General features: G+C 44.9%; 276 protein-coding genes, 5 tRNA genes, 2 pseudogenes and 1 other annotated feature (2 of these 284 cut by a window edge). Of the genes and pseudogenes, 264 read left to right on the forward strand and 19 right to left on the reverse strand.

The window, feature by feature from the left end; genetic code table 11:
* Positions 1 to 599 carry the 5' portion of a hypothetical protein gene (locus tag FN001_RS07070; protein ID WP_142411323.1) on the reverse strand. 487 nt of this gene lie to the left of the window's left edge, so only the first 599 of its 1,086 coding nucleotides appear in the window; it begins with the start codon at positions 597 to 599; the stop codon falls past the left edge of the window.
* Between the two features lie 2,243 nt (positions 600 to 2,842).
* On the opposite strand from FN001_RS07070, the gene FN001_RS07075 reads away from it, so the two are divergent.
* The 62 genes from FN001_RS07075 (at position 2,843) to FN001_RS07365 (ending at position 24,790) form a co-directional block, all read left to right on the forward strand.
* Positions 2,843 to 3,433, forward strand: coding sequence for a hypothetical protein (locus tag FN001_RS07075; protein ID WP_142411324.1), 591 nt, complete (start codon positions 2,843 to 2,845; stop codon positions 3,431 to 3,433).
* A 59-nt stretch (positions 3,434 to 3,492) separates the two neighbouring features.
* A complete protein-coding gene (locus FN001_RS07080) occupies positions 3,493 to 3,684 on the forward strand; it encodes a hypothetical protein (protein ID WP_243121966.1) in 192 nt (63 codons plus the stop codon).
* 132 nt (positions 3,685 to 3,816) lie between these two features.
* On the forward strand, positions 3,817 to 4,116 hold the full coding sequence (locus FN001_RS07085; RefSeq protein ID WP_142411325.1) for a helix-turn-helix domain-containing protein: 300 nt from the start codon (positions 3,817 to 3,819) through the stop codon (positions 4,114 to 4,116).
* A gap of 147 nt (positions 4,117 to 4,263) precedes the next feature.
* A complete protein-coding gene (locus tag FN001_RS07090; RefSeq protein ID WP_142411326.1) occupies positions 4,264 to 4,752 on the forward strand; it encodes a hypothetical protein in 489 nt (162 codons plus the stop codon).
* Between the two features lie 2 nt (positions 4,753 to 4,754).
* Positions 4,755 to 4,955, forward strand: a complete 201-nt coding sequence (locus tag FN001_RS07095) for a hypothetical protein (RefSeq protein WP_142411327.1) — start codon at positions 4,755 to 4,757, stop codon at positions 4,953 to 4,955.
* Positions 4,952 to 5,107: a hypothetical protein gene (locus FN001_RS18030; RefSeq protein ID WP_185911862.1), complete on the forward strand. Its 156-nt coding sequence runs from the start codon at positions 4,952 to 4,954 to the stop codon at positions 5,105 to 5,107. The genes FN001_RS07095 and FN001_RS18030 overlap by 4 nt, the downstream gene beginning before the upstream one ends.
* A 14-nt stretch (positions 5,108 to 5,121) precedes the next feature.
* Complete coding sequence (locus FN001_RS07100) at positions 5,122 to 5,355, forward strand: hypothetical protein (protein ID WP_142411328.1); 234 nt, start codon at positions 5,122 to 5,124, stop codon at positions 5,353 to 5,355.
* A gap of 14 nt (positions 5,356 to 5,369) precedes the next feature.
* On the forward strand, positions 5,370 to 5,603 hold the full coding sequence (locus FN001_RS07105) for a hypothetical protein (RefSeq protein WP_142411329.1): 234 nt from the start codon (positions 5,370 to 5,372) through the stop codon (positions 5,601 to 5,603).
* Positions 5,604 to 5,619: 16 nt separating this feature from the next.
* Positions 5,620 to 6,054 carry a hypothetical protein gene (locus FN001_RS18415; RefSeq protein ID WP_243121967.1) on the forward strand — a complete coding sequence of 145 codons (435 nt, stop codon included), beginning with the start codon at positions 5,620 to 5,622 and terminating at the stop codon, positions 6,052 to 6,054.
* Complete coding sequence (locus tag FN001_RS07115; protein WP_142411330.1) at positions 6,051 to 6,233, forward strand: hypothetical protein; 183 nt, start codon at positions 6,051 to 6,053, stop codon at positions 6,231 to 6,233. Before FN001_RS18415 ends, FN001_RS07115 begins: the two co-directional genes overlap by 4 nt.
* A 113-nt stretch (positions 6,234 to 6,346) precedes the next feature.
* The gene (locus tag FN001_RS07120; RefSeq protein WP_142411331.1) at positions 6,347 to 7,297 is read left to right on the forward strand and encodes a hypothetical protein; all 951 of its coding nucleotides are present in this window, start codon (positions 6,347 to 6,349) and stop codon (positions 7,295 to 7,297) included.
* Between the two features lie 126 nt (positions 7,298 to 7,423).
* Complete coding sequence (locus FN001_RS18715) at positions 7,424 to 7,591, forward strand: type II toxin-antitoxin system HicA family toxin (RefSeq protein ID WP_486463509.1); 168 nt, start codon at positions 7,424 to 7,426, stop codon at positions 7,589 to 7,591.
* A 12-nt stretch (positions 7,592 to 7,603) separates the two neighbouring features.
* Positions 7,604 to 7,990 (forward strand): hypothetical protein, encoded by a 387-nt coding sequence (locus FN001_RS07130; RefSeq protein ID WP_142411333.1) that lies wholly within the window; start codon positions 7,604 to 7,606, stop codon positions 7,988 to 7,990.
* Entirely contained in the window at positions 7,974 to 8,396 is a 423-nt protein-coding gene (locus FN001_RS07135; protein ID WP_142411334.1) for a hypothetical protein, read from the forward strand. The genes FN001_RS07130 and FN001_RS07135 overlap by 17 nt, the downstream gene beginning before the upstream one ends.
* A 33-nt stretch (positions 8,397 to 8,429) precedes the next feature.
* Entirely contained in the window at positions 8,430 to 8,597 is a 168-nt protein-coding gene (locus FN001_RS07140) for a glycogen/starch/alpha-glucan phosphorylase (RefSeq protein WP_142411335.1), read from the forward strand.
* 3 nt (positions 8,598 to 8,600) lie between these two features.
* Positions 8,601 to 8,822 carry a hypothetical protein gene (locus FN001_RS07145; RefSeq protein ID WP_142411336.1) on the forward strand — a complete coding sequence of 74 codons (222 nt, stop codon included), beginning with the start codon at positions 8,601 to 8,603 and terminating at the stop codon, positions 8,820 to 8,822.
* 33 nt (positions 8,823 to 8,855) lie between these two features.
* Complete coding sequence (locus tag FN001_RS07150) at positions 8,856 to 9,215, forward strand: hypothetical protein (RefSeq protein WP_142411337.1); 360 nt, start codon at positions 8,856 to 8,858, stop codon at positions 9,213 to 9,215.
* A complete protein-coding gene (locus FN001_RS07155; RefSeq protein ID WP_142411338.1) occupies positions 9,187 to 9,525 on the forward strand; it encodes a hypothetical protein in 339 nt (112 codons plus the stop codon). The genes FN001_RS07150 and FN001_RS07155 overlap by 29 nt, the downstream gene beginning before the upstream one ends.
* 14 nt (positions 9,526 to 9,539) lie before the next feature.
* Complete coding sequence (locus FN001_RS07160) at positions 9,540 to 9,752, forward strand: hypothetical protein (protein ID WP_142411339.1); 213 nt, start codon at positions 9,540 to 9,542, stop codon at positions 9,750 to 9,752.
* A gap of 77 nt (positions 9,753 to 9,829) precedes the next feature.
* Positions 9,830 to 10,240, forward strand: coding sequence for a hypothetical protein (locus tag FN001_RS07165; RefSeq protein WP_142411340.1), 411 nt, complete (start codon positions 9,830 to 9,832; stop codon positions 10,238 to 10,240).
* Between the two features lie 18 nt (positions 10,241 to 10,258).
* A complete protein-coding gene (locus FN001_RS18420) occupies positions 10,259 to 10,702 on the forward strand; it encodes an LPD11 domain-containing protein (RefSeq protein WP_243121968.1) in 444 nt (147 codons plus the stop codon).
* Between the two features lie 2 nt (positions 10,703 to 10,704).
* Positions 10,705 to 11,226 carry a hypothetical protein gene (locus FN001_RS07175; protein ID WP_142411341.1) on the forward strand — a complete coding sequence of 174 codons (522 nt, stop codon included), beginning with the start codon at positions 10,705 to 10,707 and terminating at the stop codon, positions 11,224 to 11,226.
* Complete coding sequence (locus FN001_RS07180) at positions 11,213 to 11,533, forward strand: hypothetical protein (protein WP_142411342.1); 321 nt, start codon at positions 11,213 to 11,215, stop codon at positions 11,531 to 11,533. The genes FN001_RS07175 and FN001_RS07180 overlap by 14 nt, the downstream gene beginning before the upstream one ends.
* A gap of 13 nt (positions 11,534 to 11,546) precedes the next feature.
* The gene (locus FN001_RS07185; protein WP_142411343.1) at positions 11,547 to 11,738 is read left to right on the forward strand and encodes a hypothetical protein; all 192 of its coding nucleotides are present in this window, start codon (positions 11,547 to 11,549) and stop codon (positions 11,736 to 11,738) included.
* The gene (locus FN001_RS07190; protein WP_142411344.1) at positions 11,686 to 11,991 is read left to right on the forward strand and encodes a hypothetical protein; all 306 of its coding nucleotides are present in this window, start codon (positions 11,686 to 11,688) and stop codon (positions 11,989 to 11,991) included. Before FN001_RS07185 ends, FN001_RS07190 begins: the two co-directional genes overlap by 53 nt.
* Positions 11,992 to 12,010: 19 nt before the next feature.
* A complete protein-coding gene (locus FN001_RS07195; protein ID WP_142411345.1) occupies positions 12,011 to 12,334 on the forward strand; it encodes a hypothetical protein in 324 nt (107 codons plus the stop codon).
* Positions 12,335 to 12,420: 86 nt separating this feature from the next.
* Positions 12,421 to 12,687 (forward strand): hypothetical protein, encoded by a 267-nt coding sequence (locus FN001_RS07200; RefSeq protein ID WP_142411346.1) that lies wholly within the window; start codon positions 12,421 to 12,423, stop codon positions 12,685 to 12,687.
* A gap of 1 nt (position 12,688) precedes the next feature.
* The gene (locus FN001_RS07205) at positions 12,689 to 12,973 is read left to right on the forward strand and encodes a hypothetical protein (RefSeq protein WP_142411347.1); all 285 of its coding nucleotides are present in this window, start codon (positions 12,689 to 12,691) and stop codon (positions 12,971 to 12,973) included.
* Positions 12,974 to 12,996: 23 nt separating this feature from the next.
* The gene (locus FN001_RS07210; protein WP_142411348.1) at positions 12,997 to 13,632 is read left to right on the forward strand and encodes a hypothetical protein; all 636 of its coding nucleotides are present in this window, start codon (positions 12,997 to 12,999) and stop codon (positions 13,630 to 13,632) included.
* Between the two features lie 5 nt (positions 13,633 to 13,637).
* Entirely contained in the window at positions 13,638 to 14,522 is an 885-nt protein-coding gene (locus FN001_RS07215; protein ID WP_142411349.1) for a hypothetical protein, read from the forward strand.
* A gap of 33 nt (positions 14,523 to 14,555) precedes the next feature.
* Positions 14,556 to 14,744 (forward strand): hypothetical protein, encoded by a 189-nt coding sequence (locus tag FN001_RS07220; protein WP_142411350.1) that lies wholly within the window; start codon positions 14,556 to 14,558, stop codon positions 14,742 to 14,744.
* 38 nt (positions 14,745 to 14,782) lie between these two features.
* Positions 14,783 to 15,088, forward strand: coding sequence for a hypothetical protein (locus FN001_RS07225; RefSeq protein ID WP_142411351.1), 306 nt, complete (start codon positions 14,783 to 14,785; stop codon positions 15,086 to 15,088).
* A 12-nt stretch (positions 15,089 to 15,100) separates the two neighbouring features.
* Positions 15,101 to 15,406: a hypothetical protein gene (locus tag FN001_RS07230; RefSeq protein ID WP_142411352.1), complete on the forward strand. Its 306-nt coding sequence runs from the start codon at positions 15,101 to 15,103 to the stop codon at positions 15,404 to 15,406.
* A gap of 12 nt (positions 15,407 to 15,418) precedes the next feature.
* Positions 15,419 to 15,658, forward strand: coding sequence for a hypothetical protein (locus FN001_RS07235; protein WP_142411353.1), 240 nt, complete (start codon positions 15,419 to 15,421; stop codon positions 15,656 to 15,658).
* 31 nt (positions 15,659 to 15,689) lie between these two features.
* A complete protein-coding gene (locus FN001_RS07240; RefSeq protein ID WP_142411354.1) occupies positions 15,690 to 15,920 on the forward strand; it encodes a hypothetical protein in 231 nt (76 codons plus the stop codon).
* A gap of 19 nt (positions 15,921 to 15,939) precedes the next feature.
* A complete protein-coding gene (locus FN001_RS07245) occupies positions 15,940 to 16,275 on the forward strand; it encodes a hypothetical protein (RefSeq protein WP_142411355.1) in 336 nt (111 codons plus the stop codon).
* Positions 16,276 to 16,298: 23 nt separating this feature from the next.
* Positions 16,299 to 16,574, forward strand: coding sequence for a hypothetical protein (locus tag FN001_RS07250; protein WP_142411356.1), 276 nt, complete (start codon positions 16,299 to 16,301; stop codon positions 16,572 to 16,574).
* Between the two features lie 30 nt (positions 16,575 to 16,604).
* Positions 16,605 to 16,832 carry a LexA family protein gene (locus FN001_RS07255; protein WP_142411357.1) on the forward strand — a complete coding sequence of 76 codons (228 nt, stop codon included), beginning with the start codon at positions 16,605 to 16,607 and terminating at the stop codon, positions 16,830 to 16,832.
* 1 nt (position 16,833) lies between these two features.
* Positions 16,834 to 17,034 carry a hypothetical protein gene (locus FN001_RS07260; protein ID WP_142411358.1) on the forward strand — a complete coding sequence of 67 codons (201 nt, stop codon included), beginning with the start codon at positions 16,834 to 16,836 and terminating at the stop codon, positions 17,032 to 17,034.
* A gap of 33 nt (positions 17,035 to 17,067) precedes the next feature.
* On the forward strand, positions 17,068 to 17,295 hold the full coding sequence (locus FN001_RS07265) for a hypothetical protein (protein WP_142411359.1): 228 nt from the start codon (positions 17,068 to 17,070) through the stop codon (positions 17,293 to 17,295).
* A gap of 1 nt (position 17,296) precedes the next feature.
* Positions 17,297 to 17,518 (forward strand): hypothetical protein, encoded by a 222-nt coding sequence (locus FN001_RS07270; RefSeq protein WP_142411360.1) that lies wholly within the window; start codon positions 17,297 to 17,299, stop codon positions 17,516 to 17,518.
* Positions 17,519 to 17,520: 2 nt separating this feature from the next.
* Positions 17,521 to 17,694 (forward strand): hypothetical protein, encoded by a 174-nt coding sequence (locus tag FN001_RS18035; protein WP_185911864.1) that lies wholly within the window; start codon positions 17,521 to 17,523, stop codon positions 17,692 to 17,694.
* Positions 17,695 to 17,719: 25 nt separating this feature from the next.
* Positions 17,720 to 17,938, forward strand: a complete 219-nt coding sequence (locus FN001_RS07275; RefSeq protein WP_142411361.1) for a hypothetical protein — start codon at positions 17,720 to 17,722, stop codon at positions 17,936 to 17,938.
* 85 nt (positions 17,939 to 18,023) lie between these two features.
* Entirely contained in the window at positions 18,024 to 18,380 is a 357-nt protein-coding gene (locus tag FN001_RS07280; protein WP_142411362.1) for a hypothetical protein, read from the forward strand.
* A 19-nt stretch (positions 18,381 to 18,399) separates the two neighbouring features.
* Positions 18,400 to 18,588 (forward strand): hypothetical protein, encoded by a 189-nt coding sequence (locus FN001_RS07285; protein WP_142411363.1) that lies wholly within the window; start codon positions 18,400 to 18,402, stop codon positions 18,586 to 18,588.
* Between the two features lie 10 nt (positions 18,589 to 18,598).
* Positions 18,599 to 18,724, forward strand: coding sequence for a hypothetical protein (locus tag FN001_RS18600; RefSeq protein ID WP_275950562.1), 126 nt, complete (start codon positions 18,599 to 18,601; stop codon positions 18,722 to 18,724).
* A gap of 322 nt (positions 18,725 to 19,046) precedes the next feature.
* Positions 19,047 to 19,295 carry a hypothetical protein gene (locus FN001_RS07290; RefSeq protein ID WP_142411364.1) on the forward strand — a complete coding sequence of 83 codons (249 nt, stop codon included), beginning with the start codon at positions 19,047 to 19,049 and terminating at the stop codon, positions 19,293 to 19,295.
* A gap of 2 nt (positions 19,296 to 19,297) precedes the next feature.
* The gene (locus tag FN001_RS07295) at positions 19,298 to 19,531 is read left to right on the forward strand and encodes a hypothetical protein (RefSeq protein WP_142411365.1); all 234 of its coding nucleotides are present in this window, start codon (positions 19,298 to 19,300) and stop codon (positions 19,529 to 19,531) included.
* A gap of 13 nt (positions 19,532 to 19,544) precedes the next feature.
* A complete protein-coding gene (locus tag FN001_RS07300) occupies positions 19,545 to 19,736 on the forward strand; it encodes a hypothetical protein (protein WP_142411366.1) in 192 nt (63 codons plus the stop codon).
* A 28-nt stretch (positions 19,737 to 19,764) separates the two neighbouring features.
* Positions 19,765 to 20,187, forward strand: coding sequence for a hypothetical protein (locus tag FN001_RS07305; RefSeq protein ID WP_142411367.1), 423 nt, complete (start codon positions 19,765 to 19,767; stop codon positions 20,185 to 20,187).
* Entirely contained in the window at positions 20,180 to 20,392 is a 213-nt protein-coding gene (locus FN001_RS07310) for a hypothetical protein (RefSeq protein WP_142411368.1), read from the forward strand. The genes FN001_RS07305 and FN001_RS07310 overlap by 8 nt, the downstream gene beginning before the upstream one ends.
* 17 nt (positions 20,393 to 20,409) lie before the next feature.
* Positions 20,410 to 20,637 (forward strand): hypothetical protein, encoded by a 228-nt coding sequence (locus FN001_RS07315; RefSeq protein WP_142411369.1) that lies wholly within the window; start codon positions 20,410 to 20,412, stop codon positions 20,635 to 20,637.
* Positions 20,638 to 20,851: 214 nt separating this feature from the next.
* Positions 20,852 to 21,460 (forward strand): hypothetical protein, encoded by a 609-nt coding sequence (locus FN001_RS07320; protein ID WP_142411370.1) that lies wholly within the window; start codon positions 20,852 to 20,854, stop codon positions 21,458 to 21,460.
* Positions 21,461 to 21,511: 51 nt separating this feature from the next.
* Entirely contained in the window at positions 21,512 to 21,724 is a 213-nt protein-coding gene (locus FN001_RS07325) for a hypothetical protein (protein ID WP_142411371.1), read from the forward strand.
* Positions 21,725 to 21,741: 17 nt separating this feature from the next.
* On the forward strand, positions 21,742 to 22,032 hold the full coding sequence (locus FN001_RS07330; RefSeq protein ID WP_142411372.1) for a hypothetical protein: 291 nt from the start codon (positions 21,742 to 21,744) through the stop codon (positions 22,030 to 22,032).
* A 16-nt stretch (positions 22,033 to 22,048) separates the two neighbouring features.
* The gene (locus FN001_RS07335) at positions 22,049 to 22,459 is read left to right on the forward strand and encodes a hypothetical protein (RefSeq protein WP_142411373.1); all 411 of its coding nucleotides are present in this window, start codon (positions 22,049 to 22,051) and stop codon (positions 22,457 to 22,459) included.
* Positions 22,460 to 22,511: 52 nt separating this feature from the next.
* A complete protein-coding gene (locus tag FN001_RS07340; RefSeq protein WP_142411374.1) occupies positions 22,512 to 22,745 on the forward strand; it encodes a hypothetical protein in 234 nt (77 codons plus the stop codon).
* A 31-nt stretch (positions 22,746 to 22,776) separates the two neighbouring features.
* On the forward strand, positions 22,777 to 23,007 hold the full coding sequence (locus tag FN001_RS07345) for a hypothetical protein (RefSeq protein ID WP_142411375.1): 231 nt from the start codon (positions 22,777 to 22,779) through the stop codon (positions 23,005 to 23,007).
* A gap of 34 nt (positions 23,008 to 23,041) precedes the next feature.
* The gene (locus FN001_RS07350; RefSeq protein WP_142411376.1) at positions 23,042 to 23,221 is read left to right on the forward strand and encodes a hypothetical protein; all 180 of its coding nucleotides are present in this window, start codon (positions 23,042 to 23,044) and stop codon (positions 23,219 to 23,221) included.
* A 216-nt stretch (positions 23,222 to 23,437) separates the two neighbouring features.
* On the forward strand, positions 23,438 to 23,620 hold the full coding sequence (locus FN001_RS07355) for a hypothetical protein (protein ID WP_142411377.1): 183 nt from the start codon (positions 23,438 to 23,440) through the stop codon (positions 23,618 to 23,620).
* 130 nt (positions 23,621 to 23,750) lie between these two features.
* On the forward strand, positions 23,751 to 23,939 hold the full coding sequence (locus FN001_RS07360) for a hypothetical protein (protein WP_142411378.1): 189 nt from the start codon (positions 23,751 to 23,753) through the stop codon (positions 23,937 to 23,939).
* Between the two features lie 95 nt (positions 23,940 to 24,034).
* On the forward strand, positions 24,035 to 24,790 hold the full coding sequence (locus FN001_RS07365) for a tyrosine-type recombinase/integrase (protein WP_185911865.1): 756 nt from the start codon (positions 24,035 to 24,037) through the stop codon (positions 24,788 to 24,790).
* A gap of 7 nt (positions 24,791 to 24,797) precedes the next feature.
* Here FN001_RS07365 and FN001_RS07370 read toward each other — a convergent pair whose 3' ends face one another.
* Entirely contained in the window at positions 24,798 to 25,010 is a 213-nt protein-coding gene (locus FN001_RS07370) for a helix-turn-helix domain-containing protein (RefSeq protein WP_142411380.1), read from the reverse strand.
* Positions 25,011 to 25,189: 179 nt separating this feature from the next.
* Between FN001_RS07370 and FN001_RS07375 the strand changes: the two genes are divergently transcribed.
* The 105 genes from FN001_RS07375 to FN001_RS07865 all read left to right on the forward strand — a co-directional run bounded on the left by FN001_RS07375 (position 25,190) and on the right by FN001_RS07865 (position 88,545).
* Entirely contained in the window at positions 25,190 to 25,549 is a 360-nt protein-coding gene (locus FN001_RS07375; protein WP_243121969.1) for a type II toxin-antitoxin system PemK/MazF family toxin, read from the forward strand.
* A 2-nt stretch (positions 25,550 to 25,551) separates the two neighbouring features.
* The gene (locus FN001_RS07380; RefSeq protein WP_142411381.1) at positions 25,552 to 25,821 is read left to right on the forward strand and encodes a hypothetical protein; all 270 of its coding nucleotides are present in this window, start codon (positions 25,552 to 25,554) and stop codon (positions 25,819 to 25,821) included.
* A gap of 272 nt (positions 25,822 to 26,093) precedes the next feature.
* Positions 26,094 to 26,165: transfer RNA gene (locus FN001_RS07385), tRNA-Gln, on the forward strand.
* A gap of 169 nt (positions 26,166 to 26,334) precedes the next feature.
* Positions 26,335 to 26,421 (forward strand) — tRNA-Leu (locus tag FN001_RS07390).
* A 41-nt stretch (positions 26,422 to 26,462) separates the two neighbouring features.
* Entirely contained in the window at positions 26,463 to 27,131 is a 669-nt protein-coding gene (locus tag FN001_RS07395; RefSeq protein ID WP_142411382.1) for a hypothetical protein, read from the forward strand.
* A gap of 1 nt (position 27,132) precedes the next feature.
* The gene (locus FN001_RS07400) at positions 27,133 to 27,801 is read left to right on the forward strand and encodes a hypothetical protein (RefSeq protein WP_142411383.1); all 669 of its coding nucleotides are present in this window, start codon (positions 27,133 to 27,135) and stop codon (positions 27,799 to 27,801) included.
* 2 nt (positions 27,802 to 27,803) lie between these two features.
* Positions 27,804 to 29,291, forward strand: coding sequence for a DUF262 domain-containing protein (locus tag FN001_RS07405; RefSeq protein ID WP_142411384.1), 1,488 nt, complete (start codon positions 27,804 to 27,806; stop codon positions 29,289 to 29,291).
* A complete protein-coding gene (locus FN001_RS07410; RefSeq protein ID WP_142411385.1) occupies positions 29,288 to 30,076 on the forward strand; it encodes a hypothetical protein in 789 nt (262 codons plus the stop codon). The genes FN001_RS07405 and FN001_RS07410 overlap by 4 nt, the downstream gene beginning before the upstream one ends.
* 43 nt (positions 30,077 to 30,119) lie before the next feature.
* On the forward strand, positions 30,120 to 30,527 hold the full coding sequence (locus FN001_RS07415) for a hypothetical protein (RefSeq protein ID WP_142411386.1): 408 nt from the start codon (positions 30,120 to 30,122) through the stop codon (positions 30,525 to 30,527).
* 131 nt (positions 30,528 to 30,658) lie between these two features.
* Complete coding sequence (locus FN001_RS07420; protein WP_142411387.1) at positions 30,659 to 31,150, forward strand: hypothetical protein; 492 nt, start codon at positions 30,659 to 30,661, stop codon at positions 31,148 to 31,150.
* 13 nt (positions 31,151 to 31,163) lie between these two features.
* Complete coding sequence (locus FN001_RS07425) at positions 31,164 to 31,439, forward strand: hypothetical protein (protein ID WP_142411388.1); 276 nt, start codon at positions 31,164 to 31,166, stop codon at positions 31,437 to 31,439.
* Positions 31,440 to 31,465: 26 nt separating this feature from the next.
* The gene (locus FN001_RS07430) at positions 31,466 to 31,837 is read left to right on the forward strand and encodes a hypothetical protein (RefSeq protein ID WP_142411389.1); all 372 of its coding nucleotides are present in this window, start codon (positions 31,466 to 31,468) and stop codon (positions 31,835 to 31,837) included.
* 18 nt (positions 31,838 to 31,855) lie between these two features.
* Entirely contained in the window at positions 31,856 to 32,749 is an 894-nt protein-coding gene (locus FN001_RS07435) for a radical SAM family protein (RefSeq protein WP_142411390.1), read from the forward strand.
* A gap of 195 nt (positions 32,750 to 32,944) precedes the next feature.
* On the forward strand, positions 32,945 to 33,100 hold the full coding sequence (locus FN001_RS18040; RefSeq protein ID WP_185911866.1) for a hypothetical protein: 156 nt from the start codon (positions 32,945 to 32,947) through the stop codon (positions 33,098 to 33,100).
* 25 nt (positions 33,101 to 33,125) lie between these two features.
* On the forward strand, positions 33,126 to 33,770 hold the full coding sequence (locus tag FN001_RS07440) for a hypothetical protein (protein WP_142411391.1): 645 nt from the start codon (positions 33,126 to 33,128) through the stop codon (positions 33,768 to 33,770).
* Complete coding sequence (locus tag FN001_RS07445) at positions 33,767 to 34,306, forward strand: cysteine hydrolase family protein (protein WP_142411392.1); 540 nt, start codon at positions 33,767 to 33,769, stop codon at positions 34,304 to 34,306. Before FN001_RS07440 ends, FN001_RS07445 begins: the two co-directional genes overlap by 4 nt.
* A gap of 2 nt (positions 34,307 to 34,308) precedes the next feature.
* Positions 34,309 to 35,121, forward strand: coding sequence for a phosphoribosyltransferase family protein (locus tag FN001_RS07450; protein ID WP_142411393.1), 813 nt, complete (start codon positions 34,309 to 34,311; stop codon positions 35,119 to 35,121).
* A gap of 1 nt (position 35,122) precedes the next feature.
* A complete protein-coding gene (locus FN001_RS07455) occupies positions 35,123 to 36,586 on the forward strand; it encodes a nicotinate phosphoribosyltransferase (RefSeq protein ID WP_142411394.1) in 1,464 nt (487 codons plus the stop codon).
* Entirely contained in the window at positions 36,586 to 36,993 is a 408-nt protein-coding gene (locus tag FN001_RS07460; protein WP_142411395.1) for a hypothetical protein, read from the forward strand. The genes FN001_RS07455 and FN001_RS07460 overlap by 1 nt, the downstream gene beginning before the upstream one ends.
* Complete coding sequence (gene nadE / locus FN001_RS07465) at positions 36,986 to 37,729, forward strand: NAD(+) synthase (RefSeq protein WP_142411396.1); 744 nt, start codon at positions 36,986 to 36,988, stop codon at positions 37,727 to 37,729. Before FN001_RS07460 ends, nadE begins: the two co-directional genes overlap by 8 nt.
* Positions 37,730 to 37,757: 28 nt before the next feature.
* On the forward strand, positions 37,758 to 38,024 hold the full coding sequence (locus tag FN001_RS07470; protein ID WP_142411397.1) for a hypothetical protein: 267 nt from the start codon (positions 37,758 to 37,760) through the stop codon (positions 38,022 to 38,024).
* Between the two features lie 14 nt (positions 38,025 to 38,038).
* A complete protein-coding gene (locus tag FN001_RS07475) occupies positions 38,039 to 38,629 on the forward strand; it encodes a sigma-70 family RNA polymerase sigma factor (RefSeq protein ID WP_142411398.1) in 591 nt (196 codons plus the stop codon).
* A complete protein-coding gene (locus tag FN001_RS07480) occupies positions 38,626 to 39,057 on the forward strand; it encodes a hypothetical protein (RefSeq protein WP_142411399.1) in 432 nt (143 codons plus the stop codon). Before FN001_RS07475 ends, FN001_RS07480 begins: the two co-directional genes overlap by 4 nt.
* A gap of 10 nt (positions 39,058 to 39,067) precedes the next feature.
* Positions 39,068 to 39,817 carry an ABC transporter permease gene (locus FN001_RS07485; protein WP_142411400.1) on the forward strand — a complete coding sequence of 250 codons (750 nt, stop codon included), beginning with the start codon at positions 39,068 to 39,070 and terminating at the stop codon, positions 39,815 to 39,817.
* Positions 39,810 to 40,421 (forward strand): ABC transporter ATP-binding protein, encoded by a 612-nt coding sequence (locus tag FN001_RS07490; RefSeq protein WP_142411401.1) that lies wholly within the window; start codon positions 39,810 to 39,812, stop codon positions 40,419 to 40,421. Before FN001_RS07485 ends, FN001_RS07490 begins: the two co-directional genes overlap by 8 nt.
* 12 nt (positions 40,422 to 40,433) lie before the next feature.
* Complete coding sequence (locus FN001_RS07495; RefSeq protein ID WP_142411402.1) at positions 40,434 to 40,964, forward strand: hypothetical protein; 531 nt, start codon at positions 40,434 to 40,436, stop codon at positions 40,962 to 40,964.
* Entirely contained in the window at positions 40,964 to 41,701 is a 738-nt protein-coding gene (locus FN001_RS07500) for a hypothetical protein (RefSeq protein WP_142411403.1), read from the forward strand. The genes FN001_RS07495 and FN001_RS07500 overlap by 1 nt, the downstream gene beginning before the upstream one ends.
* A 10-nt stretch (positions 41,702 to 41,711) precedes the next feature.
* Positions 41,712 to 43,322, forward strand: a complete 1,611-nt coding sequence (locus FN001_RS07505; RefSeq protein WP_142411404.1) for a phosphate ABC transporter substrate-binding/OmpA family protein — start codon at positions 41,712 to 41,714, stop codon at positions 43,320 to 43,322.
* A 111-nt stretch (positions 43,323 to 43,433) separates the two neighbouring features.
* Positions 43,434 to 43,598, forward strand: coding sequence for a hypothetical protein (locus FN001_RS18045; RefSeq protein ID WP_185911867.1), 165 nt, complete (start codon positions 43,434 to 43,436; stop codon positions 43,596 to 43,598).
* Positions 43,591 to 44,523, forward strand: a complete 933-nt coding sequence (locus FN001_RS07510; RefSeq protein ID WP_185911868.1) for a prohibitin family protein — start codon at positions 43,591 to 43,593, stop codon at positions 44,521 to 44,523. The genes FN001_RS18045 and FN001_RS07510 overlap by 8 nt, the downstream gene beginning before the upstream one ends.
* A 65-nt stretch (positions 44,524 to 44,588) precedes the next feature.
* Positions 44,589 to 44,777 carry a hypothetical protein gene (locus FN001_RS07515; protein ID WP_142411406.1) on the forward strand — a complete coding sequence of 63 codons (189 nt, stop codon included), beginning with the start codon at positions 44,589 to 44,591 and terminating at the stop codon, positions 44,775 to 44,777.
* Positions 44,770 to 44,991 (forward strand): hypothetical protein, encoded by a 222-nt coding sequence (locus tag FN001_RS07520; protein WP_142411407.1) that lies wholly within the window; start codon positions 44,770 to 44,772, stop codon positions 44,989 to 44,991. The genes FN001_RS07515 and FN001_RS07520 overlap by 8 nt, the downstream gene beginning before the upstream one ends.
* Positions 44,992 to 45,184: 193 nt before the next feature.
* A complete protein-coding gene (locus tag FN001_RS07525; RefSeq protein ID WP_243121970.1) occupies positions 45,185 to 45,571 on the forward strand; it encodes a DUF3307 domain-containing protein in 387 nt (128 codons plus the stop codon).
* A 9-nt stretch (positions 45,572 to 45,580) separates the two neighbouring features.
* Positions 45,581 to 45,868, forward strand: coding sequence for a hypothetical protein (locus FN001_RS07530; RefSeq protein ID WP_142411408.1), 288 nt, complete (start codon positions 45,581 to 45,583; stop codon positions 45,866 to 45,868).
* Positions 45,869 to 45,897: 29 nt separating this feature from the next.
* Positions 45,898 to 46,299, forward strand: a complete 402-nt coding sequence (locus tag FN001_RS07535) for a hypothetical protein (RefSeq protein ID WP_142411409.1) — start codon at positions 45,898 to 45,900, stop codon at positions 46,297 to 46,299.
* Between the two features lie 3 nt (positions 46,300 to 46,302).
* Positions 46,303 to 46,596 carry a hypothetical protein gene (locus tag FN001_RS07540; protein WP_142411410.1) on the forward strand — a complete coding sequence of 98 codons (294 nt, stop codon included), beginning with the start codon at positions 46,303 to 46,305 and terminating at the stop codon, positions 46,594 to 46,596.
* A gap of 11 nt (positions 46,597 to 46,607) precedes the next feature.
* Complete coding sequence (locus FN001_RS07545; RefSeq protein ID WP_142411411.1) at positions 46,608 to 46,979, forward strand: hypothetical protein; 372 nt, start codon at positions 46,608 to 46,610, stop codon at positions 46,977 to 46,979.
* 2 nt (positions 46,980 to 46,981) lie between these two features.
* Positions 46,982 to 47,401 (forward strand): hypothetical protein, encoded by a 420-nt coding sequence (locus tag FN001_RS07550; protein ID WP_142411412.1) that lies wholly within the window; start codon positions 46,982 to 46,984, stop codon positions 47,399 to 47,401.
* 29 nt (positions 47,402 to 47,430) lie between these two features.
* Positions 47,431 to 47,766 carry a hypothetical protein gene (locus FN001_RS07555; RefSeq protein WP_142411413.1) on the forward strand — a complete coding sequence of 112 codons (336 nt, stop codon included), beginning with the start codon at positions 47,431 to 47,433 and terminating at the stop codon, positions 47,764 to 47,766.
* A gap of 14 nt (positions 47,767 to 47,780) precedes the next feature.
* Complete coding sequence (locus FN001_RS07560) at positions 47,781 to 48,140, forward strand: hypothetical protein (RefSeq protein WP_142411414.1); 360 nt, start codon at positions 47,781 to 47,783, stop codon at positions 48,138 to 48,140.
* A 29-nt stretch (positions 48,141 to 48,169) separates the two neighbouring features.
* Positions 48,170 to 48,691 (forward strand): hypothetical protein, encoded by a 522-nt coding sequence (locus FN001_RS07565; RefSeq protein WP_142411415.1) that lies wholly within the window; start codon positions 48,170 to 48,172, stop codon positions 48,689 to 48,691.
* Complete coding sequence (locus FN001_RS07570) at positions 48,691 to 49,020, forward strand: hypothetical protein (protein ID WP_142411416.1); 330 nt, start codon at positions 48,691 to 48,693, stop codon at positions 49,018 to 49,020. The genes FN001_RS07565 and FN001_RS07570 overlap by 1 nt, the downstream gene beginning before the upstream one ends.
* Before the next feature lie 2 nt (positions 49,021 to 49,022).
* The gene (locus FN001_RS07575; RefSeq protein WP_142411417.1) at positions 49,023 to 50,051 is read left to right on the forward strand and encodes a DNA polymerase beta superfamily protein; all 1,029 of its coding nucleotides are present in this window, start codon (positions 49,023 to 49,025) and stop codon (positions 50,049 to 50,051) included.
* Positions 50,048 to 50,962: an AAA family ATPase gene (locus FN001_RS07580; protein ID WP_142411418.1), complete on the forward strand. Its 915-nt coding sequence runs from the start codon at positions 50,048 to 50,050 to the stop codon at positions 50,960 to 50,962. The genes FN001_RS07575 and FN001_RS07580 overlap by 4 nt, the downstream gene beginning before the upstream one ends.
* 12 nt (positions 50,963 to 50,974) lie before the next feature.
* Positions 50,975 to 51,364, forward strand: a complete 390-nt coding sequence (locus tag FN001_RS07585) for a hypothetical protein (protein ID WP_142411419.1) — start codon at positions 50,975 to 50,977, stop codon at positions 51,362 to 51,364.
* 12 nt (positions 51,365 to 51,376) lie between these two features.
* Positions 51,377 to 51,826 (forward strand): hypothetical protein, encoded by a 450-nt coding sequence (locus FN001_RS07590; RefSeq protein ID WP_142411420.1) that lies wholly within the window; start codon positions 51,377 to 51,379, stop codon positions 51,824 to 51,826.
* A gap of 39 nt (positions 51,827 to 51,865) precedes the next feature.
* Complete coding sequence (locus tag FN001_RS18605; RefSeq protein WP_279230957.1) at positions 51,866 to 52,000, forward strand: hypothetical protein; 135 nt, start codon at positions 51,866 to 51,868, stop codon at positions 51,998 to 52,000.
* A gap of 235 nt (positions 52,001 to 52,235) precedes the next feature.
* Entirely contained in the window at positions 52,236 to 52,529 is a 294-nt protein-coding gene (locus FN001_RS07595; protein WP_142411421.1) for a hypothetical protein, read from the forward strand.
* Positions 52,530 to 52,565: 36 nt separating this feature from the next.
* Positions 52,566 to 52,787: a hypothetical protein gene (locus tag FN001_RS07600; protein ID WP_142411422.1), complete on the forward strand. Its 222-nt coding sequence runs from the start codon at positions 52,566 to 52,568 to the stop codon at positions 52,785 to 52,787.
* A 10-nt stretch (positions 52,788 to 52,797) separates the two neighbouring features.
* Positions 52,798 to 53,022 carry a hypothetical protein gene (locus tag FN001_RS07605; protein ID WP_142411423.1) on the forward strand — a complete coding sequence of 75 codons (225 nt, stop codon included), beginning with the start codon at positions 52,798 to 52,800 and terminating at the stop codon, positions 53,020 to 53,022.
* 217 nt (positions 53,023 to 53,239) lie between these two features.
* Positions 53,240 to 54,184, forward strand: coding sequence for a DNA cytosine methyltransferase (locus tag FN001_RS07610; protein ID WP_279230958.1), 945 nt, complete (start codon positions 53,240 to 53,242; stop codon positions 54,182 to 54,184).
* Between the two features lie 21 nt (positions 54,185 to 54,205).
* Entirely contained in the window at positions 54,206 to 54,460 is a 255-nt protein-coding gene (locus FN001_RS07615; protein ID WP_142411425.1) for a hypothetical protein, read from the forward strand.
* A 13-nt stretch (positions 54,461 to 54,473) separates the two neighbouring features.
* On the forward strand, positions 54,474 to 54,857 hold the full coding sequence (locus tag FN001_RS07620) for a hypothetical protein (RefSeq protein WP_142411426.1): 384 nt from the start codon (positions 54,474 to 54,476) through the stop codon (positions 54,855 to 54,857).
* A gap of 4 nt (positions 54,858 to 54,861) precedes the next feature.
* Positions 54,862 to 55,683 (forward strand): bifunctional methylenetetrahydrofolate dehydrogenase/methenyltetrahydrofolate cyclohydrolase FolD, encoded by an 822-nt coding sequence (gene folD, locus FN001_RS07625; protein WP_142411427.1) that lies wholly within the window; start codon positions 54,862 to 54,864, stop codon positions 55,681 to 55,683.
* A 59-nt stretch (positions 55,684 to 55,742) separates the two neighbouring features.
* Positions 55,743 to 55,886, forward strand: a complete 144-nt coding sequence (locus FN001_RS18050; RefSeq protein ID WP_185911869.1) for a hypothetical protein — start codon at positions 55,743 to 55,745, stop codon at positions 55,884 to 55,886.
* 13 nt (positions 55,887 to 55,899) lie between these two features.
* Positions 55,900 to 55,971, forward strand: a tRNA-Gln gene (locus FN001_RS07630).
* Positions 55,972 to 55,975: 4 nt separating this feature from the next.
* Positions 55,976 to 56,067, forward strand: a tRNA-Ile gene (locus FN001_RS07635).
* A gap of 42 nt (positions 56,068 to 56,109) precedes the next feature.
* Positions 56,110 to 56,241 (forward strand): hypothetical protein, encoded by a 132-nt coding sequence (locus FN001_RS18610; protein ID WP_279230959.1) that lies wholly within the window; start codon positions 56,110 to 56,112, stop codon positions 56,239 to 56,241.
* Complete coding sequence (locus tag FN001_RS07640; RefSeq protein WP_142411428.1) at positions 56,228 to 56,488, forward strand: hypothetical protein; 261 nt, start codon at positions 56,228 to 56,230, stop codon at positions 56,486 to 56,488. The genes FN001_RS18610 and FN001_RS07640 overlap by 14 nt, the downstream gene beginning before the upstream one ends.
* Positions 56,489 to 56,500: 12 nt before the next feature.
* Positions 56,501 to 56,761, forward strand: a complete 261-nt coding sequence (locus FN001_RS07645) for a hypothetical protein (protein WP_142411429.1) — start codon at positions 56,501 to 56,503, stop codon at positions 56,759 to 56,761.
* Complete coding sequence (locus tag FN001_RS07650) at positions 56,758 to 57,096, forward strand: hypothetical protein (RefSeq protein ID WP_142411430.1); 339 nt, start codon at positions 56,758 to 56,760, stop codon at positions 57,094 to 57,096. The genes FN001_RS07645 and FN001_RS07650 overlap by 4 nt, the downstream gene beginning before the upstream one ends.
* Positions 57,097 to 57,343: 247 nt before the next feature.
* Complete coding sequence (locus FN001_RS07655) at positions 57,344 to 58,381, forward strand: hypothetical protein (RefSeq protein WP_142411431.1); 1,038 nt, start codon at positions 57,344 to 57,346, stop codon at positions 58,379 to 58,381.
* 61 nt (positions 58,382 to 58,442) lie between these two features.
* Complete coding sequence (locus FN001_RS07660; protein WP_142411432.1) at positions 58,443 to 59,612, forward strand: hypothetical protein; 1,170 nt, start codon at positions 58,443 to 58,445, stop codon at positions 59,610 to 59,612.
* A 208-nt stretch (positions 59,613 to 59,820) separates the two neighbouring features.
* Entirely contained in the window at positions 59,821 to 60,330 is a 510-nt protein-coding gene (locus tag FN001_RS07665) for a hypothetical protein (protein ID WP_142411433.1), read from the forward strand.
* Positions 60,331 to 60,345: 15 nt separating this feature from the next.
* Entirely contained in the window at positions 60,346 to 61,866 is a 1,521-nt protein-coding gene (locus FN001_RS07670) for a replicative DNA helicase (RefSeq protein WP_142411434.1), read from the forward strand.
* A gap of 20 nt (positions 61,867 to 61,886) precedes the next feature.
* A complete protein-coding gene (locus FN001_RS07675; protein ID WP_142411435.1) occupies positions 61,887 to 62,912 on the forward strand; it encodes a DNA primase in 1,026 nt (341 codons plus the stop codon).
* Positions 62,913 to 62,922: 10 nt separating this feature from the next.
* Complete coding sequence (locus tag FN001_RS07680) at positions 62,923 to 64,662, forward strand: DHH family phosphoesterase (RefSeq protein ID WP_142411436.1); 1,740 nt, start codon at positions 62,923 to 62,925, stop codon at positions 64,660 to 64,662.
* Positions 64,663 to 64,676: 14 nt separating this feature from the next.
* Positions 64,677 to 66,872: a DNA polymerase III subunit alpha gene (gene dnaE / locus FN001_RS07685; RefSeq protein WP_142411437.1), complete on the forward strand. Its 2,196-nt coding sequence runs from the start codon at positions 64,677 to 64,679 to the stop codon at positions 66,870 to 66,872.
* Positions 66,873 to 66,914: 42 nt separating this feature from the next.
* Positions 66,915 to 67,742 (forward strand): hypothetical protein, encoded by an 828-nt coding sequence (locus FN001_RS07690; protein ID WP_142411438.1) that lies wholly within the window; start codon positions 66,915 to 66,917, stop codon positions 67,740 to 67,742.
* Positions 67,743 to 68,182: 440 nt separating this feature from the next.
* Positions 68,183 to 69,034, forward strand: a complete 852-nt coding sequence (locus tag FN001_RS07695) for a DUF655 domain-containing protein (RefSeq protein ID WP_279230961.1) — start codon at positions 68,183 to 68,185, stop codon at positions 69,032 to 69,034.
* Between the two features lie 44 nt (positions 69,035 to 69,078).
* Positions 69,079 to 71,334 (forward strand): AAA family ATPase, encoded by a 2,256-nt coding sequence (locus tag FN001_RS07700; protein ID WP_142411440.1) that lies wholly within the window; start codon positions 69,079 to 69,081, stop codon positions 71,332 to 71,334.
* Positions 71,335 to 71,338: 4 nt separating this feature from the next.
* Positions 71,339 to 71,755 carry a hypothetical protein gene (locus FN001_RS07705; RefSeq protein WP_142411441.1) on the forward strand — a complete coding sequence of 139 codons (417 nt, stop codon included), beginning with the start codon at positions 71,339 to 71,341 and terminating at the stop codon, positions 71,753 to 71,755.
* 12 nt (positions 71,756 to 71,767) lie between these two features.
* On the forward strand, positions 71,768 to 71,917 hold the full coding sequence (locus FN001_RS18055) for a hypothetical protein (protein ID WP_185911870.1): 150 nt from the start codon (positions 71,768 to 71,770) through the stop codon (positions 71,915 to 71,917).
* Positions 71,918 to 71,927: 10 nt separating this feature from the next.
* On the forward strand, positions 71,928 to 72,371 hold the full coding sequence (locus FN001_RS07710) for a hypothetical protein (RefSeq protein WP_142411442.1): 444 nt from the start codon (positions 71,928 to 71,930) through the stop codon (positions 72,369 to 72,371).
* Positions 72,349 to 72,753 carry a hypothetical protein gene (locus FN001_RS07715; RefSeq protein ID WP_142411443.1) on the forward strand — a complete coding sequence of 135 codons (405 nt, stop codon included), beginning with the start codon at positions 72,349 to 72,351 and terminating at the stop codon, positions 72,751 to 72,753. The genes FN001_RS07710 and FN001_RS07715 overlap by 23 nt, the downstream gene beginning before the upstream one ends.
* A gap of 126 nt (positions 72,754 to 72,879) precedes the next feature.
* Entirely contained in the window at positions 72,880 to 73,236 is a 357-nt protein-coding gene (locus FN001_RS07720; protein ID WP_142411444.1) for a hypothetical protein, read from the forward strand.
* Between the two features lie 4 nt (positions 73,237 to 73,240).
* Positions 73,241 to 73,483, forward strand: a complete 243-nt coding sequence (locus tag FN001_RS07725) for a hypothetical protein (RefSeq protein WP_142411445.1) — start codon at positions 73,241 to 73,243, stop codon at positions 73,481 to 73,483.
* 8 nt (positions 73,484 to 73,491) lie between these two features.
* On the forward strand, positions 73,492 to 73,665 hold the full coding sequence (locus FN001_RS18060; RefSeq protein WP_185911871.1) for a hypothetical protein: 174 nt from the start codon (positions 73,492 to 73,494) through the stop codon (positions 73,663 to 73,665).
* Positions 73,666 to 73,689: 24 nt separating this feature from the next.
* A complete protein-coding gene (locus tag FN001_RS07730; RefSeq protein ID WP_142411446.1) occupies positions 73,690 to 73,971 on the forward strand; it encodes a hypothetical protein in 282 nt (93 codons plus the stop codon).
* Between the two features lie 3 nt (positions 73,972 to 73,974).
* Entirely contained in the window at positions 73,975 to 74,334 is a 360-nt protein-coding gene (locus FN001_RS07735; protein ID WP_142411447.1) for a hypothetical protein, read from the forward strand.
* A 62-nt stretch (positions 74,335 to 74,396) separates the two neighbouring features.
* Complete coding sequence (locus FN001_RS07740; protein WP_142411448.1) at positions 74,397 to 74,876, forward strand: hypothetical protein; 480 nt, start codon at positions 74,397 to 74,399, stop codon at positions 74,874 to 74,876.
* A 26-nt stretch (positions 74,877 to 74,902) separates the two neighbouring features.
* A complete protein-coding gene (locus FN001_RS07745) occupies positions 74,903 to 75,229 on the forward strand; it encodes a hypothetical protein (protein WP_142411449.1) in 327 nt (108 codons plus the stop codon).
* Between the two features lie 52 nt (positions 75,230 to 75,281).
* On the forward strand, positions 75,282 to 75,524 hold the full coding sequence (locus tag FN001_RS07750) for a hypothetical protein (RefSeq protein WP_142411450.1): 243 nt from the start codon (positions 75,282 to 75,284) through the stop codon (positions 75,522 to 75,524).
* An 11-nt stretch (positions 75,525 to 75,535) separates the two neighbouring features.
* Entirely contained in the window at positions 75,536 to 75,787 is a 252-nt protein-coding gene (locus FN001_RS07755; protein WP_142411451.1) for a hypothetical protein, read from the forward strand.
* A gap of 28 nt (positions 75,788 to 75,815) precedes the next feature.
* Positions 75,816 to 76,142, forward strand: a complete 327-nt coding sequence (locus FN001_RS07760; protein WP_142411452.1) for a hypothetical protein — start codon at positions 75,816 to 75,818, stop codon at positions 76,140 to 76,142.
* A 377-nt stretch (positions 76,143 to 76,519) separates the two neighbouring features.
* Positions 76,520 to 76,804 (forward strand): hypothetical protein, encoded by a 285-nt coding sequence (locus FN001_RS07770; protein WP_142411454.1) that lies wholly within the window; start codon positions 76,520 to 76,522, stop codon positions 76,802 to 76,804.
* A 14-nt stretch (positions 76,805 to 76,818) separates the two neighbouring features.
* On the forward strand, positions 76,819 to 77,148 hold the full coding sequence (locus FN001_RS07775; RefSeq protein ID WP_142411455.1) for a hypothetical protein: 330 nt from the start codon (positions 76,819 to 76,821) through the stop codon (positions 77,146 to 77,148).
* A 25-nt stretch (positions 77,149 to 77,173) separates the two neighbouring features.
* Entirely contained in the window at positions 77,174 to 77,476 is a 303-nt protein-coding gene (locus FN001_RS07780; RefSeq protein ID WP_142411456.1) for a hypothetical protein, read from the forward strand.
* Positions 77,476 to 77,865: a hypothetical protein gene (locus FN001_RS07785; RefSeq protein WP_142411457.1), complete on the forward strand. Its 390-nt coding sequence runs from the start codon at positions 77,476 to 77,478 to the stop codon at positions 77,863 to 77,865. The genes FN001_RS07780 and FN001_RS07785 overlap by 1 nt, the downstream gene beginning before the upstream one ends.
* 3 nt (positions 77,866 to 77,868) lie before the next feature.
* On the forward strand, positions 77,869 to 78,156 hold the full coding sequence (locus tag FN001_RS07790) for a crAss001_48 related protein (RefSeq protein WP_142411458.1): 288 nt from the start codon (positions 77,869 to 77,871) through the stop codon (positions 78,154 to 78,156).
* Complete coding sequence (locus FN001_RS07795) at positions 78,140 to 78,511, forward strand: hypothetical protein (protein ID WP_142411459.1); 372 nt, start codon at positions 78,140 to 78,142, stop codon at positions 78,509 to 78,511. The genes FN001_RS07790 and FN001_RS07795 overlap by 17 nt, the downstream gene beginning before the upstream one ends.
* An 11-nt stretch (positions 78,512 to 78,522) precedes the next feature.
* Positions 78,523 to 79,227 (forward strand): hypothetical protein, encoded by a 705-nt coding sequence (locus FN001_RS07800; protein WP_142411460.1) that lies wholly within the window; start codon positions 78,523 to 78,525, stop codon positions 79,225 to 79,227.
* The gene (locus FN001_RS07805) at positions 79,202 to 79,420 is read left to right on the forward strand and encodes a hypothetical protein (protein WP_142411461.1); all 219 of its coding nucleotides are present in this window, start codon (positions 79,202 to 79,204) and stop codon (positions 79,418 to 79,420) included. Before FN001_RS07800 ends, FN001_RS07805 begins: the two co-directional genes overlap by 26 nt.
* Complete coding sequence (locus FN001_RS07810) at positions 79,417 to 79,782, forward strand: hypothetical protein (protein ID WP_142411462.1); 366 nt, start codon at positions 79,417 to 79,419, stop codon at positions 79,780 to 79,782. Before FN001_RS07805 ends, FN001_RS07810 begins: the two co-directional genes overlap by 4 nt.
* On the forward strand, positions 79,779 to 81,728 hold the full coding sequence (ligA, locus tag FN001_RS07815; RefSeq protein WP_142411463.1) for an NAD-dependent DNA ligase LigA: 1,950 nt from the start codon (positions 79,779 to 79,781) through the stop codon (positions 81,726 to 81,728). Before FN001_RS07810 ends, ligA begins: the two co-directional genes overlap by 4 nt.
* A 2-nt stretch (positions 81,729 to 81,730) precedes the next feature.
* Positions 81,731 to 82,282: a guanylate kinase gene (locus FN001_RS07820; RefSeq protein ID WP_142411464.1), complete on the forward strand. Its 552-nt coding sequence runs from the start codon at positions 81,731 to 81,733 to the stop codon at positions 82,280 to 82,282.
* Entirely contained in the window at positions 82,279 to 82,533 is a 255-nt protein-coding gene (locus tag FN001_RS07825; RefSeq protein WP_142411465.1) for a hypothetical protein, read from the forward strand. Before FN001_RS07820 ends, FN001_RS07825 begins: the two co-directional genes overlap by 4 nt.
* A 178-nt stretch (positions 82,534 to 82,711) precedes the next feature.
* The gene (gene nrdD, locus FN001_RS07830) at positions 82,712 to 84,901 is read left to right on the forward strand and encodes an anaerobic ribonucleoside-triphosphate reductase (RefSeq protein ID WP_142411466.1); all 2,190 of its coding nucleotides are present in this window, start codon (positions 82,712 to 82,714) and stop codon (positions 84,899 to 84,901) included.
* Positions 84,901 to 85,452 (forward strand): anaerobic ribonucleoside-triphosphate reductase activating protein, encoded by a 552-nt coding sequence (nrdG, locus tag FN001_RS07835; RefSeq protein WP_142411467.1) that lies wholly within the window; start codon positions 84,901 to 84,903, stop codon positions 85,450 to 85,452. Before nrdD ends, nrdG begins: the two co-directional genes overlap by 1 nt.
* A gap of 14 nt (positions 85,453 to 85,466) precedes the next feature.
* Entirely contained in the window at positions 85,467 to 85,751 is a 285-nt protein-coding gene (locus tag FN001_RS07840) for a DUF6275 family protein (protein ID WP_142411468.1), read from the forward strand.
* Positions 85,752 to 86,077: 326 nt separating this feature from the next.
* Complete coding sequence (locus FN001_RS07845; protein ID WP_142411469.1) at positions 86,078 to 86,593, forward strand: dCTP deaminase/dUTPase family protein; 516 nt, start codon at positions 86,078 to 86,080, stop codon at positions 86,591 to 86,593.
* 12 nt (positions 86,594 to 86,605) lie between these two features.
* A complete protein-coding gene (locus FN001_RS07850; RefSeq protein ID WP_142411470.1) occupies positions 86,606 to 86,836 on the forward strand; it encodes a hypothetical protein in 231 nt (76 codons plus the stop codon).
* Between the two features lie 14 nt (positions 86,837 to 86,850).
* Entirely contained in the window at positions 86,851 to 87,093 is a 243-nt protein-coding gene (locus FN001_RS07855) for a polya polymerase (RefSeq protein WP_486463492.1), read from the forward strand.
* A gap of 517 nt (positions 87,094 to 87,610) precedes the next feature.
* Positions 87,611 to 87,799, forward strand: coding sequence for a hypothetical protein (locus FN001_RS07860; RefSeq protein ID WP_142411471.1), 189 nt, complete (start codon positions 87,611 to 87,613; stop codon positions 87,797 to 87,799).
* A 74-nt stretch (positions 87,800 to 87,873) separates the two neighbouring features.
* A complete protein-coding gene (locus FN001_RS07865) occupies positions 87,874 to 88,545 on the forward strand; it encodes a cell wall hydrolase (protein WP_243121972.1) in 672 nt (223 codons plus the stop codon).
* A gap of 402 nt (positions 88,546 to 88,947) precedes the next feature.
* Here the strand turns inward: FN001_RS07865 and FN001_RS07870 are convergent, their stop codons facing one another.
* Complete coding sequence (locus tag FN001_RS07870) at positions 88,948 to 89,859, reverse strand: hypothetical protein (protein WP_243121973.1); 912 nt, start codon at positions 89,857 to 89,859, stop codon at positions 88,948 to 88,950.
* 437 nt (positions 89,860 to 90,296) lie between these two features.
* Here FN001_RS07870 and FN001_RS07875 point away from each other — a divergent pair, with 437 nt between their 5' ends.
* From FN001_RS07875 to rlmB, 5 genes are all read left to right on the forward strand, one after another.
* The gene (locus FN001_RS07875; protein WP_118299215.1) at positions 90,297 to 91,223 is read left to right on the forward strand and encodes a diacylglycerol/lipid kinase family protein; all 927 of its coding nucleotides are present in this window, start codon (positions 90,297 to 90,299) and stop codon (positions 91,221 to 91,223) included.
* A 71-nt stretch (positions 91,224 to 91,294) separates the two neighbouring features.
* Positions 91,295 to 91,846, forward strand: coding sequence for a 2-C-methyl-D-erythritol 2,4-cyclodiphosphate synthase (ispF, locus tag FN001_RS07880; RefSeq protein WP_118604879.1), 552 nt, complete (start codon positions 91,295 to 91,297; stop codon positions 91,844 to 91,846).
* 42 nt (positions 91,847 to 91,888) lie between these two features.
* Positions 91,889 to 93,298, forward strand: a complete 1,410-nt coding sequence (gene cysS / locus FN001_RS07885) for a cysteine--tRNA ligase (RefSeq protein WP_142411472.1) — start codon at positions 91,889 to 91,891, stop codon at positions 93,296 to 93,298.
* Entirely contained in the window at positions 93,283 to 93,759 is a 477-nt protein-coding gene (locus tag FN001_RS07890) for a Mini-ribonuclease 3 (protein ID WP_142411473.1), read from the forward strand. The genes cysS and FN001_RS07890 overlap by 16 nt, the downstream gene beginning before the upstream one ends.
* Complete coding sequence (gene rlmB, locus FN001_RS07895) at positions 93,749 to 94,495, forward strand: 23S rRNA (guanosine(2251)-2'-O)-methyltransferase RlmB (protein WP_015554667.1); 747 nt, start codon at positions 93,749 to 93,751, stop codon at positions 94,493 to 94,495. The genes FN001_RS07890 and rlmB overlap by 11 nt, the downstream gene beginning before the upstream one ends.
* A gap of 253 nt (positions 94,496 to 94,748) precedes the next feature.
* Here the strand turns inward: rlmB and FN001_RS07900 are convergent.
* Positions 94,749 to 94,821 (reverse strand) — tRNA-Thr (locus FN001_RS07900).
* A 205-nt stretch (positions 94,822 to 95,026) separates the two neighbouring features.
* On the opposite strand from FN001_RS07900, the gene FN001_RS07905 reads away from it, so the two are divergent.
* The 10 genes and pseudogenes from FN001_RS07905 (at position 95,027) to FN001_RS07950 (ending at position 106,760) form a co-directional block, all read left to right on the forward strand.
* Positions 95,027 to 96,019: a DUF4397 domain-containing protein gene (locus FN001_RS07905; RefSeq protein ID WP_142411474.1), complete on the forward strand. Its 993-nt coding sequence runs from the start codon at positions 95,027 to 95,029 to the stop codon at positions 96,017 to 96,019.
* A gap of 201 nt (positions 96,020 to 96,220) precedes the next feature.
* Entirely contained in the window at positions 96,221 to 97,570 is a 1,350-nt protein-coding gene (locus tag FN001_RS07910) for an MATE family efflux transporter (protein WP_142411475.1), read from the forward strand.
* A gap of 58 nt (positions 97,571 to 97,628) precedes the next feature.
* Positions 97,629 to 99,389, forward strand: a complete 1,761-nt coding sequence (locus FN001_RS07915; protein ID WP_142411476.1) for an ABC transporter ATP-binding protein — start codon at positions 97,629 to 97,631, stop codon at positions 99,387 to 99,389.
* Positions 99,386 to 101,260 (forward strand): annotated as a pseudogene (locus FN001_RS07920) (ABC transporter ATP-binding protein). Before FN001_RS07915 ends, FN001_RS07920 begins: the two are co-directional and overlap by 4 nt.
* Before the next feature lie 364 nt (positions 101,261 to 101,624).
* Entirely contained in the window at positions 101,625 to 102,953 is a 1,329-nt protein-coding gene (rsxC, locus tag FN001_RS07925) for an electron transport complex subunit RsxC (RefSeq protein ID WP_142411477.1), read from the forward strand.
* A 12-nt stretch (positions 102,954 to 102,965) separates the two neighbouring features.
* Positions 102,966 to 103,910 (forward strand): RnfABCDGE type electron transport complex subunit D, encoded by a 945-nt coding sequence (locus FN001_RS07930; protein WP_117513405.1) that lies wholly within the window; start codon positions 102,966 to 102,968, stop codon positions 103,908 to 103,910.
* On the forward strand, positions 103,897 to 104,514 hold the full coding sequence (locus FN001_RS07935) for an RnfABCDGE type electron transport complex subunit G (RefSeq protein WP_142411478.1): 618 nt from the start codon (positions 103,897 to 103,899) through the stop codon (positions 104,512 to 104,514). Before FN001_RS07930 ends, FN001_RS07935 begins: the two co-directional genes overlap by 14 nt.
* Before the next feature lie 13 nt (positions 104,515 to 104,527).
* Positions 104,528 to 105,361, forward strand: coding sequence for an electron transport complex subunit RsxE (gene rsxE / locus FN001_RS07940; RefSeq protein ID WP_117484144.1), 834 nt, complete (start codon positions 104,528 to 104,530; stop codon positions 105,359 to 105,361).
* 15 nt (positions 105,362 to 105,376) lie between these two features.
* On the forward strand, positions 105,377 to 105,952 hold the full coding sequence (rsxA, locus tag FN001_RS07945) for an electron transport complex subunit RsxA (RefSeq protein ID WP_021904899.1): 576 nt from the start codon (positions 105,377 to 105,379) through the stop codon (positions 105,950 to 105,952).
* Positions 105,953 to 105,965: 13 nt separating this feature from the next.
* A complete protein-coding gene (locus FN001_RS07950) occupies positions 105,966 to 106,760 on the forward strand; it encodes an RnfABCDGE type electron transport complex subunit B (RefSeq protein ID WP_117469706.1) in 795 nt (264 codons plus the stop codon).
* 362 nt (positions 106,761 to 107,122) lie between these two features.
* Here FN001_RS07950 and arcC read toward each other — a convergent pair whose 3' ends face one another.
* On the reverse strand, positions 107,123 to 108,052 hold the full coding sequence (arcC, locus tag FN001_RS07955) for a carbamate kinase (protein ID WP_117513410.1): 930 nt from the start codon (positions 108,050 to 108,052) through the stop codon (positions 107,123 to 107,125).
* Between the two features lie 407 nt (positions 108,053 to 108,459).
* On the opposite strand from arcC, the gene FN001_RS07960 reads away from it, so the two are divergent.
* Positions 108,460 to 109,479: a glycosyltransferase family 2 protein gene (locus FN001_RS07960; RefSeq protein WP_142411479.1), complete on the forward strand. Its 1,020-nt coding sequence runs from the start codon at positions 108,460 to 108,462 to the stop codon at positions 109,477 to 109,479.
* An 8-nt stretch (positions 109,480 to 109,487) separates the two neighbouring features.
* Positions 109,488 to 109,628: pseudogene (locus tag FN001_RS18720) on the forward strand (hypothetical protein); the annotation flags it as partial.
* A 234-nt stretch (positions 109,629 to 109,862) separates the two neighbouring features.
* Here FN001_RS18720 and FN001_RS07970 read toward each other — a convergent pair.
* Positions 109,863 to 111,488 carry an IS1182 family transposase gene (locus FN001_RS07970; RefSeq protein WP_142411480.1) on the reverse strand — a complete coding sequence of 542 codons (1,626 nt, stop codon included), beginning with the start codon at positions 111,486 to 111,488 and terminating at the stop codon, positions 109,863 to 109,865.
* A 196-nt stretch (positions 111,489 to 111,684) separates the two neighbouring features.
* Complete coding sequence (locus FN001_RS07975) at positions 111,685 to 112,443, reverse strand: sulfite exporter TauE/SafE family protein (protein WP_142411481.1); 759 nt, start codon at positions 112,441 to 112,443, stop codon at positions 111,685 to 111,687.
* Between the two features lie 225 nt (positions 112,444 to 112,668).
* Positions 112,669 to 112,942 (forward strand) — a binding site (T-box leader).
* A gap of 175 nt (positions 112,943 to 113,117) precedes the next feature.
* On the opposite strand from FN001_RS07975, the gene leuS reads away from it, so the two are divergent.
* The 11 genes from leuS to FN001_RS08030 all read left to right on the forward strand — a co-directional run bounded on the left by leuS (position 113,118) and on the right by FN001_RS08030 (position 130,030).
* Entirely contained in the window at positions 113,118 to 115,529 is a 2,412-nt protein-coding gene (gene leuS, locus FN001_RS07980; RefSeq protein ID WP_142411482.1) for a leucine--tRNA ligase, read from the forward strand.
* A gap of 399 nt (positions 115,530 to 115,928) precedes the next feature.
* Entirely contained in the window at positions 115,929 to 117,524 is a 1,596-nt protein-coding gene (locus tag FN001_RS07985; RefSeq protein ID WP_185911872.1) for an ABC transporter substrate-binding protein, read from the forward strand.
* 428 nt (positions 117,525 to 117,952) lie between these two features.
* On the forward strand, positions 117,953 to 119,548 hold the full coding sequence (locus FN001_RS07990; RefSeq protein WP_118320981.1) for an ABC transporter substrate-binding protein: 1,596 nt from the start codon (positions 117,953 to 117,955) through the stop codon (positions 119,546 to 119,548).
* A 285-nt stretch (positions 119,549 to 119,833) separates the two neighbouring features.
* Positions 119,834 to 120,721 carry a MurR/RpiR family transcriptional regulator gene (locus tag FN001_RS07995; protein WP_182429395.1) on the forward strand — a complete coding sequence of 296 codons (888 nt, stop codon included), beginning with the start codon at positions 119,834 to 119,836 and terminating at the stop codon, positions 120,719 to 120,721.
* A 267-nt stretch (positions 120,722 to 120,988) separates the two neighbouring features.
* Positions 120,989 to 122,581 carry an ABC transporter substrate-binding protein gene (locus FN001_RS08000; protein ID WP_118298066.1) on the forward strand — a complete coding sequence of 531 codons (1,593 nt, stop codon included), beginning with the start codon at positions 120,989 to 120,991 and terminating at the stop codon, positions 122,579 to 122,581.
* Between the two features lie 203 nt (positions 122,582 to 122,784).
* Positions 122,785 to 123,717, forward strand: coding sequence for an ABC transporter permease (locus tag FN001_RS08005; RefSeq protein ID WP_117469697.1), 933 nt, complete (start codon positions 122,785 to 122,787; stop codon positions 123,715 to 123,717).
* A 12-nt stretch (positions 123,718 to 123,729) separates the two neighbouring features.
* Entirely contained in the window at positions 123,730 to 124,626 is an 897-nt protein-coding gene (locus FN001_RS08010; RefSeq protein WP_118320983.1) for an ABC transporter permease, read from the forward strand.
* Positions 124,627 to 124,639: 13 nt separating this feature from the next.
* Positions 124,640 to 125,644: an ABC transporter ATP-binding protein gene (locus FN001_RS08015; protein ID WP_117469695.1), complete on the forward strand. Its 1,005-nt coding sequence runs from the start codon at positions 124,640 to 124,642 to the stop codon at positions 125,642 to 125,644.
* Positions 125,644 to 126,600: an ABC transporter ATP-binding protein gene (locus FN001_RS08020; RefSeq protein WP_117469694.1), complete on the forward strand. Its 957-nt coding sequence runs from the start codon at positions 125,644 to 125,646 to the stop codon at positions 126,598 to 126,600. The genes FN001_RS08015 and FN001_RS08020 overlap by 1 nt, the downstream gene beginning before the upstream one ends.
* Before the next feature lie 213 nt (positions 126,601 to 126,813).
* Complete coding sequence (locus FN001_RS08025; RefSeq protein WP_142411484.1) at positions 126,814 to 128,796, forward strand: alpha/beta hydrolase family protein; 1,983 nt, start codon at positions 126,814 to 126,816, stop codon at positions 128,794 to 128,796.
* Between the two features lie 394 nt (positions 128,797 to 129,190).
* Positions 129,191 to 130,030 carry a hypothetical protein gene (locus FN001_RS08030; RefSeq protein ID WP_142411485.1) on the forward strand — a complete coding sequence of 280 codons (840 nt, stop codon included), beginning with the start codon at positions 129,191 to 129,193 and terminating at the stop codon, positions 130,028 to 130,030.
* A gap of 98 nt (positions 130,031 to 130,128) precedes the next feature.
* Here FN001_RS08030 and FN001_RS08035 read toward each other — a convergent pair whose 3' ends face one another.
* Positions 130,129 to 131,172, reverse strand: a complete 1,044-nt coding sequence (locus tag FN001_RS08035; RefSeq protein WP_279230962.1) for an RNA-guided endonuclease TnpB family protein — start codon at positions 131,170 to 131,172, stop codon at positions 130,129 to 130,131.
* Between FN001_RS08035 and FN001_RS18065 the strand changes: the two genes are divergently transcribed.
* Genes FN001_RS18065 through FN001_RS08050 form a run of 4 tightly spaced genes read left to right on the forward strand, consistent with a single transcriptional unit; the run spans position 131,152 to position 133,275 of the window.
* A complete protein-coding gene (locus FN001_RS18065; RefSeq protein WP_182431987.1) occupies positions 131,152 to 131,298 on the forward strand; it encodes a hypothetical protein in 147 nt (48 codons plus the stop codon). The two genes, FN001_RS08035 and FN001_RS18065, sit on opposite strands and share 21 nt — an antisense overlap.
* Positions 131,295 to 131,777, forward strand: a complete 483-nt coding sequence (locus tag FN001_RS08040) for a M26 family metallopeptidase (protein ID WP_118604827.1) — start codon at positions 131,295 to 131,297, stop codon at positions 131,775 to 131,777. Before FN001_RS18065 ends, FN001_RS08040 begins: the two co-directional genes overlap by 4 nt.
* Before the next feature lie 2 nt (positions 131,778 to 131,779).
* Positions 131,780 to 132,739, forward strand: coding sequence for a hypothetical protein (locus FN001_RS08045; protein WP_118320988.1), 960 nt, complete (start codon positions 131,780 to 131,782; stop codon positions 132,737 to 132,739).
* 32 nt (positions 132,740 to 132,771) lie between these two features.
* A complete protein-coding gene (locus tag FN001_RS08050; RefSeq protein ID WP_118320989.1) occupies positions 132,772 to 133,275 on the forward strand; it encodes a hypothetical protein in 504 nt (167 codons plus the stop codon).
* A gap of 203 nt (positions 133,276 to 133,478) precedes the next feature.
* On the opposite strand, the gene FN001_RS08055 is transcribed toward FN001_RS08050, so the two are convergent.
* From FN001_RS08055 to FN001_RS08065, 3 genes are all read right to left on the reverse strand, one after another.
* Entirely contained in the window at positions 133,479 to 133,793 is a 315-nt protein-coding gene (locus FN001_RS08055; RefSeq protein WP_118320990.1) for a hypothetical protein, read from the reverse strand.
* Positions 133,790 to 134,224, reverse strand: a complete 435-nt coding sequence (locus tag FN001_RS08060) for a hypothetical protein (RefSeq protein ID WP_118298076.1) — start codon at positions 134,222 to 134,224, stop codon at positions 133,790 to 133,792. The genes FN001_RS08055 and FN001_RS08060 overlap by 4 nt, the downstream gene beginning before the upstream one ends.
* 283 nt (positions 134,225 to 134,507) lie before the next feature.
* On the reverse strand, positions 134,508 to 134,765 hold the full coding sequence (locus FN001_RS08065; protein ID WP_118298077.1) for a chorion class high-cysteine HCB protein 13: 258 nt from the start codon (positions 134,763 to 134,765) through the stop codon (positions 134,508 to 134,510).
* An 87-nt stretch (positions 134,766 to 134,852) separates the two neighbouring features.
* On the opposite strand from FN001_RS08065, the gene FN001_RS08070 reads away from it, so the two are divergent.
* A complete protein-coding gene (locus tag FN001_RS08070; protein ID WP_207705621.1) occupies positions 134,853 to 135,494 on the forward strand; it encodes a hypothetical protein in 642 nt (213 codons plus the stop codon).
* A gap of 125 nt (positions 135,495 to 135,619) precedes the next feature.
* On the forward strand, positions 135,620 to 136,786 hold the full coding sequence (locus tag FN001_RS08075; protein ID WP_142411488.1) for an alanyl-tRNA editing protein: 1,167 nt from the start codon (positions 135,620 to 135,622) through the stop codon (positions 136,784 to 136,786).
* Between the two features lie 104 nt (positions 136,787 to 136,890).
* Here the strand turns inward: FN001_RS08075 and FN001_RS08080 are convergent, their stop codons facing one another.
* Positions 136,891 to 137,133 (reverse strand): polya polymerase, encoded by a 243-nt coding sequence (locus FN001_RS08080; RefSeq protein WP_118298080.1) that lies wholly within the window; start codon positions 137,131 to 137,133, stop codon positions 136,891 to 136,893.
* 347 nt (positions 137,134 to 137,480) lie between these two features.
* Between FN001_RS08080 and FN001_RS08085 the strand changes: the two genes are divergently transcribed.
* On the forward strand, positions 137,481 to 138,056 hold the full coding sequence (locus tag FN001_RS08085) for a precorrin-2 dehydrogenase/sirohydrochlorin ferrochelatase family protein (RefSeq protein WP_185911874.1): 576 nt from the start codon (positions 137,481 to 137,483) through the stop codon (positions 138,054 to 138,056).
* A 95-nt stretch (positions 138,057 to 138,151) separates the two neighbouring features.
* Here FN001_RS08085 and FN001_RS08090 read toward each other — a convergent pair whose 3' ends face one another.
* On the reverse strand, positions 138,152 to 139,015 hold the full coding sequence (locus FN001_RS08090; RefSeq protein ID WP_142411490.1) for a PHP domain-containing protein: 864 nt from the start codon (positions 139,013 to 139,015) through the stop codon (positions 138,152 to 138,154).
* 315 nt (positions 139,016 to 139,330) lie between these two features.
* Between FN001_RS08090 and FN001_RS08095 the strand changes: the two genes are divergently transcribed.
* The 6 genes from FN001_RS08095 (at position 139,331) to FN001_RS08120 (ending at position 150,151) form a co-directional block, all read left to right on the forward strand.
* Complete coding sequence (locus FN001_RS08095; protein WP_118320996.1) at positions 139,331 to 141,094, forward strand: VanW family protein; 1,764 nt, start codon at positions 139,331 to 139,333, stop codon at positions 141,092 to 141,094.
* A gap of 416 nt (positions 141,095 to 141,510) precedes the next feature.
* Entirely contained in the window at positions 141,511 to 145,053 is a 3,543-nt protein-coding gene (nifJ, locus tag FN001_RS08100; RefSeq protein WP_142411491.1) for a pyruvate:ferredoxin (flavodoxin) oxidoreductase, read from the forward strand.
* A 286-nt stretch (positions 145,054 to 145,339) separates the two neighbouring features.
* The gene (locus tag FN001_RS08105; protein ID WP_118320997.1) at positions 145,340 to 145,729 is read left to right on the forward strand and encodes a GntR family transcriptional regulator; all 390 of its coding nucleotides are present in this window, start codon (positions 145,340 to 145,342) and stop codon (positions 145,727 to 145,729) included.
* Positions 145,726 to 146,625 (forward strand): ABC transporter ATP-binding protein, encoded by a 900-nt coding sequence (locus FN001_RS08110; protein ID WP_118650316.1) that lies wholly within the window; start codon positions 145,726 to 145,728, stop codon positions 146,623 to 146,625. The genes FN001_RS08105 and FN001_RS08110 overlap by 4 nt, the downstream gene beginning before the upstream one ends.
* A complete protein-coding gene (locus FN001_RS08115) occupies positions 146,600 to 149,074 on the forward strand; it encodes a DUF6449 domain-containing protein (RefSeq protein WP_142411492.1) in 2,475 nt (824 codons plus the stop codon). The genes FN001_RS08110 and FN001_RS08115 overlap by 26 nt, the downstream gene beginning before the upstream one ends.
* 198 nt (positions 149,075 to 149,272) lie before the next feature.
* Positions 149,273 to 150,151, forward strand: a complete 879-nt coding sequence (locus FN001_RS08120) for a DUF368 domain-containing protein (RefSeq protein ID WP_142411493.1) — start codon at positions 149,273 to 149,275, stop codon at positions 150,149 to 150,151.
* Positions 150,152 to 150,232: 81 nt separating this feature from the next.
* Here FN001_RS08120 and FN001_RS08125 read toward each other — a convergent pair whose 3' ends face one another.
* On the reverse strand, positions 150,233 to 150,754 hold the full coding sequence (locus FN001_RS08125; RefSeq protein ID WP_142411494.1) for a zinc ribbon domain-containing protein: 522 nt from the start codon (positions 150,752 to 150,754) through the stop codon (positions 150,233 to 150,235).
* Between the two features lie 256 nt (positions 150,755 to 151,010).
* Here FN001_RS08125 and FN001_RS08130 point away from each other — a divergent pair, with 256 nt between their 5' ends.
* The 3 genes from FN001_RS08130 (at position 151,011) to cls (ending at position 155,612) form a co-directional block, all read left to right on the forward strand.
* A complete protein-coding gene (locus FN001_RS08130) occupies positions 151,011 to 152,324 on the forward strand; it encodes an IS30 family transposase (protein WP_142411495.1) in 1,314 nt (437 codons plus the stop codon).
* Between the two features lie 353 nt (positions 152,325 to 152,677).
* Positions 152,678 to 153,958, forward strand: a complete 1,281-nt coding sequence (locus FN001_RS08135; protein WP_118298090.1) for an O-acetylhomoserine aminocarboxypropyltransferase/cysteine synthase family protein — start codon at positions 152,678 to 152,680, stop codon at positions 153,956 to 153,958.
* A 67-nt stretch (positions 153,959 to 154,025) separates the two neighbouring features.
* A complete protein-coding gene (cls, locus tag FN001_RS08140; RefSeq protein WP_142411496.1) occupies positions 154,026 to 155,612 on the forward strand; it encodes a cardiolipin synthase in 1,587 nt (528 codons plus the stop codon).
* An 85-nt stretch (positions 155,613 to 155,697) separates the two neighbouring features.
* Here cls and FN001_RS08145 read toward each other — a convergent pair whose 3' ends face one another.
* A complete protein-coding gene (locus FN001_RS08145) occupies positions 155,698 to 156,264 on the reverse strand; it encodes a hypothetical protein (protein ID WP_142411497.1) in 567 nt (188 codons plus the stop codon).
* Positions 156,265 to 156,740: 476 nt separating this feature from the next.
* Between FN001_RS08145 and FN001_RS08150 the strand changes: the two genes are divergently transcribed.
* The 46 genes from FN001_RS08150 to FN001_RS08375 all read left to right on the forward strand — a co-directional run bounded on the left by FN001_RS08150 (position 156,741) and on the right by FN001_RS08375 (position 212,171).
* On the forward strand, positions 156,741 to 158,384 hold the full coding sequence (locus tag FN001_RS08150; protein WP_142411498.1) for a C40 family peptidase: 1,644 nt from the start codon (positions 156,741 to 156,743) through the stop codon (positions 158,382 to 158,384).
* A 110-nt stretch (positions 158,385 to 158,494) separates the two neighbouring features.
* Complete coding sequence (locus tag FN001_RS08155) at positions 158,495 to 159,184, forward strand: ClpP family protease (RefSeq protein ID WP_142411499.1); 690 nt, start codon at positions 158,495 to 158,497, stop codon at positions 159,182 to 159,184.
* A 118-nt stretch (positions 159,185 to 159,302) separates the two neighbouring features.
* The gene (locus FN001_RS08160) at positions 159,303 to 162,836 is read left to right on the forward strand and encodes a DNA translocase FtsK (protein ID WP_142411500.1); all 3,534 of its coding nucleotides are present in this window, start codon (positions 159,303 to 159,305) and stop codon (positions 162,834 to 162,836) included.
* A gap of 96 nt (positions 162,837 to 162,932) precedes the next feature.
* Positions 162,933 to 164,603 carry a formate--tetrahydrofolate ligase gene (locus FN001_RS08165; RefSeq protein WP_142411501.1) on the forward strand — a complete coding sequence of 557 codons (1,671 nt, stop codon included), beginning with the start codon at positions 162,933 to 162,935 and terminating at the stop codon, positions 164,601 to 164,603.
* A gap of 69 nt (positions 164,604 to 164,672) precedes the next feature.
* A complete protein-coding gene (locus tag FN001_RS08170; protein WP_486463493.1) occupies positions 164,673 to 166,172 on the forward strand; it encodes a UDP-N-acetylmuramoyl-L-alanyl-D-glutamate--2,6-diaminopimelate ligase in 1,500 nt (499 codons plus the stop codon).
* Positions 166,172 to 167,560, forward strand: coding sequence for a UDP-N-acetylmuramoyl-tripeptide--D-alanyl-D-alanine ligase (locus FN001_RS08175; RefSeq protein ID WP_142411503.1), 1,389 nt, complete (start codon positions 166,172 to 166,174; stop codon positions 167,558 to 167,560). Before FN001_RS08170 ends, FN001_RS08175 begins: the two co-directional genes overlap by 1 nt.
* 45 nt (positions 167,561 to 167,605) lie before the next feature.
* Positions 167,606 to 169,825, forward strand: coding sequence for a replication restart helicase PriA (gene priA / locus FN001_RS08180; protein ID WP_142411504.1), 2,220 nt, complete (start codon positions 167,606 to 167,608; stop codon positions 169,823 to 169,825).
* A gap of 75 nt (positions 169,826 to 169,900) precedes the next feature.
* Positions 169,901 to 170,377, forward strand: a complete 477-nt coding sequence (gene def, locus FN001_RS08185) for a peptide deformylase (RefSeq protein ID WP_118298097.1) — start codon at positions 169,901 to 169,903, stop codon at positions 170,375 to 170,377.
* A 1-nt stretch (position 170,378) separates the two neighbouring features.
* Positions 170,379 to 171,305 carry a methionyl-tRNA formyltransferase gene (gene fmt / locus FN001_RS08190; RefSeq protein WP_118298098.1) on the forward strand — a complete coding sequence of 309 codons (927 nt, stop codon included), beginning with the start codon at positions 170,379 to 170,381 and terminating at the stop codon, positions 171,303 to 171,305.
* A 96-nt stretch (positions 171,306 to 171,401) separates the two neighbouring features.
* A complete protein-coding gene (locus FN001_RS08195) occupies positions 171,402 to 172,127 on the forward strand; it encodes a zinc metallopeptidase (RefSeq protein ID WP_118298099.1) in 726 nt (241 codons plus the stop codon).
* Complete coding sequence (gene rsmB, locus FN001_RS08200) at positions 172,117 to 173,445, forward strand: 16S rRNA (cytosine(967)-C(5))-methyltransferase RsmB (RefSeq protein WP_243121974.1); 1,329 nt, start codon at positions 172,117 to 172,119, stop codon at positions 173,443 to 173,445. Before FN001_RS08195 ends, rsmB begins: the two co-directional genes overlap by 11 nt.
* Positions 173,446 to 173,508: 63 nt before the next feature.
* The gene (gene rlmN / locus FN001_RS08205; protein ID WP_142411506.1) at positions 173,509 to 174,555 is read left to right on the forward strand and encodes a dual-specificity RNA methyltransferase RlmN; all 1,047 of its coding nucleotides are present in this window, start codon (positions 173,509 to 173,511) and stop codon (positions 174,553 to 174,555) included.
* Positions 174,552 to 175,292, forward strand: coding sequence for a Stp1/IreP family PP2C-type Ser/Thr phosphatase (locus tag FN001_RS08210; RefSeq protein ID WP_118727534.1), 741 nt, complete (start codon positions 174,552 to 174,554; stop codon positions 175,290 to 175,292). Before rlmN ends, FN001_RS08210 begins: the two co-directional genes overlap by 4 nt.
* On the forward strand, positions 175,289 to 177,463 hold the full coding sequence (gene pknB, locus FN001_RS08215; RefSeq protein ID WP_142411507.1) for a Stk1 family PASTA domain-containing Ser/Thr kinase: 2,175 nt from the start codon (positions 175,289 to 175,291) through the stop codon (positions 177,461 to 177,463). Before FN001_RS08210 ends, pknB begins: the two co-directional genes overlap by 4 nt.
* A gap of 76 nt (positions 177,464 to 177,539) precedes the next feature.
* Positions 177,540 to 178,418: a ribosome small subunit-dependent GTPase A gene (gene rsgA, locus FN001_RS08220; protein WP_142411508.1), complete on the forward strand. Its 879-nt coding sequence runs from the start codon at positions 177,540 to 177,542 to the stop codon at positions 178,416 to 178,418.
* 4 nt (positions 178,419 to 178,422) lie between these two features.
* Complete coding sequence (gene rpe / locus FN001_RS08225; protein WP_118298105.1) at positions 178,423 to 179,088, forward strand: ribulose-phosphate 3-epimerase; 666 nt, start codon at positions 178,423 to 178,425, stop codon at positions 179,086 to 179,088.
* 200 nt (positions 179,089 to 179,288) lie between these two features.
* Positions 179,289 to 179,987 (forward strand): thiamine diphosphokinase, encoded by a 699-nt coding sequence (locus FN001_RS08230; protein ID WP_243035570.1) that lies wholly within the window; start codon positions 179,289 to 179,291, stop codon positions 179,985 to 179,987.
* A 217-nt stretch (positions 179,988 to 180,204) separates the two neighbouring features.
* The gene (locus FN001_RS08235; RefSeq protein ID WP_142411509.1) at positions 180,205 to 180,795 is read left to right on the forward strand and encodes an ECF transporter S component; all 591 of its coding nucleotides are present in this window, start codon (positions 180,205 to 180,207) and stop codon (positions 180,793 to 180,795) included.
* Between the two features lie 163 nt (positions 180,796 to 180,958).
* The gene (locus FN001_RS08240; RefSeq protein WP_118321011.1) at positions 180,959 to 181,786 is read left to right on the forward strand and encodes a pyridoxamine kinase; all 828 of its coding nucleotides are present in this window, start codon (positions 180,959 to 180,961) and stop codon (positions 181,784 to 181,786) included.
* Between the two features lie 239 nt (positions 181,787 to 182,025).
* Positions 182,026 to 183,306 (forward strand): serine--tRNA ligase, encoded by a 1,281-nt coding sequence (gene serS / locus FN001_RS08245; protein WP_118298108.1) that lies wholly within the window; start codon positions 182,026 to 182,028, stop codon positions 183,304 to 183,306.
* Between the two features lie 222 nt (positions 183,307 to 183,528).
* Complete coding sequence (locus FN001_RS08250) at positions 183,529 to 184,341, forward strand: zinc dependent phospholipase C family protein (protein ID WP_182428155.1); 813 nt, start codon at positions 183,529 to 183,531, stop codon at positions 184,339 to 184,341.
* 57 nt (positions 184,342 to 184,398) lie between these two features.
* On the forward strand, positions 184,399 to 185,091 hold the full coding sequence (gene cobI / locus FN001_RS08255; RefSeq protein WP_118298110.1) for a precorrin-2 C(20)-methyltransferase: 693 nt from the start codon (positions 184,399 to 184,401) through the stop codon (positions 185,089 to 185,091).
* Positions 185,092 to 185,094: 3 nt separating this feature from the next.
* The gene (gene hemC, locus FN001_RS08260) at positions 185,095 to 187,578 is read left to right on the forward strand and encodes a hydroxymethylbilane synthase (protein WP_142411510.1); all 2,484 of its coding nucleotides are present in this window, start codon (positions 185,095 to 185,097) and stop codon (positions 187,576 to 187,578) included.
* A gap of 2 nt (positions 187,579 to 187,580) precedes the next feature.
* Positions 187,581 to 188,993: a cobalt-precorrin-5B (C(1))-methyltransferase CbiD gene (gene cbiD, locus FN001_RS08265; protein ID WP_117469663.1), complete on the forward strand. Its 1,413-nt coding sequence runs from the start codon at positions 187,581 to 187,583 to the stop codon at positions 188,991 to 188,993.
* 97 nt (positions 188,994 to 189,090) lie between these two features.
* On the forward strand, positions 189,091 to 190,395 hold the full coding sequence (locus FN001_RS08270; RefSeq protein ID WP_118298113.1) for a hypothetical protein: 1,305 nt from the start codon (positions 189,091 to 189,093) through the stop codon (positions 190,393 to 190,395).
* A complete protein-coding gene (cobM, locus tag FN001_RS08275) occupies positions 190,392 to 191,162 on the forward strand; it encodes a precorrin-4 C(11)-methyltransferase (RefSeq protein WP_142411511.1) in 771 nt (256 codons plus the stop codon). The genes FN001_RS08270 and cobM overlap by 4 nt, the downstream gene beginning before the upstream one ends.
* The gene (gene cobJ, locus FN001_RS08280; protein WP_118298115.1) at positions 191,159 to 191,899 is read left to right on the forward strand and encodes a precorrin-3B C(17)-methyltransferase; all 741 of its coding nucleotides are present in this window, start codon (positions 191,159 to 191,161) and stop codon (positions 191,897 to 191,899) included. Before cobM ends, cobJ begins: the two co-directional genes overlap by 4 nt.
* Entirely contained in the window at positions 191,896 to 194,142 is a 2,247-nt protein-coding gene (gene cobK / locus FN001_RS08285; protein WP_142411512.1) for a precorrin-6A reductase, read from the forward strand. The genes cobJ and cobK overlap by 4 nt, the downstream gene beginning before the upstream one ends.
* The gene (locus FN001_RS08290; RefSeq protein ID WP_142411513.1) at positions 194,129 to 194,926 is read left to right on the forward strand and encodes an HAD-IIA family hydrolase; all 798 of its coding nucleotides are present in this window, start codon (positions 194,129 to 194,131) and stop codon (positions 194,924 to 194,926) included. The genes cobK and FN001_RS08290 overlap by 14 nt, the downstream gene beginning before the upstream one ends.
* Positions 194,927 to 195,442: 516 nt before the next feature.
* On the forward strand, positions 195,443 to 195,589 hold the full coding sequence (locus FN001_RS18070; protein ID WP_185911875.1) for a hypothetical protein: 147 nt from the start codon (positions 195,443 to 195,445) through the stop codon (positions 195,587 to 195,589).
* Between the two features lie 138 nt (positions 195,590 to 195,727).
* Positions 195,728 to 196,234: a hypothetical protein gene (locus tag FN001_RS18075; RefSeq protein WP_182426522.1), complete on the forward strand. Its 507-nt coding sequence runs from the start codon at positions 195,728 to 195,730 to the stop codon at positions 196,232 to 196,234.
* 103 nt (positions 196,235 to 196,337) lie between these two features.
* Positions 196,338 to 197,003: a 3'-5' exonuclease gene (locus FN001_RS08305; RefSeq protein WP_142411514.1), complete on the forward strand. Its 666-nt coding sequence runs from the start codon at positions 196,338 to 196,340 to the stop codon at positions 197,001 to 197,003.
* Between the two features lie 220 nt (positions 197,004 to 197,223).
* Complete coding sequence (locus FN001_RS08310) at positions 197,224 to 197,550, forward strand: AAA family ATPase (protein ID WP_486463510.1); 327 nt, start codon at positions 197,224 to 197,226, stop codon at positions 197,548 to 197,550.
* A gap of 157 nt (positions 197,551 to 197,707) precedes the next feature.
* Positions 197,708 to 200,179 (forward strand): DEAD/DEAH box helicase family protein, encoded by a 2,472-nt coding sequence (locus FN001_RS08315; RefSeq protein ID WP_243121975.1) that lies wholly within the window; start codon positions 197,708 to 197,710, stop codon positions 200,177 to 200,179.
* 1 nt (position 200,180) lies between these two features.
* The gene (locus tag FN001_RS08320; RefSeq protein ID WP_486463494.1) at positions 200,181 to 200,816 is read left to right on the forward strand and encodes a class I SAM-dependent methyltransferase; all 636 of its coding nucleotides are present in this window, start codon (positions 200,181 to 200,183) and stop codon (positions 200,814 to 200,816) included.
* Between the two features lie 81 nt (positions 200,817 to 200,897).
* Positions 200,898 to 202,118, forward strand: coding sequence for an AAA family ATPase (locus tag FN001_RS08325; RefSeq protein WP_243121988.1), 1,221 nt, complete (start codon positions 200,898 to 200,900; stop codon positions 202,116 to 202,118).
* Positions 202,118 to 202,543: a hypothetical protein gene (locus tag FN001_RS08330; protein WP_142411516.1), complete on the forward strand. Its 426-nt coding sequence runs from the start codon at positions 202,118 to 202,120 to the stop codon at positions 202,541 to 202,543. The genes FN001_RS08325 and FN001_RS08330 overlap by 1 nt, the downstream gene beginning before the upstream one ends.
* Before the next feature lie 175 nt (positions 202,544 to 202,718).
* Positions 202,719 to 204,287 carry an ATP-binding protein gene (locus FN001_RS08335; RefSeq protein WP_142411517.1) on the forward strand — a complete coding sequence of 523 codons (1,569 nt, stop codon included), beginning with the start codon at positions 202,719 to 202,721 and terminating at the stop codon, positions 204,285 to 204,287.
* 30 nt (positions 204,288 to 204,317) lie between these two features.
* Positions 204,318 to 205,886 carry a cobyrinic acid a,c-diamide synthase CobB gene (locus FN001_RS08340; protein ID WP_185911876.1) on the forward strand — a complete coding sequence of 523 codons (1,569 nt, stop codon included), beginning with the start codon at positions 204,318 to 204,320 and terminating at the stop codon, positions 205,884 to 205,886.
* 14 nt (positions 205,887 to 205,900) lie between these two features.
* Positions 205,901 to 207,076, forward strand: coding sequence for a nicotinate-nucleotide--dimethylbenzimidazole phosphoribosyltransferase (locus FN001_RS08345; protein WP_243121976.1), 1,176 nt, complete (start codon positions 205,901 to 205,903; stop codon positions 207,074 to 207,076).
* Positions 207,073 to 207,825 (forward strand): adenosylcobinamide-GDP ribazoletransferase, encoded by a 753-nt coding sequence (locus FN001_RS08350; protein ID WP_142411519.1) that lies wholly within the window; start codon positions 207,073 to 207,075, stop codon positions 207,823 to 207,825. Before FN001_RS08345 ends, FN001_RS08350 begins: the two co-directional genes overlap by 4 nt.
* Positions 207,826 to 208,458, forward strand: a complete 633-nt coding sequence (locus FN001_RS08355) for a histidine phosphatase family protein (RefSeq protein ID WP_118514077.1) — start codon at positions 207,826 to 207,828, stop codon at positions 208,456 to 208,458.
* Between the two features lie 12 nt (positions 208,459 to 208,470).
* Positions 208,471 to 208,761, forward strand: coding sequence for a hypothetical protein (locus tag FN001_RS08360; protein ID WP_118298130.1), 291 nt, complete (start codon positions 208,471 to 208,473; stop codon positions 208,759 to 208,761).
* Positions 208,762 to 208,853: 92 nt separating this feature from the next.
* Positions 208,854 to 209,840: an adenosylcobinamide-phosphate synthase CbiB gene (gene cbiB, locus FN001_RS08365; protein WP_142411520.1), complete on the forward strand. Its 987-nt coding sequence runs from the start codon at positions 208,854 to 208,856 to the stop codon at positions 209,838 to 209,840.
* 28 nt (positions 209,841 to 209,868) lie between these two features.
* Positions 209,869 to 211,488 (forward strand): cobyric acid synthase, encoded by a 1,620-nt coding sequence (locus tag FN001_RS08370; RefSeq protein ID WP_142411521.1) that lies wholly within the window; start codon positions 209,869 to 209,871, stop codon positions 211,486 to 211,488.
* Positions 211,488 to 212,171, forward strand: a complete 684-nt coding sequence (locus tag FN001_RS08375) for a precorrin-8X methylmutase (RefSeq protein WP_243031222.1) — start codon at positions 211,488 to 211,490, stop codon at positions 212,169 to 212,171. Before FN001_RS08370 ends, FN001_RS08375 begins: the two co-directional genes overlap by 1 nt.
* A gap of 7 nt (positions 212,172 to 212,178) precedes the next feature.
* Here the strand turns inward: FN001_RS08375 and FN001_RS08380 are convergent, their stop codons facing one another.
* From FN001_RS08380 to FN001_RS08390, 3 genes are all read right to left on the reverse strand, one after another.
* The gene (locus FN001_RS08380; RefSeq protein ID WP_142411522.1) at positions 212,179 to 213,921 is read right to left on the reverse strand and encodes an Rqc2 family fibronectin-binding protein; all 1,743 of its coding nucleotides are present in this window, start codon (positions 213,919 to 213,921) and stop codon (positions 212,179 to 212,181) included.
* 119 nt (positions 213,922 to 214,040) lie between these two features.
* On the reverse strand, positions 214,041 to 214,637 hold the full coding sequence (gene citX, locus FN001_RS08385; RefSeq protein ID WP_243021350.1) for a citrate lyase holo-[acyl-carrier protein] synthase: 597 nt from the start codon (positions 214,635 to 214,637) through the stop codon (positions 214,041 to 214,043).
* 7 nt (positions 214,638 to 214,644) lie between these two features.
* A complete protein-coding gene (locus FN001_RS08390) occupies positions 214,645 to 215,538 on the reverse strand; it encodes a LysR family transcriptional regulator (protein ID WP_118298134.1) in 894 nt (297 codons plus the stop codon).
* Between the two features lie 284 nt (positions 215,539 to 215,822).
* Between FN001_RS08390 and citD the strand changes: the two genes are divergently transcribed.
* The 4 genes from citD (at position 215,823) to FN001_RS08410 (ending at position 219,308) form a co-directional block, all read left to right on the forward strand.
* Entirely contained in the window at positions 215,823 to 216,122 is a 300-nt protein-coding gene (gene citD / locus FN001_RS08395) for a citrate lyase acyl carrier protein (RefSeq protein ID WP_118321028.1), read from the forward strand.
* Positions 216,122 to 217,021: an aldolase/citrate lyase family protein gene (locus FN001_RS08400; protein ID WP_486463495.1), complete on the forward strand. Its 900-nt coding sequence runs from the start codon at positions 216,122 to 216,124 to the stop codon at positions 217,019 to 217,021. The genes citD and FN001_RS08400 overlap by 1 nt, the downstream gene beginning before the upstream one ends.
* A 1-nt stretch (position 217,022) precedes the next feature.
* Entirely contained in the window at positions 217,023 to 218,591 is a 1,569-nt protein-coding gene (citF, locus tag FN001_RS08405) for a citrate lyase subunit alpha (protein ID WP_142411523.1), read from the forward strand.
* Positions 218,592 to 218,690: 99 nt separating this feature from the next.
* Entirely contained in the window at positions 218,691 to 219,308 is a 618-nt protein-coding gene (locus tag FN001_RS08410; RefSeq protein WP_243121977.1) for a citrate transporter, read from the forward strand.
* A 397-nt stretch (positions 219,309 to 219,705) separates the two neighbouring features.
* Here FN001_RS08410 and FN001_RS08415 read toward each other — a convergent pair whose 3' ends face one another.
* A complete protein-coding gene (locus FN001_RS08415; protein WP_118532777.1) occupies positions 219,706 to 220,722 on the reverse strand; it encodes a LacI family DNA-binding transcriptional regulator in 1,017 nt (338 codons plus the stop codon).
* A 328-nt stretch (positions 220,723 to 221,050) separates the two neighbouring features.
* On the opposite strand from FN001_RS08415, the gene FN001_RS08420 reads away from it, so the two are divergent.
* The 3 genes in view from FN001_RS08420 to FN001_RS08430 are tightly spaced (at most 40 nt apart) and all read left to right on the forward strand, a layout consistent with a single transcriptional unit that may run on beyond the window.
* Complete coding sequence (locus FN001_RS08420) at positions 221,051 to 222,955, forward strand: peptide ABC transporter substrate-binding protein (RefSeq protein WP_207705622.1); 1,905 nt, start codon at positions 221,051 to 221,053, stop codon at positions 222,953 to 222,955.
* A 40-nt stretch (positions 222,956 to 222,995) separates the two neighbouring features.
* Positions 222,996 to 224,897 carry a peptide ABC transporter substrate-binding protein gene (locus FN001_RS08425; protein WP_185911877.1) on the forward strand — a complete coding sequence of 634 codons (1,902 nt, stop codon included), beginning with the start codon at positions 222,996 to 222,998 and terminating at the stop codon, positions 224,895 to 224,897.
* Positions 224,898 to 225,110 carry the beginning of an ABC transporter permease gene (locus FN001_RS08430; protein WP_142411525.1) on the forward strand. Its footprint extends 732 nt past the window's final position, so 213 of the gene's 945 nt are visible here — the first part of the coding sequence; its start codon is at positions 224,898 to 224,900; its stop codon lies beyond the right edge, outside the window.

The following is a 225,110-nucleotide window of genomic DNA, read 5'->3' on the forward strand; positions in this document are numbered from 1 at the left end:
AGCACATAGCGCTCCATTTGAAGAATTTTTTTCTTTTTCTCATCATCGGCCTCAATACTATTACCATTTGAATCTATAATAATTGTTTGTACTTCATAGGTGATTAACTTTCTATTCCTCAGATTGTTTAAGGCAGAAAATAAAATTTTTTCTAATTTTTTATTACATCTTTGATAAAAGTGTTTTACTTCCCAAGAAGTTACATCTGAACTTAAATTTTTTAAATCAGATTCTGGAGTGTTACCATATTTATAATTAACAATTCCAAGCATTTTCCACCAATCTTTTTTTGAGAGTGTACATTTATATCCCTCTTGCTGCGAAAGAAATTGCAATAGAATCACCTCGATACATTGAACATAAATGGAATTATTTCCCAACTTACGCTTATCTTCTTTAGTTAATGGCGTGTCATAGATGTCCGAAATAATAAATTTCTGGCCGGATTTTTCCCAATCGAAATAACATTTAAAATCCTCAAGCTGGTATTTTTTTGAATTACCGGTTTTTGCTTCTTGATTTAATAGATTACATAATTCTTTATAATTTTTTACAATCATTCCAATATTAAGTTTATTTGTCCTGATGGGCATGTTCATAAAAATTTCTCCTTTTTTTGAACTTATATTATTATTTGGTTTTATTGTTGCAATAATATATTCTCTTTTTTATTATAGATTTAATGATCTAAATTCTCCAGTTGATTTCAAAAATTTTTTCCTATTCCTGATCACCATGTCTGTTATGCGATCATCTTATCCTGGCAGCGTTTAATCATACCCCCACCTATACGGTTTCTTTAGCAGCTAATCTGCTTGTAGGAGATTGTGCTTGTATGATGAATGTGTTTTTCCGGAATCGTTAAAACGGATTGTGTGATAAATGAAATAGAATACATATAACAGAAATACTATTATGAGCTTCTGTGAGCGTCTGTACGGGATTTTCTACTTGTTTATAATAAAGTGTTCAATGAAACTATTAAAACGTCATAGAACGGCTTTTACGAGTTCATGCTATATTGTTTTATGAATCATGGTTCTATAATGAGTATAACACAGATGCAGGAATACTGTTTTAAGCTCCTGTGAGACGCTGTGCAAGAGTTTTACATATTTACTGATAAAGTGTTGGTTGATGAAAAGAAAATGCCGTAGAATCGATTGTAGAGCGTCGTGTTATTTTTGATTATGTGGTATGCGTTCTATGAATGATAGAATAATAAATGCTATGATATTGTTTTGAAAGCCTACAAGACGTTGCAGAGCGTTTTCTGCAATGGTGTGGTAACTTGTTCAATAAAGATATGTAAATCGATTAGAATGGCGTATAGAAGGTCAATGATTTTTTGACAAAGAAAAAGACACCTGTTTTGGCAGATGTCTTAAGTGATCTATAAAAAATATGATTAAAATTCAATATCGAAAATTTGCCGGAATTTGTGAGGTTTACGGCTGGTTAGGGCGGTAAAATTGAAATTTTGGGTGTTAAAAAGTGGGAGAGTGATGTCGATTTTTAGTAAGAAAATATGGGTATTTCTCGATATTTAACTCGATAATGGGTTGAAAGTGGGAAAGGTTGGTTTAAATACGGAAATTGTGGGGTTTGAAGGTGATTGGTGAGGGTGTGGTGAATAGAGCGAAGGGTGGAAAGGGTGGTTGTTGGGTTGATTGTTGAATTATTAGGTATACTTATATATATATTAGAATTGATGATAAATGAGAGGGCGATTTTTGGAGCAAGTGTGTGGTGAGATCAGCTTATGGTCTTCCGGCAAACTCGAACACACGTTCTAGTTTTTAGTACCCCCATCGCTTTAACGCGGTGACGCGGTGCTGTGAAACCACCGTAAACGTACATTTAACAGTCACTTGCATGGCAATTAAAACTATATGATATAGTATTGAAAACTATATAAATAGTTTCAAAAACTATGTGTAATAGTATTTAATATTAGGTTGGTTTTTGAGCTGGAATGGCAGGAATGAAATAATAGGAATAGTTATTGATATTTGATATGGTTTAATTATTAGTAGAACTTATTATTATTTATAAGAAAATAACTTTTAAAAATATCGAAAAAAATGATTGACTTATGTCAAGAACTATGATATTCTATCAGTGTCAAGAAAATAAATCTTGAGTTTGAGCATAACAGCTATAAAAACACTCAAAAAAGTTTTAAAAAGTTCTTGACAAAAGTCAAGTAGCATGATATACTTGAAACAAGTCAAGGACATACAACTTGACAAAAGGGTTCAGGTACTGCAATACCCAAACCCTTACATAGTGGATAGCAAAGATATGCTAGCACCTAGCAATCTTTATTCTAGCATATTTCTTGCAAAAAATCCACAAAAATTTTACCAGTGTAACACCTTTCACTAGGAAGTAGTGTATTGCACACTATGCACACACTGTCTAGCAGATTGATAATTGAAAAACCCCGTCGTGATTGAACGATTGAAAAGTTATTTTTCTATAATGCCCATGTGGGGCGGATGAATAACAATTCTTTTTAGTAGTCACGCTGTAGCGTGGGAGAAAACGCTATACGGTAACTGTGCCGTACCCATAATAAATGAGAGAAGGGTATATATTTTAGTAGAGATGCAAGGTATATACTGGGTTTTAAGCAGTTGGTTTAGAGATGAACAGTTTACAGAATAACTATCTTTGCCTTACCTAGAAAATAGGCATTATAAATACATAAATTATACATAGTTAGAAGGGTAGACAATCAGTTATACGCTACCAGTCTACCCTTTTATAGTGTGTATAACACTAACTTATTACTATAAATATTCGCACCTATGCAACAAATAGGAGAAAGAGGTATACTATGGCAAGAAATCAGATTAACTTTACAAAAATGAGCAAAGAAGCAACTTTACAGCTTAACACTTTTAAAGATTCCGCGCTTAAAATTGCAAAAGAAGATTTACGGTTTAAATCTGTTATCAAACCGCTTAATGCTAAACTTGAAAACATCCTGAAAAACCGTCAGATTGAACTCGATAATGGTATGTCTGTAGAAGATGCATCAGCAAAATTCCCACGAATTGAAGTAGATAACGAAATTAGAAAGGAAGAGCTTAAACACGCTGATATTCTTGAACCGCACAAAAAAAATATGAAGGATAGCTATAAGTTTGTACCTGAAAATATTTTCAATGCGTATACTTTAAAAATCAATGATGGCAAGCGCGGCGAATTTTTAACATGTGTTTCTGAGTTCCTTTCTAACTTAGGTATTGAAGGATGCACACAAGGACAGATTAGCAAGTTTGCTGAGTCAATGAGTGATAAACTTGGTGCAAAGTATGCAACTTCCAAAAAGATTGTTGAAGATGGTACGCTTGTTACAGCTATGAAAAAGAATCAGTTTAATAAACTGTTTATGGCTGTATTCTGTGACATGTATCTGAAATAAGTAACTTGAAAATCTATGATAAATCCGCTATACTATGAATATAGAAAGGCGGTGGAAGGATGGAAGAAATGAATAACTCTGAAACTATTAAAATCTGCGTGGAAGAATTTTCACGTATTCAGCAGTGGATGTTAATGACTGGGAAAGATACTGATGTATACAAAGCCATGAAAACCAGATACCGTGATTTAAAAGTTATTCTTGCGGCTATGGGTGTCAATATCACTACCTTGGATGTAATAAACGAATAGTATGCAGTTAGAAGAGCAGACAATGCAAAAGCTCTGCTCTTTTATAGTGCATATTATAACTTGCACTTGAAACACTTGAAAAAGGTCAAATAATATGCTATCCTTGAAGAAATTAAAGAGAGGTGAAACCGCATGATAGTATATTATAAGCTTGACGCGCTTTTAAAAGAGCGAAAAATAACAAAAACGCAATTAAAAGATAATACTGGACTTAGCACAAATGTTATTTCTAAAGTGTCCAGAAATGAAGGATTTAAAACAGAAACTATCAATCGTATTTGTGAATATCTTCGGGTCCAGCCTGGAGAAATTATGGAATGGATACCGGATGCAGAGTATTCAAAACAAAACGAAAAAAGGATAGAGGCAGAGCGTGCCGGCATCAAAGCACAAATTGCCGCACTTCAAAAAAAATTAGATGAAACTAAATAGCCAACCACACCACAAGCACCCAGCCCACAAGCCAGGGTGCTATTTTTATACCCAAAATTCAAGATCTCCGCACAAAACGGAGAATATTATTAAAGGGAACCGTGCAAATTCTCCCATAAGGCAAAGGCACGGAGAAATGGAGATTTTATGAGAAAGAACAGTTTGAAAACAACATTTGCAAATCAGGAAAAATTTGGGCTTATGGAAACATGCAGTCTGACACGGTTTAAACTCCTTGCGTCTATCTATCGGCGCAAGGTAACCGAACTTGGTAATAAGTTCGATGACAGTTTCCCACAGTGGCAGCTCTTACGGAGTGGCTATGGAAGCAAAACTGTTTACGCTCTGGTGGACTACGACGGAAACGTCGTGGATCCATCTGAGGTTGCTTCCGTCCTCTCTAAAATCTATGCGGAGATCAGAGAAGGTAAATTCCACTACAACGAGTGGGACAGCACCGAACCCTATGATAGAGACAGGTGCGGCTCCATCCATTGCGAAACGGAAAACTACTCTGTCTATGTGTACGAAAGTACCGATAGGCAGAGCTATGAGCACGACCGCGCAGAACTCAAGCGTTCGACATGCGAGAAGCTGTCGAAGATGCTTGAGGTCATGAGAGGGGAGGTGGCCTAATCATGGCAAAGAAAATTACAGGTTATATCATTCTAACTGCAGTCATTTCTATGGCTGCTTTTTTATTGGGCAGAAATTGCCCAAGCGAGGACAAATTCCTCAACATGGAGACCGTCACGGACTATGCCGCAACAGAAACCGGGCTGATGCTCTATACGCAGGACGGTTCCGGTTATTACTGGGAAAGGGGTGAAGAGAAATGAGTAAGAGCGAATACATTTGGCGCAGACAGGTATACTGTGCCGCAAAGGAACTCGGCTACAGTGAGCATGTGATTGATATGCTCAAGGCAGCCAAAAATGAGGCGGAGCTGACACGGATTATGACGTCGGCTCGCAAGGGAATCATTTGCTAAAGGAGGAAAACACTATGTTTGACTGCATGGAAATTCATAATGACTACGATCATAGAACCTGGCAAAACGGAACCGAGAACGCAATTCGTCGTTCGCGGATTTCCCGAAGCAAGAGAAAAGAAGCTCTTAAAGCGAAAGCTATAGGGCTTCTGCTCCTGATCGGAGGACTGTGCGTCCCGTCATTAGACGGTGACATCAGTGTAACTATTATGATGTCAGCTCTGGGATTAGGGCTGATGTTTTTATAAAGGAGAAAACAGAAATGGCAAACGTATTCACATATATTAAGGAGGCAAGTCGCAGACACAAGATCGTGAAACTTCACGAGCTTTGTTGCAAGGGAACCGCACAGAAGCCCGTTCGGGGTTTTAAAAATGTGGCTTGGGAAACATGGGTGGAACTGATGGGATATTACAGGGCATGTACAGACCATCAGGAAAACAGAGCCGCGTTATCCAGACAGGCAAGAAACGTCCTGTCTCGGATCGGACTGTAGGGAGGTGAAAAGAGAAATGAAAAAAGTATTAACATTGCGTGATCTGCTTCCGTTTATCAGTTATGGAGCTACACTCCAGATTATGGAGATCTCCAGGTCAGAACGGAACCAATACGGAAACTTCGGAGGATATGCTTACGAATACATTTTTCCGAAAAGTGATCTCATCGTGCGTGAAGTCATTGAGCAGTGTTATCCGGAACTGCTTGACAGGGAAATCGCTGATGGTATTCACGGCGAGGGCGAGCGTGAGGGGATTTATATCCACATGTATAAAGATCCTGAACGCAAGTTTGTGACATACGAAGAGCCGTTTGTGGGTCGTGTGTTCACAGCAAGCCAGATGCACGAGGTCTATCGTGATCTTGTAGATAAGGCAGAGTATCCGGATTTCTCTGTGTGGTTTATGGATATGCTGAAGACACACATTTTCAAGGAGGTGAAAGAATGACTGAGAGAGAAGCGAAAGCCTACGAAGCAACCATGCAGATGTTACGGTCAAAATACCCGTGCCGTGGGTGTGCCTACTATACGGCTTGCGGAGATCCGGAACGGACGAGGGAATGTGACGGTCGGAAACTGGTTGTCCGGAAGAGAAGTGGAGTAGTAAGGCATCTTACAGAAATGTGAGGTGCTATTTTTTTACCCTAAAATGCATAAATATACGAAAATATGTATATTTGTGCAATACAAAACTGAATATAGAAAACAAAAATAAAGCGAATAAAAAGGAGAAATGAATTATGTGTATGACATTTAAAGAGGTTACAGGAAGAGAGAACAAAGGAAATAAAAGCGAGCTTAAGGGACTTTTAAAAGCAGCCGTTGATGCAAAGATGAACGCTGTCATTGTACGGATCCCGGTGGAACTTCTGGAAATTGATGAGACCTATCAGATTCCGGAAAGAACTGCAAGAAGCTTGGACTATCTCGTAAGACACTGGGACGACAACAAACTGTTACCGTTGGCAGGTGTCCCGCACTGGGAGGAAGGCAAGGTATACCTGTTCGATGGTTTTGGCAGGTGGATCGCATCTCAGCTCATCAGCGAGCCGAAGACAGATTTACAGGTAATGGTAATTCTCAACGCTCCGACAAATCCGACAGAGCGCAGGGTTTACGAAGCGAAAATGTACGCGTTCCAGAACGTTGGAGTTGCAAGAATGACGGCGGTTCAGAAACATGGTGCGATGCTCCTGATGCACGATAAGGCAACCATGATTCTTGAGGAAATGAAAAAGAAATATGATTTCGAGTATGTTGCCAATAAGGGAAATCGGTCTGCGAGTGTTCTTGGAAGTTATACAGAGGCACTTTTTATGTGTAGACAGGGCGCAGATCTCGCAGATTTCATCTTCCGCATTTGCAAGAAAGCAGGATTCGACCGTAAGGCAAATGGATATAGCACTTATATCATGAGAGCTTTAAGAGACTTATGGAAACTGTATCCAGAGAACAGAACAGAAGTTGAAAAGGCGATGGTTAAGTACCTGCGTAAAATCGAACCAGTGTTCTTAAAATCAGAGGCAGTTGTCCAGTATCCGTTGGTTGATTATAAGATTGCTTGCAGTCTCTTCCTTGAAGATATCGTTGTACGTGAGTTAAATGTTGAGCATAGGCGAAAAGCAGAAAACGGAAGAGTGAAATTTATCATCCAGCCGGAAGATTTAAAAGAAAAAACGGAAAAACACTGAATATTTATACATAGTCAGACCTTGCCGGTGAGTTCATCACCGGTGAGAATGTGGTCATGTATGTGAACGCAAATACAAAAAGAAAGGAGAATGCAAATGAGTAGGAAGGTTCGTCTCACGAAAGAGATGCGAGAGTTTGAGCCTGTCTTGCGACGGAACGGTTATGTCCGTGTACGTTCAAGCGGTTCACATTTCATTTATATCAACCGCACGACTCACAGACATATTTCGGTCAACAAAGATCTAAACCGAGAAGTGAGAGCACGGTTGATTAAGGAAAATAATTTGGAATAGGAGGAAGAGAGAATGAAATATAAAGAAATTTTACGGAAAAACAATATTGCCCTGCTTGAGAACGAGGCAGGGACAGAGTATGTGGTTGCGGTTGGATACGATCCAAACGGACCAGAAAATCAACAATGGGGATATGGGAATTATTATCCATACTGGATGAATGCAGATAAAAAAGCTGCAGCCCTCGCTTCTGCATTGGAATACTTTCGTTACAGAACGGAAGATGATTATATCTCACGTTCACGGATGGAAGAGATTGCAACGTCGGCACTTCACGAACTGAAGGAAACCGATGAGGATTCTTTCACAGACTTTTGTGAGGGAGATCTGGATCTCACAGAAGAGGAAAGAAAATGGTTTGGTTTAGACAAGGAGGATGAAGATGTGGAAGATTCATGATGATGGGACTCATCCATGCTACAACATGAAAAATGTAAAAAGCAATTATGAGATGCTTTTTCTCTTACGGGACATGTGGAAAAGATTTCCGACAAAAGGGAAGTACAACGATTACGACGGCGTAAGAGATCTCAAACAGAGTATCCGTATCTATTTCAAGAATCAGGCACAGAAATCGGAACGTAGAGTATTTGATGCCGATTATAACGGTGCTACATTTCTAATCGAACTTCCGGCAGAGATTAAAACAGAAGAGATGGCAGAAGGCTGGTTCGAGGCAAATGAGTACAGGGAGTGTGTGCCGTCACAGTACGACTGCACAGGCCAGGAATTTACAGCGTGGCATAAACTCGTAAAGAGAAGAGGCAGATGGTGGTGTTATCACCGGATCTGTCTGGACGTGTAAATAGATATTTTAAGCGAGAAGGAGGAGCTTTACATGGCAAATATAACAGTAAAATTTGAAATCAAAATGGAAGTGGACGAAAAAGATTTTGATCAGCTTAAAAAGTTGGAACACCATGCCGACTATCTTCTTGATCTTGACAGTTGGAATGAAATCAAGAGGATATTTGATACAAAAGTGACACGCATTGAGGAGGAATAAATCATGACAAAAGAATTTGTGTACAACAAAACAAAAGAGATCGGTAAACTTGGTGATCAGTCCGTAGAAATTGGGCATTACATTGTAGATGGAAAGCAGATGGCAGATAAGGTATACCTGGTATCTCATTTTACACGAAAGAACGGAAATGAGGAAAGTAAAGCAACTGCGATCTGTACAGTTGACCAGGCAAAAGAGCTTGGAAAGATTTTACAGAGCGAGTAAAGAAAGCAACATTTCATAGGGAAGGGAAAATTCATGTATAGAGTTGAGTGGTTAAATGATGATACATGTATTAAAGGTGGGTTTAAAACGTGTGAAGAAGCTCACGAATGGATTAGAAAACACCATTTTAAGAAATTTGCTTTCCCAATGGTGTTTTATGACGGAGAGCAGAAATGCGTGTTTCATTTGGAAGATTGGAGGAAGACTATTATGGTAGAAATGACAAGAGAAATGCAGAAATGCTTTGATGAGATGAATGATAAGCAGAAAATTAGAATGTTCTATGAGCTCACAAAATATATGTGTGAGAATATGGAATACGGAGACGATAAAGGGATGAATAATCTCATCGAAGATATTGCTAATGTTAAAAATGACATTGAAAACTTATGAAACTAAGATTTCAGGAGGCAAGAAAGGAAAGATAACAATGAAAAATGTGAGAGAAAGCGAAATTAAAAAATGTATCTTTAAAGACTATAACGACTTTAAGGATATTATTGATGAGATCACAGATGGACTTTTAGTCTGTGATTATAATTTAGATGGTCTTTATATCACAGAATCTCACAAGGCAGAAGAAAACGACGATCACTGGGACGGTGAAATTTTAGATGCATTATCTAAATATTTTGATGTGAAAGTAACATCGTTTCATGCAGACGATAGCAAACACCTGGGTGTATGGATTTGCTTTGAATAAAGGTGGTGAGGTAAATGGATATTGAGAAACAGAAATTAGAGGCACGAGACATGAATGCTTTGGTTGATCATTTGATCAAACTCATCGAGTCAAATGACTCACGGTATTCATTCGAATGGTCATGTGGCAATTCAATGGAAGTATACGACAGAGAAAAAGAAGTCGGATACGTGTTGCACATTGATAAAATTCAGTATGATGCAAATGGAAATGCAACAAATTTATAGCGACCAGACAAAGGCAACCAGAGAATATATAACTGGTTGTCTTTTATTATGCAAAAATAGAAAGTGAGGAAGCGTTTATGTACGATTTTACAAAAAATGAAATGGAAATTATCAAAGATAACTTAATGTCATTTATTGCTAATTTCGGAAAGCCACGGATTGAGCGTGGAGATGATGGTAGAGGCTTCTATGTATTCACTGATAATTCAGATTCATGGAGACAGTATTGCTACAACATTGACTATCTGAATGGATGGTTATATGGCTGCGTTCAGGCAGCTTGTGGAAATCCAAAGCGAGACGAAAAAATAAGAGAAATGTGTTACAGCGCAGGATTTAGGGAAAGATATGCAGTCTTGCATGGTAAAAGAAAAACGAAAAATATCAATGGTCATAGATGCTATGTATTCACATATTCAGAAGATGACGAATACCAGGATGCTAATGGTGCGACTTACGACACAGTGACAAGAAATTGGATCGGATAGAAAGGTGAGGCGATTGTCATGTTAAAAGTAAAATATGTAGGTTTTGGTGGGTGTATGGAGCGGCCTTATTATGAGGATGAAAACGGAAGATTGTATTTTGACGAGAACGATGGCAGGAATGGATTACGGTTGTGTACAGGAGCATATAGACATGAAGACGGAGACATTTGGGGTGAACCAGAAACATCTGTTACTGAAGAAGTTGTATGTGATAAACCATTCGTAAGACATCCAAGAGAATTCGACTACATGATGTTATGCAGATTAAAAATGGACTGTGATTATTTTTTGGGCAATGGAAATGGATACGAAGGACATCTGTATTATAAGTCAGTTGAAGAACATTGTGACGGAATGGAAAAAATATGGAACTCATTCGCAGACGATGAAAAACCAGAGTGGTTGACAATGGAACAGATTAAGGAATACAGAGAACAGATGTTAAAAGCGAGGAGGATATAGTTATGTTGCCACAGATCCAGTATGATAAAAAATTCCTTGGAAAATTAAAGAGTAATTATTTTAATGCAAAGGTGTTATATGAAATGATTAAAGAAAACGCAGAAGAGATTCAGAGAAAAGTTCTTGCAGAGAATGAATTTTATGAGACAGAAGATGTTGCGGAAATGATGGAAAAGAGGGGCGGAGACGGAAATCCTAAGCGTATTCTTGATCCAGATTTAACATACATGATGGATTTGGACAAGGAACTTCCACGGTTTATTGACCTGTGTTATCCGGAATATGTAAAAGCAGGAATTGCAGATCCAAGAGGTAAAGAATATATTCCAGAGGCAAACGCAAAAGATTTGATGTATGAAGCAGAAAAGCAGCTTGTAGAATATGGAATTGATATTATCCCTGATGAGTTTGGAGAAAAAGAAACTCTTAGAAAAGCAGTGCGGATGATTAAATATAGAGACAAGGTGCTTGATTTAGTATTGAGATTAGAAAGTGCGGAGGTGGAGAACTATGCAAATTCTTGACAAAGCAATCACACCAAACGGAATAGAAATTGAATTACATGATTTAAGTGGCGAACACAAATTGCCAGACTACAACGGAATAATAATTACCTTTTGTACAGTTGCCGAAAATGCTTTTCCTGAAGGAAAAGGATGGTATGCACAAAAAGGCAAAGAATTTCGGTCATGCATTTATAGCCAGGGAAATTATACAAAAGACATGGTGAAGGCAGATTATGAAGCATTAAAAAGTGGTACAAAAACTCTTGCGGATTTAAAAGCACATTTTTGGAATCGTCAGAGAGATTGTTTTGTGCTTGGATTATAGGAGGTGAAAAATTATGCTGAAAATTGAAATTAAAACAGGAAACGCAGCATTTTGTGATCCATATACTGGAGAAGAAGATAAACATTTTGAAGGTTTTGAATTAAATAGAATCCTTGATGAAATCAAGATGAAAATCGCAGAAGGTTATACATATGGAACTTGTCTTGATATCAACGGAAATAAAGTTGGAAAATGGAGTCGCTAAAATTGGAAATCATAAAGGAGAAACTATGCTGAAAACACTAAAGGAGATGTTAATTGAAGCCGGTTATTCTGAAGGCGAAATGGATCACCATGAGTCAGATTTATATGTATATATAACACCACTTACGACAAAGGTAATTGAAGAATGGTGTAAGGCACATGATTATAGAATGGCTTGGCATTGTCCTATATTCAAAGACCAGATAACAGGTAGAATGATGTATGATTGTGCATTTCAGTGGTATGAAAATTAGCAGGTAGGAGCGTGATTATATGGCGAAGCAAATATATTACTTGCATAGCTGCAATGAATGGAAAGAATATTCCAGCATGAGACTTTTATTCATTGGCACATCTCAACAGAAGTTAAAGATGAAAATCTCGAAAGAGATTGAAGAAGGCAATATGGAATATAAACCTGTTACTACAAGATACGATTATGTTGATGGAGAATTTAAGTTGGTTGACAAAGAAAATACCCCAAAAGAGCAGGCAAAACTGTTTAGACAGGATTGGAAAACAGAAACAGGAGATATTATTAAGTCTGAATTAAAATATGGAGATTTTGATTATACATATAATAATGAAGAAATGTAATCAAAGGAAATTGTAATTTCAAATAGAGAATAATAAGGCAGATGCAGAAATGTATTTGTCTTATTTATTAGAAAGGATGGTGTGCTATGAAATACTCCTTAATAAATTATTTCGATGTGTGGGGTAATGATAAGGATGGATATGAAGTAAATAACCTTTGTGTTGAGAAAACAGGGATTACCATTGCATATGATGCGACAGAAAAAGAAATATTGGACTATCTTGTACAAATTGGATTTCTTAATACATCAGACATGAGGAAAGTGAGAATAAATACATTAGACGAAGAGATGATGGAAATTTATGCGGTTAAGGGTATGCAGCCATTGGGAAGATTAGAAAAGGAGGTATAAAATGCAAAAAGTTCGGTTTGTAACGGAAGAAAAGGATAAGGTGGTGGTTTGGTGTGAAACAAATTCAATAATCGTCTTTAAAAACTTCATGCAATACATACTTGATAATATGAACGAACCTGAAAAATTTATGATTATTGATACGACAAATGACTTAGTTTATGGAGCGTATTACATCGCAACAAAACAATATGAAATGAGGAAAAGAACATTCGAAGAAAGAATGGATAATATTCAAACAGGTAAATGGAGTAAATTTACTGATGCAGAATTAAAGGGAATGTAGTTTGAATTTACGGAGGTAGAAACATGGGAATCATTTATGACAAAAATGCAAAAGAAAAAGAACTGTATTCTGCATACGGTCTCACCGTATATGGAAAAGAAAACAGATATGAATCAATATGGTCACCGGATGTGAAATCCGTATTTATTACGTTACGGATTTCAGACAAGGAGAAAGATCTGGTTGATGAATATCTTGGGAATAATTGCATCTTCCCAGGCACGTTCAAATCAACGATTGATAATTTCTTATGGTGGATCAGCAACGACAAACCAGATGATTATGATGTCAAAACACATATCCTTAAATGTCTGTGTAGTAGCAACTGTTTGTTTAATACTCAGATCGAGAACAGAAAACGTAAAGAAGAACAAGAAAAAGCTGAGGAAGATAGAAGCAAGAAATTAGCCGAAGAACGCAAAGAAAAGGTAGAAGCGATTAAACGGTACTGCAAAAATAAGCATCTTGTTTTTTGTCAGAACTGGAGAGGAGTTTATTTGTTCAAGGTTGATAATGAACGTGCAAAAGAAACGCTTGAAAGTGCTAATTCTGATCGACTTGACAGTTATATAAGCTATATGAAAAAACACAGTGTTGTAGATGCAAGACTGGTTGCAGATGGAGATTTAGACAAAATTTACGAATATATTCGGAGGTAAAACATATGGCAGATAAAGAATACAGATACTATAAAGAAAACGGAAAGCTTATGAGACTACATATTGAACAGGATAATGAACCGCTTGATCCACGGTATGATTGGGATGGTCAAATAGGCAAAATGATGTGTTGGCATAGAGATTATAGACTGGGAGATTACAAGGATAATGATTATTCGGATAATGAAGACTTTTTGAATAGCCTTATAAGAGAAAATGTAGAAGAGAAAACAATCATTAACTATATCAAAGCAAAGAAAGCATCTAATGGACTTGAGTTGAGATATGACAGACATGAAAAAATGTGGCAGCTATGGGGAACATATTATTGGTTTCCACTTGGCACAAGCAGAGAAGCAAAATTTGATGTAATAGAAGAATACGAATCACTTGATTGGTTAGTCGATGATATGATTGAAGCTTTACCGCAGAAAGATAAATGGTATTTGTTAGAGAAACATGCAAATATTGTATATCTTCCACTTTATCTGTATGACCATAGCGGAATTACAATGAGCACTGGAAGTTTTGGTGACAGATGGGATTCTGGACAGGTTGGATATATTTACACTAACAAGAAAACAATTTTTGATTGCGGTGGGAAAATTTGGAATAAAAAAGGGAATTACGTAAAAATCACAGATAAAAATTGGAAGAATGCTGCATACCAGTGGATGCAAAGCGAAGTTGATGAGTATGACATGTATCTAACTGGTGAAGTATATGGAGTTATTACGGAAGAATACGATGCAGAAGATGATGTCTGGGAAGAGAAAGACAGTTGTTGGGGATTCTTTAATGATAAATGGGGTGATGAACTTATTAAAGAAGTTGCATTGAGTTTTGGAGTAAGCGAAACATTATATAAGAAGATGGATGAAGTAGCATAAATCAAATGAAATAGCAATTTCGGAGGGAAAAATATGAATAACGAAGAATGCGCAAAGATGTTCTGTGACGCTATAAGGCTGATGGGAAAAAGACCATTAAATATCCATAACTTGGAAAATTATTTATCTCTACATTTCGATACCTGGATTGAAAAATACGCAAACGACCCAGAGTCGTTAGCAGAAGAAATGAAATCATTCGCAGAAATGAAACTTGACTAATGAAACAGTTATTTTAAATGAAACGGAGGAGAATCAATATGAAGAAAATTATCAATGGAAAAATGTATAACACAGAGACGGCAAAGGCACTTGCAACATCTTATCACGGAACGCCAGGAGATTTTAGCTACTACGAAGAGACTCTATACAAAAAGAAAACTGGTGAGTATTTCTTATATGGAATCGGTGGTCCTGCAAGTCCATATTCACAGAGTTGTGGACAGAACAGTTGGTCTGGCGGTGATGGATTTGAACCGCTTACGGAAAACGCAGTGCACAAATGGGCAGAGAAAAATATTTCTGCCGATGAATACTGTGAACTTTTTGGAGAACCGGAAGAGTAGGAGACAAACGAGATGAAAAAATATGGAATTGTATTAAAAGAAAAACATTTTACAGATGGTCTGACGGCAAATGAGATTATGGAGCTGTTAGATATGTTTGATGGAAATACAGAAGTTTTTCCAATCGAGCTTGAGGCAAGATATCAGGAATCTTCCGCCATAGGATTCATTACAACAGATGCGGCAGAAGAAATGGATTTCGATTATGAGTCTTCTGGATTACATGATTTTATTGCTGTAATTTTGGATGATATGAAAAACGAAAATGCTGATCACGAATACGAGTTTCGTGGCGTAAAAATCTATATGGACAGATAGGGAGGTATACATATGGTAGCAACAGGAAAACGGAACGAATTTACGGTTGGCGATTTTCTTAGCAAGATCGCTGACAATTATCTGGAAATTAGGATCAATGAATATAAAAACGATGTACATACAGGGAGACGATGGACTATCCCACGGCATGGGAAATTGACTACTGAGATCCCTGATGATGTATTAGAAGCGAAAGTATCAATGATTGTACTGTATTTCGACGGGATGAGCATTGAAATTGAGGGAAAATAAAACAAGAGTTTTAACAGATTGGAGCGTAAAAATGTCAAGTTTAAAATGGAAAATTGTACACGAATGTGATGACGAAGATGGGAATCCTACTCAATGGGCATCAGAAATCAATCATCCTCAATATGGGAAATATTGCTGGATTAGCGATGCTGATGAATATTTTATTGTAGAAGTTGATTGTGGAGGGTTCAAAGAACTTGCTAAATGTAAATCACTTGCCAGCGCAAAAAGATGGGTTTCTGCACAACTGATGAAACGATGATTTGGAAAGGATGAAAAATATGGAATGTAATTATATTGAGTATCGCAGATTGACAGAGCAGATGTTTTATGGAACTGCACAAACAGATTCACATCTGAATCAGTATACAGAAATTTTAAGGCAGTATCTTATAAATGGTGGCGCTGGTAATATTATGCAAAAACTTGGTGTTGGAATACAACTTACAACTAAGAAACTTATGTTATTACCTGAAGAAGTTGTTACGAGAAGATTTATATGGATTAAAGGAAATAGGAAGGGGAAATTATTAGAAAAACATGAAATAGAGGCGTTGGGAATGTTTCTTGCTGGTGGTGCTTTATATGGGAAAGAAGATAACTACATATGGGATTGAATCGGAAATTTCAGGAGGTATTTATGAAAAATTATATCATTGTAAATTCAAATACAGACAACGACAATGTGGTGCTTTACAGATTTTACGGAACTGAAGACGATATGCTTAGAAAAATGTTAGATCTGGCAAAAAAGACGGTAGACGAAGATGAAGATTATGAAGAAACCGAAATTCCAGAAAATATCTGTGATATTGATTTTAACGATTATAGCCATACATGGTCTATTATTCTTAGTGGATATGAATATTCGGAGTGCTATGTTGCAAAAGAATTCGATCAGATTGAATTAGTCTAACGGGGAAGTAGATTTAAGAGGTGATTGATTATGGAAGAGAAAATTTTAGAGTTTTGTAAAGAGTATTTTAAACAGCATGGATATGCTCCATCCTCACGGGAAATTGGAGACGGAGTTGGACTTTGGAGTACTTCGTCGGTAAACCTACATATGAATCGGCTGTACGATCAAGGACTGATCGCCAGCGATCACAGAGGGCTGCCACGGGCATTTAGAGTTGTTGGAATGTCAGTTGTGGATGGAAATCGGAGGAATTAATATGGACAAAGAAGGGTTTATGCGATATGTAAAAGAAGAATTTCCAGGAGTAATTGATACTCATTGGAATTGGGATTTATTGGAAAATATTCTTGACTTTGCAATATTAGAATACGATGGAAAACCTACAAAAGAATTAATAAAATTCTTGATGTATATAATCCCAGAAGTAACAGATGAAGAGTATAGAATATTTATGTAATAATATGAAAACCGCATTTCAGGAGGAAGTTATATGGATAAAAATACAGAACAGGAATGTTATTTGGTACGACATGAATATATAAATGAATTTGGATTCTATGAAAAGGAAAGTATTGCAATTTACGCTACGGAAAAATTAGCACAGAGAGTGGTAGATAAGCTGAATTCAGAGAAAAAGCCAGAGGGAGATCCAGACTATGATCCTGTAGAAGATTATTTCTACGAACCATATATAATTCATACGGAAATGGAGGAATAAGATGTATACTTTTGAATTTACATATGATGAAGATGTCGATGGATTTGGATATATTCGGTTTTGTGCTGGAAGTCAGACCGAGGCAGAAGAGTTGTTCCATGAATGGAACCGTGAAAACGGATATGATAGCAATATTGGAGAAGATTATTCTGTAGAAATTGTCTACGATGAAAGCGACGCAAGAGAGTACGGAGATAATTATTTAGTTAAATTGGAGGATTAATCATGGATAAGGAATTAAAAGCAGAGGTGTTTATAACTTTACAGGGTCGTGAAGATGAGACAGATAGGCAATTATTAAAGAGATTCGATGATGTATTAGAAGATTCGCTGTGCTATTTAGTAGATCATCGGTTTGAGTATACAGTAAAGAAAAAGGAAATTATTAAAGAATGTTGAAAGCAAGGTTTCATGAGGTGATTCTATGGAAGTTTTCGCAAAATTCAAAAATGAAATAAACAGAGTAATTATTGAAATTCCAATGGGATATGAAAAAGAAAATGATCTCATGGGGCTCAATAGGCGAATTGAAGCGTATGATAGATTGGCAAATTTAATGGGCGAGAAGTACGTAGGCGAATGTATTCTCCTTAACGAATGGGATAAGGAAGAAGATAAGGCAGACGGTATCTGGTCGAAATAAAGTTTTCAATAGAATAAAACGGAGAATCAAAGAGTGTAGGGAAACCGGCACTCTTATTTTTATGCAAAAAATTGGAGGATTACATATGAAAGCATATAAATTATTGCGGAAGTTGTCAGATGGAAAATTGTATCCATTATTCATTCACAAGACACATACAACTCCATTTGGAGAATGGATGCAGGCAGAATGTTATCCAACAAAGGGATTTGCTGTTCGAAAAGGGTGGCATTGCTGTTTTACCCCTGTGGCCCCGCATCTTTCCATGAGACTTGCAAACGGAGAACAGCGTGTCTGGGTTGAGTGTGAAGTTGAAGATTATGATACATATAATCGACCTGAAAGTCAGGGTGGAACATGGATCCTGGCACAGAGAATGAAAATCAATAGAGAACTTACAGAAGACGAAGTTGCGGCAATTATCGGTGGAGTGGCTGCATAAAACAAAAATGGAGGAAAATATGGGAGTAGCAAGGGATTTAGTGGAAGAGATAAGAGATTCATTCAAGGAAAAGGATGTGTGGAGTATGGCTGATTGCGAGAAATTATGTTGGTTTGCCGGTATGGAAGATGAATGGAAACGAGCTGACGGAGAGAACTTCGAGGCGGTTTTGTACAAGGCAGCTAATAAACTCGGTGTAGAAATTTAGGAGGTACGATATGGAAGATAATGGAGCAGTAGCAGTTTTAATTGGACTTTTTGTTTTGAGCTTGTTAATGGGAATTTGTCCACTTATTACACTTGGAATGATTATTTACGCAGTAATCGGCTGCTTTAAGGGGTGATGGAAAAATGATTCTAACGAACTTTCAAAAGGTTTGTATTGTTGGATATTTCCTGCTGTGGCTTATGTATCCAGAAGTGTTGTTTGGAATTCTTGTGGTAGCAGTTGTAATTAAATTTTTAGTGGGGTGATGATATGTATAAGAAATTAGATGTGTATGTAAACGGAAAATATGAGTTTTCAACTAACAGATTCAGAACACCAAGCGAATTACGGAATCATATCAGGGCGGTTAAGCATCTGGAAATCGCTTCGGTCCCGAATGCGAGGTATTTGACAGTGAATGATTATGACAAAATTGTGATTAGAACAGGAGAATGGAAATGAAAATCAGACGTGGAAATAGAGAATATGTATTAACAGCCAGCGAACTGTATGAGGCTCATAAGGAATTTGTGATCAATTTCATGAAAGAGGAGTTGAAGACTCAGTATAGTGTACCGGCTCCGTATGCAATCGAATATTCTGAAAAAGCATATGAACGGTATTCAGAGGGGAATGGCGAAACTGAATACGAGTGCATCGAATGGGCGGCAAAGCAATACGAAAAGAAATACGGAGAGGTGGCGTGAATATGAAAGCTCATGGATATGTGTGGGTACAGGTATATAAAGATACAACTCCGTTCGACGACGGCGGAGATGATAACCTGTTGGATGTTCAGGTAAAGGAAAGCGTATTACAGAAATACATGGAAAAGAATGGTTTGAATGATGATTGGCTGGAAACATACACGGCTGATGACACAATGGATTTCTATGAGTTCGCAAAGAACGATATTGTTGATATGCAGCCGGTAGGATGGTAAAGGAGGTATATTTATGAGATTTGAAAAACAGCCATATCTTGGAAAATATGATTGGTATTTCCAGATTGGAGACACCAGTGGACGTAAGGCATTTTGTATTTTATTAAAACATTATACAGGTGATGGATTCGGACTAAGAATTAATTTATGCCATGACTGGTTAATCAAGCTATTTGGTTTTAATGAAAAAATTATTGGTGTATGAAACACATGTTTCAGAGGAGGGAATAGCTATGATGAATATAGAAAAATATACGGAAACAGTAGTAGAAATGACATCGGTTTTCTGGCAGATGGTCGCTAAGAGGGAAATTGAGGTTCCGGAAGATAGTCGAGATATCTGGAAAACAATCGATCAGATGGCTAAAAAGTACGAAGAGAAACACGAAGGCACAGATTGGGACGATGTAAATGCAGAAGATTACTACGACTCGATTGAGGAATTCTGTTATTTAAAATTTTCAAAATACTTTGGAACAGAAGACCACGGAGCAGAGCGATTGGATACAATCGGCAGTCTGATCGATACTGTTGAAGATTTCCTTACGGAAAAAGGAATTGCGTCTGAAACTGAGGCATTTATTCAGGGACGGGACTATGATTATCTTGCCGATCAGTTCGCAATGATTCTGAAGAAAGGAAATCTGGATGAGTAAATATGAAATGAGCGTTGCCTGTCTCCTTGGTGGTTTACGGTATTTTATCGTTGAGGCAGACAGCGCCGACGAAGCGAAACAAAAATGTATGATGGAGCCGTGGATTTTACGGAATCATAATCTGTTAAATCTTAGCTCATTACGGGTTGTCAAGAAAATAAGGGAGCCAGCGGACACAGTTGCCCGACAAAAGGAAATATGGTAAACTAATGGGAGACAAAGATGAACCGAATCCGAAAAGAGAGAATCAAAAAGATTTACGACGAGCTGCGTCGTTGCCTTGGTGAGTTAAACGAAATCCATGACGAGGAAGAGGAATATCATGATAATATTCCCGAGAATCTTCAGGGATCGACAAGAGCAGAAACATCAGAAGAGGCAATAGAGAGTTTGGACAATGCGGCTGAGAGTATCTCGGAAGCTTGTGATTGTTTGGAGGCGATTTTATAAAAGATATAGTATTTTGGTGGCTATGTGTGGCGTTTGCTATAGGATGCTTTTTTCTGTCTATATTTGCTGTGTTTATAAACAAAAAGAGAAAGAATAAGACAATGATGAGAGCATGGATACTCTTAATGCCATTTTTCTTTGCAATGATGTGTTTCATCATGTGGATGGCACTTGACTGTGGCGGTTTAGGGTTTTATCTTGAGGAGGTATTAGAATGGGTTGGTTAATGAGTTTATTATTCGGTGGAGCCGCATTAGGCAGTGCAGCGAAATGCGGAATTGAAAATGCACAGTGTAGAAAAGATGTTCAACATTTGCCAAATGGGGTACCGTATTATTATGATCGTCAAGGAAGGAGATTTCTTCTTGACGGTCGGCAGATTTTTGGAACTGGTGATGATGTTAAAGATGCAAAAGGCAGAATTATTTGGTCAAGAACTGATCAATGGAATACGGAAGCTGCTAATAAAGTTCCGACTGGTCAGTATCGCTATTGTGCGCAGTTCTGCGATAGAAGTATAAATCCGGTAACAACCAATTTGGATACGGGAGAGCGTATTGCCCAGATTGAACGCAAAATTAAAAACGGAAAAGTTGAATGTAGAAAATGGCGTTGGTACGATATCTACCGTGATATTTATCCAGGAAGAGATCTTACTTATACATGCAAAGTTCTTCCAAATTCTGTCAAAGATGGAGATCCTGGTATTATAATCAGTGAGGAAGAGTTTGAAGCAATCAAGAAATGCCCTGGAGCCAGAGGCAGTATCACATATCATTCTTGTTGGGATGATGAGGATTATTACAGAACACACAGACGATGAAAGAATAGTTTCGGATGGAAAAGTTTAGTTGGTTTGAAAGGCAGTGATATTATGTTTGCCATCGCATATAAAGACAGATTAGGGAAAGGTTTTAGTGAAACGGAACCGTGGATTACAGATGACTTGGAAGATGATCCGAAGAAATATAAAATAAAGGCAAACGAACTGATTCGTGCTGGATATAAGAATGTTTTTATTTTCAAATATTCAGATCCAGTACCGGAAAGTATCACTTGGGATTACGTAAAGAAAAACGAAATATAGTTTTCGAAGGGAATTTTATGGAACTAAAAATTGGAAGATATGTATATGACGTAAATGAAAACGATTTACTTTTGGATAATGGATGTTGTTTTCAGTTGATTACCAAATTTACTGGCATAGGATTAGATTCTCAATCGCCAGCAAAATTGAGTAAAAAGCTTGTGAAGGATCTAAAAAAGTCGAATGCAATTTACACTAATGAGGATTTAAAAATGGCGGCAGAAAGCAGATATCGTTATTCTGGTATAACATTTTGGAAATTCGATATTGAGAAAATGAAGCATTTGGCAGAGCAAGAGAAAATTTAACTTTCATGAGGGAGAAATGGATAAGTTTAAAACAGTATCATTACAATTCGCAAATAGTAGGGTATATTTTGTTGGACGAAAAGATGTAATGTGGCACATTACCGAGTATTTTGACAGAAACAAAATAAACAATGGTCATCATTATGTAGAAAAGTATGTTGATATGGCTATAGAATATAATATATATATGGGAATGATGTCGAAGAAATTATGGAATAAAATATTTTGTGATTGCTTTGTAAAAAGACGATTAAATAAATATAATTTATTCATACCATTTGAAGCATATATGGAAGCAATGTGCTTTAATGAAGAGGGGCGTAAAGAAGTTAAACGTGTATTGGACTTTACAGATGATGAGCTTGATGATCTTGTAAAAAAATCTGAATGGAACAAAGCATTTGATTGGTGCAGAACTCAATTTTAAGCAGAGAATTTTAAAATGACGATTTCCTGCCAAAGCAAAACGAGGTGATTAAATGGATTTAGATAATATAACTGATATTGAATTACTAAGAAATATTGCAAAAACTTATATGGTACAAATGAAGCAAGATACTAACGCAAACGATGGAACAAATTATATATTTAAAAAAGGATATTGGTATTTTTTAGATCAAGACGAAACTGGGATAACGGTTTATACCGAAGATAGTTCTCATGCATGTTTTCTTGATTATGATGAAGCTGATAGGGTTTTAATTAAGAAATGAAAAATTGCTTTCATAGGGAAATGGAGGATAAATGGATTTAGATAATATCAACGACATTGAAATTTTACGAGATATTGCCAAAAGCTGCATGGTAAAAATAAAGCAAGATATAAGTGCAAATGACGGCACAGAATATACATTTAAAAAAGGATATTGGTATTTTGTAGACCAAGACGAAACAGGCCTAACTGTATATATCGAAAACGGGACACATGCATGTTTTCTTGATTATGATGAGGCGGATCGTTTTATATCAGTATAGATACGATGAAAGATTGTTTTCGAAAGGATAGAGCATGAAACAATTATATCTCGTACATACAGTATATGATGATTATAATCTGATTGTGAGGGCAGATAATGCCGACGAAGCAGAGGAACTGGCAAAAGACTGGTTCTGGGACAATATTAGTTCTGTGTTCGAACCGGATGAGTGGATTGTTGAGTTGTGTGATAATGATGAAGTAATCGAGTGAAAGGTTATTTTAAGGTGAAAATGAAAAATATTATATGGTGTGAAGTAACATGCGGGCGTTGTGGCAGGGCTGCTAATGGATGTGATTATTATAGCCCAGGCACAATACGAAAATTAAAAGAAGAAACTAAGGGCTGGACAGAAGACATGACGTATCGAGTTTTATGCCCCGTTTGCCAAAAAGAATTGGAACAAAAACGAGGTGATTTATAGTTAAATGAAGATGACATTAAAAGAATTAAATGCTTATGCTGGTCTTTTAAGAGGATTACAGTTAGAATATGAAGGTAAATTAAGTCAAGGCTTAGAACCAAGTAAACGAAAGAGATTAACAACCGTTTTAAACCTTATTATCGAAGAACGAAACAAAATAAATCGGTCGAAATATGAGATCGTATGAAAACGCTTTTTCGTTCATAAAATATATAAAACATTTTGTATGATACTAGAGAAATTTACTCTACAATTAGATATCTGAGAAAATACTATTAATGAAATCTGAATTTCGAGACAAGAAGGGAGATTATAAGATGAGTACAGCAACATGTATTAAGGACTATGATGGTGTTGGATTCTTAAAAGAGAATAAAGACGGATGTGAAGAAGTTCATATCAAAAAAGGTGATATAATTGAATTGGATAATCAAGGATATCTGTGGTTTGATAACGTATGTTTCGGACATATGGATGCTTATCCTGGACAATATTTTAAATTTTAATTTGATAAATATATTTATCTTTGAAAAGAGCGAAAAATTTTCGCTCTTTTTCTTTTGCTCAAAATGGAGAATAACCATTGGAAAGGATGGATTTTATGGCATTAGCAGTTGTAAAAAATGAAAAACAGGATGTGGTCCAGCTTAAGGTTGTAAATGGAACTGGCTGGTTCACAAAGAATGGACTATGGATCCCGAACCCTCAGTCAGAAGAGCGTTGGGTTGATCCGATCAGGGATAAGACTGATGTAGAGCGTTGCATTGAATACCTGAAGCTCAAAGTCCGGATGGCACATAAAAAGAATGAAAAATTCACCTCGAAGAGAAACTTGATGCTGTTCGTTGTGGGGATCAATATTGGATTACGAGTGTCTGATTTGTCTGCACTCAGGTGGTCAAACTTTTTTGAGAAGGATATGGAAACATTCGTGGACGCCAGAAATAAGAAGGAAAAGAAAACCGGTAAGAAAAAACTGGTGATTCCAAACGAGTCGATTCAGAACGTAATCACATGGTACTTGAGCGAAACCGGAATCCGGCCGGAATACGATGCACCGGTGTTTATCTCGTATAATACCGGAAAGGCAATCGGGAGCGTTCCTGTGACGAATATGATGAAGGATCTGCAGTATCATCTGAAGCTTAAAGGAAGTTATAACACACATAGCTTGCGGAAAACCAATGCGTATCAAAAATATATGATGTTAGTTGAGGCAGGTGATCCACTGGCCTTGGCCAAGATCCAACATAGTTTGAATCACCGGAATACAAGTGAAACGTTGAGGTATTTGGGATTAACAAGAGATGATGATATTAAAGACCAGTTCGCATTAGATGATTGGTGGGATATGTAAAGGACGGTTATTCACCGTCCTCATCTGGCAATATCTCAACGACGTCTTCGATACGGCAATTAAGATATTTACAAATTCTCTCGATTACTTCCATTGACACATACTCGCCTTTTGATAGCTTTGACATAACATTAGGACTAAGAGAAACAGCATTTTTTAATTGTGTTTTTGACATGTCCCGCTCAAGGAGTAATCTAAATAATGGTTTATAGCTTAACATACGAATACCTCCGCTATTCATATTTTAACATAAACTATCGGAGAGTCAATAAAAACTTGGCGAATGTGAAGTTTTACTATTGACATATAATCCTTGATGTGCTATATTAACTATACAAACAGAGATAAAAAATATTCAAACGAATAGTAAAAATATTAAAAGAGGGAGGAAGTGAGAACATGGAAATGGAGCTTAAAAAGTACGATATCGTGATTGCAGATTTTGGCGACGATGAATTTGCTGGTGAACAGGCCGGTGTTCGTCCGTGCGTTATTATTCAAAACAATACAGGAAACAAACATAGCTGCACAACAATCGTGATGGCGCTTACAACCAAAATTAAAAAGCTCAGACAGCCTACTCACTTCCTACTGATTCCCGGAAGCGACAATGGACTACGACAGGAGTCAATGGTTCTTGGAGAATGTATAAGGCAAATTTCAAAAGAGAGAATCATTGGTAAGATTGGTTCTGTCGAAAATACAGACGACAGATTAGAAATTAAACGTGTGTATAACGCAAATTTTGGGGAGGACTAACAGTGAATACGTATATTAAAATGACGGCGAAAGAAGCAATGGAAATTCTCGGAGAGGATTGTACGGTATTGGTATCAGTACAGGATCTTTCTTTGAAAAATAGCGTTGTGAAGTTTTCCAAGAAAAAAGGGAAAGATTGTCGTAACTTCATTGACGAGGCAAAACTGATTGCAAAAATCGAATGCGAACTCCGGGTATTTAGTGAAAAACAGCCAGACCCGATAGACTTTGAGCCAAGAGGATTTCTGAGAACGGTACTTTTAAGGGAATGATTGTCAAAATAATAACCAGAACAAGCGTTCGAAAAAAGTATTGACAGAACGCACGTTCGGGTATATAGTAAATATTGCCAACGGAAATAGGCAAAATAAAACCAAAAGAGCCTCTACACCGGGTTGCCGCCCATTGTGTAAAAGGCTCTTAGGTGCAAAAGCGGTCACCACAACTGCCATTGCGATATCATTATACATATTTTTCCCGAAAATCGCAAGGTATATCGCCAAACTATTTCCACTTGTTACCAATTTAATAGAGAAAAACCTAATGGGTCATCGCCAAAAGGTAAGGCACAGCACTTTGACTGCTGTATTTGTCGGTTCGAATCCGGCTGGCCCAGTGCGCTCGGATTTATGTCCGGGTGTCCTAACGGTCGGCGTTAGGTTACATAAGTAGAGTACAAGCTGCTCTAGGTGTATTTAGTGCGCGCAAAATACATTCACTTGTACAGGTTTGCCTTCTAATAGGTGTACCCATCATCGATTCCCGTCAGTCTCGGTGGTGGTCAAGCCCCAATGGCGGAACGGAAGACGCAAAGGTCTCAAAAATCTTTTCTTGTATTATCAAGAGTGTGAGTTCAAATCTCACTTGGAGCATTCCTTTTTTGGAGAATAAATAAGCGAAAGGAGATTGAGAAATGTATATTTTATCAGACGGAAAAAAATACGTGATGGAAAACGAGCTGAAGATCGGAGAGTATATGCCGACTACATATGCAGTCAAGGCAAAGAAATTCACCTATAAACAAGCGAAATCGTTTCTGAACAGACCGGGAAAACGGTACAGTTGGGTGAGATCATACCAGATGATCGATGATGGATCAGGAGAAAAACCTGACCAGCCATTCAGTTACAAGGGAAATGCTGGTGCTTATATCGGAAAGAATAATATTGAGTTCGATGAAAGTATCCTGGATAAGATCTATGAGGAGTCGCACAATATTTTAGGATTAGCCGGTTGGGATTCCGGACAGCTTAATACATATATGAATCTGTTGAGTGCGGCGTTAGGGAAATACGACAGTGCAGAATCGGACATCGTACATGCGTTGCAGACTTATAAAGATATACATAAGAAAAAGCCACAGGCTCATAAGATGGCGAAGATAGGGTACATCCTCGAAGAGGTGCGGGACAAGCATAAACGGATTAAAGAATGCATCCGGTACGTTCAGGTAATGCAGGACGGAATCAAGTATCAGTATAGTATCGGAAAATTGAAGGAAGAGTTATCGAAAGCGTCCAACTCTGAGTATAAGGGGAGAACAGAATATTATAAGACAGTATTAGATATACTCGGAGGTTGAGATGAGCTTAGAAGAATATAACGAAAAGGTACTGAAAATGCATTGGTCGTCCGAACAGTTGGCATTGGCAGAAGAATATTGTCAGAACGACATGTCAAAGTTGAAGGCAACGTGTTATCCAATCTTTAAAAGAATTGTTGGCGGAATCGACAAATGGGAATATGACGATCTTTATTCCTGGGGATTGCATGTATTGTGTGAGAGTATCAACAAATACAAAAAGGATCAGGACTGCAAGTTCCATACATATTTTGTCCACAATCTGGAACTGAGATATTATACATACTTACGGAATAAAAACCGTGATAAACGTTCAAATGTAAAAAAAGATAAAGATGGGAAGAAAACAATTTTCATTAAAAACGAATCTTACGATGCGATAAAGCAGAGTGGTCAGGCGGAAAAGGAATGCCTGGGGTCAGGCAATACGGTAGATGACATCCTTGAGGAACGCTTTAACTCTCTTTATATGAGTGAAAATATAGAAGAATATTTATCTCGTTTATCACGGAAACAACGGCAAATTATCTTGCTGTTAGCTAATAAATATGACCGTAAGATGATTATGGAAGAGCTGCATATTAGCGTCAAAGAATACAACGAACATATGGCGTGGATTCGCTCTGATTGCAACACAAGATATTTGTACAATAAAAGAAAGGAAGATTAATCATGAAGAGAAAAGTTATTGAAGAGGCCGTATCTGTGGAGTCCTATCTGAGTGACATTGCTAACGAAACGATTAGCGACAATCAGGATGTACAGAGAAATTTCTGCTCTACAGAAGAGTTCGAGGATGGAATTGTTTTAACGGTGTTATCCGGTGAATATCTTCCTTCTTTAATTATCGGAGAAATTTCTGTGGGTGGAATTACTAAAAAATATCTTATTGACGGAATGCAGAGAACATCGGCATTAAGAAGATTTAAAAACGGCGCTCATAAGATTAGAAAAAAATGTGAGGACAGCGTTGTTGAGTATCAGAAAAAGAAAGTTGATAAAAATGGTGTTGTTGTCCGAGATGAAAATGGTGAACCGGTTTGGGAGATCGCGACATTTGACGTGAAGGGGAAAGGCTACAAAGATCTTCCAGAAGAACTGAAGCGAGAATTTGACAAATTCCAGGTAAAACTCGCAACGCTGACTGGATATAAAACTATGGCAGAAATTAGTAAGAAGATTAGACAGTTCAATATGAATACTGGAATGAACACTGCTCAGAAAAGTTTCACTTACCTTGATATGTATGCTCGTAAAGTTAAGACAATTGGATCTAAGGGATTTTTCAAAGAATCAACCGCGCTTAAGAGCAAACAGAACGACAAGGGGGCTTGCGAGAGTATGATTTTAAGATCCATTATGACAGTGTTTCACCTGGATTCCTACAAGAAGAACGCAAAAGATGTTGCAGTATTCTTGAATACCAACGCGAGTGATGCAGAATTTAATTTATTCCAGACGATTGCCGACAGTTTATGTAATGTAGTAGGTGACGCATATAAAGCATTATTCACACAGAAAAATGTTCCGATTTGGTTCGCTGCATATAATCATTTCCTTGAATCTGGAATTGAGGAAGTAAAATTTAGAAAATTCCTGGATGCTTTCCAGGAAAATTTACATATGAGTCCTGTTGAGTGTGATTACGAATCCAAGGATCTTGATGGTGAGATCACTTGGGACAAGTTGGATGGAATGCGTGGTACAACTGATAACGGTCTTGTTAAGGCAAAAATCGAAGTTCTGTGCCAGCTGATTGATGAGTTTTTTGACATTAAAAAGGTAGAAAAAACTGAAACTGAACCGGATACAGAAGAGAATAGTAATGTGCCTGAAGCCGAAACAGCAGATCCCGTTTTAAAGTTTGTACAGGAAAATGTAAGAGAAGCCATCAAGTCGGAAGATATTGAATTGTACAAAGATTTTCTTGACGACTACATCAAGGATGGATCTCCGATTTACAATGCGGGCGAAGAGGTAGTTATTGCATTAATGGCATATGCAACAGACATGGAAAAAGACAGCGAATTCAGTGAATGGATCGATAAAGAGAATTCCAAAAATAATACATATAGTAGTAATCATAAGACCAATTTTACATATTTAAAACGTGATTTCGATGCATTTTTAGAAAGAGAAAATGGAGGTAAAGCAGCATGAGTAAGTATAAAGTAGGTGACCGTGTGGTTGTAATTTCCAAGGAAAAGTCAAAAGATTTAATAGGACAGGGTATGTTTTACATAGAACCGTTTTGTGGGAAGACAGTCACTATAAAAGAAGTGGATGATGATGAAACTTATAGAATTGAAGGATCTGATAGTTGGTGGTCCGAAGAATTCTTTGAAGGACTGGAAAAGGACATATATACGAAGCCAGCACGTTTTGTTTTTGGACCAGCAACTTTTGATTCAATGCATTCCGACGCTTTCGCCTCTCTTGCAAAAGCATCTTTATACGGAAAAGATTACTTAAAAAAATTAGATGATGCAATTTCATTATTAAAAGATGAAAAGGAGAATACGACCATGGATAAGAAAGACATTTTGGCAGTAAGAAACTACAAAGACCGTGCGATGGTAATGCAGTTCGACAAGAAAGATAAGAATGGTAAAAACGTCCAGACCAGAGCTGAAGTTCATGACGGCGATACATTTGATCTGGATAATGGAATTCGGATTTGTCTTCTGAAGTATCTTCTTGGTGGTCATAAGGAATATATGGCAATCATGGATGCTGCGAGAAAATCTTATAAGAAAACCGTCAAGGAAGATCAGAAAAAAGCTGCAGAGAAGTACAAAAAAGTAATTGCACCTGATAAGGAAGCAAATAAGAAAAAGGAAGAGAAAGAAAGACGTGATAAGGAAATTGAGGAACTTATTGCGAAAGCAATCAAGAAGGCATTAGCTGAAACAGGGAAAAATGAGAACAAGTCTGTAGAAGAATAAGTATTCATTTGACAAAGCAAATAATAAGAAATGAGGTAACAAAATGGCAAGTAAAGGATTGAGCGGATATTACGAGGTGGCAGAAACAAAACAGGGATACGGAACATACTATTATGCTATTTTCGAAGATGGAAATACATATGAAAAAGGCGATAAAATCCTTGTTTCAGGAGTCAACAAAGAAGCGTTAGAGATCACGGATATTTTGACACCAGATGAGGCAAAGAGAAGAAGCAGCAAGGCGATCATAGCAGAGGTAATCGGCAAGGTTGTAGTGGATACTTCGGCGTATGAAGCGCGTGTTGAGAAGAGAAGAGTGGCTGAAAAGCTCAAAAAAGAGCTGGATCAGAAAATGAAGCAGCTTGTTGAGATTCAGAAATATGAGTATTTTGCGAAGATCGACCCTGAGTTTGCAAAGCTGGTAGACGAGTATAAAAAGGTAACTGAATAACAAAAAAATTGACTGACCAGGAAAACTTGACGGGTATTCTGGTCAGCCACAGGAATAAGAGTAAGAACGTGGGATTCTTACCAAATACATAATAACACAAAACGGGCAGAATGTCTATGGAGAAGAGAATTATGAAATATAAAGTTAGAGATAAGGTTAGAGTAAGAGAAGATTTGTCCACATGGGAAGAATATGATAATGGGTGCTGTTTCAATTCTTCGATGACTGTATTTTTAGGAAAAACTGTAACAATTTGCGAAGTTCGTGAGGATATCAATCGGTATAAAATCAAAGAAGATTATGGAACATGGAATTGGACTGATAGTATGTTTGAGCCATTAGAAAGCGAAAATCCAGCAGATGAAACTAATGATTCAGAAGAATGGTTTTTATGTAGAGACGATATAAATAAGCTAAATAACGCTGTAAAAGATGTTGTACATGCAGAAGTCGTAGGAGCTGCTGAGAGCGCCGACTGCCTATTGGAATTAAAATTCAAAGAAGCAGTAAGGAAAATCACGCCAGAGGAGCTTAAGGGAATCATTCTGAAAAAGATCGAGGATTCCGTCAAAAACATGAGTGATGATGTGATTCAGGATATTTTAGCAGAGGCACTGTGTTAAGGAGAATACATATATGGATCAGAAAGAGAAAATTAAATTTATGATCAGTTCGTTACAGGTGGCACTGGATGAGTTGGAATATGCCGAAAACTATAAGGAATTGTACGATAGGCTGATAGACGAGGAAAAGAAAACCGGTAAGTGGGACTGGTACGAACTTGGAAAACATCGGACGCCAAATGGAACACTAATTAGAGAGTCATTAAAAAATGTGGCTCGACTTGCTCCTCTGGTTGCCCATGAAGTAGTGTTTGCTGATGGTCGGATTCAGGTATATAGAGACAGATAAAATCGAAATTTCGAGAGGAGAAAGCCATGAAAAGACAGATTCGAAGAGGTGTTTTTGAAACAAATTCTTCCAGTGTCCATGCATTGGCAATGTGTACAGAGAGCGAGTTCGACCGATGGAAAAATGGAGAATTATTATTCTGGGAATATAAGAACAAATTCGGGACTAAAGAAGAACTTATTGAGGAATTAAAAAAGTATACTGGTTGGAATGGAAAACTTTGGTATCGCGATACCGACTGGGATGATGAGGATCAAGTTGCGGAAATCTTTAATAACGAAAATATTACAACATGCGATCAATTTTTTGATAATGAATGGTATGAAACGTATTCAGAAAGATATACAACACCAGGCGGTGAGACCATTGTAGCTTTCGGCTATTACGGTCACGATTAAGCAAAGGAGAATGTAGAAATGAAATTATTAGGGAGATATAAAAACGGCAATTTCCATGTCGCAATTTTTGACGATGGATCAAAAATTAGAGAAACAAACGACGATGAGTTTGTGCCGGATTTTGCAGAAAATATGGATATAAAAATCTGTAACGTATGCGACGTCCTTTGTCCCTTTTGTCATGAGGGAAGCACAAAAAATGGAAAACTCGGAGATATCTTAAATGAGAAGTTTATTGATACTCTTCACCCATATCAAGAGGTTGCAATCGGTGGAGGCGACGTAACAAGTCATCCTGATTTAATTCCATTTCTGCAGAAACTCAAAGAGAAAAAAGTTATCGCAAATATCACAGTTAATCAGATTCACTTTGAGAAAAAACAGGAACTTATCAAGAAACTTGTTGATGAAAAACTTATTTATGGTCTTGGCGTTTCCCTCGTAAATCCAACAGAACACTTCCTTGATCTTATCAAACAATACTGTAATGCGGTAATTCATGTAATCAACGGAATTTTATCCGAATCCGATGTGGAAAAATTACAGAATAACGATTTGAAAATGCTTATTCTTGGATATAAACATTTGAGAAGAGGCAACGAGTATTTCGAGGCTGATCAGACAGAAATCGAGAATAAGCAGTATTGGCTGTATGAGAATTTAGAAAGCCTTGTTGAAAAATTCAAGGTGGTAAGTTTTGATAATCTTGCCATCGAGCAGTTGCAGGTTAAACGTCTGTTGAGCCAAGAAGAGTGGGACGAGTTCTATATGGGCGATGACTCTGAGTTTACATATTATATTGATATGGTAGAGAGAAGATTCGCAAAGAGTTCGACTGTTCCGATGGACCAGCGATATGATTTATTGGACTCGGTTGACGACATGTTTGAAAAAATCAGAAAGAAAAGGTGATGATGCTATGCGTTGGTTAATCAATTATCTCAGATCGTGCTTTTGTAAACACGACTGGGAAATGATTTTTGACATCACCACTGCTAATAATAGTGGCGATGCTATAAATAAGATAAAGATTTATCGATGTAAAAAATGCGGTATGGAGAAAAAGTATACAGTGCTATAAAACCGATATTTCAAAGGAGATAAAAAATGGAATTTTTCGCAAAAATTGGTGAATTTATCTTAAATCCTGGCATTGAGGCAAACGAAGTAATTAAAACCCTTAAAAAACAAGGGTTTACGCCGCTTTTGTACGACGAGTACAGTGACGGGCGGCAGATCTATTATTTAATGAAAAAAGTATGAAATACTGGTTTCATAAGGAGAGAGAATGGACAAATATATAAGTGTGATCACAAACTTTGGATGCCATTATTCGTGTCCATATTGTATCGTGAAAAACAATGATTTACATATTCCGAAGAGTACAGTCGAAGGATTAGATTCGTTAATTTCGGAAGCTGAAAAGGGCGGTTGTAACTGGATCTCGTTATCCGGTGGTGGCGATCCATTGTGGGAGTATCAGAGCCACAAAGATTGGTACAGAAAATTTTTTGATATCGCAACAGATTATAAGATCGAGCTACATACAAGTATTCCGAACGTAAAAACATTCCCATATTTCTTCTTTAATCGAGTTGTATACCACTTGCACAGTTATGATCAGTTGAAAACTATTAAGCGAGACGGCAACGAAATTGTTCGTGTAGTATTTGTCGTTACAGAGAATTTTACAGAAGGTTTAATTGATAAAATCGCAACATTTTGCCAGGAATCTTCTGAGATTGATGAGCTGAGTTTCCGGCAGATGGTTGACGATCATTATCAAGACACTTATTACTGTCAGAAGTATCTGAGAGAAGGTCATCAGAAGCGTTGGTGGTACATCGAACAGTGTGACTATAATCTGTATTATTGCGAGAATAAAGTATATACGGAATATAAAAATATTGGAATCGATCAGGAGGAAAAATGAATAGAATTTTAATTGTTATTGACATGCAGAATGATTTTATTAGCGGTTCTCTCGGTTCAAAAGAAGCCCAAGCAATCGTTCCAAAAGTCGAAAAGAAGATCGAAGAATATCAGGATAGAAACGAGATGATTATCTTTACGAGAGATACACACAAAGAAAATTATCTTGAGACTTCAGAAGGGAGAAAATTGCCGGTAGAGCATTGTATTTACAATACCAACGGCTGGAAAATTGCTATCAAATTAATTCCAGGAGAATACGAAATTATCGACAAAATGTCTTTTGGTTATGATCAGTGGAAAAAAGTTTTTGATAAATATTTTACGGGATATCTTGGAAACCATACCACGATTGAGCTTGTAGGTCTCGATACGGACATCTGCGTGATTTCTAATGCACTTATTCTTAAAGCGTTATATCCGGAAGTTAATATTGTCGTTGATGCGAGCTGTTGTGCTGGTTCTACACCAGAGAAACACAAGGCGGCGCTGGAAGTCATGAAGAGTTGTCAGATCGACGTGATCGGAGAGGAGTAGGTATGATTAAAATTGATGGGAAAGAGATTGTAATTGAGAAGTTTCCTGATGGTACACCAAGAATTAATCTTAATCCATATGAGCATTTTGCTCCTGTTACGGTGGAATGGTTTTACGAAAGTAACGAAGAGCTAATGTATTTAGCTTTTATAAAAAAGCATCTGGAAAAATACTATAGGAATGAAGGAATTATTTTAAAACTTCCGTATATTCCGAATGCAAGAATGGATCGAACAAAAAACGATTTTGAAGTGTTTACCCTAAAACATTTTTGTGACTTTATCAATTGGCTAAACTTTTATTGTGTCGAAGTTTTAGACGCTCATAGTGATGTTTCTACCGCACTTCTGGATCGTTGCTTCAACGAATCTCCTAAAGAATATATTGAAAATGCAATGAGCAAAATTGGTAAGAATATTGTGCTGTATTTTCCAGATGCCGGTGCAGCCAAACGTTACAGTAACTTGTTCCAAGAAATCCCATATTGCTATGGAGAGAAAAATAGAGACTGGAAGACTGGAAAAATTCTTGGACTGACCGTTAGAACAAATGGAATTAATTTGGATGGCAAGAATGTTCTTATGGTTGATGATATTTGCAGCTTCGGCGGGTCAATGCACTATAGCGCGACCGAATTAAAGAAGTGTGGAGCTGGCAAGATATATGCTTACGCAACTCATACAGAGAACTCCGTACTCAATAAAGAAAAGGGAACTTTGATTAAAGATTTAGAGAATAATACAGTAGAAAGGTTATTTACTACGAATAGTCTATTTACAGGAAAACATGAAAAAATCACTGTTATGGAGGTTTAAGATGGACAATACATTAGCAATGCTGCTTTCTGATACTTATAAACAGTGTCATTACAGAATGTATCCGGCGGGACTTACCAAACTCGTATCTTACTGGGTTCCAAGAAGATCAATGCTGAAGAACCAGGACAAGATGGTTTTCTTCGGATTACAGGCATTCATTAAGGAATATCTGGTTGATTATTTCAATAAAAATTTCTTTGATTTGTCCGACGATGATGTTTGTAAACAGTACACAGAAGCTATGAATATTCAAATCGGAGAAGAGAATTATGATATAGCTCCGATCCTCAAACTTCATAAACTGGGGTATTTACCACTTGAAATCAGAGCGCTTCCGGAAGGAACGCTTGTACCGATGGGAATTCCGTGTATTGAGCTTACAAATACTCATCCGGATTTTGCATTTTTAGTACAGTGGATCGAGTGTATCCTGCAGGTTGAACTCTGGAAGCCTTGCTGTCATGCGACAATCGGTCATATGTATCGCGAGATTGCGGATTATTGGTATGAAAAGACAACGGATAGAGCACCGGGAAATATGGCTTGCGCAGACTTCGGTATGAGAGGAATGTCCTGCATGGATGAAGCACAGAGATGTTCAGCCGCATGGCTGTTATCCTTCAATAAAACCTCCACAATTCCAGCAATCAATTATATTGATAGATACTATGATGCCGATTGCGAGAAGAACAGAATTGGAATCGGTGCGGTGTCTACAGAGCATTCTTGTATGGGTGCAAATTTTGCTATTGATGGCGATGAGATCACATTTGTGAAGCGACTTCTGACAGAGCTTTATCCGATTTCCTCTTTCAGTATGGTATCTGACACATATGATTACTGGAATATGGTGGAGAATATTCTTCCACAGTGCCGAGAAGAGATTATGAATCATAACGGAAAACTTCTTGTGCGCCCTGATAGTGGTGACATTGTAGAGATTTCCATAAAGACAGTTGAAAAATTATGGGAGACCTTCGGTGGGTCAGTTAACGCCAAAGGTTACAAAGTGCTCGATCCGCACATTGGAATTATTTATGGTGATGGCTGCACACTTCAGAATGTCCAGACGATTTGGGCAGAATTAGAGAAACGCGGTTTTGCCGCCAATAATATCGCATTCGGCGTCGGAGCATTCTGTTTCACTGCAATCGTGGAAGATGGAAAGATGATTGTTGTTACCAGAGACACATTCGGTATTGCTATGAAGGCAACATACGGAGTGATTAACGGCAAGAAACTTATGATCTATAAAGATCCGAAGACCGATACAAGCCATCTCAAAAAATCTCATAAAGGATGCTGCAGAGTATACGAAGAGAGTGGTGAGCTTAAATGTCAGGACCAGCTGCTCGATATGACGGATGATACTTTACTTACAACCGTCTTCAAAGATGGAGAATTAATAAAAGAGGATACTTTTACGGATATCAGAAACAGAATGTACGGAGGACAGCAGTAATGGATTATTACTTACAGGCGGGAACATCTTATAACAGATTTGAAGAAGAATTCAAGAAATATGGAAAACTGATTTTCTGCGTGGATTTTGACGATTCCATCTATGATTTCCATAAAAAAGGAAGAACCTATGATGATGTGATCCAGCTACTTCATCGTTGGGAGCCGTATTCTGAAGTAATTATTTTCACTGGAAACGGAGAAGATAAATACGAGATGATTGAGCGTTATCTCGCAGAGAAAAATATCAAACATAAGGGAATCAACTGTAATGCTTCGGTTGGTTTTCCTGGTCGAAAAATTTATGCGAATGTCTATATTGATGACAGAGCAGGACTGGCGCAGGTTTATCATGAACTACTTACTTTAATTGAGAAGATTGAAAAAGGAGAGATTAAGCATGAGTAATTTTAATGCGAAGAAAGTCAAAGATGAGATTGTTCAATGGATCAGAGATTGGTTCGAGGAAAACGGAAAAGGCTGCAAGGCCATCGTGGGAATTTCTGGTGGTAAGGATTCCAGCGTTGTTGCAGCGCTGTGTGTCGAAGCATTAGGAAAAGATCGAGTTCTTGGTGTATTAATGCCACAGGGAAGGCAGAGTGATATTGAATATAGTCATATGCTTTGTAACTTCTTAGGAATCGAGAGAATTATTGTTCCCATTGGACAAATCGTAAATACAGCAACTTATGAGATTGAAACTTCTATGGACGAAAAAATGTCTCTTCAGGCGAAAATAAATCTTCCGCCGAGAATTCGTATGGCGGCGCTTTATGCGGTGTCTCAGACAGTGAATGGCCGTGTGGCCAATACCTGTAATCTTTCAGAGGATTGGGTCGGCTACGCAACCAGATATGGCGACAGCGCAGGTGATTTTAGTCCGCTATCTAATCTAACGGTGACAGAAGTAAAAGAAATTGGTTGTGAACTCGAACTTCCGGCAGAACTGGTATATAAAGTACCGACAGATGGACTTTGCGGGATGACTGATGAAGACAATCTCGGATTCACATATGATGTCCTTGATAGATATATTAGAATCGGAAAGATTGATAGTAAAGCAGTTAAAAGAAAAATCGACACTCTGCACGAAAAGAATCTTTTCAAAGTACAGCTCATGCCGTCATTTCCATACAACGATTAAATGCACGTTTCAAAAGGAGAAATATATAGTGGATAAACAAACATTTGATTACGTATCACTAAAACCAATTGCTGACCGTTTTAAGAAAGTGGCTGAGACAATTTCAGACTACGAAATCAGAGATATTATTAAAGCTCAGATTGCTGAAAAAGTAAAAGAGCAGTTGGCGGATAGTAGTTTCCCATTGGAACAGATCATCGAAGATTGGTTCGACGATGAAACCCATGTTGATTGGGTTAACAAAACTCTAAAAGACTCGATTAAGATCAAATTATTCGATAATAAATTTAGATAGGAGAATAACAATATATGGGAGGTTTCGCACCTAAAAAGGTTGAGAAATTAACCGATGATCAAAGAAAACTTGTCGAAGAAAATCATAATTTAATTTATAGAATTATTTATGATAGCAAGTTGGATATGGAGGAGTGGTATGACATCTTAGCAATTGTATTATGTAATGCAGCAATATTATACGATCCAGATAGAGACATAAAATTTTCAACCTATGCTTGTAAGGCAATGAAGAACGAGATTTATAAGCAAATTGAATTGTCAAAAGCGCAGCATAGGATTCCGGCAGATATAATCTGTTCTTATGATCGCACCGTATATGATGACAACGAGAAAAAAGAATATGTTGAGCGACTTACTGACGACAGATCTTTTGAAAACGATATCATCGATATTGAAAGATTTAAAAAGGGTTTGTTGAAATTAAAACCCAGAGACCAACAGGTTATTCTTATGTTAATCGATGGATATACATACGCCAAGATTGGTGAAAAGTTTGGAATATCACGAGAACGAGTACGACAGATTACTATAGCATATGCAAATGCTATTGGTTACAAGAGAACCAGACGACATGTATATCATAAAAGTGTAGGTGTAGCATGACAAAATACATATTATTTTTAGTGGCTTTCTGTACGGCTCTGTGGTTCTGGTTACTGCATCACCAACAGAAATTTCCACAATACGAGTGGTATAAGCCTTTCAGAAGCCGTCTGAGCGCTTTAGTGGACGAATATTGCAAGGTAATTAAAAATCTTAACTCAGTTAAAACTCTGATTTCAAAGACCGAAAATGACCTAAATTTAATCACAAACACGTCTTCACGTCGGGAAGTCTTCCAAAATAATCTCAAAAAGTTAAAAGAAAAGCAAGAAGAACTAGAGAATAAATATATGGATCTCAATATGAAAATCATTAAGACATATTTAGAGTACGCTAATGAGATTGAATCGGCGCAAAATACGCTAAATCCTAAGATGTTGGAATTAAGGGATTTATGGCGTGTTTATAAAGAGAATCGGATGCTATAAGAAAGGATATATGATGAAAAACATATTAAAACGATTGTGCTTGATAGGAGCGATTTTTCTTGTTTGGCTAATTGCCTCGCAACATTACAATTCACTATTTGTGCCAAACCCAGTGGACGTATTTAATAATTTCAAAATTTCTATAAAAAGCGGAGAACTATTTATTGCAATTAAATATTCGTTCCTACGCGTCACAGCGGCATCAATATTATCAGCGCTAATTTCTTTACCAATCGCTTTAATTGTTTTTAATGTCCCGTTGGCACACGATTTTCTGAATCCAGTAATCTCGGTTCTTAGATATATTCCAGTAACAGCATTTTATCCTCTTTTGATTATGTGGTTTGGAATCGACGAAACGATGAAAATTGTTTTCTTATTTATTGCAACATTTGTTTACATGATGCCATCTGTGATTCTGTGTTTGGACGAAATCAATCAGGACTTAATTGATACGGGTCTTACTATTGGAATGAACAAGATACAGACAGTATATAAAATTCAGCTGCCAGCGTCACTACCGAGTATTTTAAACAGTTTTGTGATGTGTTATGGAATCGGTTTTACATATCTTGCAGTTGCAGAAACAATCAATGCAAAATATGGTCTTGGCTGGGTCATTCAGCAAAATTCTTCAAGAGGAAGAACCGATATGGTATTTATGGCAATTATCACAATTATGATCATTAGTGTGATTTTCGATTGGGTAAGTAAGAGAATTATTAAGAAGATTTTCAAGTGGAGGTATATCAATGATTGAGCTGCATAATCTGACGACTGGTTATAGTAGAGACAAACCGTTATTAAAGAATTATTCTGTAAAATTCGATAGGAAAATTTATGGAATTTTAGGTGAATCTGGTTGTGGCAAAACGACTTTATTGCGCACAATTGCAGGTCTAATGAAGCCTCTAAATGGAGAAGTAATAATTGACGGGAAAACGGTAACAAAAGCATCTCAAAACAATATCTTTATGATGCATCAAAATTATACTTCTTTTGATTGGATGACCTGCCTATATAATGTCCTTTTACCAATAAAAATCAAAAGATCGGTTACAGAAGAGGATATAAAAAATGCCAAAGACTTTTTGAATTGTGTTGGATTAAAGGGCTATGAAGATAAATATCCAAAACAGTTATCTGGCGGTCAGCGTCAGAGACTAGCGCTTGCAAGAACGCTCTTTGCAAAACCAGAAATAATTTTAATGGACGAGCCGTTATCCGCTCTTGATCCTCAAACTCGAACTTCAATGCAAAATTTAGTTATGAAGCAGCATCGAGAAGAGAATAATACAGTGATCCTAGTTACACATAGTTCGGCAGAGGCTGAAAAAATGTGTGATGTAATTATAAATTTATAAAAGGAGTAGAACATGGGATTATTTCAAAAATTAGGTCTTGTAGAGGAAGTTGACCGACCAAGTGACGCAGATTATATGGTAGGTCTCCCAGATGAGCAGGTCGAAGATGTAAATCTGGAAGCAGTAAACGCAGATACGTTGATTGCAGATGTGTACGATCAGAACGACCTTAGCGACCAGTCAAAGTCTATTTTTAAAGTAGAGGAACTTATGAATTCTCTTCCTAAAGAGATGGTGACTGAAACAAAGAAAAATAGCGTTCTTTCTGCGCTGGGAGTATTCGGATTAAATGCCGAAATCGTTACCGAAGATGGCGAAAAGCGTGTTGAGATTTTAAAGGGTGCGCTTGAAAAGATATCTTCTGAAAAGAATGCATTGGTTGCAGACTATCAGGAAAGAATCGAATCTTGCAAAGAGACAATTGCCGAGTTAGAGAAGAACATTGCGGAGGAACAGGCTGTGCTTAAAGTTTCCACCGAGACAATCAATGCGGAGTCTGACAGAATCAGCAAATTAATTTCTTTTGTAGGAGGTGAGGTTTAATGGAACTTAGAAATATTCTGCCAATTCTTATTATTGTTGTAATTGGATTGGCGCTATGGATTTCTCCTGAGCTTCGGACTCTTTTAAAGGGAATTACAAGAGTTTTTGTTAAGGATATGGCAACAACACCAGAGGGCGCAGAGGCTATTTATGGAGAAAAAATTGACCAGGCGCAGGATGCGTACAACAAAGCAGATAATGCATATAAACTTGCAGCAGGAAAATACAGCAATGCTAAAAGAGATCTGGATAATTTAAAAGCAAAGCTGAAAAAAGTTGAGATGGACTGCGAAGCGCTAGTGAAAACTGGAAAAATTGATTCCGCACAGTTAAAGGCCGAAGAGAGAGAGGAAATTATTGCGGATATTAACAGGGCAGCCGAGCTTGTAAAAGCGTATGAAAAAGCTACAGCGACCGCAAAAGAAACACAGGAACGCTGCGAAAAAAATCTTCGAGCATTAAGACGAGAAAGCAAGGAAGTTGTAGAGAATATGAAAGTAAAGAAACAGCTTCAGGAAGTTTATGATGACATGGACGATCTGAAAAATGTCACTGCGACGGACAAACTTCTTACCTCTGTCCGCGAAAAAAATAAGGATCTCGACGCTATTGTTGAGGGTTCCAGAGTTGTGCATGAAAACAGAACGTCTACGAAGTTTGCAAGAGCAGAAGCGGAAGCGCGAAAAACCAGTAGCAACGACTATCTGGATTCTTTAAAGAAAAAATACAATAAATAAGGAGAAGAGTATGAGTACAAAGAGATTTAGACTGACCAAGGCGGCCAAGATCCTGATCGCAATTATTGTAATGGCGTTAATTTGCGGTGGTATGTATGTTGGAATGAAGACAGGATTTATTAAAAACTCCAATAAAAACACAACAGAAACCGTGGCTGGAACAAAAACTGAACAAGTATCTGAGACTGTGGTGGCAGACGATGACGGAAATGTGATTAACACAGACAAAGATGATGATAGAACTATCAACCTTTCCTTGGATGAGTGGATTGGTTGGAAGTCCATTATCGACGCTAACGGTGGTTTAAGCACAAAAGAAGGTTCGATTTACGATAAGCTTGGCATTAAAGTAAACATCAGCATTATTAATGATGCTACTCAGTCCAGTAACGCTTTAGTTAGCGGGAAATTAGACGCGGCAGGTTACACAATCAATAGAACGGCGTTCCTTTCTAAGAAGTTTGACGATGCAGGTGTAGATGTGATTATGCCGTATGTTACCAATTTCTCTAATGGCGGTGACGGCATTATCGCGAAATCCTCTATTAATTCCGTTACAGATCTTGTGAATGCAAAGATTGGCGTTCCGCAGTTCTCTGAAGCACACTCTTTAGTTGTGTGGTTTGTAAATCAGTCTGACTTATCTCAGGATCAGAAAGATATGATCATTAATAATCTTATTTTCTTTGAGACTCCAGACGAAGCTGCAAAAGCATTCTTTGCAGGACAGATCGATGTGGCTGCTACATGGGAGCCGTATCTTACTCAGGCTCAGAACATGTCCGATGCACATATTTTATTCAGCACTGCAAGCTCTTCCAGTTTAATTATGGATGGTATTTTATTTAATGCTGATTTTGCAGAGAAATATCCAGATACAGTGACGGCGTTTATCGATGGATCTCTCCAGGCTGCAGAATTATACGAGACGGATTTAACTACTATCAAGAGTGTTATGCCGATGTTCTCTACAGCTTCCGATGACGATATTTTAGGAAACTGTGCATCTGCGAAACTTTGTACTTATGCCGACAATATGAGTTTATTAGATGGAACAGCAAAGACCATTTTCTCTGATATGTGTGGTGTTTGGGAATCCATTGGAGAAACGGTGAACAGAGACCTTCTGAATACAATTTTTGATAATACATATATGTCTGCTCTCTCTGATAAATATGACGCTCAGGATCTTACAAAAACAGATGCTAATGTAGTTGTTACAGAAGAGAATAAACAGGAAGTGCTCGACACTACCGCATTATTACAGAAATCCGCGACCGTAAACTTTATCATCAACACTGCAAAGTTTACAGATTCTGCCGAAGCTACTCAAAAACTCGATGAGTTTATTAGTATTGCAAAGGTTCTTGACGGAACAATCATTGAAATTGCGGGAAATACAGACCCGAATCCATACTCTGATCCGCAGGATGTTGCAAATAAGATGCTTTCTCAGCAGAGGGCAGAAACTGTTAAGCAGTATTTTGTTCTGAATGGAATTTCTGCTGACAGAATTATTACAGTTGGAAATGGTTCTAGTAAGCCGATGGTTGACAATGACACCGAAGAGCATAAGGCTATGAATCGTCGTACAGACGTGTCCTTTAAGTGTATTGAGTAGGAGAGCCGCTATGATTGCATTAAATCTTGGAACATTTATTGCTGCGTTTGCTATTGCATTCGCAGCAGGATATCTGTTTGGTAAAAAGAGAAAGTAAATGAGGAAGAAGTTATGAACCCAGTATTTGTAGTATTGGTAATTGTCATTGCGATTGCAATTTGGTTTCTATTGTCATTTGCATTCAAACCATTAGGAAGCTTGCTTTTAAAAATTGGTAAAAATGCATTTGATCAGATGGACGATAAAAACGAAAACGAGGAGAAAAAGGATGAGTAAAAGGGGACTATTAGGCGGAGCGGCAACAGCTGCAGTGATTATCGCTATTGTAGCCGGAGGATTTAAGTGTACTGAGAAGATTCCCGCAGGTTATGTTGGAGTTGTTTATAACGGTTTATCCGGCGGAGTTGATGGAGAGGTGATCACACAGGGCTGGCATTTGGTAGCACCGACAAAGAAAGTTACAACATATTCCATTGGTATCGAGCAGTCCTATCTTACGTCCGAGGAAAAGGGTGATTCGCCAGAAGATGAAAGTTTTTCCACGCCAACATCTGATGGTAAATCCTTGAAGGTCGATTTGGAGTTTTCTTACAAGTTCGACCAGGAAAAGATTGCTGATACGTTTGTAATGTTTAAGGGACAGTCGGGCAAAACGGTTAAGGACACATTTATTAAGCCGAAGATGAGAGCATGGACACAGGAAGTTACTGCAAAATACCCTGTAACCGACGTTTTTGGCGATAAGCGACAGGAACTCAATGAGGCCCTGGACGTATATTTGAAACAGAAATTTGCGCCATATGGTATTGTTATCGACACCGTGAACTTTACGAACATCTCCACAGACGCCGAGACATCTGCAGCGATCCAGAAGAAAGTAACTGCACAGCAGGAGTTGGAACTTGCCAATATTGAAGCTAAGACTGCAAAGGTTCAGGCCGATAAGGATAAGGAAGTTGCCCTGATCGCGGCAGAGCAGGAAAAGGAAAAGGCTGCTATTGTTGCTGAACAGAAGAAGATCCAGGCGGAAGGTGAAGCCGAAGCTACAAGAATTAAGGCACAGGCAGAAGCCGAAGCTAACCAGAAAATTGCGGCATCTCTTACACCGGAACTGATTCAGAAGCAGAAGTATGAAAAATGGAATGGCGCACTTCCAGAGGTTGTGGGGAGTAACACTCCAATCATCAATATGGGAGAGTGATTGATTTTTGCTATCCGTGGTGTCACAGCCACGGGTAGTGCTTTAGAAAATATAGGAGGAACGATATGCCACCACAGATTATTTATACGCTTGAGGATAATAAAGAGATCCTTGAGTTTGGACCATTTAAGATTGAAAGGGATAAATTACATAGCGTCGATTGGATCGAATTGCTGACGATGTTAGGCGTTCAGGTTACAAGCAATTATAACGTGAAAGAGGCTAAATTCAAAGAGGTGGTGCAGGATGCTTAGAATCAATTTATACCAGGCGGAAATGTTGGATGATTATGCAAATTTTATCGTAAAAGTAGTTCAAAAAGATATCAAAATAAAGCGCAGTAGAATTATTAAGGCGTTAATTGAGGTTGGCTTTTATAGATTGGCATTATGTATGCCGGAAGAAGTATTACATGATGACTATAAGGACTGGGTAGAATTAGTAAAGTTGGAAATTCAAGATGATTGAAGCATTTATTAAAGCACTGATAGTAAATCTCGCAGTCACGGCAATATGGTACGCATCAGAATGGCTGCAGTTTGGAGAATTACAGTTTAACAGAGAGTGTGACAATATCGTAAGTTTCATTTATCTGCTTATTTTGTGGTACTTATTTTATAAAAATGAACGATGAAATCGATCTTTCGTAGGAGGAGAAAATTTGAAGCTATATTTATTATTTGGAATGTTATTTTTGCATATTGTGGACGATTATTACCTGCAAGGTTGGTTGGCTTCTGCAAAACAAAAAAGCTGGTGGGAGAAAAACTCGCCAGATAAATTATACGTAAAAGATTATCTTATGGCGCTCTGTGAACATGCGTTTAGCTGGACATTTATGATTATGCTGATTCCGACAGTTTACACATATGTGACTACTGGAAAAATTTCAGTTATTTTACTTGTGTATTTTGTGCTTAACTGGGCAATCCATTGTTACGTAGACGATCAGAAAGCAAACAAGAAAAAGATTAATTTAATTCAGGATCAAGTAATTCATTTCGTTCAAATTATTGGAACATGGCTGATGTTTATTGAATTAAGTTAGGAGAAATTGATGGAGTATAAAATCACAAAAATTCAGCATTCCGGCACTTGTGGAGAACGCTGGACTGACCGTGAAGACGGCAGATACATACATAGAGTGGGACGAACAGTAGATCTTAATTTGGAGAACATTAAAGTAGGAATCCCGATGATTCTGCATTATGTAAAGGATCAGGACGGTAGCGATTATAGCAGTTTTATCTTGGCAACGAGTCGTGTGAAAAGAGTTTCTGTGCCGGATGACAATACTGTTATCATCGAGACCAGAAACAGTATTTTTAGGTTTGAGAAATGCTAACAAAATTTTAGTTTCAAAAGGAGTTTTAGATGTTAAATAAAGAAAAATTTGCAAAGGAAATTGTTGAGCTTGCAGTGAATGTAAAAGATGTTGGTGTTGTCAATGGAAAGCCATGTTCTTGTAGTGATACTTTTTGTGCTGACTGTGATTTTCATTGTGATACCTGTACTGAAGAGCTTAAAGAATGGGCCAATTCTGAATATAAAGAATTAGAAATTGATTGGGAGAGGGTTCCAGTAGATACACCGGTTTTAGTCTGGGACTTTGATGATAGAGCTAAAAGGAGAAGATATTATGCTGGAAGAAATGGAATAAAATTCATGGCCTTTGATTTTGGAGCGACGAGCTGGTCTTGTGATGAAAAAACAAGTTCATGGTTTAATTGTGAACTTGCCAGAAAAGAGGATATTAAGAAATACAGAAAGAGGTAGTTTATGCCGAATTATAAACCGTTTACTTGTCAGAATTTGGAGTGTGATTTCCGGAAATTATGCAGAGAGTTTGGTGATGTAAATGAGAAAGATTGTGCTCATTATATCCCTCTAAAGTCTGATTCAGCTCCGATTAAATGGGAGAAAGAATATTCAGATTCTACTCTTATGAGTATTACAAAGAAACAGCTTGTTGAGTATATCCATTGTCTTGTACATAATAACAATGTTTTGCAGGAGACGGTAAATGAGCAAGCTGATACAATGATAAAGATGTTAAATACACAAAGCAAATAAAGAGGAATAAAATGGAATTTGTAAAACGTTATTATCCACCTTTGAGAACACGCATCGAGGCAACAGAGTATCTCAGTATAGATGCAAATATAAAATTCGATAATGAGGAAGTATTTTGCGGAAAGCCTCGAATTATCTTAATTGCAATGTATGATAAGCCATTTTTTTCATGGTCTAAATATGAAATCGGCGTTGGAATACGAGACGATGACGATTTTGATATCGGGTATATTTATAAGCCAACAAAAGAGCAGTTTTTCGATGCTTTACATGAATTAATTAACTGGATTCATGACCTTGAAATGGGATGTTGCTGTTGGGATGAATTCATCAAAAATCCGAATTTCTTTCCAAATTTGGACTGTGAAAGAGAGAAATGGTAATTATGAAAAAATTATATAGTGTTTGTACGGCGCAATTCTTTTCATACACTACATATCCAGGCATATTTAGTAAAAATAAAGAGCCAAAAGTAGAAAAATATTGGGTATTAAGAAACAAAAAATTCATTTATGCTGAAAGCGAAAAGGTTGCAGAGGAGGAATATAGCGCATGGTTTAAAAAGACATATACGGGAGTGATTCGTGGCTGGGGAGACTGGGATACATGGTCCGATGGAGTGAACTTATACATGGACGAGAACTGTATTGAAGTTCTTTCAGAGGAATTATTTACTTTAGAGCTAATTGAAGAAAACATTGATGAACTGAAGAAAAATATGCAAGCTGAAAATTTTCGAGAATGGTGGTTCGGAGAGAATTGTGAACAAAAGAGTGAAAAAGAAATGAATTTTGTAGATCGATAAAATTACGCTTTCAACAGGAGAATATATAAATGGCAACATATGAAAGACTGTACAATGAGAAGGGTGAACTGGCGGTACTATATGGAAAAGGTTGGAGCACCTGGGATGTCGAATTTAACCACTTAAAAGGTGAAGAAGCATACCGGCTGGCTTTAGACAAAAGAGTTATAGAGTTCTGGCTGTCCAATAAAGATTGTTTTGATATGGCAGATTTTTTAGAAAGTATTGGATATGATTGGGCTGTTGCTGATACTGAAAATTTGGAAATTGCTTGGATCCCAAAGGGAACTAACTTTTTCATTCTTAGCTATGATGGCGAAGAGACAATTGAGACACCAGAGAGCTGCAACATGATTGTGGCATAGGAGATAAGAGATATATGATTTTTCAAGTAACAGAAACAAGAAAGAGAGAAGGAAAACCTCATAAAAAATGTTTTGAGATGACATTGACATATGTTGATGAACGAACGTTTAAATCCCCAGAAGAATTTGACGAAGCTGTCAAAGGTTATTTTGGTCAAAAGAAATGGTTTGAGGAAGGAAAAAATCATAGAATTTTAGAGAATGGCCATATTGCCAGAGATCTTATGGATGTAACAACTTGGGGAATTGAGCTGAATACTTTGGAAGAGCTAATAGAGTTTCAAAAGAACGTGAATAACGAGGTTATTCTTGGAACTTCATTTGAGGACGAAAAGACACCGTGCTTAGAGATTTATAATGATTATAGAGAGTGACAAAATAAGCATTTCAGGAGGACTGAAAATTGAGTACAAATTACTATTTGATGACTCAAAACAAGGAACTTGTGAAGAAACATTTTCCAAACGAGTATGAATTGGTTGATGAGCCGTATTTGGGATATGAAATACATATTGGAAAGAGAAGTATTGGATGGATGCCGCTATTCCAGAATCATGACAAAGCATACAGAAGCGTTTCTGAAATGATCAAATTTATTTCGGCTCACGAAAATGATCTTGAGATTTTTGATGAATACGGGCAAGTATTTACGTTAGATGAGCTAAAACATGAACTTGTTGATTGGGGAAAAGATCAAAAGATTATGTATATGAAATATATCCCAGAGGGCGTTAAAAACGGGTTCGGCGGGAAACAATATCTCATTGAAAGCACGGAAGATGATTATGATATTACTGCTCCATTTGATCATATTGAGTATGAGAAATTAGATCCTTATAATCATAATAATTTCTGGCGTCCCGATAAGTCGTTTTATACAAAGGATAAAGATGGATATGATTTTATAAAAGGAGACTTTTGCTAATGACGGATTTAGAAACTTGGTTCCTTGATTTCGGTAGCGACCATATCTTCAGAATACTCTATGTGAGAAAACCTGGTCAATTTACCCCTTATGAAATAGACAAGAAATTTTCAGACCAGTCTCTTTATATGAATGATTGCTATACATATATTCAAATCAAAGATCTTATAGAATTACCGGATAAAGATGTTTTATTAGAATATCGTGAAATATACGATTTGGAAAGCATTGAGGAAGAATGGGATAAATCGTTTTTACGTTATGTGAAGCTAAGTGAAATTAAACTTGGTTATTGTCCAGAAGACAATAGCTTGGAGAAGTGGGAGTAAGAATGACAATCAAAGACATTGAAACAAAACTTTCGTCAAAAGAATATGATTTCTTGAAAACCGATAAGAATCTTGGAAAGAATATTATTCTTTTAACTCTTGGCGGCAGCTATGCCTATGGAACCAACACCGAAAACTCTGATCTGGACATTCGCGGATGTGCATTAAATTCGAAACGCCAGTTGCTTACAAATGAAAAGTTTGAGCAGTTTGTAAACGAAGAGACCGACACTACAATCTATTCCTTTAATAAACTAATCACACTACTTTCTAACTGCAATCCCAACACCATCGAAGAACTTGGTAACAAGCCGGAACATTATCTTTACGTTTCTCCCATTGGTCAGGAGTTACTGGATAATACACATCTATTCTTGTCTAAGAGGGCGGTATATTCTTTTGGAGGATATGCGAACCAGCAGTTGCGAAGGATGGAGAATAAAGCTAATAGGTTAGTTGGACAGGCACAGAACGAAGAATATATTCTGAATACCATTAAACATGCAGAATATGATTTTAAGGCGCGATACTTCACTATGCCAGAAGACGCGATCAAACTCTATACTGACGTTGCAATTCAGGAAGGATATGATTCAGAAATTTTCATGGATGTTCACCTCAAACATTATCCACTAAGAGATTACAAAGATTTATGGTCTGAGATGCAGAGTATCGTAAAATCCTATGCCAAAATTGGTAAAAGAAACGAGAAAGCGATCCAGAAGGATAAATTAGGAAAGCACATGATGCATCTTATCAGACTGTATTTAATGTGTTTAGACATTCTTGAAAAAGAGAGAATTGTTACATATAGAGCAGACGAGCATGATCTTCTTATGGACATTCGAAACGGTAAATATCTTGATGCCAATCGGCAGCCAATCCCAGAATTTTATGAAATGGTAGATGAATACGAGAAGCGTCTGGATTACGCGAAGAAGAATACGAGTCTTCCGGAAAATCCGGATTACAAAGCAATCAACGATTTTGTTGAGAGTGTAAATGAGAGAGTTGTAAAAGGAGAAGTATGAACGAGCACAAAAACAACAAACCTTCACTCTATGTTATATGCGGGCTTTCCGGCAGTGGAAAGTCCACCATTGCAAAAGAGTATCAGAAAAAGATGCCTAACAGCGTGATCGTCTCCTCTGACGAGATCAGGGAAGAATTATGCAATGGAAATCGTGCGGATCAGAGCAAGAATAACGAGGCATTCCGAATTTTCCATGATAGAATCCGCAAAAATTTAGAGAAACATAAAAGTGTGATCGTAGATGCGACAAACATCACAATGAAGTCCCGTAGAGCTATTCTGGACAAGGTGAATGGTCTGGATATCAATAAGATTTGTCTGATCGTTCCAAAACCATACCAGCAATGCCTGGTTGACAACAAGTTGCGTGAGTGGCCGGTCCCTGATGAGGTAATTGAACACCAGCGCCGCCGGTTCCAAATTCCTTATCCAGAGGAGGGTTGGACGGAGATCAGGATTGTAGGTGGTTTTAAAGATCGACCTTATAAATTCGGCGAGATGATGAAAGGGTATGATCAGAAAAGTCCGTACCATGCTTTTACTTTAGATAAGCATTGTCAGCTTGCTGCAGATATGTTCTTCGACGTCAAGGAATACAGGCAGCCATGGTATGCTGGGGCATTACTGCATGATGTTGGGAAACTGTTTACACAGACTATCGACGAGAATGGTGTAGCTCGTTACTACAATCATGAGAATGTCGGTTCATATGAAGTCTTATCGCAAAAACCAAACGAGAAGAATATCGTGGATATCTGTTTCCTGATCAATTACCATATGCTACCGTTCAGTTGGAACCTCAATTGGAGCGAGCCGACGAGAACTATGAAGCGATGGCAGCGTCGATTCGGAGAAGAAAAGTATCAGATGTTATTAGATTTCCATGAGTGTGATCTGGCTATGGCATAGGAGAATAATCATATGGAATATACAAAATGGGAAGACGGCAAGGTTAAACACGTACTTGATTTTGACAAATGCATAGAATCTTTGAAGGAAAGAAATGCTGATCAAAATATTCGTATTAAAATTCTCGAAGCAGATAATAAACATCTCAAAAGCGAGCATTACAAAGATGATGAATTGCGGAATCTGCAGCATAAATATGACGAGCTGAAGAAGGATGCTCACAGAGGATTTCCTATTACCGAAAAAGAAGAAAAGCAGATCAATGAATGGAAGTATAAGCACGAAATGCAGGAACATCCGAAAGCAAGTTATACCTATATTTTTACTCCGACAGCGCTTGGATTGGTCGGCGTAATTAAGTGCTCTTGTGGTGCAGAATTCGATTTCAGAAAGTTTAAATAGGAGAATACATATATGAAGGATCGTAGCAGAAAGAAATGGCTGAAGAAGCATGGAAAATACATTAATCCAAAGGACGCCTGGAACCTCTACTACAAAATTGCCGAGTACGTTCTCCCGCGTTTACAGCTATTTAAGAAGAAAAATAACGGCTATCCAGGCTTTGGCGAAGTTGATACTCCTGAAAAATGGGACGCTATTTTGGACAAGATGATCGTTGCTTTCGAATATCTCGTTGACGATGACAATTGGTGGCTTAACAATAAAGAATATGACTATACTGATGGACTATATATTAGATCGGAGCCAACAGAAAAACCAGGTCTTCATAAATTGGTTATTGACGAAGAGGACTGGGTAGCAGAAATCAGAAAAGCACATGACGAAGAAGAACAACGCCGCAATAAAGTGATCGAAGAAGGACTGGAACTGTTCGCAAAATATTTCCGACATTTATGGTGGTAACTGGCAGATGAATTAAATCTTTCGAGGGAGAAGAAATCGGTGAAAGAAATAAAAAAACTACTTAATAAACTGCGTGTAAAGTATATGACAATAAAGCTTGATGATACCATTTTGTATCTTGATGGTTGTATCAGAGAGATGAGAAAGCTTGATGATGCATTTGTAGAAAAATAATAAAATGTGTTTTTCAGAGGTAATTATGATTAGAGAAATATGTGATGTTTGTAAGAAAAATGACGCAGATGAGAAATATTGTTTTCAAAAGTCAACGAGAATTAAATATCAAAATACTTCGCGAGGAATTGGGCTTTTTCGGCTACCAGATTGGACGACTTATGAAACGATCATGATCTGCCACGAGTGTGCCGAGAAACTGTTTGATGTCAAAAAAGCGGAAGGATGATAAAAAATGGGATATTGTTACAGCTTATATACTCCTAATTTAAAGCAACAAAAAACGGGTAAATTTGTGGTTTGCGATAAATTATTTTTATCAAACGACGATTCAATTAAAGATATTACAAAGAACATAATTGGGTTCTATGAGAATTCTTATTTTGGAAAATATTTATCAGATTTCAACAGCGTAACAATGCTGAATGAAAAGCAATGTAAGCTTGCAGATGAGTATACAAACGACACATTTTTTACTGATTTTTTAAGAGAATATGATTGTAGTGGAATGCTTGTTCAAATCGAGTAACTTGTAAAACCTGCGTTTCAAAAGGAGAAGAAATAAGTGGAAATTGTAAATAACTATGGCGGGAGAAGAAAGCTAATTAAGGATGTTCCAGTAGGTCAATGCTTCATGTATGATAATCGGCTTTGTATGAAATTAAAGTCCGACACACCAGACGAATATTTTAATAATAGATTTGTGGATTTTGAAAAAAATAAGATAAATGGGATCCCAGATTCAGCGGAAGTTCTGGTTATTGATGCGAAAATTATTGTTGAATAGGAGGCGCGGTATGTTTTTAACATGGTACAGGGATAGAATTGCAAAACAGGTAGAACATAAAATGCTTTATCTTAATACGTGTCTAAATGAGAGAGATATTATTCTAAATATCATCTCTCCTAAAACGTATAAAAGGTCGCCGGTTTCTCTTTGTGGTAAATGTTATCAGAAAAAGAAATGCGAAGAAAGGCGGAACAAAGAGCAAAAACTGGAAGAAGAAAATAAACTTGACTAACCGATGAAATTTTGCTTTCAAATTATTTTATAGAGAATAAATAAAAGAAATTTCATTTTTATTTAATGTATTCAAAGTCCCATATTTTATGGGGATTGTACAATCACTTTATTCCGGAGTTTACCAATTTTCCTTTCTAAAATTGTAAATACTTATATAAATAAGGCGTTTGCAACCACCTTGTAAAAATGAAAATTCATTAGATAATGGATTAGTTGTGTTAAGCTTATGCGACGGAATGGCATGTGGACGTATTGCATTGGAAAAGGCAGGTTTTAAGGTTGATAAATATTTTGCATCAGAAATCAAAGATATTGCAATTAAAGTAGCAAAAGATAATTATCCAGATATTATACATATTGGAAATGTCAATAAAATAGCGTATAAAAATGGTATGTTACATACAGAAACTGGGGATTTTAAAGAAAATATTGACATTGTAATATTTGGAAGTCCTTGTCAAAGCTTTTCCAGGGCAATGATTAAAAAGAGAAAAATTGGATTAGAAGATCCTGAACGATCAGGTCTATTTTATGAGTGCAACAGGATCTTAAAAGAAGTAGAACCAAAATATTTTCTTATGGAAAATGTGGTGATGAAACCAGAAGACGAGGAGGTTATTTCAAAAATGATGGGAGTTCGTCCTATTAGAATAAATTCCGCCATTTTAACTGGTCAACTTAGAGATAGGTATTATTGGACAAACATTCCTAACGTAACAATTCCAAAAGATCAAAATGTTACGTTGACAAGTGTATTAAATGATGGATATGTACCGAACGAAAAGGCAAAATGTTTATGTAAAAACGATTCGCATGGATATTATAATGGTTGTAATTGGACTCCAATTAAGAGATTTCATAGATTTTGGTATAAATCATTTGGAACGATGGTATTTCCTTCTAAAGACTATTTCGATAATTGTTTAAAAATCACAAAAGAAATTTTGAATGGTCAAAAATCCTCTGCGAGATTATATGATGATTACAAAGGAAGAGATTTTGACAAAGCGAGATACTTATGGAAAGAAGAACGCGCAAGGTTACAAGGAGTTCCAGAAGAATATATAAAAAATATGTCCGAAAAAGATGCGGCAGATGTTCTTGGTGATGGATGGACGGTTCCAGTAATAGCTCACATTTTTAGTTTTATGAAAGTTTGATTTCGAGAGGAGAATATACATATGGTTAAAAATCCGACTTCGGTTCTTATTGGAGAGACATGGGAATTTCCACTGGACATGGAAGACTGCATAAAATTAGTCAAAGAGTATTTTAATGATAATCTTGCGGGAGCTATTGAATACTTTTACGCATTAAAAATCAATGAGCTAAGTTCCGAAATTGACAGCCTAAATGATGAGATCGAAGATCTCGAAAGAGAAGTGGACATGCTTAGAGATCGGGAAGTAGATCCAGTAGAAACTTGGGATTATTAAGGAGAATAAATATATGAACGAAGTTGAGAAAACCTTAAACGAAGTGGCTGAAAAAATTGAAATAACACAAGTGTCTGGCTACATAAAAAATGAGAAAATTTATTTGGAGCTATGTGTGGAAGCAGAGACTAAAACAAAAATTTGTAAATTTAAAATTACTGGTTTTGATACAGGGATTGAGCTTGTGAACCCATGTGTTGATGTTTCTCAATCAGTAGAAGATCGTGGAGTGTATTTTCCGCCAAACATAGTGGTTCAAAGAAAATTAGTGCTGAATGGAAAACAGTATCCAATTGACAATTTTACATTAATAGAAGTTGAGAATAAAACCAAGGAAGTGACCATGGCTGATATTGAGAAAAAATTTGGATGTAAAGTAAAGATTGTAGGAGAATGATTTTATGACTCTATTAGATGGAAAAGCAACGGCCCAGGAAGTAAAAGAGCATCTGAAGAAGATTGTTGATTCTGGAGTTCATCGAAAACTTGTAATCGTGCAGGTGGGCGATAATCCAGCATCAAATACATATATTAAGAACAAAGTCAAGGCGTGTGAATATGTTGGTGTAGAGTGTGAAGTAAAACACTTCGAAGAGAGCATCCCAGAAGAAAAATTACGCGCTGAAATCGATGTTTTAAACGAGGACGAATCCGTTAATGGTATTATCGTTCAGTTACCACTTCCTGAACATATTATTGAATGGCGAGTTGTTGAAAGAATTAAACCAATTAAAGATGTTGATGGATTCACGAAAATCAGCGCAGGACGTTTAATGCACGGCGGTCGTCTTTTTGTACCAGCAACACCGCTTGGCATTATAAAACTGCTTGAGAAATACAATATCGAGACAGATGGCAAGGAGTGTGTGATTGTTGGGAGAAGTAATATTGTAGGAAAGCCAATGGCGCTCCTGATGCTCGATAAGAATGCGACAGTTACGATTGCTCATTCCCATACGCCGAATCTTAAGGAAGTTTGCAAGAGAGCAGACATTCTAATCGTTGCAATTGGTAAGCCTAAGATGATCAACAGAGAATATATTAAAGAGGGCGCTGTTGTGATTGATGTCGGGATCAACCGCGATGAAAATGGCAAGCTTTGCGGCGATGTTGATTTCGAGGACGTAAAAGATGTTGTGTCTGCGATCACACCGGTTCCTGGCGGTGTTGGTCCGATGACAGTGGCGATGCTGCTGAACAATGTAGTAAGAGGAAGAGATTAAACAATACGGTGCGGTGCTGGATTTCGGTTCGGCTCTGCACCAGAAAAGAGAATAAGAGTATGAATAACAAAGATCCGATCCAAGAAAATGACCATTTCGAGATTCCAGAAGAGTATTTGAACATGGGCGTAGAAGAACTTAGGAAAATGCGCTTGGAACTGGAAAGAAAAATTCTGAAAAATCGAGATCAGAAAAGAGAATAACTATATAGAATGATGGGCATTCGCCAAGCGGCAAGGCACAAGAATTTGACTCTTGCACTCGTTGGTTCGAATCCAACATGCCCAGTTATGGACCAGTAGCTAAATTGGCAAAGCAGCTGTCTCATAAACAGAAGAAGTGGAGCATAAGACTTCCTTGCGGGTCCAAGTCCCGCCTGGTCCACTGCAGTAATGCAAATAATATATTTTCAAGGAGGATTCTACTATGGGAATCACATGCAAAATGACAGAAATGAAGAGCACAATGAAGAAGATGGCTGTTCAGCAGGAAAAAGAAAAGGCTGAAAGAGTCAGCGCAAAGAAGAAAAAAGAGGAGAAAAAGAGTGAAAATAAATAAATGGAAGATTCAGGGAACCATTGCTTTAATTATTTGGGTTTTCGGTGTGATTTTAAGTTTATATGTTGGTGGTTGGTTAATGTTTGTTAAACCGATTATTGCTTGCTGTATTGCATTTGATACTGGAACACTTACTGGGACGATGATCGGAATTTCTGTTCTAAAATGTATTTTTGGTAGCGCTGTTGGCGGAACAATTTTTCTGATTTGCCATGTAATTGCTATGCTTCTTGTTACGAAAAATTAGGAGAGTATACATATGAAGGTTACAGAGATTACAACAGACAAAGGTACATACCAATTTAATCAGCTCGTGTGTAGTAATGGTGGGGTGTTTGATGCAGAAGGCAGCTACAACTACTGTATGGCGATTGGTCCGCACTCAGATGTATTTAGAAAGGTTCAGGCGAGCAAGCTTATTAACATGGGTGTAAAAGTATCTGAGAAGTCGGTTAACAATCCCGAGTGGTATAAGAATCGGCACAACTTTAGAAACGTAGAAACGGAGGACGAAAGATGAATTTCAACATGAATGATGAAACAACAAAAGCACTTGTAGAAGCTGCCAAGGCGGATCCGATGGCGGCAGTAGAGCTTGTAAAACAGGTGATCGAGCTGTACAAGCCAGCTGCATATGGAATTCTACATGAGTTTCTGGGAATCTATAAAGACTATGCTAACAATACAGAATTTCCAGAGACGAAAGCAAGGGTGTTTAAGAATGCCTATGATGCTTATATGAATGTAGGTTTCACAGCAGACCAGGCAATGGCACTTCTTATTAATGACAATCTGCGACTGATGGAAGCAGCTAAAACATCTTCTAAAAGTAAAAAGAAAACAGAGAATAATTAATTAGGATTTCTATTTTGTTCCTGATCCGGTTCGGATTAAAAATCCAAAAATAAAACATAATACCAAATTTCGGTAGGGTGAAAATAGCGCACCCTTGGGTTTTTGTACCCCAAAATCGCTATTTTGGATAGATTTTTACATATTAGCGGTTTGATGATCCGTCCGTATCGGTGAGATGCGGGCGTTGAGATAGATTGTTTTTATTAACAATAATTCAAATAAATTAAATTTTTAGGAGGTCCATTTAATGGCAGAAAACACAAAGAAAAAAGGTTTAGATCTTCCACAGACAAGAGGTACTTTCCAGGTTCGTGGCAAGGTTACTGGTACAGAAAGAGATAGTTTCTATACAGAAAAGATTACCAAAACTGGCAAGCCATGGAGAAGTGTAAATTTTGGAGTTCAGTTTAAACCGGAGGCAACCCTTTCCGTAGGTCTTAATGGCATGGAAAAGGAGAATGTGTATTTTACAAAAAGAGGAGAAAATGGAGGGAAGTCTGAGACTAAAACAATTCCGTGGAAGGATCGTTTTAATTTTGCAGAGGATGGATTTTCTCTTATCGGTGTAAATGTTGGGGTTACAAAAACAAAGGATGCAAAGGGTAACGACGTAAACGATAAAAAGCATTTAACTGACTATGATGCTTGTCTTGAGGTCTCCAACAATCTTGTCGATGAAAAGACCGTGTTCATCAAAGGAAATATTGAATACAGCTCTTATCAGGACGGTGAAACATCCAAGCATTCCACTAAGTTTGTTCCTAACCAGATTTCTCTTGGAAAGGATATTGATTTTACAGCAGAAGATTTCAAGCCGAACGCAAAGTTTACCCAGACTATTGTATATACCGGAATTGAAAAAACAGAGGACGGAAGATTTGCTCTTTCTGCAAAGATTGTAAACTACAACTCTATTGAAGATGTTGAATTTATTGTTGTGGATGCAAGTCTTGCAAATACCTTTAGAAAGCAGTTGAAGCCATATACTTCCATCAACGTATGGGGAGATATTTCTGTAGAGAAAGATGTTACGGAAGTAGAGTCTACAAATGTATGGGGTCAGAAAAACGATATGAAGCGTGTAAATAATCCAACAAAGCGTGAGCTGATTATTACTGGCGCTGATCCTGAAACCATTGATACAAATACATATTCTGAGGCGGAAATTGATAAAGCAATCGAAATGATTAAAGCGTCTAAAGCGGCAGAGAATGACTTCGGAAAACAGACTGATGGTTGGGGTTCCGGAAAATTAGAAGATGAAGATGAGGAGGCAGGCTGGTAAATCCAGTTCTGCTTCAACAAACAGTAATTTAGAAAATCATATAATACGGAGGAAATAATAAATGGCTACAGGACGTGGTGGAAATAAAATTAAGACAAGATTAGGCTTTTTACTTTACGGTGATTATGGTACATGGAAGTCCAGTTTTTGTCTTGAGTCTATGAAATTAGTAAATGAGGAAGGTCGTCCGTTTAGAGTTCTTTTTATTGACCCAGAGAACGGTGGCGTTGATACATATCTTGATAAGTACGAAGAGGAAGGATACGACCTCAGAAATATTTATATCGTATATACTCAGTCTCTTACAGAAGTGGAAGAATTCATCAAGAAAGCAAAAAATAATGAGGATTTTTATGAGTTTGATGAGGACGGCAATGAAACCGATGAAGTATATCTTGATGCTGATGGTCAGCCGTTCAGACCAGATATGATTGTTGTTGATGGAGCAACGCTTCTGTATACGGCAAAACAGCAAAGTATCATTGAATTTTCCAAGAAGAGAGCAACTGTAAAAGCCAAGAGAAATGAACTTACTGGAATGGATAAAGAGGTTGCAATCGAAGGAGCCGGGATGGAATTAAAAGATTGGAACACTTTAAAGTTTGATGGTCAGAACCTTATCCTTGATCTTCTTGCTTGCGGTAAGCATTTTGCTGTGACAGCCAGAGAGAAGGCAGAAACGGATTCTTCCAGAGATAAAGATGGTTCCATTAAGATGGTCAGAACTGGTAGATTTGTTCCTGATGGATTTAAAGATGTTGGATACAATTGCAAAACCGTAATCCGTATGTTCAAGGATACAGATGGAATTATTAAAGGTCTCATTGATAATAAGGACAGAACGCTTGTACATCAGCAGAATGAAATTATTGTCGAGCCATCTATTCTGGATTGGCAGTCTGCTATTACAAAAAACAAAGGCAAGAAAGATTTTGTGGTTCAGAATAATATGGATGCAGCTATTTCCAAGGAGCTTAAGGAAGTAGAGAAGGATAATGCAAAATTCGATTCTGAGTATGAAGATAACAAGGCTACTGGTGCAGACTCTGTTTCTGGTCCGAAAACAGCAGCAGACTATCAGGAAGCTATCAAGACAGCAATCACTAATCTTCCACCGGTAGAAAAGAGTAAAAAACAGACGGCAATTGTTGAAGCTGGTCTTCCGAAAGCATATCAGAAGATTACAGATATCGATACATTAAAGAAGTATTACGAAATTGTAACTCGATAACAAGATTTCACGCTATGCTGGGGATTTCCCGGCATAGCTTTAAAAAAATATGGCAAAAAAAATAAGAAAATGCTTCTTTTGCAAAAAAGATATAGATACCTCAATAGCGTCAAATGATTATTTCTTTTTTGAAAGAGCAAAGACGAGAGTGTGTGCTCATAAAGATTGCTATATCGGTTATTACACATCAAACGAGAGAAGAAGCCCTATGACAATAGAGCAATGTCAGGAATTTATCTCAGAAGAAGAAAAGAAACCAGAACCAATAGTAAAACCAAGAAAAAAAACCTCCACAAGCGAGCTATATGATTTTATTTCTGATATGTATGGTCTTACATATTTCCCAAAATATTTCTTTTCGTTTATGGCATCCATTTACAAAGGGACATATAAAAATCTGAATCGACCAGTGCCACCGGAGGACCTTCTGGATATGTGGAAACAGAAAAAGAAATACCTTTTGCGACAAGCCGAAAACAACAGAAAAAAAGGAAAAGATATAAACGGTATTAGCTTGGTATATTATGATCTTGCGATACTTTTGGGGAAATATGACGCTTATCTTAAATGGAAAGAACAACAAAAACTTGCTCAAGCAGATGCAGAAGAGCAGCGGGTAAAAAATATTGAATTTGTTGGATATAGAGATGTGTTGCCGCAACGACAAAAGAAAGAGAATAACACAATAGACATCAGTTCGATGCTGGATGAAATTTAATAAGGCGGTGCGATTTTGAATGTAGTATCTAATATTACAAATGAAATTCTGGTTGTGGGAAGTATTTACAAATCACCAGATTTATTTATTGAGAATGGTCATAACATTCGTTCAAAATATGATTTTCACGATGAGTCAACAAGGTTCTTTTACGACAACGCTGAAATAATTTATCAAACAAGAAGTCAAAATTTTAATCGAAGCATCATAAGCACTTATATGGCAGAAGATGAAGAACGTTTATCGTTATATAAAAAATATGGCGGTTGGAAGCTTATTGAAAGCTGGATGAGCTTGGCTGTTCCAGAAAATTTTGCCGGATATTATGAGGTCCTTAAAAAGTATTCGTTACTGAGAGAATATCAAAAAAATGGATTTAATGTTGAGAAAATTATGACACATCCTAAATTTGAATTGCTCTCGGCAATGGATATTTATCGCTTAGTTCGATCAAAAGTAGATAGAATTCACACAGTAATTTTAACAAATGAGGAAGCAGAAATCTTAAATTCTAATATTCAATCTACATTGCTTCATTGCATGGAAACCCCTGATCTTGGTATTCCTATTCCTTTTCCCATTATGAACGACATGATTCGAGGTTTAAAAACAGAATCTACGATGGCAGTAGGTATGCTGAGCAATGCCGGTAAAAGTCGTTATATGACTAAGTTGATTGCTTATATCACATTGGTTTTAAAAGAAAAAGTATATGTGTTGCTTAACGAGATGAGTATTCAGGAGATTAGATATGCATTGATCACGACGGTTATCAATAATCCTGAGTTTCAAGCATTGTACGGATTAAAGCTTCAGAAAAAGGAGAAAGAATTAACACTGGGTCTTTACAGGGACAAAAATGGTGAATTCCTTTACCCTAAAAAGGATGAGTGGGGAGATGTGATCGAACCAATCGAAGACTATGTAAAGCGTGTTTCTGAAACTTCAGAAGAATATCAGAAAATTATGTCTATCGCAAAATGGATCGAAGAAGAAACACAGGGACTTATTTTTACAGAAGATATCTCTACTGCATATGATGATAAGACGTTAGAGTTTAAAATCCGAAAAGCAAATCTTACATATGGGATAAAGTATTTCTTTTATGACACATTTAAAAATGATTTAGCGACAACCGGAGATTGGGCTGCCATGAAGGTTACAGCAACAAAACTTACAGAACTGGCAAAAGAACTAAAGATGTTTGGATATCTTTCCATTCAGCTTACTGATGACGCTAACTTTGTTAAACCTGATGAATTAACTTCGAGTAACATTGCAAACTGTAAAGCTATTAAGCATGTATTACATACTCTGTTTCTCTTTAAGGAAATTCCCAAAGGAGAATTTCATAAATACGGATATGTTGCTACCAGCGATTGGGGAACAAAGACGGTTCATAGTCTTGATGAGAATAAACGCTATTACTGTTGTGTGTGTGATAAAAATAGATTTGGCCGGAAAGAACGACTTCTATTTGAAGTTGATCTTGATTTAAATATATGGTTAGAGCTTGGCTCTCTTGTCAAAAAATAATGAGAGGATGGTAGTTATAAATGGATATCGAGGTCTTAAAAGAGCACATCTTGGAGAATGATCTAATTGAAAAAATTCTCGAAGGGTTGGGGTGTCATCACATCAGAAAAAGAGATGGCTTTATACAAGCTACTAATCCAGATGGTGATAATACGACAGCCGTATGTGTTTACGAGAATACAAATTTAACTACCATCAATTATACGAGGGATATAACAAATGGTAGAAAATCATCAGATATTATATCCCTCGTTGAGTTTTATAAAAAAGAATCATTTCCGTATGCAGTCAAGTGGATCTGCGATGAGTTAGATATTGATTATTACTCAAATTTCGACGAAGATCTTCCAGAAAGCATACGGATAACAAAAATGTTATTACAGATGCAGATATCAGACGATATATCTGGAGAAGAAGAAAAACCTTTAAAACCGATACCTGAAAAAATCTTAAATTACTTCGAACCTTATGTGAACGAGATGTTCAATGAAGACCATGTAGGATACGAAACTCAACGTGAGTTCGAAGTTGGATATGATGAAATGTCTGATAGGATTATCATTCCAATCAGAGATGATTTGGGTAATTTAGTGGGCGTTAAGGGAAGATACTTTTATAGGGATGTTCCAGAAAATGTACAGAAATTTATTTACTTAGAAAAATGTGCGAGATCACAAATTTTATATGGGCTATATAAAACAATGCCATATATAAGAAATAGAAGACGCGCATTTATTGTGGAAGCCGAAAAGGGAGTTATGCAGTTATGGGAAGCTGGTTATTGCGAAGCTGTTGCGACAGGTGGAAAGAAGATTTCTAAATGTCAAATAGATAAGCTTACCAGACTGTGTGTGCCGCTTTATTTTGTCTATGATAAAGACGTTCAACAAGAAGAATTAAAAGAAATTGCAGATCGTTTTATCAACGAAGTAGAAGTATATGCACTAATAGATAAAGACGGAATTCTTAATGAAAAAGAATCTCCGACAGATGAGATAGAAAAATTTGAAAAGTTACTAAAAAACAATGTGTACAGATTGAAATAGAGGTGCTTTCTTGAGATATAAATTAATTGAAGGATCGTTAAACGATGAACGTAATGTAGAAGTTACAATCCTAAGAAATAGAGGAATTAAGAACATAAATAGGTTTTTAGCTCCTGAGGAAAGTGATACTTATTCATACAGTATGTTAGACAATATCGACGAAGCAGTAAAATGTGCAGAAAAGCACATTCGAAATAAAGATCGAATTCATATTCTGATAGACTGCGATGTTGATGGATATGCCGCTGGAAGTATGGTTTATCGTGCTTTTAAGAAAATTGATCCGAATCTTAATATTACATATTCGCTTCATACAAAAAAACAGCATGGGCTATCGAAGGACATTACAATTCCAGATGATTGCAAACTGCTTATTATTCCTGATGCTGGTAGTAATGATGTAGAGCAGTGCAGAGATTTAAAAGATAAAGGTATGGATATTGTTATTCTGGATCATCACATTTGCGACGTTGAAAATGATTATGCAATTGTTGTGAATAACCAGATGTGTAGATATCCAAACAAAAACTTTTGTGGTGCGGGAATCGTATATAAATTTCTGGAAGCACTGGACGAAGAATTATGGGAAGACACGGCATCTGGTATGTTAGATATGTGCGCTTTAGCAAATATTTCTGATGTTATGGATATGAGAGAACCAGAAACAAGATATTATGTTTTGCGCGGTCTTGCAAAAATCAGAAGTAAGCTGTTTAAAGCGTTGATTGATAAACAGTCTTATTCTATGAACGGTATTGTAAATATTACTTCTGTGCAGTTTTATATCACTCCAGTCTTAAACGCTATGATCCGCATTGGTGATCAGGACGAAAAGGATTTATTATTTAGAGCCTTTATTGAGACTGACGAAGTGTTCAAATACAAAAAACGCGGTGAAACCGAAGAGGTTGATGAATCCATCTATGATAGGGCGGCGCGGTTGTGTTCCAACGCCAAGGCGAGACAAATAAAAGAGGTCACCAAAGAGGTAGCAGAGGTTGAACGCCTTATTTCTGACAAATGCCTTAATAAAAATAAAGCTATTTTCGCAAATGTAACCGGAATTCTTGGAGAAGCACTAACGGGATTAGTAGCTATTAAGATTGCAGAAAAATATAACCTTCCGACATTATTATTAAGACGACAAGCACCACGCGAAAATGGGGAATTGTTTTATGGAGGTTCTTGTAGAAATTTCGATAATAGTCCTATTGAGAGCTTAAAAAAAGAGCTGTTAAACACCGGATTATTTGAGTTTGTACAAGGACATGATAATGCTGCAGGTTTTAGTATCGCCAGAGATAATGTACAAGCTGCAATTTCTTGCATCAATAACAACTGGAAAGATATTGATTTTCAAGCAATTTGGAAAGTCGATTTTGACAAAAGCGCAGAGGATATCGATGTTGCTTTTATTAAAGCAATCGATGATATGAAGGATATGTTCGGTCAAGGCGTGAAAGAACCTTTGATTCATATTTCACATATTCCGGTATACAAAGAATCCACAATGGTTATGGGAAAGAACCTAAATACTTGGAAAACGATTTATAACGACGAACTTGCTTTTGTGATGTTTGGTGTAGATAGAGACAAAGACCAGATTATTCAGGAATATGAGAGTAAAGAAGAAACATTTGATTCTTTATTGGGATATATGGATGTGGTTGGAAAGGCTGCTTTAAATAATTATAAAGGTATTCTTACACCACAGATTATTGTTAAAGACTATGAGTTTACCATAGCATAGAAAGGCGAAATAAGATGTCAAGTTCTTTACATAATCACTCTGAATATTCTGTTCTCGATGGGTTTTCTCATCCGGAAGAATATTTAAAAAGAGCAAAAGAATTAGGGATTCATGCATTTGCTATAACTGAACATGCAAATGAATATTCCTGGCCATATTTTGATAAGTTAAAAAAGAAATATCCAGAAGTCAAAATGATTTATGGCGTGGAATTATATGAGTGTTTTAACATTAAGGTTCAGGATCCTGACAGCAAGTATTTTCATTTAGTCGCATTGGCCAAGAACGAAAAGGGTAGGATTGCTCTTAATGAAATTGTTACTAAGAGTAATTTTGAAGGATTTTATTATAAACCTCGTGTAGACTTGGAAACTCTAAAGCCATACGCAGAAAATTTAATCATTATGTCCGCGTGTCTTGCATCAAAAATATCTCGTGAGAAAGCTTATGGCAGGTGTGTAGAATATGTAAAAGAGTATAAAAAAATCTTTCCGTACTTCTTTTTAGAAATGCAAAGTCACAGGTCAGAAGACCAGGCCGAGTATAACAAAAAAATTCTTCGATTATCGCAAGACACTAATACACTATTTACAATCACGACAGATAGCCATGCTGCGACAAAAGAAGATCTCTATTATCAGGCACGACATGTTCAAATCGCCAGGGACAGTGATACCATTGGGGAAACCTATGAAGGCTGCTATATGCAGTCTGACAATGAGATCCATGAAATCATGGATGCTCAAATTGGCAAAGAAAACGTAGCTCTTGGATTGGAAAACTCAGACATGATTGCGGATATGATTGATGAAGTGAACATGCCATTTCAGTCCCCGCAGTTACCAACGTTCCCGCTCCCTGATGGGTTTGACACAAACTATGATTACTTGAAACATCTTTGCGAAGAGGGCTGGCACAGAAGAAACATTGATAAAATGTCATCAGAAGATCAAAAAGTTCGTAGAGATCGTCTTAATTATGAGCTTGGAATCATTCACCAGATGGGATTCGACGGATATTTCTTAATCGTGTGGGACTTTATCAAATGGGCTAAAAGTCATGGTGTTGCCGTTGGCCCAGGTCGCGGATCCGGCGGAGGAGCAATCGTCGATTATCTTCTTGGAATTTCAGAGCTTGATCCAATTTCATATGGTCTTATTTTTGAACGCTTCTTAAATCCAGAACGAGTGTCTATGCCAGATATTGATAGTGACTTCTCTGATCGAGAGAAAGTAGTAGAGTATCTGATGCAGAAATACGGTGCTGACAGAGTATGCCAGGTCATCAACTTTTCATACATCACACCGGTAGTTGCGATCAAAGATGTTGGAAGAATTCTGGGAATTCCATATAAGGTCTGCGACAAGATTAGTAAGAAATTTACTTATCCAACGTTCGAAGAATGCGTAGAGAATAATCCTACGTTATACGAAGAATACGCTGATTACAAAGAATTATTCGACATTGCTGGGAAAATCAGTGGTAGGGTTCGACAGACATCAGTTCATGCCGGTGGAGTTGGAATCGTAGATACAAAGATCACAGACTATATGGCGATGAAGCTTGGATCGAAGGGCGAACACGTCATTCAAGTTGATAAAAAGATCATTGAAGAGATTGGAATCATCAAATTCGACTGTCTTGGGCTTGCTGATACGTTGAACACTATTAAAGAATGTGTGGAGTATGCGCACATAGACCCATACGAGATTGATGTAAACAATCCTGAATTTCTTGCAAATAAAGATATGTATAAGTTATTGTGTTCGGCTGACACAAATGGTGTATTCCAGGTTGAATCACAGGGTATGAAGGATCTGATTCAACGCCTACAACCATCCAGTTTAGAAGATGTATCTGCTGTGTTGGCGTTATACCGTCCTGACAGTATGGGAGCATTAGAAGAATATATCGATTGTAAGCATGGAAGAAAAAAAGTCCATTATATCCATCCTGATATGGAGCCGATATTGAAAGACACATATGGTTGCATAATTTATCAGGAAGAAGTCATGGAGATTGTTCGAAAATTCGGTGGTAGAACATACGGAGGAGCAGACAAATTCAGAAAAGCGATTGGTAAGAAAAACATAGAAATGATCAAAGAGGAGTCTGCAAAGCTTTATCAAGAAATTATTGACAATGGATACGCTGAAGAGATTGCAAGAGAGATTAGCGAAGAATTATCGCAAAAGGGCGGGTTAACTTAAAAAAGAATAAAATCTATCATGCTATATTTTTTTGGAGGACAAATGAAGAAAAAATATAGCGATTTAACAACAGAAGACAGAAAGACAATTATTGATTTCTATTATAAACACAAAGAAATAAAAGTCGGAGACATGAATAGATATTTAAATGTTTCCAAAAGAACATTAAGACAAGTTTTGGTAGATGCAGGAATTAATGCAAAGCTAAAAAATCGATATGTTATACAAAATGAAAACTATTTTGAAAATATAGATACAGAATTTAAGGCTTATATTTTAGGTTTTATATATGCAGATGGTTTTGTTGGTGATCATGATGATTTTTGTTTTGGGCTATCCGACAAATGTGAAGACAATTATAAGTTGTTAAATTATTTTAAAGAAGAGCTTGGAGCAAATTTAAATGTTCTTCAAACAAAGACACAAGATGGCTATGGACACTATATTTTCAAATTTTCAAATAAAAAAATAGTTTCTGATTTAAATAAATTAGGTGTTTTTCCGCGAAAATCTTTGAACATGACATATTTCCCTAATATTCCAGAACAATATATGAATCATTTTATTCGGGGTTATTTCGATGGAGACGGCTCAATTTTTACATATTATGATTCTTATGACAAGAGAAAAAGATATTGTATGGAAATTTTAGGAACACCAGATTTTTTAGAACAAATGCAATTAGTTATATGCAATTGTTGCAATGTGAAGCATACACGTTTACATGATGTAAAAAGAATACCAGGACTTACACGTATTGCATATAAAGGTATAAATAGTCTTGTGAAAATTAGAGAATACTTATACAAAAATGCCACTTATTATTTAACATACAAGCATGATAGATTTTACAATATTCAGCCCCTATAATTAGTGATAATTATAGAAAACTCAGAATATCAGGGGAAATCCTTAGAGCTTTATGTACTAAACATTTTCAGAAATGAAAATGTGGCGTTGCCAATCACAACGGTATAGTAATTAAGCATAAAGATTGGATAATCCTGAGAGATAGGCCTACGTTGTTATATACAATATGGCAAGCTCGCAACGACTACCAATGAGCATCCGAGTTTTAAAACAACGATGATGGTATAGTCTACTCCCCTAATAAATATCGGGAAACCGAGGGTATTAAGGATTGTTTTAATAAAAGTCATTCTGCTTTATATAGTATTATCACTCTTCAAACTGCTTATCTTAAAGCAAAATATTCTACTGAATTTTTCTGTGGTCTTCTAAATCAGAAGCGTAATGATTATGGTGCTTTAAATAAATACATTATCGATTCCAAGAACTTTAATGTCAAGATCCTTCCACCTCATATTAACCGCTCTGATAGGATCTTTTCCGTATACAGTAAAAAGATTTTGTTTGGGCTTGAGGCGATCAAAGGTGTTGGAAAAAAGTTCGTTGATTCTTTGATCGAAGAACGGTCGAGTCGGAAATTTGATAATTTTGACGACTTCTATGATCGTATGAATCCATCAATTTCTATTGTTATCAGTCTTGCAAAAGCTGGAGCTATTCCTTGTAAAAATAAAAAAGAGTTTCTATTATCTTTTGCTAAATCCCAGTTTAAAAATAAAGAGTACACACCAGTTTCTACTTTGCCAAAACTATCTGTATTAAAAGAGAAGTATGGTATAGACGGTGAAGTTATTAAAGCAAAAGAAGATCGATTAAAGCTTTACAACACTGCAAAAATGAAAGAATTCTATCGTACTCAGGACGAAAAAAATAAAAAAGCAATATCCGAATTTACCGAGAAATATTTAAAGAACGAGGATCTGTGGGAGTTCGAGGCACTATCGGTGTTTCTAACATATAATCCTTTCGAAAAAGCATACGAATTTATTGAAATGCCATTTGAAAGTGTTGACGACGGTGGGAAAGGCATCGTTGTTGGTGTTATTGCAAACATTCAAAAAAAGAAAGACAGAACTGGAAAGCAATTTGCGTTTATTTGGATGTATTCGGCCTTTGGACTAATTGAAGCAACGTGTTGGCATACACAGCTTAAACAGTATGAGGATTTAATTAAACGCGGAACCCAGGTCGCGATGCTTTGCGCGAAAAGCGACGATAAAGCGATTGTCAAGGAAATGAAAAGCTATGATCAATGGCTTGAAGATCGACAGTTAAAACAGAGAATATCATAGTGAGGAGTCAAATCCTCACTGTGATTTTACGAGAGGTGAAAAACTTGGAAGAAATTAAGTTCAAATGTATACCGGTAACACAACGTTATTATTCAGAAGATTCTAATTATGGCGTTTTCGTGTTTCATACAAAAGACGACATTCCCAAATATGACGCAGTCCCACAAGATCCTTTTGGTGGATATTTGGATGAAAATTTAAAAATGTCAATTCTTGCTGGAAACATGCAGCAATTATATATTGGATCAGAATACGAAGTAACTGCGACATTGGACTATAACAATAAATATAAGAACTATCAGTATAAACCAAAGTCTGTCGTGTCTGTTGCACCGAAAACAGAAGAGCAACAGAAAATGTTTCTCGAATCCATTGTTACAAAAAGACAGGCAGAGACTTTAATTGAAAAATACCCGAATATTGTACAGGATATTATTGATGGAACAGATAATGTTGATCTGACCAATCTTAAAGGTATTGGAGAACATACCTATAACTTGATTAAAGAAAAAGTTCTGAGTAATTATGTTATTTCTGACATTTTGGTCATGTTACAGCCTTTGGGGGTTACATACAATAAAATCAAAAAATTAATTTCCAACGAACCAAACCCAACTCTGCTAAAAGAAAAATTGATAGAAAACCCATATATTATGCTTCAAATTAAAGGGTTTGGTTTTAAAACAGTAGACCAATTGGCATTAAAGATTAATCCACAAATTCGAGTTTCTGCAAAACGAGTCTATGCCTTTATAGAGAATTACCTTGAAGAACTTGGGAATAGTAGTGGTCATACATGGGTAAATATTAATACTCTTGAAAACGCAGTAAGAGATAACCTTTTCGATTGTATGGATATATACAAAACGATTATGGATAACGAATGCAATAATGAGTTAATATTTCATATTGAGCGTGATATGGAGAAAAACAGAATTGGACTAAAAAGATATTATGAAAAAGAAAAGTCAATTCTTGATATTCTGAAAAAACTTAACAGTTATGACACTTTGGAAGTTTCTAATGATGATATTAAAGCTGGTATTTCTAAGTCAGAATCGGATCAAGGGTTCTTTTTAACAGAAGAACAGCGTTCAGTTGTAGAGAATAGTATTAATAGCAATGTTGTTATTATTACAGGAAAAGCAGGAAGTGGTAAAACTTCAATTTCTCGCGCAATCTTAAACGTTTACAAAAAGGCAGGATATTCAATTTCATGTTGTGCATTATCAGCGATGGCGGCACAAAGAATCACAGAAGCGACTGGATTTCCAGCGTGTACGATCCATAGACTGTTAGGATATACTCCCAAAGGATTTTCATTTAATCATATCGACCCTCTTCCTTCTGATGTAATTCTTGTCGATGAATGCTCGATGATCAATGTTGGAATTTTTCATGCAATTCTTGACGCAGTTCAAGAGGGAAAGAAAATCATCATGTGTGGTGACAACAGACAGCTTCCACCAATCGGATATGGAAATGTGTTTGGCGATCTTTTAGAATTCAAAAATGAATTTGCAATTTACAGGCTTACAAAAGTTTTAAGACAAGCAGAAAAGTCTGGTATTTTAATGGACGCGAATAAAATCAGAGGAGGAATTTATCCAATTAATGGACCAGAACTCCGTATTGTAAATGGAGAATTGCAAGATATGATTTACATGTTCAGAGAATCCAGAGAAGCATTACAGAATATCGCCATTAAAACATATATGAAAACGGTCGAGCAAGAAGGCATGGACAGCGTCGTGATTATTACCCCAAGACGTGAAAAGTGCGGAAACAGCGCATTGGAAATCAACAAAAGGATTACGGATCTGCTGTTTAAACCATCTGAAAAGCATGTTCAATATGGAGAAAGAATATATTATGTAGGCTCAAAGGTGATGCAGACAGACAACGACTATGAAAAAAATGTGTTTAATGGAGAAATCGGATATATAAAAAATATTTCTGATGTTGAAATCGATGGAAAAAAGTCAATACAACTTGAAATTGAATTCAAATTAGGCGACCAGAAAAAGATGGTTGTTTATGATAAAAGTGAACTTGATCAATTGGATTTGGCATACGCAGCCACATGTCATAAATTGCAAGGAAGTGGCATTAAAAATGTCATCATTATTATTGATATGACGCATTATACGCTACTTGACACTTGTATGCTTTACACGGCAATCACGAGAGCAAAAAAGAGATGTCTTCTATTGGCAGAACCGGCAGCGTTTAAGATGTGTATGACAAACAATAAAAGCGTTTCCAGACATACCTGGTTATCGCTTCAGGAAGGAGAATAAATCTATGACATTTGGCACAGCTACATTGGACATGCCGACCGGCTATAAAATACTTACTCCTCAAATGGAGCTTACATACCTTAATGTGCAGCCTCTAACGATCCACAGAGACTTTATATACGTCGTTATGATGTGTGAACGCATGGGAGTCAAAAATTTCTTCCCAGACTTCGGTTCAAGCCGTCTGGTGGGCTGGTACGGCTCCTATGAAACGGCAGTTTCAGCGGTTACTGAAAACTGGTGCGGGATCGACGAATGCTGCTATGATTATGCTTTAATCGAGAAAATCGAGGAGGGGTTGTATAAGCCAGCCAATAGCAGCGAGCGTTGGTGGTTTAAATACGACCAGGTGACTAATACATATGTTTCGGTAAAAGAACCGAAAGAATATGAAAGTTACAGTGGTTTTACTATTGGATAGGAGAATAACAAAATGAAAAAATTGGCAAAGATCATTGGAATTTCAGGATTGGTTACATGGATTGCATGTTTAGTGATGCTGAAACAAGAATTTGGAACAACGGCATGGTTTATGGGGCTTGGCTGTGGCATCGGTATGGGATTTGCAAGGTTGTTGAATTAGCGGAGGAAACATGATTTACAGAGAACGAAAAGACATTTGGAAGTTAATTGATTCGCATAAGAATAAACCTATCTGGGCGTGTGCTTATGAACTGCAAAATAATAAAAACAAAAATGGCCTTATTCAAAAACCGATACAAGGTGAAATTTATGAAGATGGTTATAGAGCTTATTTTGCTCCATACAAAAAGGATTCAAAGAATCTCGCAAAATCCAAGGAAGTCTTAGCAGATTTGAGTCGTTATTATGCTGATACGTATGAGGAATGCGTAGAGCTTTACAATTCTCTTGTCGATGAAAAGATTATGTATTTTTGGCAGAGAATGAGAGAGTGTGCGAAAGACATGATTGGAGACAACGAACCCATTTGTGATAATTACGAAGATCGGCAATTATTTGATCTTTTTATTAGACTTGATCCGGAGGCTTCAAATGACGCTAGAAAAAATAATTGATGAATTCAAGCTGCAGAAGTTGGGAGTCTATATTCTCGGAAAGAAAGACATAAATTTGTTGAAAATAAAATTGTTCAAATATATAGATGTCTATGAATACTGGTACGACAATGAAGATTATCCTGACGATAATACTTGGATCGATGTTGAAGGAATTGGATACGGTTGGATCTGGAGTGGAAGTCGGCTACGCCGTCACTCTAAGCTTTTACAGCGCAGGGCAATTATAGAACATGCAGAAAGACTATTGAAGCTTCTTCCCGAAAACGGAGATATGATTCATTATCGTCTCGGCGATTGCTATTATTACGGATTTATGATTGGCGATCAGTGTTATGTGCAGATTCGAGTGAGTGATGAAGAATTGGATTTAATAGTATGAGAGAAAAAGAATATGAGAACATGATTCGCTTTTATAGGAGGCATCCAGATATTTTTGCGGAAGAATGTTTGGGATATAAGCTCTCGTTATATCAGAAAATTTTAATAAGGCTGTGTAGGAGAAAATATGACAACAGACGAAATCAAGAAATCATTAAGCTGCGTGTACGGAGAAATTCAACTCAAAGGTTCTCAAGAGGCCCTTGGAAAATATTTCGGTGCATTGAAAGAATGTGTCGAAATATTAGATAAATATGAGACGTTGAAGAAGAAAAATCAGTATCAGCAAATCGCAAAGTTAATTCGAGAAACACGAGATAACCCTCAAGAGAATTCTAATAAAAATACCATCATTGATAAGTTTGTCTCCAAGGTTAAATTAAAATATCTTGGCGTTCATCCAGACGAATTACATAATCCGCACTATGCAGAAGACATTGTTGAAACAATTAAAGAGATTGCAGAAGATCTAAAGGAGGAATAACTCAATGGAAGTAGAGTGCGAAGTTGAAACCGTTTTGGTAAAAATGAAGTGCGACAAATGTGGGAAAGGATTTATGGAAAAATCAGGAGAGGTTGTGCTAATGACATATCCGCCACAGTTTCCGCATAAATGCAATAATTGTGAACACATGGAGAATTATACAAAGCAGTATCCATATATAAAATATGTAACCACAATACATAATGGCGATTATTTCGATAAAGATATGTCAGCAATTAGTTTTTAGGATGAAGCATGGAGGAATTAAATAATATTGAACTATTATATGCCGCAAAACACAATCTTCCGTTGTTTGCAAATCAATACAACGAGCTAGAAAGAGCGGCATTAAAAGAAAAAGCGGCACAGGAACATATTGATAGATTAAAGAAAATAGAAGATCGAAAAAAGAAAATTTTATTCGGATAAAACCGTTGTTTCAGGAGGAAGAAAATGAAAGTCATGGAGCTGATAAAAAAGCTGAACGAGATAGGATATGATGAAAACACAGAATTAGAGTTTAGTTTTACAGACACTGATACGGGCGAATGGTATGTTATTCCGTTTGAGAAATTTTGGTACGGAGAAGAATTAACAGGAGATCCATACTGTAAGGATATCATCGATATTGGCATACAAGTCGATACAGCAAAAGAGCATATCAACGCGAAGATAGAAAGGCATCTCGATAAGGTTGCCAGCAAGCTAAACCACATTATGTATGAAGGATTATAGCCTATGATAAGAGATCCAAAAGAAAAATATGTTAGTGATTGCCTAAATTCGGTTTCGATACATAAATTTTTTCCAATTTTATTCTATTATCGTTGCGACAAGTGTGGTATGGAATACAAAAGAGAGCTTATGTATGAATGTGAATTTAGAGATTGTACGACGTCTTTTGTTCTACGCAATATGGGATGTTCTCATTGTTTTTCCTCTAAAAATGATTTTAGAAAATGGTTGGAGAAAACAGGAAAATTATATACAAAAGAGTTTTTGGAAGATTATTATGATCATCCGCTTAAGTTCTTTTCGGCAAATGGTGATAGGTCTGTAATTTTCGACGAAGATATAAAAGAAAAATTTCGAGAGTAGGTGATTCCATGCGTTGCAGCGAATGTCCTTATGGTGAATACGATTATACTCGAAGAGTAAATATGTATGATGCTATTGTTGCAGAACAGGGGATTCCAAATGATGTTTACGGCGATATGTCACGAGATGAGGCGATAAAACAAGCAGAAGAGTATTGCTGGTGCGACAAAGTTGGTGGCAAAGTCATTTGGGCAGGACACTGCTCTGAGATGCATGAGCCTGATCTGGTAGTAAAACCTTCGAGTTCCTGTAGACGAAAACATGATAAAAGAGAAAGATATATCCGACATCAGCGTCATCTTAAATGGCTGGCAGAAAATTGTTCTGGATATCCATTTCCTGTTACTCTTGAAGATGAGATATGGATCAGTTGGGGTATAAGGTTTAAACGCCAAAAGCCATACTATAAAAGATGGTATCGAAAGAAAAGGTCAAAATATTATAAAAGACAATCCAGTAAGAGAATTCGACGATACAAAGGAGAATTAAAAAATGGATGGAGTTGCCATAAATTGTATGGATTTTGGAACGAAATGTGCTGATGAAACGTGAATTTTAGGAGATGGACATGGATGTTGAAGAGATCAAACAATTAGCAAAACAGGATATAAACAATTATAAAACCAGAAGAGAAGAATTCTATAACAATCCTATGCATTGGGATAACAACAAAAGAAGAAATGCTAACTTGCCGGTTCTCAGAGGGAATCTAAATAAATATAGATCAAAAGTATTTCGATCTTCGGTTTCCTCATCTGAACTTTTTAAGGAAATAGAAATGGAAATTAACAAGATTATTTCAAATTGTGCATTTAGTAGCAGTTACTTTGATGAATTTGTAAAGGTCGAGGATTCTGCCAGACAAGTAGCAAAAGAATCCTTGTATATTTTATAAGATTTAAACTTGTTTAAGTCATATGTAATGAAGAAGTTTGGAGAAATATTAAATGATCAAAAAATATAAATGTAAAGAGAATCTTTGCCTCGAAATACGTAATTATGATGGATTCCCAACTGACAAATACGATACTGTACAAAAGGATACCATCTGGAAGGAAGATCCTTACGATATGTATAGGATTTGTGATGGACCAAAGACAGTAAGATTAGAGAGTGTTGACCCACAAATTTTATACTGGCTAGAAATCACAAAAGAAACGTTAGAGTGTTATTTCGAAGCAATAGAATAAGAGGATTTTGTATGAAAAAATCAGAGAAAAATGAGATTCTAAAGTGGGCTGCAACTAAATCTGATGCACGGTTAGAGAAAGAATATTACGATGGAGTATACGATTCACTTGGAACTCTTGTGGACGGAATGATCGAGCTTGGTTATGACCTTGCGGACATCCAAGAGAGAAGAGAATATGAGAAGTTTCTTCGCGAAAAGAATGGTTTGATCGGTTGGATTTGTGAACAACGCGGTATCGAACTATGGAAAGGTATAAAATAATATCTGATGGCAGGAAGGTGAGAGGAAAATGAGAATCGTAAAAATAAATCGTCACTATGACTTCAAAATTAAAATTGGAAATAACTATGTGACCGTTGCGACACTTATCCCTTGGCAATTCACTTGCCGTTATAAGTACGAATTGTATTTCTATTATTATGGTTCTGAATACGAAGACGGGCTGTATCCTTGTGACCGTAGAAATGGAAATGAATCAATTACATTATACGAGCGTCAAGATGAATTTTTTAAAGATTTTCTCATAAGGGTACAACATATTGTACAGAAAAAATTATATACCATAGGAACTTCAATAATGGAAGAAATAAAATATACTGAAAAAATCAACTGTTGAAATCGCACTTTCAAAAGGAGAAAAATAAATGGTAGATATGTTCAAAATGGCGAATATTTTTCAGACCAATCACCGGAACGGCACAGTATCCACTGTTACTGATTATTCGTTCAAATTTACTACTGTCCAGAAGAATGACAAAATGAAGGAAGTTATATATTTCGAGTCGTATTTTGTGGAATTATAAACATGAGTAAAGCAAAAAAGAAGCAACGACCACAACCTCCAAAATGGTTTTGGTTGGATACAGATGGTTGCTGGTTTTGTAAAAACAGAAGCAACTGCAACGGATGCAGAATCCTAAAATATCAGCAAGTATTGGAACGAGAACGACGAGAGAGAAAGAAGAACTACGAAAAAAACGGAAGTGATATAACATGACAAGGCTGGTTGAAGTAGAGACAATTAAACGATTTGCTGGCAACTATTATGTTTTGGACGAGATGAGAATTTCCTTAGACTCCATCAGAGTCGCTGAACTTCGCAAAGACAACATGATTGGGAACAATGTTTGTTTTGACATCAAAGTTGCTGGGACGAGAAAGGGTGCAATTAGAATTGTTCCTGTGTCGAATGCAAATAATTTTTTACTTACATATAGGCGACTTATAGAATCGTCTAAAATAAAAATATTTCCTTCTGATGAAACAATTGGGAATTAAAAATGGGGGGCAATATGGAAAAATTAAATGTTGGTGATTTTGTTGGAATGCTTCAAAAAAGAGAAAAAGATGGGGAAACATTCTGGCGGCTTATCGAAGATAAGATCAACAAGATCACAATCACAAAAACATATGGTAGAAGATATTTTACAAAATCTAAATTCTATCCATTAGATGCAGATGATATAGATAGTAATACAAAGATTATGGAAGAGTCAATCGGAAAGGATTGGATTCTTACGAATGAGATCTTTGGTCTAAATGAAAAGACGCGCCCATATGCAGAAAGATGGGTTAAATGGGCGAATGAGAATATAGATAAAGCCGTAAGTGTTTTGGAATAAAATATGTTTTTCATAGGAGGTATATATGGCAGTAAGCAATGGCAATTATTACAAACCTGATGAAGCTTTGCATGAGCTGCAAGTTCAGAAAACCATCCTGAGAACAGCTATTGATATCCAGGTTGCTTTACGTATTCTGGTAGAGAAGGGTGTTGTTTCTCGTGACGAGGTAGCAGCGTATCGCAAGGAAGTATCTGATAGCCCTAAATATAAGATTCCGATGGATGATATTCAGCGTCAGAAAGCTGGATTCCAGGCGGCAAAAGATAACCCGCAGGAATACTTAAGCGCTTTACTCAAAGCAAAAATGAATGGAGATATTCGATAATGATTTGCAAATATCCACCAGATAGCAGAATGCATAATGCATGTATCTTGTGTAACGAAAGAGATCTATGTGGAGGTATACATACAATGCTTTATAATGACAAACCATTCAATACAATTCCGATGCCCGAAGTAAAAACACCAAGAGATGATTTTCTGGATGCAAAGGAAGCATATAAAGCAACAAGTGAGATAATCGATGAATACGATACGACAGAAATTCAAAATTTAAAAGAGCATATACTTGATGCTATAAAAGAGGGCAAATTTGGTTTTACTGCTTATGGTGAGCTGAGTGATTTAACAAAAGAATATTTTGAAAATAAAAATTATAAAATAAAAACCAACGGATATTTTTATACCATTTCATGGAGAAATAAGGAGAAATAAATTATGAAGACATTAAAAGAGACTTGTGAACTTATGTGTAGCACCGATTATAAGGAAAGGTTTATTGCGGAGTATGAGCAACTTTCTTGCAGACTTACCGGTCTTGTGATTATGCGAGAGAAAATGGATCATGGTACATTAAACTTTACGCCAACCTGCCCAGGAAGTCTTTACGATTTACAGATTCGCGCGATGAAGGATTACCTCACTGTTCTTGAAACAAGAGCCGTTATCGAAGGTATTGATCTACACAAGGATGAACAGGGTGGAGTAGATGTTAAAATCGACTAAAACACATTTTGTATTTCTTTTGGCAGTTCTATTGTTTCTAATTGGGTGCGGTCGCACTACTGAAAATTCCGTTGAGTCAACAGAAAGAGAGAATATTACATATAGCCGCGAGGATGTTGTAGGTAGAATCGCTGATCTCAATATACGGCACTGGTATGATCAGACCGACAAATATGAGTGGCGGATCATCGTGAAGTATGAGGATTTAACACTGATTAACGACGGAGCGGTAGATGGATATGATAACGCGCCGAGCTTTGCAAATAAGAAGATTGGTGGCAGAGTAGAACTGGAAGTAGTCACTAAGTATTCCAATGGACAAAAAGTTGGAAGATGCATCAGTGCAATTAAATAGGAGAGTGAAGTATGAAATTTGAAAATACGATGGTAACAAATTTTGAAAATGCCATTCTTGGCGCAAGAAACCCAATGGAAAGCCATAAAAGAATGGACAGCTTTTACAATGAAAACGGAGAATATATTCTCGGTCCAAATGATTTAGGACTCATGCAGCGTTTATTAAAAGCATCTATGGCTCAGGGTAATTCTCATAGTAAGTTTATGAGACAGATTCTGGTAAGTGTAAATATTACGGCCCCGCTTTATTGGTGGAAGGAAGCCGATCAGTATCGTGTGGGAGTAACTACAAACAGTGAGAGTACCATGCACCGGTTGGCTAAGACACCGATCACACTGGATTGTTTTGAAATCGATGATTATGATCCAGAGCTTTCGCTGGCATATGATGAAGAGAAAGATGATGATTATGACGATGGACTGGACGACATCTCTGTATATGTTGAAGACATGATTATGGTGATGGAGAATCTTAGAAAAGCATACCTGGCTACAAATGATAAGCGTTATTGGAAAGAGTTGATCCGATTACTGCCGGAAGGATGGCTTCAGAAAAGAATGACGACTCTGAATTATCAGGTACTCCGCCAGATGTACTTTGATCGTAGATACCATAAACTCACGGAATGGTCCAAATCTTTTGTAGAGTGGATTAAGACTCTGCCGTATGCGGAAGAGTTAATCATGTATGAAGGAAATGGTAAGAATGCGTGATCCGAATAGATTAGATGGATTCTATGCCGAGTTGTGTAGGGTTCACCGTACATATTTCAGCGATTGGCGTTTCGGTCAGCTTATGATGAATTTCTTGGGTAATGTTGCTTCATCAGGAAGAGATCCATTCTTTCCAGAAGAAGACGAAATGTTGAAACTGTTATATAAATACGTAGGAGAGGAGAATAAATGATCAATATCGGAGATGCATTTTTTGAGTACCTTAATTCAATCCTTGAAACAGCAACAAGATATGGCGGTGATTTAGGTGGGCCATATTTTGTAGAAGAATACAAGACAGAATTAACAAAAGAACTTTTTGAGTTATTACATTGGCTTGGAAAAACTAAAGAATACACGGTCGCAACAGAAAATGATTTTTTTAGAATTGTAAAGCCGGTAAAAGATCCAATCAAGGCGAATTGTCGAGAGGTGACAGTTTCAAAAGAATTAATGAAAGAATATGATGAAATGGTTCAAAAGCATGTCGATGATCTTCTAAAGCGTCATACAAGTAACAATGAAGAATCGTATTCTGAGGAGGATAATAAATGACAGAAGGATACGACAAAGACCTTAACCGATTAAAGACCCTCACAGCAGAGCTACACAAAGCCTCTGTAGCTTATTATCAAGATGACAAGCCGTTTATGTCGGATAAGAATTATGACGATCTATATGACGCGTTGGAAGCCCTTGAAAACAAAATGGGTATTTCATTAGCCGGGAGTCCAACGCAGAAAGTTCAGGGATACGTCTTGGATGGATTTAAAAAAGTCACCCATTCAAAGCCAATGCTTAGCGCGGCAAAAACAAAAGATCCTACAGAAATCAAGAAATTCCTCAAGGATAATAAGTGGTACTGTTCATTTAAGCTTGATGGCCTGACACTGGTCGTAAAATATAAGAACGGTAAATTTGTTCAGGGTATCACTCGCGGAAACGGTACTATCGGAGAAGATGTTACTGAAGCTTGCCGGTTTATTCAGAATTTGCCAATGAAAATTAACACCACAGAAGACATCGAAGTTCGAGGAGAATGTGTGATTTCTTGGGGAGAATTTAATCGTATCAATTCGGAACTGGAAGAGCTGTATTCTCATCCGAGAAATTTGGCAGCAGGAACACTGAGAAATCTCGATCTTAATATTGTCCGAGATAGAAAACTTTCATTTATCCCGTTTGAGCTTGTGTCGCCAGAGATCGAATCCAAATGGGAAGGCATGGAGTATCTCGACAATCTTGGCTTTTCCACCGTTCAGAGAATTATGGGTGTCACGGTCGATCAGGCGGTTGAGACGATGAACCCAGAAAAATATGAGTATCCTTGTGACGGTCTGATTTTTGAACTAAACAGTGTTAAGATTTCCAAAGCCGCTGGTGCAACTGCGCACCACGAGTCATGCCGTATGGCATTAAAGTATGCCGACGATTTATACGAAACTACACTTGGAAATGTAGAGTGGAGCATTTCTAAGAGTGGACTTCTCAACCCTGTTGCAGTTTTCTCGCCCGTGGACTTAGAGGGTGCAATCACTACAAGAGCAACACTCCACAATATTACATATATTAAGAATCTGAAGCTTGGTGTCGGTGACCGAATCCATGTATATCGTAGCAATATGGTTATTCCGCGTGTACACGACAGCATTGACAAATCAGATAATGTTCCAATCCCTCAAACTTGCCCTGTTTGTGGCGGCGAAACGAAGATTGTAAAAGAGAATGATTCTGAGGTTCTTGTTTGTGCAAATCCTGATTGTCAGGGAAAACTTCTCTACAAACTTTCTCATTTCGCAAACAGAAATGCGCTTAATATCGAAGGATTGTCTGAATCCACAATCCAGTTCTTACTCAAAAGAAAATGGGTAAATTGTTTTAAAGATTTGTACTATTTAAAAGATCATGAGGTTGAATGGACGAGGTTCCCTGGATTTGGAACAAAATCTGTAACAAGTATTCTGTCTGCTATCGAGAAAAGCAGAGAAACAACGCTGGATAGATTCCTCTATGGCTTAAGTATCCCCATGGTGGGTAAAACTGCCAGTGAGATGATCGCCAAAGCTTGTGACTATGATTTTAATACGTTTATGGTGACAATGACGCTTACAGGCGCTAATTTCTTCAATTATCTTGATGGCGTTGGTCCGTCTATTATTCAGTCATTAGATCATTATTTTAATATAGAATGCTCTAATATCTTCCAGCTTTCCAAAGAATTCAATTTTAATATTCCAAAAGTAGTAAACCTGAATCTTTCTTCCGAAGTTTCCGGCAAGACGTTTGTGATCACCGGTTCTGTGGAACATTTTCCAAATCGTGATGCTGTTAAGGACGCAATCGTAAATCACGGCGGGAAAGTAGTTGGATCGGTGAGCAGTAAAGTAAATTATCTCGTAAATAATGATATTAACAGCACCTCATCTAAGAATAAAAAAGCGAAAGAATTAGGTGTGAAGATTATCACAGAGGACGAACTGATCAAAATGTTAGGAGATTAAGAATGTTTATCATTGCAGGAAAAAGCGCAAGTGGTAAAGATACACTGTCTCAAGAATTAATCTCTCGTGGATATAAACGGGTTGTAACATATACGACCCGTCCTCCGAGAGATGGAGAAGTAGATGGAAAGACATACCACTTTATCACGAATGAACAGTTTCAGGAGATGCTGGAAAATCATGAATTTGCAGAATATAATGTCTTTCACACCGAATTTGGCGATTGGTATTATGGATCTGCAATCAAGGATTATATTGACGAGCCTGATCGATTTATTATTCTAACACCATCTGGAATTCGAGCGGTAAAAAAAGAATTGGAATTTATGCCACATGTCGTTTATTTATTTGCAAATCTAGCAGCAATTCAGAGACGCCTTAAATTAAGAGGCGATAATCCAGAAGAAGCGAAGAGAAGAATTGAAGCTGATATCAATGATTTTAAAGGTTTCGAGCAGGAAACCGATAGAATTGTTTATAACAATGAAGATGATATTGCGGCTGTGGCGGATAAATTAGAACAGTTTTTGAAAGTAAAGGAGCACAGAATTTGAGAAAAGTAAATATCTATTTAGAGAATAAAGAAGAAGGCAATGAATTTTGTAGAATTGCAAATACTTTTGCCGATGACGTTGATCTGAATTGCGGATCTATGAACTTAGATGGAAAGTCTGCATTAGGTATGTTTTGCTTTGCCTATCCGTTAAAGGCAGAAGCTGTGCTGATCAGCGATAATCAAGAAGACATCAGAAGATTTGATGCTGTAATGGAGCAGTTTTGTAAGGATCGAGGTGGCAACCTGTAAGTGATTTTTACAAGTTCAGATCTGAGAAGAACTCTTGCTCAGATGGATGACGATTTTATCACCGTTGAACTCAACGGTAGAGAATATACTATTGACACGGTGCGACGCATGAAAACTCATGGATGTGATTCTTTGGAGAGCCATATCTGCATTGTGTTAAAGGATGAATAATGGAGGTATGAGATTGAAAGAATTTAAGCAAGTCATCAAAAAGGATGGTACTATCGAAGTTTATAATGAACAAAAAATCATTGATGCTTGTAACAAAGCAGCAAGAAGAGCAATGATTGAGTTAACAGAAAAAGATTATAACAGAATTCTAAACGATGTTTGGGAATCTATTGAGGAGAATTATCCAGAGGATACCGATATTGAGATTTATGATATGCATAATATTGTGGAGGCAGTTCTCGAAGACGACTATCCAAAAGTTGCAAAAATGTATAAAGAGTACAGAAATTACAAAAAAGATTTCGTACATATGATGGACAAAGTATATGAAAAAAGCCAATCTATCCGTTATATCGGAGATAAAAGTAATGCAAACACTGATTCTGCATTAGTAGCGACAAAAAGAAGTTTAATTTACAACGAGCTAAGTAGTGAACTATATAAGAAATTTTTCTCAACTTATGATGAAAAACAGGCCGCTAAAGATGGATACATCTACATTCATGACAGATCAGCAAGACTTGATACTTTTAATTGTGATCTTTTTATGGTTGGCAATGTTATGAAAAATGGATTTGAGATGGGAAATATTTGGTATAACGAGCCTAAATATCTTGACACTGCCTTTGATGTGATGGGAGACATCATTCTTTCTACTGCTGCACAACAGTATGGCGGATTTACTGTTCCAGAAGTTGATAAAATTCTCGCTCCATATGCTGAAAAATCATATAAAAAATATGTTAAAGAATATAGAGATATTGTTGATAAAGTTTCTGATTCTCATCTTGGAAGAGATCTTGTTGGAATCGATGAATCAGCACATGAATATGCCCTCGAAAAAGTTCGCCGAGACTTTGATCAGGGCTGGCAAGGTATTGAAATGAAATTAAACAGTGTGGGGAGCAGCCGAGGGGATTACCCCTTCGTTTCCATGTCTATTGGACTTGCCACTTCTGAATTTGGTAAAATGGCAGCCATTTCGCTTCTTAATGTTCATTCTAATGGTCAGGGCAAAAAAGGATTTAAACGTCCAGTTCTATTCCCAAAAATTATCTTCCTTTACGACAAAAATCTCCATGGAGACGGATCTGATCAATACCCATCTGCAGATGTATTTAATGCTGGAATAGAGTGTTCTTCAAAGACTATGTATCCAGACTGGTTATCTTTAACTGGCGACGGTTATGTCGCAGAGATGTATAAAAAATACGGCAAAGTTGTAAGTCCAATGGGCTGCAGAGCTTTCCTTTCTCCGTGGTATGAGAGGGGCGGTATGCATCCAGCAGACGAGAATGACGTTCCAGTATTCGAGGGCAGATTCAATCTCGGAGTTGTAAGCTTGAACCTTCCGATGATTCTTGCAAAGGCGAGAAGAGAGTCAAAAGATTTTTATGAAGTTTTAGATTACTATCTCGAACTTATCCGTGGACTTCACAAGAGAACATACGATTATATTGGGGAATTAAGAGCCAGTGTTAACCCGGTAGCCTTTTGTGAAGGTGGTTTATATGGTGGTACATTAAAACCGGACGAAAAAATCAAGAGTATTCTTCCTCCAATGACAATGAGTTATGGAGTCACAGCACTGAATGAATTACAGAGACTTTATAATGGCAAATCCATTCGTGAAGACGGTGAATTCGCATTAGAGGTTATGAAATACATTAATGATTATGTGAATCGCATTAAAGAAGAGGACCATATTTTATATGCAATTTATGGCACACCTGCAGAAACGCTTTGCGGACTTCAGGTAGAACAGTTTAGAAAGATTTATGGCATCATTGAAAACGTTTCCGATAGAGAATATGTAAGTAATTCCTTCCATTGTCATGTATCTGAGAATATGTCCCCAATTGAGAAGCAGGACAAGGAATATCGTTTCTGGAACTATTTTAATGGCGGAAAAATTCAGTATTGCAGATACAATCTTGGGTATAACAAAGAGGCTATCAAAACCTTAGTGCTTAGAGCTATGGACATGGGCTTCTATGAAGGAGTGAATCTTGCAATGTGCTATTGTGAAGATTGCGGTTATCAACAGGTGGAAATGGACGTATGCCCAAAATGTGGAAGTAAAATGATTACAAAAATCGACCGCATGAATGGTTATCTGGGCTTTACAAGAGTTCATGGCGAAACCAGATACAACGATGCAAAAAATGCCGAAATTAAAGAAAGGGTGAGTATGTAATGAATTATCATAACATAACTCATGATGATCAAAACAACGGGGACGGCCTTAGAGTCGTCCTCTGGGTTGCAGGATGTTCTCACGGATGCTTAGAATGTCAAAACCATCAAACATGGAATCCCAAAAGTGGGATTGAATTTGATGAACCTGCCAGAAATGAGATTTTTGAAGAGCTTGAAAAACCATATATTTCTGGTATTACTCTGAGCGGTGGAGATCCGTTATACGTCCAAAATCTCGATACGATTCTTTATTTAATTTACAATATCAAGAAGAAATTTCCCACTAAAACAATTTGGTTGTATACAGGTTTTACTTTCAACGAATTGATGGACAATTATAAATCATATAGACAGACTCCGTTTGAATATCGCGATGATGAATGGTTGGAAAGATGGGAAATTATCAGACGTTGTGATGTTCTTGTTGATGGTCCATACATAAAGGAGCAACGCGATATTACGCTTAAATGGAGAGGTTCGTCCAATCAGCGCGTTATCGACGTGCAAGAGACTCTTAAACAGGGCAGAATCGTCCTATATTGCGATTGAAGGAGAATAATTATATGACAAGTTACGAATTCGAATTAGTTGCTAAAAATGCTGTTGTTAATGAGCTAAAAAACTATGGCGTTGAAACTGACATTTCAAGGTTAGATTTTGTCTGGTTTGCGCATGAATTGGGCTATAAAAAGTGTACTATTTGGGGACCACCAATGGGAATCAAATATGCAGAAGTTACTTATAACCGTGACAAAGATGAGATGTATGTAGACATCTATCAAAAGATTTCCAACAAGAAGATTTCGTCCTCTGAATTCAATTTTTCTGCCACAAAGGAGAATAACTAATTGGAACTATATTTACATAAACGAGCCACGCCTGAGAAGTTAGTTCAGGCTGGCTTCTACAAACAATTTGGGACAAAATATGAGCTGCGAAAGAACCTATATCGCAATCTTATCTATGTCTCAATTCACGTTGATCTGAATAACGATCCGCACGATTTAATTGAATGGGAAGTAGTAGATAAGAACACACAGTCAACTTACCATACGTTCTACTATAACCCGAATTGTTGCCGCGATTTGGTACGAGAAAACGTGATTAGGAACTTCGAAACCTTGATAAATGACCTTACAAAAAGAGAAGTATTATACAGGAAGGAAGAAAAGTAATGAAGAGAGTTGCCAAATTTGAAAAAGTTAGTTTTGAACAGTTTAAGAAGGATTGCGCCGATGCGTGTCCACAGTTAGCAGAGGACGATATTAAGGAAATCTATGATAGTATCAAGCTTCCAAAACGAGCCACAACTGGATCAGCCGGATATGATTTTTTTGCTCCATTCCAGATTGTTTTACAGCCTGGATGCACAATAAAAATTCCTACTGGAATTCGAGTGTATATGGAAGATGGCTGGGTATTAAAGCTCTATCCGAGAAGTGGTCTTGGATTTAAGTTCCGTATGCAACTAAATAACACTGTAGGTATTATCGACGGAGATTTTGTCTATTCCGACAACGAAGGGCATATCATGGCGAAGATTACAAATGATTCAAACGAAGCAAAAATGCTTTCTGTTAAAGCCGGTGATGGATTTATGCAAGGAATTTTTGTCGAATACGGAATCACAACAGATGATGATGCTGACGGAGTTAGAAATGGCGGATTTGGTTCCACAACTGCGAATTAGGAGAATAATTATATGAGAGTTAAACATATAGAAGATGGAAAAGTTACAGTATCAGAAGCGAAAGAAATTTACAAAAAAAATGGTATTGAACCAGATGGATATTATCTTTGCATAGCGATTACAGGCGTTACTCTAAGGTATAAAATGCCGGAAATCATAATGGACGAGCTGATCGACAGAATGTTTGAGACAGGAGCGTTAGATATGACATCGTATGAACGCACTATTGGTCCATGGGGCTAAAGGAGAATAACCATATGAAGATGAAACTTATGAATATCAAAGATGTCAATACCTTTTTCAAGGTCATTGATGAATGCCAAGGAGATGTATTCCTTGCCTCTGATGAAGGAGATATGATCAATCTTAAAAGCAAGCTCTCACAGTACCTTGCAGTCGCCAATTTATTCAGTGATGGGTATATTTCACAGTTAACCCTCGTAACGTCCACCACAGGCGATTCTGAGCGCCTAATGAAGTATATGCTGCAACAAGAGTAAAAAAATATCACCATAAAATGGTGATTTCAAATATTCGATATTCCCATGAGAGATGGTGTCCCCATCAGCTTTCGCCAGCCTCGATGTCATTAGGCAAAAACCTTAGTTACGATGTAAAACATCATAAGTGCAATAAGAAATCTGGTATCCATTCTCATTACTATAGCACCTTCTTTCGACTTATAGTATCTATATAAAAGATCCTGCGAAATAGTGATGTATATGAGGTTCACGCCTACCTAAACAGCGGCCGTACCGTGAGACTGACTACTGACCGACACCCATAAGTCTCAGAACAATCTGGACTTCCTCTCACCTTGCCTATCAGTATATCTCTCATGGGAATAATTTCAAGACGGAACAATTGTTCTGGCGGAAGGGCGGTTCACGCACAGCATAAGATACCACAACCTCTTTTACACATAAATATCTTTTTGCTTTGCCGCCCTTCATCAATATAAACGATAAAGATCGCAAAATGTGACAAGAAATTCAAAATATTTTGGAGAAGTATTATATGACAATGGAAATAGTGTTTATAAGCATATTAGCTCTCGTGACGATGGTAGGAATGCTTTGGATGGCAATTGATTTTGGTGTCGTTGAATATATATCTGTAAAAAACATTATCAGAATGCTTTTCTGCTCTTCGGCAGCAATAATGAGTCTTATGGTATTGACTGCAACAGCATCAATTAAGCTGTAAGTTTGGTAACTCCTCAAATTTGAGTTTACATACACATGGATAACCGGTATCCACAACTAACAGGAGGTATTTTAATGAAAAAATTTCTTTTAGCAACAGGGTTTGCCCTGTGCTTCACTTGTTGTACGCCTGTGGCGACACGGGCGAATACAATTGAATCATCAACTGCAGTCACGGCAGCACAGTTTACAGAGACTCTAAATAGCGTGACAGATACAGTAACAAAGTATACTACAACTACTGTAAACATCCGGAAAGAACCAAACGCCGACTCTGAAATCCTTGGACAGAGCATGAGAGGTGGATCTTTTGAGATTGTTACAGAGATCAATGGATGGGCAATGATTACCACCGAAGATGGATACGCCTATATGAAGGCAGACTGGTTCTCTGATGTTCCGGTCAGTACATATTCTGATGAGGATCTGAAAATCCTTGCAATGATTCTATGCGGAGAAGCCCAGAGTCTTCCTGACGAGGAGCAAAGACTTGTAGGGTCAGTATTCCTCAATAGAGTCAAGAGTAATAAATTTCCTAATACATTTGCGGGTGTAGCCACGCAGAGAGGGCAGTATTCAAGCTGGTGGGACGGTAACGCTCACCGTAAGATCACAGATCGCAACTGGGCAAATGCACGGTGGCTGTTAGAGAATGGAAGCATTCTCCCGGACGGCGTGTTATACCAGAGTGGCGGTCGCCAGGGTAAAGTATACTTGAAAACGAAGTATCACTATTATTGCTATTAGTCTCAAAATTGAGGCGTAAAAAATAGGGAGCAGCCAAATAAAATGACTACTCCCTTAAATTGGATTTTTATGATATAATATAATGGTTATATTTTGAAAAAAGGCGCTAATTCAACTTCCGAACCTACGTTCGAAAAAACAGCCCAAATTTGTTTACACTTTTGTTTACATTGGGTGGATGACGCGCTCAAACCTCCTTGTTTATTGGGTATTTCAAACGTGGTGTCGAGAGTTCAAATCTCCCTTCCGCTACGATTGAAAATCCCGGGAGTCTTCGCAGATTCCCGGGATTTTTTCGATTATAATAAATTTTCTGAAATATTCTGTTGTACCAAACAGAAAAGAACATCTGCAATGATCTCGCAAACATATGGAAGGCTCTGTCGGTGTCTGGATTTTCACTTAAAAGATTCCCGGTAATACTGTTGCAAGATAATATCCGACCCAGAACGATGCTGAATTTGCGATGAATGAATAGAGAACGTAGTACTCGTTTTCCTTTTTTAGGGACACTTTCTTCAGAAATCTGCAATACAGAACTGCCTCCAGCGCAAAGACTATGAACTCAAAAAAGACATAGCTTGTGATAAAGGCCAACGGACCGGCATTGTAATGAATGATATTGAGAAGCAGATTTAAGAGAAGCTGTGTCGTGATATTTACAAGCGCAAGGATCTGCAGCTGCTTTTTCTGCCGGAAGCCGAATAACAGTGCGACGGCCATTTCAATTGCGATCGTAAGAAGGATACGGACCGCGAGTGACAAAAGCTCCATTCGATAATTATAGGAACGATACGCGTTGATCCGCTCGTTTGTGCTCAGGTTCTCATTGTATTCCACGGATCCGATCCGGACGCCCTCCATGTCAACGGTGTAATAGGTATCAAATGCATAACGCTCATAGCTTCCGCTTGAAACAAAGGTCTCGGTTTCCGGATAATAAAGGAGAATCTTAAAATTCTCAGGTGGATAATAGGTCCACGCGATCTCGCCTGTTTCGCTAACCGTCCAGCCCCTCTGCAGGAAATAATATCCGTCAGGATCTTTGTAATCTACAAATGCTTTCCATATGCTCCGGTCAAGATCATAGAGCTGCCCGTTTCTGGCGGTGCCGTCCCAGACACGTGCAGGTCCTGTACATGCCTCCTTTGAAAGCAGTGTGCCGTAGCACAGGTCATCGCCCATATTTTTGAACTGGATGCGCACCGAGGGCTTTGGACCTATATCAGCTTTCGCGGTGATCGGAAGTGCTGTGATTGTAAAGATCAGATAGAACAGCAACATGAAAAGCCTGACATGCATTCTTTTTTTCATAGCAGGGACCTCCTTTCAGAGCTTGGGTTCATAAAATTATATATCTTTGCTTCTTATATCTGTTTTTATTATAATCGATACAGATATTGGCTGACAAGAAAGAGATATTTACTATTTCCTTACGTTTCAACGCGGATGTGTCCGTGCTACTGTATGCGGGCAGGAATTTTCTGAACTGAAAATTCCGGACAATAGAGTGGTGTGTGCATTTCACTGATTTGGAATGCGAAGCCTCGGCAAAATCAGTTACTGTCTGCGCAAGGAATGAACAGTAACGTGCCCGCGGTGCACTTGCATGAAGTTTAGAAAAAATTTAGCCTTTTTTTAGCGGTTATGTGATATACTATAATCTATATCGTATGTCATATGGTACTGACCCGGTCAGGATGTGTATGGCTGCACGGAAAATTCTGAACATATAAGATTCGGAGGACGTTATGTATCAGTTTATCGTAAATCCCAGTGCCGGTGCCGGAAGAGGATACCGGATCTGGAAACGACTGGAACATCAGCTGGAGATGGACAGCCGGGAGTACCGGGTCTTTTTTACGGAACACCAGGGGGACGCGGCTGAGATCGCAAAAGTACTGACTGCCGAGCGGGATGACGCGAAAGTGATCGTGATCGTCGGCGGGGAAGGAACTTATAATGAAGTGCTGAATGGCGTATCCTTCCGGGGACTCCTGACATTCGGATATGTACCGGCGGGTTTTCGGAATGCGCTGTCGAAGGGATTTGAATCCTTCTGGAAGGTCAACTGTCAGGCAAAACGGATCCTTCATCCGAAATATTACCGGATGCTGGACTATGGGGTCGCAACATTCGGAGATGAGGAGATCGTGAGCAGGCGGTTTGCGGGCCGGTGCGGGATCGGACTGGACGCGGCGATCTGCCATAATCTTCTGTGCTGCCCGGTGAGAAACCAGATGACGAGACTTCATCTGACGAAAATACTCAGATTCGGCCTTGGTCTCAAGCAGCTTTTTCTCGCAAAACCGACAAAAGGATATATTTTGCTTGACGGGACGCAGAAAGTGGAGTTTAATCATATATATTTCATTACGTTTATGGTCCGCAGGGAAGACAAGAAGAAACGGAAGAACAGCGAACTGATGAATGATGATGGTAAGATGACGGTTTATATCGGAAACAGCGCGAGAAAGACAAAAATGATCCCGATCCTCCGGGACCTTGTGATGGGGGTCCGGAAAAAAGAACGTGGGATCCGGGTCTTTGAGTGCAACGAGGCGGAAGTCCATCTGGCAAGACCGCTCGCGGTCCATATGGACGGTGAGAGCTGTATGTGCCAGCAGAATCTCGTGGTGCGCTGTATCCCGAAGCGGATGCGGATGATCGGTTCTTGAAGTGGTATCGGGGCCGGTCTTGGACTGCCCATAAACGGAAGAAGATGAACAGCTATGGAAAGGAGATTCTCATGAGAATCGGACAGGGATATGACGTACATCGTCTGGTAGAAGGGAGAAAACTGATCCTCGGCGGTGTGGAGATCCCGTATGAAAAGGGACTTTTAGGACATTCGGATGCGGATGTCCTTCTTCACGCGGTGATGGACGCGCTTTTAGGGGCTGCGGCTCTCGGAGATATCGGTCAGCACTTCCCGGATTCAGATGAAAGATATAAAGGGATCTCGAGCGTTGAACTTTTAAAAGAAGTCGGAAAGATCCTGCAGGAAAACGGATATCTGATCGAGAATATCGATTCCACGGTGATCGCGCAGAGACCAAAACTTCTGCCGTACCGTCCGCAGATGGCGAAAAATATCGCGGATGCGCTGGGGATCGAGCCTGATCAGGTGAGCGTGAAGGCGACGACGGAGGAAGGTCTTGGATTTACCGGGACCGGGGAAGGAATCTCCGCCCAGGCGATCGCACTTTTGAGTTCGGTTGCGGATTACGCGCCGGAGGACCGCGTCGGAGTGATCTCCGGGGGCTGCGGAGGCTGTCCGGGCTGTAAACAGCAGGGATGAAAAGAGACTCGCAGACAGAAAGATAGATGAAGGAGCTAAGGTATGAAGATCTACAATACACTCACAAAGAGAAAAGAAGAGTTTGTTCCGGTGGAACCGGGAAAAGTAAAAATGTATGTATGCGGACCGACCGTGTACAACTTTATCCATATCGGAAACGCAAGACCGATGATTGTATTTGATACGGTGAGACGTTACTTTGAATATAAAGGATACGATGTCAATTATGTATCCAACTTTACCGATGTCGATGACAAGATCATCAAGAAAGCGATCGAGGAAGGCGTTGACGCCGAGACGATCTCCAAACGCTACATCGCAGAGTGCAAAAAAGACATGGAAGGCATGAATATCGAACCGGCGACAAAGAATCCGCTCGCGACGGAAGAGATCTGCGGCATGTTAAACATGATCAGCACCCTGATCGAGAAAGGCTACGCGTATGTTGCTGCGGACGGAACAGTTTATTACAGTGTCCGCAAGTTTAAAGATTACGGAAAGCTGTCCCACAAGAACCTGGATGATCTTCAGTCCGGTTTCCGTGAGATTAAGGTAACCGGTGAGGAAGGAAAACAGGACCCGAACGACTTTGTTCTCTGGAAGCCGAAAAAAGAAGGTGAGCCGTACTGGGAGTCCCCGTGGTGCGAAGGCCGTCCGGGCTGGCATATCGAGTGCTCCGTTATGGCAAAGAGATACCTCGGTGATGAGATCGATATCCATGCGGGCGGCGAGGACCTGATCTTCCCGCACCATGAGAACGAGATCGCCCAGAGTGAGGCAGCAAACGGAAAGCCCTTCGCGAAATACTGGATGCACAACGCATTCTTAAATATCGACAATAAGAAAATGTCCAAATCTCTCGGAAACTTCTTCACTGTCCGCGAGATCAGCGAGAAATATGATCTCCAGGTACTCCGCTTCTTTATGCTGAGCGCCCACTACAGAAGCCCGTTAAACTTCAGCGCAGATCTGATGGAACCTTCCAAGAACGGTCTTGAGAGGATCTTAACCGGAATGGAGAAACTCCGCGAGATGGAGGCAAAGGTATCCGGAGACGCGATGACAGCGGAAGAGCAGGAGAATCAGAAAAAGGCAATGGAGCTCGTTGCAAAGTATGAGGCGGCAATGGATGATGATTTCAACACCGCAGACGCGATCTCCGCGATCTTCGAACTTATCAAGCTCTCCAACTCTACAGTATCCGAGACGAGTACAAAGGCATATGTTTCCTGGATGAAGAATGAGATCCAGAGACTCTGCGATGTGATGGGAATCATCACGGAGAAGAAGAAAGAGGTTCTTGACTCTGAGGTGGAGGATCTGATCGCCCAGAGACAGGCGGCGAGAAAGGCAAAGAACTTTGCACTTGCAGATGAGATCAGAGGAAAGCTTCTCGACATGGGAATCGTTCTCGAGGACACAAGAGAGGGCGTAAAATGGAAGAGAGCTTAATCCTCTTAAAGGAAAAATTTCACTTAAAAGAGACGGACGCGAACCAGTATTCCCCACTGGTCCTCGCCTATCTCGGGGATGCGGTGTATGAGATCCTGATCCGGACGATCGTTGTGAGCGAGGGAAATATGCAGGTCAATAAGCTGCACAAAAAATCTTCGGCTCTCGTAAAGGCTGCCGCACAGGCGGAATTCCTGATGGCGATCGAGGAAGACCTCACGGAGGAGGAACATGCCGTTTATAAGCGGGGAAGGAATGCAAAATCCTTTTCCATGGCGAAGAACGCGACGATGAAGGATTACCGGATGGCGACCGGATTTGAGGCGCTGATGGGATACCTTTACCTGTCCGGAAAGACGGAACGGATGGTCGATCTTGTCGCCCTTGCGATGAAGAAGACCGGAAAAGCCGCGCCGGAAGATACAGAAAAAACAGAAGAGGAGAACTCCGATGAGATATGAAGAACTGACGATTGAAGGGCGCAACGCTGTTTTGGAGGCGTTCCGCTCCGGAAAGACCATCGACCGGCTGTTTGTCCTTGACGGATGTCAGGACGGACCGGTGCGCACGATCGTGAGAGAGGCGAAAAAGCATGACACGATCGTAAATTTTGTTCCGAAGGAACGTCTGGATTCCATGTCCGAGACGGGACACCATCAGGGCGTGATGGCGTATGCCGCTGCTTACGAGTACGCTGAAGTGGAAGATATTTTGAAAATCGCGGAAGAGAAGGGCGAACCGCCGTTTTTGTTCCTGCTTGACGGAATTGAGGATCCGCATAACCTTGGAGCGATCATCCGTACCGCGAACCTTGCGGGCGCTCACGGAGTGATCATTCCGAAACGCCGCGCGGTGGGACTTACCGCGACGGTTGCGAGAACCTCCGCAGGTGCGTTAAACTATACGCCGGTCGCGAAAGTCACCAACATGGCGGCGACGATCGAGGATCTGAAGAAGCGTGGGATCTGGTTCGTCTGCGCCGATATGGGCGGAGAGAGTATGTACCGCTTAAACCTCACCGGACCGATCGGTCTTGTGATCGGAAATGAGGGGGAGGGCGTGAGCCGTCTCGTGAAAGAAAAATGCGATATGATCGCGTCGATCCCAATGAAGGGTGATATCGATTCCCTGAACGCGTCCGTTGCGACAGGTGTTCTCGCGTATGAGATCGTGAGACAGAGACTGGCGAAGGCATAGAATTTATAATTTTGCTTATGATAAAAAGACCTGCGGAGAGGAGTTCCGTGGGTCTTTTTTGCGTGAGGCGGAGTTCCTGCGAATTCAAGTCGAACGTCCGTGAGACTTGGTGCGTGCTTCTGGTCGGCAAAGCTGACATATTCCATACAGAATCGCTGCGCATCAGTGTTGCGTTCGTGCCCTTTCACGTAACAGGAATTTCCTGTAACGCGAAAAAAGGCTTCCCGGATATTCCGGAAAGCCTCATGGTTTAAGCTGCCTAGCAGATTTGAACTGCCGACCTCCGCCTTACCAAGGCGACGCTCTACCAGCTGAGCCAAGGCAGCGAACACATTTACTGTGTTTTTCGAACCTCCAATATAGTATCATGGATCAACGGGTTTGTCAACGATAAAAACAAAAAAATTTGAATAAATTTTTCATACAAAAAGATCAATTCCTCGGAAAGCTCATGGAGGTTCAAACACGTGCAGGTAACACTTTCCGTTCTGCTTTCATATTTTGTAGTAAAAAAGATATTGAGGTGTTAATATGCCAGAAAATCCAACATCAATGCCGGAACCGTCGGGCGAGAATACGGCGGAGGTTGTAGCAGGGAAGAACGACGCAAATGTACCGGAGACACCGGCCGAGCCATTAGGAGGAGTTTTTGTTTATCCGGGAGACGATGATCTTGCGGGAATCCCTGTGCCGCCTATCGCTTCACCGGGCGGAAGACCTGTTTATCCTGGAGATGACGATCTCGCTGGAATCCCGACGACACCGGTCGCGCCGTCTGGTGGTCGCCCTGTCTATCCCGACAATACCATCGGGCACCCGGGCTTTCCGACGATTTCTTTTCCAGTCACATACCCGACGGTCTCAGGAGGGAATTACTACAGCAGAGTCCGGTTTTTAAATGCCAGCACATCAGGCCGTACGCTGGATGTCTATATCGATGGCCGGAATATCTTTTCCGGTTCCGAATTTGCCACGATCTCTTCTTATATCCGCGTGACGGACGGATTCCACACCGTCACTGTGCGCAGGACCAACGGTCAGATCTATTATCAGCAGACGATTGCCTTTGTGTCCGGTGAGAGACTCACGATGGTGATCTTAGACACGGTATCCGGAGTGTCCCTGACCCGTGTCTCTGACATGGGCTGCACGAACGTTCCGGCAGGTTACGGCTGCCTCCGCGTCGCGAACATGTCCTACGCGGGATCCAGCTACGATGTGCGGACTTTCAACAACCAGACAGCATTTGCGGGGGTCGGATACAAGGAAGTGACGAGCTATAAACAGACATCCAGCGGAACCTATACCTTCTTTGTGACAGGTTCCCAGTATGCAGTTTCGGCCTTAGGCGAGCTTCCGGTCCTTGTCCTTTCTTCCATCGTCGGCGTTTCCTGTCCGACCTGCACCGTGTCGAATCCGCTGCTCACCTTCAACGTCAACGTCCGCGCTGGAAGAGCCTACACCTGCTATATTATCGGAAATCCGTGGTCCGGTCTCTTCCGGGCGTATGTCCTCGAGGACTGAAGCATGTTGCGGCAGGATTGCATTATTTGTAAAAATCGTCTATAATCTGCGTAACAGATAAAAGGAATGTGCCTGACGCATTCCGGCACCGGGAGCAGCCGTGGATAGAATGAGCAGACGGACAGGGGCGGGAAATGCCAGTCTGCTTTTCTTTCCGGATGCTGCCGGAAAGAAAATACAGATACGGGAAAAAGGAGTATTATGAAGAAAAATTACGAAATGGACATGTGCAGCGGTCCGATCCTCGGAAAACTGCTCACCTTTACGATTCCGCTGATCTTTTCCGGAATCCTGCAGCTTCTGTTCAACGCTGCGGATGTGATCGTTGTGGGACGTTTCGCGGGTAGCCAGTCTCTGGCGGCGGTGGGTTCCACAACGGCGCTGATCAACCTGATGATCAATATCTTTATCGGACTGTCCGTGGGTGTCAATGTCATCGTGGCGAGATATTACGGAGCGAAGCGGGAAAAAGACGTGCAGGATACGATCCACACGGCCATGGCACTCAGCATCGTCAGCGGTCTTTTTCTGATCATTGTGGGTCAGCTTCTCTCGAGGCCAATGCTGGAACTCATGGGAACTCCGGACGATGTGATCGATAAATCTACGATTTATATGCGGATCATCTTTATCGGCATGCCTGCGAATATGATCTACAACTTCGGAAGCGCGATCCTCCGCGCTGTGGGAGACACAAAACGCCCACTGTATTTCCTTACGGCGGCGGGCGTGATCAATGTGGTCTTAAACCTCTTTTTCGTGATCATGTTCCGGATGGATGTGGCGGGAGTTGCCTTGGCGACCGCGATCTCCCAGGCAATCTCGGCGTTCCTGGTGATCCTTTGTCTGATGGAGAGTGAGGGCGGTCTGAAGCTCCATTTAAAAGATCTGAAGATCCACCGCTCGAAATTCCGTCAGATCATTCAGGTAGGCCTTCCGGCGGGGATGCAGGGCGCAGTATTTTCTATTTCCAATGTTCTGATCCAGTCCTCTGTCAATTCCTTCGGTTCTGTCGCGATGGCGGGAAATACGACATCCCAGAATATTGAGGGATTCATCTATAACGCCATGAATGCGGTTTATCAGGCAAACTTAAGCTTCACGAGCCAGAACTTCGGCGGCAAAAAGTATTCGAGGATCAACCGGATTATGGTTACCTGCCTCGGCGTTGTGACAGCCGTGGGACTCGGGATGGGAATTCCGGCATATCTTTGCGGACATGCCCTGATCCGGATCTATTCCTCAGACCCGGAGGTCATGGTATACGGAATGAGAAGACTTGTGGTCTTTGGAACGACATATTTCCTCTGTGGGATCATGGATACGATGGTGGGCAGCATCCGCGGTCTCGGATATTCCGTCATGCCGATGTGCGTCTCCCTTCTGGGAGCGTGCGGACTCCGGATCGTCTGGATCTTTACGGTGTTCCAAGTATACCATAACCTGACGGTGTTATACTTATCTTATCCGTTTACCTGGATCGTCACGGCGACGGCCCATATGATCTGCTTCTGTATCGTGAGGAGAAAACTTCCGAGGGAAGATGCGTGATAAACAGCAACGGAAGAATCCAACGAATGCAGATCTGACCAGAAAGGAAACGACAGAATTGAAACGATACAAAAAATACATCACCCCGTATCTCAGTGCCTTCGTGATCGGTCCGATGATGATGCTCACCGAGGTGGCGGGAGAGGTCATGCTCCCGAAATTTATGTCCATGATCATCAACAACGGTGTCGCGAGTCGAAATGTTGCCTATATCGGAAAGATGGGGACGCTGATGGTCCTGACTGTCCTTTTTATGGCGGTGGGTGGGATCCTCGGCGCCTACTTTTCCGCGAAGGCGTCCATCTCCTTTACCAGTGACATGAGAAATGACCTCTTCAGAAAGGTTCAGCAGTTCTCCTTTGAGAACATCGACGGCTACAGCACCGGTTCTCTCGTCACGAGGCTCACGAACGATGTCCAGCAGGTTCAGAACGTCCTGATGATGGGTCTCCGTATGGCGCTTAGGGCGCCCGGAATGTTTCTCGGCGCCCTGATCATGGCGTTTATGATGAACCGTCAGCTTGCGGTCATCATCCTCATCGTGATCCCGCTTCTTCTCGCGGCGATCATTCTGATCTTAAAGACTGCATTCCCGCGTTTTGGGGAGATGCAGAGGAGACTGGACCGTTTGAATTCCGGGATTCAGGAATCCCTGACGAATGTCCGCGTGGTCAAATCCTTTGTCCGGGAGGATCATGAGATCGAAAAATTCAGCAGACTGAACCGCGACTTAAAGGAGAGCAGTCTCCGTGCGCTCCGGATCGTGATCACTACGATGCCGGTGATGATGTTCGCCATGAACGTGACGACACTGGCTGTCGTCTGGTATGGAGGAAATATCATCATTGCCGGAAAGATGCCGGTGGGTGATCTCACTGCGTTTACGACGTATATCGTGCAGATCCTGATGTCCCTCATGATGCTTTCCATGGTATTCTTACAGAGCTCCCGCGCCAGCGCGTCCATGAAGCGGATCAATGAGATCTTCGACACGGAGATCGGCTTAAATGATGATCATGCGAAAAATAAGGATAAAAAAGTCACGGAAGGCCGTGTGGAGTTCAAGGATGTCAGCTTTGGCTACAGCGGAGAGAACGGGAGAAAGGATCTCGTTCTGGAAGGGATCTCCTTCACGGCAGAGCCGGGACAGACCATCGGGATCATCGGCTCCACGGGAAGCGGAAAGACCTCCCTCGTGCAGCTGATCCCGAGACTCTATGACGTGACCGGAGGCGAAGTCCTTGTCGACGGCGTGAACGTCAAAGAGTACTCTTTAAAACACCTGCGTGAGGGCGTCGGCATGGTCCTCCAGAAAAATACCCTCTTCTCGGGAACGATCGAGGAAAATCTCCGATGGGGAAATGAGGACGCGCCGATGGAGGATGTGATCCGGTTTTCAGAGAGCGCCCAGGCAGATCCCTTCGTTAAGACCTTCAAAAACGAGTACGACACCGAGATGGGGCAGGGCGGCGTCAATGTCTCCGGCGGTCAGAAACAGCGTCTCTGTATCGCGAGAGCACTCTTAAAGCGCCCGAAGATCCTGATCCTGGATGATTCCACCAGCGCTGTTGACACGGCGACGGAGGCAAAGATCCGGGAGAGTCTCTATCATGATCTTGGGGACACCACAAAGATCATCATCGCCCAGAGGATCTCCTCCGTTCAGGAAGCGGACCAGATTCTGGTACTGGAGGACGGAAAGATCATCGGTCATGGAACCCACGAGGAACTTTTAAAGACCTGTGAGGCATACAGCGAGATCTATACGACCCAGATCGGAAATCAGTCCATCGGGGCAGGAGAGGAGGCGGCAGTATGAGCGTCACGAGAGCAGACCGCGAAGCGAGTCTGAAAAAACGATATGCCGGACGCGTGGCAGCCGCACCGAAAAGGAGAGGAATGGGAAGAGGACCGGGTGCTCCCAGAGGCGGAGGACGCCCAAAGAGCACAGGAGCGGCCTTAAAGCGCCTGATGTCCTATCTGGAAGCGGACAGGCTCCGGATGGGGATCGCATTTTTCTGCGTCATTGTAAACACGGTGGCGACACTGACCGGTTCCTATATGCTGCGCCCGATCATCAACCGCTTTATTGCACCGCCGGACGGAAGTCCCGGAGATGTGGCGGGACTTTTTTAAAGGCTGACCATGATGGCGGGCGGCTATCTTCTGGGGGGTATCGCAAATTATCTCCAGTCAAGACTGATGTTTGAGGGTGCCCAGAGCGCCCCTGTGCGGATCCGGACAGACCTCTTTACAAAGATGCAGAAGCTTCCGGTGAGATTTTATGATACAAATTCCAACGGGGATCTGATGAGCCGCTTCACAAACGATGTGGACACCATCGGAAATATGCTGAGCAGTACTCTTGTGCAGCTCTTTTCCGGAACCTTAAGCATCATCGGAACCTTGTTCCTCATGCTTTACACGAACATCTGGCTGACAGCTGTGACCCTGATCATGATCCCGCTCATGTTGCGGGCCGGCGGAGAGGTCGCGAAGCGGAGTCAGAAATACTTCAGCGCACAGCAGTCGGCTCTCGGTGCTTTAAATGGATACATCGAGGAGACCATCACCGGACAGAAGGTAGTAAAGGTCTTCTGCCACGAGGAGATCGCGGAGGAAGAATTTGATATATTAAACAGGGATCTCCGCGAAAAGCAGATCCGCGCCCAATTCCTCGGGGGCATGATGGGACCTGTGATGAACAACTTAAGTCAGGTAAACTATTCCCTGACGGCGTGCATCGGCGGGATCCTCTGTGTGGTGAAAAACTTCGATGTCGGCGGCCTCACGGTGTTCTTAAACTTTTCGAGACAGTTTTCAAGGCCGATCAACGAGATCTCCATGCAGGTCTCCAACGTGTTCTCAGCTCTCGCCGGAGCGGAGCGCGTTTTCTCCGTGATGGATGAGGAGCCGGAGACGGCGGATGATAAGGACGCAGTGTCCATGGACGGCATGCGCGGGGAAGTGGTATTAGATCATGTGACCTTCGGCTATAACCCGGATAAGGTCATCTTAAAGGATATCAGCCTCTACGCGAAGCCGGGACAGAAGATCGCCTTCGTGGGTTCCACGGGAGCCGGAAAGACGACGATCACGAACCTCATCAACCGCTTCTACGATATCCAGAGCGGGACCATCACCATCGACGGCGTTGATATCTGCCATATTAAGCGGGACGACCTGCGCCGCCACATTGCCATGGTGCTTCAGGATACGCATCTGTTTACGGGAACGGTTATGGAAAATATCCGGTACGGACGGCTTGATGCCACCGACGAGGAAGTTATTCAGGCGGCGAAGATGGCATCTGCCCATTCCTTTATCATGCGTCTTCCAAAGGGCTATGACACGGTTCTGGAGAGCGATGGCGCGAACTTGAGTCAGGGCCAGAGACAGCTTCTTAATATCGCGCGGGCGGCAGTGTCCAAGGCGCCTATCCTGATCCTCGATGAGGCGACGAGCTCCGTCGATACGAGAACGGAAAAGCATATCGAGCAGGGCATGGATGCGCTGATGGCAGAGCGGACCACTTTCGTGATCGCCCACCGTCTTTCCACAGTGCGGAACGCCAACGCCATCATGGTTCTGGAGAACGGAGAGATCATTGAGCGCGGTGATCATGAAGACCTCCTGAAAGAAAAAGGACGTTATTACCGGTTATATACGGGAATGGCGGAGCTGAGTTAGGTCGATCGCAGAAGAAAAAACGGGCAGATGAAGAAATCTGCCCGTTTTTTATGTAACAGGAAATTCCGGGGAATTTCCTGTTACATAAAAAGTCACTGCGTATCGATCATACGCACCCAGACAGGCTTTTTCAAATTTTGTAGCAATTCCATAAGAGACAGCAGAAAAGAGCGGGAGTTAGTTGGTAAAAACTTCATTTTTTAAAGAAATCAGATGTCTGCTTTTGTTCTTTTTTTGATACAAACGCCGAAAACGGCCATTTCCGTTAAAAAGTTAACCGATTTCCAATTGTAGAAAAATTCCAAATATGCTATACTACGGTGTGATGGGTACTATGAAATTTTATAGAAAGAAGGTTTGTTAAATGGGTCTGAGCACATTTATAGGCGGCGTTCATCCTTATGAGGGAAAAGAACTGTCTGCAGATAAGCCGATTCAGGTGATCCAGCCGAAGGGTGAGCTGGTTTATCCTCTCTCCCAGCATATCGGTGCTCCGGCGAAACCGCTTGTTGCCAAGGGTGACAAGGTCCTGGTTGGCCAGAAGATCGCTGAAGCAGGCGGCTTCATTTCCGCAAATGTTATCTGTTCCGTATCCGGTACAGTAAAGGGAATCGAACCGCGTCTGGTTGCGAACGGAGCAATCGTACAGTCCATTATCGTTGAGAACGATAACGAGTACACAGCAATCGAAGGTTTTGGCGAAAAACGCGATTACACAAAACTTTCCAAGGAAGAGATCCGGAATATCGTAAAAGAAGCCGGTATCGTAGGTCTCGGCGGCGCAGGTTTCCCGACCAACGTAAAACTTGCACCGAAGGATGACAATGCGATCGATCACATTATCGTAAATGCGGCTGAGTGTGAGCCGTATCTGACAAGTGACTATCGCCTGATGATGGAGCAGCCGGAGAAACTGATCGGCGGCATCAAAGTCATGTTAAGCATGTTCCCGAACGCGAAGGGCGTGATCGGAATCGAGGAGAACAAGCCGGAGGCGATCAAGCTTCTGGAAGGTCTCGTAAAAGACGAGCCGAAGATCACGGTATGTCCGTTAAAGACAAAATATCCGCAGGGCGGCGAGCGTTTCCTGATCTATGCGGTTACGGGCGGACGTGAGATCAACTCCACTATGCTTCCGGCGGATGCAGGATGTATCGTAGATAACGTAGATACTGTTATCTCCATTTACAATGCAGTCTGTGAGAGCACACCGTTAATTCGTAAGATCATTACCGTTACCGGTGATGCGGTTAAGAATCCGCAGAACTTCCAGGTTCCGCTCGGTATGTGCTACCGGGAGATCCTCGAGGCTGCAGGTGGGTTTAAGGAAGAACCGGAAAAGATGATCTCCGGTGGTCCGATGATGGGACAGGCATTATTCTCTCTGGATATTCCGGTCATGAAGAACTCTTCTGCCCTGACCTGCTTCATAAAAGATCCGGTTGCGGCAAATCTGGAATCTCCGTGTATTCGCTGTGGACGCTGTATCGAGGTATGTCCTGGTCATGTTGTCCCGCAGATGATGATGGCGGCAGCAGAAAGAAATGATCTTGCCCTGTTTGAAAAATTAAATGGTATGGAGTGCTGCGAATGCGGCTCCTGTACTTTCATCTGCCCTGCCCACAGACCGCTGACCCAGGCATTCAAAGAGATGCGTAAGGCAGTCATGGCAGCCAGAAGAAAGAAAGCGTAGGAGGTGTGACAAATGAGTAAATTATTAAACGTATCATCATCCCCTCATGTACGCTGCGGTGTTTCCACAAAGAACCTGATGTACGATGTAGCGATCGCAATGCTGCCGGCTACGATCTGGGGTGTGATGCAGTTCGGTATCCGTTCCCTGATCGTTGTAGTAGCAACGGTTCTTTCCTGCGTACTCAGTGAGTACATTTTTGAAACCCTGATGCACAAGCCAGTTACCATCAGTGATGGCAGTGCCCTTGTCACAGGTATGATCCTTGGATTAAACATGCCGCCGGCAATCCCGATCTGGATGCCGATCCTTGGCGGTATCTTCGCGATCATCGTTGTAAAACAGCTTTACGGCGGACTTGGTCAGAACTGGATGAACCCGGCTCTGGCAGCAAGATGCTTCATGCTGATCTCCTTCGCACAGGCTATGACCCAGTTCTCAGAGCCGGGAACAGATGCGATCGCAAGTGCAACTCCTCTTGCAGAGATCAAAGCAGGCGGTACATATGATCTTGCAGCAATGTTCATCGGTAAGATCCCGGGAACCATCGGTGAGGTTTCTGTGATTGCTCTTCTGATCGGTGCAGCTTACCTGCTCATCAAGAAAGTAATCTCCATCCGCATCCCGGCAGCTTACATCATCACATTCGCAGTATTCGCATTCATCTTCGGTCAGCACAACATCAACTATGTTCTGGCTGAGATCTGCGGCGGCGGTCTCATCTTCGGTGCATTCTTCATGGCTACCGACTATGTAACAAGCCCGATCACTGCAAAAGGACAGATCGTATTCGGTATCTGCCTTGGTATTTTAACAGGACTGTTCCGTATCTTCGGAAGCGGCGCAGAGGGCGTTTCCTACGCAATTATCTTCTGCAACATGCTCGTTCCGTTGATCGAGAAGGTAACTCTCCCGACAGCATTCGGAAAAGGGGGTAAGAAAAATGGCAGCAAGTAAGTCTGGATTTATGAAAGATGCCCTGATCCTTTTTGCGATCACCCTGGTTTCCGGTTTATGTCTCGGTGTTGTCTATGATGTGACAAAAGCTCCGATCGAGGCGGCTACCATCGCAGCCAACAACGCAACATACAAACAGGTTCTTCCGGACGCAGACAACTTCTCTGACGTCGAAGGTTCCACAGAGAAGATCGCTGAGACTGCTGATGAGATCGCAAACCTCGGTTTCGGAGGCGTTGAGATCGAGTCTGTACTCGAGGCAAAGGACGCGAGCGGAGCAGTAGTGGGACATGTGATCAACTCCCTGTCCAACGACTCCTACGGCGGAGCTGTAAAGCTCTCCATCGGCTTTGACGCTGACGGTACCATCACAGGTGTTGGTATCCGTGAGACAAGCGATACTCCTGGTCTTGGATTAAAGGCAAAAGATGATGACTACAGAAATCAGTTCGTCGGCAAGAACTGCGAGAGCTTAAGCGTAACAAAGTCCGGTTCCGCATCTGACACTGAGATCAACGCGATCAGCGGTGCCACCATCACATCAAACGCTACAACAAACGCAGTCAATGCAGCTTTATATTATCTGCATAACTGCTTAAACTAGGAGGTGGGCATTCATGAATAAATGCGTAGAACGTTTATATAACGGTATTATCAAGGAAAACCCAACCTTCATCCTGATGTTAGGTATGTGTCCGACTCTTGCGACGACAACATCCGCCATCAACGGTCTCGGCATGGGACTTTCCACAACAGCCGTACTGATGTTTTCCAACCTGCTGATCTCCGCACTGCGTAAGATCATTCCGGACAGAGTCCGTATTCCGGCATTTATCGTAGTCGTAGCCAGCCTGGTTACAGTCGTACAGCTCTTAATGCAGGGCTACGTTCCGTCCCTGTATGCATCCCTGGGTATTTATATCCCGCTTATCGTTGTTAACTGTATCATCCTTGGCCGTGCAGAGGCATATGCCTGCAAGAACGGTCCGGTTGAATCTTTCTTCGATGGTCTTGGTATGGGACTTGGATTCTCCCTCTCCCTTACCGTCATCGGTATGTGCCGTGAGTTCTTCGGTGCAGGTGCGATCTTCGGACACACTATCATTCCGGAAGCTTACCACATTTCCATCATCATCCTTGCACCGGGTGCTCTGTTCACTCTGGCTATGCTTTCCGCGATCCAGAACAAGCTCCGTCTTCCATGCGCGACCAACGGTGACGCACCGAAGTCTGACCTTGTATGCGGCGGTAACTGTGCAAGCTGTGCAGGCTGTGTCAGCATGACAAACCATGCTGCTCTTGCTGAGAAGAAGGCAGAGGAAGCAGCAGCCGCAGCGGCAGCAAAGAAAGCAGCAGCAGAGAAGGCTCTCGCAGCTAAGAAGGCAGCTGAGGCTGCAAAAGCGGCAGAGGCAGCTAAGACTGAAGCAGCAGATGCCGGCAAAGAAAATTAAGGAGGAAATGGAGAAATGAAAGAACTTTTATTGATCGCCATCGGTTCTGCCCTGGTGAATAACGTTGTTTTAAGCCAGTTCCTCGGTCTTTGCCCGTTCCTTGGTGTATCCAAGAAAACAGAGACAGCAGCTGGTATGGGCGCTGCAGTCGTATTCGTTATTACGATCGCATCTGCCTGCACAAGCCTTGTTTATGATTTCGTTCTCGTAAAGCTCCATATCGAGTATTTACAGACGATCGTATTTATCCTTGTAATCGCGGCTCTGGTTCAGTTCGTTGAGATGTTCTTAAAGAAGAACATGGTAAGCCTTTATGAGGCACTCGGCGTATACCTTCCGTTAATTACAACAAACTGTGCGGTTCTCGGTGTTGCGCTGACAAACGTACAGAAGGGCTACAACTTCATTCAGAGTGTCGTAAACGGTATCGGTATTTCCGTTGGATTCCTGATCGCCATCGTCCTGCTTGCAGGTATCCGTGAGAAGATCGAGCACAATGATGTGCCGCACGCTTTCCAGGGATCCCCGATCGTTCTGATCACAGCAAGCTTAATGTCGATCGCTCTCTTCGGATTTTCCGGAATGATTTAAGGAGGAACGAGAGATGAACATGACAGGCATTATCATCGCTGCTGCGGTTGTCGGTATCGTCGGTATCGTCATCGGCGTACTCCTTGGAATCGCCAGCGAGAAGTTTAAAGTAGAAGTAGATGAGAAGGAAATTCTGGTTCGTGCAGAGCTTCCGGGCAACAACTGCGGCGGTTGTGGTTACGCAGGCTGTGACGCTCTTGCAAAAGCAATTGCAGAGGGCAAGGCAAAGGTTGACCAGTGTCCGGTCGGCGGCGCTCCGGTAGGAGAAAAGATCGCTGCGATCATGGGCGTTGAGGCTGGTTCCGCTGAGAAGAAAGTTGCATTCGTAAAATGTAAAGGTACCTGCGACAAGGCAACTGTGAAATACAATTACTATGGTATTGACGACTGCCACAAGATCGCAGATGCAGTTCCGGGCGGCGGCTCCAAGGGATGTACCTTTGGATGTCTCGGTTCCGGAAGCTGTGTAAAGGCATGTCAGTTTGACGCGATTCATGTTGTAAACGGTGTTGCCGTTGTCGACAAGGAGAAGTGCGTTGCCTGTGGTAAGTGCGCAGAGGCTTGTCCGCGTCACCTGATCGAGCTCGTTCCGTATAAGGCAAACCACCTCGTACAGTGCAGCTCCCACGACAAAGGACCGGCTGTCAAGAAGGTCTGCGAGGCAGGCTGTATCGGATGTACGCTCTGCACAAAGCAGTGTGAATTCGATGCGATCCATATGGATAACAACGTTGCTGTGATCGATTACACAAAGTGTACCGGCTGCGGCAAGTGCGCGGCGAAGTGCCCGGCACATGTTATTATCTGATTGGATAACAACTTGTAGAAAAATGAAAGACCCGCAGAAGGCAGAAATGCCTTCTGGCGGGTCTTTTTTGTGTAATAGGAGATTACAAGGAATTTCCTATTACACAAAAGGCACTAACGTGAGAATGATACATACTCGCGCGAAGATGCAGATTGTCGCAAGCGACCGCGCGCGGCACGAGAATACGCCAAGGTGCATTCTTTATTATTTTCACTAAAGAGATTTGGACGATTAGAACAGTTGGGAGAAGATTAGTTGAAAAAAGATCCCAGAGAAGTTCCTGTATAGAACTCCCTGGGATCATATTCTTGTTTGTTCCAGATTTAAATAAGATTGACCTGAGTCAAATCAGAATGTATTGCCTACTGGATCGTCGTGCCGCCTTTACCTGCTAAAGCACTCTTTGCACCGTCAAGGGAAGTGATGATCGCGCGTCGTCCTTTTCCTGCGTTGATGAAGTCGATGGAGCTTTCAACCTTCGGCAGCATGGAACCTGTCTTAAAGTGGCCTTCCCCGGCATAGCGGGCTGCGTCAGCTGTTGTCATCTTATCGATGTTGATCGGATGGTCACTGCCGTAGTTTAATACGACATTCGGAACACCTGTGATGAACATCAGGACATCAGCGTCAAGCTCCTTCGCGAGAAGTCCGGCTGCGCGGTCTTTCTCGATCACAGCGCTGGCACCCTTTAAGTGGGAGCCCTGTTCCATAACCGGGATTCCGCCACCGCCTGCAGCGATCACCGGCTGGTCAGCATCAGCGAGAGCGCGGATCGCGTCGATCTCAACGATTGCGACCGGCTTCGGAGCCGCAACGATACGGCGGTAGCCGTCGCCTTCCTTCACAACGAAGTTACCCTTTGCCTCTTCCTCTTTTGCCTCCTCGGCGTTCATCACACGTCCAACCACCTTCATCGGAGTGTAGGAGGACTCATCGTACGGGTCAACTGTAACCTGTGTTAAGATCGTAGATACAGCTTTGTAAATGCCGCGTTTGATAAGCTCGGAGCGGAGAGCGTTCTGGAGATCGTAGCCGATATATCCCTGGCTCATTGCGGAGCAGACGGACATCGGAGCCGGAGTGTAACCTTCATGATTTTTCGCAAATTCATTTAACGCGGTGTGGATCATGCCGAGCTGCGGAGTGTTTCCGTGGGTGATCACAACCTGCCAGCCGTCCTGAATAAAATCGGCGATGGCTTTCGCTGTCTTTGTGACGGCGGTCTTCTGCTCCGGAAGGTTCGTTCCGAGAGCGTCATGTCCAAGTGCTAAAACAAGTCTTTTCTTTGCCATATCTAATACCTCATTTCTATTATGTACCGATATCGTCTGGGCAGATAAAATTGCGCGGGAGCCGCGGATAAGTTTTCTCCGCGGACCGGCACAAAACGGTCTGCGCCTGTGTATTTTCAGATATTTTACCATATTTTGATAGATTATGGAAGAAAAAACTCAAAGTTTTATGATTGAGTACAGGAGAAATTTCCTGAACTGAAAATTATATATGGCGCTGTGGCGGCAGAAGCTTACGGGATGAATTTTATGCCGGAATGAAAGAGAATTGAAAGAAATAATTTTTTGCATTTTCAGATAACTTATGCTAAAATAGGAACAACTGAGTCGAGAGATCACTGTGGCGTGCGCTCTGTGTGGCGGCAGTGAATGATCCCCAACACGGGGAACGTAAGGAGGAAACAATTTTGAAGCTGTTATCGATAGCAATTCCATGCTACAATTCAGCGGCGTATATGGAAAACTGTATCAAGTCTCTGCTTCCGGGCGGAAATGAGGTGGAGATCCTGATCGTGGATGATGGTTCCACAAAAGACAATACGGCGGAGATCGCTGACCGTTATGAGAAAGAATATCCGGGTATCTGTAAGGCGATCCACCAGGAGAACGGTGGACACGGCGCTGCGGTTAACGCGGGATTAAAGGCCGCGACCGGAATCTATTTTAAGGTTGTGGACAGCGATGACTGGGTAAATGAGCAGGCCTACAGGCAGGTGCTCGACACCCTGCGCCGCTTTGTTTACGGAAAAGATACCCTGGATATGCTGATCACAAACTTTGTCTATGAGAAACAGGGCGCGAAGCACAAGAAAGTCATGAACTATAATCTGGCGCTTCCGAAGAACGAGATCTTTACCTGGAGCGATGTGAAGGTGTTCGTTGCAGGACAGTATATCCTGATGCATTCTGTCGTTTACAGAACGGAACTTTTGAGAGACTGTAAACTGGAGCTCCCGGAGCACACATTCTACGTGGACAATATCTTCGTCTACGAGCCGCTCCCGCATGTACATACGATGTACTACCTGGATGTGAACTTCTATCGCTACTTTATCGGCCGCTCCGACCAGTCTGTCAATGAACAGGTCATGATCGGAAGAATCGACCAGCAGATCCGCGTGACGAAGCTGATGCTTGGCTACTATGATGTGACGAAGATCCAGAACCGGAAGCTCCGCCACTATATGGTCCGTTACTTAGAGATCATGATGGTCATCTGCTCGATCCTCGCGATCAAATCCGGCAGCGAGGAGAATATGGCAAAGAAAAAAGCATTGTGGGAAGAGTTAAAGAAATCCAATCCGGCGCTCTACCTGCGACTCCGCTGGGGCTTCTTGGGACAGGGCATGAACCTTCCGGGAAAAGGCGGAAGATCCCTTTCCATCGCGGGATATAAGATCGCGCAGAAGTTTTTCGGATTTAACTAAATGCCGGGAGATGGATCGAGATCAATGGAAAGTGGTACTACTTCAACCCGATCCCGGACGGAACAAAAGGCATCCTCTACGCAAACCGCAGGACTCCGGACGGCTGGTTTGTGACAGAGGACGGAAACCGGTACGGAAAGAGCGGGTAGTTTCCGGTGTGGTAAGAAGGAAACAGAGGGAAAAAAGATACGGCTGAATTGATGATAGTAAACGGGGCTGTCGCATTAGCAAATATTTTTTGCTGGGCGGCAGCCCTGCTTTATGCCCAAATGGGGGCGAAATCGGTCACATTTTCGATGCCATTCTTTATAAACGCAGTTCATTCCCAGGCATCCCTTTCGGCATGCCTTATTTCAGGCTGTTTTGTTTTCAACTATCAAAATCTATGCCCTTTTTAATGGAAAAAGATAACTTCCCGTTCTTCCGGTCTGAATCTTGCAATGAAGCTTATTGATATTTCGTCCCATTGCCAGAAGGATGCTCTCTGCCAGTGCATTTGCCTTTCCACGATACAGATATCTTCGAAAATTCATGTCTTCCTTTACGTCAGCAAAAGAACCTTCTGCCTGAATACTGCGATTCATACGGAGCATCGTTCCATACTCACTTGTGATCCGTTCCAGATCTTCTGCGCGTTTCTGGCTCATTGTTTTTGAAACCATCAGCACTTTATTGCGCTTTTCCATAGGTGTTTTGCAGTTGTTTCCCTTGATACATTCCGTTTTATAAGGACAACCAGTGCAGTCTGGGCTTCTGTAATAAGTTTTTACACTGACATATCCGCTAGTTGTTTTACTTCTGCGTTCATTTGTGACAGTTAGTTCCCTTCCGTTGAGGCAGATGTAGCTGTCCCTGTCTGCATGGTACTCCATGTTTTCCCTTCTGCTGATGTCTTTTTTGTATTTTCGGGTCTTCGAAATCTCATAGTTCTGCGGCTTTATATAGGCGGTCTGTCCGTTTTCCTCAATGAAAAGATAGTTTTCTTCACTTTCGTACCCGGCATCTGCAACGACTTCTGAATACTTAAATCCCAAGTGATTCTCCATGTCTTTCAAAAACGGGATCAGGGTACGTGTATCGGTAGGGTGCGGGCTGATATCGATCCATGTGATGTATTCGGAATCCACTCCATGCTGAATGTTATAAGCAGGCTTTAACTGTCCATTCAGCATCGCGTCCTCTTTCATTCTCATGAAGGTTGCGTCAGGGTCTGTTTTGGAATAGCTGTTTCTATCCCCAAGCGTATACAGCTTTTTTGTATATTCCTTTAGTTTCTCCAGATATTGATCCAGCTGTTCCAGAGATTTCTGTAATTGTGTTTTTCTACGCCCGATTCCATGTACAAACACAATTCCCTCCTGCACTTTTATGCGGCACAACTGCTTCTTTAACCGTTTTAATGTGTGGATGGATATCCGGTCTTGGTATACGGTCCTGATTCCATAGAGTTCTTCACATTCAGCCACAAAAGAAGATAGTTTTGTGTATAACCGGGCCTGATTTTTCGTAATAGCCCGTTTCCATACAAAGGTATATTTATTGGCTGCAGACTCGATCTTGGTGCCATCAATAAAAATGGTCTTTCCTGAGATCTCACCAAGAAGATAGAGCAGATCTGACATTTGGGCAAGCAGTACCTTTGCACAAGCTGAAAAATGCAGGGAGATAAAACGCGCGATCGTTGCATGGTCAGGAGCCGGCATTCCTTCCAGGAGGTACATAAAGTTGATATCCCGTTTGCATGCCTTTTGGATATCCCTGCTTGAGTAGATTCGATTCATTACTGCATAGATGACGAGTTTCAGCATCTGACGCGGCGTTGCCTGATTTTTTCTGATCCTGCTGTAAGTTTTATACAGTTCAGAAAGGTCCATTTCCTCCACAAAGGCACTTACCAGACGAACCGGATCATCAGATGGAATAGAAATCTCTAAATCCAGCGGAAGTTTGATTTGATAATACAGAGAAAACGAGGTATAATCTCTCTGTATTATTTTGTTTAGTCGCATAAACTGATTATACCACGAACGCCGGGCTTTTCGAAGCTCGGCGTTTTGTGTTGGGAATATGAAATGAGCTGCCGCACGTTAGTGCAACAGCCCCGTATAATTTACGCGAACAACGAGCCAAAGTCCGCGCATGTGTGAGACCTTGGCGACTGTCGCGATGACAAGGGGAAACTCGCGAAGTGTGTTTTCACTTGTTTTATTTCCCAAGAACAATTTTCACGATCAGCACCGTCACCACGCAGATCATCACCGGCCGGATGATCTTCGCGCCGTTTTTGATGGCGAAGCCGGCACCGATATAGTTTCCGAGAACGTTGCTTACGGCACATGGGATCGCGATCATGTAGAACACATTTCCGGAAAGGATATAGGAGAGAAGCGCTGTGTAGTTGGAAACGATCAACGTGAGCTTCGCGTTTCCGGAGGCCGTGCGGACATCGTATTTTAAAAGAAACGTGAAGAGCAGCATGGCGATCGTACCGCCGCCCGGCCCGTAGAGACTGTCGTAAAGACCGATGGTCATTCCGATGAAAAGGGCGCGGAGCACATTCGGTAGGATCAGCGGCTTTTTCGTATCGGTATAGTTCCAGGCGTTCTTCATAAAGATCACGAGGACCGCGGTGAGTGGAAGCAGTACCATTAACATCGAGCGGATCTGTTCCTCTTTGAGGTAAAAGATGATTCTGGTTCCGAGCATGGAGCAGAGGAACGAGGTCACTGCGCTGATCAGCGTGATCTTAAGGTCGAGACAGCCGTTTTTAAAGTATTTCCATGCCGCAACGGTGCTTCCGAAGGCGCACTGGAACTTGTTGCAGCCGTAAACATAGTAGATCGGCATTCCGCACATCATATAAGCCGGAAGCGCGATCAGGCCGCCTCCTCCGGCGATAGAGTCGATAAATCCCGCAATGAAGAGGAGCGGGCAGAGCCAGATCAGATTATGGACGTATTCCATGGATATCCCCCTTGTATTTTGGCGGCGGGCAGAAAAAATGCCGCAATACCGCTTTTTCTGATAAAATTCAGGCAGAGACCTGTCCTTCCATACTAAATAAGAACCCCCAAAAAGTCAACTGGTTTTCTGCAGAATCGACCATACATATGAACCATGCATGACTGCAGGATAGAGCTGTGCATGACACCTTGACAGAACCGGGATTCTATGGTAAATTTATTGAGTTAAAATGCGTCGAAGAGGAACAGTAAGAGAGAAGACGGGGTACAGAGAACTGCCGGGCGGTGCGAGGCAGAGTCCAGAAGCTTTCCGAACTCGCCTCGGAGCAGCATGCTGAAAGAGCGGGCAGAGCAGCGGGAAAACGAAACGCTGTCTGCGGATATCCTCAGATAGGCATTGCCGGTTTCCACCGTTATCGGAAAATGAGTGCATACGGGTGAAAGCCCTGTATGAAATAGAGTGGTACCGCGTGAGAATCTAAGTCCCCCACGTCTCTATAAAATTATGATAGAGATAGAGGGACTTTTTTGTTGCCCGGAAACCGGAAAAGCGGTCAGGCAATCGAACAGGGTCTGGGAGTTCCCGGATTCCGGTAAATGCAGCGGCGGCGGGCGAAATCCGCGGAGCGTATTTTGCACCGCCTTCAACGATATGAAATGGAGGAGAAAAGCGTCATGGCACAGTACAACCACACCGCCATTGAGAGCAAGTGGCGTGAGAACTGGGAAAAGAATCCGATCAATGTCAATGATGGAAAGAAAGAGAAGTATTACTGTCTGGATATGTTCCCGTATCCGTCCGGCAGTGGACTTCATGTAGGTCACTGGAGAGGTTATGTAATCTCCGATGTATGGAGCCGTTATCAGTTATTAAAGGGAAAATATGTGATCCACCCGATGGGCTGGGACGCGTTCGGCCTTCCGGCTGAGAACTATGCGATCAAGATGGGGGTTCATCCGGCGATCTCCACAGCGTCAAATATCAAAAATATCAAACGCCAGATCAACCAGATCGCAGCACTTTATGACTGGGATATGGAAGTAAACACGACAGATCCGTCCTTCTACAAATGGACCCAGTGGATCTTCGTACAGATGTTCAAAAAAGGACTCGCATATGAGAAGGAATTCCCGATCAACTGGTGTCCGTCCTGTAAGACAGGCCTCGCGAACGAGGAAGTTGTAAACGGCTGCTGCGAGCGCTGCGGCACACCGGTTACAAAGAAGAATCTCCGTCAGTGGATGTTAAAGATCACAGCATACGCAGACCGTCTTCTGGATGATCTTGACAAGCTTGACTGGCCGGAGAAGGTTAAAAAGATGCAGACAGACTGGATCGGCAAATCCTACGGTGCAGAAGTTGAGTTCCCGGTAAAGGGACGCGACGAGAAGATCACTGTCTACACAACAAGACCGGATACGCTTCACGGCGCAACCTTCATGGTACTCTCCCCGGAGCATAAGCTTGCGAAAGAGCTTGCAACGGATGAGACGAGAGAGGCTGTTGAGAAGTACATCTTCGACGCATCCATGAAGTCCAACGTAGACCGTCTCCAGGGCAAGGAAAAGACAGGCGTTTTCACAGGATCCTATGCGGTCAACCCGTTAAACGGCAAGGAAGTTCCGATCTGGCTGTCTGATTATGTTCTCGCTGACTACGGTACCGGAGCGATCATGTGCGTACCGGCACACGACGACCGTGACTTCGAGTTCGCAAAGAAATTCGGTCTTCCGATCATCCAGGTCATCGCCCAGGACGGCAAAGAGATCGAAAACATGACAGAGGCTTACACAGACGCAAAGGGAACCATGATCAACTCCGGCGAGTGGAACGGCATGGAGTCCTCCGTCTTAAAGAAAGAAGCTCCGCACATCATCGAGAAGATGGGTATCGGAAAGAAGACCGTCAACTACAAGCTTCGTGACTGGGTATTCTCCCGCCAGCGTTACTGGGGCGAGCCGATCCCGATCGTTCACTGCCCGAAGTGCGGCAATGTTCCGGTTCCGGAGGATCAGCTTCCGTTAAAGCTTCCGGAGGTTGAGAGCTATCAGCCGACCGGTACCGGTGAATCCCCGCTTGCGGCGATCGATTCCTGGGTCAACACGACATGCCCGTGCTGCGGCGCACCGGCAAAACGTGAGACAAACACCATGCCGCAGTGGGCTGGTTCTTCCTGGTACTTCTTACGTTATGTGGACAACAAGAACGATAAGGAGCTTGTATCCAAGGAGAAAGCAGACAAGTACCTTCCGGTAGATATGTATATCGGCGGTGTTGAGCATGCTGTCCTTCACCTCCTGTACTCCAGATTCTACACGAAGTTCTTATATGATATCGGAGTGGTAGATTTTGACGAGCCGTTTAAGAAGCTGTTCAACCAGGGTATGATCACCGGCAAGAACGGTATCAAGATGAGTAAGTCCAAAGGAAATGTTGTTTCCCCGGATGATCTTGTAAGAGATTATGGTTGTGATGCGTTAAGAATGTACGAGCTCTTCGTTGGACCGCCGGAGCTGGATGCCGAGTGGGACGACAGAGGAATCGAGGGCGTTGCCAGATTTTTAAATCGTTTCTACAATCTTGTGATGGACAGCAAGGACAAGGATATCAAGGAGACAAAGGAGATGGTGAAGCTTCGCCACAAGCTTGTCTACGATATCGAGACACGTTTCAACCAGTTCAGCCTGAATACCGTGGTATCCGGATTCATGGAGTACTGCAACAAGCTCACAGATGTTGCAAAGAAGGAAGGCGGAATCGACAAGGAGACCTTAAAGACCTTCGTGATCTTACTGGCTCCGTTCACCCCGCATCTCGGCGAGGAGCTCTGGAGAGAGCTTGGCGGTACAGACAGCGTATTCCACGCGACCTGGCCGGAGTGCGATGAGGAAGCCATGAAGGACGATGAGATCGAGGTTGCTGTACAGGTAAACGGTAAGGTAAAAGCGGTCATCATGGTTCCGGCTGATATCGCAAAAGAGGATGCGATTGCTGCAGGTAAAGCTGCGGTAGAAGGAAAGATCACTGGAAATATCGTGAAAGAGATCTATGTTCCGAAGAAGATTGTAAACCTTGTTGTAAAATAAAAAGTAATGATTCAGCAGGTCTGCGCATCTGCTGCGTTGATTGCAGTAAAGCATAAGCTTGAATGCAGTGAACAGTTACGATAAATAAGAGCAGCAGTTCAGACATGTGATAGAGACTGGGACCTGCTGCAGCAAATTGAGGCATTGAAAGTCGCTTTCTAAGCAGAAACGGCTTTCAGTGCCTTTTTTGCTTCTGCGAGTCAATAAAGACATATGTTCCTCGTGCATGTACATAATGTCAAAAAACAGAAAATAAATTATACAAAATAAACAAAATAATCGTGAAATAACGAATTTAATTGACAATAAGTAACAAATGGTGATATTCTTATTTTATAAATTTTGAGAAGGACAGTGCAGATGAGATACCTGTCTGAAAATAAGAGGGAGGATATGCGAATGAAAAAACGAACAGCAGCGAGGTCGATGGCGGCACTTATGGGGGCAGCAATGGTGCTCACAGCCTGTGGAGGTGGAAACACTACAGCTCCTACGACAGGTGCTTCTTCCGGAGGAGAGACTCAGACAGCTTCTGAGAGTGCAGAAAGCGGGAAGATCACAAAAACAGATATCGTTGTCGGTCAGGCGTCGGATATTGTTACGCTTGATCCTGCGGGACAACAGGATACGACTTCGGGTGTGCTGATGAAACATGCGTACAGTACGCTTTTGGACGTTGATAATGAAGGAAAGGTGGTTCCGGATCTGGCAGAAAGCTATGAGATGAAGAGCGACACGGAGTATGTGTTTAAACTCCGCGAAGATGCCTGCTTCTGGGACGGCACTCCGGTGACAGCTCAGGATGTTAAATTTTCTCTGGATCGCGCGAAGGGAATGCCGAAGACAAAGTCGAATACCTCAAAGATTGAGGAGGTTACCGTAAATGGGGATCATGAGGTAACGATTAAACTGACAGAGCCGTATGCAGCATTTAAAACAATCGTAACACAGCACAACCTGAGCATCCTTTCAGAGAAAGCCGTGACGGAAGCGGGAGATTCATATGGTGATGTGGATAATCTTCTCGGATCAGGGCCATTTAAAGTAACAGAGTGGGTGCCAAACGATCATTATACTCTTGTAAGAAACGATAATTATTGGGGGGAGATGCCGATCGCAACCTCTATTACCTGTCGTGTGATCCCGGAGGGAAGTGCCCGCACGATCGCTCTTGAAGCAGGAGAGATTGATGTTGTCTGGAGCGTAGATCCGACAGACTGCGCAAATGTAGAGTCAAATCCTGACGTAAAACTTCTTTCGCAGCCGTCAACAGGTATTGACTACGTGGGAATGAACACCCAGAAAGAAAAGTTTTCTGATAAAAGAGTCCGTCAGGCTATCAACTACGCCCTTGACAAGCAGACCTTCGTTGACACGATCATTGAAGGTCGCGGTCTTGTAGCAAACAGCTATATCAATGCAGCAATCCCGGGATGGACCGATGAAGTGGAAGCTTATCCGTATGATCCGGAAAAAGCGAAAGAATTGTTAGCGGAAGCCGGATACCCGGATGGATTTGAATGCTCGATTTTTGTAAATGGCGATCTCCGTACCCGTTCTGCACAGATTCTTCAGGCTCAGCTTGCGGATGTAGGAATCAAGGTTGACATTTCCACATATGAGTGGGGTGCCCTTCTTGATACTTTAAATGCAGGCGAACACGAAATGTTTCTTCTTGGCTGGTCCAACACGAGCTTTGATCCGGACGGAAGTACCTATCAGTTATTCTATTCTGGAAATCATGGTGCAACCGGAAACCGCGCATTCTTCTCAAATGACAAGGTTGATGAACTGATCCTTTCTGCACAGCGGGAGAGCGAAGAGTCAAAACGTATGGAACTTTACAAAGAACTCCAGTTTGTACTTCATGAAGAATCTCCGTGGTGTCCGTTATACTACAAAGAGAATAACGTTGGTGTGCGCGCAGACTTAAAGGGATTTACTCTTCATGCAGGCGCACAGCATTATCTTGGTAACTGCCATTACGAAGAATAGATACAGCGAAATCAGGAGCATTCAAATCGTTTAATAAATTTCTGATAATATAAATATTCAGAGAAATTTGGGGCGGGATCTTTTTGATCCCGCCCTTTTGAGAAAATAAAGGATAAAACGATCCGTCTGAAGATACGCAGGCCGGAAAGAGTTAGTATTTACTATACATGCTGGAAATCTCCTTTTGTGAATTTTGAACAAATTGTAAACAGATTATGGCGATAGAAAGGCTGAAACCAAATAAAACAAACAAATTAAACAAAAAATACGCAGAAAGGAAAACCGTATTGACAAAAATGTTAGAAAATGATATCCTTTAATCATGAAATTCAGAAAAGAGTGTATATATAGGTATAGTAAATATTTACATTTAACGATTACCAACAACACTCTGACGAAACAGAAATAACTTGAAGGAGGGCATGTGAATGAGAAAAAGAACAGCAGCGAGATCGGTGGCAGCCGTTGTCGGAGCAGCAATGGTGCTGACAGCGTGCGGAGGCGGAAACAATGCGGCGGCAACGACCGCGGCGGCGGGCGGCAGTGAGACTCAGGCGACAGCGGAAAGCTCCGGCGGCGGAAATATCACAAAGACAGATATCGTCTTTGCCCAGGCCTCTGACGTTGTGACCTTGGATCCGGCAGGACAGCAGGATACCACTTCCGGTGTACTTATGAAACATGTGTACAGTACCTTGATGGATGTCGATGACGATGGCAACCTTGTTCCGGATCTGGCAGAGAGCTACGAGATAAAGAGTGATACGGAATATACCTTCACCCTGAGACAGGATGCATGTTTCTCCGATGGCACGCCGGTTACAGCGAAGGATGTAAAGTTTACATTTGACCGTGCGAAGGATATGCCGAAGACGAAATCCAATACCTCCAAGATCGAAGAGGTTATCGCGGATGACGATCACCATGTTACCTTCAAGCTGACACAGCCATATGCGGCATTTAAGACCATTGTTACTTCGTCGAACCTTAGTATTGTTTCCGAGGCGGCGGTCACAGCGGCGGGAGAGTCCTACGGTGATGTTGACAATGTTCTCGGATCCGGTGAGTTCACAGTTACCGAGTGGGTTCCGAACGATCACTACACCCTTACAAGAAACGAAAAATACTGGGGTGAGATGCCGATCGCGACAACGATCACCTGCCGGGTGATCCCGGAGGGAAGCGCCCGCGCCATTGCCCTTGAGGCAGGAGAGGTCGACCTTGTATGGAACGTTGACGCGACAGACTGTGCGAACATCGAGGCAAATCCGGATGTGACGCTGTTGAGCCAGACGTCTTCTTCCATCGAATATCTCGGTATGAATACGACAAAAGAGAAATTCTCGGATGTGAGAGTCAGACAGGCGATCAATTATGCGCTGGATAAACAGACATTTGTTGATACGATCATTGAGGGTCGGGGAACTGTAGCAAACAGCTACATCAACTCAATGATCCCGGGCTGGACAGACGAAGTGGAAGCTTATCCGTATGATCCGGCGAAGGCAAAAGAGCTTCTTGCGGAAGCAGGCTATCCGAACGGATTTGAATGCAAGATCTATGTAAACGGCGACGTTCGTACCCGTTCCGCCCAGATCATTCAGGCCCAGCTTGCAGAGGTTGGAATCACGGTTGATATCTCTACCTATGAGTGGGGCGCTCTTCTCGATTCCTTAAATGCAGGTGAGCATGAGATGTTCCTCCTCGGATGGTCGAATTCAAGCTTCGACGCGGATGGAAGTACTTACCAGTTATTCTATTCCGGAAACCATGGAGCGACCGGTAACCGTGCATTCTTAACCGATGATAAAGTCGATGAGCTGATCATCGATGCACAGAAAGAGAGTGACGATACCAAGCGCATGGAGTTCTACAAAGAGCTTCAGGTATATCTCCACGAGATCTCCCCGTGGTGTCCGTTATACTACAAAAATGACAATGTCGGTGTCCGCGCAGACTTAAAGGGATTCAAGCTTCACAAGGGCGCACAGCACTACCTTGGCAACTGCCACTATGAAGATTGATAATATTTAAAATGTAAAAGACGGGGGCAGGCATAAAGATGTCTGCCCCCTTTTCAATGATACGCATTCGCGCGAAGATGCAGACAGCCGCAAGAGGCTGCGCGGGATGCCCGAAGTTGTAAAGACACATTTAAAAAAATACACAAAAAATACTGGAATTGCATGAGATGTTCAGTTATAATGTCACTATCATGTATAGTACAATGTATAGTGAATTATAACTATTCAGAGAATTCGCTGATAAAATAGGGATAGGGCTGAATAGTAAAACAGGAGGAGATGAGCATGGGAATTCTCGAAGAAGTAAACGCAAGCTATGAAAAACTCAGCCCGGTTCAGAAAAGGATCGCGGATTTTATCTTCAAATATCCGGATCAGGTCTGCTTTTACTCCCTGAAAGAGCTTTCGGAGACACTGGGTGTGACGGAGGTGACCATATTAAGGTTCACAAAGAAGATCGGGGCCCAGAGCTTCGTGGAAATGAAGAACCGTCTGCGGGAACATTTACAGACGAGACTGGTCCATGGGGATGGTTTAAACAGGATCGCGGATCATGTGGGCGGGATCCGGTACGGTGACCACGATAAGGAAGAAATGTTCCGGGAGTTTGTCACGAACGAGAAAAATGTGATCGCGAAGACCTTTGAACAGGTCTCCTTAAAGGATATCCTCTCCGCAGTGGCCATCATCAGGCAGTCCCGGACGATCTATGTGGTGGGGAGCGAGCTGGTGACCGGACTCTGTGCCTACACGACGAGAAGACTTCTGACATTGGGGCTGGAGACGCTCGATCTCTCGAATCTGAGCCGGGCTCTCTACAATAATTACCTGGCCCACGCTACACCGGAGGACTGCGCGATCATCTTTTCCGCACCCGGATACGCGAAACATATCGTGAATACCGCAAGGTATCTCGATAAGAAGAAGATTCCGCAGATCGCCATCACGGATCAGAGGACTTCACCGATCGCGTCCTACGGAACGACCGTTTTTACCTGCAATAACCACGACCTGTTCTTTTATAATTCCGTGATGGGATATATGTCAGTGGCGAACGCCCTGATATATTTCGCTGCCATGGATAATCCGGAGGAGACGAATAAACGCCGTGGGCGCCTCTCGGAAGTGAGAAGTGCAATCGGCAGCACCGACTTCGTTAAAGACGGTTTATAGGGCGGATCTTCGGAAAGGGGTCAACCCATCAGTGTGATAGGAGTATAGTAAATACAATACAAAAAAGATCACAATAATTTATGAAAATTGCTAAAATAACCCCGTGTAAATTGAAAATTATTGACAAATTTGTTCAAAACTGTTATCATTGGTTCATGAGATCGAACTAAGTACTGCATGACGGGTATAGTGAATACTGACACATATTACCGTTATGAAGTGCGACCGCTGTGGGGAGCGGAAGAAAATAACAGGAGGAATTTGTGAATGAAAAGAAGGGGTATTGCAAGAACAACAGCAATGGCAATGGCAGCAGCTATGATCCTTACAGCCTGCGGAGGGGGAAACGCGGATCAGTCTACAAACGCACCGGCAGGCAGCAGCGCGCAGACAACTACCGATAACGGCGGAAGCGGCGAGATCACAAAGACGGATATCGTTGTGGCTCAGGGTGCAGATGTTGTAACACTGGATCCGGCAGGACAGCAGGATACCACATCCGGAGTACTGATCCATCACGTATACAGCACACTGATGGATATCGACGATGACGGTAACCTTGTTCCTGATCTGGCTGAGAGCTATGAGATGAAGAGTGATACAGAGTATACCTTCAAGCTCCGTGAGGATGCATGCTTCTCAGACGGAACACCGGTAACAGCGAAGGATGTAAAGTTTACGTATGACCGTGCGAAGGATATGCCGAAGACAAAGTCCAATACTTCAAAGATCGCAGAGGTTATCGCTGACGATGATTACCACGTAACCTTCAAGCTTACACAGCCATACGCAGCGTTCAAGACAATCGTTACCCAGACAAACTTAAGTATCGTTTCTGAGGCAGCTGTCACAGCAGCAGGCGATGCTTACGGCGATGTGGAGAATGTACTCGGATCCGGTGAGTTCACGGTTACGGAGTGGGTTCCGAACGATCACTACATCCTCACAAAAAACGAAAAATACTGGGGTACAGAACCGATCGCAACTTCCATTACTGTCCGCGTAATCCCGGAGGGAAGTGCAAGAACCATCGCTCTTGAGGCAGGAGAGGTCGATCTTGTATGGAACGTTGACCCGACAGATTGTGCGAACGTGGAAGCAAACTCCGACGTAGCGCTTCTTTCCCAGCCGTCTTCTTCCATCGAGTACCTTGGAATGAATACGACAAAGGAGAAATTCTCCGATGAGAGAGTCCGTCAGGCAGTCAACTACGCGCTGGATAAACAGACCTTCGTTGATACGATCATTGAGGGACGCGGAACTGTAGCAAACAGCTATATCAACTCCACGATCCCGGGCTGGTCTGAAGAGGAAGAAGCTTATCCGTATGATCCGGAAAAGGCAAAAGAGCTCCTTGCAGAAGCAGGTTATCCGAATGGATTTGAGTGCAGCCTCTATGTAAACGGTGACGTTCGTACACGTTCCGCTCAGATCGTTCAGGCACAGCTCGCTGAAGTTGGAATCACTGTTGATATTTCTACATATGAGTGGGGCGCATTGCTTGATTCCTTAAATGCAGGTGATCATGAGATGTTCATCCTCGGATGGTCCAACACAAGCTTTGACGCAGACGGAAGCACCTACCAGTTATTCTACTCCGAGAACCATGGTACGACCGGCAACCGTGCATTCTTAACAGATGAGAAGGTCGACGAACTCATTATCGCCGCTCAGAAGGAAAGCGATGATACCAAACGTATGGAACTCTACAAGGAGCTTCAGGATCGTCTCCACGAGATCTCCCCGTGGTGCCCGTTATACTACAAATACGATAACGTCGGTGTCCGTGCAGACTTGAAGGGCTTCAAGCTTCACAAAGGCGCACAGCATTACCTTGGCAACTGCCATTATGAAAAATAATATCTGATCCGCAAAGAGGACAGAGTCCATGCAAAAACAGGGTACGGGTCACGAAAAGGGATCCGTACCTATTTCCAGAATCCGGTGAAAGCCCGGAAAACATTCCAGAAACCCTGAGACAAGGATCCGGAACTTCGGCCCCGACAGACGGGTTTCGGAAACACAAAAAACAGCCGCAGGATGCGGTAGATTGGATGGTGTGCATGAGCAAATATGTGTTAAAGAGACTTGCGATGCTGATCCCGGTACTGATCGGCGTGACATTCATGGTTTATTTCATCTTAAGCCTTTCACCAGGTGATACGGCAGCGATGATCGCAGGTGAGAGTGCCGATGCGGAGACGATCGAGGCAACAAGAAAAGACCTCGGACTTGATCAGCCGGTTATCGTTCAGTACGGAAAATATATGCTGAATCTTCTTCACGGCGATATGGGTAAATCTTACAAGACAAAACGTGACGTTTTCCCGACGATCATGGCAGCTTTCCCGAACACAGCAAAGCTTGCGTTCTGGTCGATCTTGGTAGCAGTAGCGATCGCACTCCCAATCGGTATCATCAGTGCGACGAGGCAGTACAGCGCGATCGATAATGTCGGAATGGTCGCCGCCCTATTGGGTGTCGCGACGCCAAACTTCTGGCTGGGCCTGATGCTTATCATCGTATTCTCCTTAAACCTTGGATGGCTTCCATCCGGCGGTATGGGATCCTGGAAGAACTACATCATGCCGGCGATCACACTCGGTACCGGCGATGCGGCGCTGATCTGTCGTATGACACGTTCTTCCATGCTTGAGGTCATCCGTCAGGATTATATCCGTACCGCGAGAGCGAAGGGTGTGCCGGAGAAAATGGTGATCCGGAAACACGCGTTAAAGAATGCGCTGATCCCGGTCGTTACCGTTATCGGCCTTCAGTTCGGTTCCCTTCTTGGCGGCGCGACTCTTACCGAGACCGTATTCGCATGGCCGGGCGTTGGCCGTCTCCTGGTAGACTCCATCAAGAGTAAAGATGCCCCGTTAGTCCTCGGCGGCGTTATCATGATGACCATTACCTTCAGTATCGTAAACCTTTGCGTGGACATTCTCTACGCTTTCATTGACCCGCGTATCAAAGCGCAGTATAAGAAAAAATAAGGAGGAAAGCGTATGGGAACATCAAAGAATCAGGAAGCGGCGTCCGGCGCGACTGTAAAGAAGCGCGGCCAGTTCAAAGAGATCTGGCGCCGCTTGAAAAAGAATAAAATGGCAATGATCGGTCTTGGAATCGTCGTTTTCCTCGTACTGATCTCCATCTTTGCAGATTTCCTGTTCGATTACAATACCGTTGTTATCAAACAGAACACAGCCATCCGTCTCCAGACTCCGAGCGCGGCTCACTGGCTCGGAACAGATGAGTTCGGACGTGATATTCTGGCACGTCTCGTTCACGGATCAAGAGTATCCTTAAGCGTTGGCGTTGTAGCCGTATCCATCGCACTTCTGATCGGTGGATCCTTAGGAGCGATCGCAGGCTTCTACGGCGGAAAGATCGATAACGTGATCATGCGTATCATGGATATCTTCCTTGCGGTACCGAGCCTTCTTCTTTCCATCACGATCGTATCCGCACTTGGACCGAGCATCTTCAACTTAATGCTCGCCATCGCGATCTCTTCTGTGCCTGGCTACGCGCGAATCGTCCGGGCTTCCGTCCTTACTGTAAAGGATCAGGAATTCGTAGAGGCGGCGAAATGTATCGGAGCAAACAACTTCGAGATCATTTCCTCCCATATTCTCCCGAACTGTATGGCACCGATCATCGTTCAGGTATCTTTAAAGGTTGCATCCGCGATCCTTTCCACATCCGGCTTAAGCTTCCTTGGCCTCGGCGTAAAGGCTCCGACACCGGAGTGGGGCGCAATGCTTTCCGGCGGACGTGCTTACTTAAGAAACGCTCCGCACCTGACCGTATTCCCGGGTATTGCGATCATCATTACGATCCTTTCCCTGAACCTGTTAGGCGATGGTCTTCGTGATGCGTTAGACCCGAAACTGAAGAAGTAGGGAGGACAAAATATTGGAAGATAACAAAAACTTAATTCTTGATATCAAGGATCTTGTGATCCATTATGAGACCGATGACGGCGTTGTAGAGGCGGTAAACGGCATCGATATCCAGTTAGAGCACGGAAAAACCTTAGGACTGGTAGGAGAGACCGGATCCGGAAAGACAACGACCGCTCTTTCGATCCTGCGTCTTGTTCCGGACCCGCCGGGAGTTATTAAAAACGGTTCCATCCTTCTTGACGGAAAAGATATCTTAAATATGCCGCAGAAGGAGCTGGAGGCGATCCGTGGAAATACCGTTTCCATGATCTTCCAGGATCCGATGACATCCTTAAACCCAGTGCTCACTGTCGGTGATCAGATCGCCGAGGTTATCAAGCTTCATGATAAGATCAGTGAGAAAGAGGCTGAGCAGAAGGCCGGCGATATGTTGGAGGTCGTAGGTATCCCGAGAGAACGTTTCGGTGAGTATCCGCACCAGTTTTCCGGTGGTATGAAGCAGCGTGTCGTTATCGCTATGGCTCTTGCCTGCAACCCGAAGCTCCTTCTTGCCGATGAGCCGACAACCGCTCTCGATGTGACGATTCAGGCACAGGTCCTCGAGACGATGAAGGATTTAAGAAAGAAATTTGGTTCCGCGATGATCATGATCACCCATGATCTGGGAATTATCGCAGAGGTCTGTGATGAGGTGTCCGTTGTCTACGCCGGACAGATCGTAGAGCATGGAACTCTGGAAGATATCTTCAACCACACCATGCACCCATACACAGAAGGTCTTTTCGGTTCTCTTCCGAACATTGAGGACCGCAAGGCAAGACTTCAGCCGATTCCGGGCTTGATGCCGGATCCGACAAACCTTCCGAAGGGCTGCCCGTTCTCCCCGAGATGTAAGTACTGCACAGAAGCGTGCAAAAAAGACAGACCGGAAAAGAAGTGGGCGAGCGATACGCACTATGTGCGCTGCGTCCGCTACGAAGAGCCGGGATTTTCCATTGAAAGGAGTGAGCAGTAATGGCAGATACGATCCTTGAAGTAAAACACCTGAAAAAATATTTCAACACTCCAAAGGGACTGCTCCATGCGGTCGATGACGTGAACTTCACTCTGGAACGCGGAAAAACCCTCGGTATCGTAGGTGAGTCCGGATGCGGTAAGTCCACCACAGGACGTTCGATTTTACGTCTCATCGAGCCGACCTCCGGTGAGGTCATCTTCGATGGTGAGGATGTATGTAAAAAGAATAAAAATGAGCTCCGTCTCTTAAGACGTGACATGCAGTTGATCTTCCAGGACCCGTACGCGTCCCTTGACCCGAGAAAGACAGTCAGTGAGATCATTGCTGAGCCGTTAAAGCTCCAGAAGCTTATTACGGACCCGAAAGCCCGTATGGACCGAGTGCGTGAGCTGATGCAGGTCGTAGGTCTTGCAGACCGCCTGATCAATACATATCCGCATGAGCTTGACGGTGGCCGCCGCCAGCGTATCGGTATCGCGAGAGCACTTGCGATGAAACCGAAGCTTATCGTCTGCGACGAGCCGGTTTCTGCCCTTGACGTATCCATTCAGGCGCAGATCTTAAACCTGATGCAGGATCTTCAGGAACAGATGGGATTAACCTATATCTTCATCACACACGACCTTTCCGTTGTCAACCACTTTGCGGATGATATTGCAGTTATGTATCTTGGACAGCTCATCGAGAAAGCTCCGTCTGAGTTGCTTTTCGATAAGCCGACCCATCCGTATACACAGGCTCTGCTCTCCGCAATCCCGGTACCAAGCCTGAAAAAGAAGAGAGAGCGTATCATCTTAAAAGGTGAGATCACATCTCCGATCAACCCGAAACCTGGCTGCCGTTTTGCTGCCCGCTGTCCGTATGCGACAGACCGCTGCAGAAGCGAGGAACCGGTACTCCGCGAGATCGAACCGAATCATTTCGTGGCATGCCATCTGACGGAAGGCAAATAAGGAGACATTTATATGCCCCCGCCGGTATCTGGCGGGGGTATACTGTTTTAAATGATTGTTTGCTCTGCAATCGGAACTGCCGACAGAGCTGACGTGATATGCTGTGCAGGGCTGTGATGGTATCGAACAGATACGTAAGTATATTAAATTTGACAGGGAAATGATCCTGCGATAAAACTACATATATAAATAGGAAAGAGAGGACCTGGAACCATGAAACAGATCGATATCAGAGACTTTACAAATTATCATTATCCTACGATCTTTACCCCGGCACCGGATGGAAAACATGCGGTGATGGCAGTGGTGGATGCCAATGAGAAAGACAACTGCTATGAGTCCTGCTTATGGCTCTATGATATGGAGACAAAGAAAACTTCCAGACTGACAGGTGGAAAGAAAGAGCGCACCTTCATCTGGATGGATTCCGAGACTGTCCTCTTTATTGCGGACCGTGAGAAGACTTATCAGGAAAAGGCGAAGAATGAGGAAGACTGGACCTGCTTCTACACCCTGAATATCCATGGTGGCGAGGCACAGTTCGCTTTCGCTGTTCCGTATAAGGCAGTGAAGATGAAAAAGGCCGGAAATAAACTTGTCCTCACGGTAAAATATGATTACAATAAGCCGGATCTCTCCCATATGGAAGAGGGCGAGGAGAAGAAGGCCGCTCTCAAGGCCTGGAAGGAAGAGGAAGATTATGAAGTATTCGATGAGCTTCCGTTCTGGGCGAATGGTCAGGGCATTGTAAATAAGAAGAGAACGAGACTTGCAGTCTATGACATGGAGAGCGGTTCCTGTGAGATTGTGACTCCGGATTACGAGAATGTCGAGAGTTCCTGGGTCGAGGGCGATGATACGATCCTCTATGTTTCCAGCCTTTACACGGATAAAAAGGATGTCTACCAGGGATTAAAGCAGTATACGATCTCCACGGGTGAGTTAAAGACTCTTGTAGAGCAGAAGGATATGAGCATCGATTACGCGTGCATCCTCAAGGGAAAAGTAACCTTCTTCGGTTCCTACATGAAAGAATACGGCTTTAATGAGAATGACAAGCTGTATACGGTGGAGAACGGCAGGGTAGAGCTTCTTTCCGACTATGATGACAGCGTCCACAACTCGATCTGCTGTGACTGCAAGTTTGCGGACGGAGCTTCCGCGATCCATGACGACGACAAGATCTACTTTATCGCGACGCTGAGAAAACAGAGCGTGATCCGTACCTTTGACGCGGAGGGTCACATGGAGACGATCCTGGACCGTCAGGGCAGTGTCCACACACTGGCGAAGTCCGGCGATACCGTGTACTTTACCGGTATGCGTGATATGGGACTCACCGAGTGCTACGCGTTTGACGGAAAAGAGGAGACGAAGCTCACTTCCTTCAACGATGCTGTGATGGCAGAGCGCAGTGTATGCCCAGTCGAGGGGTTCACATTTACATATAAGGATCTGGAGCTTGACGGCTATGTGATCAAACCGGTGAACTTTGACCCGAATAAGACATATCCGGGAATCTTAACGATCCACGGCGGTCCGCGCGCGACCTTCGGTCCGACCTTCTTCCATGAGAGTGAGGTATTCGCGAATGCCGGATACTTTGTATTCTTCACGAACCCGCTCGGAAGTGACGGACGCGGAAATGAGTTCGCAGACATCACCGGAAAGCACGGCGGGATCGACTTTGAGTGTTGTATGGCAGTGACCGATGAGGTGTTAAAGCGCTATCCGCAGGTCGATGAGAAACACCTCGGTGTCATGGGCGGAAGCTACGGCGGATTTATGACAAACTGGGTGATCGGAAACACCACACGATTCGCGGCGGCCTGCTCCCAGAGAAGTATCTCCAACTGGGTATCCAAGTGCATGACCACTGATATCGGCTATTACTTCAATATGGACCAGATCAAAGCAGACCCATGGAACAGCCCGGAGAAGATGTGGCAGCACTCCCCGCTCAAATATGCGAACATGGCGAAAACTCCGACCCTCTTTATCCAGTCGGATGAAGACTACCGCTGCTGGATGGGTGACGCGATCCAGATGTTCTCCGCGTTAAAATACTTCGGTGTAGAAGCCCGCATGTGCCTTTTCCATGGCGAGAACCACGAACTTTCAAGAAGCGGCAAGCCGAAGCACAGGATCCGTAGAATGACGGAGATGATGGAGTGGTTTGAGAAGTATCTGAAGTAAGATGGCAGACAACAGAAAAGTCAACAATTTATATTAAAGCAAAGAGGCTGTCCGAAAGGGCAGCCTTTTTGGCTGAGAAAACGGAAATGATTCTATCATTGCATCTCTGTTTATTAGCAGGCCTTTTTATATTGATGAATTTGGAAGTATGACAGGCTTTTAAGTGGAGCGGACAGGCCTTAATATGGAATTTTTGTGGCAAAATTTCGTCAGTCCTGATTTTTCGGTGACAAGTTGCGTAAAGTATGGTACTATACATACAAGTGTGGGTCTGTCTTTACAGATCCCGTAAGAAATTCGATTTTATATTCGGTTTTCACTATACACGACTCCTGTGGAAATGCGAAAGCAGTAAGCTTCACGGCGAGATTGGATCAGAGAAGGAGATTTTTGCATGCGGAAACGCTTATTTGCGATAGTTCTTGCGCTGACAGCAGCAGTTGGGATTTCTGGTGGCCCTGCGTCTGGCGCAGTAAGATCTGCGCAAGTCGATACGATCACGATGGACGCAGAGATGCCCGATGATGAGGTAGCGGTAGATCTCGGCTGGAAGACCCAGCAGGATAAAGGACGCTGGATCGATAAGATGGGGATTGGTGACGATGTAAACAGCCTGCTCCTGATCATCAATAATCTGGATATCGAAACGGATACAGTAAAAACAACAAAAGATCTTACCTCCAGCGAGAAGGTTGTCCGCGCGAAGAGAAAACAGCTTCCGGGGAACTCGAGACTTCTCTACCTCTCGAGAACGGATAACGGCTGGCAGGAAAATTTTTCGGTCAACTGTTATGTTTCCGGAGGCCAGGATGATGATTCCGAGGCGTATGGTGTTTACCGTCTGGAGAGCACCTTCGGAAGTGAGAATGACCCGGGCAGCCTTGCACCGTACCGGAAACTTACGGAAAACGATTACTGGATCACGGATCCGGAAGCAGACGGTTTCGGGGTGATCGCCGGAAAGAAGCCGGAAGGACTTCTGGCGGCTCAATTTGTCAATCTGGAAGCAATGCGTGCTTTTTCTAATTTTGGAATGATATTAAAACCGGAAAAGGACGCGGAAGGCTATCCGGCACTGGTGGTAAACTGCCAGCAGTCCGGCGCAAAGAATAGATCCCTCTGCGGGATCCAGCTCGCTCAGTCCTATGTGAGAATGCTGATCCAGTCTATGGATTCCGGGACCAGAATCATGATCGCCGGGGAAGTAGAAGATCTGGAAGATATGGTGAAGTGAACTACATCGGCAATTGAATTACCGAGCATCTGATTACAAAGCATAGCTCCGTAGCTTCAGAGGTGTGTCCATGATACCCGTACTGCTACCCAGATGGGTTACACAGCTACTTTTATTGTTTTTGTGCTGCTCAGCCCGGTTACGGGCATATCAATTTCTTTGCCGAATACGGCATGATACTTTCTCAAAATGTTATAAGCTCCTACTGCATCTGCATTGTAGATCACGGTATCTATAATGTAGATGCCACGCTTTTTTCGATTCCTTTTCTCTGCATAAATGCGCGATACTTCTTCTGGCTGCGGCGAACATTGACTGGAATAGCTTTCTTCCTGTCTTATCAGGCAAATCCCTTTCATTTTAAACTTATATTCTAACTGCATATAGATACGGGCATATGGCAAACCGTGAAGCTTCTGGTTGGTTTTCCTCCCCAAGTTTCTCTCTTTACAAATCCCCTTTATATTTCCAATTACAACCGTATGAATATCATTCTTTACACAATAGTTCGTGATATATCGTGTCATCTTATGAATATAATCTTTGATACAGTCATTTTTCTTTCGATAGAGTTTCTGCAGATGCTTAGATGTTTTCAGATCCTCCTTTTCCCTTGCAGCCTGGATCCGGTCCCATTGTGACTGGACTCTCGCGATTCCCTTGTTATAAAAATAAGAAAGAGAAAGATATTCCCTTCCAATAATAAAAGTTTTCCCTACATTATCATAACAAGTCATAAGATTATGCAAGCCCAGATCAATCGACAGATAATGTCCATTGTGCTCTTCTGGCAAAACATCTTCCACCTCATAAATAACAAGGATCCTGCTGGTTCCGTCATTTGCCGGAGGATATATTTTTATCTGTTTTATGATATCCATGTTTGAAAAAACAGGATTTTTCAAATAAAGGTATGCAGCACGAATATTATAGGTATGAGCCATATATTCCTTCAGCTTTTTTTGTAAAGAAAGTCTTACATTAAAAGAGCCGTTTTCATGTTGAATACCATTTTGCATATAGGTAATCGGCATTTTATCTTTCTTATATCTTGGTGTTCCCGGATTCTCGATACCTCCACTTTCGTGTGTGCAAACTTCGGAACGATCCGGAATCTCGTCATGACGGTGAAGCTTGGAAATATCCGTCCGAACTACAGTGAGGGCTTTGTAGCCTTCACAAACCGGAAATCCGGCGTGATCGAAAATTTCTCCATCAAGATCGAGAAGGAACTTCATGCGAAAAACAGTATCGGAACATTCTTGTGAGTGATCTTGATTTTTCCGGAAAGAGTATCTCCAGTATGCAGATCGGTTCCGACCGTGATCCGTTTACCGGAAAGCTCTACGGGGACGGCCACACGATCCGGAATATCAGCGGGGTCGGCTCCTCCGTCCTGTCGGTCCTTTCCGGCGCGGAAGTGAAGGATCTGAACTTTGAAAACGTGGAACTCATCACCAATGATTCCAATGATAATAAGGCGAAGTCCTTAGAAGCCGGAATCTTCGGAAAAGTTTTAAACAACAGTACCTTAAAGAATATCCGGGCTTTCCATGTAAAACTGTCCGATATGCCGAACCATGTCGGCGGACTCGTATCGTATCTGGAATACAGTACGATGGAAGACTGCCGCACGGAAGACGTTTCGATCACAACGGCGGTCTATGGAGGCAAAGCACTTTCCGCAGGAGGACTCACCGGCTATGGAAAAGGCATCAAGATCTATAACTGCTATGTGTCAAATTAAAAGTGACGCAGGCACGGATCTTTGAGTTCTCCGGAAAGTATATCGTGGAAGTCCTTGCAGAAAACGGCGGAAACGGCTTCCTTCTGGATCACATCGAATGTGAAGGCCTGAACTTTGAGATGGCAGAAAAAAGGACACAGGAATCCCCGATGGGACTCAAGTACGACGATGTGAGACCGGTAAAATACCAGTCCGTATATCCGGCTGTCGCCGTGTTCAGAAAAGGCGATGCGACAAGACGTCTTGAGATCCAGATCCGGGTGGAGGACGGAACGGTCATTGCGAGAGTCATCTACAATGCGGAACAGTGGGTAAATGCCATGACAGAGGCCGGACAGAACTTTGAAAACTTCAAGATCGAGGGCGACATTGATCTCACAAGCTATGCAAAGGCCGGAAAACTCCCGATGGGATTAAAAATCAACTCCCTGACCGGCGGTTCAAAGAGCGGCGGAGAAAAGTATACGATCTCCAGCGGAAACGTATCCTACAGTACGTCCTCTCCGGCAGAGTCCATGTTTACGGCGATCTCCAGTGGGATCAGGAACCTTAGGTTTGCGAATATCACGTTGGATAACGGAACGAAAGCCGGAACAAACTTCGGCCTCGTCGCGTCAAATCAGGGTACGATCGATAACTGTGAGTTTGAGAATATCCGGCTGAGCGGTTATCAGGCATCCCAGGTGGGTATGATCGGGTCAAACAGCGGAAGTGTGACGAATATCAGACTCAAGAACATCAATGTGTCTACCACGGCTTCCATGAATTACATCGGCAGTCTTATCGGCTACAACACCGGAACTGTGAAGCATGTTGAGGCAGAGGGAGGCGCGGTCAAGTATACTTCCATGGAGGATATGCCGAGTGGCAGCCTCTTCCGCTATCAGGTAACGGCAGCCTCAGGTTCCTACGTCGGCGGAATCATCGGCATGACGAGGCAGTTGAAAACGCAGCGAAGCTGAGAGTACAGCCGGATCCGAGACTGGGCTACAGCGTGACGTTATACGAGAATGGAAAGAAAAAAACAAACGAGACCTTAAAGGGCTGCACCAAAGACTTTTCTTCTGAGATGAAGGAAGGAAAGTTATATACGTTTATGGTAACAGCGGTCAACAGCGATGGAAAAAAGAGCAAGACCGTCGAGGGACCGGGAATGGTCTATACCGGAACCCGGTTTGTCTCCGAGGATGGAAAAAGTGATTCCGGACAGACCTTCTCCGGTGCCTGGATCCAGGAGGATGGAACCGGAAAGTGGCGCTACGTCACGAGTGCCCGGGGCTTGTCCTATTGTAAGGATCAGTGGAAGGAGATAGGCGGAATCTGGTACCGGTTCGATGAGAACAGCTATATGGTGACCGGCTGGTATCAGGATCCGTATGGAACCTGGTATTATATGGATGGATTAGGAGCGATGGTGACCAGAGAGCGTACCATTGACGGAACTGTGTACCGCTTTGGAAACGGATCCGACGGGACAGCAGGAGCATGGATCTCATAGTCGTGTCTGGCTCATTGATGTCGCGGCAGCTTTCAAGGTCCCGTACAAGGGCAGGTCTTGGTTCAATGTCTGCGTAAATTGAGAAGGAGGCTGCAGGGACATGGTGATAGCGAACACGTCCGGCAGCCTCCTTTTTACTGGCAGGTATTTTTTGAACAGACGAATCAGAGATTACAGAAAAGAAGAGATCCGTTGTATCGGTATTACGGCGGATTCTGAAGTCTGCCGGCAAGCCGGCGGATCATCTCCGCTTTTTGACGCTCTGCCGGGGAAAGACTTTCTGTCAGGACCTCGAACAGGAGTTCCTGCTCGTTTCCGGAAAAGTAGATGGAGCTTTTCCGCATCTTCTGGTTCAGGGAGAGAAAGGCCTGCATCTTCCGGTTATCCGGCGTTTTCATAAGTTCATCCGCAAAGGAGGCTAGGAGAGCGATCTTTGCAGGATCCATGTTGTGAAGCCTCGGGTCGGAGCGCCAGTTTTTGCTCTGGCTGTTCCGGGTGTTTCCGTTGTATTCCGTCATGGGGTACCTCCCGGCGCGAAGCTCTGGATCACCATCTGCAGGGTCTCAAATTGTGCCTGCACATCCGGCGGCAGGATCGCGAGAAGCTGGTCCGGCGTGATCCCGGCGCTGCTCCGGCCTTTTCGGCTGTTTAGAAAACGGGTCATCATGTCGATGGTATCCTGTTCCTGCTTATTTGCGTAGGGGCGGACGGCGGCGAGCATGGCCTCCGGGGTTGGATGATCCATGTTCAGATCACAGACACTTAGCATTCCGTCATCGTTCTCCCGGAAAAACTCCATCGTGCGCATCAGCTCATCGGCTTTGATAAACATGGACAGAGCACGCTGTTTGCTGATATCCAGATAGGGGAGCGCCGCCTTCATCATCTGAAGATGGTGATCGCCGGTGGCGTAATCCAGATCGGTTAGCTTTAATTCTTTTTCGCTCATATTTTGGACCTCCTGTATGTGACAATATATGAGGAGAAGGGGGTTCTCATGCGGGAATTCTTCACGAAAGCTGGTCCGGGGGAATAAAATGACAGTAAGCAGACAGAAAAATTTGAGTGGGGTTTTATGGGACGACTTGTGATAGATGGAAACAGCGTTTACGAGATCGATGAGGAATGCGAGCGGAAGAAGGAGGAACAGAAACGGCAGGCGGACGGTGAGAACACCGGCGGCACAAAATAAGGGGCGGAAAGACCGCCCCCTGAAATAGCCCGCAGATTGCTTAGCATCCGAAACCGCAGCCGTTGCCGCATCCATTTCCCCATCCGCCGCAGCAGCAGAGAAGGAGAATGATCCAGATACAGCTGTTGTCGAAGCTGTTGCCGCAGCCACCGCCGCAGCCGTTATGTCCGCATCCGCCGCAGCAGCATAAGAGCAGGATGATCCAGATCATATTGTTGTTGCATCCACACCCACCGCCGCAGCCCGGTGCCGGGGAGTCACACCCACATCCACAGTTTGTAGCAGCTAAATCACTCATGTTATTTCCTCCGGAAATCTTCTTTACACTTTCAGTATATGCGGGATGGCATGTCAGAATTTCGCAGGAAATCATGAAATAAGAGAAATGAATTTTGTGACATCAGGAAGAAAGATCATCACATCCGGGGAGAAGTACACGATCCATAAATATGATTATGTAAATGACCGGGTCAAATGGGACAGAAGGGATACGCCGGAGCTTATGGTGGAGCTCTACTACAGTTCCGGTTACCGTCTGTCGAAAGAGACAGTGGAGAAGACCCGGATCCGTGGGCTTGACTGCGCCTACGAGAAATGTGAATGGATCAAAAAGGATGAACTGGAAGAGGACGATGTCAGAGGAGTCCGTATTTATCTGACCTTTGATGCACTCAGCACACCGGGGGCAAGCGCGAAGGAGAGAAAGGATGCCATTGAGGCGAAAACTCTGGAAGCGGAGAAAAAATCGAAGAAAAAAGCGAAAAAAATACGCAGCACGGAGATCGCTTACGGCTGGTATAAGGACGCAAACGGCTGGTGGTATATGGAGGAGGACGGAAACTGGCATTCCAACGAGTGGAAGAATACAAACGGGACCTGGAGCTATTTAGATGCCGATGGATATGCGAAGACCGGGTGGTTTACAGTCGACGGTATCTGGTACTATGCGGGTGCCGATGGAACACTTTTCGTAAATACGGTTACTCCGGACGGGTATTATGTGAACGCCGATGGGGCATGGGTATGATACGATCATAAACGATTGCAGAAAGTCTCCGCTTGCCATACCTGTCTCCTGTGCGTATAATAGACCTTGTGTAAGTCAGGGCAATATTTTGATGAAAGAAAAACAGTGACAGGAGATATAGAGTAATGAAGAAATTATATTACGATTCCGCCTACACCCGCACATTCGAGGCAAAGGTTCTTTCCTGTGCGGAAGGAAAAAAGGGATATGAGGTAGTTCTGGATCAGACAGCGTTTTTCCCAGAAGGAGGTGGACAGCCTTATGATACGGGTGTTCTCGGTGGCGTTCCTGTGACGGCAGTCCACGAAAAGAATGGCGAGATCATTCACTATACGGACGCGCCGTTACCTGTCGGCGAGACCGTGACTGGCCAGATCGACTGGGACAGACGTTTCCGCAACATGCAGGGACATTCCGGCGAACATCTGGTCTCAGGACTGATCCATGCGAAATATGGATATGACAATGTGGGATTCCATATGGGATCGGAGGAGATCACGATCGATCTGAACGGAACACTCACATGGGACGAGCTTCTGGAGATCGAAAAGAAAGCGAACCGGATGATCTGGGAGAACCTGGAGATCTACGCGGGATTTCCGTCCCAGGAAGAGCTTGCAAAGATGGACTACCGGAGCAAAAAGGAGCTGACCGGGGACATCCGGATCGTCAGCATCCCGAACGGCGACACCTGCGCCTGCTGCGGGACACATGTGGCAAAAACCGGTGAGATCGGGATCGTGAAATTTTTAACCATGATCCACTATAAGGGCGGTGTCAGGATCTCTCTGCTCTGCGGGGAAGAGGCCGTGATGGATTATGAGAAGAAAAGGGAAGAACTTCAGAAAATTTCCGTATTCCTGTCCGCAAAAGCCGGAAAGACTGCGGATGCCGTGGAAAAACTGAAAAATGAGCTGATGCAGACCCAGGCAAAATTGTCTGAGACTTCAAGAAAACTTATGAAATTCCAAGCGGACCAGCTAAAAGAGGGAAATGATAAGATCTGTTATCTCGGAGATGATCTTGATATGACGGAGCTCCGTCACTTTGTGAACTTCGCACTCGAAGGAAAGAGGGGGAAAATTGTCCTCGCCCTGTCAGAAAGCGTGAATGGGGGATTCTCTTATGTTCTGGGGAGCCAGAGCGAGGACATGCGCGCTCTCTTGAAGACATTAAATGGGGAACTCTCCGGAAGAGGCGGGGGAAGCAGCCAGATGGCACAGGGAACTTTCTTTACGGAGAAAGAGAACCTGATCGCCAGTCTGGCCGCGAAAGGATTCGTTATGGCCTGATGACTGCTTTATGCTTTCTGCAGACACGCCTTTCTGAACGGGACATCATGCGCCCGGAAAGGCGTGTGGGGATCTGCGGAGGGAAGCGGATCATCCGGATCAGATCAGCAGCCCTGGACCATGTACTGGATCAGGCGTCTGGAATCACTGTCGTTGTGGGTCGTAAGGTCTAATTCCTTGATGTTCCCGTTTGAAAATACAGTTGCCATCGAGAAATACTGGCTGAGTTTTGATTTTAAGTTTACACTTCCGCCTTCCGGAAGACTTAACTCAACCGCGCCGTCACACTGGTTGATGACTTTAAATAATGTATCAAGATTGGAAATGTTTTTCATTTTTAATTTCATGATTGTTACCTCCTCAAAGGTGATCGCAGCGGTTCCCTTGTGTTCTGGGAATTTTCTGCCGCTGTGTGATTGATTTACTTCGTTTATCTTTTAACGACTTGAATTCTACCAGATGAGTAGGAAAAAAACAATCGACGGATTAGATAAAAATTTAACAATCTAAACTGGTTTTTTATGGAAATTATGGGGAATGGTTGAACAATCCCGACGGAACTGTCGAAAATGTTATAAAAAACGGCGAAAGGGACGTCCGGAATTTACGGAGAGGAAATCTGAGTGTGTGGAAAGCACCTGCGATTGGAAGATCTGGTGTGCGGGAGTATAAAATGCAGGGGAGGAGCGGAAAAATGGCATATTTTCCAATGTTTGTCGATCTTGCAGGAAAGCATGTCCTCGTGGTCGGCGGCGGAGTGATCGCGGCTAGGCGGATCCGGACACTTCTGGAGTTCGGCTGTGAGATCACGGTCGTCTCGCCGGAAGTGTGCGGGGATTTAAGAGAAATGTGCGAAGAAGAAAAGAGGAACGGAGATGTTTCCGAAGCCTGCGTGAGATGGAAGAAAAAAATGTATGACGCCGGGGATCTGGAAATGGAAGAAACGCCGGAATCTGCGGCAGATGTTGGAGATCTGGAAACAGGAGAGAGATTCGGATCTGTGGCAGATGTCGGAGATCACGGCAGAAAAAGTCATGGATTTTTCTTCGTCCTTGCCGCTGCCACGGCCCCGGTCAACAAGCTTGTCGTCTGCGACTGCCGCGAAAAAAAGATCCCGGTCAACAATGCGTCCGACCGGGACCAGTGCGATTTCTATTTCCCCGGGATTGCGAAAAAGGGAGAGTCGGTCATCGGGATTACGTCCGGCGGCAGCGACCACAAAAAGGCTGCAGAACTGGCCGGGGAGATCCGGAAGGTGTTGGATCGGTAGCCAGCAATCTTTGTTTGAGGCAGAATATGAAAGATTCAGGAAAGGTGATCGTATAACTTAACTTTCCTGAATCTTTTTGCTTAGCCATATTTCACTTATGCATGCATTGTCCCGCCAAGAAACATCGCTAATTTAATATCATCCAGGTACAGCGCCGACACCCGCAGACCGCCGCGCCCGGAACCGATCTCGATATCCGGCTTTGCGGCGCCGTGAAAATCGGAGCCGCCGGTCGGGGCGAGAGCGTATTTTTTTGCAAGTTTCCGGAGCTTTCCGCTCTCGTCCTGGTTGTTGGACGAATGGAAGCATTCAAGACCACGGAGCCCGTGATCCGTTAACATCGCGATCAGTGCCTCCGTTTCCGCCCAGCCCAGCTTATAGAGGAGAGGATGGGCGAGTACCGGGAAACCGCCGGCGCCGAGGAGTACCGTGAGAACTTCCTCCGGAGTGATGAGCTCCCGGGAGCGGTAGTATGGGCGGTCCGGGTTCAGGTATTTTTTAAACGCCTGATCCACACTTGTCACATATCCGTGCTTTAAAAGTGCTCTCGCAAAGTGGGCGCGGGTGACGACCGTCTTCGGATTCCCACAGAAAAGATCCTCCTCGGTGAGCGCGAAACCGTCCTTCCGGAAGGCGGCGAGCATTTCCATATTGCGGTCATATCGTTTGCGGGAAGCTTCTTTTAAAAAGGAGAGAAGCTCCGGGTTCGTATGATCAACGTAGAGACCCAGGATATGGATCTCTTTTTCTTTATAGATACAGGAGACCTCGATCCCGGGAATGACCTCCATATCGAGGTACTTTGCGGCTTTTAACGCCTCGTCGATCCCGGAGACCGTATCGTGGTCCGTGAGAGCCATGGCGGTGAGCCCGAGACCGGCTGCACGGTTTACGACCTCGGTGGGAGTTAAGGAGCCGTCGGAGGCGGTAGAGTGAACGTGAAGGTCGATGAGTTTCATATATCGGGAGTTCCTTTCTTGATCTGTAATTGCGATGCTGTACATCAATGACAACAGCAGACTGTTACCTTATTTTAACATATCTGAGACAAAATTGTGAATAAAATTTAAGATTTCTGTTATACCATTTTTCTTAAATTATGCTATACTACTACCTGTATATCTGCGCGTTTTGCGGAAACGATGTCCCGATACATTTTCTGTACCGGGATCGGCTGCCTGTAAGAGCCGGAAGCTTCGCGCGGATTCGGATTCAGAAAAACGGATGGATAGAGAGAAGATCCGTCCTGAAAACAAAAATAAAAGGTGAGAGCAATGAGTGACACATTCAGAAACAGCAGAGCGGGCGGAAGATCCCGCCAGTCCAGCGCGGCAGACCGCATCATGGCGGTACAGAATGCCCGGAATAAGGGAACCGGGGCAAGAAGAGGAGGCTCCGGAAGAAGACGGGGCCGGGGAAGAGGAAGAGGTCAGGGACCGGATATGGCAAAGATCGTCCTGATCGCGATCGGCGTCGTGATCTTTCTGATCTGCGTGGCAGTCGGACTCCAGAGCTGTGCAAGGTCCGGGAGACAGGACGCGGGATCCGAAACATCCACGGAGGAGACAACGACGGAGCCGGAGACAGAGATTGAAGCGGAGATCACGGTAAACGGGATTCAGATCCACGGTCTCACAAAATCCGAGGCGATGGAGAAGGTCCTTGCAGATATGGGATGGAAGATGAAGGTGACCTTCGGTGACAGCACGGAAGAACTTCCGAACCTTATGGAAGCAAATGTAGATGCGGTGATCGAAGAGGCACTCGCAAAGAAGGAATCCGGCGACTATACTGTTCAGACGGATGGCCTTGATGACGCGGTCCAGGTCGAGGTAAAAGCGCTGGCCGCAAAGTGGGATGTTGAGCCGAAGAATGGTTCGATCGCTTCCTATGATAAATCGACCGAAAAATTTACATTCGCGGGCGCCCAGACCGGAAAGAAGATCGATCAGGAAAAACTTGCCTCCGATATCACGGCGGCGATGAAAGCGGGAGAGTACGACAAGACGATCACGGCGACGGCGAACGAGGTACAGCCGGAGATCACGGAAGCTCAGGCCCGCGACAATTTCAAAAAGATCGGAACATATACGACGACGACAACGACAAATAAGGACAGAAACGAAAATATCCGTCTCGCCTGCGCGGCGATCAACGGCACGATCCTTCAGCCGGGAGGAGAATTCTCCTTTAATAAGATGACAGGCAACCGTACCACAGAAAAAGGATACAAACCAGCGGGTGCGTATTCCAACGGCGTTGTGGTTCAGGAGCCGGGCGGCGGTGTCTGCCAGGTATCCTCAACTCTCTACAATGCGGTCGTATTTGCCGGACTCAAGACGACGGAACGCCATGCACACACATATGAACCTTCCTATGTCACACCGGGCGAGGATGCGATGGTAAGCTATGACGGATATGCGGGTCCGGATCTGCGGTTTGTGAATAACGGAAAGACAGCGATCGGCATCAAAGCGTCCATCTCCGGTCAGACCCTGACGGTTTCCATTTACGGAAACCCGATCTTAGAGGACGGCGTGACCGTGTCGATGCATTCCGAAAAGATCAAGGAACTCGACGCGCCGGCACCGACTTATGTCGAAGACCCGACTCTCCAGCCGGGTACCGAAGTTGTCGCAAAGGCGGCAACACCGGGAAGCAGATGGCAGACGAACCTGATCACGAAAAAGAACGGGCAGGTCGTGAGCGATGTCCTTCTCCACAACAGCACTTATAAAGGAAAGGCGGCTACGATCAAGAGAAATACTTCCGGAACGGTTGCGGCGACTGAAACGCCGTCCACAGAGTCAGCGGCAGCACCGTCTGAATCTGCTGGGGAGTCAACGGCAGCGGAGACGACGGCTGCAGAGACAGCAGCACCGACAACGGCAGCGGAGACAACAGCAGCGCCGACAACGGCAGCACCGTCCGCTGGATCTAACTACGGACCGGGATATACGCCGGAGACAACGGCAGCGCATGCGGAGACGAACCAGGCTCCGTCCGATATGGGGCTGATCGCTCCGAACGGACAGTAGCGGATCTCCCACTCCAGGACAGCAGCGAAGGTCCTGCTTGAGAGCGGGGAATGGTCGGACCAATAAAAAGAATACTTTATATAAAAAAGCGGTGAACAGGAATCAAAATGATTTCCTGCCTCACCGCTTTTTATTTAAAAGAAATCATTATCTGTAAAAGAGAGAAGTGCTCCGGAACAGAAGTTTGTCAAAACTAACCAAATGCACATTCTCACAATGCGGATAACATTCCATAATGTGAAAAGATAATGCAAAAATTTTAATATTGTTTATGATTTGGTACATGATTCTGCCGTTTTTGATTTGCATTTTAGGGAAAAATTGCTATAATAATTTATAGATGTTCTGATAAACGCGGAACACATAAGTTTAATAAATATTTACATATTTATACACTTTACAGGAGGAAATCAACTATGGCAAGAAAAATGAAAACCATGGATGGTAACCATGCAGCCGCTCATGCTTCCTATGCATTTACGGATGTAGCAGCCATCTACCCGATTACCCCTTCTTCTCCGATGGCGGAAGCTACCGATGAATGGGCAACTGATGGAAGAACAAACATGTTCGGACAGCCGGTACAGATCACCGAGATGCAGTCCGAGGCAGGTGCTGCCGGCGCCGTACATGGCTCCCTTGCAGCAGGTGCATTAACAACAACTTATACAGCTTCTCAGGGTCTTCTTCTTATGATCCCGGATCTCTATAAGATCGCTGGTGAGCAGCTCCCGGGCGTATTCAACGTATCCGCTCGTTGTGTAGCAACTCACGCTTTAAATATCTTCGGTGACCACTCCGACGTTTACGCCTGTCGTCAGACCGGATGCGCAATGCTCTGCGAATCCAGCGTACAGGAGGTTATGGACTTAACACCGGTTGCACACCTTGCAGCATTAAAGGGTAAAGTTCCGTTCATCAACTTCTTTGATGGTTTCCGTACTTCCCACGAGATCCAGAAGATCGAGACATGGGATTACGAGGATTTAAAAGAAATGGCTGATATGGACGCCATTGATGCATTCCGTAAGAACGCTCTGAACCCGAACCATCCGGTACAGAGAGGTTCCGCTCAGAACCCGGATATCTTCTTCCAGGCAAGAGAGGCATGTAACCCATACTACGATGCTCTTCCGGCAATCGTACAGGAGTACATGGACAAAGTAAACGCTAAGATCGGTACAGATTACAAACTGTTCAACTACTACGGAGCTGCTGATGCTGAGCACGTTATCATCGCTATGGGTTCCGTAAACGATACAATCGAAGAGACGATCGACTACCTTGCAAAACAGGGCAAGAAGGTCGGCGTTGTTAAGGTTCGTCTGTACAGACCGTTCTGCACAGAGGCTCTTATCAACACAATCCCGGATACCGTTAAGCAGATCTCCGTACTCGACAGAACAAAAGAGCCGGGTTCCATCGGCGAGCCGTTATACCTTGATGTTGTTGCAGCATTAAAGGGCTCCAAGTTCGATAAGGTTCCGGTATTCACAGGCCGTTACGGTCTCGGTTCCAAGGATACAACACCGGCACAGATCGTTGCTGTATACGAGAACACAGAGAAGCAGAGATTCACGATCGGTATCAACGATGATGTGACACACCTTTCCTTAAAGTTAGGTGCTCCGCTCGTTACAACTCCGGAAGGAACAACAAACTGTAAGTTCTGGGGTCTTGGTGCTGATGGTACTGTAGGTGCCAACAAGAACTCCATCAAGATCATCGGTGACAACACAGACATGTACGCTCAGGCTTACTTCGATTATGACTCCAAGAAATCCGGCGGTGTTACAATGTCCCACTTACGTTTCGGACATACTCCGATCAAGTCCACATACCTGATCCACAAAGCAAACTTCGTTGCATGCCACAACCCGGCATACATCCGCAAGTACAACATGGTTCAGGAGCTTGTTGACGGCGGTACATTCCTCCTCAACTGCCCGTGGGATGCTGAGGGTCTTGAGAAACACTTACCGGGACAGGTTAAGAAGTTCATCGCTGACCACAACATCAAATTCTACACCATCGACGGTGTTAAACTTGGTATCGAGACAGGCATGGGCCCGACCCGTATCAACACGATCCTTCAGTCCGCATTCTTCGAGCTGACAAAGATCATCCCGGCTGACAAAGCAAACGAGCTTATGAAAGCAGCTGCAAAGGCTACTTACGGTCGTAAGGGTGAAGACGTTGTTATGAAGAACTGGGCAGCGATCGATGCAGGCGCTAAGGGACTTGTAGAAGTTCAGGTTCCGGAGAGCTGGAAGAACTGCGCAGACGAAGGTCTTGACATGGTTCACGCTACAGAGGGCCGCGAGGATGTTATCAACTTCGTAAACAACATCCAGGCTGCTGTAAACGCTCAGGAAGGTAACAACCTCCCGGTATCCGCATTCAAAGAGTATGTTGACGGTACAACTCCGTCCGGTTCTGCTGCATACGAGAAACGTGGTATCGCAGTAAACGTACCGGTTTGGAATCCGGACAACTGTATCCAGTGTAACTTCTGTTCTTATGTCTGCCCGCACGCAGTAATCCGTCCGGTAGCTATGACAGAGGCTGAGGCTGCTAACGCACCGGCTGGTACAAAGACAATCCCGATGACAGGTATGCCGGAGTACAAGTTCGCTATGACGATCTCCGCACTTGACTGTACCGGTTGTGGTTCCTGTGCTAACGTCTGCCCGGGCAAGAAGGGTGAGAAGGCTCTTACCATGGTTCCGCTTGAAGGCAACGCAGCAGAGCAGGAAGTATTCAACTACGGTCAGAAACTTGACATCAAGCAGGATGTAATCGATAAATTCAAAGAGACAACTGTAAAGGGCAGCCAGTTCAAACAGCCGCTCCTTGAGTTCTCCGGCGCATGTGCTGGTTGTGGTGAGCCGCCGTACGCAAAACTGATCACACAGTTATTCGGTGACAGAATGTACATCGCAAACGCAACAGGATGTACTTCTATCTGGGGTAACTCTTCACCGTCCACACCTTACACAGCAAACAAGGCAGGCAAAGGACCGGCTTGGTCTAACTCCCTGTTCGAGGATAACGCTGAGTTTGGTTATGGTATGTTACTCGCTCAGCAGGCAATCCGCGATGGCTTAAAGGCTAAAGTTGAGGAAGTTGCTGCAAACGAGAACGCAACAGCAGAAGTAAAAGCTGCATGCCAGGAGTGGTTAGATACATTCAGTGTCGGTGCTACAAACGGTGCTGCAACTGACAAACTCGTAGCTGCTCTTGAGAACGTTGACTGCCCGACATGCAAGGACATCGTCAAGAACAAAGATTTCCTGGCTAAGAAGTCCCAGTGGATCTTCGGTGGTGACGGATGGGCTTACGATATCGGATTCAACGGCGTTGACCACGTACTTGCAAGCGGCAAGGATATCAACATCATGGTATTCAACACTGAGGTTTACTCCAACACAGGCGGACAGTCCTCCAAGGCTACTCCGACAGGTGCTGTTGCTCAGTTCGCTGCAGGCGGTAAAGAAGTTAAGCAGAAAGACCTTGCTGCAATCGCTATGAGCTACGGCTATGTATACGTTGCACAGATCTCCATGGGCGCTGATATGAACCAGACCATCAAGGCAATCGCTGAGGCTGAGGCATATCCGGGACCGTCCCTGATCATTGCTTACGCTCCGTGTATCAACCACGGTATCAAGAAAGGTATGGCAAAGGCTCAGACAGAGGAGAAACTTGCTGTTCAGTCCGGTTACTGGAACCTCTTCAGATTCAACCCGGCAGCTGAGGGCAAGAAGTTCAGCCTTGACTGCAAGCCGGCTACCGTTGATTATCAGGAGTTCATCAAGGGTGAGGTTCGTTACACATCCCTCGCACTGAAGAACCCGGCAAGAGCTGAGAAGCTGTTTGCTAAGGCTGAGCAGAATGCGAAAGATAAGTACGCTTACCTTGAGAAGTTAGTAAAGCTTTACGATGACAACGAGCAGTAATCTGCAAAATTGAATCAGATCGTATTGAGATCCCGGGAACAGCTTCGGCTGTTTCCCGGGATCTTTTTGCAGTGCGCTGCATTTGCAGCGGCTTCCGCTTCATCGTAAATAAATCGTAAGAAAAAAGACCTGTGATATTCCTTGATTTCACAGGTCTTTTTCTCTATACTAACTGTATTAAGAGTGTTGATACACTTAGAAAGAATAAACGGACAGAAATATTTTCTGCCCCAGGGCCCGGAAATCAGGAGTGTATCACGCAGAGACTCGGGAAAGGAGGAGGCTTATGATCCTGTTAGACTACAAAGACCGGCGGCCGATCTATGAACAGGTGGTCGCGAAACTCGAGGAGCTGATGCTGCTCGGCGTGATGAAAGAGAATGAACCGCTGCCGTCCGTGCGCAGCTTTGCGATGGAACTTTCGATCAATCCGAATACGATCCAGCGCGCGTATGTGGAGCTGGAACGGCAGGGATACATCTATACAGTGAAGGGAAAGGGAAGTTTTGTGGCAGACAATCAGGCAATGAAAGAGAACAAGAAGAAAGAGGTTCTCCTGAAGGTGAGCGATATGATCGATGAGGCGATCCGTGTCGGGATCCCGGGAGAGGAGATCAAAAACATGGTGGAGATCCAGTATGAGGCGGCAAGAAAGAACGGAGGTGGAGACGAATGATCGAGACAAGCGGACTGACTAAACGATTTGATGACATCACAGCGGTGGACCATATCGATGCGAAGATCAAAGAGGGCAGCGTGTTCGGGCTGATCGGGACGAATGGCGCCGGAAAGAGCACATTTCTCAGGATGGTCAGCGGGATCTTAAAACCGGACGAGGGAACCGTTCTGATCGACGGGGAGAACGTCTATGAGAATCCGAAGGTAAAGTCGAAGTTTTTCTATATCTCCGACGACCAGTATTTTTTTGCGAACGGAACCCCGGTGGAACTCATGAAGTTCTACAAGACGATCTATCCGGCGTTTGATGAGCCGAGATTTTTCCATCTCCTGGAGTCCTTCGACCTTGGAAAGAAGAGAAAGATCTCCACGTTCTCAAAAGGGATGAAAAAGCAGCTCTCGATCATCTACGGGATCTGCGCGGGAACGGACTATATTTTCTGTGACGAGACCTTCGACGGTCTAGATCCGGTGATGCGCCAGGCGGTAAAGAGCCTGTTCGCGAACGATATGGCGGAGCGGAACCTGACACCGATCATCGCCTCCCACAACCTGAGGGAGCTGGAAGATATCTGTGACCATGTCGGACTTCTCCACAAGGGCGGGATCCTGCTCTCAAAGGATCTCGATGACATGAAGCTGAATATCCATAAGATCCAGTGCGTCTTAAAACCGGGAGTGAAGGTGGAGGACCTTACCAGTCTCGATATCTTGAAGACAGAGTACCGGGGCAGCCTGGCGACGATCACGGTGCGCGGGACGAGAGAGAATGTGGAGCAGCAGATGGCGGCGTGTGAACCGCTGTTCTTTGAACTGATCCCGCTCTCACTGGAAGAGATCTTTATCAGTGAAACGGAGGTGGCAGGATATGACATCAAAAAGCTTATTTTTTAAACTTATGAAAGAGGACATGAAACGAAGACTCTGGGCGGTCGCTTTTTCCCTGCTCACATTCTTCTTTGCAATGCCGATGGCGGCGGCCATGGGGATCGCGAGCATCGGAAAAGAGTATGAAAACTGGCTCGTGAACGGGACCGGATATGCGGAGATCGGGGCAGATGCCCTGAAACACACGAAGATCCTGCGCCTCGTCGGAGAAGTTCTTGGATTTGAGAATGCGTTCCTGTGCGTTTTAGTGGCGGCAGCGGCTATGATCCTAGGGTTGACCGGATTTCTGTATCTGCATTCCAAAAAGCAGGTTGATTTTTATAACTGTCTCCCGGTCAAAAGAGAGCAGCTGTTTGCTGTGAAGTTTCTGGACGGCTTCCTGATCCTCTTTGCGGCATATTTGATCAACATGATCACTGCATTTGCAATCTTCTGCGGAAACGGGATCCAGGGAGGCAGCATCGTGAAGATGATGCTCTCTGCGTTCGCCACTCATATGGTAGGATTTTTACTGATCTATGCTGTGATGGTGATCGCGGTCCTGCTCACGGGAAACCTGTTCATCTCGATCCTCGGTGCAGGTGTTCTGTACGGCTATGCTCCGGCCATTTCCCTTTTACTCAGTGTCCTGAAGGAATTTTTCTTTGTGACGACCGGAAGAAACAGCGATATGGGATGGATTGCGGAGTACGGATCCCCGATCGGATATTATGCAAAACTGATGGAAGCGGGACTCCGGATCTTCCATTCAGATCAGTTTTTTGATGATATCGATTATGGATATTCCAGGATCCAGATGAGTATCGGAAGCACGGGAACGGGCAGGGGACTCTATAAGCTCTGTGTGATCGGCCTCCTTGCTGCGGTGCTCCTCACCGTCCTGGCGCTAATCCTCTATAAGCTCCGCCCGTCAGAGTCTGCCGGAAAAGCGATGGCCTTCAAAAAGACGCAGGCCCCGATCAAAGTCCTGCTCCTTGTGCCGGTCACAACGGCAGCGACGATCCTGCTGTGGAGTATTTACTACAGCCTGTCCTGGGCAGCTATCGGCTTTATCCTGGGACTTGTCCTCATGAGCTGCATGATCGAGATCATCTATCATTTCGATTTCTCGAAGCTCTTTTCGAATCCTGCCCAGACAGCAGCAGGGGGAGTCCTTGCCCTTCTGCTGATCGGGATCTTCTGGACGGATGCGATCGGTTATGATTCGTATCTTCCGAACGAGAAGAACTTTAACTATGCATCGATCAATGCCCATCTCGACGATCTCGATTACGGGCTTCCGTACCGGAACGGAACCTCCTACGGATGGAAGTATCTGGATTACGGAAATTATGCGGATGAGAATATGAAACTTACCGATTACGCGAAAGTCCTCACCTTCGCGGAGCACGGCGTGGAAGAGGCGAAGCTGCAGAGGGAGGCGAAGATCAAAGGAAATTCGACTTCCATCTATGATGACAGCGAGAGAATGATCTATGCACAGGTCGGCTTCCATATGAAAAACGGCAAAACCGTTTACCGCTCCTACACGATCCCGCGCTCGGTACTCGGAAGCAGTCTCGATGAACTCTACGCATCGAGAGAGTACAAAGAGGGCATTTATCCGGTCATGTCCTACACACCGGAGAATATCACGGGGATCTACTGGATGACGGATGGAGACATCTCGGAGCTCAGGACGGACGATTCCATGAAGGCGGAGATCTTATCCGCCTACCAGGATGAGCTTGCAGGTCTGACGTTAAATGAGAGAGCGGTAAATGCACCGGTGGCTGCGCTGCGCTTCCTCACCACGGCTGAGCAGGAATACCTCACCGTGATCAGCAAACAGCGCGGAAATACTTCCTCTGGATTCCGCCTTGATGATATGAATAATGTAAACTTCTTCCCGGTCTATCCGTCCTTTACAAAGACGATCGCCCTTTTAAAACAGGCGGGTCTTGATGCAGAGCAGAGAATTTCCGTGGATGAAGTGGCTGCCGTAAAGATCCTGTATCCGGTGGACTATGAGACGGAGCAGACTGGGACAGATCCTCAGACAGGAGAGTCTGTCTTAGCGGCAGATATGGTGGCTGACGAGAGCGCGGTGCAGGCGGAAGTTTCTTCGGACGAAGGAATGGCGATCGCGACGAGAACGTACGATGACAATTACCGGGCGATCACGATCGTAAACGATGGATCGGAGGAAAACAGAAAGAAGATCGGAGAGGTCCTTTCGGCGAGTGCCTCGGATAACCTTCTCCAGAGAAACCGCCTCTGCACATATGAGATCGGGATCGAGATCTATGTGGAACTGAAACCGTCGGGAAATGAGGTTCTGACCGGAACTCCGGAAGAACGCCTGTACCGATTCGTTGGAACGACAATCCCGGAATTCCTGGATCAGACGTTAAATTACGATCAGATCGTGAATAAATCTGTAAACCAGGGGATCGGAGTCAGCGAAAGTGATTGATGGAATGGAACGTATCGTGTATAATCAGATCGTCTGAATGAAACAGGATTTACCACAGACCAGGCAGAGGCGCCGGATACACCGGCAACTGCCTGGTCTGTCGGGCGCATGAGACACCCGGACGTTCCCGGCAGATCGCTGCGCTGTGTGGAAATGGAGAATGGGATCATCCGGACAAAAGATTTATGGAGGTTTATCATGGAATTTTTTGGCAATATCATAAAGGGAGTCATGATCGGGATCGCAAACATCATTCCCGGCGTTTCCGGAGGAACGATGGCGGTTTCCCTTGGCATCTACGATCGGCTGATCGGTGCGGTTTCCGGTCTGTTTAAGGAGTTTAAGAAGAGCATCGCATTCCTGATCCCGATCATCATCGGCTGCGGGATCGGGATCGTGGGATTTACCTATGCGATCGAATATCTGCTCGACAAGCACACATTTGTGACATGTATGGCGTTCGTGGGTCTGATCCTCGGCGGACTTCCTGCGATCATTTCCTCCATGAAGTCAAAGATGACTTCCGGCGGGATCGGCGTGTTCGGGATCCTGGCGTTTGTGATCGCCTTCGTGATCTCCGGTGGAATGCCGCTCTTAAAGGAGAGCAAGGACGCTCTGACCGTGATCTCAGTGACTCCGGTGAATATGGTGATCTTATTTATTCTCGGAGTTGTGGCTTCTGCGACGATGGTGATCCCGGGAGTATCCGGATCCATGATGCTCATGATCTTCGGATATTATTACGCGATCATCAATACGATCAAGACATTCCTCGACAATCTCCGTGCGTTTGATCTCATGGGAATGAAGGACGGGATCCTGCTTCTGGCTCCGTTCGGGATCGGCGTGATCCTCGGGATTTTCCTGATCGCAAAGCTGATCACGTTCCTCTTTGAAAAATACGGGGTTCAGACATTCTGTGCAATCCTGGGACTTGTGATCTCATCCCCGATCGCGATTTTTATCAACACGGGTCTCGTATCGAAGCTTGGTTCCCTGTCCATCTGGGAGATCTTATTCGGGATCGTTCTCATGGGCGCGGGTGCGTTTGTGACGGTGTTTGTGGGAGAAAAATAATAAAAGAAAACCGGCGCTGCTGCTGGGATCCGTGGAAAGGGATTCCTGCAGACATCGCCGGTTTTCTTTCTGTCAGATGGTTTATTCGTGATCTTCGGTCACATTTGCCGTAGTCTCGGCGGATCCGTCTTCGAATTTCTCATCCGGAACCGCTTCGCAGGCGCAGGTATCATCGGATGTTTCGTTTTCGGCTGTCTCAGCTGTTTCAGCAGTATCGACAACGTCGACAGGAGCATCCTCCGGCATCACTTCCGCGATCTTAGCACCGCACTTGCTGCAGAAAGCGGCGGTCTTCTCGATCCTTGCACCGCATTCCGGACAGTGGATGAATCCTTCCAGGGTGGAGAGCTTGTCCTGGAGTTCGTCGATCGTCTTTAAGCTTTCACGGATCAGGGCAAACTCAGCAGAGTAAGCTTCCTCGTCGACTGCGTTTGCGGCTTCGAAGACTTTCTTGCCGATCTGGGCGTACTGGCGGTTCACCGCCTCTTTTTCTCTGGAGATCTGTGTTTTTAACTGAACGGTGTCGGAAACTTCCTTCGTTTTCTGAGCGACCTGTTTTCCGGCCTCCGTGAGACTGCGTTTCATATCTGTAAAAAATGCCATATGCAATAGACTCCTTTCTGAATATGGATCGTGAGCGGCTGTGTGAGAACAGACGCTGGATATTATCTTTATTTTAGTCTTTTTTGTGGGAGAAGTCAATCATTATGCTGGCAGCGTAACGACTTCCTAAAATGAAAATTTAAATTCCACTTCTCCAAAGGGCGGTGGAGTTTACTCTTGCACAGTTGATATTTACTCATGCATACTGATATGATACTTTAATCGTCCTTCTGACAGCAGTAGAAGGAGTTTGACTATGAGTAAATATATCCCAGGCAACCAGAAGCATCTCACCATAGAGGATCGTATCTATATCCAGAATGAACTGGATAAGGGTACATCCTTTAAAGATATTGCCCGCTTTCTCTGTAAGGACCCTACTACGATTTCAAAAGAAGTGAAGGCCAGAAGAGCCTCCGATTGGTTTCACAAAGGGACTTTTCTTAATGTGAAGAACTTCTGTACCAAGCGTTTCCGTTGTAAGAAAACGAATGCCTGCAATAAGATCCTTTTTTGCGGCGTTAAATGTGCTTCCTGTCCCACCTGTAACCAGACCTGTCCGGATTTTCAAAAAGAACGCTGCAGCAAACTTGATCGGGCTCCCTACGTCTGCAATGGATGCAGTAAAAAGATCAATCATTGTACGATTGCCCACAAATATACCTACAATGCCAGGTTCGCTGACCGGAAATACCGGGAGTGTCTCAAGGATTCCAGGTCCGGAATCGCTATGACCAGACAGGAACTCCACAAAAAGGATAAGATCATCACTCCTCTGATCGATCAGGGCCAGTCTCCTTACCAGATCGTTGCAAACCATCCGGAATTGAATCTTTCCGTCCGCAGCGTTTACAACTACCTTGATATGGGACTTCTGACTGCCAGAAACGTTGATCTGAAACGTAAAGTGAAGTTTAAACCCAGAAAAGTCCATAAATCACAGATATCTGACCGCCGTGTCTTTAATGGCAGAACTTACGCTGATTTTCAACAGTTGCACCTGGAATCTTTTGTAGAGATGGACACCGTCCACTCCGCTGTTGGTTCCTCTAAAACACTGCTTACCTTCTTTTTTACAAGGGAAAAGCTGTTTCTTGCGTTCCTCATGAACCGGAATACGGAAGGATCTGTACGACTCGTTTTGGACCATTTAGAAAAGCGTTTTGGTACCTTCGATTTCCTGACTCTGTTTGAATATATACTCACCGACAGAGGCGCTGAATTCGGTGATCCTGATTCTCTCGAAACCGGTGTTACTGGTATCCAGAGAACCAACATTTATTACTGTGATCCCATGAGAAGCGGACAGAAAGGCGGCATTGAACAGGCACACACCATGCTCCGCATGATACTGCCGAAACGAACTACCTTTGAATTCCTGACTCAATGGGATGTGAATTTAATCACCAGCCACATCAACTCAACACCGCGGGAGAGTTTGAATGGGCGTACACCGTATGATGTCGCCCTGGAGGCTTTTGGGGAAGACGTCTTAAAAGCATTTCAGCTTAGGCGTATTGACCCTGACAAAGTCATCTTAACACCTAAGCTGATCCGCTATAACCACTAACCCATGAAGAAATCTGCTGTCAGACTGGAAGTAAACTTTTCACATTTTTCAAATGTGGCTGGTGGAATTTAGTCGTGCACACCGACCTCCAGCAGCTTGTTTGCCATACAGAAAAACAGAAAATTTCGCCATAGATTACTTGTATTATAGCATAGATTCCGCTTTTCTTCTTAAAAATCACTAGATTATAAGCAACTTTTAAAAGAGCGGTGGAATTTACTTTTGCACTGGAATTTACTTTTTCAAGTCAGCAGCGTAACGACTTTGGTAGGTTGAAGCGGAAGAGAAAGTGTGCTATGATAATAGTCAGTTTACACATCGGACCACAGTCCGGGGGAAAGAGAGGAACTATTATGGGAGAGAAGAGAAAACCAGCAACGATCTGTATCCAGAGCGGCTGGAAGCCGAAGAACGGGGAGCCGAGAGTTCTCCCGATCTATCAGAGCACGACCTTTAAATATGAGACGAGCGAGCAGATGGGGCGTTTGTTCGATCTGGAAGAGGACGGATATTTCTATACAAGACTCGCAAACCCGACGAACGACGCAGTCGCAGAAAAGATCTGCGAGCTGGAAGGCGGTGTCGCTGCGATGCTGACTTCCTCTGGACAGGCTGCAAACTACTACGCAGCCTTCAATATCTGCAACGCAGGTGACCATATCATCAGCGCGGCAACGATCTACGGAGGAACCTCCAACCTGTTTACCGTTACGATGAAAAAACAGGGGATCGATGTGACGCTCGTTGATCCGGATGCACCGGAGGAGGAGATCGAGAAGGCGTTCCGCCCGAACACAAAGATGGTATTCGGCGAGACGATCGCAAACCCGGCGCTAGTCGTTCTCGATATCGAGAAGTTTGCCCGCCTTGCGCATAAACACGGCGTACCGCTGATCGTGGACAACACGTTCGCAACTCCGATTAACTGCCGCCCGTTCGAGTGGGGAGCAGATATCGTGACACACTCCACGACAAAATATATGGATGGCCATGCGATGACTGTCGGCGGCTGTATCGTTGACAGCGGAAACTTCGACTGGAATGCCCATGCGGACAAATTCCCGGGACTTACGACACCGGATGAGTCTTACCATGGAATCGTATATACAGAGCGTTTTGGAAAGAAAGCGTACATCACAAAGGCGACAGCCCAGCTGATGCGTGACCTCGGATCGATCCCGTCCCCGATGAATTCCTTCCTCTTAAATGTCGGACTGGAGACTTTACACCTCAGAATGCCGAGACACTGTGAGAATGCACAGAAGGTAGCAGAGTGGCTGCTCGCGAGAGAGGATGTTGCCTGGGTCAACTATCCGGGACTCAAAGACAACAAGTACCATGCGCTCGCGGAGAAATATATGCCGAACGGAAGCTGCGGCGTGATCTCCTTCGGCTTAAAGGGCGGAAGACAGGCAGCAGGCGAATTTATGGACAAACTGAAATTCGTTGCGATCGTTACCCATGTCGCTGACGCGAGAACGTGCATCCTTCATCCGGCGAGCCATACCCACCGCCAGCTGACCGATGAGCAGCTTGTGGAGGCCGGAGTCGATCCGTCCCTGATCCGCTTGAGCGTCGGGATTGAGGATGTGGATGACATTATCGAAGATTTAAGACAGGCACTGGAAGATTAAAAACAGTTTTGCAGATCAGCCGACTGATCGGAGACTGATATGGACGAGATAAGTTGAGGCATAATATATGATGGAAATGGATGAAATGAAGGGAAAGGGAAAACGCGGACTTTTGAGAGTCGTATTCGGACGAACTGCGTTCTTCCTCTTATTTATCGCGCTGCAGCTGGCAGTGCTGTACTGGGTCTATGTGTGGCTGGACAAGCGATACCAGGCATGGGGATATGGTTCCTTTGCTGTGATCAGCGCGATCCTCACGATCCATATCCTGAATGAAAAGCAGAATGCGAGCTTTAAGATGGCCTGGCTGGTCCCGGTCCTCCTGTTCCCGGTATTCGGAACCCTGTTTTATGTGTTTGTCCAGCTCCAGACAGAGACGAAGATCTTTGCGAGACGGATTGAACAGGTGAAAAAGAAGACGGATCATTACCTTGATCAGGACCTGGATGTCTGTAAGAGACTGGAACTCAGGAGCCGGAGCAATTCTAATCTCAGCCATTATATGAAGGAGAGCGGCGGCTATCCTACCTGGGACCGGACGAATTTCAAGTATTTCCCGCTGGGAGATGACTTCTATGAAGATGTTCTCCAGGAGCTTCAGAAGGCGAAGCGCTATATTTTTATCGAGTATTTTATTATCGCAAAGGGAGTTATGTGGGACTCCATCGTGAAGATCCTGGAGCAGAAGGTGAAGGAAGGTGTCGAGGTGCGGATCCTCTACGACGGAATGAACTCCTTCTCAAATCTGCCTCATGACTATCCGAAGGAGCTGGAGGCAAAGGGGATCCACTGCCGGATCTTTAATCCGATCCGCCCGGCGATCTCGACAAGCCAGAATAACCGCGATCACAGAAAGATCCTCGTGATCGACGGCCATACGGCATATACCGGAGGAGTGAATCTTGCGGATGAATATATCAACCGGAAAGTCCGCTTCGGACACTGGAAGGACAATGCGATCCGCTTAAAGGGCGATGCGGTGAATAATTTTACCGTGATGTTTCTCCAGATGTGGGACGTCTGTGTGAAAAAGCTGGACTCCGATTTCGATTACAGCAGATATCTGGACACCGGCGATTATTTCCACGCCCCGGAGCTCAACATGGACGGCTTTTCCATTCCGTTTTCCGACAGCCCGATCGACGGGGAGCCGGTCGGACACCAGCTCTACCTGGACATCATCTACCAGGCGAGAAAATATGTGTACATCATGACTCCGTATCTGGTTCTGGATGACGATATGATCACGGCGCTCACCTATGCGGCAAAGCGCGGTGTGGATACAGTGATCATCATGCCGCATATCCCGGACAAGAAATCGGCGTTCATGCTGGCACATTCCTACTATACGGAGCTGATCGAGGCCGGTGTAAAGGTATATGAGTATCTTCCGGGCTTTGTCCATTCCAAGACATTCGTCAGTGATGGGGAGAAGGCAGTCGTCGGATCTGTAAACATGGACTTCAGGAGCCAGTACCTGAATTTTGAATGCGGTGTTTATATCTATGAGAATCCGGTCGTGAAGGATATCCGGTATGATTTTGATGAGACATTAAAGAAATGTGTCCGGATGACGAAGGAGAGTGTGGATGCACTTCCGACACTCCATAAATTCTGCGGAAAGGCGATGCGGCTCATTGCACCGCTGATGTAAAAAGAATCAGACGAAAAAATGGAGCAGAGAAGATCTGCTCCATTTTGTTTTCACTTGTTGAAATCCTGTGACGCAAAAGACCCTGTTATTCGTTTCCGCTCTTATCACTGAGCGGATCTGCAGAGGCTGTATTGACGGATGCTTCCGCGCGTTCCCTGAGACTTACTGAGGCATTTTCTTTTTTGTAAGCGGAGATGGCCTCAGCGATCCGTTCTTTAATGTACTGATCCTTTTCCAGTTTTCGTTCCGCTTCGTCCGGATTGTCAAGGATCGGCACAAAGAGAAATCTGCGGACAGCAAAGAGGATCGCGACGGCAATACAGCCGATGAGCGCCTCTTTTATGGCAAGGTGATCGATGACCATCTGTCTTGCGACAGAGAAGAGAAGAACTTCGACGATAGAGTCGATATCATGGCGGCAGAACATCTTCAGAAGCTCGACACCGATGACGAGATCAAAACTTTTCTTCATAAAGTCTGAGAGATCAAAGCCGTTGTCAAGATACAGACTGTACAGGTTGTGCGGGACCGGTATGAACGCGATACAGATCGCGACGATCAGGATCAGGGCACAGGCGATCTCAAGATAAGAGGAGACTTTCATGAGAAAAAGCTGTGCCCGCTGGATCCGTGGGCTGGTGTAATGTTTCATGTGGGGTACCTCCTGGGTGAATTTATCTCAGTCTGATAAGATCCCGGCTGCGTCCGGCCGGTAAAAAGCATCAGACTTATATACAACGTGAAAGCGTTCAGAAGATCTGATTCCATATGCCGGAAAAGTCATGACTTTTGTAACTTTAGACAATATGGACAAATAATTAAGAATATTATATAAAAATTTAGCAATGTTTTCAATTATAAATGTCGCTTGTGCAAGAAAAAATACAGGATCTGTTTTCTGGCTGACGACAGTGCCCGGGGAAGGAGCACCGTGTACAGTCACCGGGTGACGCCATGTTCACAATTTTTTAATAGAAAATTTTTTGCTTTTTGATTACAGATATGTTACACTAATGTTTGTATGTGCATGACAGGGACAATTGTCCCTGCCCACAAAACGCGCTGCTTCGTCTGATCGGAACGTGACAGACGGGGAGCGGAAATCGGAAACAGCATGGAGAGAAACATATGAATGATGATAAAGATACGGTAAACTATATGGATTCAATCAATAAAGCGAGCAGAAAGCGGAGAAGAAAACCGTCTTTCTGGGAACACTACGGGATCCTGGTGATCGGCGCAGCAGTTCTTGCGGTGATCGCCCTGGCGGTATTGTTCGGAGGAAAGGCTGTGACTGCGGTCCGCTCAAAGATGGCGGCAGCACAGGCGGCTTCCGAGTCGGCGGCGGAGAGCGAGAGTGCGGAGGAGTCTTCCCTTGCGGCGGAAGAGGAGAGCCGCGCTGAGATCGAATCAGAGTCTGAGGCGAGAGATGCGAAGATCCAGGAAGTGATCGATTCCTATTCAAATCTCGGGATCGCGAAGGTGACAGGATACCTGAATATCAGAAAAGACCCGGACGGAGCGGCGAATGTCGTCGGAACGCTCTCGGACGGAAGTGCCTGTGAGATTTTAGAGACTCTGGATGGCTGGGTAAAGATCAGCTCCGGGGAAGTTGAGGGATATGCAAGCTCCGAATACATCCTCACCGGGGATGAGGCGAAAGAGGCTGCGAAGGACCTCGTGAAGGAGCGCGCCTATATTACGGCGGATAACCTGAATATCCGTGAGACTCCGTCCACAGACGGACAGATCGTCGGAAAATGCCTGCAGGGAGAGCTCCACGAGATCGTCGGGGAAGAGAACGGCTGGTATAAGATCTCCGGCGGTTACATCTCTGCGGATTATGCGGAGAAACGCTTCTGTATGAATGAGGCGAACAAGCTGGATATGAAGGCGATGGTGTTAAATTTCTATGACCGTCCCGGCGTTTCCAATGTCTCAAACTACCTGAATATCCGTGCCGGCGCCGGGGAAAATGAGAAGATCATCGGAAAACTCCCGAGCTATGCCGGATGCGAGATCCTGGAGGATACGAACGGCTGGTACAAGATCAGTTCGGGCGGGATCACCGGATATGTAAAGAGCGATTATATCCTCACCGGAGACGAGGCTAAGCAGGCGGCGATGAACCACGCGGAGTTAATGGCGATCGTCCATGCGGACCGACTGAATGCGAGAACAGAGCCGTCCACCGATGCGAAGATCTGGACCCAGATTTCTGAGAACGAGCGCTACCATGTCGCAGAACAGCTTGACGGCTGGGTAAAGATCGAATTTGATGAGAGCGGCGAGGGAGACGGAGATGATGAGATCTCGGCGGCCTATGTATCTTCCGAGTTCGTGGAGGTACGGTATGCCCTTTCCGAGGCGATCAAGTTCTCGCCGACGGAGGAGAGCGCGTCCTTAAGGAGCCGGATCGTAAACTACGCGATGAAATTCCTTGGAAATCCGTATGTATGGGGCGGAACGAGCCTCACAAAGGGAGCGGACTGCTCCGGATTTACGATGTCCGTCATGAAGAACTTCGGAATCTCCCTCCCGCATTATTCCGGATCCCAGGCAAAGAGCGGAAAACGGATCAAGTCGAGCGAGATGCGTCCGGGTGATCTGGTATTCTACGGAAACAGCCGTGGAAAGATCAATCATGTTGCAATGTATATCGGAAACGGGCAGGTCATCAATGCGGCGAGCCGCCGGAGCGGGATCAAGATCTCGACCTGGAATTACCGCACACCGATCTGTATCGTGGATGTGATCGGAAACCGTTCTTAAAACGGAGAATGACTCAAAACAGAATATGATTTCCTGAAATGGAATGGATAGGAAAACTCCTTTCTGTGCATACTGGGGATACCTGGTATGTCGGAAAGGAGTTTTTTGATATGAATGAAAAGGAACAGACGGAGATAAAGGCGGAGGAGGAACGGATCCGGGAGAACGGTCAGGCGACGCTTGAGGAGAACGGAAAGCGGATCCATCTTTTGTCGATCATCGGGGAGATCGAGGGACATGAGAACCTGTCGGGAAGCACAAAGACGACGAAATATGAACATATCCTGCCGGAGCTCGCCAAGGTGGAGAGCGATGAGACGATTGGCGGTGTCCTGATCCTTGTCAACACGATCGGCGGGGATGTGAGCTGCGGACTGGCACTGGCGGAGATGATCGCCTCCTTAAGCAAGCCGACGGTGTCTCTTGTCATCGGGGACAGCCATTCGATCGGAGTTCCGCTTGCAGTGGCATCGGATTATTCTTTTATTGTGCCGACCGGAACGATGCTGGTGCATCCGGTGCGCATGAGCGGGATGGTGATCGGAACGGCACAGACGTATGAATATTTTGAGATGATCGAGGACCGGATCATAAGTTTTGTGTCGGAGCATAGCCGGATCGACAGGGAAAAACTGAAAAAGCTCATGCACAATACAAAAATGCTGACAAAGGATCTCGGGACCGTACTTGTCGGAAAAGAGGCGGTGGAGTGCGGCCTTATCGACGGGGAAGGCGGGATCCGGGACGCGATCGGGAGATTAAATAGGATGATGGAAGAAAACGTTGTTTCCCACAGGTAGAAAATCCGGAATCGAAAATATGTTCGGTTTGTGATTTCTTACGGTTGCATTTTGAAAAATTTTTTTGTATACTATATTTTGGGGTACTTACCCTGTAAAATAAAAGGGGGAAAAGCACTTGGCTGGAACCAGGAAACAAAAAGAAACGACAAAACAATCACAGACGTCTGCGAGAACGAGATCATCATCAACAGCGAAGACAACAGGAAGATCCGCACAGGCGTCTAAAAATAAGACAGCAAAAAATCAGACAAGATCCACGGCAAAGAAGAGAGAGCCGGAACCGGAGTACGAGGAGGACACCGGATTTTTACAATCCGAAGCGGTGATCCTCGGAACATTCGCGGTATGTGTGCTGTTATTTTTGAGCAACTTCCATATCTGCGGATTCCTCGGAAATTTCTTCAGCCAGATCATGCTGGGTGTATTTGGCTGTATCGGCTATCTTGCGCCGCTCCTGCTTTTCGCGGAGCTGTTATTTTACGCTTCAAATAAGGGAAATATCCGCGCGGTCTACAAGATGATCGCGGTGGAGGTCCTGCTGATCGTGCTCTGCGGACTTGCGCAGCTGATCTTTGGAGGTGGATACCAGGAAGGGCAGACGATCCTCGATATCTACCAGTCTGCCGGCGCGAGCGGACTCGGCGGCGGTGTGATTGGCGGCGTCCTCGTCATGATCCTTCACACAGCGGTCGGAACGATCGGAGCCTATGTGGTCCTCATCGTGTTCATGATCATCTCCCTGGTATGCATCACGGAGAGATCGTTCGTGTCCGCGGTGAAGAGCGGAAGCGGAAAAGCCTACCAGTACGCGAAGGAAGATTACAGCAGAAGAAAAGAGATCCATGAGGAGCGCCAGGCTGAAAAGCGCAGACTCCGGGAAGAACAGCGCGTCCAGGGTGTTAACCTTGCGGCGACGGATTTCTCGAAAAATCCGGATTTCGGCGGGATCGCCGGCGGATATATGGGGGTTGTGGATGCCGAGGCGGTTTCTGAGACGGACGTGACGGAGGAGAAACAAGCAGCCTCCGGTACATATCATGAGGAAAAACAGGGTCAAAGATCAGAGGCGAAGCAGATGCAGCCGGATCCGGCCGATATCTTCAAAGGAAAGATCACGATGGGCGGACGTCCTCTTGAGGAGGCGGATGTCTCCCGGGAAGAGAGAACGGCGGAAGAGACTGCAAAGAATACAGAACGAGTTCCGTTTGCGGAAGCTCCGGCATCGGCCGGAACCCGTGAGGACGAGGACGTGTTTATCCGTCATGGGGAGAATGCCTTTGATGATCCGGATCTTTTCCCGGATGAAAAGAAGAGGGAGACGGAAGCCTGGGAGAGAAAACCGAAGGTGTCTGTCTTATCCAACATTCCGGATATCCCTGTCGGGGAGTCTGGGGAGGACGATGCGATCTTCGCCGCGATGAGAAGAGACGCAGAGAGGAAAGCAAAGATCTTCCGCTCAGAGACCCTGGAGCAGAATGAGAGCGCAGAGAACCGGGAACCTTCAGAGATGCCGGAGACGGTATCCGCAGAGGGCGGACAGGAAATAAAAACGGAGACAGGAGCAAAGAGCGGGGAAATGACCGCTGCAGCTGCTGAAAGTGAACCTGTATCCGTATCCGAAACCGCGGAAACTCCGAAAACGTCCCGGATTTCAGAAGAAAAGTCCGTGATGGATCTGACAGATGATGAACTTCTCGATACGGAGCCGTATGTGGAAAATGACGATTACTGGATCCAGGCGGCTGCGGAGCCGGGAAGCCGCGCTTACAGAGCGGCGCATCCGGAGAGTGCGGAGCACGATGATCCTGTGACAGAGTTCCATGATGACAGTGAACCGGACGAATGGGCTGAGGAAACCAGTCCGTCAAAAGTACAGGAGATCCCGGGGCTCGGACCAGGACCGGAGGATCCGATCGTGGAACCGGCGCCGGCTACATCCGGACAGTCAGACATGGAACAGCCGACGTGCCGGGAAGACCGTTCACCGGACCGTCCGGCAGCCCGCGAATCTGCAGACGACAGGCGCAGGGTCGTGACCGCTTCCGGCAAGGTGATCGAAACGGATACAGAAGAGATCATAAAGAAAAAAGCGGAAGCGAGAAAGCGGGAAGCTGCCGAGAGAGAAGAGGCAGGAAACGAAGTCTTAAAGGAGATCAAACAGACGGAGGAAAAACCGAAGAAACCGTATGTGATCCCGCCGCTTGATCTCTTAAAGAAAGGTGTTCCTGTGACGGGACAGTCGGAGCAGGAATTTAAGGATACCGCGATCAAACTCCAGCAGACACTCCGGAACTTCGGCGTCGGGGTCACTGTGACGAATATCAGCTGCGGCCCGACGGTCACCCGGTATGAGCTTCACCCGGGACAGGGCGTGAAGGTGAGCAGGATCCTGTCTTTAGCGGACGATATCAAGCTGAATCTCGCGGCGGCGGATATCCGTATCGAGGCGCCGATCCCCGGAAAAGCGGCCGTCGGGATCGAGGTCCCGAACAAGGTCAACAGCATCGTATATCTGCGTGATCTTCTGGAGAGCCCGGAATTTAAAAACCATAAGTCAACGCTGGCGTTCGCCGTCGGAAAGGATATCGGCGGCCAGGTCGTCGTTGCGGATCTCGCGAAGATGCCGCATCTTCTGATCGCAGGACAGACAGGTTCCGGTAAATCCGTGGGGATCAATACAATGATCATGAGCCTCATCTACCGGTCGTCACCGGATGACGTAAAACTCATCATGATCGACCCGAAGGTGGTGGAACTTTCTGTATATAACGGGATCCCGCATCTTCTGATCCCGGTCGTGACCGACCCGAAAAAGGCGGCTGGCGCGCTCAACTGGGCAGTTGTGGAGATGATGGACCGCTACAACAAATTTGCAGCCTCAAATGTCCGTGATCTGAAGGGATATAACGCGAAGGTTCAGACTCTGGCGGAGAGCGGGGATATCCCTGCTGATCAGATCCCGAAGAAACTGCCGCAGCTCGTCATCATTATCGATGAGCTGGCGGACCTTATGATGGTCGCTTCCAATGAGGTGGAGGACGCGATCTGCCGTCTGGCACAGCTCGCCCGCGCTGCGGGGATCCATCTTGTGATCGCGACCCAGCGTCCGTCCGTCAACGTCATCACAGGCGTGATCAAGGCGAACGTGCCGTCACGAATTGCCTTCTCCGTCGCATCCGGCGTGGATTCGAGAACGATCCTCGATATGAATGGCGCGGAGAAACTGTTAGGAAACGGCGATATGCTGTTTTACCCGTCCGGCTATCCGAAACCGCTCCGTGTTCAGGGCGCTTTCGTCTCGGACGGCGAGGTATCAAATGTAACCGAGTTCTTAAAAGAACAGAACACGGATGCAGGATATAACACGGAAATCGAAAAGAAACTGAGCCAGTCCTCCTTCGGAGGAGGAGCGGGCGGACAGAATGAACGGGACGCGCTCTTTACGGACGCGGGCAAGTTCATTATCGAAAAGGATAAAGCGTCGATCGGTATGCTGCAGAGAATGTTCAAGATCGGCTTTAACCGCGCTGCCCGGATCATGGATCAGCTTGCCGAGGCCGGTGTTGTAGGTGAGGAAGAAGGAACGAAGCCAAGGAAGATCTTAATGTCCATGGAAGAGTTCGAAGAATTCCTGGAAGCAGGATACTAGGAACTGCGGCAGCTGTGTGGATATCAGACGGCTGCCGGACGCGAACTGCGCAGATCCACTGAAAAGTTATGCTACTACAAAAGGAGGATACCGATTATGAAGACCGATATCGAGATTGCACAGGAGACAAAGATGCTCCCGATCACTACCGTTGCATCCCAGTATGGAATCACTGAGGATGACCTGGAACTTTATGGAAAGTACAAGGCAAAGATCTCCAATGAGCTCTGGCAGGAGATCAAAGACAGACCGGACGGAAAACTCGTTCTGGTGACAGCGATCAACCCGACTCCGGCAGGAGAGGGAAAGACGACCACCAGTATCGGACTTGCCCAGGCGATGGCAAAATGCGGAAAGAAAGCAATACTTGCCCTCCGTGAACCGTCCCTCGGACCGTGCTTTGGGATCAAAGGCGGAGCTGCCGGCGGCGGATATGCCCAGGTTGTTCCGATGGAGGACTTAAACCTTCATTTTACCGGTGATTTCCATGCGATCACAACGGCAAACAACCTTCTGGCTGCTCTCCTGGACAACCACATCCAGCAGGGAAATGCACTTGGGATCGATCCGAGACAGATCCTCTGGAAGAGATGCCTGGATATGAATGACCGTGTGCTCAGAAACATCGTTGTCGGCCTCGGTGCAAAGGCGGACGGCTTTGTCCGTGAGGACCACTTTGTGATCACGGTTGCCTCCGAGATCATGGCGATCCTCTGTCTGGCGACGGATATGAAGGACTTAAAGGAACGTCTCGGAAAGATCATCGTAGCATATAATTTCGCGGGAGAGCCGGTGACAGCAAAGGACCTCAATGCAGTCGGCTCCATGGCAGCGCTCTTAAAAGATGCCATCAAGCCGAATATGGTCCAGACCCTGGAGCACACAGGCGCCCTTGTACATGGCGGACCGTTCGCGAACATCGCCCACGGCTGCAACAGCGTTATGGCAACAAGAACCGCATTAAAACTTGCTGACGTTGCGATCACGGAGGCAGGATTCGGCGCGGATCTCGGAGCTGAGAAGTTCTTCGATATCAAATGCCGCAAGGCCGGCATCCATCCGGATGCAGTCGTTCTCGTTGCGACCGTGCGCGCGTTAAAGTATAACGGAGGTGTTCCGAAGGACCAGCTTTCCGAGGAGAACCTTGACGCGTTAAAGAAGGGAATCGTAAACCTGGAGAAACATATCGAGAATATCCAGAAATACCATGTTCCGGTCGTAGTTACCTTAAACTCCTTCCTCACAGACACCGAGGCGGAATATGAGTTTATCCGGAACTTCTGTGAGGAGAGAGGATGTGAGTTCGCTCTGTCCGAAGTATGGGCAAAAGGCGGCGACGGCGGCATCGAGCTCGCAAAGAAGGTATTAAATACTCTGGAGACAAAGAAGAGCGATTTCGCTCCGTTATATCCGGATGAGATGGGAATCTCCGACAAGATCGAGACGATCGCGAAGGAGATCTACGGAGCCGGAAGCGTAAGCTATTCCCCGGCGGCGAAGAAGGCAATCGCAAAGATCACAGAGATGGGATTCGGCGATCTTCCGGTCTGCATGGCGAAGACCCAGTATTCCTTATCTGACGACCAGAAGAAGCTGGGACGTCCGGAGGGATTTGATCTGACGGTGCGCGACGTCTATGTGTGCGCGGGTGCCGGCTTTGTGGTTGCGCTCACAGGTGCGATCATGACAATGCCGGGACTTCCGAAAAAACCGGCGGCGGACAATATCGACGTGGATGAGAACGGAAAGATCACAGGACTGTTCTAAATTATAAAAGTGAAAGAAAACTTGCAGGCGGGCGCTTTTTGTTCCCGCCTGTGCGGGTTATGGGAAAGGATGACGACAGTGGTAATTGGAGATTGGTTAAAACGCATGAAATATGTTCTGGTTTCCGGCAGTCTGGATCAGAACGTGGATGAAGTGATCTATGATTCAAGAAAGGCGAGACCGGATTCTGTGTTCGTGTGCATTCAGGGCAGCACCAGGGATTCCCACGAGTTTATCCCGGATGTGTTAAAGGCGGGCTGCAAGGTCCTCGTGGTAGAAAAAGAAGTGGAAGTCCCGGCAGATGTGACGGTGATCCGGGTAGAAAACGGAAGACTTGCACTGTCGGAACTCTCCGCGGCGAGATTCGGCTATCCGGCGGAGAAGCTGATCACGATCGGGATCACCGGGACAAAGGGAAAGACCACGACGAGCTACATGATCAAGGCGGTCCTGGAGGCCGCCGGAAAGAAGACCGGGCTTATCGGAACGAACGGAGCTGTCATCGAGGATGAGAAATTCCCGACCTCCAATACGACTCCGGAATCCTATGTGGTGCAGGAGTATTTCCACAAGATGGTGGAGGCCGGCTGCGAGTGCTGCGTGATGGAGGTTTCCTCCCAGGCACTGATGCTGCACAGAGTCGGCGGGATCATGTTTGATTACGGCCTGTTCACAAATATTTCCCCGGACCATATCGGGCCGAAGGAGCATAATAGCTTCGAGGAATATCTTTTCTATAAATCAAGACTTCTGACTGTTTGCAAAACAGGTGTCGTGAACCGTCTGACCGACCACTATGAGGAGATCACCCGTGATGCATCCTGCAGACTGGTGACATACGCGCTGGGCGGGAATGCAGATTTTACAGGTGATGACATTCACTATGCGTCAGACCATGATTTCGTGGGGATCGAATTCTCCGTCCACGGACCGCTCAACGGCAGAGTCCGTGTGGGAATGCCGGGAAAATTCAATGCGGACAACGCTCTTGCGGCTCTCGCAGTGTGCTCTCTTGCGCTCTCCGGCGGAAGCGGAAACCTGGATGAAAAAACGCAGAAAGCAGTCCTTACTTCCCTTGAAAATGTCCGCGTGGACGGCCGCATGGAGATCGCCTATGTGTCAAAAACGTGCAGCGTGATCGTCGATTACGCGCACAATGCGGTCAGCATGGAAAGCCTGCTCTCGACACTCCGGGATTATCATCCGAAGCGTCTCGTCTGCGTCTTCGGCTGCGGCGGAAACCGTGCGAGGGACCGCAGATATTCCATGGGCGAGATCGGCGGAAAGATGGCGGATCTCTGCATCATCACAGCCGACAACCCGCGTTTTGAGAAGAATGAGGACATTATCAAAGATATCGAAGTTGGTCTTGCAAAGACAGACGGAAAATATATCGTGATCCCGGACAGACGGGAAGCGATTTTTTACGCAATCCACAACGCTGAGGAAGGCGACATGATCGCGATCATCGGAAAAGGCCATGAAGACTACCAGGAGATCGAGGGAGTAAAGCACCATTTCCTTGACCGGGAAGTTGTGGAAGAGGCAGTAAAGGAGATTGGAAAGTAATGGAGAACGTAAGTGTTCAGGATATCGTTCATGCCACCGGGGGCGTGCTGCTCTCCGGAAACAGCGATGCCCTGTTAAATAAGATCTGTCTGGATTCCAGACAGGTGGAGGCAGGAGACCTCTTTGTGCCGATCATCGGTGAGAAGGTCGATGCGCACCGTTTTTTACCGCAGGTGGCTGAAAACGGCGCCGGCGCTGTCCTCACAAGTGAGCAGAACGCGAAGACAGAGGAGATGGAAAAGACTTCCTGCGCATGGATCGCTGTGGATGACACGAAGAAAGCGCTCCAGGCAGTGGGACGTTATCTCAGAAAGCGCCTGGCATTGCCGATTGTCGGCGTTACAGGAAGTGTCGGAAAGACTACGACGAGAGAGATGATTGCAGCGGCCCTCTCTGCCCGTTACCATGTATACAAGACTCCGGGAAACAGCAACAGCCAGGTCGGCGTCCCGATCACTGTGTCCGAGATCACAAAGGCGGATGAAGTCGGGGTTCTGGAGCTTGGAATGAGCGAGCCGGGCGAGCTCACCGTGATCGCGCAGATCGCAAAGCCGGATATCGCAGTGATCACAAATATCGGGATCACCCACATCGAGCAGCTTGGATCGCGCGAGAATATCTATAAAGAAAAGATGACGATCCAGGACGGACTTTCCGACGGCGGCGTTCTCGTCTTAAACGGCGATGACGATATGCTGCAGAAGACAAAAGGAAAGGATGGCGTGAAGACCGTCTACTACGGAACCGGTGAAAACTGTGATTACCGCGCGGTGGATCTCGTCCTCACGGACGGAGAAGCTGAATTTACGGCGCTCCACGGCGGAAAGACACAGAAGATCCGCCTGAATGTCATGGGCATGCACAATGTGATGAATGCCATGGCGGCCATCGCGGTCTGCTGTGAGTGCGGCATGACGATGGCGGAGGCAGCGGAGGGACTTTTAACGTTCCACGGCTTCAAACACCGCCAGCAGGTCTATGCGGACGGACGCTTCACGGTGATGGACGATTCCTATAATGCAAGCCCGGCATCCATGAAAGCGGCGCTCGATGTATTTAAGGGACTCACCGGAAAGCGCCACATCGCTGTCCTTGCGGATATGAAGGAGCTCGGAGAAAATTATCTGGCCTACCACAGGGAGGTCGGTGAATACGCGGCAAATTCCGGGGTGGATCTCGTTGTGACACTCGGAGAGGCGAGCAAGTGTCTTGCGGAAGGCGTCCGCGCGGTGAAGGAGATCCCGGTCGTGGAGTTTTTAGACCGCGACGAGATGGTGAAGTATCTGGAGCAGGAAGTAAAAGACGGAGACTGCATCCTCTTTAAAGGATCCAACTCCATGGGACTTTCCGCTGTCGCGGACAAATTTGCGGAACTGGAAGAGAAGTAATATAAAAACTGCTATAAAGCTTCTCAAAGAAAGGAGGGACCCGGATTGGAACAGTACGCGGACATTATCATTGATCTTTCTGTAAAAAATGTGGACCGGATCTTCCAGTACCGGATCCCGGCCCATCTGAGAGAAGCTGTAAAACCGGGGGTACAGGTAAATGTCCCGTTCGGAAAGGGTGACACGGTGCGGAAGGGCATCGTCGTCGGGCTCTCGACGGAGACGGACTACGACCCGGAAAAGATGAAAGAGCTCATGTCGGTGGAGGAAGGTGCGGTCCCGATCCGTACCCAGATGATCTGTCTGGCGTTCTGGATGAAGGACCGCTATGCGACCACGATGAACCAGGCGTTAAAGACGGTCCTCCCCGTGAAGGCGAAAGTGATGCCCAGGGAGGAGCGGGTGATCGTCTCCTTAAAACCCCGGGAGGAGATCGAGACGCTGCTCATAGAAGCGGAAAAGAAGAAATTCCGGGCAAGAGTCCGGCTTTACCGGGCGCTCCTGGAAAACGATGAACTGCCGTTAAAGCTCACATCGGAGAAACTCGGCGTCACATCCGCTACATTAAAACCGCTGGTGGAAAAAGAGATCGTCGAATTAAAAGCGGCGCCGAAGGAACCGGGACACCTGGGAAGCTTTTCATCCGCGCGGAATATTTCCCTGAATGAGGAACAGAGACGGGCGGCAGAGACTGTGATTCGGGACTATGATTCCGGACTGAGAAATACCTATCTGCTCTACGGGATCACGGGAAGCGGAAAGACGGAAGTCTATATGGAACTCATCGATCATGTCCTGCGGGAGGGCAGACAGGCGATCGTTCTGATCCCGGAGATCTCCCTGACTTACCAGACCGTGATGCGCTTTTACCGGAGATTCGGAAACCGGGTCGGGATCATGAATTCCAGGCTTTCGGCCGGTGAGCGCTATGAACAGTCGGAACGGGCGGCAAACGGGGAGATCGACATCATGATCGGTCCTCGTTCCGCTCTTTTTACACCGTTCCCGGATCTCGGCCTCATCATCATCGATGAGGAACATGAAGGCGCATATAAGAGTGAGACGGCGCCGAGGTACGATGCGAGAGAGGTGGCGCGCGTCCGGGCAGATATGAGCGGGGCGGTCCTTGTTCTCGGATCTGCGACTCCGTCCGTGGAGAGCTACTACCGGGCGGAACAGGGGGAGTACCGGCTTCTGACACTCACAAAGAGAGCGAAGGAGAACAGCCGCCTGGCGGGAGTCCACATCGTGGATCTCAGGGAAGAACTCGCAGAGGGAAACCGCTCGATCTTCAGCCGGAAGTTAAAGAAACTGATCGAAGACCGGCTGGAGAAAAAACAGCAGGTGATGCTGTTCATGAACCGGCGGGGATATGCGGGCTTTGTGTCCTGCCGTTCCTGCGGAAAAGCGATGAAATGCCCGCACTGTGACGTGAGTCTTACCTACCACAGAAACGGCCGGTTAAAGTGTCACTACTGCGGATTTGAGCGCCCGCTCCCGGATCGATGCCCGTCCTGCGGATCCCCGTTTATCGCGCCGTTCGGGACCGGGACTCAGAAGCTGGAAGAGTTCACAAAGCGGGAGTTCCCGACTGCCCGCGTGCTTCGGATGGACGCGGACACGACTGCAAAAAAAGGGGCTCATGAGGAGATCCTCGCCACCTTCGCGGAGGGGGGCGCGGACATCCTGATCGGGACCCAGATGATCGTAAAGGGACACGATTTCGAAAATGTGACGCTTGTGGGTGTCATGGCGGCGGACCTCTCCCTCTATGCGCCTGATTTTAAGAGCGCGGAGCGGACCTTTGAACTCCTGACCCAGGCGTCTGGCCGTGCGGGCCGCGGGGATCTTTCGGGGGATGTGGTGATCCAGACCTACGCGCCTGACCACTATGCGGTCTCCTCGGCAGCCGAACAGGATTATCTGCAGTTCTACCGGCAGGAACTTCTCTACCGGAAGATGATGGGATATCCGCCGCTCGTGGGACTCCTGACGATCGGTCTTTCTTCAAAGAGGGAGGCAGATGTTGTCCGGGCGTCGGAGGACTTAAAACGCGTTATCCTGCGGGAATACGCTCTGGACGGGCTGAAAGTCATCGGCCCTGTGGAGGATTCCCCGTATAAACTTAATGATAATTACAGAAAAATTTTATATATGAAACATGAAAGTTATGATATACTATTAAAAATCAGAAATTCTGCCCGGAAGCGGGAGACCATCCCGGATCTCTTCCGGAATGTGTTTGTGCAGTACGATCTGACGTGACATCATGTTTCGGCAAAAACAATGCGGGAGCCTTTCTGGCCCCGGTATCATAAATATGAGAGGAAATAAAATAAAATGGCAATCAGACAGATCAGAACCATCGGAGATGAGATCCTTACAAAACCGTGCAAACCGGTAAAAGAAATGAATGAGAGAACGATCGAACTCATTGAGGATATGTTTGAGACAATGTACGAGAGCAACGGCTGCGGTCTTGCGGCTCCGCAGGTAGGTGTTCGCAAGCGCATCGTGGTCATCGATGTGGATGACGGAAACCAGTATGTACTGATCAACCCGGAGATCCTTGAGACGAGCGGCAGCCAGACAGGACAGGAAGGCTGCTTAAGCGTTCCGGGAAAATGCGGACAGGTGACCCGCGCGGAGCACGTAAAGGCAAAAGCGCTCAATGAAAATATGGAGGAATACGAGATCGAGGCGGACGGACTTCTTGCCAGATGCATTCTCCATGAGTGCGACCACCTGGACGGAAAACTTTATGTGGACCTTGTAGAGGGCGAACTTCAGGACACAGTCGGAGAGGAAGAGGAATAATATGCGTATCGTATTTATGGGAACGCCGGACTTCGCAGTTCCGACGCTGACCGCTCTTGTGGAGGGCGGACATGAAGTGATCGCTGCGGTGACGCAGCCGGATAAACCGAAAGGACGCGGAAAATCCGTCCTTATGACGCCTGTAAAGGAAAAAGCGATCGAGTATCAGATCCCGGTATACCAGCCGGTGAAAGTGCGGGATCCGGAATTTGTGGATCTCTTAAAAGTGATGGCACCGGACGCGATCGTCGTTGTTGCCTTCGGACAGATCCTGCCGAAAGTGATCCTGGATCTGCCGAAATACGGCTGTGTGAATGTTCATGCGTCCCTGCTCCCGAAATACCGCGGAGCTGCCCCGATCCAGTGGGCAGTCATCGACGGCGAGAAGGAGAGCGGTGTGACCACGATGATGATGGATGTGGGACTCGACACCGGAGATATGCTCGAGCAGAAAGCGATCCCGCTCGATGAAAAAGAGACGGGCGGAAGCCTGTTTGACAAGCTCTCTGCCCTTGGCGGATCAATGATCTTATCGACGTTAAAAGGACTCGAGGACGGAACGATCACGAGAACTCCCCAGGGAGAATCGGAGACTTCCTATGCGAAGATGCTCACGAAAGAGATGGGACATATCGACTGGACAAAGGATGCGGCGTCCATCGAACGCCTTGTCCGCGGCTTGAATCCGTGGCCGAGTGCCTATACTTCCTACGCAGGAAAAACCATGAAGATCTGGGCAGCGGATGTGGCTGACCTTCCGGGCGAGAGGACTCCGGGAAAGATCCATGTGACAAAAAATCAGCTCTTTGTGGAGACCGGTGACGGCGTCCTCGATGTAAAAGAGCTTCAGCTTGAGGGAAAGAAGCGGATGGATACGGCTTCCTTCCTGCGCGGCTTCCAGATGGAAGACGGAAGTTTCTGCGAATAAGGCCTGTGGCAGGATCACACTGCAGCGCTCAGGCAGAAAAGTGACTGTGAAGTCAACATGGGAACGGCAGAAACGACATCGAAAGGAGAGATGTTTATGTACGGAATGTATGGTTACGGTTATGGATACGGGTTTGACCCGACGATCATCCTTGTACTGATCGGAGTTGCCCTCTCACTCTGGGCGCAGGGACGTGTGAATTCCACGTTCTCCAGATACTCGAGAGTCCGCAGCATGACCGGGATGACGGGTGCTGAGGCGGCGAGACGCCTTCTGAATGCCCAGGGAATCTATGATGTGACGGTCCAGCCGATCGCAGGAGAGCTGACGGACCACTATGATCCGCGGACGAAGACCGTAAATCTGTCCCAGTCCGTATACGGGGCAACTTCCGTCGCAGCGATCGGTGTCGCTGCCCACGAGTGCGGACACGCGATGCAGGACAATGAAGGATACGCTCCGCTGCGTTTCCGGAGCGCTCTGGTCCCGGCGGCAAACTTCGGCTCTAAACTTTCCTGGCCGCTGATCCTTTTAGGACTTGTGTTCGGCGGACTTGGCTCCCCGCTCGTTGAGATCGGGATCCTGATGTTCTCCCTTGCGGTGCTGTTCCAGCTCGTGACGCTTCCGGTGGAGTACAATGCGTCCGCCAGAGCAGTGAGACTCCTGGATTCCCAGGGGATCCTTGCGGGCGAGGAAGTAAGCGGAACGAGAAAAGTTCTGAATGCGGCAGCCCTCACTTACGTGGCAGCGGCGGCGACCTCGATCCTGCAGCTTCTTCGTCTCATTATTCTCTTTGGAGGAAGAAACAGACGTGACAACTAATACGACAAATATCCGGGAGGTCGTCCTTGACGTCCTCCTGGAAGTCCTTGAAAACCACAATTTAAGCCACCTCGTCTTAAAACAGGCGCTGGAAAAGTACCTGTTTCTGGAACGCCAGGACCGCGCATTTATCACAAGATGCGTGGAGGGAACGCTGGAATACAGGATCCAGATCGATGCGGTGATCGACCGCTTCTCAAAGGTAAAGACTGCGAAGATGAAACCGGTGATCCGCGAGATCCTCCGGATGTCGGTCTACCAGATCCTCTATATGGAACGTGTCCCGGATTCCGCTGTCTGCAATGAGGCGGTAAAGCTTGCAAAAAAGAGAAAATTCCAGGGACTTTCCGGCTTTGTAAATGGTGTGCTGAGGACCGTCTCAAGAGAAAAAGAAAATCTGTCCTGGAAGGATGCATCCATCCGGTATTCGATCCCGCAGTGGATGCTGTCCATGTGGGAGGAGATGTTTGGAAAAGAGACCGCGGAGACGATCGCGGCATCGTTCCTGGAGGAACGTCCGCTCACGGTGCGGTTTAACGAGAGTATTGCCCCTGCGGCGGAGACCGTCGAAGAACTGAGAGCCCAGAATATCACGGTGGATCTGTCAGATGTATTCCCTGGGATCGCTTCGATCCGCGGATTTGACTACTTAGACCGAGTCGGCGCGTTCGCGGAGGGAAAGATCACGGTCCAGGATCCGAGCTCCTCTCTGGCAGCCCGGATGGCATCCATCAAGCCGGGAGACTTTGTCCTTGACGTGTGCAGCGCCCCCGGAGGAAAGGCCATGCACGCGGCAGATCTCCTGAGGGGGACCGGAATGGTGGAAGCGCGGGATGTGAGTGAGAGAAAGACGGACCTCATCGAGGAAAACATCATGCGCTGCGGATTCCCAAATATCCGGACAATGGTCTGGGATGCGACGTTCCTGGATCCGTCCATGATCGGACAGGCAGATATTGTCCTCGCGGATCTTCCGTGCTCTGGGCTCGGGATCATCGGCAAAAAGCCGGATATCAAGGAGCGGATGACGAAAGATGAGATCGTGAAACTGGCTGGACTTCAGAGGGAGATCCTCTCTGTGGTGTCCCAGTATGTGAAACCGGGCGGAACGCTTGTTTACAGCACCTGCACGATCACAAAAGAAGAGAATGCAGAGAACGCGGACTGGATCGAAAAAAATCTGCCGTTTGAGAAAAAAGAGATCCGTGACCTTCTGCCGGAGGCGTTAAAAGCTTCCTGTGAGGAGAACAGGATCCAGCTTTTACCGGGAGTCCATCCGTGCGACGGATTCTTTATCTCGGTATTCAGAAGAAAATAACTGTGCAGATATACCGGACAGTTACAGAAAAAATAACAGAACTGCTGTTTTGGAGAGTGGAGAATGGAAAAGAAAGACCTGAAATCAATGACGTTGGAGGAGCTGACAGAGTTTGTGAAGGAACTCGGCGAAAAGCCGTTCCGTGCGAAACAGCTGTACCAGTGGATGCATGAAAAACTGGCCGCATCCCTGGACGAGTGCACAAACCTGCCGAAAGCGTTTAGGGAAAAACTCGCGGAGAACAGTACATATACGTCTTTACGGACCGTAAAAATGCTGGAATCCGGGATCGACGGGACGAGAAAATATCTGTTTGGTCTCGATGACGGGAACGTGATCGAGAGCGTTCTGATGAAATACCATCACGGAAATTCCGTATGTATCTCATCCCAGGTCGGCTGCCGCATGGGCTGCCGGTTCTGTGCGTCGACCCTGGACGGACTTACGAGAAACTTACGCCCTTCAGAGATGCTGGATCAGATCTACCGGATCCAGAGATCCACGGGAGAGCGCGTTTCCAATGTGGTGGTCATGGGAAGCGGAGAGCCGATGGACAATTATGACAACCTGGTCCGCTTCATCCGGCTCCTCTCCGACGAAAACGGCCTGAACATCAGCCAGAGAAACATCACGGTCTCCACCTGCGGGATCGTCCCGAAGATCTTAAAGCTCGCGGATGAAGGTCTTTCGATCACCCTGGCACTTTCTCTTCATGCGCCGGACGATGAGACGAGAAAGACCCTGATGCCGATCGCCAACAGCTACTCCCTGTCGGAGGTGCTTCCGGCATGTAAGGAATATTATAAAAAGACAGGAAGGCGCCTGACCTTTGAGTACAGCCTGGTTCAGGGAGTCAACGACAACCTCGATGAGGCAAAGCGCCTGACAGCGCTCTTAAAGGATATTCAGGGCCATGTGAACCTGATCCCGGTCAACCCGATCAAGGAGCGTGACTTTAAACAGTCCAACCGGGACGCGATCGACGCGTTCAAAGGCTACCTTGAAAAACACGGGATCAACGTTACGATCCGCCGGGAGATGGGCCGCGACATCGGCGGCGCCTGTGGGCAGCTTAGAAAGAGTTACCTGAGTGAGGAGGGACTGTCATGATCTCTTACGCGAAGACAGATACCGGAATCGTGAGAAGATCCAATCAGGATTTCCTGTTTGCATCGGATCAGCCGGTGGGACCGCTCCCGAACCTGTTCATCGTTGCAGACGGAATGGGCGGACATAAAGCAGGGGATTTCGCATCCCGGTATGTCGTGGAACATATGAAAGAAAATATCGAAAATTCTGACGCTGTGAGTCCGGTGATGGTCCTGAGAAGAGCGCTTGAAAAGACGAATCTCGGCCTTTATGAGGAGTCCATGGAAGATCCGGAGCGGGAAGGAATGGGATCCACCCTGGTGGCGGCCACCATCGAGGACGATATGATGTATGTGGCAAACGTGGGGGACAGCAGACTCTACCTTCTGCGGGACAGCCTGGCCCAGATCACGCGGGATCACTCCCTTGTGGAGGAGATGGTCGCGAGAGGGAAGATGGAGCGGGACAGTGAATCCTACCGGAACCAGAAGAATATCATCACGCGCGCTGTAGGGATCGGAAAGCGTGTGGAGGCGGACTTCTTCGAGGTGCCGCTTCTCGAAAGCGACTGCGTTCTGCTCTGCTCCGACGGACTGACAAACATGGTGGATGACGCAGAGATCAGCCGCGTCTTAAAGACGACGGACACACTGAAAGAGAAGACGGACGCCCTGATCGATGAGGCAAACCGGAACGGAGGAAAGGACAACATTGCGATCGTCCTTGTAGAACCTCAGATAAGTGAGGTGAATGTATGATTCTATATCCTGGAACGATGCTCCAGGATCGGTATGAGATCCTGGAAAAGATCGGATCTGGCGGAATGTCAGATGTGTATAAGGCAAAATGCCATAAGCTGAACCGCCTTGTCGCGATCAAGGTTCTGAAATCGGAGTTTACTTCCGACGCCACTTTTGTCAGCAAATTTAAGATGGAAGCCCAGGCGGCAGCCGGACTTTCCCACCCGAATATTGTCAATATCTACGACGTTGTGGATGAAGGAGACATCCACTTCATCGTTATGGAGCTCGTAGAGGGAATTACTTTAAAGAGCTATATCACGAAAAAAGGTCATCTTGAAGTGAAAGAAGCGATCGGGATCGCGATCCAGGTTGCCTCCGGGATCGAGGCTGCCCACGAGCAGCATATCATCCACCGGGACATCAAACCGCAAAATATGCTGATTTCCATGGACGGCAAGGTGAAGGTCGCGGATTTCGGGATCGCGAGAGCCGTCTCCTCCCAGACCATGAATGCGGCGACGGTAGTGGGATCCGTCCACTACATTTCCCCGGAGCAGGCGCGGGGCGGATACAGCGATGAGCGGAGTGATCTGTATTCTCTCGGTATCACGATGTTCGAGATGGTCACCGGTCATGTCCCGTTTGAGGGAGACAACACCGTGACAGTTGCGCTGGCACATCTGGAAGATCCGATGCCGGATCCGAGAACACTGAATCCGGAGGTTTCCCCGAGTCTTGCCCGCATCATCTTAAAATGTACGGAAAAGAGACCGGAACGCCGCTATCCGAGCGCGGCAGCCGTGATCAGCGACCTGAGAAGAGCGCTCTTAAACGACGATGATCCGAATGTCGGTGTGATCGAGGAGGAAGACCACAGCTCCGATACGATCGTGATCAGCCCGAATGAGCTGAATATGATCAAGACCAGGAGTGGAGAGCGGATCCGGGAGTCAAAGCCGGTGAAGGAGATCCGTGAGCGCAGGGAACGGCGTGATCTGGAAAAACGTTATGAGCAGCCGGAGGACGCAAAGAAAGACCAGAAAAAGAGCAAAGAGAACGACGAAGCGACCGGGCTGGAAAAGATCCTGACCGGCCTGGGTGTTGCGGCAGCCGTGATCATCGTGGCGGTCGTGATCGTATTTATCCTGAAACTCGGCGGCCTCTTCAGGAGCAGCACGCCGGAAGATCCGACGGAGCAGGTCTCCCAGGAGGCGACCACGGAGGAGGCAAAGACCACAGCGGTATCGGAGACAACGATCAGCCAGAAAGAGGTCTACATGCCGAATCTTGTGGGACATTCACAGGATGAAGCTGAGAAGATTCTGCAGGGACTCGACCTTTCCATGCAGGTGGAGCAGGAAAATTCCGACGGTGTGGAAAAAGGCATGGTCATTTCCCAGAAAGAGAAACCGGATACCGTGATCCCGCGCTTTTCCAAGGTGACCGTCGTCATCAGCGCCGGATCTGACAAGGTGGATCTCGCGGAACTCGGACTTTCCGGAATGACTCTTGAGACGGCAGTGCGCCTCTTAGAGGGAAAGAACCTGAAAGCAGATGTGCAGGAAGAATCCAGCGAGGATGTCCCGTCCGGAACCATCATCCGCTATGAGCCGGAAGATAAAGTGGCACTCGGAAGTACCGTGACTCTGTATGTGAGCACGGGGCCGGAGGAAGAATTTGTCTCTGTTCCGAATCTCTACGGAAAGACAGACGCGGAGGCATCCGTACTTCTTTCTGCGGCAGGACTTGTGGCGGGCGAGATCTCAAAAGAGTATGACAGTACGATCTCAGCCGGCCATGTCATCAGCCAGGGCGTTGAGGCAGGAACCCAGATCGCACCCGGAGAGACCGTGGATTATACCGTGAGTCTCGGACCGGAAGCGCCGAAAAAACAGTTTATCGCCTCCCTGGATGCAAGTTATCCTCTTCAGGTCTCCTATGGACCGGGGGCAGCGTCCTCCGAGATCCAGATCCTGATCCGTTTAAAACAGACGGTAAACGGAAAAGTGACCTACACGAAACTTGCAGAGCCGAAGTCCTACAGCGCGGACACGACCTTAAATATCAAGCTTGACAAGATCCGCGGCGCAGACGGCGTGCAGACCGGTGAAGTGGAGATCGTGGATCTCACGAACAATGTCGTTCTGACCTCGTACAACGTAACCTTTACGGAAGTTGACAGCTGATAAAAGGCGGCAGCGAGCGGATACGAAACCTGACTGCGGAGCATACGGGCAGTCAGGATGAGATATGGGAGAGTGTATGACTGGAAAAATCATTAAGGGGATCGCCGGATTTTACTATGTCCATGACGGCGTTTCCAAAGTATATGAATGCAAGGCAAAGGGCGTATTCCGGAACAGGAAGATCAAACCTCTTGTGGGTGACAATGTGGAATTCGATGTGCTCTCAGAGGAGGAATGCCTCGGAAACATCGTGGAGATCCTCCCGAGAGAGAATTCCCTGATCCGCCCGGCCGTCGCGAACATTGATCAGGCGATGATCGTGTTCGCGGTCGCTGATCCGGAACCGAACTTAAACCTTCTGGACCGGTTCCTTGTCACGATGGAAGCCCAGGATGTGCCGGTGGTGATCTGTTTTAACAAGACGGACCTCGGAAAAGAGGGAGACGCTGACCGGCTCGCTGAAATCTACCGGAACGCAGGATATGAAGTTCACTTATCCTGCGCTCTTGAGGGAGATGGGATCGAGGCGATCCACGATCTTCTCCGGGGAAAGACGACAGCTCTTGCCGGTCCATCCGGTGTCGGGAAATCGTCCCTGACGAACCGCATCCAGCCGGAGGCGGAGATGGAGACGGGTGCTGTCAGCGAGAAGATCAGGAGAGGACGCCACACAACGAGACATTCCGAGCTGTTTTTCGTCGAGAAGGAAACCTTCGTGATGGATACGCCCGGATTCAGCTCGATCTTTGTTGACGATATGAAGCCGGAGGAATTAAAAGACTATTTCCCGGAGTTTGAAGCCTATGAGCCGGAATGCCGGTTCCTTGGCTGCGTCCATGTAGGAGAGCGGGAATGCGGTGTCAAGGATGCCGTAAAAGCAGGAAAGATCGCAGGATCCCGGTATGACAATTACCGGTTGATCTATGATGAACTTAAGAATAAAAGGAGATATTAAGATCATGTATATTTTAGCGCCATCGATTCTTTCAGCAGATTTTTCAAAACTTGGAGAGGATGTAAAGACTGTTTCCGATGCTGGAGCGCAGTACATCCATCTCGACGTGATGGACGGAGCGTTTGTTCCGAGCATTTCCTTCGGTATGCCGGTGATCTCTTCCCTCAGAAAGACGACAGACCGTGTGTTTGATGTCCACATGATGGTGGAGGAGCCGGGAAGATATGTAAATGATGTGAGAAAGGCCGGCGCGGACCTCATCTGTGTCCACCAGGAAGCCTGTCTTCACCTTGACCGTACGATCAACCAGATCAAGGAGACCGGCGCGAAAGCGGCTGTCGCATTAAACCCGGCGACACCTGTGGAGACTCTTTCCTGCATCTTAAAAGAGGTCGATATGTTCCTCATCATGTCCGTCAATCCGGGATTCGGCGGACAGAAATTTATCCCGTACACCTTAGAGAAGATCAAAAAGCTCCGCACCATGTTAAATGAGGCCGGTCTTACCACGGATATCGAAGTGGACGGCGGCGTCAATGCGGCAAATGTGAGAGATGTTCTCGACGCCGGTGCAAATGTCATCGTTGCCGGTTCTGCGGTATTTAAGAATGATGCGGCAGCGAATACGCGGGAATTTTTAAAGATCTTTGACGAGTATTCTGCAAAATAGAACCGGCAAAGTCTGCGGTCACTGTGGTATCATACGGAATTCCCGCTTCAAGAATTCCCGGATACGAAGAGTAACGAAATCATTTCATCAGCCATGCGTTTCCTGTATGCCATGAAGATCATGGAACAGGAAACGTCATGGCTGGATTTTTATCTCAGTCAGATAAGATCCCACCTGATCGGATCAAAAGGAGTGTGACAATGAAAATGAGTTCAGATATGAAAGAAGCTGCGGACACTTGCCTGATCGTGTCCGGCGGGCCGACAGATCGGGAGTTTGCGGCAAAATTTGTAAAGGAGAGGAAGTACCCGTATGTGATCGCGGTGGACGCCGGACTGGCTGTCTGTGAGGACCTGGGACTTGTCCCGGATCTCGCGGTGGGGGATTTTGACACCTTTGGTCTGGAGCGGATGGAGGAGCTAAGGAAGAAGGAAGGCTGGGCAACGGATGTCCACAAGCCGGAAAAGGATGAGACGGACACAGACCTCGCAGTCCGCTCCGCTCTCCGCGCTGGTTTCTGCACAGCCCATGTGCTCGGCGCTACGGGCGGAAGACTGGACCACGAGCTCTCCAACATTCACCTGATGAGGGCTGCGAAAGACGCCGGACTTTTTATGGAGATCTATGATGCAAAGAACCGGATCTTTCTCCTGACGCCGGACGATGAAGAACATTCCGTCTTTCGAAAGACAGACCTCTACGGAAAATACGTCTCCTTTCTGCCGCTCACGGAGAAAGTTCTCGGGATCACGCTGGATGGATTTAAGTATCCGCTCCATAATAAGGATATCTCGATCCTGGAAAACCCGAGTCTCTGCGTCAGCAACGAGGTCCCCGGGGAGTCTGCAAAGATCTCATTCCGTGAGGGGATCCTGATCTGTGTGGAATCCGGGGACTAAGATGCTGGACTGCATAAAAAAACCAAAACTGGACATTTTGCACAATCCACATGAGTGTTACTATGGATGACAAGACAGAAGAGACAGCTCCTGCATGACCTGTCGGAATGACTCCGGAAGCTCATATTCACAAAGAGCGATTCCTGATGCCGGACGGCATACATCTGAAGAAAACTGCCGGATGGACTGTCAGTAACACACGAGGGGAGACTTAATTATGAAAGAAAAGAATGACCAGTTAATGAAAATCGCGCAGGCGGGCCTGATGGCGGCGCTCTGCTATATCGGATATGCGGTGTTCCCGGCGATCTCAGCCAGCGGAAGCAAGATCCACATAGGAAATGCGTTCGTCGTCCTTTCCGCGTGCCTTCTCGGAGGTGTCTATGGAGGTCTTTCCGGAGCGGTCGGCTTATCGATCGCTGATATTGTCGGCGGTTACGCGGCATCTGCACCGAGAACCTTCATCACAAAGCTTGTGATCGGCCTGATCGTCGGCTTCGTAGCTCATAAGATCGCGAAGCTTTCCGATGAGCATGACCATGCGTATGTGATCCGCTGGTCCGCGATCGCTGCAGTCTGCGGTCTCGGCTTCAACTGTTTCTTCGAGCCGGCGTTAAAGTATGTATGGTACACCTTATTATTCCCGAATGCTGAAAAAGCCGCATCCGCGATCAAGGCGCTCCTTGCGATCACAACGTACACGACGATCATCAATGCAGTGATCAATTCCGTGATCGCCGTGATCCTCTACGCAGCGCTCCGCCCGGCTTTAAGAAAAGCGGGATTGATTGCCGCAGAGAGAGCGTAAAAGATCAGGCTTCAGGGAAAATAACTGAAAGATATGAATCAAAGTATTTTCCGCAGAATTTCTGTTTGTCTATGTGCTACCGCCCGTGTGAGCAGGAATCCCGGGAACGGCAGTGTATAAACGAAGGGGATTGCGGAAACACAGAAAGACTGGAAGAAAAATTATGCAGAAAAAAATTGCTGTGATCAATGATCTTTCCGGGTATGGCCGCTGTTCATTAACAGTGGCTATTCCTGTTTTATCGGTCATGGGCCATCAGTGCTGTCCGGTACCGACAGCGATCCTCTCGAACCACACGGAATTTCCGGTGTATTTCTTCGATGATTACACGGAAAAAATGACAGCCTACACTGACAAGTGGAAGGAACTCGGTCTCTCCTTCGATGCGGTGGCGACAGGATTTCTCGGCTCGGAGGCGCAGATCGAGATCGTCATGGACATGATCCGGAAACTGGAGTCGGAGGAGACGTTTGTCGTCGTCGATCCTGTCATGGGAGACCATGGACATGCCTATGAGACCTACACGCCGGAGATGTGCGAGCAGATGAAGGAACTCGTCTGCATGGCGGATATCGTCCTCCCGAACGTGACGGAGTGCTGCATCCTCACGGATACCCCCTACAAAAAGGAAAACTGGACGCGGCGGGAGCTTTTAAATATGGCGATGATGCTTCGGCTCATGGGTGCGAAGTCCGTGGTCATCACGGGAGTCCGCGAAGGCAGCTATTACACGAACGTGGTCCTGGAACGCGGGCAGATGGAAGCAAAATTTATCAGGACAAGATCTTCCGGCGGCGAGCGCCCGGGAACCGGAGATGTTTTCTCCTCCGTTGTGGCGGGGGCGCTCCTAAATGGAAAGTCCCTTCCCGAGGCAGTCGCTCAGGCAGCAGGTTTCGTGAAAGAGTGCATCAAAGTCTCCGATGAGGAGCAGATCCCGCACGCGAACGGCGTCTGCTTTGAGAAGATTCTGGGGAAACTGATAAAAAAGTAAGAGAAATCCCCTTCCTTTTCTCGAAGAAATATGATATATTTTTACCAAAGCGTGTTTTACGCAGGAAAGCCGTCAGATATCGGAGAACGTGTATCAGGAAAACTCCGGATCCACGGACGGCACCGGATCTGATAAAGCCGGAAGAGAGAAAATTTACGCGGCGTTTCCGCAGATCGGCCGGAAATGAGCAGGCCTGATCCTGAAATGTTGGAATTGCTGCAAAAATAAGGAGAAAAGCGATGTTAGATTTAAGATTTGTAAGAGAAAATCCGGAAGTCGTAAAGCAGAACATCCGGAATAAATTCCAGGATGCGAAACTTCCGTTAGTAGACGAAGTGATCGAGCTGGACGAGGAGAACAGAAAAGTAAAGAAAGAGGCTGATGATCTCCGCGCAAACAGAAACAAGATCTCCAAACAGATCGGTGCGTTAATGGGACAGGGAAAGAGAGAAGAAGCAGAAGAGGTAAAGAAACAGGTTACCGCAGCTTCCGATCACCTTGCTGAACTTGAGGAGAAAGAAAAAGACCTCGAGGAGCGCATCAAAAAGATCATGATGACGATCCCGAACATCATCGATCCGTCTGTTCCGATCGGTAAAGATGACAGCGAGAACGTGGAAGTACAGAAATTCGGTGATCCGGTCGTTCCGGATTTCGAGATCCCGTACCACACAGAGATCATGGAGAGATTCAACGGAATCGACCTTGACTCTGCAAGAAGAGTTGCCGGAAACGGTTTCTACTACTTAATGGGAGATATCGCAAGACTTCACTCTGCAGTGATCGCATATGCAAGAGATTTCATGATCGACCGTGGATTCACATACTGTGTACCGCCGTTCATGATCCGCAGCGACGTTGTTACCGGCGTTATGAGCTTCGCAGAGATGGACGCTATGATGTACAAGATCGAGGGCGAGGACCTCTACCTCATCGGTACAAGTGAGCACTCCATGATCGGTAAATTCATCGACCAGATCATCCCGGAGGAGGAACTTCCGAAGACCTTAACAAGCTATTCTCCGTGCTTCCGTAAAGAGAAAGGCGCACACGGCATCGAGGAGCGCGGTGTATATCGTATCCACCAGTTCGAGAAACAGGAGATGATCGTTGTCTGCAAGCCAGAAGAATCCAAGATGTGGTTCGACAAGTTATGGCAGAACACCGTAGACCTGTTCCGTTCCATGGACATCCCGGTTCGTACCTTAGAGTGCTGCTCCGGTGACCTCGCTGACCTGAAGGTAAAATCTGTCGATGTTGAGGCATGGTCCCCGAGACAGAAGAAGTACTTCGAGGTAGGAAGCTGCTCCAACCTTGGCGACGCTCAAGCAAGACGTTTAAGAATCCGTGTAAACGGAGCGGACGGAAAGAAATATTTCGCCCACACCTTAAACAACACGGTTGTAGCTCCGCCGAGAATGCTGATCGCTTTCCTGGAGAACAACTTACAGGCAGATGGTTCCGTAAGAATTCCGGAAGTTTTAAGACCGTATATGGGCGGCAAGTCCGAAATCAAATAAATAAGGAATTTCATAAAGCTGTGGCGAGTCATTTTGTCACAGCTTTTTTCCGTTTTGTAACTGTTCAGTACCCTCACGATTGCGGGCAGACATCCATTCCAAACCGGCTTCGCCGATGGGATTTTTGCCTTCAAACCTATGTTATATTACGGTCAGCGCAGCAAGTGCGCAGATCTACGGAACAGTTACTCTGTTTTTTATATTACAAAGGAGATGAGTTTCATGCCGGCAGCATTTGCACATGATCTTTACGGGAGAAAAGTATATATGGAGGCAGATCCGGTCATCAAGCGGATCATAAAGAAAGAGCGGTACTGCTTTCTTCTTGGCGCGCATGGACCGGACGTCCTGTTTTTTTACAAAGCGCTCGGAAAGAACAAGGTGAACCAGAAAGGCGTGAGAACGCACGGGGAACCGGCTGCAAAGCTTTTTGAGCGGGGAAAGATGCTGGTCCATGAAGCGGAGACGCGGGACGAGCGGGATGAGATGATCGCATACCTCATGGGCGTTGCTTGCCATTTCTGTCTGGATAACCGGGTCCATGCCTATGTGAACGCGGAGGAGAAACGGACCGGGATCACCCACGCGGAGATCGAGACGGAGCTGGAGAGACGGCTTCTGGAGCGCGAACACATGCGGCCGCTCCACTCAAACCTCACCTGCCATTTAAAGATTACTGCCCAGACTGTCCGCGCGTCCTCAAGACTTTTCGATGAGGACCCGATCAAGGTCGCAAAGGCCATTATGAGCTTTAGGACCATGAACCGGCTGTTCATCAACTCCAGCGAATGGACGAAGCGGTTCTGCTGCTTCCTGCTTCGCTTTACGGGCTGCTACGGGGTGATCCACGGCATGTTCATGAGAAAACAGCCGACACCGGGATGTGAGTCGATCACAGACCATCTGGAGAGCGAATTCCATGAGGCAGTCCCGGTCGGGGCGGAGCTTCTCAGCGACCTGTTTACATACCTGAGAGGAAAGGGACCGATGCCGGAACTGTTTTACGGAAACTTTAACGGGGAGACACCGGCGTAATTTTTGCAGACACAATGCGGAAAGAAACAAAAACTTGGAGAATAAAGGAGAACCATCATGCGGGGAAAGATCTATGGAATCGGAGTGGGACCGGGTGACCCGGAGCTTATGACATTGAAGGCGGTCCGCCTGATCCGAGAAGCAGATGTGATCGCGATCCCGGGAAAAGACCGGGAGTCCTGCACCGCATATCAGATCGCCAGCGGGGCAGTTCCGGAGATCAAAGATAAGGAGATCATCCCTGTGGTGTTTCCGATGACAAAAAATGAGACTGTGTTAAGGGAGAGCCATGAGGCGGCGGTTCAGAGCCTTACGGCGCTTATGGACCAGGGAAAGACCATCGCGTTTCTGACGCTGGGGGACGTGACGATCTATTCGACCTACGGCTATGTCCATCAGAAACTTTTGAGTCTCGGATATGAGTCGATTCTGGTAAACGGGGTCCCGTCCTTCTGCGCGGCGGCGGCAAAACTCGGGATCTCACTCGGGGAAAAGGCGGAGGCGATCCACATTCTGCCGGGATCCTATCCGGTCGCAGACGGACTGGAGCTCCCGGGAACAAAGATCTTAATGAAGTCAGGAAAAAAGATCGGGGACGTGAAGCGGGAACTCATGGAAAGAGAGCTTCCGGCCTGGATGGTGGAAAACTGCGGAATGGACGGCGAACGGCTTTTTGAGAGCGCTTCGGAGATTGCGGAGGACGCGGGATATTATTCCCTTATTATCGCGAAGGACAGGGAGGAACAGTAGCGCATGGAGACAAAAAAATGGCGGACGATCCGGATCGGAACGCGCAAAAGCAGACTGGCGCTCGTTCAGACAAAGATGGTTGCGGAGGCGATCCGGGCAGTATGTCCGGAGGTCGTGTGCGAGCTGGTGCCGCTGATGACAAAAGGCGATAAGATCTTAAAGACATCCCTCGTGGCGTTCGGCGGAAAAGGCGCGTTTGTCGAGGAGTTTGAGCAGGGACTGTTAAACGGGGAGATCGACCTTGCGGTCCACAGCGCGAAGGACATGCCGATGGATCTGAGCGACGGGCTCTGCATTGGGGCAGTTTTAAAACGGGAAGATCCGAGAGACGTCTTTGTAACGGTAAAAGGCCGGACTTCGGAGCGGATGCCGCGGATCATCGGAACGGGAAGCCCGAGACGCCAGGTTCAGATCATGGAGCGCGGGGACGTGGAGTGCAGACTTCTTCGCGGAAATGTCGATACACGGCTGGAAAAACTATATGCGGGAGAGTATGATGGGATCATTCTTGCTGCTGCTGGTCTTTCCCGCCTCGGACTTCTGGATGATCCGAGATTTTCATTTGAATTCCTGGAACCGGAAACCTTTATCCCGGCAGGCGGCCAGGGGATCATCGCTGTTGAGGCAAAAAAAGGCAGCGAGGTTTTAAAGATCCTGGAAAAACTGAATGACAGAGAGTCGGAGCGCGCCCTGTTTGCGGAGCGGAAGGTCCTGCGCCTTCTTGGGGCAGGCTGTACCGCGGCAGTTGGTGTGTACGCGAAGGAAGAGAATGGAAGCTTCCGGATGGATCTGATGAGGGAAACAAAGAACGGAGTGACCCGCACTCAGGTTTCAGGAGCAGCGGAGGATTCCATGAGACTCGCGGAGCTTCTTGTCAGACAGGGAACCGATGAGGATGTGCCGGCAGGAAAGGCATTTCTCGTCGGCGCAGGTCCGGGAAATGGCGGTCTGATCACTGTAAAGGGGCAGCAGATCTTAAAAGCGGCGGAAGTTCTCGTATATGACCGGCTTGGCTCCGAGGAATTATTGTCTTTAGTGCCGGAATCCTGCGAGCGGATCTATGTCGGGAAAGAGGCGGGTCACCACATCAAAAAACAGTCGGAGATCAATCGGATCCTTGTGGAGAAAGCACTGGAGGGGAAACGTGTAGTCCGCTTAAAAGGTGGAGATCCCTTCGTCTTTGGGCGAGGCGGCGAGGAGATCCAGGCACTCACGGAGGCAGGAATCTCCTATGAGGTCGTCCCGGGCGTCACATCCGCGATCGGAGCACTGGAAGCGGCCGGGATCCCGGTCACACACCGGAATATCGCAAGAGATTTCCATGTCTTTACAGGACATATCTCCCATGAGGACGGCGAAGGACTCTACGGGGATTACAGCCTGTATGCGAAACTCCCGGGAACCCTGATCTTTCTGATGGGATTGTCCAACCTTGAGGAGATCGTGAAACGTCTCATGGACGGCGGAAAAGACGGGGAGACGCCCGCTGCCGTTGTGACGGACGGAACACTTTCGAGAATGCGTGTAGTGAGGGCATCCTTGAAAGACCTGCCGGAAGCCGTGAGAAAATCGGGACTCACGCCGCCGGGGATCATCGCGGTCGGTGAGGTCTGCGCATTCCACTTTACATCCATGGTCCCGGGCGCGCTCACCGGAATTACAGTCGGAGTCACCGGAACGGAAGCCGTCGGAGGACGAATCATGGACCGGCTGGCAGTCGAAGGGGCGAAGACGATCCGCGCCGGGGAGTCGGTCGTAGTGAGAGAACCGATGGATCGCCTGGATCAGGCATTCACGGATCTTGAACAGTACAGATGGGTGATCTTCACAAGCCGGAATGCTGTGAAGATCTTCTTCGAGCGGATGCATGAAAAGCATGTGGATCTCAGAAAACTCGGCTCCTTAAAGTTTGCCGCTGTCGGGCGCGGGACCGGGGAGTATCTCGCAAATATCGGGATCGCGCCGGACTTTATCCCGAAAGAATACACGACGAAGGCGCTGGCAGACGGACTTGTCAAATACCTGAAGGAGAATGGAGAGACTTCTGGGGCAAAAACTGCTGCCGTCAATGTAGCCTACAGCATTTCCAGTTCAGAAAATGTCTGTCCGTGTGCTGAGGCAGGAAAATTTCTGATCCCGCGGGCAAAGCAGGGCTCGAAGGTCCTCACGGAGACACTGGCGGAACAGGGATATGCGTTTGATGATATTCCAATCTATGATATCCTGGTGGAGCAGACGGAGCTTGCGAGACTTAAAACTGCCGACTATATCACGTTTGAGAGCGGCTCCGGCGTCCGAGGATTCTTCGCGGGACGTGAGGCGGAAGCGGCATCTCTGTTTGAGACGGTGAGACCAGTCTGCATCGGAAAGGTGACAGCGGCAGTCCTTGCGGAATACGGAGTGAAGAATGCCCTGACAGCTTCCGACTATACAGCGGACGGAATTTTAGAGGTGCTGCTGGCGGACAGAAACGAGATCGCGAGGTAAACATGGATACCTTTGTATACAAAGACCATAAAAAGTTAAGATGCGGATACACCACAGGAACCTGCGCGGCTCTGGCGGCTCAGGGGGCGGTGCGATTTCTGCTCACAGGATCCTGGAAGGAGACGGAGGAGATCATGACCCCGAAGGGGATTCCGGTGTGCGTATCGCTGGAAGAGAAAACTTCCGGGGATAGTTGGGCGGAGTGCGCGGTCAGGAAGGACGCAGGGGACGATTATGATGTGACGAACGGGATCCTGGTGTATGCGCGGGCGGAGTTTGTGAAAGATAAAAACTTTTATGAAAAGGTTCAGATGTCACATCTGGAAAGTTCCGGGTTCGGAGCTGCAGGAGAAAAACCTGGTCTGAGTCCAGAAAACCAGAAACAGCAGAAAAAAGCGAATGCCGCTCATCAGAAAGAGGCACTTCCTGAGTCGCTTGTCAGAATCGACGGCGGCATCGGCATCGGTCGCATCACAAAATCCGGTCTGGATCAGCCAGTAGGCGCTGCAGCGATCAATTCTGTGCCGCGTAAGATGATCCGGGACGCTGTCTACGAGCTTTTGGAGGAAGCCGGAGAGCTTCGCCTGGTATCGATCACAATATCGGTTCCTGCAGGCGTAGAAGCTGCGAAGAAGACCTTCAACCCGGTCCTGGGAATCGAGGGCGGGATCTCCGTTCTCGGGACCAGCGGGATTGTGGAGCCCATGAGTGAGGAAGCGCTTGTCGAGACGATCCGTACCCATCTAAATGTCTTAAAGGCAGAGGGCAGAAAATGGGTGATCGCAGTGCCTGGAAATATGGGCGCGGGATTTTTAGAGAGGTATCTCGTAGAACATGGTAAATTCTGTACCGATGCTCATCAAGGGAGTAACGCGGCGGACACGGATGCTGCTGTTGAGGCAGAACAGATGGCTTATGGAGAATTATCAACGGGAACAGAACCATCACTTCTGGAAGGATTTATGAATTCCCTCGTCACCATGAGCAACTTCGTCGGCAAGACCATTGACCTTGCCGCGGAACTGGGCTTTTCCGGTATCCTGATCGCCGGTCACATGGGAAAACTCGTGAAGATCGGAAACGGGATCATGAACACCCACTCCAGGGAGGCGGATGGTCGCATGGACACGATGCTGTCCTGCGCGTTATCTGCCGGAACCGAGGACCTGGAACTCCTTAGAAAGATCCAGAGATCCAACACGACGGATGAGGCGATGGATCACTTAAAACAGGCGGGAATCATAGAGGACACGATAAACGTATTCTTAAAGCGTGCCGATTGGCACCTTACCCATCGATCCAGGGACGAGGTGAGGACGGGAATGATCGTCTTCGGGACAAAGGGGGAGTATCTGGGAGAGACGGAAGGCGCGGACGCGATTCTGCGGTCAGCGTTGAAAGAGCTGGATCAATAAGCTTCCACTTAGCGCTGAAAGAACTGAAACAATAAGTTTTGGAACAACGCATGAAAGTTACGGTCTCTGATCATTCATCGAAATTAAAGGAAACACTATGGAAAACAGGCAGAAAAATTACGGGAGCGTCCATGACACAAAGGCATCCATGATGTATAACCGCTTCCTGAAACAATACAACGAGTGGCTTTCCGGCGGACCGATCCCGGATACCGGAAATCAGGATATAAAGTATTTTCTGAGCCAGCAGCGGAAGCGGTTGGAAAAACGCGGACTTCACAGAGATTCATCCATAGAACTCCGGGGTCTTCTGGCCTCAGCCGGCGCGATCCCGCCGAAGGTCGGAAAGAAATATACGAATGTGACAGAATTCCGCACGGCGCAGAGAAATACGACATATTCCAGGGGTGGACGGATCATCGGAAAATTCCGGAAGAAAGAGATCTTATACCAGACGATCACCTTCGCGAATGAGGCGACGGTAGACGGAACGGAGCCATGTACCTGCCCGTCCTGCGGAGCGGTGAGCCAGATCAAGGCGCTGTTTGAAGGCTGCCCATACTGCCACACAAGATTTCTGATGCAGGATCTGTATCCGAAGGTCGCGAATTTTTATTCCATTGAAGACCTCAGCTATTCCACGGAAGAGATCAAGAGAACATTAACTCCCTGGTGCGGCGGAGGGGCAGTCATCTTCACGGTGTTCATGCTGGCATACCTGGCATGGGAGAGGGCAAAGACCGGTGATCCTCTGACACTATATTCCATGATCTGCCCGCTGATCGGGTATCCAGTAATCGGAGCCTTCGGCGGATATATGCTGTTTGCCTTAAAAACACTTGGGTATATTTTCTGGCGGGCGATGCAGAGCCTTGGACTTCTGTTTGCCACTTCTGGCAGCAAAAACAGGCTGATCCGGTTCATGAAGAATTACGAGCCGGATTTTGGCTATGAAAACTTTGAAAACCAGGTCATTGCTCTGGCAAAAAATATTATCTTTTCCGAGCCGGGAGAGGACCTTTCTATTATCCGCGGTCCCTGGGATGGGGAAAGTTTCCAGAACATCACGGACATTGTATACAGGGGAGCTATGTCGGTGGGGAACTGCTGGCAGGAAGGCCCGTATGTGTATGCGGATATCGATCTGTACTTCTGCGATACATATGACAGGGGAAGTTCGATGAAGGAGAAAAACGACAGGATCCGGATGATCGTCGGAAAGAATATCCAGATCCCGCAGGACCCGGGATACTCGATCCATCAGGTCTCCTGTGAAAGCTGCGGGGCAAGCTTTGACGCGATGAAGATCCGTCACTGCCCGTACTGCAAGCGGGAGTATGACATGAGAGACCATGCATGGACGGTCATGAAGATTCGAAAAACAGGAGGAAAACCATCATGATACATTTTGTTGGAGCCGGAAGCGGAGCGCCGGACTTGATCACGGTCCGGGGACAGAAATTCCTTCGGGAGGCGGACGTGGTGATCTATGCGGGATCCCTTGTGAATCCGGAGCTTTTAAAGGAGACGAAGCCGGGGTGTGAGATCTTAAACAGTGCCTACATGACTCTTGACGAGGTGATCCGTGCCATGGAGAAAGCGGAGCGTGAAGGAAAAATGACGGTGCGGCTTCATACCGGTGATCCAGCGATCTACGGAGCGATCCGGGAGCAGATGGACCGGCTGGATGAGAAAAAGATTGCTTACGATGTATGCCCGGGGGTCAGCTCCTTCTGCGGCGCTGCATCGAGTCTCCATGCGGAACTCACGCTGCCTGGCGTGTCCCAGTCCGTGATCATCACGAGAATGGCGGGGCGGACCGGAGTCCCGGGGCGGGAGAGTTTCCGTTCCCTGGCGGCTCACCATGCGACCATGGCGGTGTTCTTAAGCACGGGACTGTTGTCACAGATGGAAAAGGAACTTGCGGAAGCAGGATATGAGTCGGACACTCCGGCGGTGATCATCTACAAGGCGACATGGCCGGAGGAGAAGATCGTCCGCTGCACCGTCTCTACGCTGGCGAAGTCCGCAGAGGAGAACGGAATTAAGAAGACGGCAATGATCTTTATCGGTGATGTATTCGGCACGAGAGAGGCAAACGGCTACGAGGAGTCAAGACTCTATGCGCCGGACTTCTCCACGGAATTCAGAAAGGGGACGGACATATGAAGAAGCTGACAGTGGTCGGCATGGGACCTGGAGAATATGAATCCATGACGCTCCGTGCCGTAAAGGCGCTTAACACCTGCGATGTGATCGTGGGATACACGGTCTATGTGGATCTCGCGAAGCCGTACTTTCCAGATAAGGAATTTCTGACGACCCCCATGAAACGGGAGATCGAGCGCTGCGAGATGGCTTTTGCGGAGGCGGAAAAAGGAAGATCTGTCGTGATGATCTGCAGCGGGGACGCAGGAATCTACGGAATGGCGGGACCGATCCTGGAACTCGGGGAGAAGCACCCGGAGGTGGAGATCGAGGTGATCCCGGGGATCACGGCGGCTCTCTCCGGCGGCGCTGTCCTCGGGGCACCGCTGATGCATGATTTTGCGGTGATCAGTTTAAGTGATCTTTTAACACCCTGGGAGACCATTGAGAATCGCCTGGACGCGGCGGCGAAGACTGATTTTTCCATCTGCCTCTATAATCCGTCCAGCAGGAAGCGGGCGGACTATTTAAAGCGTGCGTGTGAGATCTTTTTACGGTACAAGAGCTCGGATACCGTCTGCGGCATTGTAAAGAACATCGGAAGAGACGGGGAGACGAAGAAGGTCATGACGTTAGCGGAATTAAAAGATTACGAGGCGGACATGTTCACCACCGTGTTTATTGGAAACAGCCGGACCGAAAAGTCCGTCCTTGGCGGACAGAACTGGATGGTCACACCGAGAGGATACCGGATATGAAAATAGAGGAAGAAAAAAAGATCGCGATCTTTGCGGGGACCACGGAAGGCCGGCTTCTCGCGGAGAGACTGGCCGGGAGCAATGTCCGGGCGGATGTTTTCGTCGCGACGGAGTACGGAAAAGAGGAGATCCCGGAGGCACCGAATCTCCATGTCCATGACGGGCGCATCGATGAGAACGGGATGGAGGATCTGTTCCGGGAAAAACGGTACGATCTGATCCTGGACGCGACGCACCCGTTCGCGAAGGTCGTTACGGCAAATATCCGTGAGGCGGCGAAGAAGACAGATACGCCGTTTTTGCGGATCCTGCGGGACGGAGGCCGGAGCGGAATTCGGGTCCAGACGCTGGAGGAAATCCAGAAAATGGCGGCTGACCGGAAAAATGAGCCGGTATTTGTCGATTCGGTCTGCACGGCAGTCGAATTTCTGAAGATGACCGAAGGACCGGTCTTTGTCACGACCGGAAGTAAGGAATTATCTGCGTTTCTGGAGCTTCCGGACTGGGAGACGAGAGTCTACGCGCGCGTCCTCTCGATGCCGGATGTTGTAAAGACATGTGCGGACATGGGATTCTACGGCAGCCATCTGATCGCGATGCAGGGACCGTTTTCGAAAGAGCTGAATGTCGCGATGATGAGATCCGTCCATGCGAAATGGATGGTGACGAAGGAATCAGGGAAAGCTGGCGGCTTCGGGGAGAAAGTCAGCGCAGCGAAGAAAGCCGGAGTCGGACTCGTCGTGATCGGGCGTCCGGCGGAGGATGGGATCTCGCTGGAAGATGGAATCAAATATCTGGAGAAAAATTTTTCACTCGCAGCTTCCGATGGGCATGAAAAAGACGATGCGGACGACAGACTGGAACAGGCAGGAGAGAGCTGCCAAACAGGTTCAGATCTGATAAACACAGATCATATCGCTCCGGAGAAAGCAGATCGGGACCAGCCCGCTCCTGCACAGGAAGACTCCGTCGGATCAGCGGTCGGAGAAAACATAAAAAACGAAAAAATTCGCCAGGTTTTCCTCATCGGAACCGGCCCGGGAGATTCATCCTGGCTTACAGGCGAGGCAAAGAAACGTCTTGAGGCGTGTGACCTGATCGTCGGCGCATCCCGCTGTGTTAGACAGCTTGCCGATTTCCACAAGCCGGTCTACGAGGCATATCAGCCGGAAAAGATCGCAGATTATCTGGACAGCCATCCGGAAGCAGGGATCATCTGCGGAGCCATGTCAGGCGATACCGGATTTTACAGTGCGGCGGAGAAGCTCTCCACAGTCCTGGAGAAGCGCGGATCGTATGAAGTCACGATCATTCCGGGGATTTCATCGGTCGGATACTTTTTCGCAAAGATCCGGCGCCCGTGGGATCATGTAACACTCTTCAGCATGCATGGTCAGGAGACAAATTTTGCGTCCGAACTGAAACGCACCGGACGCGCGTTCGTCCTTGGAGGCGGAACCGATTTCTACGGGAAGATCTGCGGACAACTGGAAGAACTCGGAATGCAGGAGACAAAGCTCTTTATCGGTGAGAACCTCTCTCTAGACGGGGAGCAGGTCCTCTCCGGATCCCTGGAGACATTCAGGGAGCGGAAGGCTCCGCCGCTTGCGGTCCTCTATGCGGAATGGAACGGTCCGCTCCGGCCGATGTCACATGGTCTCCCGGATGAGGAATTTCTTCGCGGCAAAGTCCCGATGACAAAGATGGAAGTCCGCGCGGTTTCCGTATCGAAGCTGGAGCTGACGGAACATTCCGTTCTCTACGATGTCGGGGCCGGAACGGGATCGATCTCCGTGGAGTGCGCGGGACTTTCCGACTCGGTAAAAGTCTTTGCGATCGAGAAGAACCCGGAAGCAGTGGAACTTCTGGAGCAGAATTTCCGGAAATTTGCACTCACAAATGCAAAAATCATCGCAGGAAATGCCCCGGAGGCATTGAATGACCTTCCTGCTCCGACGCACGTCTTCATCGGCGGGAGCAGCGGAAAGATGGAGGAAGTCATTGCGCTCTGTCTCAAGAAGAATCCTAAGACAAGATTTGTCGTAAACCTCATCACACCGGAATCTCTTGCAGCTGTCCTTGCGGCGGCGAAGACTCTTCCGGTAACGGAACCGGAGCTCGTGACCCTGACAGCAGCCAGATCAAAAAAAGCCGGAAACAGCCACCTGATGATGGGACTGAATCCGGTGTGGATCGTGAGCTTTGAAGGGAAGAAACAGGGAGAAGAACATGACGAAATATGAGATTTTGAAGGAGACGGAACTATTTATCCTGGATATGGATGGGACTTTTTATCTGGACAATGATGTGATCGACGGAGCACTGTATTTTCTGGATGAAGTGAAAAAAGCCGGAAAACGATTTGTGTTTTTTACAAACAATTCATCCAAATCACCGGGAACCTATATTGATAAACTGGCAAAAATGGGATGCAATATTGGCAGAGAACAGATCATCACATCCGGTGATGTGATGATCCAGTATCTGAAAGAGTATTATCCAGGAAAAGAAGTCTATCTTGTCGGGACGCCGGATCTCGAAGATAATTTCCGCGAAAATGGGATCCGGCTGACGAAAGAGATGCCGGACGTGGTGGTGATCGGCTTTGATATGACACTGACGTATGAAAAGCTGGAACGCGCCTGCACATATATCCGGAACGGTGCTGTTTTTCTTGCAACCCATTTGGACATCAACTGTCCGACAAAAGACGGTTTTATTCCGGACTGCGGTGCCATATGTGCGGCGATCTCCCTGTCGACAGGGAAAGAACCGAAGTATGTCGGAAAACCATCTAAAGAGACAGTGGACATGGTCCTGGAACTGACCGGAGCGAAGCGTGAGGAAGTCTCCTTCGTCGGAGATCGTATCTATACAGATGTAAAGACCGGAGTGGCAAACGGCGCACATGGGATCCTGGTCCTGACCGGAGAGACAAAGCCGGAAGACATTCCGAAGTCTGACGTTGTTCCGGATGCTGTTTTCACAGGATTAAAAGAGATGGGAGAACTGCTCGGAGAAAAATGAACAGTGTCCATTTTGTACCCATCTATATGATACACTAAAAATAACCGATCCGCATAAATGCCGGAGACCGGAAACCGACCCGGCTTTCAGATAAGGCGGACATATGCGAAATCGGTCAGCAAAAGAAGAAAAGTGGATGACACATGGAAACAGATATGACAATGTTAGCAGGTGCAACCGTGATCGGAGGGAGCCTGGGAATCTATTCAACTCTGCGGCTGATCTATTATATCTTCTACATGATCGCGAACTGGAGGATTTTTTCAAAGGCCGGAGAGCCGGGCTGGAAATCCCTGATCCCGTTCTACAATGTTTATACGGAGTATAAGCTGCAAAGCATTTGGACACGGTTTCGGCTTTGGCGTAGGACTTTTCTTCCTCCAGCCGATTTTCTCAATGATCCTCGGATTCGGAAGCGACCAGTACCAGGGAAATCAGCCATAAAAACAGAATATAAAAGATGGGAAGCAGGAGCACTTGGCGGCTCCTGCTTTTTTTGATGCAGAGGAAATAGCGATGAAATTTTTATCCAGGAGGACCTGTCCAAAAAATGTGCGGACAGACAAATATAATAAAATCATACTTCAGATGGAGAGTGAAAATAAGGAGTGGGGCAGGAGCAGAGAGATGAGAACGAAAATTCAGGACACGTGGGATATTTAAAGGACAGGTAAAATGATATAATAAAAATATCAAACAGGAAAGATGCAGGCAGAATACTTAAACCGAAGAAAAAAACACATGGAACAGGTTGCGGCATCATCCACAGGGATATCCGGAATTAGGAAAAGGGGGATCTATATGAGAAATATGACATTTGGAGGATTTTTAGCAGGCTTATGTACGATCATCGGACTTCTCTGTTTTATCGGAGCAGTCAGCGACGCAGCAGAACCGAAATGTATCGTGACCGGGTGCAGCAACAAGCGGGCACCGGAGAGCAGTTACTGTTATCTCCACAAACCGTACCGAAGATCTTATACAAGTTCTTACTCGTCGGGGAGTTCGGGCAGCAGTTCGTCCTCGTCCTACGGAAAGTCATCGGGAAGCAGCTCATCCGGATCATCCAGCTATAAAAGCAGCAGTACTTCCGGCAGCAGCTCTGCAGCATCCAGAAGCTCTTCTTCCTACAGCAAGCCGAAAAGTTCTTATGGAACCAGCAGTTACAGAAAAAGCACTGCGGATTCCTACGATGACGGATATGATGACGTCTATATGGACGGGGATTACGATGATGACCGTTATGCCGGAGACAGCGACTACGCGGATGGCGTCGATGACGCGCTGGATGAGCTGGGGGATGATTAGAAAAACAGCGGAGAAGATTGCAAACCATGTCTGGCGCTATGAAATTACTGATGGTATATAGAAACAAATGGAATGAAAATACAGAGTACAGGAGGAAACGTTTATGAAACATATTGTAATCGACCTGGAGATGAACAAGATCGCGCGCAGCTCAGAAGCGAGAAAAATCTGCAAAAGCGAGATCATAGAGATCGGAGCTGTCATGCTGGATGAAAACCTGCAGGAGATCGGGAACTTCCGTACATATGTAAAACCGGAATACAACGATAAGATCGCGGCGGAGATCCGGAATCTGACCGGGATCACAGACGCGATGGTAGCGAATGCACCGGTATTCAGGGAAGCATTCCGGATGTTCACAAACTGGTGCCTGGGAACAGGAGATGAGGTCACGATCTATGCCTGGAGTGACTCTGACTACAACCAGGTCGTAAAAGAGATCCTCTTAAAAGAATACGAGCTTTCCGACGAAGAACACGGCCTGATCGACACCGAGTGGACCGATTTCCAGAATGAATTCGACGCGCACATCGGGTTCGAGAGACGGATCTCCCTGGAACTCGCCCTCGACATGGCCGGAATCGATTTCTCCGGCAGACAGCACGACGCCCTCGACGACGCCAGAAACACCGCCGACCTCCTCCACGTCTTCCGCGACCGTGATCTCTTCGAGAAAACTCTCCGCAAAGTCAAAGAAGCGATGGACCCGACGCCGCTGGGGAATACGCTGGGGAGTATGATTGATTTCTCGGGGTTTGTGGTGGGGTGATGCAGGTTAAAGCCAAACACTTGCAGAAATAGATTCCGAACACGGAATCAAATCTACATAAAGTGAAAATAAATTCCGAAATGAGAATATAATCCAGCTTTTCAACTTCAGAACTTCAGAACGAATGTGTCATAAACTTGCCATTTAGATGTAAGAATGGTAAAATCGAGAATAACAGAAAAATACAGCAACGTAACATTTTGAACGGAGTATACAGTTCATAACAAGTTTTTTTAAATTACCGGTCGGTGTCAACAGCTTTGAGAAAATCCAGAGAGAGGGATTTTATTATTTCGATAAGACGAAGATGATCGAACGGCTGCTTGAACAGTGGGGCGAAGTGAATCTATTTACAAGACCACGACGCTTCGGAAAAACATTGAACATGAGTATGCTGCGCAGTTTTTTGAAATCGGAACTATCATCCTTGCAGACGTTATCGCAGCCATTACAGACAAAAACAATTATCCTGATCAATGCGTATGACATGCGGCTAGATAAGGCATTTCACCACAGTTATTATAAAGAAATGGCATCGTTGATCTGAAAAATTTTCGGACAGGCACTTAAAACGAATGATTCTCTACAATTCGCAGTGCTGACAGGGTGTCTTCGGGTCTCAAGAGCCTTATTTACAACAGATTATCTGACACGAGCGGAAAAGCGGAGCGTGGAGTATATCAATCTTATAAAGGAGCAGCAATATGACAGAGCATAATTTGGCGAATGATTTGAGTAATACAGATTACACCTATTCGACAGATGTTATGACTGGTGGAAGTGATAGGAGAATGTATCTTTACTATCAGCTTATTGGCAGTTTGAAGAAAGCTGATAGTGTTGACATCATCGTCTCTTTTTTGATGGAATCCGGTGTTAAGATGCTCATATCAGATCTTGAAAATGCTCTGAAGCGAGGTGCAAAGATCCGCATATTAACGGGAAATTATTTGGGAATTACTCAGCCATCTGCCCTTTATCTGATCAAACAGAAACTAGGAGCTCAGGTGGATTTGCGTTTTTATAATGAGAAAGGGAGATCTTTTCATCCGAAATCGTATATTTTTCACTACAAGGAGCACAGTGAAATTTACATAGGTTCATCCAATATTTCAAGGAGTGCTTTGACTTCCGGCGTTGAGTGGAATTATAGATTCAGCAGCCGGACGGATGGTAAGAACTACGATAAATTCTATAATGCGTTTGAAGATTTATTTGAGAATCATTCAATCGTAATCGATGACGAAGAATTAAAAAGGTATTCCAAAGGATGGCATAGGCCTGCCGTTGCAAAAGATCTGGACAAATATGATGATTTCGATTCAGAAGAATCCAATGATGTTATCAGCATTTTTGAGCCTAGGGGAGCACAAATAGAAGCTTTATGTGCATTGGAAAGCTCAAGAGCGGAAGGCGCAAAGAAAGCCTTAATTCTGGCTGCAACAGGAGTAGGAAAAACATATCTGGCTGCATTCGACTCAAAGAATTACAAAAGGATATTGTTTGTAGCGCATCGTGAAGAAATATTAAAGCAGGCAGCAGAATCATTTCGGAATGTCAGGCACTCGGATGATTATGGCTTTTTTAATAATAATGAAAAAGCTACAGATAAATCGGTGGTTTTTGCTTCTGTATATACGTTAGGGAAAAAGGAATATCTGAACGACCAATATTTCGAACCGGAGTATTTTAATTACCTGATTATTGATGAGTTCCATCATGCGGTAAATGAACAGTATAGAAATATCGTGAAATATTTTAAACCACAGTTTATGCTGGGATTGACAGCCACGCCGGAACGAATGGATGGTAAAAATATCTATGAAATATGTGACTATAATGTACCATATGAAATCACTTTAAAAGAGGCCATCAATAAGGGAATGCTTGTTCCGTTTCATTATTATGGAATTTTTGATCCGACGGATTATTCAAAGCTGCATATCGTAAAAGGCAGATATGATGAAACAGAGTTAAATAAGACTTATATTGGAAATGCGGTTAGATATGACCTGATTTATAAATATTATTGCAAATACGGATCTAACAGAGCACTCGGATTTTGCTGCTCCAGAGTTCATGCAAATGATATGGCCAGGGAGTTCTGCCGGCGTGGCATTCCTTCGGTAGCGGTTTATAGTAATTCGGAGGGAGAGTTTTCCGAGAACAGAGAGACAGCTATCAGTAAACTGAAGAACGGTGAAATCAAGGTGATTTTTTCTGTGGATATGTTCAATGAAGGAGTAGATATCACGTCTGTGGATATGGTTATGTTTTTACGTCCTACAGAGTCACCGGTGATATTTTTACAGCAGCTTGGACGTGGGCTCAGAAAAAGCAGAGGTAAGGAATATTTAAATGTGCTGGACTTCATTGGAAATTATGAAAAAGCCGGCCGTGTGCGTTTTCTCCTAACAGGTAAGACAGAGAATAAAACATATAATCAAGCAGATCATTCTGACTTTCCGGATGACTGTATCATAGATTTTGATATGAAACTGATTGATCTGTTTTCAGAAATGGATAGAAAAAACCAGAAAATAAAAGATCAGATTGACAAAGAATTTTGGCGAATCAAGGATCAGTTAAACAAAATACCCACAAGGATTGACTTTTTTACATATGCGGATGACCAGATTTATGAATTGATGCTGGGACATGCTAAGGATAATCCTTTGAAAAACTATTTAGAGTATTTAAAAAGCTTTGATTTATTAACAGATGAAGAAAAAGTGCTCTATCAGGGGATTGGAAGGGAATTTATCAATTATATTGAGACCACAAATATGTCAAAAGTATATAAAATGCCTGTATTACTGGCTTTTTATAATCATGGTCAGATCAGACATTGTGTAACGGAAGAACAGATCCTGGAAAGCTGGAAGGAGTTTTTCTCAACTGGAACAAACTGGAAGGATTTACAGGATGGAATTACATATGAAAAATATTGTGGTCTTTCTGATAAAGAGCATTTGAAAAAAATCATTCAAATGCCGGTTAGGTATTTATTGAAATCAGGGGTTGGATTTTTCAATCAAAAGGAAAAAACAGTGTTGTCGTTCAGTGATGAACTAAGTAAAGTGATAGGAAATACGGCACTTATCCATCATATGAAAGATGCGATAGAATACAGAATCATGGATTATTATCAGCGTAGGTATAGAAATGAGGTGTGATATGGCAGATAATGAGAAGCACATGGATACGTCAACAATTGATTATTATAATAGAAATTATGATACATTTGTAGAGTCTACACGGGATGTAGATTTTTCTGAAATTCAAAATACATTTATGGATATGCTGCCTAATAAAGCTGAGATATTGGATTTTGGGTGTGGATCAGGTCGTGATACCAAATGCTTTTTGGATCAAGGATATCAGGTAGAGGCGATAGACGGATCGGTGGAATTATGTCGTCTGGCGTCAGAATACACAGGAATTGAAGTAAGAGATATGCTGTTTCAAGAATTAGATGTACAAGAAAAATATGACGGAATATGGGCTTGTGCATCTATTCTTCATCTGAGTAGGACCGAATTATTTGATGTGTTAGAAAGGATGTCTCAAGCGTTAAAGAAAAATGGGATTATTTATACGTCTTTTAAATATGGTGATTTTGAAGGATTGCGAAATGGACGTTATTTTACTGATTTCACAGAAGAAACATTTGCCGTCCTGATATCTGGGATACCATCGTTATCAGTAGAAAAACAATGGATTACAGGAGATGCTCGAACGGGGCGCGAGAATGAAAAATGGTTGAATGTGATATTAAAAAAAGTTAATGGGTGTAGCGGTACTGATATGTAAATATAATCAGGTCGAAAATATAGGAGGCTGCCGATGGCAATAATCGAAATCAACAACTTAGGACCTGTTAAAAATTGTAAGATGAATTTGGAGCAATTCTGCGTATTAACCGGTCCGCAGGCGTCAGGAAAAAGTACAATAGCGAAAGCGCTATTTTATTTTCGAACCGTCAAGGACGATTGCCTGACTCTATATAGCAAGGAAAAGGCTGCTGGAGAAGAAACGGAAAATTTTTCTCATAGATTGAAAAAATATCTTCGCGGGAAATTCATGCAGATGTTTGGTTCCAGTTGGGGAATGAGTATGGACATGAATATGTCTTATACATTTGCGGAAAACACATACGTTCGTCTGATGCTGAAAGAGAGTAGCTATCCGGGGGCACAGAATTATATTGATTTTGAGTTTTCAGAGGACATCAAGCAGATATTAAATGAATTGGATTCCGGGAATTATAGACGGGAAGAAGTCGTGAAAATATTGCAGAGAGTGTTTCATGATGAGTTTGAGACCGTGTATATTCCTGCCGGAAGAAGCCTGATCACTCTGCTGACGAGTCAGTTGAATTATATTCTATCATCGATGGATGATGGACAGAAACGAAGTATTGACTATTGTACCCAGAATTATATGGAGAGAATCCTGCGTGTAAAACCATTGTTTTCGGATGGAATGCGGAGAATGTATTATGACAAGCTCCTGACGTCAACGGAACAGGTAAAAGAAGATTTGCTTGTAAAACTGATGGATACCATCGATGTGATTTTGAAGGGGAAATATCAATATGTAGGCGGGGAGGAACGCCTGGTTTTAAATGAACATCAGTATGTAAAAATGAACTATAGTTCATCCGGGCAGCAGGAAGTCATATGGATCTTGAATCTTCTTTTCTATTATGTGTTGGAAAATCGAAAAATCTATCTGATCCTGGAAGAACCGGAGTCACATTTATATCCGGAAGCACAGAGCCGGGTTGTGGAAGCATTGGGAATATTTTTTAATGCGGGAAATCAATTACTTGTAACCACACATAGTCCATATATTTTAGGCTCCATCAATAATTTGCTGTATGCAGGATCTTTGGATGAAAAGTGTCCGGAACAAGTCGAGAAGATTTTTGAAAAGGAACGCCAGTTACATGTAAAAAATACGGTGGCATATGATGTCAGCGGGGGAAAATTGAGTAACATTATGGATGATTCAGAGCCGTTGCTGCAAAACAGTGTGATTGATGGGATTTCACAGGAAATCAATGAGCGAATGGATCAGCTTCTTCGGATCGATTTGGGGGAATCGAAATAATGCTGTTAGAAAAGAGTAAATCTTTGTGTGAGGAGAGAGCAAAGAAAATAATATCAAGGGATAAGAAAAGCAGATGCGTGCATCGCGCGATCAACACAGCTCAGAACTTAGTTCGTCAATATCAGATTGATGAAGGTGTGATCACAGATAAGACGATTCAAAAATGTGATTTTCTTGTTTTGAATGATGAAAAAATGGATGCATATCTGATCGAATTAAAGGGAACGGACCTCAGGCATGCCTTAGAGCAATTGGAACAGACGGAGAGACATCTGAGTGCTGAATTAAGATCATATACCTTATATTATAGAATTGTTTATAAAGCGAATACACATGCAATCCGAAGTAGTGAGTATGTGAAGTTCTGCAAATTAAAAAAGAACAGGGTAAAGGCCAGCACGGATATTATTGAAGAGAAGATATAGTTTTATTGTTGGGGTGCGTACCGCAGAAATGTGATAGAATGAAAAGGTACTGGTGATTGGGAATTAACCAGGTATATTTTCGCTATCGAGAATACTCACTTTGAAACGCTTATATGATAAATTGATATTCACAAAAGAAACTATATTAAAATAAGCTTTGAAGGAGGTGATTTCATTGACCATCGAGGAAATTCTTGCAGGTGAATCTAAAAATGTTGAGTTTAAGATGCAGCGTCCAAAAGACAGCACAAAATATATGAAAACGGTTATTGCATTCTCTAATGGAGAAGGTGGACGCATCATATTTGGTGTGGATGATAGCACCCGTGAGGTGGTTGGAATTCCGAAAGAGATTATTTTCTCAGAAATTGATGCTATTACAACTGCAATTTCCGATAGCTGTGAACCTGTTGTGATCCCGGATGTCTATTTACAGACGATCAATGATAAAACCATCATCATCGCTGAAATCAGTGCGGGAAAGCAGCGTCCATATTATATCAAGTCTTTAGGCATCAACGATGGAACTTACATCAGAGTCGCAGGAACTTCTCGCCCGGCGGGGAGAGATCTGACAGCAGAGATGTATTATGAGGACGAGGGACGTTCCTATGATAAAGTGATCCGCAGGGATCTGACGGTGACGGATGAAGAGATTGAGGAACTTTGCCGCCAGATGAAGGAGGTTGCAATTGCCAATAGCAAGTCTAAGGCACAAAGAGAAAGGGTTAAAGATGTAACAAAGAATGTGCTGTTGAGCTGGGGACTATTGGCAGAAGCGGAAGATGGAAGAATTCACCCTACCAATGGTTATGTTTTTCTGCTTGGCAAGGATGATTTTCTTTCTCAGATACAATGTGGAATGTTTAAAGGAAAGACCCGTGCGGTGTTTGTGGACAAGCGCGAATATGGTGGACCGTTATGGAAACAGATTGATGATGTGTTTGAATTTGTACTGCGAAATATTCACCTCGGAGCAAAGCTGGAGGGAATTTATCGGAAAGATATTTATGAACTTCCGCCGGACAGTATCCGGGAGCTTATTATTAATGCTGTGATGAATTGTAGTTTCTTGCAGAATTCGCACATTCAGGTAGCAATTTATGATGACCGTTTGGAAATTACATCGCCGGGCGGTCTTATGCCAGGTGTGACTCTGGATAAGATGAAAGAGGGATATTCAAAAATACGTAATCGTGCGCTTGCACATGCGTTTTCTTATATGAATCTGATTGAGGTGTGGGGCAGCGGCATTCCGAAATTGATGGAAGCAATGCAGGAATACGGATTACGCGAGCCGGAGTTTCGCGATATGGAGATTGGATTTCGCATTAATCTCTATCGTAATATGGAAGAGACAAGAATAGGAACCGACCAAGGTGTTCAGAAAGTCGACCAAGACACGCGAAAATCCGACCAAGGTATACAAAAAGTCGACCAAGACACGCGAAAATCCGACCAAGGTATACAAAAAGTCAACCAAGATATTCAAAAGCTTACCGACGATGCTGTGAAAATTTCCGTGTACACGGAATACAACCTGACAGACAAGAGCAAAGCGGTTCTGGCATTGATTAAAGAACAGCCTGATATTACACAGAGAGAGATTGCAGCTCAATTGGGGTGGAAAATTAATCGTGTAAAATATCAGATTGATAAAATGAAAAGCCAGAATGTTATTCAGCGCATTGGAACCAGTCAAAAAGGATATTGGAAAATCTTGATTGAGAATAGCTCTTTTTAAACTAGAGAGGCAAGATCTGGAATGATGAATATGTTAAAAAATGGATTATCAGAAGAGAGCACTCCAACTTCCATCCGTCTCCCCCGCATCATGATCGCCGCCGAAAAGAGCGGCGGTGGGAAGACATTTTTCACCTGTGTGCTTCTTTCACTCCTAAAGGAGCGGATTGAGGCGGTGCGTGCCTTTAAGTGTGGCCCCGATTATATCGACCCGATGTTTCACCGGACGGTGCTGGAGATTCCATCGCGAAATCTGGACAGCTTTTTTGTGGGGGCGGATACGCTGCGGTATCTGCTGGGACGGGAAGTTCTGGAGAATAAGGAGCTTCCGGCGAGCCGGATCGCGGTCCTTGAGGGTGTAATGGGATTTTACGATGGTCTCGGCGGTGTCTCGGAGCGCGCCAGCGCATGGGAAGTGGCGGATCTTACGGATACACCGGTGATCCTGATCGTTGACATGAAGGGACGGAGTCTTTCGGCACTTGCCTCGATCAAAGGCTTCATGGAGTATCAGGAGAGGAGCCACGTTGCAGGCGTGATCTTTAACCGGCTGTCTCCGATGATATATCCGGGACTTAAGAAAAAGGCAGAGCAGGAGCTGGGGATCCGCGTGTTCGGATATATTCCGGAACTCAGAGATCTGACTCTGGAATCACGCCATCTGGGACTTGTCATGCCGGAGGAGATCCCGGGACTCAGAGAAAAACTGGAGTTTGTAAAGGAGAAGATCCGGGCGGGGATCGATCTGGACGGGATTTTGGAAGCAGCAGAGAAAGCTCCGGAACTTCTAATTAAGATTCCGGAAATCATAAAAAAACAGGAAGGAAAAACAATATCAGGAGCAGCCGCTGTCCATACTGTGTGTCATGCGGTTTTTGATGGAAGCAGAGCAATTTTTCAGGGAAAAAGAGAATTGGAAGCGCCTGCAGCAGATAATAAAAACTCCAGCAGCCCCGTGATCGCAGTTGCAAGAGACGAGGCGTTCTGCTTTTACTATGAGGACAACCTGGATCTTTTAAAAAAACTTGGAGCCAGGATCCAATATTTTTCTCCGATCCGAGATCAGGAGATCCCGCCGGAGGCGTCTGCGCTGTATCTTGGCGGCGGATATCCGGAGCTTCATGCGAAGGCACTTTCAGAGAATAAAACGATGCTTTCTTCGATCCGGGAGGCGATCAGGAATGGGATGCCCTGTATCGCAGAGTGCGGCGGGTACCTCTATTTGAAGGAGTCGATCGAAGATCCGGCTGGAAAGCGCTGGGAAATGGCCGGTGTTCTTCCGGGAAACAGCCAGGATACAGGGAAACTTGGAAGATTCGGCTACATTACCGTGACAGCGAAAAAGGACGGACTTCTCGGACCGGAGGGAACTCAGTTTCGCGCCCATGAATTCCACCACTGGGATTCACCGGAAAATGGAACTGATTTTCAGGCGAAGAAACCGGTCGGGACCCGCGGCTGGGAGTGCGGATACACAACAGAAAGCTTCTATGCCGGTTTCCCACATCTGTATTTTTACAGCAATCCGGAGATCGCGGAGCATTTTGTAAAGCAGGCACAAAGCTGGAGAGAAACCATTTGGGAAATCCAAAAAGAATGACATAAGGAAAGATAATGAGTGACAACACGATGACAACAGAGACAATCGAAGAAAAATTTCAAAGCTATCTGAAACAGATCGTCCCAGCCGACCGCCATGCGATGGAACTCGCAAAAAAGCGATGGGATTCCGTTGCAAAGCCGATCGGCAGTCTCGGGATCCTGGAGGACGATATTACAAGGATCGCCGGGATCAGGCGGAGTGCGTCCGGGATCACGCTTGATAAGTCCGCACTTGCAGTCATGTGCGCGGATCATGGCGTCGTTTCGGAAGGCGTGACCCAGACCGGGAAGGAAGTGACCCGGATCGTGGCGGAGAATTTCACGCGGGGGGAGACTTCAACTTCCAAAATGTGCCGGACTGCCGGAACAGATCTTTATCCGGTGGACATGGGGATGGACTGTGAAGTGATCGGAGTAAAACAGCCGGATCCGCACCGGATCATGGACCGAAAGATTGCGAGAGGTTCCGGAAATATCGTGAGAGAACCTGCGATGAGCAGAAAGAACTGCCTGCAGGCGCTGGTTTCCGGGATCGAACTTGCGTTTACGTTCCGGGATATGGGATATGAGCTTCTCGCTGCAGGTGAGATGGGAATCGGAAATACGACGCCTGCTGCCGCGATGAGCGCAGTGCTCACGGGACTTTCCCCGGAGGAAGCGACCGGACGGGGAGCCGGACTTTCGGATGCCGGGCTGGAAAAGAAAAAACGGGCGGTTTCGATGGCGGTCGGCCGCTTTTATGAAACATATCCGCAGTACCGGGGCGGAACGAAGGAAGATTATGAGAATGGGGCGCTCTCGGCTGTGACAGTCCTTTCGGAGCTTGGCGGTTTTGACCTTGCGGGAATGACCGGGCTCTTTTTAGGCGGGGCGGCGGCCGGACTCCCGGTCCTCATGGACGGGTTCCTCTCGACCGTATCGGCACTTCTCGCGGTCCTGATCCGCCGGGAGGCGAAAGATTATCTCTTTGCCTCGCACATTTCCAGTGAACCGGCCGGAAAAGCGGTTCTTGAAATGCTTGGACTTCCGGCGCCGCTTCATCTCGGGATGCATCTCGGCGAGGGAAGCGGGGCTGTAGCGATGATCCCACTTTTAAAGATGGGAGCGAGCGTCTACGAAGAGATGAGCACTTTTTCCGACATTTCCGTCGAGCAGTACGTGGATTATGAGAAGGAGGTCCGGACATGAGAGCGGCGATCATAGCGTTTTCGATGTATTCCAGGATCCCGATGCCGATGTTTGAGTGGAAGGAAGAGGACATGAAATACGCCATGTGCTTTTTTCCCGCGATCGGGGCGGTGATCGGAGCGGTGTTTTTTGGAATGTATCTGCTGCTCGACAGGATCCTGACGGGAAAGATCCTGGCAGCGGGGATCCTCCTCGCAGTGCCGCTTTTTATCACGGGCGGGATCCACATGGACGGATTTATGGACACCTGCGATGCAAGAGCGTCATATGGCGACCGGGAGAAGAAGCTGGGAATCTTAAAGGACACGCACACAGGAGCGTTTGCGGTGATCTTCGGAGGACTGTATCTGATCCTCTACGCAGCGGCGTGCACGGAACTTGATGAGGGAAGTGTGCTCCTCACAGCGATCGGGTTTATTCTTTCCAGGGCGCTCAGCGGCCTTTCCACCGCGACATTTCCGGAGGCGCGAAAACATGGGATGCTGGCAGATTTTATGAAGGATGCGAGAAAGAAGACCGTGGCAGTCTGCATGCTCGTGATCTTTTTCCTGGCGGCATTTCTGGAATTGCTCTTTGGCGGTATCTGCGGCGGTGTTGTTGTAATTACAACGGTTTTGATCTTCCTTTGGTATCGCCACATGGCAGTGCAGGAATTCGGTGGTGTGACCGGAGATCTTGCCGGTTTCTTCCTGCAGATCTGTGAGCTTGGGATCCTGCTCGCGGCGGTGATCGGAAAGGCGGTGTTTTAAGTGAAACTTTTACTGATCCGGCATGGGGCAACGCCGGGGAACCTGGAGAAACGATATGTGGGCAGGACGGATGAGAGTCTGACGCAGGAATCCCTCGAAACGCTTGGCAAAGAGGCAAAAAAAATCCGGGAACTTGCCGGAAAACCTGCGGCGATCATCACAAGCCCGATGAAACGCTGCCTTGAGACTGCGGAAACACTATTTCCGGAACATGATTATCCGCAGGTCCCGAGGGTCCAGGTCGAAGATCTTTCCGAGTGTGATTTTGGAAAGTTTGAATATAAAAACTATCTGGAACTCTCCGGGGACATGGAATATCAGCATTTTATCGACACGATGGGAGCTGAGGGATTCCCGGGCGGGGAGAGCACGGAAACGTTTAAAGCGCGGACTGTGAAGGCGTTCCGGGAGAACCTCGCGAGATTATCTCTGGAGACAGAGGATCCGGACAAAATACTCGTCTTCGTCGTTCACGGGGGAACGATCATGGCCGTTATGGAGGCGCTTGCAAAAGAGCGGAAGAGTTACTATGACTGGCAGGTCGGAAACGGCGAGGGGATCTTTGGAGAGATCGAAGCGCCGGATGGACGGATCGGTCAGGTGCGGTTTCTTCGGAACAATCCAGTATCATAGGGAGGTAAAATCATGATTCTTTTATTATCGGTATGCAGCATCGGATTCCTGATCTACGGTGCACTTGTTGTCAGTGGGATCTATACGCCGATCAGCTCGAAAATTCTGGTTGAGGACGAGGAACGGGCGAAATGGTGCCATACGGAGGGCGTCACAAAGATGCTCTGGGGACTGGATCTTGCGTTTTTGGTAATGTATCTTTGCCGTGTTTTCCCGGCATTTTTATGGCTTGGACTGTTTCTTGTGCTGACGATCGTGATCATCATCATGGCTTATAAGAATAATGGAAAGTATTTAAAATGACGCAGAAAAATCAGACCAGTTCACTATATGAGGAATGCCGGTTTTGCGGTATGATAGACAACGAACGGAACAAACATTAAAGGAAGATTTTTATGACAGACAGACTCGAATTACTTGCAGTGATCGCACTCGGATTTCTGCTCGATCAGGTCCTCGGGGATCCGCACTGGTTATATCATCCGGTGCGGATCATCGGGGCTTATATTTCATTTCTGGAGAAAGGGATCCGGAAGCTTTTTGGAGAGGGAGAGAGGGCACTCTTAGCTGGCGGTGTGGTACTTGTTGTTCTCGTGACCGGGACAACGGCGGTCGTATCCGGCGGGATCTTATACACCTGCGGCAGGATCTCCCCATGGCTCCGGTTTCTGGCATCTGTGATCCTGTGTTATCAGCTTTTTGCGGTAAAATCCCTGAAGGATGAGAGCATGAAGGTGTACCGGGAATTGAAAAAGGACGACCTTGAAGCGGCGCGGTATGCGGTGTCGATGATCGTTGGGCGGGATACTAAAGTGCTTGATATGACTGGTGTCACGAAGGCGGCGGTGGAGACAGTCGCGGAAAATACGTCAGACGGTGTTGCGGCACCGCTCTTTTACATGGCGATCGGCGGACCGGTCCTCGGCTGGGTATACAAGGCAGTCAATACGATGGATTCAATGGTCGGGTATAAGAATGACAAATATCTGTACCTTGGACGGGCGGCTGCTAAACTGGACGATGTCTTGAATTTTATTCCATCGAGACTCTGCGCCTGGATCATGATCTTTGCGGCGTATCTGCCGTCCAAAGGGCACGAATTTGACGGAAAAAATGCGAAAAAGCTCTTCCTGAGGGACCGTTTCAACCATGCGAGCCCGAATTCCGCGCAGACAGAGTCGGTCTGTGCCGGAGCGCTACGGGTGCGCCTTGCCGGGGACGCGTGGTACTTTGGAAAACTCGTAAAGAAAAAATATATCGGAGATGATTTGCGTCCGGTGGAGCCGGAGGATATCCGCCGGGCAAACAGACTTCTCTACCGGACGTCGTGGATCCTGATGGGGATCTGTGCGGTGTGGGAGATCATTCTGGAATTGTTGTAAAAACAAGGCACACAGTGGAGGAATCAAAATGGCAAAAGTGATCATGATCCAGGGGACCATGTCGAATGCGGGGAAGAGTTTTCTTGCGGCGGGGCTCTGCCGGATCTTTAATCAGGACGGTCTCAGGACGGCACCGTTTAAGTCCCAGAATATGGCCCTGAATTCTTATATTACGCGGGACGGGCTTGAGATGGGACGGGCCCAGGTCATGCAGGCGGAGGCAGCCGGGATCGAGCCGGAGGCAGCGATGAACCCGATCCTTTTAAAGCCAACCTCGAACATGGGATCCCAGCTCATCGTGAACGGCGAGGTCCGCGGCAATTATCCGGCGGCGGAGTATTTTAAGATGAAAAAGAGTCTGATCCCGGACATCATGGATGCCTACAATTCCCTGGCATCCCGCTTCGATGTGATCGTTGTGGAAGGCGCGGGAAGTCCGGCCGAGATCAACTTGAGGGAAAACGATATCGTGAACATGGGACTCGCCGAGATGCTGGATGCGCCGGTACTTCTCGCCGGGGACATCGACCGGGGCGGTGTTTTCGCCCAGCTCTACGGGACAGCGGCCCTGCTCACAGAAGCGGAGCAAAAGCGGATCCGCGCCTTCGTGATCAATAAGTTCCGCGGGGATAAAGAGATCTTAAAACCGGGTCTTTCCATGCTCTATGAGCGGATCCGGATCCCGTTTGCGGGTGTGATCCCGTACATGGATGTGGACGTGGACGATGAGGACAGCCTCTCGGAGCGCCTGACAGAAAAACATGGAACCGGACCTCTTCTTGACCGCTCCGGCCATGCGGCTTTTGCGAAGATCTCCGTGATCCGGCTTCCGAGGATCTCGAATTTCACGGATTTTAATGCACTGGAGCGACTGACGGGGATCGCGCTTTCTTATGTGAGCCGTCCGGAGGAACTGACCGGATCGGATCTCATCATCCTCCCTGGGACAAAGAACACCATGGGAGATCTCAAGTGGCTCCGCCAGAACGGGCTGGAAGCTGTAATCACGCGGATGGCGGGAAAAGGGATCCCGGTCATCGGCGTCTGCGGCGGGTTCCAGATGCTGGGAACGAGTCTTTCCGATCCGCATGGTGTGGAAGAAGGCGGAACGATGCGCGGCATGGAGCTCCTGCCGATCCGCACGATCTTTGCGGAGAAGAAGACGAGGACGAGAGTAAATGGAACGGCAGCCGGGTTTTCAAACGATGGAGTACCGGTAAAGATCAACGGATATGAGATTCATATGGGAGAGACGATCCGGGACGGCGGACAGCCGTTTTCGTGGATCCAGTACGAAAATGGGGAAAATATCGCAGCGATGGCGATGGATTCCGATGCGCGTTCAGGATATAAAACGGATTCGAATCCGAATGGAGCTCCGGACGGTGGGAAAGAAGACGGCTGTATCAGCGGAAACGTATTCGGAACCTATGTCCACGGAGTATTCGACACAGAAGAGATGCAGCATGCGATCCGCGATTTCCTCGCAGAGAGAAAAGGTGTTCGTCCGGAGACATATGAAAACGGGGAAACATTCTCGATGGCAAAGTATAAAGAAGAGCAGTATGACAAGATGGCTAAGATTATCCGGGAAAATCTGGATATGGATATGATCTACCGGATCCTGGAACGAAAGGATGTGAGATGATGAGTGGACTTGACTGGACCGAAGAATTAAAAAAGCGGACGGGGATCGATTTCCTGACAACCCGCCCGATGGAGATCGAAAAAAAGAGTTTTGAGATCATAAAAGGAGAGCTGGGCGAGGAATTTGTTTCCCGGTATCCGGCTGATGCACTTCCGGTTCTCTGCCGTGTGATCCATACCACCGCCGATTTCTCCTACCGCGACACCCTCACGATCACAGAAGGCGCGATCGGACTGGCAAAAGAGGCGATCCACCGGGGGCTTCCGATCATCACCGATACGACGATGGCGGCATCCGGGATCAACAAGACGGCGGCCAGAAAATTCGGGATCGATGTGCACTGCTTTATCGGGGATGAGGATGTGAAGGAAGCTGCAAAGGCGAGCGGGATGACGAGATCCGCGGTCAGCGCCGAAAAGGCGGCGCGACTTTATCCGGAGTGTATCTATGCAGTCGGAAACGCGCCGACGGCGTTAATGCGCCTCTATGAGCTGATCGAAGAAAAAAAGATCCGGCCGGCGCTCATCATCGGAGTACCGGTCGGATTCGTGAACGTAGTCGAGGCAAAGGAACTGATCCTTCGGACGGATGTCCCGGCGATCGTCGCCAGAGGACGAAAAGGCGGGAGCAATATCGCCGCGGCGATCTGCAACGCACTGTTATATGAGGCGGGAGGACGATAGCGGTTCGCTACTTTACTTCCTGCACCGGGATTCCCGGAACTGCCATCAGAGAGTAGTTGGTGTGATAGACAACGAAACCTGGTGCGGCTCCGGGAACTTTTTTTAAGTTCTTCCGCTGGATATAGTCGACTTCGACCTTCTCATTCCCGCGGCCTTTGGAGTAGTAGGCAGCCAGCGCACCGGCTTCTTCAAACACGCGGTCCGGGAGCTCTTTTCCCTCAGTCTTTACGATGACATGGGAGCCCGGGATCCCTTTTGCGTGGAACCACCAGTCACCGCCGTTGGCAAACTTGAAGTCGAGTTCTTCGTTCTGGTAGTTGTTTTTTCCGACATAGATGTGGAATCCGTCGCTGGAAAGGTAGTGGAACGGGCGGCTTGTGATCTTTACCTTTTTCCCGCCGGTGTAATGGCGTTTGATATAGCCGTACTCTGTAAGTTCTTCCTTGATCTGTACCAGATCCTCCTCCAGCCTTGCGATATCCATGGAAGTACTGATGGATTCCAGATGGTCGATCTCCGCCTTTGTCTGCGCAAGCTGTTCCGTGACGGCCTCGTAGGTACGTTTCTGTTTATTATACTTATCGAAATACCGCTTCGCGTTTTCCTGCGCCGTCATTGTCGGATCTAGCGGGATCGTAATTTCTGTATTGTCGTAATAATTTAAACATTTAAAACTTTTCTCCCCGCCTGAGAGACCATATCCGTAGGTATTCAAAAGTTCTCCGTAGATCCGGTATTTTTCCCGTTTTTCAGTATCTTTGAGCTGCTTTGTCTGAAGATCCAGCTTTCTGACACTGCGTTCCAGTGCATTGGAGATAATCTTTCTAAGATCCGTGGACTTCTGGTGGATCCGTGATACTGTGTTCTTTTCCGCGTAGTACCGCTCGAGGAGCTCACTGATGGAATCAAACTTCACAGTCCTGTAATTTCCACCTTCCATCATCGTCAGCGGGACAGCGGCAAATTCGATCGGTTTTTCTCCCTCATAGATAATATTCGGGGTGAAATTGCCCTCGCGGATATCGTCCATGATCCAGTTGAACGCGTGGAAGAGGTGGGTGAGTTCCGCATCGGAAAATTCTTTTGCGGAGATATCCCCGTCTAAGGATGCCAGATGGCAGATCTCAGCGGCAACCACGGGACTTAAGCCTGTAAGATCCATGTAGAGCGCTTTGGAAAGATTCTGCGGTGTGTTGTGCAGGAGCTCTTTAAATTCCGTTTCCGTGATCGTAAGCGGATCCTTCTTCTCCCCGGAGTGGGGGATAAAATAATCTCTCCCCGGGAGGACTTCCCGGACGGAGCTTACCTGAGCCGAGATATGCTTGATGCTGTCAAGGATCACGTTATTCTCATCGCAGAAAATGATATTGCTGTGTTTTCCCATGAGCTCGATCACGATGAACTTTCTTCTGAGGTCGCCCATCTCATCGAGATGCTCGACCTCGATCCGGACGATCCGCTCCAGTCCTGGCTGGGTCACGGAGATGATCCTGCCGTTTGCGATATGCTTTCTTAAAAGCATGCAGAAGTTCGGAGCCGTCATCGGGCTCGGTTTGTTGTTTGATGTAAAATAAAGGAGAGGGAGACTGGCGTTCGCCGATACGAGCAGACGTACGTTCTCCCGGTTTCCTTTAATGGTAAAGAGTAATTCGTCCTTTTCCGGCTGGGCGATCTTTGAAATCCTGCCGGAGACGATCTTTTCGTTCAGGTCGCGGACAAGGTTCGCGATCACGATTCCGTCAAATGCCATGGTGTATGAGTTCCTTTCGTTTTATCGATCATAAATTCTAAGATTGTCTGATATGTGTACGATCGGGAGACTCTCTAAGAGTATCTCCCGAGTGTGGGAATGGGAGGATCGGATCTGCTTCATGAAAAGTGTTCATGAAAGATCGCGTTGATCCGTTCCGTCAGCTCCGCGACCGAGTGGGCCCGGCTTCTGGAACATTCCCGCGCAGGGCGGCCGCAGAGGAGACAGGTCCGGCCCGGCTGCCCGATATCACTTCTTGAGATCTTTTTTCCATCCCGCCCGATGATATCGATGTCATAGAGTCTTCCGAGATCGGACGCGTCCTCTAACGGCACGAGAAGGCGTTTTACGGCGAGCGCATCCGCATCCACGCAGAGAAATGCCTCCGGACCGGTCTTATCGAGGATTAGGCTGCGCTTTAAGACCGGGATCTTTGCGGTATCCAACGCGGAAACGATCTCCGAAAGTGCAAAGGCAAATGCCTCCGGAACAAGCGGCAGGACCTTGACCGGCCCCGGGATATTTAAGGTGAAGGAGACGAGAACGCCGGGAAATTCGGAGAGAAGCTGTTCCTGCATCCAGACGCGCCGTTCCCTGGCGTTTAACATATCCGGAAGCTCGGCATCGGCACCGATGAATTTTTCTAATGTTTCTTTTTCTGCGTCATTTAATAATAACTGTTCTATTTCTGGATCATTCCATAAAAATTTTTCCATAAAAACCTCAGATCTCATGCAGGATCTCAAGAAATCCTTTCATATATTTTGTGAGATACATGTCCTTCCGGTAGCAGGCGTAAAAATGTCTTGGATTCTCCACACCGAGGATCGGATAGGAGAAGTAGGCGGAATCCGGCGAGTTATCAGTCTCGACATAGGAATCCGGACAGGCCATCACGACAGGACTCGCCGCAACGACATGTTTTCCGACCTCGATGCTGATCGTGACAAGGTCGATCTTCGGCTTCATGTCCCTCGTGATAAAGAGGGAGTCCTGGATCGTCCGGACGGAGTGACCGGACTGGCTGGAGACGAAGGTCTCATCGCGCGCCTCCAGGATATCGATCGGTGTCCCGGGCGCGATCCGTTTCGCAAGTTCGCATTCGCGGTTCACGATGAGGACAAGCTGTTCCTCCTGGATCAGGTCGTAGACCAGTTCCTCGTGGCGCGGGGATGTCGTGAGAAGTGCGATCCCGACTTCCCCCTCCAGGACGCTTTTTTCCATGGTCGCAGATCCCTGCTCATGGAGTTCCAGCCCTACATGGGGGAAACGTTTCTTAAAACGCGGGTATAATTCCGGTAACAGCTCCATGCCGCGCTGGACCGAGATCCCGAGGCAGATGGTCCCGAATTCTTCCTTGCTCAGCTCCTCGACCTGTTTTCTCAAGTTTGTGGAGATCGTTGTCACCTGCCTCGCCGCCTCCACGTAGAGCTGTCCGGCCGGCGTCAGGGTGATCGGATCGGTGGAGCGGTCAAAGATCGGGGCGCCGAGATTGCTCTCGGCGGTCTTTATGATCTGGCTCAGAGAGGGCTGGGAAACGTAGAGCTTTTTTGCCGCGTTTGTAAAGCTGCCTTCCTTCAGGACGGTCAGAACATACTGCATGTGTTTTTCATTCATAGAGGCGTCCTCCCCTGACTTTTTATCTCAGTTAGATAAAACTCCTGTTTTTCTTTCCTATTCTATCACATCCGGTCGGAAAAGACAACGCGGGGAAACCGGAGCGTTCCTGCCGCCGGACCGATCCGATGGCCATAAGAATTTCCCTATATTCTCTATAGAGGGATATGTATTGGATTAAAAAAAATACAAGTGATATAGTAATGCCATAGAAAGTTATAGAACTCAGGCGGGAAAACAAACGAAATTTGTGTATCCTGCATAATGAGAAACGGAGGGAATATATGGAAATCAAGAAGACAGCCATGGCCGGCACACTGGAATCCAGTGACGCCCAGGTAACCGTGGAGCCGGGCGAAGGAAAGATCGAGCTCACGATCGAGAGCAGCGTGATCCACCAGTACGGCAGACAGATCCGGAAAGTCACACTGGAGACCCTGGAGCGTCTCGGCGTGGACAGTGCAAAGGTCACGATCTTTGACAAAGGAGCGCTCGACTGTACATTAAAGGCGAGAGTGGAGTGTGCGGTCTACCGTTCCAACGGCATCACCGAAAATCTTCCGTGGGGAGGTGTCATCCGATAATGCATCCGAATAAAAAACGCTTAAGAAGATCCATGATGTTTTTAAATTGCCAGAAACCGGGTCTCATCAAGGATCCGTACATCTACAAACCGGATTCCATCATGTTAGACCTCGAGGACGCGGTCGCGGAGAACCAGAAGGACGCAGCGAGATATTCCTTATATCATGCGCTTCAGGAGATCGATTACCGCGGCGTAGAGCGGGTCGTCCGGATCAATGGTCTTGACACTCCGCACTGGAAAGAAGATATCCGCGTCTGTGTCGCGGGCGGAGCCGACACGATCCGTATTGCTAAGACAGAGACGGCGCAGGATGTAAAGATCGTGGAGGAACATGTCCTCGCTGCGGAGCGGGAGTTTGGACGCCCGGAGGGAAGTACGCTTTTAATGGCAGCCTTAGAGTCCTGTAAAGGCGTCTTAAATGCCCTGGAGGTATGCCAGTCCTCCGACCGTCTCATCGGGATCGCCTTATCCGGCGGTGACTACACGAAAGATCTCCAGACGACGATCACCGGAACCGGCGTGGAGCTCATGGGTGCGAGACAGCACATGATCATGGCTGCGAGAGCGGCAGGCGTCCAGTGCTGGGATACCGTGTTCACGAATCTTGACGATATGGAAGGTTTCGAGAACGAGACGCGGATGATCAAGATGATGGGATTTGACGGAAAGTCCCTCGTCAACCCGAGACAGATCGCGATCGTTCACAAGGTCTTTACTCCGTCCGAGAAGGAGATCGTTTTCGCGGAGAAAGTAGTCCGTGAGATCGATGACAAGAAGGCAAAGGGAATCGGTGTCTTCACGGTTGACGGAAAGATGATCGACATCGCCTTCTACGACGGTGCAAAGAGAACACTCGCCATGGCGAAAGCAGCAGGCGTTTATAAGGGGGATTTATAAGATGATCAATGCAGTTGGAAGAGAAATTCCCGAAGAGATCTTAAAAGCGACAGGCAAAGAGGCCTTCAAGGGCGTCTATGCCTATGACGATTATGAATATAAAAAGGCGGCTCCGACCGTCCGGACGTTAAATGACCCGACCCGGAGCAAGCTCGTTGAGAACATTCACGATGCGCTCGTGAAATGCGGCATCAAAGACGGAATGGTCCTTTCCTTCCATCACCACTTCAGGGAAGGCGACTATGTGGTGAACATGGTCATGGAAGAGGTCCACAGGATGGGAATCAAGGATATCACGATCTGCGCAAGCTCTTTAGGAAAGGCACATGATCCGATCGTCCCGTACATTGAGGACGGCACAATCACTGGAATCCAGTCATCCGGCGTCCGCGGAAAGATCGGGGAAGCGATCTCCACAGGACGGTTAAAGAACCTCGCGATCATGCGTTCCCACGGCGGACGTGTCCGTGCGATCGAGTCCGGTGAGGTCCATATCGACATCGCCTTCATCGGTGCACCGACCTGTGATGAGTATGGAAACATGAGAGCAAACGGCGGAAAGAGCGACTGCGGCGTTTTATCCTACGCGATGGTGGACGCCCAATATGCGGACAAGGTCGTTGCCGTGACAGACTGTCTCGTTCCGTTCCCGAACCTCCCGGCGAGCATCTCCATGGTGAACGTGGATTATGTGTGCGTCGTCGATGAGATCGGAAATCCGGCAAAGATCGCGACCGGCGCTGCAAAGCCGACGACCGATGTGAGAAAGATCATGATGGCAGACTACTGCACAAAGTTTGTGGTCAACACCCCATACTTTAAGGAAGGTTTCTCCTACCAGACAGGTGTCGGCGGAGCTTCCATCGCCTCCACGATCTCCCTTGGAAAGATCATGGAAGAGAGAGGCATCCACATGGAACTTGGTCTCGGCGGAATCACCACTCCGATGTGTGATCTGTTGGCGAAAGGTCTCGTAAACAAGCTCGTTGATACCCAGGATTTCGATCAGGGCGCTGTCGAGTCCATCAAGACAAATCCGAACCACTTCGAGATCTCCGCGTCCGAGTACGCAAATCCGTTCAACAAGGGTGCTTATGTCAACAAGCTGGATTTCGTGATCCTTGCATCTCTTGAGGTTGACGTAAACTTTAACTGTAACGTCGTTGTCGGTTCCGACGGCATGATCACAGGTGCTCAGGGCGGACATCCGGACACGGCAGCAGGAGCGAAGTGCACGATCGTGATCGCTCCGCTCTTACAGGGCAGGATCCCGGCGATCTGCACGAATGTGACGACCGTCACGACCCCGGGCGAGTCCGTCGACGTTGTCATCACAGACTACGGAATCGCGATCAACCCGAGAAGGCAGGATCTCATCGAGTGCATGAAAGACGTTGACCTTCCGTTCTGTACGATCGAAGAGCTCCGCGACAAGGCGTACGCCATGGTCGGAACTCCGGATCCGGTACAGTTTGACGACCGCGTAGTCGGCGTGATCGAGGCCCGCGACGGCACCATCATCGATGTGGTCAGAAAGATCAAAGACTATGAATTTGACGATGAACAGTAATCTGCCCGTCCCGGTGCTGCGAAAACAGTTTCCCCAGACATGTTTTCGCAGCGTATACCCCCTTGATAAAGGAGAATTTGAGTATGTCTGAAATTCCCGATGATCCTCGGTGTGATCCTCGTCCTTTCCGGATACTACACCTGGGACAACTTTGCAAAGCTCATCAAGAGCGGCTTTTCCAGCACCGGCCCGACAGCGGCACTGTTCGTATTCAGCGTCCTGTACTTCGGGATCATGACAGATGCCGGAATGTTTGATGTCATCATCAACAATCATGCGGGTCCGGCACTGACCATGTGTTCGACTCTGATGGCGGCGGCTGTCCTCATGGGCGTCCTTGTAAAAGAGGTCGAAGGGACCACGAGCGTCATCACCTGCATGTCCGGACTGATCAGTACCTTCCTCCCGGCAGTCCTCGGCCGTCATCTGCCGCTCGCACTCGCGTTCGACACCGACAGCTACTTCTACGGAATGCTTCCGGTCATGATCGGCATCGGAGAGGGCTTCGGGATCCCGGCGCTCCCGATCGCCGCAGCGATGGCAGTCTGCAGAAACTGCGCGACCTTCATCAGCCCGATGGTACCGGCAACACTCCTCGGAGTCGGCCTTGCGGATGTGGACATCAACCAGCACATCAAGAGCAACTTCTTGTGGGTATGGGGATTCTCCTTTATCTGCATGATCGCCGCGATCCTGTTTGGGATCATTCCGGTGTAGGAATATTTGTAAATTCGACAATTTCTTTTAAAATTCAGATAGAACCCCATAGGAAAAGTCCCGGAGATCAATGACTTGGTTTTCGGGACTTTTTCTGATGACAGATCCGGGCTATCCGCATAAAACAGGAAGAAGAGAAGAAGTGATGGAATATGAAAATTTTTACAGAAGGACAAAAAGCAAGAAATCATACGAGAATAAAAAGAACGTCAGAAAATGATCTGAATAAATGAAAGTAAAAACTATAAAAACGCAATAATTATCAATAATTCAGATAAAATACGCACTTTTGCTTGACAGAAATGTAAATACGGCATATACTTTTGGTAAAGAAAAAGAAAACACGGAATATAATCCGTGCTTCTCTTTTATCTTGTGGTTATACGATTAACTTAAATCAGACCTTTGTTGTATCCCCGTGAATCAAGAGGCATTCAAAGTCTTTTCTCTCAAAAGGTTCGTCCTTGATCATGTGCATCAGAGTCTCAGCTGCATAATATCCCATATCATAAAGCGGGATATAGAGAGAAGAGATCTGAGGATACACATTTAACAGAAACGGAGACGACGCAAGGCAGATATGTTTGATGCGCTGAGGAATCTCAAAATTCTGCTCCAGGATACATCGCTGCATCAATAGTCCGAATCGCTGGTTTGATGTCAGGGCGATATCGAAAGTATTTTGAGCCAGATAGGAGGAGATTGGTTCCATAATCTCTGAATCAGGGCCGTTAGAGGTTGTGTCGCAGACGATTCGTTCAAAATCACAGGATGGATAAATGGTCCGGACTGCATGAATGATCAGGTCATATTTATTGTGAGGCTGGCGGCCGTTGATGGACCTCGTAAAATACCGGATGCGCTGAAAATTTTGCTCCCTGCAGAAACGGACACAGTCCTCAATGACATGCTCAAACGCCTTCCCCCCGGCAAGTCCGGAACCGGAGACACCGTTTTCACTGATGACGACATAGGGGATTTTATTTGCTTCCAGAGAGTCCGTATAGATTGTCTGTTTGTCAAAGACGATCAGGATCACTCCGGATATGATCCCGGAATAGTAATAGCGGACGATCTCCTCGTTTGCAGGATCCCGATGATCGCTTAACAGCGTGAGCGTATAACCGACACTGTCCAGATACTTTTTGATCCCATTCAGCGTATTGCCGAAACCGGAGTTTCCATAGTTGTTTCCGGGAAGAAGTCCGATGGAAAAACAATTTTTCTGACGGATATTCCTGGCAGAGGCATTCGGAAAATAGTTGAGACGTCTGGCAGTTTCCAAAATTTCCTGACGTTTTTCTTCACTAATCCGTTTCCCCGCAGTGTTATTGATCACATAGGAAACGGTTGCCTGAGAAACATGACAGGCGTTTGCGATATCTTTCGCAGTAACTTGTTGATTCTTTTTCATGATGAAATCCCTGTAGAGGCGGATACACCGCCTGTTTAATTTACGCGAACAACGAGCCAAAGTCCGCGCTTGCGCGAGGCCCTGGCGGCTGCCGCGATAACAAGTGGAAACTCGCGAAGCGTGTTTTCGCTTGTTAATTTAAGAAACGATCCGAAGTTTGACCCCTGATCATAAAAGCGACAACTAACTTTATCATAAATTTCTTTTTTTATCAATGGTTAAACGTATAAACGACTGACCGAAAGTACGAAAACGTTATGGGGCAGACTGATCGCCGGTCTGAAGATATAAAAGCCAAAAACAAGTAAGTCGAAAAAGGAGAGAGCGTATGAAAAAACAAATGACACGAATGGCAGCATTAGTAATGACAGCCTGTCTGTTTACCGGTTGCGCGGGGCAGTCCGGTCAGCCTGCCGGAGACGGCGGATCCGGTACCAATGGGACCTCACAGGCGCAGGAGAGCGAACAGCCGATCGAAAGGAAAGAATATACGGTTGTGTATGCTGCCGAACTCGCCCATATCAACTACCTGAAATCATCGCTGAGTACCTGTACGAGATTCACAGAGAACTACGTGGATGCCCTGGTGGATTTCGACAAATATGGAGTTACGATTCCGTGTCTGGCGGAGAGCTGGGAGGTATCCGACGATGGGCTGACCTACACGTTCCATTTACGAGATGGAGTAAACTGGTATACAAGCGATAAAAAGGTTTATGCACCGGTTACGGCACAGGATTTTGTGGATGCGGCAAAATGGCTCTTAACAAAGGACAATGCGTCTACAACGGCCAATATCTTTTATAATGTCATCGCAAATGCAGAAGATTATTTTAACGGAGATATCACGGATTTTGATCAGGTCGGCATTCATGCCATTGACGAGCATACACTGGAATATACACTTGTGAAACCGACTCCATATTTCCTGAAGATGACCGCGTACAGCTGCTTCCTCCCGGCGAACGGCAAGTTCTTAGAAGAGTGCGGGGAGTCCTTCGGAACAGGTGCCGAGACGGTTTTAAGCTGCGGCGCATACATCCTCACAACATTTGAGCCGGAGAACCGCAGAGTCCTTGAGATGAACGAGGATTACTGGGATAAGGATGAGATTTACATTTCCAGGATCAACTACAACTACAATAAAGAGGCAAAGACTCTGGCACCGGAACTTTTCTTAAGAGGCGAGGTATCTGAGGCTGATATCCCGGCAGAGATCTTAGATGAGTGGATCAACGATGATACCAGAAAGAACATGCTGATCGAAAAACCATCCAGCACAAGCAGCAACTTCCTGGGATTCAACTTTGAACCGCTTTACGAGGAGGAGTATGATCCGGATAACTGGAGCAAGGCAGTCAACAACGAAAACTTCCGTAAGTCCATCTACTACGCAGTGGACCGTGAAGCGGCGGTGATGACAAGCTATCCGTATGGATACGAAGAACAGATGTTAAATACCATCACGACAAAGAATTTCGTAAATGTGGACGGGGTTGATTACACGGAACTTGAACCGTTAAAGGAGATCACGAACACGGATCAGTTCCAGGAAGATAAGGCTCTTGAATATAAGGAAAAGGCGCTTGAAGAACTCCAGGGAACCGTGACATTCCCGGTAACAATTGTCATGCCGTACAATACAAGCACACTTGCATTGACAAACCGGGTTCAAGTCGAAAAACAGCAGCTGGAAAATCTTCTTGGAAGTGATTATATCAGTATTGAGCTGGTTCCGTACCCGCCGACCAACTACCTGAAGGAATCCAGAAGCTCCGGCAAATTCTCTCTCATGGAAATGGGCTGGGGACCGGACTATGCAGATCCAGCAGGATATACAGAGGTTATGACAAGCAATACTTCGATCGGGACAAAGTACAGCAGACCGTATCTGGCAGAAGATTTAAAGGATGCCGACGGAAACAGCATTTATGAGAACATGATCAAAGAAGCAAAAATTGAGACAACTGATATCGGAAAACGTTATGAACTCTTTGCTGAGGCAGAGGCATATCTGATCGAACATGCTCTGGTAATCCCGCTTTACGCATCCGGCGGAGGATACCGCGCAACTTACCTGGATCCGTTCTCTGCACACTGCACACAGTTCGGCAGAAACCTTGATAAGTACAAAGGGGCAAAGGTTCTTGATCAGCCGATGAGCCAGGAAGAATATAAAGCGGCAGAGGCCCAGTATCAGGAAGAGAGGATCGCAGCTTTAAAAAATCAGTAAAACCTGAATACGCAGAATGCAAAGAACGGAGGAATGGTGTATGAAGAAAACAATGTTGAGAATCGTAAATACGGCATGTGCCATCTCTCTGCTCATGGGGCTTGCAGGATGTCAGAAATCTGACACTCCGTCCCAGGGCAGTGGATCCCAGGGAACTCAGGAAGCTCAGGAAGAGAAGAAAGAAAAGACTCTGACGGAGTATTCCACCGTGTATACGTCTGAAATTGATTCCGTGAATTACTTAAAAAGCACAAACAGCGACGGCATCGCTTTGTTCTACAGCATTATGGACGGACTGATCGAATTTGATCGGTTCGGAGAGATGATCCCATGCATTGCAACGGACTGGACGGTTTCTGATGATGAACTGACTTACACGTTCCATCTCCGTGATGATGTAAAATGGTATGACTGGAAAGGAAATGCAGTCGGAACCGTAAAGGCGCAGAACTTTGTGGACGGCATCAAATGGATTTTGAATCCGGATCATGCGTCCAGCAACAGTAAAACGGTTTATGATGTCATCAAAAACGCGAAAGAGTTCTACGAAGGAGATATTACTGATTTTTCCCAGGTCGGAGTCAAGGCAATCGACGATACAACGGTGGAGTATACCTTATATCAGCCGACTCCGTACTTTATCAAAGAACTCTCCTTCCCGTGTTTCTTCCCGGTTGACGGAGACTTCCTTGAAGAACAGGGGGAAATGTTCGGTCTTGACAAAGAGTCGATCCTGTATTGCGGCGCTTACCTCCTGACCAGTTATGAACCGCAGAGCGAGCGTGTCCTTGAGGCAAACCCGGATTATTGGAATTACGATGTGATTTCCATCGGCCGCCTCAACTATAAATATAATTCCGAGGCAAACTCCATCGGTGCAGAGTTATTCACCCGCGGAGAGATCAATGATTTCCTGCTTCCGGGTAGTATTCTCGATGAGTGGATGGAAGATCCGGAAAAGAAAGAGATGATTCGTCCGAACAACCTGACAAACATGTCTTACTTTATCGGCTTCAACTTTGATCCGAATTACGATGAAACTTATAAGCCGGAAGACTGGAAAATCGCAGTCAATAATGAGAACTTCAGACAATCGATTTTCCATGGATTCGATCGTGAAGCCGCAATCCTGACGGTTGAACCGTATAATCCAAAAGGGAAACTGTTAAATACCTTTACAAGAAGAAATCTTGTTCAGGCAGACGGTGTGGATTATACCATGATGGGCGGACTGGTTACCTACACAGAGGGAGATTCTTTTGATCCCGACAAGGCGCTCGAATATAAGGAAAAGGCCATGGCGGAGTTAGAGGGACAGGTGACATTCCCGATCCCGATCCTTGTTCCGTTCAGCACCGCAAAAGTTGATACCGCAAACCGTATGCAGGTTATGGAGCAGCAGCTCGAGAAACTTCTCGGAACGGATTATATTGATATCGTTCTGGAATCTCATCCGTCTACAGGCTTCACAAAACAGGTTCGTACACCGGGTGCTTATTCCATGATGGAGATGGGCTGGGGACCTGACTTTGCGGATCCGCTCGGAATGATGAATCCGGTACATACAGGTTCTCTGGATGGTAAGTATATGCGTGTCAGCATGGCAAAAGATCTTCAGGATGAAAATGGCAGCAGTCTCTTTGAAGCGGCTTTAGATAAGGCGAATGCGGAGACAAAAGATTTGAAAAAGAGATATGAGCTGTTTGCAGATGCAGAATGCATGCTTCTCAATAAAGCAATCCTGATCCCGTTCTATACATCAGGCGGCGGATACCGTGCTTCCTACCTGGATCCATTCTCCGGCTATACCAGCCAGATGGGACGAAATGCGGCGATCAAGTTAAAAGGAGCTGTGATCATGGATAAACCGATGGGAATGTCGGAGTATGAGGCAGCAGAAGAGCAGTATGAAAAAGACAGAGCGGAAAGGATGAAGAAGTAGATGGCAAAATACATCTGTAAACGAATTCTCCAGTCCCTCGTGACGTTGGTTGTTGTAGCAACTGTAGTATTCTTACTCCTCCGGCTTATGCCGGAGGAAGGATACTTCGCCGAGGGATATGATAAAATGGACGAAGTACAGATCGAAGCGGCCCTGACTGAGATGGGACTTCGGGATCCGCTGCCGGTACAGCTGAAAAATTTCTTTGTCGGG

It is taken from the genome of Clostridium sp. Marseille-P7770, from assembly GCF_902143525.1.
GTDB lineage: Bacteria > Bacillota > Clostridia > Lachnospirales > Lachnospiraceae > Pilosibacter.

Bases quoted from the DNA above. Each gene is read 5' to 3' on its own strand.
- FN001_RS07075 (WP_142411324.1), top strand. From the start codon at position 2,843: ATGGCAAGAAATCAGATTAACTTTACAAAAATGAGCAAAGAAGCAACT.
- FN001_RS07080 (WP_243121966.1), top strand. From the start codon at position 3,493: ATGGAAGAAATGAATAACTCTGAAACTATTAAAATCTGCGTGGAAGAA.
- FN001_RS07085 (WP_142411325.1), top strand. From the start codon at position 3,817: ATGATAGTATATTATAAGCTTGACGCGCTTTTAAAAGAGCGAAAAATA.
- FN001_RS07090 (WP_142411326.1), top strand. From the start codon at position 4,264: ATGAGAAAGAACAGTTTGAAAACAACATTTGCAAATCAGGAAAAATTT.
- FN001_RS07095 (WP_142411327.1), top strand. From the start codon at position 4,755: ATGGCAAAGAAAATTACAGGTTATATCATTCTAACTGCAGTCATTTCT.
- FN001_RS18030 (WP_185911862.1), top strand. From the start codon at position 4,952: ATGAGTAAGAGCGAATACATTTGGCGCAGACAGGTATACTGTGCCGCA.
- FN001_RS07100 (WP_142411328.1), top strand. From the start codon at position 5,122: ATGTTTGACTGCATGGAAATTCATAATGACTACGATCATAGAACCTGG.
- FN001_RS07105 (WP_142411329.1), top strand. From the start codon at position 5,370: ATGGCAAACGTATTCACATATATTAAGGAGGCAAGTCGCAGACACAAG.
- FN001_RS18415 (WP_243121967.1), top strand. From the start codon at position 5,620: ATGAAAAAAGTATTAACATTGCGTGATCTGCTTCCGTTTATCAGTTAT.
- FN001_RS07115 (WP_142411330.1), top strand. From the start codon at position 6,051: ATGACTGAGAGAGAAGCGAAAGCCTACGAAGCAACCATGCAGATGTTA.
- FN001_RS07120 (WP_142411331.1), top strand. From the start codon at position 6,347: ATGTGTATGACATTTAAAGAGGTTACAGGAAGAGAGAACAAAGGAAAT.
- FN001_RS18715 (WP_486463509.1), top strand. From the start codon at position 7,424: ATGCGAGAGTTTGAGCCTGTCTTGCGACGGAACGGTTATGTCCGTGTA.
- FN001_RS07130 (WP_142411333.1), top strand. From the start codon at position 7,604: ATGAAATATAAAGAAATTTTACGGAAAAACAATATTGCCCTGCTTGAG.
- FN001_RS07135 (WP_142411334.1), top strand. From the start codon at position 7,974: ATGTGGAAGATTCATGATGATGGGACTCATCCATGCTACAACATGAAA.
- FN001_RS07140 (WP_142411335.1), top strand. From the start codon at position 8,430: ATGGCAAATATAACAGTAAAATTTGAAATCAAAATGGAAGTGGACGAA.
- FN001_RS07145 (WP_142411336.1), top strand. From the start codon at position 8,601: ATGACAAAAGAATTTGTGTACAACAAAACAAAAGAGATCGGTAAACTT.
- FN001_RS07150 (WP_142411337.1), top strand. From the start codon at position 8,856: ATGTATAGAGTTGAGTGGTTAAATGATGATACATGTATTAAAGGTGGG.
- FN001_RS07155 (WP_142411338.1), top strand. From the start codon at position 9,187: ATGTTAAAAATGACATTGAAAACTTATGAAACTAAGATTTCAGGAGGC.
- FN001_RS07160 (WP_142411339.1), top strand. From the start codon at position 9,540: ATGGATATTGAGAAACAGAAATTAGAGGCACGAGACATGAATGCTTTG.
- FN001_RS07165 (WP_142411340.1), top strand. From the start codon at position 9,830: ATGTACGATTTTACAAAAAATGAAATGGAAATTATCAAAGATAACTTA.
- FN001_RS18420 (WP_243121968.1), top strand. From the start codon at position 10,259: ATGTTAAAAGTAAAATATGTAGGTTTTGGTGGGTGTATGGAGCGGCCT.
- FN001_RS07175 (WP_142411341.1), top strand. From the start codon at position 10,705: ATGTTGCCACAGATCCAGTATGATAAAAAATTCCTTGGAAAATTAAAG.
- FN001_RS07180 (WP_142411342.1), top strand. From the start codon at position 11,213: ATGCAAATTCTTGACAAAGCAATCACACCAAACGGAATAGAAATTGAA.
- FN001_RS07185 (WP_142411343.1), top strand. From the start codon at position 11,547: ATGCTGAAAATTGAAATTAAAACAGGAAACGCAGCATTTTGTGATCCA.
- FN001_RS07190 (WP_142411344.1), top strand. From the start codon at position 11,686: ATGGAACTTGTCTTGATATCAACGGAAATAAAGTTGGAAAATGGAGTC.
- FN001_RS07195 (WP_142411345.1), top strand. From the start codon at position 12,011: ATGGCGAAGCAAATATATTACTTGCATAGCTGCAATGAATGGAAAGAA.
- FN001_RS07200 (WP_142411346.1), top strand. From the start codon at position 12,421: ATGAAATACTCCTTAATAAATTATTTCGATGTGTGGGGTAATGATAAG.
- FN001_RS07205 (WP_142411347.1), top strand. From the start codon at position 12,689: ATGCAAAAAGTTCGGTTTGTAACGGAAGAAAAGGATAAGGTGGTGGTT.
- FN001_RS07210 (WP_142411348.1), top strand. From the start codon at position 12,997: ATGGGAATCATTTATGACAAAAATGCAAAAGAAAAAGAACTGTATTCT.
- FN001_RS07215 (WP_142411349.1), top strand. From the start codon at position 13,638: ATGGCAGATAAAGAATACAGATACTATAAAGAAAACGGAAAGCTTATG.
- FN001_RS07220 (WP_142411350.1), top strand. From the start codon at position 14,556: ATGAATAACGAAGAATGCGCAAAGATGTTCTGTGACGCTATAAGGCTG.
- FN001_RS07225 (WP_142411351.1), top strand. From the start codon at position 14,783: ATGAAGAAAATTATCAATGGAAAAATGTATAACACAGAGACGGCAAAG.
- FN001_RS07230 (WP_142411352.1), top strand. From the start codon at position 15,101: ATGAAAAAATATGGAATTGTATTAAAAGAAAAACATTTTACAGATGGT.
- FN001_RS07235 (WP_142411353.1), top strand. From the start codon at position 15,419: ATGGTAGCAACAGGAAAACGGAACGAATTTACGGTTGGCGATTTTCTT.
- FN001_RS07240 (WP_142411354.1), top strand. From the start codon at position 15,690: ATGTCAAGTTTAAAATGGAAAATTGTACACGAATGTGATGACGAAGAT.
- FN001_RS07245 (WP_142411355.1), top strand. From the start codon at position 15,940: ATGGAATGTAATTATATTGAGTATCGCAGATTGACAGAGCAGATGTTT.
- FN001_RS07250 (WP_142411356.1), top strand. From the start codon at position 16,299: ATGAAAAATTATATCATTGTAAATTCAAATACAGACAACGACAATGTG.
- FN001_RS07255 (WP_142411357.1), top strand. From the start codon at position 16,605: ATGGAAGAGAAAATTTTAGAGTTTTGTAAAGAGTATTTTAAACAGCAT.
- FN001_RS07260 (WP_142411358.1), top strand. From the start codon at position 16,834: ATGGACAAAGAAGGGTTTATGCGATATGTAAAAGAAGAATTTCCAGGA.
- FN001_RS07265 (WP_142411359.1), top strand. From the start codon at position 17,068: ATGGATAAAAATACAGAACAGGAATGTTATTTGGTACGACATGAATAT.
- FN001_RS07270 (WP_142411360.1), top strand. From the start codon at position 17,297: ATGTATACTTTTGAATTTACATATGATGAAGATGTCGATGGATTTGGA.
- FN001_RS18035 (WP_185911864.1), top strand. From the start codon at position 17,521: ATGGATAAGGAATTAAAAGCAGAGGTGTTTATAACTTTACAGGGTCGT.
- FN001_RS07275 (WP_142411361.1), top strand. From the start codon at position 17,720: ATGGAAGTTTTCGCAAAATTCAAAAATGAAATAAACAGAGTAATTATT.
- FN001_RS07280 (WP_142411362.1), top strand. From the start codon at position 18,024: ATGAAAGCATATAAATTATTGCGGAAGTTGTCAGATGGAAAATTGTAT.
- FN001_RS07285 (WP_142411363.1), top strand. From the start codon at position 18,400: ATGGGAGTAGCAAGGGATTTAGTGGAAGAGATAAGAGATTCATTCAAG.
- FN001_RS18600 (WP_275950562.1), top strand. From the start codon at position 18,599: ATGGAAGATAATGGAGCAGTAGCAGTTTTAATTGGACTTTTTGTTTTG.
- FN001_RS07290 (WP_142411364.1), top strand. From the start codon at position 19,047: ATGAAAATCAGACGTGGAAATAGAGAATATGTATTAACAGCCAGCGAA.
- FN001_RS07295 (WP_142411365.1), top strand. From the start codon at position 19,298: ATGAAAGCTCATGGATATGTGTGGGTACAGGTATATAAAGATACAACT.
- FN001_RS07300 (WP_142411366.1), top strand. From the start codon at position 19,545: ATGAGATTTGAAAAACAGCCATATCTTGGAAAATATGATTGGTATTTC.
- FN001_RS07305 (WP_142411367.1), top strand. From the start codon at position 19,765: ATGATGAATATAGAAAAATATACGGAAACAGTAGTAGAAATGACATCG.
- FN001_RS07310 (WP_142411368.1), top strand. From the start codon at position 20,180: ATGAGTAAATATGAAATGAGCGTTGCCTGTCTCCTTGGTGGTTTACGG.
- FN001_RS07315 (WP_142411369.1), top strand. From the start codon at position 20,410: ATGAACCGAATCCGAAAAGAGAGAATCAAAAAGATTTACGACGAGCTG.
- FN001_RS07320 (WP_142411370.1), top strand. From the start codon at position 20,852: ATGGGTTGGTTAATGAGTTTATTATTCGGTGGAGCCGCATTAGGCAGT.
- FN001_RS07325 (WP_142411371.1), top strand. From the start codon at position 21,512: ATGTTTGCCATCGCATATAAAGACAGATTAGGGAAAGGTTTTAGTGAA.
- FN001_RS07330 (WP_142411372.1), top strand. From the start codon at position 21,742: ATGGAACTAAAAATTGGAAGATATGTATATGACGTAAATGAAAACGAT.
- FN001_RS07335 (WP_142411373.1), top strand. From the start codon at position 22,049: ATGGATAAGTTTAAAACAGTATCATTACAATTCGCAAATAGTAGGGTA.
- FN001_RS07340 (WP_142411374.1), top strand. From the start codon at position 22,512: ATGGATTTAGATAATATAACTGATATTGAATTACTAAGAAATATTGCA.
- FN001_RS07345 (WP_142411375.1), top strand. From the start codon at position 22,777: ATGGATTTAGATAATATCAACGACATTGAAATTTTACGAGATATTGCC.
- FN001_RS07350 (WP_142411376.1), top strand. From the start codon at position 23,042: ATGAAACAATTATATCTCGTACATACAGTATATGATGATTATAATCTG.
- FN001_RS07355 (WP_142411377.1), top strand. From the start codon at position 23,438: ATGAAGATGACATTAAAAGAATTAAATGCTTATGCTGGTCTTTTAAGA.
- FN001_RS07360 (WP_142411378.1), top strand. From the start codon at position 23,751: ATGAGTACAGCAACATGTATTAAGGACTATGATGGTGTTGGATTCTTA.
- FN001_RS07365 (WP_185911865.1), top strand. From the start codon at position 24,035: ATGGCATTAGCAGTTGTAAAAAATGAAAAACAGGATGTGGTCCAGCTT.
- FN001_RS07370 (WP_142411380.1), bottom strand. From the start codon at position 25,010: ATGTTAAGCTATAAACCATTATTTAGATTACTCCTTGAGCGGGACATG.
- FN001_RS07375 (WP_243121969.1), top strand. From the start codon at position 25,190: ATGGAAATGGAGCTTAAAAAGTACGATATCGTGATTGCAGATTTTGGC.
- FN001_RS07395 (WP_142411382.1), top strand. From the start codon at position 26,463: ATGTATATTTTATCAGACGGAAAAAAATACGTGATGGAAAACGAGCTG.
- FN001_RS07400 (WP_142411383.1), top strand. From the start codon at position 27,133: ATGAGCTTAGAAGAATATAACGAAAAGGTACTGAAAATGCATTGGTCG.
- FN001_RS07405 (WP_142411384.1), top strand. From the start codon at position 27,804: ATGAAGAGAAAAGTTATTGAAGAGGCCGTATCTGTGGAGTCCTATCTG.
- FN001_RS07410 (WP_142411385.1), top strand. From the start codon at position 29,288: ATGAGTAAGTATAAAGTAGGTGACCGTGTGGTTGTAATTTCCAAGGAA.
- FN001_RS07415 (WP_142411386.1), top strand. From the start codon at position 30,120: ATGGCAAGTAAAGGATTGAGCGGATATTACGAGGTGGCAGAAACAAAA.
- FN001_RS07420 (WP_142411387.1), top strand. From the start codon at position 30,659: ATGAAATATAAAGTTAGAGATAAGGTTAGAGTAAGAGAAGATTTGTCC.
- FN001_RS07425 (WP_142411388.1), top strand. From the start codon at position 31,164: ATGGATCAGAAAGAGAAAATTAAATTTATGATCAGTTCGTTACAGGTG.
- FN001_RS07430 (WP_142411389.1), top strand. From the start codon at position 31,466: ATGAAAAGACAGATTCGAAGAGGTGTTTTTGAAACAAATTCTTCCAGT.
- FN001_RS07435 (WP_142411390.1), top strand. From the start codon at position 31,856: ATGAAATTATTAGGGAGATATAAAAACGGCAATTTCCATGTCGCAATT.
- FN001_RS18040 (WP_185911866.1), top strand. From the start codon at position 32,945: ATGGAATTTTTCGCAAAAATTGGTGAATTTATCTTAAATCCTGGCATT.
- FN001_RS07440 (WP_142411391.1), top strand. From the start codon at position 33,126: ATGGACAAATATATAAGTGTGATCACAAACTTTGGATGCCATTATTCG.
- FN001_RS07445 (WP_142411392.1), top strand. From the start codon at position 33,767: ATGAATAGAATTTTAATTGTTATTGACATGCAGAATGATTTTATTAGC.
- FN001_RS07450 (WP_142411393.1), top strand. From the start codon at position 34,309: ATGATTAAAATTGATGGGAAAGAGATTGTAATTGAGAAGTTTCCTGAT.
- FN001_RS07455 (WP_142411394.1), top strand. From the start codon at position 35,123: ATGGACAATACATTAGCAATGCTGCTTTCTGATACTTATAAACAGTGT.
- FN001_RS07460 (WP_142411395.1), top strand. From the start codon at position 36,586: ATGGATTATTACTTACAGGCGGGAACATCTTATAACAGATTTGAAGAA.
- nadE (WP_142411396.1), top strand. From the start codon at position 36,986: ATGAGTAATTTTAATGCGAAGAAAGTCAAAGATGAGATTGTTCAATGG.
- FN001_RS07475 (WP_142411398.1), top strand. From the start codon at position 38,039: ATGGGAGGTTTCGCACCTAAAAAGGTTGAGAAATTAACCGATGATCAA.
- FN001_RS07480 (WP_142411399.1), top strand. From the start codon at position 38,626: ATGACAAAATACATATTATTTTTAGTGGCTTTCTGTACGGCTCTGTGG.
- FN001_RS07485 (WP_142411400.1), top strand. From the start codon at position 39,068: ATGATGAAAAACATATTAAAACGATTGTGCTTGATAGGAGCGATTTTT.
- FN001_RS07490 (WP_142411401.1), top strand. From the start codon at position 39,810: ATGATTGAGCTGCATAATCTGACGACTGGTTATAGTAGAGACAAACCG.
- FN001_RS07495 (WP_142411402.1), top strand. From the start codon at position 40,434: ATGGGATTATTTCAAAAATTAGGTCTTGTAGAGGAAGTTGACCGACCA.
- FN001_RS07500 (WP_142411403.1), top strand. From the start codon at position 40,964: ATGGAACTTAGAAATATTCTGCCAATTCTTATTATTGTTGTAATTGGA.
- FN001_RS07505 (WP_142411404.1), top strand. From the start codon at position 41,712: ATGAGTACAAAGAGATTTAGACTGACCAAGGCGGCCAAGATCCTGATC.
- FN001_RS18045 (WP_185911867.1), top strand. From the start codon at position 43,434: ATGAACCCAGTATTTGTAGTATTGGTAATTGTCATTGCGATTGCAATT.
- FN001_RS07510 (WP_185911868.1), top strand. From the start codon at position 43,591: ATGAGTAAAAGGGGACTATTAGGCGGAGCGGCAACAGCTGCAGTGATT.
- FN001_RS07515 (WP_142411406.1), top strand. From the start codon at position 44,589: ATGCCACCACAGATTATTTATACGCTTGAGGATAATAAAGAGATCCTT.
- FN001_RS07520 (WP_142411407.1), top strand. From the start codon at position 44,770: ATGCTTAGAATCAATTTATACCAGGCGGAAATGTTGGATGATTATGCA.
- FN001_RS07530 (WP_142411408.1), top strand. From the start codon at position 45,581: ATGGAGTATAAAATCACAAAAATTCAGCATTCCGGCACTTGTGGAGAA.
- FN001_RS07535 (WP_142411409.1), top strand. From the start codon at position 45,898: ATGTTAAATAAAGAAAAATTTGCAAAGGAAATTGTTGAGCTTGCAGTG.
- FN001_RS07540 (WP_142411410.1), top strand. From the start codon at position 46,303: ATGCCGAATTATAAACCGTTTACTTGTCAGAATTTGGAGTGTGATTTC.
- FN001_RS07545 (WP_142411411.1), top strand. From the start codon at position 46,608: ATGGAATTTGTAAAACGTTATTATCCACCTTTGAGAACACGCATCGAG.
- FN001_RS07550 (WP_142411412.1), top strand. From the start codon at position 46,982: ATGAAAAAATTATATAGTGTTTGTACGGCGCAATTCTTTTCATACACT.
- FN001_RS07555 (WP_142411413.1), top strand. From the start codon at position 47,431: ATGGCAACATATGAAAGACTGTACAATGAGAAGGGTGAACTGGCGGTA.
- FN001_RS07560 (WP_142411414.1), top strand. From the start codon at position 47,781: ATGATTTTTCAAGTAACAGAAACAAGAAAGAGAGAAGGAAAACCTCAT.
- FN001_RS07570 (WP_142411416.1), top strand. From the start codon at position 48,691: ATGACGGATTTAGAAACTTGGTTCCTTGATTTCGGTAGCGACCATATC.
- FN001_RS07575 (WP_142411417.1), top strand. From the start codon at position 49,023: ATGACAATCAAAGACATTGAAACAAAACTTTCGTCAAAAGAATATGAT.
- FN001_RS07580 (WP_142411418.1), top strand. From the start codon at position 50,048: ATGAACGAGCACAAAAACAACAAACCTTCACTCTATGTTATATGCGGG.
- FN001_RS07585 (WP_142411419.1), top strand. From the start codon at position 50,975: ATGGAATATACAAAATGGGAAGACGGCAAGGTTAAACACGTACTTGAT.
- FN001_RS07590 (WP_142411420.1), top strand. From the start codon at position 51,377: ATGAAGGATCGTAGCAGAAAGAAATGGCTGAAGAAGCATGGAAAATAC.
- FN001_RS07595 (WP_142411421.1), top strand. From the start codon at position 52,236: ATGGGATATTGTTACAGCTTATATACTCCTAATTTAAAGCAACAAAAA.
- FN001_RS07605 (WP_142411423.1), top strand. From the start codon at position 52,798: ATGTTTTTAACATGGTACAGGGATAGAATTGCAAAACAGGTAGAACAT.
- FN001_RS07615 (WP_142411425.1), top strand. From the start codon at position 54,206: ATGGTTAAAAATCCGACTTCGGTTCTTATTGGAGAGACATGGGAATTT.
- FN001_RS07620 (WP_142411426.1), top strand. From the start codon at position 54,474: ATGAACGAAGTTGAGAAAACCTTAAACGAAGTGGCTGAAAAAATTGAA.
- folD (WP_142411427.1), top strand. From the start codon at position 54,862: ATGACTCTATTAGATGGAAAAGCAACGGCCCAGGAAGTAAAAGAGCAT.
- FN001_RS18050 (WP_185911869.1), top strand. From the start codon at position 55,743: ATGAATAACAAAGATCCGATCCAAGAAAATGACCATTTCGAGATTCCA.
- FN001_RS18610 (WP_279230959.1), top strand. From the start codon at position 56,110: ATGGGAATCACATGCAAAATGACAGAAATGAAGAGCACAATGAAGAAG.
- FN001_RS07645 (WP_142411429.1), top strand. From the start codon at position 56,501: ATGAAGGTTACAGAGATTACAACAGACAAAGGTACATACCAATTTAAT.
- FN001_RS07650 (WP_142411430.1), top strand. From the start codon at position 56,758: ATGAATTTCAACATGAATGATGAAACAACAAAAGCACTTGTAGAAGCT.
- FN001_RS07655 (WP_142411431.1), top strand. From the start codon at position 57,344: ATGGCAGAAAACACAAAGAAAAAAGGTTTAGATCTTCCACAGACAAGA.
- FN001_RS07660 (WP_142411432.1), top strand. From the start codon at position 58,443: ATGGCTACAGGACGTGGTGGAAATAAAATTAAGACAAGATTAGGCTTT.
- FN001_RS07665 (WP_142411433.1), top strand. From the start codon at position 59,821: ATGACAATAGAGCAATGTCAGGAATTTATCTCAGAAGAAGAAAAGAAA.
- FN001_RS07675 (WP_142411435.1), top strand. From the start codon at position 61,887: ATGGATATCGAGGTCTTAAAAGAGCACATCTTGGAGAATGATCTAATT.
- dnaE (WP_142411437.1), top strand. From the start codon at position 64,677: ATGTCAAGTTCTTTACATAATCACTCTGAATATTCTGTTCTCGATGGG.
- FN001_RS07690 (WP_142411438.1), top strand. From the start codon at position 66,915: ATGAAGAAAAAATATAGCGATTTAACAACAGAAGACAGAAAGACAATT.
- FN001_RS07705 (WP_142411441.1), top strand. From the start codon at position 71,339: ATGACATTTGGCACAGCTACATTGGACATGCCGACCGGCTATAAAATA.
- FN001_RS18055 (WP_185911870.1), top strand. From the start codon at position 71,768: ATGAAAAAATTGGCAAAGATCATTGGAATTTCAGGATTGGTTACATGG.
- FN001_RS07710 (WP_142411442.1), top strand. From the start codon at position 71,928: ATGATTTACAGAGAACGAAAAGACATTTGGAAGTTAATTGATTCGCAT.
- FN001_RS07715 (WP_142411443.1), top strand. From the start codon at position 72,349: ATGACGCTAGAAAAAATAATTGATGAATTCAAGCTGCAGAAGTTGGGA.
- FN001_RS07720 (WP_142411444.1), top strand. From the start codon at position 72,880: ATGACAACAGACGAAATCAAGAAATCATTAAGCTGCGTGTACGGAGAA.
- FN001_RS07725 (WP_142411445.1), top strand. From the start codon at position 73,241: ATGGAAGTAGAGTGCGAAGTTGAAACCGTTTTGGTAAAAATGAAGTGC.
- FN001_RS18060 (WP_185911871.1), top strand. From the start codon at position 73,492: ATGGAGGAATTAAATAATATTGAACTATTATATGCCGCAAAACACAAT.
- FN001_RS07730 (WP_142411446.1), top strand. From the start codon at position 73,690: ATGAAAGTCATGGAGCTGATAAAAAAGCTGAACGAGATAGGATATGAT.
- FN001_RS07735 (WP_142411447.1), top strand. From the start codon at position 73,975: ATGATAAGAGATCCAAAAGAAAAATATGTTAGTGATTGCCTAAATTCG.
- FN001_RS07740 (WP_142411448.1), top strand. From the start codon at position 74,397: ATGTATGATGCTATTGTTGCAGAACAGGGGATTCCAAATGATGTTTAC.
- FN001_RS07745 (WP_142411449.1), top strand. From the start codon at position 74,903: ATGGATGTTGAAGAGATCAAACAATTAGCAAAACAGGATATAAACAAT.
- FN001_RS07750 (WP_142411450.1), top strand. From the start codon at position 75,282: ATGATCAAAAAATATAAATGTAAAGAGAATCTTTGCCTCGAAATACGT.
- FN001_RS07755 (WP_142411451.1), top strand. From the start codon at position 75,536: ATGAAAAAATCAGAGAAAAATGAGATTCTAAAGTGGGCTGCAACTAAA.
- FN001_RS07760 (WP_142411452.1), top strand. From the start codon at position 75,816: ATGAGAATCGTAAAAATAAATCGTCACTATGACTTCAAAATTAAAATT.
- FN001_RS07770 (WP_142411454.1), top strand. From the start codon at position 76,520: ATGACAAGGCTGGTTGAAGTAGAGACAATTAAACGATTTGCTGGCAAC.
- FN001_RS07775 (WP_142411455.1), top strand. From the start codon at position 76,819: ATGGAAAAATTAAATGTTGGTGATTTTGTTGGAATGCTTCAAAAAAGA.
- FN001_RS07780 (WP_142411456.1), top strand. From the start codon at position 77,174: ATGGCAGTAAGCAATGGCAATTATTACAAACCTGATGAAGCTTTGCAT.
- FN001_RS07785 (WP_142411457.1), top strand. From the start codon at position 77,476: ATGATTTGCAAATATCCACCAGATAGCAGAATGCATAATGCATGTATC.
- FN001_RS07790 (WP_142411458.1), top strand. From the start codon at position 77,869: ATGAAGACATTAAAAGAGACTTGTGAACTTATGTGTAGCACCGATTAT.
- FN001_RS07795 (WP_142411459.1), top strand. From the start codon at position 78,140: ATGTTAAAATCGACTAAAACACATTTTGTATTTCTTTTGGCAGTTCTA.
- FN001_RS07800 (WP_142411460.1), top strand. From the start codon at position 78,523: ATGAAATTTGAAAATACGATGGTAACAAATTTTGAAAATGCCATTCTT.
- FN001_RS07805 (WP_142411461.1), top strand. From the start codon at position 79,202: ATGAAGGAAATGGTAAGAATGCGTGATCCGAATAGATTAGATGGATTC.
- FN001_RS07810 (WP_142411462.1), top strand. From the start codon at position 79,417: ATGATCAATATCGGAGATGCATTTTTTGAGTACCTTAATTCAATCCTT.
- ligA (WP_142411463.1), top strand. From the start codon at position 79,779: ATGACAGAAGGATACGACAAAGACCTTAACCGATTAAAGACCCTCACA.
- FN001_RS07820 (WP_142411464.1), top strand. From the start codon at position 81,731: ATGTTTATCATTGCAGGAAAAAGCGCAAGTGGTAAAGATACACTGTCT.
- nrdD (WP_142411466.1), top strand. From the start codon at position 82,712: ATGAGATTGAAAGAATTTAAGCAAGTCATCAAAAAGGATGGTACTATC.
- nrdG (WP_142411467.1), top strand. From the start codon at position 84,901: ATGAATTATCATAACATAACTCATGATGATCAAAACAACGGGGACGGC.
- FN001_RS07840 (WP_142411468.1), top strand. From the start codon at position 85,467: ATGACAAGTTACGAATTCGAATTAGTTGCTAAAAATGCTGTTGTTAAT.
- FN001_RS07845 (WP_142411469.1), top strand. From the start codon at position 86,078: ATGAAGAGAGTTGCCAAATTTGAAAAAGTTAGTTTTGAACAGTTTAAG.
- FN001_RS07850 (WP_142411470.1), top strand. From the start codon at position 86,606: ATGAGAGTTAAACATATAGAAGATGGAAAAGTTACAGTATCAGAAGCG.
- FN001_RS07855 (WP_486463492.1), top strand. From the start codon at position 86,851: ATGAAGATGAAACTTATGAATATCAAAGATGTCAATACCTTTTTCAAG.
- FN001_RS07860 (WP_142411471.1), top strand. From the start codon at position 87,611: ATGACAATGGAAATAGTGTTTATAAGCATATTAGCTCTCGTGACGATG.
- FN001_RS07865 (WP_243121972.1), top strand. From the start codon at position 87,874: ATGAAAAAATTTCTTTTAGCAACAGGGTTTGCCCTGTGCTTCACTTGT.
- FN001_RS07870 (WP_243121973.1), bottom strand. From the start codon at position 89,859: ATGAAAAAAAGAATGCATGTCAGGCTTTTCATGTTGCTGTTCTATCTG.
- FN001_RS07875 (WP_118299215.1), top strand. From the start codon at position 90,297: ATGTATCAGTTTATCGTAAATCCCAGTGCCGGTGCCGGAAGAGGATAC.
- ispF (WP_118604879.1), top strand. From the start codon at position 91,295: ATGAGAATCGGACAGGGATATGACGTACATCGTCTGGTAGAAGGGAGA.
- cysS (WP_142411472.1), top strand. From the start codon at position 91,889: ATGAAGATCTACAATACACTCACAAAGAGAAAAGAAGAGTTTGTTCCG.
- FN001_RS07890 (WP_142411473.1), top strand. From the start codon at position 93,283: ATGGAAGAGAGCTTAATCCTCTTAAAGGAAAAATTTCACTTAAAAGAG.
- rlmB (WP_015554667.1), top strand. From the start codon at position 93,749: ATGAGATATGAAGAACTGACGATTGAAGGGCGCAACGCTGTTTTGGAG.
- FN001_RS07905 (WP_142411474.1), top strand. From the start codon at position 95,027: ATGCCAGAAAATCCAACATCAATGCCGGAACCGTCGGGCGAGAATACG.
- FN001_RS07910 (WP_142411475.1), top strand. From the start codon at position 96,221: ATGAAGAAAAATTACGAAATGGACATGTGCAGCGGTCCGATCCTCGGA.
- rsxC (WP_142411477.1), top strand. From the start codon at position 101,625: ATGGGTCTGAGCACATTTATAGGCGGCGTTCATCCTTATGAGGGAAAA.
- FN001_RS07930 (WP_117513405.1), top strand. From the start codon at position 102,966: ATGAGTAAATTATTAAACGTATCATCATCCCCTCATGTACGCTGCGGT.
- FN001_RS07935 (WP_142411478.1), top strand. From the start codon at position 103,897: ATGGCAGCAAGTAAGTCTGGATTTATGAAAGATGCCCTGATCCTTTTT.
- rsxE (WP_117484144.1), top strand. From the start codon at position 104,528: ATGAATAAATGCGTAGAACGTTTATATAACGGTATTATCAAGGAAAAC.
- rsxA (WP_021904899.1), top strand. From the start codon at position 105,377: ATGAAAGAACTTTTATTGATCGCCATCGGTTCTGCCCTGGTGAATAAC.
- FN001_RS07950 (WP_117469706.1), top strand. From the start codon at position 105,966: ATGAACATGACAGGCATTATCATCGCTGCTGCGGTTGTCGGTATCGTC.
- arcC (WP_117513410.1), bottom strand. From the start codon at position 108,052: ATGGCAAAGAAAAGACTTGTTTTAGCACTTGGACATGACGCTCTCGGA.
- FN001_RS07970 (WP_142411480.1), bottom strand. From the start codon at position 111,488: ATGCGACTAAACAAAATAATACAGAGAGATTATACCTCGTTTTCTCTG.
- FN001_RS07975 (WP_142411481.1), bottom strand. From the start codon at position 112,443: ATGGAATACGTCCATAATCTGATCTGGCTCTGCCCGCTCCTCTTCATT.
- leuS (WP_142411482.1), top strand. From the start codon at position 113,118: ATGGCACAGTACAACCACACCGCCATTGAGAGCAAGTGGCGTGAGAAC.
- FN001_RS07985 (WP_185911872.1), top strand. From the start codon at position 115,929: ATGAAAAAACGAACAGCAGCGAGGTCGATGGCGGCACTTATGGGGGCA.
- FN001_RS07990 (WP_118320981.1), top strand. From the start codon at position 117,953: ATGAGAAAAAGAACAGCAGCGAGATCGGTGGCAGCCGTTGTCGGAGCA.
- FN001_RS07995 (WP_182429395.1), top strand. From the start codon at position 119,834: ATGGGAATTCTCGAAGAAGTAAACGCAAGCTATGAAAAACTCAGCCCG.
- FN001_RS08000 (WP_118298066.1), top strand. From the start codon at position 120,989: ATGAAAAGAAGGGGTATTGCAAGAACAACAGCAATGGCAATGGCAGCA.
- FN001_RS08005 (WP_117469697.1), top strand. From the start codon at position 122,785: ATGAGCAAATATGTGTTAAAGAGACTTGCGATGCTGATCCCGGTACTG.
- FN001_RS08010 (WP_118320983.1), top strand. From the start codon at position 123,730: ATGGGAACATCAAAGAATCAGGAAGCGGCGTCCGGCGCGACTGTAAAG.
- FN001_RS08020 (WP_117469694.1), top strand. From the start codon at position 125,644: ATGGCAGATACGATCCTTGAAGTAAAACACCTGAAAAAATATTTCAAC.
- FN001_RS08025 (WP_142411484.1), top strand. From the start codon at position 126,814: ATGAAACAGATCGATATCAGAGACTTTACAAATTATCATTATCCTACG.
- FN001_RS08030 (WP_142411485.1), top strand. From the start codon at position 129,191: ATGCGGAAACGCTTATTTGCGATAGTTCTTGCGCTGACAGCAGCAGTT.
- FN001_RS18065 (WP_182431987.1), top strand. From the start codon at position 131,152: ATGACGGTGAAGCTTGGAAATATCCGTCCGAACTACAGTGAGGGCTTT.
- FN001_RS08055 (WP_118320990.1), bottom strand. From the start codon at position 133,793: ATGACGGAATACAACGGAAACACCCGGAACAGCCAGAGCAAAAACTGG.
- FN001_RS08060 (WP_118298076.1), bottom strand. From the start codon at position 134,224: ATGAGCGAAAAAGAATTAAAGCTAACCGATCTGGATTACGCCACCGGC.
- FN001_RS08065 (WP_118298077.1), bottom strand. From the start codon at position 134,765: ATGAGTGATTTAGCTGCTACAAACTGTGGATGTGGGTGTGACTCCCCG.
- FN001_RS08070 (WP_207705621.1), top strand. From the start codon at position 134,853: ATGAATTTTGTGACATCAGGAAGAAAGATCATCACATCCGGGGAGAAG.
- FN001_RS08075 (WP_142411488.1), top strand. From the start codon at position 135,620: ATGAAGAAATTATATTACGATTCCGCCTACACCCGCACATTCGAGGCA.
- FN001_RS08080 (WP_118298080.1), bottom strand. From the start codon at position 137,133: ATGAAATTAAAAATGAAAAACATTTCCAATCTTGATACATTATTTAAA.
- FN001_RS08085 (WP_185911874.1), top strand. From the start codon at position 137,481: ATGGCATATTTTCCAATGTTTGTCGATCTTGCAGGAAAGCATGTCCTC.
- FN001_RS08090 (WP_142411490.1), bottom strand. From the start codon at position 139,015: ATGAAACTCATCGACCTTCACGTTCACTCTACCGCCTCCGACGGCTCC.
- FN001_RS08095 (WP_118320996.1), top strand. From the start codon at position 139,331: ATGAGTGACACATTCAGAAACAGCAGAGCGGGCGGAAGATCCCGCCAG.
- nifJ (WP_142411491.1), top strand. From the start codon at position 141,511: ATGGCAAGAAAAATGAAAACCATGGATGGTAACCATGCAGCCGCTCAT.
- FN001_RS08105 (WP_118320997.1), top strand. From the start codon at position 145,340: ATGATCCTGTTAGACTACAAAGACCGGCGGCCGATCTATGAACAGGTG.
- FN001_RS08110 (WP_118650316.1), top strand. From the start codon at position 145,726: ATGATCGAGACAAGCGGACTGACTAAACGATTTGATGACATCACAGCG.
- FN001_RS08115 (WP_142411492.1), top strand. From the start codon at position 146,600: ATGACATCAAAAAGCTTATTTTTTAAACTTATGAAAGAGGACATGAAA.
- FN001_RS08120 (WP_142411493.1), top strand. From the start codon at position 149,273: ATGGAATTTTTTGGCAATATCATAAAGGGAGTCATGATCGGGATCGCA.
- FN001_RS08125 (WP_142411494.1), bottom strand. From the start codon at position 150,754: ATGGCATTTTTTACAGATATGAAACGCAGTCTCACGGAGGCCGGAAAA.
- FN001_RS08130 (WP_142411495.1), top strand. From the start codon at position 151,011: ATGAGTAAATATATCCCAGGCAACCAGAAGCATCTCACCATAGAGGAT.
- FN001_RS08135 (WP_118298090.1), top strand. From the start codon at position 152,678: ATGGGAGAGAAGAGAAAACCAGCAACGATCTGTATCCAGAGCGGCTGG.
- cls (WP_142411496.1), top strand. From the start codon at position 154,026: ATGATGGAAATGGATGAAATGAAGGGAAAGGGAAAACGCGGACTTTTG.
- FN001_RS08145 (WP_142411497.1), bottom strand. From the start codon at position 156,264: ATGAAACATTACACCAGCCCACGGATCCAGCGGGCACAGCTTTTTCTC.
- FN001_RS08150 (WP_142411498.1), top strand. From the start codon at position 156,741: ATGAATGATGATAAAGATACGGTAAACTATATGGATTCAATCAATAAA.
- FN001_RS08155 (WP_142411499.1), top strand. From the start codon at position 158,495: ATGAATGAAAAGGAACAGACGGAGATAAAGGCGGAGGAGGAACGGATC.
- FN001_RS08165 (WP_142411501.1), top strand. From the start codon at position 162,933: ATGAAGACCGATATCGAGATTGCACAGGAGACAAAGATGCTCCCGATC.
- FN001_RS08170 (WP_486463493.1), top strand. From the start codon at position 164,673: ATGACGACAGTGGTAATTGGAGATTGGTTAAAACGCATGAAATATGTT.
- FN001_RS08175 (WP_142411503.1), top strand. From the start codon at position 166,172: ATGGAGAACGTAAGTGTTCAGGATATCGTTCATGCCACCGGGGGCGTG.
- def (WP_118298097.1), top strand. From the start codon at position 169,901: ATGGCAATCAGACAGATCAGAACCATCGGAGATGAGATCCTTACAAAA.
- fmt (WP_118298098.1), top strand. From the start codon at position 170,379: ATGCGTATCGTATTTATGGGAACGCCGGACTTCGCAGTTCCGACGCTG.
- FN001_RS08195 (WP_118298099.1), top strand. From the start codon at position 171,402: ATGTACGGAATGTATGGTTACGGTTATGGATACGGGTTTGACCCGACG.
- rlmN (WP_142411506.1), top strand. From the start codon at position 173,509: ATGGAAAAGAAAGACCTGAAATCAATGACGTTGGAGGAGCTGACAGAG.
- FN001_RS08210 (WP_118727534.1), top strand. From the start codon at position 174,552: ATGATCTCTTACGCGAAGACAGATACCGGAATCGTGAGAAGATCCAAT.
- pknB (WP_142411507.1), top strand. From the start codon at position 175,289: ATGATTCTATATCCTGGAACGATGCTCCAGGATCGGTATGAGATCCTG.
- rsgA (WP_142411508.1), top strand. From the start codon at position 177,540: ATGACTGGAAAAATCATTAAGGGGATCGCCGGATTTTACTATGTCCAT.
- rpe (WP_118298105.1), top strand. From the start codon at position 178,423: ATGTATATTTTAGCGCCATCGATTCTTTCAGCAGATTTTTCAAAACTT.
- FN001_RS08230 (WP_243035570.1), top strand. From the start codon at position 179,289: ATGAAAATGAGTTCAGATATGAAAGAAGCTGCGGACACTTGCCTGATC.
- FN001_RS08235 (WP_142411509.1), top strand. From the start codon at position 180,205: ATGAAAGAAAAGAATGACCAGTTAATGAAAATCGCGCAGGCGGGCCTG.
- FN001_RS08240 (WP_118321011.1), top strand. From the start codon at position 180,959: ATGCAGAAAAAAATTGCTGTGATCAATGATCTTTCCGGGTATGGCCGC.
- serS (WP_118298108.1), top strand. From the start codon at position 182,026: ATGTTAGATTTAAGATTTGTAAGAGAAAATCCGGAAGTCGTAAAGCAG.
- FN001_RS08250 (WP_182428155.1), top strand. From the start codon at position 183,529: ATGCCGGCAGCATTTGCACATGATCTTTACGGGAGAAAAGTATATATG.
- cobI (WP_118298110.1), top strand. From the start codon at position 184,399: ATGCGGGGAAAGATCTATGGAATCGGAGTGGGACCGGGTGACCCGGAG.
- hemC (WP_142411510.1), top strand. From the start codon at position 185,095: ATGGAGACAAAAAAATGGCGGACGATCCGGATCGGAACGCGCAAAAGC.
- cbiD (WP_117469663.1), top strand. From the start codon at position 187,581: ATGGATACCTTTGTATACAAAGACCATAAAAAGTTAAGATGCGGATAC.
- FN001_RS08270 (WP_118298113.1), top strand. From the start codon at position 189,091: ATGGAAAACAGGCAGAAAAATTACGGGAGCGTCCATGACACAAAGGCA.
- cobM (WP_142411511.1), top strand. From the start codon at position 190,392: ATGATACATTTTGTTGGAGCCGGAAGCGGAGCGCCGGACTTGATCACG.
- cobJ (WP_118298115.1), top strand. From the start codon at position 191,159: ATGAAGAAGCTGACAGTGGTCGGCATGGGACCTGGAGAATATGAATCC.
- cobK (WP_142411512.1), top strand. From the start codon at position 191,896: ATGAAAATAGAGGAAGAAAAAAAGATCGCGATCTTTGCGGGGACCACG.
- FN001_RS08290 (WP_142411513.1), top strand. From the start codon at position 194,129: ATGACGAAATATGAGATTTTGAAGGAGACGGAACTATTTATCCTGGAT.
- FN001_RS18070 (WP_185911875.1), top strand. From the start codon at position 195,443: ATGAAATTTTTATCCAGGAGGACCTGTCCAAAAAATGTGCGGACAGAC.
- FN001_RS18075 (WP_182426522.1), top strand. From the start codon at position 195,728: ATGAGAAATATGACATTTGGAGGATTTTTAGCAGGCTTATGTACGATC.
- FN001_RS08305 (WP_142411514.1), top strand. From the start codon at position 196,338: ATGAAACATATTGTAATCGACCTGGAGATGAACAAGATCGCGCGCAGC.
- FN001_RS08315 (WP_243121975.1), top strand. From the start codon at position 197,708: ATGACAGAGCATAATTTGGCGAATGATTTGAGTAATACAGATTACACC.
- FN001_RS08320 (WP_486463494.1), top strand. From the start codon at position 200,181: ATGGCAGATAATGAGAAGCACATGGATACGTCAACAATTGATTATTAT.
- FN001_RS08325 (WP_243121988.1), top strand. From the start codon at position 200,898: ATGAATTTGGAGCAATTCTGCGTATTAACCGGTCCGCAGGCGTCAGGA.
- FN001_RS08330 (WP_142411516.1), top strand. From the start codon at position 202,118: ATGCTGTTAGAAAAGAGTAAATCTTTGTGTGAGGAGAGAGCAAAGAAA.
- FN001_RS08340 (WP_185911876.1), top strand. From the start codon at position 204,318: ATGTTAAAAAATGGATTATCAGAAGAGAGCACTCCAACTTCCATCCGT.
- FN001_RS08345 (WP_243121976.1), top strand. From the start codon at position 205,901: ATGAGTGACAACACGATGACAACAGAGACAATCGAAGAAAAATTTCAA.
- FN001_RS08350 (WP_142411519.1), top strand. From the start codon at position 207,073: ATGAGAGCGGCGATCATAGCGTTTTCGATGTATTCCAGGATCCCGATG.
- FN001_RS08360 (WP_118298130.1), top strand. From the start codon at position 208,471: ATGATTCTTTTATTATCGGTATGCAGCATCGGATTCCTGATCTACGGT.
- cbiB (WP_142411520.1), top strand. From the start codon at position 208,854: ATGACAGACAGACTCGAATTACTTGCAGTGATCGCACTCGGATTTCTG.
- FN001_RS08370 (WP_142411521.1), top strand. From the start codon at position 209,869: ATGGCAAAAGTGATCATGATCCAGGGGACCATGTCGAATGCGGGGAAG.
- FN001_RS08375 (WP_243031222.1), top strand. From the start codon at position 211,488: ATGAGTGGACTTGACTGGACCGAAGAATTAAAAAAGCGGACGGGGATC.
- FN001_RS08380 (WP_142411522.1), bottom strand. From the start codon at position 213,921: ATGGCATTTGACGGAATCGTGATCGCGAACCTTGTCCGCGACCTGAAC.
- citX (WP_243021350.1), bottom strand. From the start codon at position 214,637: ATGGAAAAATTTTTATGGAATGATCCAGAAATAGAACAGTTATTATTA.
- FN001_RS08390 (WP_118298134.1), bottom strand. From the start codon at position 215,538: ATGAATGAAAAACACATGCAGTATGTTCTGACCGTCCTGAAGGAAGGC.
- citD (WP_118321028.1), top strand. From the start codon at position 215,823: ATGGAAATCAAGAAGACAGCCATGGCCGGCACACTGGAATCCAGTGAC.
- FN001_RS08400 (WP_486463495.1), top strand. From the start codon at position 216,122: ATGCATCCGAATAAAAAACGCTTAAGAAGATCCATGATGTTTTTAAAT.
- citF (WP_142411523.1), top strand. From the start codon at position 217,023: ATGATCAATGCAGTTGGAAGAGAAATTCCCGAAGAGATCTTAAAAGCG.
- FN001_RS08410 (WP_243121977.1), top strand. From the start codon at position 218,691: ATGATCCTCGGTGTGATCCTCGTCCTTTCCGGATACTACACCTGGGAC.
- FN001_RS08415 (WP_118532777.1), bottom strand. From the start codon at position 220,722: ATGAAAAAGAATCAACAAGTTACTGCGAAAGATATCGCAAACGCCTGT.
- FN001_RS08420 (WP_207705622.1), top strand. From the start codon at position 221,051: ATGAAAAAACAAATGACACGAATGGCAGCATTAGTAATGACAGCCTGT.
- FN001_RS08425 (WP_185911877.1), top strand. From the start codon at position 222,996: ATGAAGAAAACAATGTTGAGAATCGTAAATACGGCATGTGCCATCTCT.